This is a genomic window from Exiguobacterium sp. N4-1P (assembly GCF_002214325.1).
This window is the reverse complement of sequence record NZ_CP022236.1, coordinates 2,398,309-2,628,994: the sequence shown is the minus strand read 5'-3', so window position 1 is coordinate 2,628,994 and position 230,686 is coordinate 2,398,309. Positions and strand designations below refer to the sequence as shown.

217 protein-coding genes and 5 riboswitches (2 of these 222 running past the window's edge) are annotated in these 230,686 nt (G+C 47.1%); of the genes, 159 read left to right on the top strand and 58 right to left on the bottom strand.

What is annotated here, in order from left to right:
* Both A0126_RS13380 and A0126_RS13375 read right to left on the bottom strand, forming a co-directional pair.
* Positions 1-630, bottom strand: partial view of a GGDEF domain-containing protein gene (locus A0126_RS13380; RefSeq protein ID WP_088838010.1) — the beginning only. 939 nt of this gene lie to the left of the window's left edge; the window shows 630 of its 1,569 coding nt (coding positions 1-630); the start codon lies at positions 628-630; its stop codon lies off the left edge, out of view.
* A gap of 91 nt (positions 631-721) precedes the next feature.
* Positions 722-1,564, bottom strand: a complete 843-nt coding sequence (locus A0126_RS13375) for an SDR family NAD(P)-dependent oxidoreductase (protein WP_088838009.1) — start codon at positions 1,562-1,564, stop codon at positions 722-724.
* Between the two features lie 137 nt (positions 1,565-1,701).
* Here A0126_RS13375 and A0126_RS13370 point away from each other — a divergent pair, with 137 nt between their 5' ends.
* From A0126_RS13370 to A0126_RS13360, 3 genes are read left to right on the top strand one after another with little or no spacing between them, the layout of a single operon-like run.
* Entirely contained in the window at positions 1,702-2,463 is a 762-nt protein-coding gene (locus A0126_RS13370; RefSeq protein ID WP_088838008.1) for a DeoR/GlpR family DNA-binding transcription regulator, read from the top strand.
* Positions 2,460-3,500 carry an oxidoreductase gene (locus A0126_RS13365; protein ID WP_088838007.1) on the top strand — a complete coding sequence of 347 codons (1,041 nt, stop codon included), beginning with the start codon at positions 2,460-2,462 and terminating at the stop codon, positions 3,498-3,500. Before A0126_RS13370 ends, A0126_RS13365 begins: the two co-directional genes overlap by 4 nt.
* Positions 3,497-3,958 (top strand): heme-degrading domain-containing protein, encoded by a 462-nt coding sequence (locus tag A0126_RS13360; RefSeq protein ID WP_088838006.1) that lies wholly within the window; start codon positions 3,497-3,499, stop codon positions 3,956-3,958. The genes A0126_RS13365 and A0126_RS13360 overlap by 4 nt, the downstream gene beginning before the upstream one ends.
* A 65-nt stretch (positions 3,959-4,023) precedes the next feature.
* Here the strand turns inward: A0126_RS13360 and A0126_RS13355 are convergent, their stop codons facing one another.
* Positions 4,024-4,470 (bottom strand): GNAT family N-acetyltransferase, encoded by a 447-nt coding sequence (locus tag A0126_RS13355; protein WP_088838005.1) that lies wholly within the window; start codon positions 4,468-4,470, stop codon positions 4,024-4,026.
* Positions 4,471-4,654: 184 nt separating this feature from the next.
* On the opposite strand from A0126_RS13355, the gene rpoE reads away from it, so the two are divergent.
* The 7 genes from rpoE (at position 4,655) to A0126_RS13320 (ending at position 11,666) form a co-directional block, all read left to right on the top strand.
* The gene (gene rpoE / locus A0126_RS13350) at positions 4,655-5,164 is read left to right on the top strand and encodes a DNA-directed RNA polymerase subunit delta (protein ID WP_239456773.1); all 510 of its coding nucleotides are present in this window, start codon (positions 4,655-4,657) and stop codon (positions 5,162-5,164) included.
* Between the two features lie 253 nt (positions 5,165-5,417).
* Positions 5,418-7,013, top strand: coding sequence for a CTP synthase (locus tag A0126_RS13345; protein WP_029331814.1), 1,596 nt, complete (start codon positions 5,418-5,420; stop codon positions 7,011-7,013).
* A 383-nt stretch (positions 7,014-7,396) separates the two neighbouring features.
* Positions 7,397-8,107, top strand: a complete 711-nt coding sequence (locus A0126_RS13340; RefSeq protein ID WP_088838004.1) for a GntR family transcriptional regulator — start codon at positions 7,397-7,399, stop codon at positions 8,105-8,107.
* Between the two features lie 150 nt (positions 8,108-8,257).
* Positions 8,258-8,605 (top strand): PTS lactose/cellobiose transporter subunit IIA, encoded by a 348-nt coding sequence (locus A0126_RS13335; protein ID WP_029331812.1) that lies wholly within the window; start codon positions 8,258-8,260, stop codon positions 8,603-8,605.
* Positions 8,602-8,910: a PTS sugar transporter subunit IIB gene (locus A0126_RS13330; RefSeq protein WP_029331810.1), complete on the top strand. Its 309-nt coding sequence runs from the start codon at positions 8,602-8,604 to the stop codon at positions 8,908-8,910. Before A0126_RS13335 ends, A0126_RS13330 begins: the two co-directional genes overlap by 4 nt.
* Positions 8,911-8,924: 14 nt before the next feature.
* A complete protein-coding gene (locus A0126_RS13325) occupies positions 8,925-10,331 on the top strand; it encodes a glycoside hydrolase family 1 protein (protein ID WP_088838003.1) in 1,407 nt (468 codons plus the stop codon).
* Positions 10,332-10,343: 12 nt separating this feature from the next.
* On the top strand, positions 10,344-11,666 hold the full coding sequence (locus A0126_RS13320; RefSeq protein WP_088838002.1) for a PTS sugar transporter subunit IIC: 1,323 nt from the start codon (positions 10,344-10,346) through the stop codon (positions 11,664-11,666).
* Positions 11,667-11,863: 197 nt separating this feature from the next.
* On the opposite strand, the gene A0126_RS13315 is transcribed toward A0126_RS13320, so the two are convergent.
* A complete protein-coding gene (locus A0126_RS13315; RefSeq protein ID WP_088838001.1) occupies positions 11,864-12,373 on the bottom strand; it encodes a DUF2529 family protein in 510 nt (169 codons plus the stop codon).
* A 94-nt stretch (positions 12,374-12,467) separates the two neighbouring features.
* On the opposite strand from A0126_RS13315, the gene A0126_RS13310 reads away from it, so the two are divergent.
* The 5 genes from A0126_RS13310 to glpX all read left to right on the top strand — a co-directional run bounded on the left by A0126_RS13310 (position 12,468) and on the right by glpX (position 16,918).
* Positions 12,468-12,842 (top strand): response regulator, encoded by a 375-nt coding sequence (locus tag A0126_RS13310; RefSeq protein WP_088838000.1) that lies wholly within the window; start codon positions 12,468-12,470, stop codon positions 12,840-12,842.
* A 132-nt stretch (positions 12,843-12,974) separates the two neighbouring features.
* Positions 12,975-13,829, top strand: coding sequence for a class II fructose-1,6-bisphosphate aldolase (gene fba / locus A0126_RS13305; RefSeq protein ID WP_088837999.1), 855 nt, complete (start codon positions 12,975-12,977; stop codon positions 13,827-13,829).
* Positions 13,830-13,994: 165 nt separating this feature from the next.
* A complete protein-coding gene (fsa, locus tag A0126_RS13300) occupies positions 13,995-14,642 on the top strand; it encodes a fructose-6-phosphate aldolase (protein ID WP_029331801.1) in 648 nt (215 codons plus the stop codon).
* A 27-nt stretch (positions 14,643-14,669) separates the two neighbouring features.
* Positions 14,670-15,920, top strand: a complete 1,251-nt coding sequence (gene murA / locus A0126_RS13295; RefSeq protein ID WP_088837998.1) for a UDP-N-acetylglucosamine 1-carboxyvinyltransferase — start codon at positions 14,670-14,672, stop codon at positions 15,918-15,920.
* A 32-nt stretch (positions 15,921-15,952) separates the two neighbouring features.
* Complete coding sequence (gene glpX / locus A0126_RS13290; protein WP_088837997.1) at positions 15,953-16,918, top strand: class II fructose-bisphosphatase; 966 nt, start codon at positions 15,953-15,955, stop codon at positions 16,916-16,918.
* A 508-nt stretch (positions 16,919-17,426) separates the two neighbouring features.
* Here the strand turns inward: glpX and A0126_RS13285 are convergent.
* Both A0126_RS13285 and A0126_RS13280 read right to left on the bottom strand, forming a co-directional pair.
* Positions 17,427-18,200 carry an SDR family NAD(P)-dependent oxidoreductase gene (locus A0126_RS13285; protein ID WP_088837996.1) on the bottom strand — a complete coding sequence of 258 codons (774 nt, stop codon included), beginning with the start codon at positions 18,198-18,200 and terminating at the stop codon, positions 17,427-17,429.
* 122 nt (positions 18,201-18,322) lie between these two features.
* Positions 18,323-19,009, bottom strand: coding sequence for a C40 family peptidase (locus A0126_RS13280; protein ID WP_088837995.1), 687 nt, complete (start codon positions 19,007-19,009; stop codon positions 18,323-18,325).
* A 351-nt stretch (positions 19,010-19,360) separates the two neighbouring features.
* Here A0126_RS13280 and rho point away from each other — a divergent pair, with 351 nt between their 5' ends.
* Both rho and A0126_RS13270 read left to right on the top strand, forming a co-directional pair.
* Positions 19,361-20,725, top strand: coding sequence for a transcription termination factor Rho (gene rho, locus A0126_RS13275; protein WP_029331794.1), 1,365 nt, complete (start codon positions 19,361-19,363; stop codon positions 20,723-20,725).
* Between the two features lie 97 nt (positions 20,726-20,822).
* A complete protein-coding gene (locus tag A0126_RS13270) occupies positions 20,823-21,068 on the top strand; it encodes a type B 50S ribosomal protein L31 (protein WP_012371588.1) in 246 nt (81 codons plus the stop codon).
* 35 nt (positions 21,069-21,103) lie between these two features.
* On the opposite strand, the gene A0126_RS13265 is transcribed toward A0126_RS13270, so the two are convergent.
* On the bottom strand, positions 21,104-21,754 hold the full coding sequence (locus tag A0126_RS13265; RefSeq protein WP_088837994.1) for a DedA family protein: 651 nt from the start codon (positions 21,752-21,754) through the stop codon (positions 21,104-21,106).
* 182 nt (positions 21,755-21,936) lie between these two features.
* Between A0126_RS13265 and A0126_RS13260 the strand changes: the two genes are divergently transcribed.
* Complete coding sequence (locus A0126_RS13260) at positions 21,937-22,554, top strand: thymidine kinase (RefSeq protein WP_034801409.1); 618 nt, start codon at positions 21,937-21,939, stop codon at positions 22,552-22,554.
* A gap of 182 nt (positions 22,555-22,736) precedes the next feature.
* On the opposite strand, the gene A0126_RS13255 is transcribed toward A0126_RS13260, so the two are convergent.
* A complete protein-coding gene (locus tag A0126_RS13255; RefSeq protein ID WP_088837993.1) occupies positions 22,737-23,495 on the bottom strand; it encodes an alpha/beta hydrolase in 759 nt (252 codons plus the stop codon).
* Between the two features lie 60 nt (positions 23,496-23,555).
* A riboswitch (SAM riboswitch) is annotated at positions 23,556-23,658 on the bottom strand.
* A 215-nt stretch (positions 23,659-23,873) separates the two neighbouring features.
* Positions 23,874-23,978: riboswitch (SAM riboswitch) on the top strand.
* A gap of 152 nt (positions 23,979-24,130) precedes the next feature.
* A riboswitch (FMN riboswitch) is annotated at positions 24,131-24,275 on the top strand.
* A gap of 158 nt (positions 24,276-24,433) precedes the next feature.
* Between A0126_RS13255 and ribD the strand changes: the two genes are divergently transcribed.
* The 7 genes from ribD to A0126_RS13220 all read left to right on the top strand — a co-directional run bounded on the left by ribD (position 24,434) and on the right by A0126_RS13220 (position 33,031).
* Complete coding sequence (ribD, locus tag A0126_RS13250) at positions 24,434-25,480, top strand: bifunctional diaminohydroxyphosphoribosylaminopyrimidine deaminase/5-amino-6-(5-phosphoribosylamino)uracil reductase RibD (RefSeq protein WP_088838527.1); 1,047 nt, start codon at positions 24,434-24,436, stop codon at positions 25,478-25,480.
* Complete coding sequence (ribE, locus tag A0126_RS13245; protein WP_088837992.1) at positions 25,465-26,091, top strand: riboflavin synthase; 627 nt, start codon at positions 25,465-25,467, stop codon at positions 26,089-26,091. The genes ribD and ribE (A0126_RS13245) overlap by 16 nt, the downstream gene beginning before the upstream one ends.
* The gene (gene ribA / locus A0126_RS13240) at positions 26,091-27,275 is read left to right on the top strand and encodes a GTP cyclohydrolase II (protein ID WP_204251407.1); all 1,185 of its coding nucleotides are present in this window, start codon (positions 26,091-26,093) and stop codon (positions 27,273-27,275) included. Before ribE (A0126_RS13245) ends, ribA begins: the two co-directional genes overlap by 1 nt.
* A gap of 1 nt (position 27,276) precedes the next feature.
* A complete protein-coding gene (ribE, locus tag A0126_RS13235) occupies positions 27,277-27,738 on the top strand; it encodes a 6,7-dimethyl-8-ribityllumazine synthase (RefSeq protein WP_088837990.1) in 462 nt (153 codons plus the stop codon).
* A 279-nt stretch (positions 27,739-28,017) separates the two neighbouring features.
* On the top strand, positions 28,018-30,669 hold the full coding sequence (locus tag A0126_RS13230) for a putative bifunctional diguanylate cyclase/phosphodiesterase (protein WP_239456771.1): 2,652 nt from the start codon (positions 28,018-28,020) through the stop codon (positions 30,667-30,669).
* A gap of 72 nt (positions 30,670-30,741) precedes the next feature.
* Positions 30,742-31,506 (top strand): DUF6612 family protein, encoded by a 765-nt coding sequence (locus tag A0126_RS13225; RefSeq protein WP_088837988.1) that lies wholly within the window; start codon positions 30,742-30,744, stop codon positions 31,504-31,506.
* 163 nt (positions 31,507-31,669) lie between these two features.
* Positions 31,670-33,031 (top strand): alanine/glycine:cation symporter family protein, encoded by a 1,362-nt coding sequence (locus A0126_RS13220; RefSeq protein ID WP_088837987.1) that lies wholly within the window; start codon positions 31,670-31,672, stop codon positions 33,029-33,031.
* A 197-nt stretch (positions 33,032-33,228) separates the two neighbouring features.
* Here A0126_RS13220 and treC read toward each other — a convergent pair whose 3' ends face one another.
* The 6 genes from treC to A0126_RS13190 form a co-directional block, all read right to left on the bottom strand.
* Positions 33,229-34,872 (bottom strand): alpha,alpha-phosphotrehalase, encoded by a 1,644-nt coding sequence (gene treC, locus A0126_RS13215; protein ID WP_088837986.1) that lies wholly within the window; start codon positions 34,870-34,872, stop codon positions 33,229-33,231.
* Between the two features lie 25 nt (positions 34,873-34,897).
* Positions 34,898-36,337: a PTS system trehalose-specific EIIBC component gene (treP, locus tag A0126_RS13210; RefSeq protein WP_088837985.1), complete on the bottom strand. Its 1,440-nt coding sequence runs from the start codon at positions 36,335-36,337 to the stop codon at positions 34,898-34,900.
* A 469-nt stretch (positions 36,338-36,806) separates the two neighbouring features.
* Positions 36,807-37,514 (bottom strand): trehalose operon repressor, encoded by a 708-nt coding sequence (gene treR / locus A0126_RS13205; RefSeq protein ID WP_088837984.1) that lies wholly within the window; start codon positions 37,512-37,514, stop codon positions 36,807-36,809.
* Between the two features lie 50 nt (positions 37,515-37,564).
* Entirely contained in the window at positions 37,565-38,530 is a 966-nt protein-coding gene (locus A0126_RS13200) for a hypothetical protein (protein ID WP_088837983.1), read from the bottom strand.
* A complete protein-coding gene (locus A0126_RS13195) occupies positions 38,523-39,389 on the bottom strand; it encodes an ATP-binding cassette domain-containing protein (RefSeq protein WP_088837982.1) in 867 nt (288 codons plus the stop codon). The genes A0126_RS13200 and A0126_RS13195 overlap by 8 nt, the downstream gene beginning before the upstream one ends.
* A complete protein-coding gene (locus A0126_RS13190) occupies positions 39,383-39,751 on the bottom strand; it encodes a GntR family transcriptional regulator (RefSeq protein ID WP_088837981.1) in 369 nt (122 codons plus the stop codon). Before A0126_RS13190 ends, A0126_RS13195 begins: the two co-directional genes overlap by 7 nt.
* A gap of 177 nt (positions 39,752-39,928) precedes the next feature.
* Between A0126_RS13190 and prfA the strand changes: the two genes are divergently transcribed.
* From prfA to A0126_RS13035, 31 genes are all read left to right on the top strand, one after another.
* Positions 39,929-40,987, top strand: coding sequence for a peptide chain release factor 1 (gene prfA / locus A0126_RS13185; RefSeq protein WP_029331769.1), 1,059 nt, complete (start codon positions 39,929-39,931; stop codon positions 40,985-40,987).
* Positions 40,987-41,835, top strand: coding sequence for a peptide chain release factor N(5)-glutamine methyltransferase (gene prmC / locus A0126_RS13180; RefSeq protein WP_088837980.1), 849 nt, complete (start codon positions 40,987-40,989; stop codon positions 41,833-41,835). Before prfA ends, prmC begins: the two co-directional genes overlap by 1 nt.
* The gene (locus A0126_RS13175; RefSeq protein ID WP_088837979.1) at positions 41,832-42,830 is read left to right on the top strand and encodes an L-threonylcarbamoyladenylate synthase; all 999 of its coding nucleotides are present in this window, start codon (positions 41,832-41,834) and stop codon (positions 42,828-42,830) included. The genes prmC and A0126_RS13175 overlap by 4 nt, the downstream gene beginning before the upstream one ends.
* Before the next feature lie 17 nt (positions 42,831-42,847).
* A complete protein-coding gene (locus A0126_RS13170; protein WP_029331765.1) occupies positions 42,848-43,363 on the top strand; it encodes a low molecular weight protein arginine phosphatase in 516 nt (171 codons plus the stop codon).
* Between the two features lie 5 nt (positions 43,364-43,368).
* Complete coding sequence (gene rpiB / locus A0126_RS13165) at positions 43,369-43,809, top strand: ribose 5-phosphate isomerase B (RefSeq protein ID WP_029331763.1); 441 nt, start codon at positions 43,369-43,371, stop codon at positions 43,807-43,809.
* Positions 43,810-44,349, top strand: a complete 540-nt coding sequence (locus A0126_RS13160; protein WP_029331762.1) for a TIGR01440 family protein — start codon at positions 43,810-43,812, stop codon at positions 44,347-44,349.
* Between the two features lie 111 nt (positions 44,350-44,460).
* The gene (gene glyA / locus A0126_RS13155; protein WP_088837978.1) at positions 44,461-45,720 is read left to right on the top strand and encodes a serine hydroxymethyltransferase; all 1,260 of its coding nucleotides are present in this window, start codon (positions 44,461-44,463) and stop codon (positions 45,718-45,720) included.
* A 112-nt stretch (positions 45,721-45,832) separates the two neighbouring features.
* On the top strand, positions 45,833-46,501 hold the full coding sequence (locus A0126_RS13150) for a response regulator transcription factor (RefSeq protein ID WP_088837977.1): 669 nt from the start codon (positions 45,833-45,835) through the stop codon (positions 46,499-46,501).
* Positions 46,498-47,868, top strand: coding sequence for a sensor histidine kinase (locus A0126_RS13145; RefSeq protein ID WP_088837976.1), 1,371 nt, complete (start codon positions 46,498-46,500; stop codon positions 47,866-47,868). The genes A0126_RS13150 and A0126_RS13145 overlap by 4 nt, the downstream gene beginning before the upstream one ends.
* 70 nt (positions 47,869-47,938) lie before the next feature.
* Positions 47,939-48,970, top strand: a complete 1,032-nt coding sequence (locus tag A0126_RS13140; RefSeq protein ID WP_088837975.1) for an ABC transporter permease — start codon at positions 47,939-47,941, stop codon at positions 48,968-48,970.
* Positions 48,967-49,611, top strand: coding sequence for an ABC transporter ATP-binding protein (locus tag A0126_RS13135; protein ID WP_088837974.1), 645 nt, complete (start codon positions 48,967-48,969; stop codon positions 49,609-49,611). The genes A0126_RS13140 and A0126_RS13135 overlap by 4 nt, the downstream gene beginning before the upstream one ends.
* A gap of 132 nt (positions 49,612-49,743) precedes the next feature.
* The gene (locus tag A0126_RS13130; RefSeq protein WP_088837973.1) at positions 49,744-50,721 is read left to right on the top strand and encodes a hypothetical protein; all 978 of its coding nucleotides are present in this window, start codon (positions 49,744-49,746) and stop codon (positions 50,719-50,721) included.
* 75 nt (positions 50,722-50,796) lie between these two features.
* Positions 50,797-51,426, top strand: a complete 630-nt coding sequence (gene upp, locus A0126_RS13125) for a uracil phosphoribosyltransferase (RefSeq protein ID WP_029331752.1) — start codon at positions 50,797-50,799, stop codon at positions 51,424-51,426.
* Positions 51,427-51,530: 104 nt separating this feature from the next.
* A complete protein-coding gene (wecB, locus tag A0126_RS13120) occupies positions 51,531-52,670 on the top strand; it encodes a non-hydrolyzing UDP-N-acetylglucosamine 2-epimerase (RefSeq protein WP_204251406.1) in 1,140 nt (379 codons plus the stop codon).
* Positions 52,671-53,799: 1,129 nt separating this feature from the next.
* Positions 53,800-54,018, top strand: a complete 219-nt coding sequence (locus tag A0126_RS13115; protein WP_014971404.1) for an AtpZ/AtpI family protein — start codon at positions 53,800-53,802, stop codon at positions 54,016-54,018.
* A complete protein-coding gene (locus A0126_RS13110) occupies positions 54,015-54,401 on the top strand; it encodes an ATP synthase subunit I (RefSeq protein ID WP_088837971.1) in 387 nt (128 codons plus the stop codon). The genes A0126_RS13115 and A0126_RS13110 overlap by 4 nt, the downstream gene beginning before the upstream one ends.
* A gap of 8 nt (positions 54,402-54,409) precedes the next feature.
* The gene (gene atpB / locus A0126_RS13105; RefSeq protein ID WP_088837970.1) at positions 54,410-55,153 is read left to right on the top strand and encodes a F0F1 ATP synthase subunit A; all 744 of its coding nucleotides are present in this window, start codon (positions 54,410-54,412) and stop codon (positions 55,151-55,153) included.
* Positions 55,154-55,228: 75 nt separating this feature from the next.
* On the top strand, positions 55,229-55,441 hold the full coding sequence (atpE, locus tag A0126_RS13100) for a F0F1 ATP synthase subunit C (RefSeq protein ID WP_012371545.1): 213 nt from the start codon (positions 55,229-55,231) through the stop codon (positions 55,439-55,441).
* Between the two features lie 125 nt (positions 55,442-55,566).
* Entirely contained in the window at positions 55,567-56,100 is a 534-nt protein-coding gene (gene atpF / locus A0126_RS13095; RefSeq protein WP_088837969.1) for a F0F1 ATP synthase subunit B, read from the top strand.
* Positions 56,100-56,633, top strand: coding sequence for a F0F1 ATP synthase subunit delta (locus A0126_RS13090; RefSeq protein ID WP_088837968.1), 534 nt, complete (start codon positions 56,100-56,102; stop codon positions 56,631-56,633). The genes atpF and A0126_RS13090 overlap by 1 nt, the downstream gene beginning before the upstream one ends.
* Positions 56,634-56,652: 19 nt before the next feature.
* On the top strand, positions 56,653-58,161 hold the full coding sequence (gene atpA / locus A0126_RS13085; protein WP_029331744.1) for a F0F1 ATP synthase subunit alpha: 1,509 nt from the start codon (positions 56,653-56,655) through the stop codon (positions 58,159-58,161).
* A 58-nt stretch (positions 58,162-58,219) separates the two neighbouring features.
* Complete coding sequence (gene atpG, locus A0126_RS13080; protein WP_088837967.1) at positions 58,220-59,071, top strand: ATP synthase F1 subunit gamma; 852 nt, start codon at positions 58,220-58,222, stop codon at positions 59,069-59,071.
* 36 nt (positions 59,072-59,107) lie between these two features.
* Positions 59,108-60,526, top strand: a complete 1,419-nt coding sequence (atpD, locus tag A0126_RS13075; RefSeq protein WP_088837966.1) for a F0F1 ATP synthase subunit beta — start codon at positions 59,108-59,110, stop codon at positions 60,524-60,526.
* A 26-nt stretch (positions 60,527-60,552) separates the two neighbouring features.
* Positions 60,553-60,966, top strand: a complete 414-nt coding sequence (locus A0126_RS13070; protein WP_088837965.1) for a F0F1 ATP synthase subunit epsilon — start codon at positions 60,553-60,555, stop codon at positions 60,964-60,966.
* A 309-nt stretch (positions 60,967-61,275) separates the two neighbouring features.
* Positions 61,276-61,509, top strand: coding sequence for a DUF1146 domain-containing protein (locus A0126_RS13065; RefSeq protein WP_029331740.1), 234 nt, complete (start codon positions 61,276-61,278; stop codon positions 61,507-61,509).
* Positions 61,510-61,742: 233 nt separating this feature from the next.
* On the top strand, positions 61,743-63,047 hold the full coding sequence (gene murA / locus A0126_RS13060; protein WP_029331739.1) for a UDP-N-acetylglucosamine 1-carboxyvinyltransferase: 1,305 nt from the start codon (positions 61,743-61,745) through the stop codon (positions 63,045-63,047).
* Positions 63,048-63,221: 174 nt separating this feature from the next.
* Positions 63,222-64,202, top strand: a complete 981-nt coding sequence (mreB, locus tag A0126_RS13055) for a rod shape-determining protein MreB (RefSeq protein WP_088837964.1) — start codon at positions 63,222-63,224, stop codon at positions 64,200-64,202.
* Positions 64,203-65,175: 973 nt separating this feature from the next.
* Positions 65,176-66,132 carry an ABC transporter permease gene (locus A0126_RS13050; RefSeq protein ID WP_088837963.1) on the top strand — a complete coding sequence of 319 codons (957 nt, stop codon included), beginning with the start codon at positions 65,176-65,178 and terminating at the stop codon, positions 66,130-66,132.
* A complete protein-coding gene (locus A0126_RS13045; protein ID WP_088837962.1) occupies positions 66,119-67,066 on the top strand; it encodes an iron chelate uptake ABC transporter family permease subunit in 948 nt (315 codons plus the stop codon). The genes A0126_RS13050 and A0126_RS13045 overlap by 14 nt, the downstream gene beginning before the upstream one ends.
* Positions 67,063-67,821: an iron ABC transporter ATP-binding protein gene (locus A0126_RS13040; RefSeq protein WP_088837961.1), complete on the top strand. Its 759-nt coding sequence runs from the start codon at positions 67,063-67,065 to the stop codon at positions 67,819-67,821. The genes A0126_RS13045 and A0126_RS13040 overlap by 4 nt, the downstream gene beginning before the upstream one ends.
* Before the next feature lie 20 nt (positions 67,822-67,841).
* The gene (locus A0126_RS13035; RefSeq protein WP_088837960.1) at positions 67,842-68,765 is read left to right on the top strand and encodes a siderophore ABC transporter substrate-binding protein; all 924 of its coding nucleotides are present in this window, start codon (positions 67,842-67,844) and stop codon (positions 68,763-68,765) included.
* Between the two features lie 71 nt (positions 68,766-68,836).
* Here the strand turns inward: A0126_RS13035 and A0126_RS19565 are convergent, their stop codons facing one another.
* Together A0126_RS19565 and A0126_RS19560 are read right to left on the bottom strand one after the other, a co-directional pair.
* Positions 68,837-69,289 (bottom strand): hypothetical protein, encoded by a 453-nt coding sequence (locus tag A0126_RS19565; RefSeq protein ID WP_239456770.1) that lies wholly within the window; start codon positions 69,287-69,289, stop codon positions 68,837-68,839.
* Positions 69,290-69,300: 11 nt separating this feature from the next.
* Positions 69,301-69,702 (bottom strand): hypothetical protein, encoded by a 402-nt coding sequence (locus A0126_RS19560; protein ID WP_239456769.1) that lies wholly within the window; start codon positions 69,700-69,702, stop codon positions 69,301-69,303.
* Between the two features lie 171 nt (positions 69,703-69,873).
* On the opposite strand from A0126_RS19560, the gene A0126_RS13025 reads away from it, so the two are divergent.
* Positions 69,874-71,070, top strand: a complete 1,197-nt coding sequence (locus A0126_RS13025; RefSeq protein WP_088837959.1) for a multidrug efflux MFS transporter — start codon at positions 69,874-69,876, stop codon at positions 71,068-71,070.
* Between the two features lie 42 nt (positions 71,071-71,112).
* Here A0126_RS13025 and A0126_RS13020 read toward each other — a convergent pair whose 3' ends face one another.
* Entirely contained in the window at positions 71,113-71,334 is a 222-nt protein-coding gene (locus A0126_RS13020) for a hypothetical protein (protein ID WP_088837958.1), read from the bottom strand.
* Positions 71,335-71,485: 151 nt separating this feature from the next.
* Here A0126_RS13020 and A0126_RS13015 point away from each other — a divergent pair, with 151 nt between their 5' ends.
* Positions 71,486-72,274, top strand: a complete 789-nt coding sequence (locus A0126_RS13015; RefSeq protein ID WP_088837957.1) for a flagellar hook-basal body protein — start codon at positions 71,486-71,488, stop codon at positions 72,272-72,274.
* A gap of 15 nt (positions 72,275-72,289) precedes the next feature.
* On the top strand, positions 72,290-73,072 hold the full coding sequence (locus tag A0126_RS13010; protein ID WP_088837956.1) for a flagellar hook-basal body protein: 783 nt from the start codon (positions 72,290-72,292) through the stop codon (positions 73,070-73,072).
* A gap of 57 nt (positions 73,073-73,129) precedes the next feature.
* Here the strand turns inward: A0126_RS13010 and A0126_RS13005 are convergent, their stop codons facing one another.
* Entirely contained in the window at positions 73,130-73,990 is an 861-nt protein-coding gene (locus A0126_RS13005) for an NAD(P)-dependent oxidoreductase (RefSeq protein WP_088837955.1), read from the bottom strand.
* A gap of 181 nt (positions 73,991-74,171) precedes the next feature.
* Positions 74,172-76,718, bottom strand: a complete 2,547-nt coding sequence (locus tag A0126_RS13000) for an ATP-binding protein (protein WP_088837954.1) — start codon at positions 76,716-76,718, stop codon at positions 74,172-74,174.
* A gap of 229 nt (positions 76,719-76,947) precedes the next feature.
* Here A0126_RS13000 and A0126_RS12995 point away from each other — a divergent pair, with 229 nt between their 5' ends.
* The 7 genes from A0126_RS12995 (at position 76,948) to A0126_RS12965 (ending at position 86,173) form a co-directional block, all read left to right on the top strand.
* Positions 76,948-78,105 (top strand): AI-2E family transporter, encoded by a 1,158-nt coding sequence (locus A0126_RS12995; protein ID WP_088837953.1) that lies wholly within the window; start codon positions 76,948-76,950, stop codon positions 78,103-78,105.
* Positions 78,106-78,178: 73 nt separating this feature from the next.
* A complete protein-coding gene (locus A0126_RS12990; protein ID WP_088837952.1) occupies positions 78,179-78,502 on the top strand; it encodes a winged helix-turn-helix transcriptional regulator in 324 nt (107 codons plus the stop codon).
* A 318-nt stretch (positions 78,503-78,820) separates the two neighbouring features.
* On the top strand, positions 78,821-82,171 hold the full coding sequence (locus A0126_RS12985; RefSeq protein ID WP_088837951.1) for an adhesive domain-containing protein: 3,351 nt from the start codon (positions 78,821-78,823) through the stop codon (positions 82,169-82,171).
* Between the two features lie 83 nt (positions 82,172-82,254).
* Positions 82,255-83,901 carry a hypothetical protein gene (locus A0126_RS12980; RefSeq protein ID WP_088837950.1) on the top strand — a complete coding sequence of 549 codons (1,647 nt, stop codon included), beginning with the start codon at positions 82,255-82,257 and terminating at the stop codon, positions 83,899-83,901.
* The gene (locus tag A0126_RS12975; RefSeq protein WP_088837949.1) at positions 83,898-84,491 is read left to right on the top strand and encodes a class D sortase; all 594 of its coding nucleotides are present in this window, start codon (positions 83,898-83,900) and stop codon (positions 84,489-84,491) included. Before A0126_RS12980 ends, A0126_RS12975 begins: the two co-directional genes overlap by 4 nt.
* A 12-nt stretch (positions 84,492-84,503) precedes the next feature.
* Positions 84,504-85,568 (top strand): YheC/YheD family protein, encoded by a 1,065-nt coding sequence (locus A0126_RS12970; protein ID WP_088837948.1) that lies wholly within the window; start codon positions 84,504-84,506, stop codon positions 85,566-85,568.
* Positions 85,569-85,582: 14 nt separating this feature from the next.
* A complete protein-coding gene (locus A0126_RS12965; RefSeq protein WP_088837947.1) occupies positions 85,583-86,173 on the top strand; it encodes a hypothetical protein in 591 nt (196 codons plus the stop codon).
* 44 nt (positions 86,174-86,217) lie between these two features.
* Here the strand turns inward: A0126_RS12965 and A0126_RS12960 are convergent, their stop codons facing one another.
* Positions 86,218-87,150 (bottom strand): class F sortase, encoded by a 933-nt coding sequence (locus A0126_RS12960; RefSeq protein WP_088837946.1) that lies wholly within the window; start codon positions 87,148-87,150, stop codon positions 86,218-86,220.
* A gap of 90 nt (positions 87,151-87,240) precedes the next feature.
* Complete coding sequence (locus tag A0126_RS12955; RefSeq protein ID WP_088837945.1) at positions 87,241-88,338, bottom strand: copper amine oxidase; 1,098 nt, start codon at positions 88,336-88,338, stop codon at positions 87,241-87,243.
* Between the two features lie 405 nt (positions 88,339-88,743).
* On the opposite strand from A0126_RS12955, the gene A0126_RS12950 reads away from it, so the two are divergent.
* From A0126_RS12950 to A0126_RS12925, 6 genes are all read left to right on the top strand, one after another.
* On the top strand, positions 88,744-89,043 hold the full coding sequence (locus tag A0126_RS12950; protein WP_029331713.1) for a DNA-directed RNA polymerase subunit beta: 300 nt from the start codon (positions 88,744-88,746) through the stop codon (positions 89,041-89,043).
* A gap of 26 nt (positions 89,044-89,069) precedes the next feature.
* The gene (gene fabZ, locus A0126_RS12945; protein ID WP_088837944.1) at positions 89,070-89,492 is read left to right on the top strand and encodes a 3-hydroxyacyl-ACP dehydratase FabZ; all 423 of its coding nucleotides are present in this window, start codon (positions 89,070-89,072) and stop codon (positions 89,490-89,492) included.
* A gap of 7 nt (positions 89,493-89,499) precedes the next feature.
* Positions 89,500-89,922 (top strand): hypothetical protein, encoded by a 423-nt coding sequence (locus A0126_RS12940; RefSeq protein ID WP_088837943.1) that lies wholly within the window; start codon positions 89,500-89,502, stop codon positions 89,920-89,922.
* A 131-nt stretch (positions 89,923-90,053) separates the two neighbouring features.
* Positions 90,054-90,380 (top strand): four-helix bundle copper-binding protein, encoded by a 327-nt coding sequence (locus A0126_RS12935; protein WP_088837942.1) that lies wholly within the window; start codon positions 90,054-90,056, stop codon positions 90,378-90,380.
* A gap of 159 nt (positions 90,381-90,539) precedes the next feature.
* Positions 90,540-92,024 carry an SdrD B-like domain-containing protein gene (locus A0126_RS12930; protein ID WP_088837941.1) on the top strand — a complete coding sequence of 495 codons (1,485 nt, stop codon included), beginning with the start codon at positions 90,540-90,542 and terminating at the stop codon, positions 92,022-92,024.
* A gap of 117 nt (positions 92,025-92,141) precedes the next feature.
* A complete protein-coding gene (locus A0126_RS12925; RefSeq protein WP_088837940.1) occupies positions 92,142-92,585 on the top strand; it encodes a helix-turn-helix domain-containing protein in 444 nt (147 codons plus the stop codon).
* 97 nt (positions 92,586-92,682) lie between these two features.
* On the opposite strand, the gene A0126_RS12920 is transcribed toward A0126_RS12925, so the two are convergent.
* The gene (locus A0126_RS12920) at positions 92,683-92,934 is read right to left on the bottom strand and encodes a hypothetical protein (RefSeq protein ID WP_239456768.1); all 252 of its coding nucleotides are present in this window, start codon (positions 92,932-92,934) and stop codon (positions 92,683-92,685) included.
* Between the two features lie 110 nt (positions 92,935-93,044).
* Here A0126_RS12920 and A0126_RS12915 point away from each other — a divergent pair, with 110 nt between their 5' ends.
* From A0126_RS12915 to A0126_RS12890, 6 genes are all read left to right on the top strand, one after another.
* The gene (locus A0126_RS12915; protein WP_088837938.1) at positions 93,045-94,289 is read left to right on the top strand and encodes a UDP-glucose dehydrogenase family protein; all 1,245 of its coding nucleotides are present in this window, start codon (positions 93,045-93,047) and stop codon (positions 94,287-94,289) included.
* Positions 94,290-94,351: 62 nt separating this feature from the next.
* Entirely contained in the window at positions 94,352-94,759 is a 408-nt protein-coding gene (locus tag A0126_RS12910; protein WP_088838525.1) for a hypothetical protein, read from the top strand.
* 589 nt (positions 94,760-95,348) lie between these two features.
* The gene (locus A0126_RS12905; RefSeq protein ID WP_088837937.1) at positions 95,349-98,648 is read left to right on the top strand and encodes a hypothetical protein; all 3,300 of its coding nucleotides are present in this window, start codon (positions 95,349-95,351) and stop codon (positions 98,646-98,648) included.
* A 205-nt stretch (positions 98,649-98,853) separates the two neighbouring features.
* A complete protein-coding gene (locus A0126_RS12900) occupies positions 98,854-100,422 on the top strand; it encodes a S8 family peptidase (protein ID WP_088837936.1) in 1,569 nt (522 codons plus the stop codon).
* A 31-nt stretch (positions 100,423-100,453) separates the two neighbouring features.
* On the top strand, positions 100,454-101,146 hold the full coding sequence (locus A0126_RS12895) for a hypothetical protein (protein WP_088837935.1): 693 nt from the start codon (positions 100,454-100,456) through the stop codon (positions 101,144-101,146).
* Positions 101,147-101,608: 462 nt separating this feature from the next.
* Positions 101,609-102,535 carry an LCP family glycopolymer transferase gene (locus A0126_RS12890; RefSeq protein WP_088837934.1) on the top strand — a complete coding sequence of 309 codons (927 nt, stop codon included), beginning with the start codon at positions 101,609-101,611 and terminating at the stop codon, positions 102,533-102,535.
* A 43-nt stretch (positions 102,536-102,578) separates the two neighbouring features.
* Here A0126_RS12890 and A0126_RS12885 read toward each other — a convergent pair whose 3' ends face one another.
* Complete coding sequence (locus A0126_RS12885; RefSeq protein ID WP_088837933.1) at positions 102,579-103,733, bottom strand: hypothetical protein; 1,155 nt, start codon at positions 103,731-103,733, stop codon at positions 102,579-102,581.
* A 199-nt stretch (positions 103,734-103,932) separates the two neighbouring features.
* On the opposite strand from A0126_RS12885, the gene A0126_RS12880 reads away from it, so the two are divergent.
* The 15 genes from A0126_RS12880 (at position 103,933) to wecB (A0126_RS12810) (ending at position 120,788) form a co-directional block, all read left to right on the top strand.
* A complete protein-coding gene (locus tag A0126_RS12880) occupies positions 103,933-104,664 on the top strand; it encodes a YveK family protein (protein WP_088837932.1) in 732 nt (243 codons plus the stop codon).
* Positions 104,657-105,352 (top strand): CpsD/CapB family tyrosine-protein kinase, encoded by a 696-nt coding sequence (locus A0126_RS12875; protein WP_088837931.1) that lies wholly within the window; start codon positions 104,657-104,659, stop codon positions 105,350-105,352. The genes A0126_RS12880 and A0126_RS12875 overlap by 8 nt, the downstream gene beginning before the upstream one ends.
* Positions 105,353-105,363: 11 nt before the next feature.
* Entirely contained in the window at positions 105,364-106,128 is a 765-nt protein-coding gene (locus A0126_RS12870; protein WP_088837930.1) for a tyrosine-protein phosphatase, read from the top strand.
* Positions 106,129-106,318: 190 nt separating this feature from the next.
* Positions 106,319-107,212 carry a UTP--glucose-1-phosphate uridylyltransferase GalU gene (galU, locus tag A0126_RS12865; protein ID WP_088837929.1) on the top strand — a complete coding sequence of 298 codons (894 nt, stop codon included), beginning with the start codon at positions 106,319-106,321 and terminating at the stop codon, positions 107,210-107,212.
* 39 nt (positions 107,213-107,251) lie between these two features.
* A complete protein-coding gene (locus A0126_RS12860) occupies positions 107,252-109,102 on the top strand; it encodes a nucleoside-diphosphate sugar epimerase/dehydratase (protein WP_088837928.1) in 1,851 nt (616 codons plus the stop codon).
* 21 nt (positions 109,103-109,123) lie between these two features.
* Positions 109,124-109,750, top strand: coding sequence for a sugar transferase (locus A0126_RS12855; RefSeq protein WP_088837927.1), 627 nt, complete (start codon positions 109,124-109,126; stop codon positions 109,748-109,750).
* A 4-nt stretch (positions 109,751-109,754) separates the two neighbouring features.
* Positions 109,755-110,606, top strand: a complete 852-nt coding sequence (locus A0126_RS12850) for an NAD-dependent epimerase/dehydratase family protein (protein WP_088837926.1) — start codon at positions 109,755-109,757, stop codon at positions 110,604-110,606.
* Positions 110,607-111,392 (top strand): glycosyltransferase family 2 protein, encoded by a 786-nt coding sequence (locus A0126_RS12845; protein ID WP_088837925.1) that lies wholly within the window; start codon positions 110,607-110,609, stop codon positions 111,390-111,392.
* 3 nt (positions 111,393-111,395) lie between these two features.
* Positions 111,396-112,523, top strand: a complete 1,128-nt coding sequence (locus tag A0126_RS12840; RefSeq protein WP_088837924.1) for a glycosyltransferase — start codon at positions 111,396-111,398, stop codon at positions 112,521-112,523.
* Position 112,524: 1 nt separating this feature from the next.
* Positions 112,525-113,610 carry a glycosyltransferase family protein gene (locus tag A0126_RS12835; protein ID WP_088837923.1) on the top strand — a complete coding sequence of 362 codons (1,086 nt, stop codon included), beginning with the start codon at positions 112,525-112,527 and terminating at the stop codon, positions 113,608-113,610.
* Positions 113,611-113,634: 24 nt separating this feature from the next.
* Positions 113,635-114,990: a hypothetical protein gene (locus tag A0126_RS12830; protein ID WP_088837922.1), complete on the top strand. Its 1,356-nt coding sequence runs from the start codon at positions 113,635-113,637 to the stop codon at positions 114,988-114,990.
* A 24-nt stretch (positions 114,991-115,014) separates the two neighbouring features.
* Positions 115,015-116,286 carry an oligosaccharide flippase family protein gene (locus tag A0126_RS12825; RefSeq protein ID WP_162288273.1) on the top strand — a complete coding sequence of 424 codons (1,272 nt, stop codon included), beginning with the start codon at positions 115,015-115,017 and terminating at the stop codon, positions 116,284-116,286.
* Positions 116,279-118,318, top strand: coding sequence for a heparinase II/III domain-containing protein (locus tag A0126_RS12820; protein ID WP_088837920.1), 2,040 nt, complete (start codon positions 116,279-116,281; stop codon positions 118,316-118,318). Before A0126_RS12825 ends, A0126_RS12820 begins: the two co-directional genes overlap by 8 nt.
* A gap of 17 nt (positions 118,319-118,335) precedes the next feature.
* Entirely contained in the window at positions 118,336-119,640 is a 1,305-nt protein-coding gene (locus A0126_RS12815; protein WP_088837919.1) for a nucleotide sugar dehydrogenase, read from the top strand.
* A 29-nt stretch (positions 119,641-119,669) separates the two neighbouring features.
* A complete protein-coding gene (wecB, locus tag A0126_RS12810) occupies positions 119,670-120,788 on the top strand; it encodes a non-hydrolyzing UDP-N-acetylglucosamine 2-epimerase (RefSeq protein WP_088838523.1) in 1,119 nt (372 codons plus the stop codon).
* A gap of 476 nt (positions 120,789-121,264) precedes the next feature.
* On the opposite strand, the gene A0126_RS12805 is transcribed toward wecB (A0126_RS12810), so the two are convergent.
* Positions 121,265-122,056 (bottom strand): glycoside hydrolase family 191 protein, encoded by a 792-nt coding sequence (locus A0126_RS12805; protein ID WP_239456767.1) that lies wholly within the window; start codon positions 122,054-122,056, stop codon positions 121,265-121,267.
* A gap of 107 nt (positions 122,057-122,163) precedes the next feature.
* Positions 122,164-122,248: riboswitch (cyclic di-GMP riboswitch) on the bottom strand.
* A gap of 79 nt (positions 122,249-122,327) precedes the next feature.
* Here A0126_RS12805 and A0126_RS12800 point away from each other — a divergent pair.
* From A0126_RS12800 to pelG, 5 genes are read left to right on the top strand one after another with little or no spacing between them, the layout of a single operon-like run.
* A complete protein-coding gene (locus tag A0126_RS12800; RefSeq protein WP_088837917.1) occupies positions 122,328-123,554 on the top strand; it encodes a hypothetical protein in 1,227 nt (408 codons plus the stop codon).
* Complete coding sequence (locus tag A0126_RS12795) at positions 123,551-124,459, top strand: hypothetical protein (RefSeq protein WP_088837916.1); 909 nt, start codon at positions 123,551-123,553, stop codon at positions 124,457-124,459. Before A0126_RS12800 ends, A0126_RS12795 begins: the two co-directional genes overlap by 4 nt.
* Positions 124,456-126,294 carry a DUF2194 domain-containing protein gene (locus tag A0126_RS12790; protein ID WP_088837915.1) on the top strand — a complete coding sequence of 613 codons (1,839 nt, stop codon included), beginning with the start codon at positions 124,456-124,458 and terminating at the stop codon, positions 126,292-126,294. The genes A0126_RS12795 and A0126_RS12790 overlap by 4 nt, the downstream gene beginning before the upstream one ends.
* On the top strand, positions 126,291-127,709 hold the full coding sequence (gene pelF, locus A0126_RS12785; protein WP_088837914.1) for a GT4 family glycosyltransferase PelF: 1,419 nt from the start codon (positions 126,291-126,293) through the stop codon (positions 127,707-127,709). The genes A0126_RS12790 and pelF overlap by 4 nt, the downstream gene beginning before the upstream one ends.
* Positions 127,690-129,150 (top strand): exopolysaccharide Pel transporter PelG, encoded by a 1,461-nt coding sequence (gene pelG / locus A0126_RS12780; RefSeq protein ID WP_088837913.1) that lies wholly within the window; start codon positions 127,690-127,692, stop codon positions 129,148-129,150. The genes pelF and pelG overlap by 20 nt, the downstream gene beginning before the upstream one ends.
* 64 nt (positions 129,151-129,214) lie before the next feature.
* Here the strand turns inward: pelG and galE are convergent, their stop codons facing one another.
* Positions 129,215-130,237 carry a UDP-glucose 4-epimerase GalE gene (galE, locus tag A0126_RS12775; RefSeq protein ID WP_088837912.1) on the bottom strand — a complete coding sequence of 341 codons (1,023 nt, stop codon included), beginning with the start codon at positions 130,235-130,237 and terminating at the stop codon, positions 129,215-129,217.
* 122 nt (positions 130,238-130,359) lie between these two features.
* Here galE and A0126_RS19555 point away from each other — a divergent pair, with 122 nt between their 5' ends.
* Positions 130,360-130,773, top strand: a complete 414-nt coding sequence (locus A0126_RS19555) for a site-specific integrase (protein WP_239456766.1) — start codon at positions 130,360-130,362, stop codon at positions 130,771-130,773.
* Entirely contained in the window at positions 130,774-131,187 is a 414-nt protein-coding gene (locus A0126_RS19550) for a tyrosine-type recombinase/integrase (RefSeq protein WP_239456764.1), read from the top strand.
* Here A0126_RS19550 and A0126_RS12765 read toward each other — a convergent pair.
* Positions 131,147-131,998, bottom strand: coding sequence for a tyrosine-type recombinase/integrase (locus tag A0126_RS12765; RefSeq protein ID WP_088837911.1), 852 nt, complete (start codon positions 131,996-131,998; stop codon positions 131,147-131,149). The two genes, A0126_RS19550 and A0126_RS12765, sit on opposite strands and share 41 nt — an antisense overlap.
* The gene (locus A0126_RS12760; RefSeq protein ID WP_029331656.1) at positions 131,995-132,429 is read right to left on the bottom strand and encodes a sigma factor; all 435 of its coding nucleotides are present in this window, start codon (positions 132,427-132,429) and stop codon (positions 131,995-131,997) included. Before A0126_RS12760 ends, A0126_RS12765 begins: the two co-directional genes overlap by 4 nt.
* A 528-nt stretch (positions 132,430-132,957) precedes the next feature.
* Between A0126_RS12760 and A0126_RS12755 the strand changes: the two genes are divergently transcribed.
* From A0126_RS12755 to A0126_RS12725, 7 genes are all read left to right on the top strand, one after another.
* Positions 132,958-133,284 carry a mediterrocin family bacteriocin gene (locus tag A0126_RS12755; RefSeq protein WP_088837910.1) on the top strand — a complete coding sequence of 109 codons (327 nt, stop codon included), beginning with the start codon at positions 132,958-132,960 and terminating at the stop codon, positions 133,282-133,284.
* Positions 133,285-133,306: 22 nt separating this feature from the next.
* Positions 133,307-135,265 carry a hypothetical protein gene (locus A0126_RS12750; RefSeq protein WP_088837909.1) on the top strand — a complete coding sequence of 653 codons (1,959 nt, stop codon included), beginning with the start codon at positions 133,307-133,309 and terminating at the stop codon, positions 135,263-135,265.
* On the top strand, positions 135,262-135,873 hold the full coding sequence (locus A0126_RS12745; protein ID WP_088837908.1) for an ABC transporter ATP-binding protein: 612 nt from the start codon (positions 135,262-135,264) through the stop codon (positions 135,871-135,873). The genes A0126_RS12750 and A0126_RS12745 overlap by 4 nt, the downstream gene beginning before the upstream one ends.
* A complete protein-coding gene (locus A0126_RS12740) occupies positions 135,870-136,313 on the top strand; it encodes a hypothetical protein (RefSeq protein WP_088837907.1) in 444 nt (147 codons plus the stop codon). Before A0126_RS12745 ends, A0126_RS12740 begins: the two co-directional genes overlap by 4 nt.
* Before the next feature lie 211 nt (positions 136,314-136,524).
* Positions 136,525-138,054: an FAD-dependent oxidoreductase gene (locus A0126_RS12735; RefSeq protein ID WP_088837906.1), complete on the top strand. Its 1,530-nt coding sequence runs from the start codon at positions 136,525-136,527 to the stop codon at positions 138,052-138,054.
* Between the two features lie 262 nt (positions 138,055-138,316).
* Positions 138,317-139,336 carry a Delta(5) desaturase DesA gene (locus A0126_RS12730; protein ID WP_088837905.1) on the top strand — a complete coding sequence of 340 codons (1,020 nt, stop codon included), beginning with the start codon at positions 138,317-138,319 and terminating at the stop codon, positions 139,334-139,336.
* Positions 139,337-139,449: 113 nt separating this feature from the next.
* Positions 139,450-139,962: a VanZ family protein gene (locus A0126_RS12725; protein ID WP_088837904.1), complete on the top strand. Its 513-nt coding sequence runs from the start codon at positions 139,450-139,452 to the stop codon at positions 139,960-139,962.
* Positions 139,963-140,021: 59 nt separating this feature from the next.
* On the opposite strand, the gene A0126_RS12720 is transcribed toward A0126_RS12725, so the two are convergent.
* The gene (locus tag A0126_RS12720; RefSeq protein WP_088837903.1) at positions 140,022-140,216 is read right to left on the bottom strand and encodes a hypothetical protein; all 195 of its coding nucleotides are present in this window, start codon (positions 140,214-140,216) and stop codon (positions 140,022-140,024) included.
* Positions 140,217-140,599: 383 nt separating this feature from the next.
* On the opposite strand from A0126_RS12720, the gene A0126_RS12715 reads away from it, so the two are divergent.
* Complete coding sequence (locus tag A0126_RS12715) at positions 140,600-142,021, top strand: ankyrin repeat domain-containing protein (RefSeq protein ID WP_239456762.1); 1,422 nt, start codon at positions 140,600-140,602, stop codon at positions 142,019-142,021.
* A gap of 53 nt (positions 142,022-142,074) precedes the next feature.
* Here A0126_RS12715 and A0126_RS12710 read toward each other — a convergent pair whose 3' ends face one another.
* On the bottom strand, positions 142,075-144,171 hold the full coding sequence (locus A0126_RS12710; RefSeq protein ID WP_088837902.1) for a 5'-nucleotidase C-terminal domain-containing protein: 2,097 nt from the start codon (positions 144,169-144,171) through the stop codon (positions 142,075-142,077).
* Between the two features lie 374 nt (positions 144,172-144,545).
* Between A0126_RS12710 and A0126_RS19725 the strand changes: the two genes are divergently transcribed.
* The 4 genes from A0126_RS19725 (at position 144,546) to galU (A0126_RS12695) (ending at position 147,783) form a co-directional block, all read left to right on the top strand.
* Positions 144,546-144,680, top strand: a complete 135-nt coding sequence (locus A0126_RS19725; RefSeq protein ID WP_255407413.1) for a hypothetical protein — start codon at positions 144,546-144,548, stop codon at positions 144,678-144,680.
* 312 nt (positions 144,681-144,992) lie between these two features.
* A complete protein-coding gene (locus A0126_RS12705) occupies positions 144,993-145,802 on the top strand; it encodes an ABC transporter permease (protein WP_088837901.1) in 810 nt (269 codons plus the stop codon).
* Between the two features lie 15 nt (positions 145,803-145,817).
* The gene (locus A0126_RS12700) at positions 145,818-146,771 is read left to right on the top strand and encodes an ABC transporter ATP-binding protein (protein WP_088837900.1); all 954 of its coding nucleotides are present in this window, start codon (positions 145,818-145,820) and stop codon (positions 146,769-146,771) included.
* Positions 146,772-146,904: 133 nt separating this feature from the next.
* Positions 146,905-147,783, top strand: coding sequence for a UTP--glucose-1-phosphate uridylyltransferase GalU (galU, locus tag A0126_RS12695; RefSeq protein WP_088837899.1), 879 nt, complete (start codon positions 146,905-146,907; stop codon positions 147,781-147,783).
* 43 nt (positions 147,784-147,826) lie between these two features.
* On the opposite strand, the gene A0126_RS12690 is transcribed toward galU (A0126_RS12695), so the two are convergent.
* Complete coding sequence (locus tag A0126_RS12690; RefSeq protein ID WP_088837898.1) at positions 147,827-148,408, bottom strand: LOG family protein; 582 nt, start codon at positions 148,406-148,408, stop codon at positions 147,827-147,829.
* Between the two features lie 129 nt (positions 148,409-148,537).
* Between A0126_RS12690 and A0126_RS19425 the strand changes: the two genes are divergently transcribed.
* Complete coding sequence (locus A0126_RS19425; protein WP_167331091.1) at positions 148,538-148,711, top strand: hypothetical protein; 174 nt, start codon at positions 148,538-148,540, stop codon at positions 148,709-148,711.
* Between the two features lie 302 nt (positions 148,712-149,013).
* Positions 149,014-149,427: a hypothetical protein gene (locus A0126_RS12685; RefSeq protein WP_088837897.1), complete on the top strand. Its 414-nt coding sequence runs from the start codon at positions 149,014-149,016 to the stop codon at positions 149,425-149,427.
* Here A0126_RS12685 and A0126_RS12680 read toward each other — a convergent pair.
* Entirely contained in the window at positions 149,419-150,309 is an 891-nt protein-coding gene (locus A0126_RS12680; protein ID WP_088837896.1) for a helix-turn-helix domain-containing protein, read from the bottom strand. The two genes, A0126_RS12685 and A0126_RS12680, sit on opposite strands and share 9 nt — an antisense overlap.
* 148 nt (positions 150,310-150,457) lie before the next feature.
* Between A0126_RS12680 and A0126_RS19190 the strand changes: the two genes are divergently transcribed.
* The 4 genes from A0126_RS19190 to A0126_RS12665 all read left to right on the top strand — a co-directional run bounded on the left by A0126_RS19190 (position 150,458) and on the right by A0126_RS12665 (position 153,155).
* Entirely contained in the window at positions 150,458-150,604 is a 147-nt protein-coding gene (locus A0126_RS19190) for a hypothetical protein (protein WP_157898498.1), read from the top strand.
* 89 nt (positions 150,605-150,693) lie between these two features.
* Positions 150,694-151,905: a hypothetical protein gene (locus A0126_RS12675; RefSeq protein ID WP_088837895.1), complete on the top strand. Its 1,212-nt coding sequence runs from the start codon at positions 150,694-150,696 to the stop codon at positions 151,903-151,905.
* A complete protein-coding gene (locus A0126_RS12670; protein ID WP_088837894.1) occupies positions 151,898-152,641 on the top strand; it encodes a hypothetical protein in 744 nt (247 codons plus the stop codon). Before A0126_RS12675 ends, A0126_RS12670 begins: the two co-directional genes overlap by 8 nt.
* Positions 152,642-152,837: 196 nt before the next feature.
* The gene (locus A0126_RS12665; RefSeq protein ID WP_088837893.1) at positions 152,838-153,155 is read left to right on the top strand and encodes a hypothetical protein; all 318 of its coding nucleotides are present in this window, start codon (positions 152,838-152,840) and stop codon (positions 153,153-153,155) included.
* A 61-nt stretch (positions 153,156-153,216) separates the two neighbouring features.
* Here A0126_RS12665 and A0126_RS12660 read toward each other — a convergent pair whose 3' ends face one another.
* Positions 153,217-153,636 carry a helix-turn-helix domain-containing protein gene (locus A0126_RS12660; RefSeq protein ID WP_088837892.1) on the bottom strand — a complete coding sequence of 140 codons (420 nt, stop codon included), beginning with the start codon at positions 153,634-153,636 and terminating at the stop codon, positions 153,217-153,219.
* Between the two features lie 339 nt (positions 153,637-153,975).
* Here A0126_RS12660 and A0126_RS12655 point away from each other — a divergent pair, with 339 nt between their 5' ends.
* Both A0126_RS12655 and A0126_RS12650 read left to right on the top strand, forming a co-directional pair.
* Entirely contained in the window at positions 153,976-154,473 is a 498-nt protein-coding gene (locus A0126_RS12655; RefSeq protein WP_088837891.1) for a VanZ family protein, read from the top strand.
* Positions 154,474-154,564: 91 nt separating this feature from the next.
* Positions 154,565-155,557, top strand: a complete 993-nt coding sequence (locus tag A0126_RS12650) for an ATP-grasp domain-containing protein (protein WP_088837890.1) — start codon at positions 154,565-154,567, stop codon at positions 155,555-155,557.
* Positions 155,558-155,887: 330 nt separating this feature from the next.
* Here the strand turns inward: A0126_RS12650 and A0126_RS12645 are convergent, their stop codons facing one another.
* Both A0126_RS12645 and A0126_RS12640 read right to left on the bottom strand, forming a co-directional pair.
* Positions 155,888-156,646: a homing endonuclease associated repeat-containing protein gene (locus A0126_RS12645; protein ID WP_088837889.1), complete on the bottom strand. Its 759-nt coding sequence runs from the start codon at positions 156,644-156,646 to the stop codon at positions 155,888-155,890.
* A gap of 31 nt (positions 156,647-156,677) precedes the next feature.
* The gene (locus A0126_RS12640) at positions 156,678-157,967 is read right to left on the bottom strand and encodes an O-antigen ligase family protein (protein WP_239456758.1); all 1,290 of its coding nucleotides are present in this window, start codon (positions 157,965-157,967) and stop codon (positions 156,678-156,680) included.
* A 334-nt stretch (positions 157,968-158,301) separates the two neighbouring features.
* Between A0126_RS12640 and A0126_RS12635 the strand changes: the two genes are divergently transcribed.
* From A0126_RS12635 to A0126_RS12575, 13 genes are read left to right on the top strand one after another with little or no spacing between them, the layout of a single operon-like run.
* On the top strand, positions 158,302-158,943 hold the full coding sequence (locus A0126_RS12635; protein WP_239456914.1) for a YveK family protein: 642 nt from the start codon (positions 158,302-158,304) through the stop codon (positions 158,941-158,943).
* Between the two features lie 21 nt (positions 158,944-158,964).
* A complete protein-coding gene (locus tag A0126_RS12630) occupies positions 158,965-160,827 on the top strand; it encodes a polysaccharide biosynthesis protein (RefSeq protein ID WP_088837887.1) in 1,863 nt (620 codons plus the stop codon).
* A gap of 12 nt (positions 160,828-160,839) precedes the next feature.
* Positions 160,840-162,102, top strand: a complete 1,263-nt coding sequence (locus A0126_RS12625; RefSeq protein ID WP_088837886.1) for an oligosaccharide flippase family protein — start codon at positions 160,840-160,842, stop codon at positions 162,100-162,102.
* Between the two features lie 13 nt (positions 162,103-162,115).
* Positions 162,116-163,408, top strand: coding sequence for a hypothetical protein (locus tag A0126_RS12620; protein ID WP_088837885.1), 1,293 nt, complete (start codon positions 162,116-162,118; stop codon positions 163,406-163,408).
* Complete coding sequence (locus A0126_RS12615) at positions 163,398-164,435, top strand: NAD-dependent epimerase (RefSeq protein ID WP_088837884.1); 1,038 nt, start codon at positions 163,398-163,400, stop codon at positions 164,433-164,435. Before A0126_RS12620 ends, A0126_RS12615 begins: the two co-directional genes overlap by 11 nt.
* On the top strand, positions 164,425-165,774 hold the full coding sequence (locus A0126_RS12610) for a phenylacetate--CoA ligase family protein (protein ID WP_088837883.1): 1,350 nt from the start codon (positions 164,425-164,427) through the stop codon (positions 165,772-165,774). Before A0126_RS12615 ends, A0126_RS12610 begins: the two co-directional genes overlap by 11 nt.
* A gap of 12 nt (positions 165,775-165,786) precedes the next feature.
* Complete coding sequence (locus A0126_RS12605; RefSeq protein ID WP_088837882.1) at positions 165,787-167,130, top strand: nucleotide sugar dehydrogenase; 1,344 nt, start codon at positions 165,787-165,789, stop codon at positions 167,128-167,130.
* Positions 167,118-168,227, top strand: a complete 1,110-nt coding sequence (locus tag A0126_RS12600; protein WP_088837881.1) for a glycosyltransferase family 4 protein — start codon at positions 167,118-167,120, stop codon at positions 168,225-168,227. Before A0126_RS12605 ends, A0126_RS12600 begins: the two co-directional genes overlap by 13 nt.
* Before the next feature lie 15 nt (positions 168,228-168,242).
* Positions 168,243-168,863, top strand: coding sequence for a sugar transferase (locus A0126_RS12595; protein ID WP_088837880.1), 621 nt, complete (start codon positions 168,243-168,245; stop codon positions 168,861-168,863).
* A complete protein-coding gene (locus A0126_RS12590; protein ID WP_088837879.1) occupies positions 168,844-169,911 on the top strand; it encodes a lipid II:glycine glycyltransferase FemX in 1,068 nt (355 codons plus the stop codon). The genes A0126_RS12595 and A0126_RS12590 overlap by 20 nt, the downstream gene beginning before the upstream one ends.
* Positions 169,908-171,062 (top strand): aminotransferase class I/II-fold pyridoxal phosphate-dependent enzyme, encoded by a 1,155-nt coding sequence (locus A0126_RS12585; protein ID WP_088837878.1) that lies wholly within the window; start codon positions 169,908-169,910, stop codon positions 171,060-171,062. Before A0126_RS12590 ends, A0126_RS12585 begins: the two co-directional genes overlap by 4 nt.
* A 23-nt stretch (positions 171,063-171,085) precedes the next feature.
* Complete coding sequence (locus A0126_RS12580) at positions 171,086-171,829, top strand: hypothetical protein (RefSeq protein WP_088837877.1); 744 nt, start codon at positions 171,086-171,088, stop codon at positions 171,827-171,829.
* A 28-nt stretch (positions 171,830-171,857) separates the two neighbouring features.
* Positions 171,858-172,748 carry an LCP family glycopolymer transferase gene (locus A0126_RS12575; protein WP_088837876.1) on the top strand — a complete coding sequence of 297 codons (891 nt, stop codon included), beginning with the start codon at positions 171,858-171,860 and terminating at the stop codon, positions 172,746-172,748.
* 1,108 nt (positions 172,749-173,856) lie between these two features.
* Here A0126_RS12575 and A0126_RS12570 read toward each other — a convergent pair.
* Both A0126_RS12570 and A0126_RS12565 read right to left on the bottom strand, forming a co-directional pair.
* Positions 173,857-174,468, bottom strand: coding sequence for an AmiS/UreI family transporter (locus tag A0126_RS12570; protein ID WP_369834727.1), 612 nt, complete (start codon positions 174,466-174,468; stop codon positions 173,857-173,859).
* Between the two features lie 143 nt (positions 174,469-174,611).
* Positions 174,612-175,862: an SH3 domain-containing protein gene (locus tag A0126_RS12565; RefSeq protein WP_088837874.1), complete on the bottom strand. Its 1,251-nt coding sequence runs from the start codon at positions 175,860-175,862 to the stop codon at positions 174,612-174,614.
* 159 nt (positions 175,863-176,021) lie between these two features.
* Here A0126_RS12565 and A0126_RS12560 point away from each other — a divergent pair, with 159 nt between their 5' ends.
* A complete protein-coding gene (locus A0126_RS12560; protein ID WP_088837873.1) occupies positions 176,022-176,921 on the top strand; it encodes a Gfo/Idh/MocA family protein in 900 nt (299 codons plus the stop codon).
* Positions 176,922-177,423: 502 nt separating this feature from the next.
* On the opposite strand, the gene A0126_RS12555 is transcribed toward A0126_RS12560, so the two are convergent.
* Together A0126_RS12555 and A0126_RS12550 are read right to left on the bottom strand one after the other, a co-directional pair.
* A complete protein-coding gene (locus tag A0126_RS12555; protein WP_088837872.1) occupies positions 177,424-178,062 on the bottom strand; it encodes a hypothetical protein in 639 nt (212 codons plus the stop codon).
* A complete protein-coding gene (locus tag A0126_RS12550; protein ID WP_088837871.1) occupies positions 178,059-178,760 on the bottom strand; it encodes a zinc ribbon domain-containing protein in 702 nt (233 codons plus the stop codon). The genes A0126_RS12555 and A0126_RS12550 overlap by 4 nt, the downstream gene beginning before the upstream one ends.
* A 136-nt stretch (positions 178,761-178,896) precedes the next feature.
* On the opposite strand from A0126_RS12550, the gene A0126_RS12545 reads away from it, so the two are divergent.
* Both A0126_RS12545 and A0126_RS12540 read left to right on the top strand, forming a co-directional pair.
* Positions 178,897-179,961, top strand: coding sequence for a glycerate kinase (locus A0126_RS12545; RefSeq protein ID WP_088837870.1), 1,065 nt, complete (start codon positions 178,897-178,899; stop codon positions 179,959-179,961).
* Between the two features lie 102 nt (positions 179,962-180,063).
* Positions 180,064-180,633: a hypothetical protein gene (locus A0126_RS12540; RefSeq protein WP_088837869.1), complete on the top strand. Its 570-nt coding sequence runs from the start codon at positions 180,064-180,066 to the stop codon at positions 180,631-180,633.
* A gap of 57 nt (positions 180,634-180,690) precedes the next feature.
* Here the strand turns inward: A0126_RS12540 and A0126_RS12535 are convergent, their stop codons facing one another.
* Entirely contained in the window at positions 180,691-181,170 is a 480-nt protein-coding gene (locus A0126_RS12535; RefSeq protein WP_088837868.1) for a glutathione peroxidase, read from the bottom strand.
* Positions 181,171-181,354: 184 nt separating this feature from the next.
* Here A0126_RS12535 and A0126_RS12530 point away from each other — a divergent pair, with 184 nt between their 5' ends.
* On the top strand, positions 181,355-181,549 hold the full coding sequence (locus A0126_RS12530; RefSeq protein ID WP_088837867.1) for a hypothetical protein: 195 nt from the start codon (positions 181,355-181,357) through the stop codon (positions 181,547-181,549).
* Between the two features lie 74 nt (positions 181,550-181,623).
* Here A0126_RS12530 and A0126_RS12525 read toward each other — a convergent pair whose 3' ends face one another.
* Entirely contained in the window at positions 181,624-185,205 is a 3,582-nt protein-coding gene (locus A0126_RS12525) for an SH3 domain-containing protein (RefSeq protein WP_088837866.1), read from the bottom strand.
* A gap of 200 nt (positions 185,206-185,405) precedes the next feature.
* Positions 185,406-187,439 (bottom strand): thioredoxin domain-containing protein, encoded by a 2,034-nt coding sequence (locus A0126_RS12520; RefSeq protein ID WP_088837865.1) that lies wholly within the window; start codon positions 187,437-187,439, stop codon positions 185,406-185,408.
* Between the two features lie 765 nt (positions 187,440-188,204).
* Here A0126_RS12520 and A0126_RS12515 point away from each other — a divergent pair.
* Complete coding sequence (locus tag A0126_RS12515) at positions 188,205-190,955, top strand: chitobiase/beta-hexosaminidase C-terminal domain-containing protein (RefSeq protein WP_088837864.1); 2,751 nt, start codon at positions 188,205-188,207, stop codon at positions 190,953-190,955.
* A gap of 15 nt (positions 190,956-190,970) precedes the next feature.
* On the opposite strand, the gene A0126_RS12510 is transcribed toward A0126_RS12515, so the two are convergent.
* Positions 190,971-191,327, bottom strand: a complete 357-nt coding sequence (locus tag A0126_RS12510) for a hypothetical protein (protein WP_088837863.1) — start codon at positions 191,325-191,327, stop codon at positions 190,971-190,973.
* A gap of 359 nt (positions 191,328-191,686) precedes the next feature.
* On the opposite strand from A0126_RS12510, the gene A0126_RS12505 reads away from it, so the two are divergent.
* Entirely contained in the window at positions 191,687-192,565 is an 879-nt protein-coding gene (locus A0126_RS12505) for a CAP domain-containing protein (protein ID WP_088837862.1), read from the top strand.
* Positions 192,566-193,319: 754 nt separating this feature from the next.
* Here the strand turns inward: A0126_RS12505 and A0126_RS12500 are convergent.
* The 4 genes from A0126_RS12500 to A0126_RS12485 form a co-directional block, all read right to left on the bottom strand.
* Positions 193,320-194,135: a MetQ/NlpA family ABC transporter substrate-binding protein gene (locus A0126_RS12500; RefSeq protein ID WP_088837861.1), complete on the bottom strand. Its 816-nt coding sequence runs from the start codon at positions 194,133-194,135 to the stop codon at positions 193,320-193,322.
* A 33-nt stretch (positions 194,136-194,168) separates the two neighbouring features.
* Positions 194,169-194,834 (bottom strand): methionine ABC transporter permease, encoded by a 666-nt coding sequence (locus A0126_RS12495; RefSeq protein WP_088837860.1) that lies wholly within the window; start codon positions 194,832-194,834, stop codon positions 194,169-194,171.
* Positions 194,824-195,837: a methionine ABC transporter ATP-binding protein gene (locus tag A0126_RS12490; RefSeq protein WP_088837859.1), complete on the bottom strand. Its 1,014-nt coding sequence runs from the start codon at positions 195,835-195,837 to the stop codon at positions 194,824-194,826. Before A0126_RS12490 ends, A0126_RS12495 begins: the two co-directional genes overlap by 11 nt.
* 83 nt (positions 195,838-195,920) lie before the next feature.
* Positions 195,921-196,027: riboswitch (SAM riboswitch) on the bottom strand.
* A 62-nt stretch (positions 196,028-196,089) separates the two neighbouring features.
* Positions 196,090-197,277: an aminotransferase class I/II-fold pyridoxal phosphate-dependent enzyme gene (locus tag A0126_RS12485; RefSeq protein ID WP_088837858.1), complete on the bottom strand. Its 1,188-nt coding sequence runs from the start codon at positions 197,275-197,277 to the stop codon at positions 196,090-196,092.
* Positions 197,278-197,443: 166 nt separating this feature from the next.
* Here A0126_RS12485 and A0126_RS12480 point away from each other — a divergent pair, with 166 nt between their 5' ends.
* Complete coding sequence (locus tag A0126_RS12480) at positions 197,444-199,051, top strand: alpha-glucosidase (RefSeq protein ID WP_088837857.1); 1,608 nt, start codon at positions 197,444-197,446, stop codon at positions 199,049-199,051.
* Between the two features lie 648 nt (positions 199,052-199,699).
* On the opposite strand, the gene A0126_RS12475 is transcribed toward A0126_RS12480, so the two are convergent.
* From A0126_RS12475 to A0126_RS12465, 3 genes are all read right to left on the bottom strand, one after another.
* Positions 199,700-200,407, bottom strand: coding sequence for an MBL fold metallo-hydrolase (locus tag A0126_RS12475; protein WP_088837856.1), 708 nt, complete (start codon positions 200,405-200,407; stop codon positions 199,700-199,702).
* A 107-nt stretch (positions 200,408-200,514) separates the two neighbouring features.
* The gene (locus A0126_RS12470; RefSeq protein ID WP_088837855.1) at positions 200,515-201,318 is read right to left on the bottom strand and encodes an SMP-30/gluconolactonase/LRE family protein; all 804 of its coding nucleotides are present in this window, start codon (positions 201,316-201,318) and stop codon (positions 200,515-200,517) included.
* Positions 201,319-201,557: 239 nt separating this feature from the next.
* Complete coding sequence (locus A0126_RS12465) at positions 201,558-201,821, bottom strand: metal-sensitive transcriptional regulator (RefSeq protein ID WP_088837854.1); 264 nt, start codon at positions 201,819-201,821, stop codon at positions 201,558-201,560.
* Positions 201,822-202,050: 229 nt separating this feature from the next.
* Here A0126_RS12465 and A0126_RS12460 point away from each other — a divergent pair, with 229 nt between their 5' ends.
* The 3 genes from A0126_RS12460 (at position 202,051) to A0126_RS12450 (ending at position 205,567) form a co-directional block, all read left to right on the top strand.
* A complete protein-coding gene (locus A0126_RS12460; protein WP_088837853.1) occupies positions 202,051-202,596 on the top strand; it encodes an RNA polymerase sigma factor in 546 nt (181 codons plus the stop codon).
* Entirely contained in the window at positions 202,596-203,354 is a 759-nt protein-coding gene (locus A0126_RS12455; RefSeq protein WP_088837852.1) for an anti-sigma factor, read from the top strand. Before A0126_RS12460 ends, A0126_RS12455 begins: the two co-directional genes overlap by 1 nt.
* Positions 203,355-203,524: 170 nt before the next feature.
* Complete coding sequence (locus tag A0126_RS12450) at positions 203,525-205,567, top strand: putative bifunctional diguanylate cyclase/phosphodiesterase (protein WP_088837851.1); 2,043 nt, start codon at positions 203,525-203,527, stop codon at positions 205,565-205,567.
* 263 nt (positions 205,568-205,830) lie between these two features.
* Here A0126_RS12450 and A0126_RS12445 read toward each other — a convergent pair whose 3' ends face one another.
* From A0126_RS12445 to A0126_RS12435, 3 genes are read right to left on the bottom strand one after another with little or no spacing between them, the layout of a single operon-like run.
* Complete coding sequence (locus A0126_RS12445; protein WP_088837850.1) at positions 205,831-206,178, bottom strand: iron-sulfur cluster biosynthesis family protein; 348 nt, start codon at positions 206,176-206,178, stop codon at positions 205,831-205,833.
* A gap of 51 nt (positions 206,179-206,229) precedes the next feature.
* Positions 206,230-206,958, bottom strand: a complete 729-nt coding sequence (locus tag A0126_RS12440) for a tryptophan-rich sensory protein (RefSeq protein WP_088837849.1) — start codon at positions 206,956-206,958, stop codon at positions 206,230-206,232.
* Between the two features lie 59 nt (positions 206,959-207,017).
* A complete protein-coding gene (locus tag A0126_RS12435) occupies positions 207,018-207,863 on the bottom strand; it encodes a DegV family protein (protein WP_088837848.1) in 846 nt (281 codons plus the stop codon).
* 192 nt (positions 207,864-208,055) lie between these two features.
* Between A0126_RS12435 and A0126_RS12430 the strand changes: the two genes are divergently transcribed.
* The 6 genes from A0126_RS12430 (at position 208,056) to A0126_RS12405 (ending at position 213,030) form a co-directional block, all read left to right on the top strand.
* On the top strand, positions 208,056-208,601 hold the full coding sequence (locus A0126_RS12430) for a helix-turn-helix domain-containing protein (protein ID WP_088837847.1): 546 nt from the start codon (positions 208,056-208,058) through the stop codon (positions 208,599-208,601).
* Between the two features lie 12 nt (positions 208,602-208,613).
* Positions 208,614-209,708, top strand: coding sequence for an ABC transporter ATP-binding protein (locus tag A0126_RS12425; RefSeq protein WP_088837846.1), 1,095 nt, complete (start codon positions 208,614-208,616; stop codon positions 209,706-209,708).
* Positions 209,705-210,514 carry an ABC transporter permease gene (locus tag A0126_RS12420; protein ID WP_204251404.1) on the top strand — a complete coding sequence of 270 codons (810 nt, stop codon included), beginning with the start codon at positions 209,705-209,707 and terminating at the stop codon, positions 210,512-210,514. The genes A0126_RS12425 and A0126_RS12420 overlap by 4 nt, the downstream gene beginning before the upstream one ends.
* Positions 210,511-211,314: an ABC transporter permease gene (locus A0126_RS12415; protein WP_088837844.1), complete on the top strand. Its 804-nt coding sequence runs from the start codon at positions 210,511-210,513 to the stop codon at positions 211,312-211,314. Before A0126_RS12420 ends, A0126_RS12415 begins: the two co-directional genes overlap by 4 nt.
* 15 nt (positions 211,315-211,329) lie before the next feature.
* Positions 211,330-212,391, top strand: a complete 1,062-nt coding sequence (locus A0126_RS12410; RefSeq protein WP_369834793.1) for an ABC transporter substrate-binding protein — start codon at positions 211,330-211,332, stop codon at positions 212,389-212,391.
* Positions 212,392-212,520: 129 nt separating this feature from the next.
* Complete coding sequence (locus A0126_RS12405; RefSeq protein ID WP_029331533.1) at positions 212,521-213,030, top strand: hypothetical protein; 510 nt, start codon at positions 212,521-212,523, stop codon at positions 213,028-213,030.
* 33 nt (positions 213,031-213,063) lie between these two features.
* Here A0126_RS12405 and A0126_RS12400 read toward each other — a convergent pair whose 3' ends face one another.
* Positions 213,064-213,672, bottom strand: a complete 609-nt coding sequence (locus A0126_RS12400) for a YktB family protein (protein WP_088837842.1) — start codon at positions 213,670-213,672, stop codon at positions 213,064-213,066.
* 120 nt (positions 213,673-213,792) lie between these two features.
* Here A0126_RS12400 and A0126_RS12395 point away from each other — a divergent pair, with 120 nt between their 5' ends.
* Positions 213,793-215,487 carry a GGDEF domain-containing protein gene (locus A0126_RS12395; protein WP_088837841.1) on the top strand — a complete coding sequence of 565 codons (1,695 nt, stop codon included), beginning with the start codon at positions 213,793-213,795 and terminating at the stop codon, positions 215,485-215,487.
* 207 nt (positions 215,488-215,694) lie between these two features.
* Here A0126_RS12395 and A0126_RS12390 read toward each other — a convergent pair whose 3' ends face one another.
* The 5 genes from A0126_RS12390 to A0126_RS12375 form a co-directional block, all read right to left on the bottom strand.
* The gene (locus tag A0126_RS12390) at positions 215,695-216,345 is read right to left on the bottom strand and encodes a homing endonuclease associated repeat-containing protein (protein ID WP_088837840.1); all 651 of its coding nucleotides are present in this window, start codon (positions 216,343-216,345) and stop codon (positions 215,695-215,697) included.
* A gap of 278 nt (positions 216,346-216,623) precedes the next feature.
* The gene (locus tag A0126_RS12385) at positions 216,624-218,273 is read right to left on the bottom strand and encodes a peptide ABC transporter substrate-binding protein (RefSeq protein ID WP_088837839.1); all 1,650 of its coding nucleotides are present in this window, start codon (positions 218,271-218,273) and stop codon (positions 216,624-216,626) included.
* Positions 218,274-218,681: 408 nt separating this feature from the next.
* Positions 218,682-218,927 carry a hypothetical protein gene (locus tag A0126_RS19185; RefSeq protein WP_157898497.1) on the bottom strand — a complete coding sequence of 82 codons (246 nt, stop codon included), beginning with the start codon at positions 218,925-218,927 and terminating at the stop codon, positions 218,682-218,684.
* 50 nt (positions 218,928-218,977) lie between these two features.
* A complete protein-coding gene (bcp, locus tag A0126_RS12380) occupies positions 218,978-219,427 on the bottom strand; it encodes a thioredoxin-dependent thiol peroxidase (protein WP_088837838.1) in 450 nt (149 codons plus the stop codon).
* A gap of 14 nt (positions 219,428-219,441) precedes the next feature.
* Complete coding sequence (locus A0126_RS12375) at positions 219,442-220,284, bottom strand: hypothetical protein (RefSeq protein WP_088837837.1); 843 nt, start codon at positions 220,282-220,284, stop codon at positions 219,442-219,444.
* A gap of 126 nt (positions 220,285-220,410) precedes the next feature.
* Between A0126_RS12375 and A0126_RS12370 the strand changes: the two genes are divergently transcribed.
* From A0126_RS12370 to rlmD, 9 genes are all read left to right on the top strand, one after another.
* Positions 220,411-220,698: a HesB/YadR/YfhF family protein gene (locus A0126_RS12370; RefSeq protein ID WP_088837836.1), complete on the top strand. Its 288-nt coding sequence runs from the start codon at positions 220,411-220,413 to the stop codon at positions 220,696-220,698.
* A 130-nt stretch (positions 220,699-220,828) separates the two neighbouring features.
* Positions 220,829-222,373 (top strand): L-glutamate gamma-semialdehyde dehydrogenase, encoded by a 1,545-nt coding sequence (gene pruA / locus A0126_RS12365; RefSeq protein WP_029331525.1) that lies wholly within the window; start codon positions 220,829-220,831, stop codon positions 222,371-222,373.
* Positions 222,374-222,451: 78 nt separating this feature from the next.
* The gene (gene putP / locus A0126_RS12360; protein ID WP_088837835.1) at positions 222,452-223,963 is read left to right on the top strand and encodes a sodium/proline symporter PutP; all 1,512 of its coding nucleotides are present in this window, start codon (positions 222,452-222,454) and stop codon (positions 223,961-223,963) included.
* 446 nt (positions 223,964-224,409) lie between these two features.
* On the top strand, positions 224,410-225,630 hold the full coding sequence (locus A0126_RS12355) for an Nramp family divalent metal transporter (protein ID WP_088837834.1): 1,221 nt from the start codon (positions 224,410-224,412) through the stop codon (positions 225,628-225,630).
* A gap of 201 nt (positions 225,631-225,831) precedes the next feature.
* On the top strand, positions 225,832-226,122 hold the full coding sequence (gene gatC, locus A0126_RS12350) for an Asp-tRNA(Asn)/Glu-tRNA(Gln) amidotransferase subunit GatC (RefSeq protein WP_088837833.1): 291 nt from the start codon (positions 225,832-225,834) through the stop codon (positions 226,120-226,122).
* A gap of 16 nt (positions 226,123-226,138) precedes the next feature.
* Positions 226,139-227,581 carry an Asp-tRNA(Asn)/Glu-tRNA(Gln) amidotransferase subunit GatA gene (gatA, locus tag A0126_RS12345; protein ID WP_088837832.1) on the top strand — a complete coding sequence of 481 codons (1,443 nt, stop codon included), beginning with the start codon at positions 226,139-226,141 and terminating at the stop codon, positions 227,579-227,581.
* Positions 227,582-227,593: 12 nt separating this feature from the next.
* Positions 227,594-229,027, top strand: coding sequence for an Asp-tRNA(Asn)/Glu-tRNA(Gln) amidotransferase subunit GatB (gatB, locus tag A0126_RS12340; RefSeq protein ID WP_088837831.1), 1,434 nt, complete (start codon positions 227,594-227,596; stop codon positions 229,025-229,027).
* 156 nt (positions 229,028-229,183) lie between these two features.
* A complete protein-coding gene (locus A0126_RS12335) occupies positions 229,184-230,146 on the top strand; it encodes a diacylglycerol kinase (RefSeq protein ID WP_029331519.1) in 963 nt (320 codons plus the stop codon).
* A gap of 30 nt (positions 230,147-230,176) precedes the next feature.
* On the top strand, positions 230,177-230,686 hold the 5' end (the start) of the coding sequence (gene rlmD, locus A0126_RS12330; protein ID WP_029331518.1) for a 23S rRNA (uracil(1939)-C(5))-methyltransferase RlmD. The gene runs 849 nt beyond the window's last position; 510 of the gene's 1,359 nt are visible here — the first part of the coding sequence; its start codon is at positions 230,177-230,179; its stop codon lies beyond the right edge, outside the window.

The window sequence follows — 230,686 nt, the reverse complement described above, 5'->3', positions numbered from 1 at the left end:
GCCATACATATACGCATACGGTGGGATCTTGCCGTAAAACGAAAAGTAACCGAACAAAATGTTCCAGATGAGTGTGAGCGAAGCAGCGAAAATCAGTAAGGTGATAATCCCCCGCCGCGCATCGTTTAATTGTTTGCGTGTATAAACAAGTAACGTGAAGACCAAGGTGTGAAACACGTTTCCGACGGTGATTGTAATTAAATAAGATGAATTGAATTCTGGGTAGATGAACAGACCGACTTGTTCAAAACGTTGGCTGTTGATGACATTCGTTTGAAAGAGATAAGTTACGAGGACGATGAGCATCGGTGCATAAAAAATCCCGGGATACAAAAAACGGGGGATTTTTTTTCGAAGATTTGAGACACGAAAGATAAAGTGAAGAGACGTACTAAATACAAGTAATCCGGCATTTCCGAACCAGTACGTCACGAAAGCCGGACTCATTTCAATCGGCGAAGCATTTCGGAAAAATTCGCCTAAGAACATCATCCCGTAAGCAAATGTGAACAGACTTAACAGGCGGTGTTCCGCTCGTTTCGGATTGCGTAAGAAAATGTCGACGGACATATAAAACATGATGAACGTGGGTAGTAGATAAACCGCGGTAAACAAAAATAATGTCGTCATGACAAGACCGCCCTTTCTAAGCTGTAGGTATATAGTCTCAGTATAGGACGTCTGACGAGAGGATGACGGCGTTTTTTTTACAAGAGGGAAATCATTCAAGATTTAATGTCAATTGACGTGTCTTCATGATACCGATTAATCCAGACGGATCGGCAGATGTCTTATGCGCGACGAAAGCCTCGTCGACCGGTGTCGTGCGGACGCGCAACGGTTTTGGTTCTTTCATGTGGACGAGGGCATAAACCAACTCAGCGATTTCACACGATGCTTGGCGCGTCGCATGGTGTTTCCGGTACAGACGTAAATAATTTTCGACGATTGGTTTAAAATCATCCTCATGCAAGCCGCCTGACTGCTCGAGCTGGTCAAGAACGTTTGCCGTGAAGTTCGTCTCGACGGCACCGGGCTCAATCAGTGTCACATCAATTGAAAAGAACGGTTTGTAATAGGTCGCGAGGCTTTCGAGTAAACCTTCGACGGCAAATTTGCTCGCACAATAAATTTCATTGAGTGGTTGTCCGACGAGTCCGCTCGTACTTGAAGTCGCGAGCAAGTGACTCCCGTGCGGTGCCGCTTTTAACAGGGGCAGACACTGTTCAATCGTTCGCATCACGCCAAAGACGTTCGTCTCAAACAGTTGGTTGATCTCATAACTCGTCGCCTGCCCGATTGCCCGCAGTAAGCCTTGGCCGGCATTACAAAACAAGACATCGAGATGACCGACCTCTTGTTCGATTTGGTGAGAAGCTGCTTTCAAACTTTTCGTATCCGTGACATCAAGTGTAATGAAGCGAAGGTGAGTGGAACTAAAGTCTTCAAGTGTTTCCGTTCGTTCGCGTACCCCCGCGTAAACTGTCCATCCGGATTCAGCAAAGCGACGAGCTGTCGCTAATCCGATTCCTGACGAGGCACCCGTAATTAACATGGATTTCATATCGTCGTCCCTCCTTATCTAATGTGGCATTAGTTTCCTTTACCCGAATCTGGATACGTTTTATTTGCATTAAAATTGCAATTTTTAATGAAAAAAATTAAAATAAAGGAAAGAATTGAATATAAGGAAGGTGCTTTATGGGTCAAGCAGAACGATTACAAAAGATGCGTGAATGGATTAAGACGACGCCGGAGCTGACGCTCGATCAACTGGTCGAAACGTATCAAATTTCGCGGGATACAGCACGGCGTGACATCATTCAACTGGAAAGTGAAGGCGATATCATTCGCATCAAAAACGGGCTTGTTCGTGCGGGGGCGAAGCGCACCTTGAAGTACGATCAACGGACGGAGCAACCAGAGAAGGAACGGATTGCAAAACGGGCCTCGATGCGAATCAAGCAGGATGACCGGATTGTACTCGATGCGGCGACGACGGTCGCGAAGATGACGGCGTATATTCCGTTCTATTCCTTACAGGTCATCACCAATTCACTCGAAATCGCGGAGCAGATCGGCGAACGGGCAAACGTCGACTTGTATGTCACGGGTGGTAAGTTCGATCCGCATGCGAAGAGTCTCGTCGGTATCAAAACAGCGGATGACATCCTGCATTATCAAGTCGACCGCGTGTTTCTCGGAGCGTGTGGACTGACAAGTGAAGGGGTGTTCGCAGAAAATTTAGAAGAAGCGATTGTCAAAAAGGCGATGATTCGGAGCGGGGCAGAAGTGATCGTCTTAGCCGATCGGACGAAGTTTGACAAACGTTTTTTCCATAAAGTCTGTAGCTTAGAACAACTCGATGTCCTGATTACGAACGAGCGCCCATCTGCGGATTGGGAAGAACGACTACATCAAGCAGACGTCACGATTGAAGTGGCGAAGGAGGAATTGACATGACACCGATTCAAACCACGATTGTCGGATTCGGCTTTTCAGCTGTAACGTTCCATGCCCCGTTACTCGAGGCGTTACCCGAATTCCATGTGCGACAAGTCGTCTCACGTGACGCAGGAAAAGTCCACCGTGTCTTTCCGGAAGCGCGTGTCGTTACGACGCTCGACGAGGCCTTGCACGATCAAGCGACAGAGCTCGTCGTCATCACGACGCCGACAGGTCTTCATTTCGAGATGGCGAAGCAAGCAATCGAAGCAAACAAACATGTCTTACTCGAAAAACCGGCCGTTGTTACGATTGAGGAAGGGGAGGCGCTACTGGCACTTGCCGAACAACATCGGGTGCATGTCGCCGTGTATCACAACCGTCGCTATGACGGTGACTTCCTGACGGTCGAGCAATTGATAGAAGCCAATGAAATCGGTGATTGGCAACTTCTCGAATCACGTTTTGACCGTTACCGTCCGGTCGTCCGTGACCGCTGGCGGGAGAAGCAGGGAGCGGGTTCCGGCATCTTGTTTGATCTCGGTTCCCATTTGATTGACCAAGCGCTTGCCTTGTTCGGTGAACCGGACGAATTGACGGGTGACGTCTTGATGCAACGTGACGGGGCAGAGACGGATGACGGCTTCCATATCACGCTGCACTATGGCAAACGCCGGGTGATTCTTCGCTCGACATCGTTCGTTCAAGGACCGACACCACGTTTTGAGTTGCACGGTACGCGGGGAAGCTATGTGAAATACGGGATGGACCCGCAGGAAGCGCGACTTGCTTCAGGGCGGGAAGCGGACGGGACATTAGGTGAGGACGACCCGGAGGGCTTTGGTCATCTGCAGCTGGCAGAACAGGCAGCAGAACGGCTGGAAACGCTATCCGGAAACTACCTCGGCTATTACCGCGACTTAGCGGACGGGTTAGCGACAGGACGACTGCCGGTCGACTTGCATGATGCTTTGAAGACAATGAAGCTGATCGAAGCCGTCCGCAAAAGCAGTGAAGATGGGCGGACGATCTGTCGGAAGGAGTGGGACAGATGAACATCGAAACTTTACTCGAACAAGAACAACAGCTCGTCTTGACGAGTTTGACGAATCAAGAGGCGATTGCTGCCGGACAATACGTCATTGAGCGGGCACTGCGCGAAGAGTTAGCGGTTGCCGTCGAAATCAAACGCAATGGGCAACGTCTCTATTACGCGGCACTCGAAGGAACGGCTCCCGATCAAGAAGAATGGATTCGCCGTAAATCAAACGTCGTCACCCGTCACGGACATAGCTCGCTCTACATGCGTGTCTACAATAAACTGAAACAACGGTCCTACCATACGATGTACGCCGTTGCGCCAGGCGATTATGCGGATGCGGGGGGATCGTTTCCGATTCGGGTCGCAGGCGTCGGGATCATCGGTACACTGACCGTGTCAGGGTTGTCGCAAGAGGCCGATCATCAATTAGCGATCGATGCGTTGACTTTTTTAAAACAACGAATGGCGTAAGGAAAAACCGTGTCCCCGATTCAGGGAACACGGTCTTTTCGATTGTTAAAAATAAAAAATGTTTCTTATATCTGTTTCCGATTGTTCGATTTTACTAGTTCGTGGGTGACTTTCTCACCGGATGCAGGTACGAATCCGAGGCGCCGATAAAAACCATCTGCGGCATCAGAGAAGAGTACGAGCCGGTCGTAACTTAAGAAAGCTTCCCGAATCATTTTCTCGAGTAAGCTCGTTCCGACTCCTTTGGACCGTGCTTCAGGTAAAACATAGACGTGGCGAATCCGGCCGGTCGAAGCTTCGTGCGGTTGTTTCGTATAACCACCACAGGCGATGGGTTGCCCCATCGGCGAAAGAACGATGAATAGCGCCTCACCGGTCTCTTGAAAGGTTTCATCGCGACGATTTCGTAACATGTACTCAATAAATTGAAATCCTTCCTGCGAGCTTTTCGCAAGTAAAGGCAACCAATTATAGCTGTCAAAATCGTTTACTCGTTCAACTGTCATCTCCATCGTCAATTCCTCCTTCTTCTCCCTCCATTATTCCTTTTTTAGTGAGGACAGAAACACAAAAATGAAGCAAATTAATCTTTTTTCGAATAGAGACTGGATTTTTAAAAGCCATTTTGCGTATAATGAGAAGTAATGGATTGAACGCAAATGAAAGGAAGTGGCCGTCACAATGAGCCTCAGCCGTTTGAGTAAAGAAAAAATTACTGAACTTTCACTGATTGAATTCGTCAATGAAATGCTTCAAGAAGCTGGCGAACAGCCAATCACTTTCGATGACATCACGAAAGAAATTGAAAAGTATCATTCGTTTACAGGTGAAGAAGACAAGTTCGAGAAACTTGCTCAACTCTATACAGACATGAACATCGACGGAAACTTCGTTAACGTCGGAGCAAACCGTTGGTCACTCCGTGCTTGGTATCCGTTTGATAAATCAGACGAGGATCTCGTCATCGAAGCACGTCAACGTGGTGAACTCGATGAGTTCGAAGAAGAGTTCAACTATGACGCAGAAGAAGATGAATTCGAGACGATCGAAGATGACCTCGATACATTTGCGAAGACAGCGGACTATGATTCAGCTGACGACACAGAAGACGATTCTTTCAAGAAAGTTGCAGCAATCGACGATCTTGAAGATGATTTAGAAGAAGACGATCTCGAAGACTTCGAGGACGATGAAGAAGAAGTATAAACAACCGTACAGCTGCGATTTCGAGTAAGAAATCGTAGTTTTTTCATTGACGGCTGACTAAGGACGAAAGATTTTTATTTGTTAAAAATCTGCTTGACGAAGTTTTCGGAATGACGTAAGTTAGTCATGGGCTTCTTTAAGCAACGTGCTTAATTTCAGCAAAAGTGTCTCCTGCAAATGGGGGCACTTTTGCTTTTTTTATTTTATTAGACCTCTGCTAGATTTTTGGACTTGAGAAGGGAGCATTTTATTCATGACAAAGTATATTTTCGTAACCGGTGGGGTAGTATCTTCGCTTGGAAAAGGAATCACGGCTGCTTCACTCGCACGGTTGCTCAAAAACCGTGGTCTGAACGTCACGATTCAAAAATTTGACCCATACATCAACATCGATCCAGGTACGATGAGCCCATATCAACACGGTGAAGTATTCGTAACGGATGATGGCGCTGAGACCGATCTTGATTTAGGTCACTACGAGCGTTTCATCGACATCAACTTGAGCCAAAACGCAAACGTGACATCCGGTCGCATCTATTCGACAGTTCTCAAAAAAGAGCGTCGCGGTGATTACAACGGTGGAACGGTTCAGGTCATTCCGCACATCACGAATGAAATCAAGGATCGTGTCTTCCGTGCCGGTAAAGAGACAGGCGCAGATGTCGTCATCACGGAGATTGGTGGAACAGTAGGGGATATCGAGTCGCTTCCGTTCATCGAGGCCATTCGCCAAGTCAAGAACGATATCGGAAAAGAAAACGTCATGTATGTTCACTGTACGCTCGTCCCGTATCTTGCAGCAGCAGGTGAATTGAAAACGAAACCGACACAACACAGTGTCAAAGAACTCCGCAGCTACGGAATTCAGCCGGATATTATCGTGCTTCGTTCAGAGCATGCGGTCCCGCAAGAAATGAAAGATAAAATCGCACTCTTCTGTGATACACGTCCGGAAGCCGTCATCGAAGCACAAGATGCATCGACATTATACGAAGTACCGCTCAACTTGCAACGTCAAGGCATGGATCAACTCGTTTGCGATTACTTCAAGTTCGATACACCGTCAGCTGACATGACAGCGTGGAAGCAACTCGTCCATACGGTGACGCATCTTGAGAAGAAAACGAAGATTGCACTCGTCGGAAAATACGTTGAGCTCCGTGACGCGTACATCTCAGTTGCTGAATCGCTCAAACACGCCGGTTTCGCCTTCAATAGTGACATCGACATCGACTGGATCAATGCAGAAGACGTGACGCGTGAAAACGTCGCCGAATTACTTGGTTCAGCAGATGGAATTCTCGTTCCAGGCGGATTCGGAGAACGCGGCATCGAAGGAAAAATCGAAGCGACACGTTTCGCACGTGAAAACAACGTTCCGTTCTTCGGCATCTGTCTCGGCATGCAGCTTGCAACAGTCGAATTCGCACGTAACGTCTTGAACCTCGAAGGGGCACACTCGGCTGAAATTGACCCGTCGACACCATATCCGATCATCGACTTGCTCCCTGAACAAAAGGACATCGAAGATCTCGGTGGAACGCTTCGTCTCGGTCTGTACCCGTGTAAGCTTGAAGAAGGTTCAAAAGCACGTGCGGCGTATTCGAGCGAGCTTGTCTACGAACGTCACCGTCACCGTTACGAGTTCGGGAACGAGTTCCGTGAGCAGTTCGAAGCGAACGGCATGATTTTCTCGGGTACGAGTCCGGACGGCCGTCTCGTTGAAATCATCGAGATTCCAGAACATAAATGGTTCGTCGCGTGTCAGTTCCACCCGGAATTGATTTCACGTCCAGAACGTCCGCAAGCACTCTTCCATGACTTCATCCGAGCGTCACTTGGAGAATAAGAAGTAGGACGAGCAAATCAACCCCCTGTCTCCAAGCGGAAACAGGGGGTTTTGGCGTGTAGACAAACTCTTATGAAGCGTCAAGAGTCTGCATGAGCTTGCTGTCATGACAAGCTTTCCTGTCTCGACTCGTCTTCAAAACGTCTGCATCACTTGTCTTTCCCTACGATATTGCCTAAAAAGCGTTTTTTTTCGTTTTTGCCGCTGCTAGCGCGAAATCGCATCTTTCCCTGTAGGAGTCACAGGCTACGAATCTATGATTGTGAAGGGGACATATCTCTAAAATTTCAATGATTCCGTAGTTTAAGGACGCTTTTTAAATTTATCTGCTATAATGATAGCGAATTCATTCCTACAAATTTAAGTGGAAGGTGTAGATAGCGATGACCGCCAAGTATAAGCAAGTTGCAGAACAAATCGAGACGGATATCGTAAATCACGTCTATCAACATACAAACAAGTTGCTCACAGAAGACGAATACGCGACAAAATATGGAATCAGCCGTAATACTGTCCGAAAAGCGATTGAGATTCTTGTGAATAAAGGATATGTCTATCAAGTACAAGGGAGTGGGGTGTTCGTTCGGGATCATTACAACAGCGATTATGTGAATCTCGAAAAACTCCAAGGATTGACTAGTGACTTTAGTGGACGGAAAGTCGAGACGCGTGTCCTTGCGTTTGAGCAGACGACAGCAAACGAAGAAGTTGCAGAACGAATGAAGTGTCCGGTCGGAACCCCCGTTTATTACGTCAAGCGTCTTCGTCTGGTCGACGATCATCCTTTTTCAGTCGAGGATTCCTATTTTCGTAAAAGTTTAGTCATTTACCTTGATGAAAACATCATTCAGAAATCAATTTATAACTATTTACGTAATGATCAAAAACTCGCGATTGGCTTTGCTGATCGCGTCATCTATGCTGATTTTTTGAAATTAGATGACGCAGTATTACTCGAGCTGAAAGAAGATGATCCAGCCTTGCTCGTCGACAACACTGTGTATTTAACGAATGGTCAAATCTTTGACGTATCACGTGCTACACATCATTTTCGACATGTCAAAATGCTTAAAGTCTCCAATATTAAATCATGAACGTAGGCGAGAGAGTCATCTCGCTTACGTTTTTTTGTTCACATTTTATTCAATAAGAAAGGGTTTACATAAAATTTAACGCGTGCTATTATCAACTTGTAGAATTTGTACCTATGAATTTTAGTTATCCATACAAAAAGGAGAGATACAATGGTTTCTGAAACGATTGACATTACACCGGAAGATATATTTGGTCTCATCGCCCTCTCGGGAGACGCGAAAGCCAGTTACCACCAGGCAATGCTCCTCATGCAAGAAGGGAAAGTCGCGGAAGCGAATGAAGCGGTCAAGACAGGGGATGCAACATTAAAAGAAGCGCACGGCATCCAAACGAAATTCGTCACGCTTGAAGCGCAAGGGAAAACAGCTACAGTAGGTGTCTTGATGGTACATGCTCAAGATCATTTGATGAATACGATTCTTGTAAAAGAAATGCTCGGATACATGATGAATATGCAAAACGAAATCAACCAACTGAAGGGAATGGATCAAAAATGATGAAAATCGGACTTTTCTGTGCAGCAGGTATGTCAACAAGTATGTTAGTGGAAAAAATGAAAGCGGTTGCTACTGAACGTGGTCTTGAAACGGAAATCGCAGCGTACCCGGAATCGGAAATGGAAACGTATGTGGATACAATCGATGTTGCGCTCCTTGGACCACAAGTCAAATATTTACTTGCGAAAGGTAAACAAATCTGTGAACCAAAAGGTGTTCCGATTGATGTCATCAATACGGTTGACTACGGCATGATGAACGGAACAAAAGTACTGGACCATGCGATCAAACTCGCAAATAAATAAACGGGGTGACGACTTTGAAAATGCCTAAAAATTTCTTGTTTGGTGCTGCTTCTGCCTCTTATCAAGTCGAAGGTGCATGGAACGAGGACGGGAAGGGTGTCTCGAACTGGGATGTCTTCTCGAAAATTCCAGGAAAGACATTTGAAAATACAAACGGTGATGTCGCGATTGATCACTATCACCGTTACAAAGAAGATATCGGACTGATGGCTGAAATGGGACTCGAGTCATATCGTTTCTCCATCTCTTGGCCACGCATCTTCCCGAATGGCACGGGGGAAGTGAATGAAAAGGGATTAGAGTTTTACAACAACGTCATCGACGAGTGCTTAAAACACAACATCGTACCATTCGTGACGCTATACCACTGGGATCTTCCGCAAGTACTTGAAGAACGAGGCGGCTGGCGGAGTCAGGAGACGGTCGCTGCGTTCGTCCGTTTTGCCGAGACTTGTTTTGAGGCTTTTGGGGATCGCGTCCGCAACTGGATCACCTTTAACGAGACGGTCATCTTTTGTTCGCTCGGCTACTTGTCAGGTGCACACCCACCAGGAATCGAAGGAGATGCAAAGGCGTATTTCCAAACGACGCATAACGTCTTCGTCGCACATGCGCGCACGATCGAAAGCTTTAAGCAGGCGGGTTATGAAGGTGAGATTGGCATCACACATGTGTTTAATCCAGCGTTCAGCATCGATAATGAGGCGGATAATAAGTTTGCTGAGATGCATGCGAATGAATTTTCGACACACTGGTTCTATGATCCAATTTTAAAAGGAACATATCCGGAATATGTCGTCAAACAATTGGACCAACAAAATCTTCTTCCTGACTGGACGGAAGAGGAGCTCGACTTGCTCAAACGGACAGCTCCGATGAATGATTTCATTGGTCTTAATTATTATTGCCCGCAACGTGTCATGAAAAATGATACAGCACTCGTCATGGCAGGCGGACGTGAAAATTCGACAGGTCGCCCTGGGAATCCGTCGTTCGATGGTGTTTACAAGACGGTCTTGATGGATGATAAAGTGTATACGAAGTGGGGCTGGGAAATTGCAACGGATGCTTTCCTCGAAGGAATGCGGATGCTAAAAGCCCGTTATGGCGATATCAAAATCTACATCACAGAGAACGGACTTGGTGACGTCGATCCAATCGTCGGCGAAGAAATCAAAGATACACCACGAATCGAATACATTGAAGGTCATTTACGTGCGGTGAAGCATGCCGTTCAAGAAGGGATCAACGTCTCGGGTTACTATGCGTGGTCGGTCATTGATCTTCTGAGCTGGCTGAACGGCTATAAAAAACAGTACGGCTTCATCTATGTCGATCATGTAAATGGTCTTGCTCGTAAAAAGAAACAGTCGTTCCATTGGTATCAAGAAATCATCGCCACGCGCGCTGCAGACCTATAAGGAGGTTTCCGAATGAGCCGTCTAGAAACCGCATTCGAAAAAGTCACACCAGCTTTTGCTCGTTTTGCGAATGCAAAACCTGTTCTCGCTATTAAAGATGGATTTATTTTGACAATGCCGATGACTATCATCGGATCACTTTTCCTACTGATTTTGGCACTTCCGATTCCGGGGTGGGCAAATTTCATGTCAGGGTTATTTGGGGCAGATTGGACGTTACCGCTGACGCAGGTCGTTGGAGCGACATTCGACATCCTCGCTTTGATTGGTGTATTCGGGATTGCCTATTCCTACGTCAAAAATGAAAAGATTGAGGGGGTGCCGGCTGGTATCCTTGCAATTATCTCGTTTTTAATCATTACTCAAGCTTCAGTCCTTTCGGAATCAGGAGAAGTCGTAAACGGGGTCGTGCCAAAAGTTTGGACAGGCGGACAAGGGGTCATGGCAGCGATTCTTGTTGGATTAGTTGTCGGGTTCGTTTATTCGCAGTTCATCAAGCGTGGAATCAGTATCAAAATGCCGGATGGCGTCCCACCAGGTGTGGCCAATTCGTTTTCAGCGCTCGTACCGGGATTAGCTGTCATCACACTGTCAGTTGTGACGTTTGCGGTATTCCAGGCGTTCGCTGATCGGACGTTCACGGAAGTCATTTATGACGTGCTTCAAGCACCGATTCAAAACTTAACAGATACGCTTGCCGGAGCAGTGCTCATCATGGTCTTGATGTCTGTTATGTGGTGGTGCGGCATTCATGGTGCGGCAATCATCATGGGGATTATGGGACCATTGTTGACAGCAAATGCATTGCAGAACCAAGCGCTCATCGACTCGGGGAAAGAACTTGTCGTCGGAGAGAATGCAAAGATCGTTACGATTCAGTTTCTTGATGTATTTACGAAACTTGGAGGTACTGGAATTACGATTGGTTTCATCATCGCCACGCTTATGGTTGCGCGTTCAGCTCACTTGAAGCAGCTCGGTAAATTGTCACTTGCACCGAGTCTGTTTAACATCAATGAGCCAGTCATCTTTGGGATGCCGATCGTCTTCAATCCGGTCATGTTTATCCCGTTCGTCATTGTTCCGGCGATTGCATCATTCATGGTCTATTTCACGATTTTGTGGGGATGGGTCGAACCGTTTAATGCCTTGCAAGTTCCGTGGACGACTCCGCCAATCATCTCAGGGTTCTTGATAGGAGGATGGCGGGCAGCACTCTTACAGATTGCGACGATCGCTATGTCCGTTGCGATTTACTTGCCTTTCGTTCGAATGCAGGATCAAATCTCATATGGAGAAGAAGTCAAAGCACAGGAAGATCAAGCTTCGGCATAAAACCGTGCTCATAGAAAAACCGATCGATTCCTCTTTTGAAACAATAGGGGAGTCGGTCGGTTTTAATTGTTTTGTATGGAACCATGTATTTTGTGCGCCACCCATCGAAAGAGGACGACATGAAAGAGTGATACTCGGTTAAATTTTTGCAAAGATCGTATCTAGGATTCAGCAGTCATTATTATAGAAGAAAAGCGTCAAGCCCACTCTTCCGTCATCTCTTGCAGTTGCGTCAAGATATGTGTCAGCAAAAAGGCTCCGAGGGCAAGACTTGGCAACCCGTGACGCGAGCCGTCTTCAGCCGGGAGCAACCCTTTATTGAATTTTAAGGCGAGTGGTGCGATGGAGCGCTCGAGCGTCTCTGTTACATCTCCAAGCGTGACAATTGCATACGGTGTATGCCACGAGTCATAGCGGGCGAGTGATGCTTGGAAGTCGGGGCGTTCCGTATCCGGTGTAAATATGAGAATCCGGTCGACGGCATGGAGTGTTTTATGATTTTTAATCTGTGAGACACGTTTCATTTGGTCCGGACCTTCGGACAACATCGGATAAAGACCTTCGAATTCGCCGTAAGCATCAACATAAACGGTACCCTCTCCGACGAGCGCTTGAGCCAGCAAACGGACGACATCGAACAATTCATCCTCTTGTTTGACGAGACTTTGCAGTTTTCCGTTGAATTGAGTCGCTAAAATTTTCATCATGGGTGAACATCCTCTCTAAATTTCTATCACAGACAGTATATAGCAAGTTTTACTTTAATGTAGAATGGAAATAACTAGAGGGGGAGTGTGAAAGATGAAAGGGAGACTACTCATCGCGGAAGATGAGCCGGGCATTCGGAATTTATTGGCACAGTTATTCAAGGCGCAAGGGTACATCACGGATTTAGCGGTCGATGGAATCGAGACGATTGAACGATTACGCGAAGCGGATTACGATCTGCTGCTGATGGACGTCAACATGCCTGGGAAAACAGGGATTGAAGTGTTGCGTCATCAAGACCAAATCGGACGTCCGATCCGGACGATTTTAATGACGGCGCTCAGTGAAAAAGAAGCGATGGAAGAAGCGAAACGACTCGGTGTCGTCGCCTTCTTCGGAAAGCCGTTTGATATCTTTGAACTGAAAAAAGAAGTGACTGTGCAGATTTCGAGCGATGTAAGCGGTTAATCCTTCACGTCGTCGTCACAAACCTGAAAACAGAGCGAAATGCTGTACGTTCAAGCGAATCAGTATGTTATAATCAGTCTGAAATTACACGATTCCGTGTAAGCAGCGATCAAAACAGAGGAGGATGTCATTATGCCATTAGTATCTATGACAGACATGTTAAACAAAGCGCTCGAAGGTAAGTATGCAGTAGGTCAATTCAACATCAACAACCTCGAGTGGACACAAGCGATTCTCGGTGCGGCTCAAGAAGAGCAGTCACCAGTTATCCTTGGTGTATCTGAAGGTGCAGCACGTCACATGGGCGGATTCTACACGGTTGTTAAAATGGTAGAAGGTCTCGTTCACGACATGAAAGTAACAGTTCCTGTTGCGATTCACCTCGACCACGGTTCAAGCATTGAAAAATGTAAAGAAGCGATCGACGCTGGATTTACATCTGTAATGATCGATGATTCACACAGCCCAATCGACACAAACATCGAAACAACTAAAGCAGTTGTTGAGTATGCACATGCTAAAGGTGTTTCTGTTGAAGCAGAAGTTGGAACTGTCGGTGGACAAGAAGACGACGTCATCGGTGACGTTATGTACGCGAAACTTGACGAGTGCGTTCGCATCGTTAAAGAAACAGGAATCGACACGCTCGCTCCAGCACTCGGTTCTGTACACGGTCCTTACAAAGGTGAACCAAACCTTGGTTTCGCTGAAATGGAAGAAATCCGTAACGCAACAGACCTTCCACTCGTTCTTCACGGTGGTACAGGAATCCCGACACACGATATCGAAAAAGCGATTTCGCTCGGTACTTCTAAAATCAACGTCAACACAGAGAACCAAATCTCATTCGCGAAAGTCGTTCGTGAAGTATTGGCTGAGAAACCAGAAGCATATGACCCACGCGTATTCATCGCACCAGGTCGCGAAGCAATCAAACAAACAGTCATCGGTAAGATGCGTGAGTTTGGTTCAAGCAACAAAGCATAATTTTTATCCTTTAAAATGCGGTAGACTCCGGTCTATCGCATTTTTTTTCATCTAGAAAGCAAACTGTTTTTGGAAAACGTTAGGACTTCGAGCGAAAAAAATTTATAATGGAACAGTAAGCGATTTCAAGGGAATACTTTAAGGGATGAAAGGGGAAGGATTAAAATGAGATTTTTTATCGACACAGCGAACGTAGAGGATATTAAAAAAGCACATAAAATGGGGATTTTAGATGGGGTTACAACAAATCCATCACTCGTCGCAAAAGAAGGCGTCGACTTCCATACACGTCTCCGTGAGATTTGTGAAATCGTCGGGGATGTATCCGTCAGTGCGGAAGTCATCGCACTCGATGCAGAAGGAATGATTCGTGAAGGGAAGGAACTCGCACAAATCGCACCGAACATTACGGTAAAGGTTCCGATGACACCTGCTGGTCTTGAAGCAGTTGCAGCATTGTCAAAAGAAAAAATTACGACGAACGTGACATTGATTTTCAATCCGAACCAGGCACTTCTCGCAGCACGTGCTGGAGCGACATACGTTTCGCCGTTCCTCGGGCGTCTCGATGACATCGGGCAAGATGGAATGGGACTCGTCGAAACGATTGCGCAAATCTTCGTTGTCCATGATATTCCGACACAAATCATTGCAGCATCGATTCGTAATCCGATTCATGTCACGAATGCAGCACTTGCAGGTGCAGATATCGCGACGATTCCGTTCAACGTCATTGAGTCGTTGACACACCACCCATTGACGACTCAAGGAATCGAGAAGTTTCTCGCGGACTGGGAAAAAGCCCAGCAATAATAGATGGTGAAGAAAGGTTGATGGATAGTGGACATTTTGCATATCGTAGGGCAACAACGCCTTGAAGGAACGGTCTTGATCAGCGGTTCGAAACAAAGTGCGATTCCATGCCTCGCGGCCGCACTCTTGACGGATCAGCAAGTCGTACTTGAGGGTGTGCCGGACATTGGCGACGTTACGACGATGATCCAAATCATGGAGACGCTTGGAGCCGTCGTGACACGTCAAGGCGATATGGTGACGATTGACCCGAGTCAAGTCGAACCAATGCCTTTGACGGGAGCGGAGACACGGAAATTACGTGGATCAATCTACCTCATGAGCATTCTTGCAGCGCGATTTAAACAGGGGGTCGTCGGTTTACCCGGTGGCTATGCCATCGGTCCTCGACCGATTGATTTACACATTAAAGCACTCGAGCGTCTCGGTGTTTCGATGCGAAACGAACAAGGTGTTTACTACATGCGTGTCGAAGAGTTGAAGGGTAACCGCATCTATCTTGATTTACCTTCCTTCGGTGCGACAATCAGTGCGTTACTCGTCGCCGTCATGGCTGAAGGAACGACAGTGATTGAAAATGCCGCCTATGATCCGGAAGTGATCGATGTCAGTACGATGCTTACGAACATGGGAGCGAGCGTCAAAGGTGCAGGGACCGATGAAATTCGCATCAAAGGGATTAAATCGCTTCAAGGCTGTCGTCATACACTGATTCCTGACCGGATGGAGGCGGGAACGTTTCTGACGATGGGCGCCGTCCTTGGACGCGTCACGGTCGACAACGTCATTCCGTTACATCTTGAAAGCATCATTCAAAAGCTCGAACGGTTCGGTGCGAAGGTTGAAGTCGCAGACGATGCAGTCACGGCTTCAATCGGGGAAATGAAACCGGTCGATATCAGGGTTTTCCATTACGGTGGGTTTCCGAGTGACATGCAACCAATCATCTCAGCGGCGCTTCTGCAAGCGAAGGGTGCGAGCATCGTCGTTGATAAGCTGTACCCCCAACGTTTCCGTCACGTCCAAGAAATGCGTCGCCTGAGTGCACGGATTACGCATGAGGATGCTGCTTCCATCATCATCCGCGGTGGTGAAACGTTGTTTGGGACAGAACTCGAGGCGAAAGATCCGCGTGGCGCAGCAGCACTCGTTCTAAGTGGAATGCTCGCTTCAGGCGAAACGTTGTTGCATCATGCTGAACTCATCGATCAAAGTTATGAACGGTTCGATGAAAAGTTAAAAGGGCTCGGGGCCCTCGTATGGCGCGAAACGGTCTGACCGATTTTTAGCAAAAGAGAGGGGACATACACATGGAAAGAAGTCTATCAATGGAACTTGTACGCGTAACAGAGGCGGCGGCACTTGCCTCTGCCCGCTGGATGGGGAAAGGTTTGAAGAATGAGGCAGATGACGCGGCGACGAGCGCAATGCGTGATGTCTTCGATACGATCCCGATGAAGGGAACGGTCGTCATTGGCGAAGGTGAGATGGATGAAGCACCGATGCTCTACATTGGAGAAAAGCTTGGAAATGGATATGGCCCACGACTCGATGTTGCCGTCGACCCGCTTGAAGGAACGAACATCGTCGCAAAAGGAACATGGGGTGCGCTTGCCGTACTCGCTGTTGCAGATGCCGGCGATTTGCTCCATGCACCGGACATGTATATGGATAAAATTGCTGTCGGTCCGGAAGCGGCAGGTCACGTCAGCTTAGATGCGACGATTGAAGAAAACATCGCCGCTGTCGCGAAAGCTAAAAATAAAGACATCGAAGACGTCGTCGTCTCGATTCTTGATCGTGAACGTCATGAAGAAGTCATTCAACGGATTCGGGCAACGGGAGCACGGATTCGCTTGATTGGTGACGGCGATGTCGCAGCGGCAATCAATACCGCATTCCCGCATACAGGGATTGATTTACTGCTCGGTTCAGGCGGAGCGCCTGAAGGTGTGCTTGCAGCCGTTGCACTTAAGTGTCTCGGCGGTGAACTCCAAGGCCGTCTGCTTCCGGCAGACGAGGCGGAAGTCGCACGCTGTAAAAAGATGGGGATTGAAGATCCGTCAAGAATCCTCATGATGGACGATCTTGTTTCAGGAGATGACTGTATCTTTGCTGCAACGGGCGTAACGGACAGTGAGCTGATGAAAGGTGTTCAGTTCTCCGGACAAGGTGGACAAACGCACTCTGTCGTCATGCGCGCAAAATCAGGAACCGTTCGTTTCGTCGAAGGACATCACTCGTTCAAAAAGAAACCGAAGCTCGTCATTAAGTAATGCATGAAACTGAGCAAAACAAAGAAAGACCTTTCCGATTTTTTCGGAAAGGTCTTTCAGACTGTAGACAAAGTGCTATCAGGAAAAAAAGCGTCTTTATTCGTTGCTTTCCTCGGGCGAGGCGCAAGCCGTTGCTCCTTGGTCCTTACGGACAACGAGCAGGGTCTTGCCTGCCTCTGAAAGTGCGTTAAAAACGCACTTTTTCCCGTAGGAGTCAACGAAACATGACGCTTTTTAGCTAATACCGTGACCAAAAAGCCGGGCATGGAGACGTTTTAGAGCGCAATCCGTTTCGAATCGCTTAGAACCGCGAAAAGCAATCGGTCGCGACCCTGCAGCTTTGCTGTAGCGGCGTGACCGATTGCCGCTTTGAAGACGAGGCGAGACAGGGAAGCGCGAACGGATTGCATCTCGATACCATATGATGTTTACGCTTTTTAATAGTTTGTCTACACGCTGAAAGACCTTTCCGATTTTTTCGGAAAGGTCTTTTTCTTTTGTGAACCAACTATTCTTTCAACGGTGCTTGGACGGAAGCGCTCATCTTTGTGAGTGTTTGACGTGGTAAGAGCCGCGTCAGGAAAACATAGAAGGCATTGCTTGCACCAGGAATCACCAGCGTCTTGCCTTGCATGTATCCATCGAAGGATAGCTTAGCGACGGTTGGCGCATCCATGATGCCGGGGCGTTTAAACAAACGGGAAGCAGACAGGCCGGCCGTCGCTTCGAAATCGGTATGGGTCGCACCGGGACAAACCGCCGTGACTTGAATGCCGTAAGGCGCGAGTTCCTCTGCTAAAGCTTCGGAAAAACTTAAGACGTAGGCTTTTGTTGCATAATAGACGGCTAGGAACGGACCGGCTTGAAATGCTGCCGTCGAAGCGATCTGTACGATCCGACCTTGTATACCTTGGTCCCGCATCCGCTGTGCATAAGCTTTTGTCAGATGAGTCAGGGCCCGGATGTTGACATCAATCATGTTCAGTTCACGTGAAAGTTCGGTTTCGAGAAACTCACCAAATAATCCGAAACCGGCATTGTTGATTAAGAGATCGACCGAATCATCTTTTGTCGCCCGAAGGAGGGCTTCGATGTGGAGGGGCTGTCCGATGTCGTAAGGAAAGACATCAGCCGTTCCTCCTTCTTGTTCGACGAGATACTTCGTCTCGAACAGTTTTTCGGCATTGCGCCCGACGAGCAGCAGATGATCTCCTTGCATGCCATGTAACCGTGCGAGCTCGCGACCGATGCCTGCTGAGGCTCCTGTAATCAATACGTTCATAGGATCACGCTCCTGTTTCGTGGATTGAATTGATAGAAAAAGGGTATTAACTAGACGATAGCGCAGAACAAACAAAAAAGCGATTGAGCCGATGCTCAACCGCTTGGTCGATCGTGTTTGGATTAAAGGTAAGAACCGGCTCCGACGAGACGTGAACCCCAGTATCCTGATTTGAAGCTTGAGTATTTAACGCCACCCGTTTCCGAGTTGACCATGCTTGTCTTGCTTGTCGCGATACCAACGTGTTGGATGCCGCTACCGTGTGAGAAGAAGACGAGATCTCCCGGTTGAACGCTTGAGACGCTGACTTTCTTAGATGAAGAGTATTGTGAAGAAGACGAGCGTGGAAGTGTTTTTCCAGCTGCTTTCTTATAAACGTAGCTTGTGAAACCAGAGCAATCAAAACCGCGTGTTGTTGTACCGCCCCAGACGTAAGGCGTACCTTTATGTTTTGCTGCTTCGCTTAAGATCTTTGTACGTGTTGAAGAAGAAGTCGTTGTTTTCTTAGCTGTTGAAGTTGATGTTTTTTTCTTGTATGTTTTTGTATACTTCGTGTACACGTAACGTGTTTTCCCACCGTAATAAATCTTCGTCCAGCTACCTGACTTTCCTTTATAACGGAATGTTTGACCTGCGTTAACTTTACCGACGATTGAAGATTTTGTAGAGGCACCTGAACGAACGCGTAATCCGTTATCCATGATTTTGACTTTAGTAATTGTAGCAGCTTCAACTTTACCTGTTCCCACTGACGCAAAACCTGAAACCACTAATGCGGCTGTCGCGACCGATGCTAGAAAACGTTTCATATGTGAATTCCTCCATTTTAATTAAAATTTATGTGACCGAGTTATATAATGAAATCATTAAGTGTTTGTTTAGGCAGTCATCCTTACGACTTTGTAAGTTTTTCTCTGCAGGAATATCTTAGCATGCGGTCGTGTGAAAACGTTTTTTCAGTTCCGCTACAAAATACCGCTTTTCTGTAATATAACTGCAATAATATCGTGTAATATTACAAAGAAGAAATTTCCATTCGCTAAATCACGACGAAAGTGGTAGATATGTGATACCTTTAATTCACAAAAGATTTTTTTGCTTTATCATTAAATACGTTACAGAACTTTGCTGTTGAATTTATAAAGAATAGGTGAATGCATATGCCAACTGAAAAAACCGATAAACCAGAACGTTCCTATACACTTGCCCAACTCGGTAATCTGACATTGAAGGATCTATATGAAATTGCGAAAGCAAAAAATGTTCCGCAATACCGGGAAGCGCGAAAGCGTGAGTTAATGTTCAAGATTTTAAAAGCACAAGCAGAATCAACCGGTCTCTACTTCCTCGAAGGGGTGCTTGAAGTCATCCCCGGCAATCCACAGATGCAAAACGATGGTGGTTTCGGCTTCCTTCGTCCCATCAACTACTCACAATCCTCTGAAGATATTTACATCGCCGCTTCACAAATTCGTCGTTTTAATCTTCGTAATGGAGATGTCGTCACGGGAAAAGTCCGGCCACCGAAGGAAAATGAACGTTTCCAAGGTTTATTGAGTGTTGAAGCAGTGAATGGAGAAGCGCCGGACACGGCCCGAAACCGTTTGTTCTTCCCTGCGCTGACACCGATCTACCCCGATCGTTTAATGCGTCTTGAAACAGAACCGCGTCATCTGTCGGTTCGTGTCATGGACATGATTGCGCCGGTCGGATTCGGGCAACGCGGATTGATTGTCGCACCACCGAAGGCGGGGAAGACGTCCTTGTTAAAAGAGATTGCGAATTCGATTCAAGTCAATCATCCGGATGTTGAGTTAATCATTCTTTTGATTGATGAACGACCGGAGGAAGTGACGGATATCGAACGTTCCGTACCGGGAGCAGACGTCGTCAGTTCGACGTTTGATGAGACACCGGATAATCACGTCCGGATTTCAGAACTCGTCCTCGAGCGGGCGATGCGTCTCGTCGAGCATAAAAAAGATGTCGTCATCTTGATGGATTCGATCACACGTCTGACGCGTGCCTATAACCTGACCGTCCCGCAAAGCGGACGGACCTTATCAGGGGGGATTGACCCGGCTGCTTTCCATAAACCGAAACGTTTCTTCGGAGCAGCACGCAACATCGAACATGGCGGCAGTTTGACGATTCTCGCGACAGCACTCGTTGAGACCGGTTCACGGATGGACGACGTCATCTATGAAGAATTTAAAGGGACCGGCAACATGGAGCTTCATCTTGACCGGAAACTATCAGAGCGTCGCATCTTCCCGGCGATCGATATCCGGAAATCCGGCACACGGAAAGAAGAGTTGCTCCTACCGAAAGATCAACTCGATGCGTTGTGGACGATTCGTCGGACGATGAATGAATCAAACGAGTTCGTCGACAGTTTCTTGCGCAAGATTAAGGATACGAAAAATAATGAAGAATTCTTCGTTGAACTGTTGAAGGAAAAGAAGAAGCCGATTCGCCGGGCAGCAGCTAAACCACGGACGATCAAAACAGATACACCGACTTGAAAATAGGTATTGCGAGACGATGAAAAATCGTTTAGTATAGGAAGGTAACTTACTCTGGCTCAGCAAATGAACCAGGGCGGAAGGAGAGAAATCAACCATGAAACAAGGAATTCACCCAAACTACAACAAAGTTGTATTTATGGATTCAACTACTGAGTACAAATTCTTAACTGGTTCTACTCGTTCTTCGAACGAAACAATCACTTGGGAAGATGGAAACGAGTACCCACTCATCCGCGTGGATGTGTCTTCGGACTCGCACCCATTCTACACTGGTCGTCAAAAGTTCAACGCTGCAGACGGTCGTGTCGATCGCTTCAACAAAAAATACGGCCGCAAGTAATTGCGACCTATCCATTAAAAAACAGCCTGTCTCCATCACTGGAGCAGGCTGTTTTTGTATAGACTGAACTGGGCGCGATAGGTAAGGTAAGTCTTCAACACAAACGATGAGCCGATTGCGCCGGCAATGCCGGTGACGTACGGGAGCAAGTCAGGATTTGTCGCGAATTGTTCGAAGAGGCGACTGAAGGAAAAATGTCGGCCGAGGAAATACCCTGCGCCGAGAAAGACACTAATCCAAATCAAAGCCCCGGTATACGCATAGGCAGCGAAAACCCGAAACGGCATCTTCGAAACACCGGCAAAAAAAGCGGACAGTTGGCGAAGGCCAGGTATGTAGTAACCGATAATCAAGACCGACTTGCCGTAACGAAGAAAGCCGGCTTCTGCCGTGACAATGTGTTTTTCAGAAATGCGAAACTTCGGTCCGATTCGATGAAGCAACGGCATTCCGAGTTTCAGACCAAGCAGGTAGCTGATCGTCATCCCGATACAGCTTCCGGCGTAAGCGGCGAGAATCGTTCCGATTAAGGGTAAATTACCTTGATGCATCCAAAAACCGGACATGATCAGTAACGTTTCATCCGGAACAGGAAGCCCGATGATCCCCCCGGCTAGAAGAATCGCAAGTCCGAATGAACCATATTGATGAAGCACTTCATGTAATATGTGATGGATCGGGAACACCTTCCTTCATAAATTCTTCTTCTATAGTGTACAGGAAATGAGGACTGGTTAAAACGACAAGGTGGGGAATCATGGGAATGAACGGATGGATTTTTGATTTCGAGAAGTCAACTCTTTTCCTTATATTCGATTCGGGCTATACTCGTTAAAGTGACTAATTTTAGAGGACGGTGTCTGCAATGATGCATGTAATAAATCAGTATGGTTGGATTGAAGTGATTTGCGGAAGTATGTTCTCTGGTAAGTCGGAAGAACTGATTCGACGCGTTCGCCGGGCTCAGTACGGGAAGTTGCCGGTCCAAGTGTTTAAACCGGCAATTGACGACCGTTATCATGAAGAACATGTCGTTTCGCACGTCGGCAACTCTGTCATCGCGGTACCGATGGCGACGAGCCGTGACGTGTACGCGGCAGTCGCACAAGAGACACAAGTGGTCGCGATTGACGAAGTTCAGTTCTTTGATGATGAAATCGTCGATGTCATCGAGGCCCTCGCGCAGGACGGAAAACGTGTCATCTGTGCCGGACTCGATCAAGACTTCCGGGCGGAACCATTCGGTAAGATGCCGGAACTTCTCGCACGGGCAGAGTTCGTCACGAAACTGCAGGCGATCTGCCTGTCGTGCGGTGACCCGGCATCGCGGACGCAACGTTTAATCGACGGTCGACCTGCCAACTACAATGATCCAATCATTTTAGTCGGCGCGTCAGAGTCGTATGAGCCGCGTTGCCGCCACTGCCATGAAGTGCCGGGGAAATCGCAAGCCCTGCAACAATGGAAGAAACAGCAACAGAACTGATGAAGTAAACGAAGGACTGATTCATCAGTCAGGACAACATCAATCAAATGGCCGATACTCCCATCGTTTCAAGGGAGCATCGGCCATTTTTTTGCGCATTCATATTGTTTTGGACGGCTTAGTCGATGCTTGAAACACGCATCGAAACAGTCTTCATCCCTTGCTTTCGCGCAGGAAAGACATCAACCGGTGTGGGTCAAACGACTATATTGGTGTACAAAGTGTGTTGCCTCGCGGACAATCGTTTCTTGATCATAATCGAGGGTCGCGACATGATAGGAGTCAAGCAGGCAATAGCTCCGTTTGTCCGTCGAACCGATGACTTGATAAAGGTAATCCGAACTTTCAGGCGGGACGACATGGTCTTCGGCAGAATATAAAATAAGTGTTGGAATCTCGATGGCTGGTAAGAGTGGACGTGTCTGGTCAATCAAGGTCAAAAGTTCCGATGCGCAGACGACAGGGACCTGGTCATAGATGATTTCAAACGCTTCACGTTTAATGTCTGGGGTACTTTCTTTTAAGTAGCGTGGACAGTCTTCAAAAGATAATGCTTCATAGGCAGGAATCGCTAACGCTGCATTGATCGTAATCAATCCGTCAGCAGGTAATCCTTCCGCGACGAGTGCAAGGGCAAGTGTCGCACCCATCGATTGTCCGGCGATGAAAATGGACGAACAATGATTGGTTAAGACGTCGAACCCTTGGCGGAGGCTTTGTTTCCAATCTTCAGCAGTCGACGCTTCGAAATCACGGATGCTCGTCCCGTGTCCGTCGAGACGCGGGGCATACACGGTAAACCCTTGGGCGGCAAACTGCTCTCCGACAGTACGGACGCTTTGAGGGGTTGCGTTAAAACCGTGAGACAGTAAAATACCGATTGGACCTCGTTCAATCAAAAAAGCTTCTGCGCCAAACAGGACGGGTGATGATGAATTCATAAAGGGTTCCTCCTTCTATTAAAAAACTCGTAGTGCTTTAGGCGCACTACGAGATTCTCGTAAGTATCATCCAAAGCATCGGCTTTGCTGGTCGGAGCACCTTGCATGTTGCAGGTTGCCGTGGGTTCGTAGAGCCAGATCTCTCGCCCACTCTTGATATATCGTATAGGAATTGTCGGAATAATCATTGTGAAGAGAATAGCATTGATTGAAATACGTTGTCAAGACGTCAAAAAGAAGTCGAAATTGATAAACTGGGTAATTTGGTTTAATTTTGAAAATATGGTTGACTTGAGAAAGGAATCCCCGTAGTGTAAGCATTAGATTCACGACATAAGAACGACTTGAAACATCACACATATGAACTTCATACCGTAGCACTTATCGAGAGAGGTGGAGGGACTGGCCCTACGAAACCTCGGCAACAGACTTCTTACGTCGTACTGTGCCAATTCCGTCAGACGTTTGTCTGAAAGATGAGCGGAGCGGATTCTGCCTTAGTGCAGATGGAAGGATCCTTTTCTTTTAAGAGAAGGGTCCTTTTTTTGATGTTTTCCTAAAAAAAGAGAATGAAATACAATTCATTTTGTATTTTAGAATGACCTGTGCTAGTCTTGAGCTGTATAACTCAATAACCAGTTCTTCGGGGTAGGGTGAAAATCCCAACCGGCGGTGATGCGATTGATAAATCGATGAGCCCGCGACCTGCAGTGTACGCACTGTGGCTGACTTGGTGAGACTCCAGGGCCGACGGTAAAGTCCGGATGGGAGAAGGACGAAACAATGCGCTTGCTGCCATTTTCTGAAAAAATGTTTTCAGGGAAAGGTCTGTTTCTGTATGTGTAAAAACAGAAACGCGAGACGCTTATTTCGTCAATCCTTCAATCACGACGCCCCTTTTACAGGAGGCGTCTTTTTTATTGAAAGGAGCGGAAAAAATGGAAACATTCATGAGTTATGCGATGCAACTAGCACACATGTTAAACGGTCAAACGAGCCCGAATCCGAGTGTCGGCTGCGTCATCGTCAAACAGGGGCGGATTGTTGGTTTTGGGGCCCACCGTTATGCGGGAGGACCCCATGCCGAAGTCGAAGCGCTCCTCATGGCAGGTGAAGCAGCACGCGGAGCCGATCTCTACGTGACACTCGAACCGTGCAATCATCACGGCAAAACACCGCCGTGTACGGAAGCAATCCTCGAAGCAGGAATCAATCGTGTTTTTATCGCGACAGAGGACCGCCACGCGCTCGTCGCAGGAAGCGGTATCACACGTCTCCGTCAGGCGGGGATTGACGTCGAAGTCGGTCTACTAAAAGACGAGGCAGTGGCACTGTATGAACCATTTTGGACGGCGATTGAACGAAAACGTCCGCATGTCACAGTGAAAGTCGCCCAAACGATGAACGGGACGATTGCGACGGGTGAACAACGCTTTATCACTTCGGAAGCGGCACGTGCTGACGGACGGCAGTTACGCGGGATACACGACGCGATTCTCGTCGGAAGCGACACGGTGATCATCGATGACCCGGCACTGACGTTGCGCAGTTCGACCGGCATCGAACCGGTCCGTGTCATTGTCGATCGCCGCGGGCGCCTGACTGAAACATTCCAAGTCTTAAACGATGGCTTGAATCCGACGTACTGGCTGACGGAACAGCCACGAACAAGCGAACGGGCGAACGTGACGGTTTTCGTCGGGACGTATGCGACACCGGACCAAATCCTCGAACTTTTATATGAACAAGGTATTCGCAGTCTGTTGATTGAAGGTGGTCCCACGATTCAATCCGCATTTTTAGAAGCGGATCTCGTGGATACGATCGAACTCTATCAGGCACCGTCCCTCTTCAGTGGGACCAAGTCTCTGACGACGGAACAGGACATCGAAGACCGTTTTGATTTAGTGAAAATGAACCAAATCGGACAAGACGTCCATCTCCAGTATGTACGAAAGGAGAGGATGACATGTTTACCGGATTGATTGAAGAACTCGGCACAATAAAACGGAAAGTCCCCCGTCCGAACGGGCTGGCGCTCGAAATTGAAGCGACAGCAGTGCTTGACGGAACAAAGATTGGCGACAGCATTGCCGTTGATGGGATTTGTTTGACGGTGACGGCGATGACGAAGAGCGGATTCACGGCCGATGCCGTCCATGAGACGATCCGAGCGACGTCGCTGCAGACGTTACGGGTCGGAGCAGCCGTTCAACTCGAACGCGCGATGCCGGCGAATGGACGGTTCGGCGGTCACTTCGTCAGCGGTCATATCGACGGAACGGCTCGGTTTCTCAGCCGGCGACCGGACGGTGAAGCGATGGAATACCGTTTTGAGGCAGGCGACTGGAGCAAGTACTGTATTCCGAAAGGATCGATTGCGATTAATGGGACGAGCCTGACACTGCAACATGTCGGAAACGACGCGGTGACGATTTCATTGATTCCCCATTCACGCCAAGTCACGACGTTCGATCGCTTGCAGACGGGTGCCCTCGTCAATATCGAATGTGACTTGATGGCGAAACATCTCTATCACTTTACGCAGAAGGATGCGAAAACGGACTGGTCGGCATTTTTAGGAGGCGAAGCATGATGAACGGATTTGATTCGATTGAAGAAGCAGTGGATGACTTAAAACGCGGACGACCGATCATCGTCTGTGACGATGAAAACCGTGAGAACGAAGGGGATCTCGTGTTACTTGCGGAACATGCGACACCCGAGATGATTAACTTCATGATCACTTACGGCAAAGGACTCGTCTGTGTCCCGGTCAGTCCGGATATCGCAACACGACTCGAACTCCGGCCGATGACAGATGTCAACACGGATCCGCACGGAACGGCTTTTACGATCAGCATTGATCATGAAGATGCGAAAACCGGCATCAGTGCAGCGGAACGGGCAATGACGATTCAGCGGATGTTGACGGATGGTCCAAAGCAGTTCAAGCGTCCCGGACACATCTTTCCGTTGATCGCAAACGAAGGCGGCGTTCGCGTCCGGCGTGGTCATACGGAAGCAGGGATTGATTTGGCACGGCTCGCGGGAAGCGCCGAAGCGGCCGTCATCTGTGAAATCATTTTAGACGACGGGACGATGGCACGGGTTGATGATTTAGTGATGTATAAAGCAGAACATGATTTAAAAATGATTACGATCGATGCTCTCGTCCGCTATCTCGAGCGCTCTGTCCGCCGTGAAGCGGAAGTCTTGTTACCGACGAGGCACGGGGCGTTTCGGATGCTTGGTTATACGACACCTGACGCCAAGGAACATGTCACGGTGCTATCAGGTGAAGCAGAAGACGGGATGCTCGTCCGGGTTCATTCCGAATGTCTGACGGGTGACGTCTTCGGATCAAAACGGTGTGACTGCGGTCCGCAACTCGACGCGGCGCTCGACCGGATTGAACAAGAAGGCGGCGCTGTCCTCTACTTGCGTCAAGAAGGGCGGGGGATTGGTCTGATGGCGAAGCTGAAAGCCTATGAGCTCCAAGAACAAGGACTTGATACGGTCGAGGCGAACCATGCGCTCGGATTTGCAGCCGACTTACGCGACTACGCCGTCGCAGCAGCGATGCTTCAGGACCTCGGTGTCACGAAAATCCGTTTGATGACGAATAACCCGGATAAACAGCAAGCGCTCGAAACGTACGGCATCACTGTGCTTGAGCGGGTTCCGCATGAAGTACCGGCAAGTTTAGAAAACCACCAGTATCTCAAAACCAAACAGACGAAGCTCGGGCATCTGCTCGATCTCGAAGGAGGAAAATAAGATGGTATACGAAGGATTTTTAACGGGCGAAGGACTCCGGGTTGCGATCGTCGCGGCACGGTTCAATGAATTGATCACTTCTAAATTAGTCGGAGGAGCAAACGATGCCTTCCGTCGTCACGGTGTCGAAGCGGATAGCGTCGATACGGCGTGGGTGCCGGGCGCATTCGAGATTCCGCTCGTCGCGGAGAAACTGGCGAAAAGCGGTAAGTATGATGCCATCATCACACTCGGTGCCGTCATCCGCGGTGCGACGTCGCATTACGATTATGTCTGCAATGAAGTCGCGAAAGGTGTTGCCGGTGCGTCGCGTGAGACGGGTGTTCCGATCATCTTCGGTGTATTGACGACGGACTCGATTGAACAAGCGGTCGAACGGGCCGGCACGAAAGCAGGGAACAAAGGGTATGAGTCGGCGGTCTCTGCCATCGAGATGGCGAACTTGTTACGCAGCTTTCAGTAATGTTTCTCTATCGGATGTAAAACGGGGACAGACGTAAAAGTCAATCCGCCACCTGTTAAATCGTTCAAAAGGAATCACTCGTTTCACGCGACTCCTGCAGGAAAGCGCGTGGAAAATGAGCGATTCCTTTTTGAGGTCGCGCCCCTCTTACATGCGATAGAAATTTTTTTGGTTTTTATCAATAATTCATGGTCACGGATACACGGGATGGTATAACCACCGTATAATAATAAAAGTACGGAAAACTTAGAAGTTTGGAAGAAAGGGGGGCGAATGAACATGAAGCGGATTCATTACGTATACGGCGTTCTTTTATTTAGTTTGAGCTATTATAGTTGGATCTGGTTTTATGCCGATCGACCGGAACTGGCATCGTGGGGAAATAACATTTTTTCTATCATAGGCTGTATAGCTGCAACATTATTCTTACTGCACACATATCGAACGAATGGCCGGGACCAAGGCCGGTTTTTTCTCTATCTTGCTTTCGGAACAGGAAGTTATCTGATTGCGGAACTGATTTGGATGTCTTATGAAAATATCCAACAGGTTGCCGTTCCTTTTCCCGGTCTGCCGGACCCTTTTTATATGTTGCAATCGTTCTTTTTCTTTATGGCATTTCTTCATTTGATTCGAAAATACGTGACGAAACATCAATTGATTCGATTCGTGTTTGATATTTTAATCGTCATGACTGTCGCTGTGACATACAGCTGGTTTTTCTTGGTTCGTCCTTCTTTAGCGGATGGGCAAGCGTCGACAGCGGAAAACTTCGTCGCGTTCGCGTATCCGATGAATGATGTCGTATTGCTGTTTTGTGTCATCAGCATCTACTTCTTAATCGAAAAACGACAAACTGTCACACGACCGACCTGTTTCTCCTTTTTGTTAATCGGAATATTAATTCAGATTATCGCCGATACCCTTTTTCTATATATGACGACCATCCATGGGTATGAGAACACCGCAGCGATTGATCCGTTATTCATTTTAAGTTTATTGTTAGTCGCGATTTCCGGTCATGCGGGAGAAGTGACGATGGAACATATCCGAGTCGATCAGGAAGAAAGGCAATCCTTACATCTCGGGCGATTGTTTTTACCGTATTTCCTCGTACTTCTATTGTTCTCAACAATGCTGTTTTATGCGCAACGGGGAGATGCCTTAAATGGATTGATGATTGGTTGCGGGGTGACGATTCTCTTAATTTTAGTCCGGCAAATTTTAATGATTTTAAGTAACCATCAATTGATTCAAGAAATCCACCATAAGGCGGACGAGTTGGAAGAGAGTAAGGAACGTTATGAATCACTCTTTACGTATCATCCGGATGCCGTTTATTCTCTTGATTTGAAAGGACAAATTGAAAGTGCGAACCCATCATTCGAAAAACTGACGGAACATTGTGAGAGCGAGTTGATTGGTCGGTCGTACGATCAATTGCTTGGACAAGGCACTTCTGCCATGGCGGATCAAGATAAGATGAGCGCTGAACAATTCGAGACGGTGTTTCGAAAGGAAGGTGGCAACAATGTCCTGCTCAGCGTGACGACAATTCCGATTCGTGTCCGAAAACGACTTGTTGGTTTGTTCGGCATCGGTCGTGATATCACAGACATGCGGAAAAATGAATTGAAAATCCATCAGCTTGCGTACTATGACCATTTGACGAAAGCGGTCAATCGAAAGTACTTCGAAGAGATGTTACATCATTTAGTCGAGCAAGAACAAAGTCAAAAAACGATCATTCTCTGCTTCATCGACTTAAACGATTTTAAACTCGTGAATGACTCGTTTGGACATCACATCGGCGATCAATTGCTGATTCAAGTCGCAGAACGCTTACGCCGCGCGACAGAAATCGAAGACGTCGTCGCCCGACAAGGGGGCGATGAATTCACGGTCATTCTCCGTCATATCGTGTCGGAAGAAGGGGCGAGAACCCGGACCGGGCGCCTTCTTAACCAGTTGAGCATACCGTACAATATTGAAGGACTTGAAGTCGTCTCGAGCCCGAGCATCGGAGTAGTTCGCCATCAAAGAACGGAACCGAAACATGTCGTGACGTTATTAAAACAAGCGGATTTAGCGATGTATCAGGCAAAGGCAAAAGGCGGAAAAACGGTCGTCTTCTTTGATGATATTGCGGAAGCGGCGTCATACCGGCTACGACTTGAGTCGGAGCTCCCCCATGCGATTGAGACGAATCAACTCGTCCTGTACTATCAACCTCAAGTCGACACCATCACGTATCAGATGGTCGGTGTCGAGGGGTTGGTCCGTTGGAATCATCCGAAGCTCGGAATGATTTCACCGAACGATTTCATTCCCCTCGCGGAAGAAGCGGGGATGATCATTCGTCTTGGCGAATGGGTTTTACGTGAAGGCTTTTTGCAGGCGAAGCGCTGGGAACAGGCAGACATCGCCTTGAAGGTAGGCTTGAATGTATCGATGCAACAGTTCCATCACCCAACGTTCGTCCTGACGTTGATGCAACTTTTAGCAGAAACAGACGTCGACCCGAGACGAATCGATTTAGAAATCACGGAGGTATCGGCAGTCGAAGACATCGAGGATACGGTCAAGACGATGCATCGTTTGAAAGAGCTGGGGTTCACGATTTCGATTGATGATTTCGGGACAGGCTATTCCTCATTATCCCGTCTCGTCGATTTCCCGATTGATACGTTAAAGATTCCGCGTGAATTTGTTAAAAAAATCAATATCGAGACGAGTGGGTATGCGATGATTTCCTCCATCATTCATTTAGCAAAATCGCTGGATGTAGCAGTCATCGCGGAAGGGGTCGAGACGCTCGAACAAGTCAACGTCTTGAATCGCTTGAAGTGTACACGGATGCAAGGTTATTATTTCGGTCGTCCGATGCGGCCTGAAGCCATTGAGCCGTTGCTCTATCCGGATCAGCGCTAAGTGTAACCGAATCAGTTTGAAACTTTTTCCAAAATCGACTCGTAGACACAGGTAAACGAGGAGGGAACGCACATGAAGAAGGGAAGATGGTTTTTTTCGCTGGCAATGGTTTCTTCGGTCGGTCTTGCCGGATGCAGTCAAGACGACCTGTCGAATAGTGAACTGTTAAAAAAGGCGACGGCAGCACAGGAGGACATTCAGTCGTTTCATATGGAGAGCGACATCTTTTCAGAAGTCGGCGGTCTGCCTGTCAGTCAGCAAGTCGCAGCAGATGTCATTCAAAAACCTTATACGATGCATCAAACGATTAAGATGAAGAATGTCGAAGATGGCTCGGATGTACAAATAGAGAGCTATATGCTCAACGACAAAATGTATATCGCACAGGACGGGCAATGGTTTGTCCAAGACATCTCGGAGATGAATGACATCATGGAATCATCCGTCTCGACCGATCAAAACCTGAAACTGTTGAAGAAGTATAAAGACAATTGGACAGCCGAAAGAAAAGGTGAACTCTATCAAATTGATGTGGACTTGACGGGGGACGACTTGAAAAACTTCATGAAAGACGCGCTCGAACAATCGGGACAGATGGCGCAGATGAAAGAGATGATGGATCAAGTGGATTATAAAAAGATGGAATATACGATGACATATGACGCAAAGACGTATTATCCGAAGACGCTCGATATGACGATGGAGTTTGAAATCACAGAAGGCACGACCTTTAAGATGACGAATGAATCCACGTTTTCGAAATTCAATGCCATCGAGTCGATTGAGCTGCCGGAAGAGGCAAAAGAGGCCCAATCGATTACTGATATGAACCAATGACGAACAGCCGATTTTCCCCGACGTGACACGCCGGAGGAGGTCGGCGTTTTTTTCATGTGTGGAACATCTCTGAAAGGGGAACTTAGGAAATAGGGTTGACAGTATTCTGTCAATTCTGAAAAAATGGGAAAGTCTACATACGAATTGCAGAGGGGGGAAAAGCATGGGAACGTCATTCACTGAGTGGGTAAGTTCGGTGTCAAATTTGGTTTGGGGAGCACCGTTACTGATCCTATTAGTCGGAACAGGCATTTACTTAACGATTCGTTTAGGATTCATTCAAATTACAAAACTTCCTTATGCGTTAAAGCTCGCGTTTACGAAACAAGAGGACTCGAAACAATCGGAAGGGGACATCAGTCATTTTCAGGCATTAATGACCGCACTGGCAGCAACGGTCGGTACGGGGAATATCGTCGGTGTCGCAACAGCCGTCGTCCTTGGGGGACCAGGTGCGATCGTCTGGATGTGGTTATCCGGATTATTCGGCATGGCGACCAAATATGCGGAGGCGATTCTCGCCGTCAAATACCGTGTCGTCGATGAAAAGGGGCAGATGGCCGGAGGGCCGATGTACTATCTTGAACGGGGGCTCAAGCAAAAGTGGCTCGGGATTTTATTTGCCGCTTTCGCTTCGATTGCCGCTTTCGGGATTGGTAACGGGGTTCAAACGAACTCGGTCGCGCTCGCGATGAAGTCAACGTTCGATGTACCGCTCTACGTGACCGGAATCGTCTTAATGGTCGCAACAGGTGGCGTCATTTTGGGTGGTGTCAAATCGATTGGGAAAGTCGTCAGCTTTTTCGTGCCATTCATGATTTTCTTTTATGTCGGAAGTGGTTTATTGATCCTGATCATGAACTACGACTTGATTCCAGCGGCATTTTCAACAATTTTCAGCAGCACATTCTCGAATGAAGCGATTACGGGTGGTGCAATCGGGGCGGCGATTCGTTACGGTGTCGCCCGAGGCGTCTTCTCGAATGAGGCGGGTCTCGGTTCAGCGCCAATCGCGGCGGCGGCTGCGAAAACCGATTTCCCGGGACGACAAGCACTCGTCTCGATGACACAAGTCTTCCTTGATACGATTCTCGTCTGTTCGATGACAGGATTGACGCTCGTCATGGGTGGAAAAATCGGGACGGGATTAGAAGGAGTCGAATTGACGACTGCAAGTTTTGAAGTGTTCCTCGGTCCGACCGGAAAGTATATCGTCACGATTGGACTTGTCTTGTTTGCCTTTTCAACAGTCCTCGGCTGGTCGTATTATGGTGAAAAATCGATTTATTATCTCTTTGGTCAAAAATCAATCGTGCCGTACCGCGTCGTATTTGTTCTCGTCGCCGGACTGGGCGCGATGACGACGAACTTGAACATGGTTTGGGCCATCTCGGACGTCTTCAACGGTTTGATGGCAATACCGAACTTGATTGGTCTGCTTGGTCTGTCCGGCGTCGTCATTGCCGAGACGAGGTTGTTCCGCGAACAGCTGAAAAAAGAACAGGCAAATCGAAACGCCTCCTGAATCCAAAAGCGATCATTTCTTTTGGAGGTGAATCCGACGCAGGAGTCAGATCACAATCCATCAAACGGCCGACGCTTCCGACTTTTTACGGAAGCATCGGCCTTTTCTATGCAAATTCTTATCGTTCACAAGAGAAAGGGAGGCGGATTTCCGGATCATACACTGGAAATCCACCTCCCTCTATTCATTTCAAATCGTTAAGTGGTCCGGTAGAACATGACCGACTCATATGGACGTAATGTGACGTTGCGCCCGTCTTGTGCGACATCAGGATAGTTCTGAATCAAGACGTCGGCGTCCGACATCGTCTCTGGTAACGTGAACGTCGTTTCTGAACTGTAGAAGTTCGAGAGGACGAGCAGCTGTTCGTCCTCTGTCGTTCGTTCGTACGCCCAAATCGACAAGTCGTCCGGTGTGAGAAGACGATACATTCCGTTCGTCAACACGTCATATTGTTTTCGTAATTGAATCAACTTTTTATAGTGGTGGAACACCGAATCAGGATTAGCGACGGCAGCTTTGACATTGATGTCAGTATAGTTCGGAGCGACGTCGATCCACGGCGTTGCTTCTGAAAAACCGGCGTGAAGCGTCGAGTCCCATTGCATCGGTGTTCGGGCATTGTCGCGTGATTTTTGGCGGATTGCCGCAAGAATCTGTTCAGATGCTTCGCCCTGAGCAATTTTTTCTTCATAGAGATTCAATGTTTCGACGTCACGATAATCTGTAAGATCCGTGAAATCCGGATTCGTCATCCCGATTTCTTCACCTTGATAAATATACGGTGTGCCTTGTAGACCGTGTAACGTCGTCGCGAGCATCTTCGCGCTTTCGACGCGGTAGACGGTATCATCACCGAAACGGCTGACGACACGGGGCTGGTCGTGGTTGCACCAAAAGATGGCATTCCACGCTTTTCCCTGCATCCCGACTTGCCAGTCCGACAGGATCCGTTTTAACTCAAGAAAATCGAATGGCGCGACTGTCCATTTTTGACCGTCCGGATAGTCGACTTTTAAATGGTGGAAGTTAAAGGTCATCTTCAACTCTTCCTCGCTGACATTTGAATACTGCCGGCAATGATTGAGTGTCGTCGAGGACATCTCACCGACCGTCATCAAGTCATGACCGTCAAACACACGTTGATTCATTTCCTGGAGGTACTCATGGACACGAGGTCCATCCGTATAAAAGGTTCTGCCGTCTCCAGTCGGGTCATTTGGGAACGATTGATCCTTCGAGATGAGATTGATGACATCCAGGCGGAATCCACGGACCCCTTTGTCGCGCCAAAACTGCATCATCTGATAGATGTCTTCGCGAAGACGCGGGTTTTCCCAGTTGAGATCGGCTTGGGTTTGATCGAACAAATGAAGATAATATTTGCCGGCGACTTCATCAAACGACCAGGCCGGACCACCGAACTTCGACTGCCAGTTGGTCGGTTCATCCCGCCAAATGAAATAATCATGATACGGACTGTCGGGATTCCGTCCTTGTTGGAACCAGTCGTGCTCCGTTGAACAGTGATTGACGACGATATCCATCATCACCGACAAATCACGTTTCGTTGCTTCCGCAAGCAGGTCATCGAAGTCTTGCATCGTCCCGTAAGAAGGGTCAATCGCATAATAGTCGCTGACATCATACCCATTGTCATTTTGTGGTGAGGCATAGACGGGTGTCAGCCATAAATAATCAATGCCGAGTGACGCGAGATAGTCGAGTTTTTCCGTGACGCCACGGAGGGTGCCCGTCGCTTTTCCTTCCGGGCTGTAAAAACTTTTCGGATAGATTTGATAAACAGCGGATTTCCGCCAGTCGGTCGTTGTGAGCGTCATACAAGTCACACCTTTCTAAAAACAGTTACGCAGCATCTTTGAGTGCCGCTTTTCGTGCGCGTTTCGTCGAGACGTAATGGAACAGGAACGTACAGACAACCGGGATAACAATCGCAATCACCATACCGATGATGAACGACAAAATCGATCCGGGAACGATTGAGATGAAGGCAGGTAAACCACCGACACCGATTGCAGGAGCTAAGACACCGCTGACGGCGATGAAGGAAGAAGCGATGGCTGATCCGACGAGTGCTGCATAAAATGGATATTTAAAGCGTAAATTGACACCGAACATCGCCGGTTCCGTAATGCCGAAGTAGGCAGAAATCGCGGACGTCGACGCCATGTTTTTATCATTCGCGTTTTTCGCGAGGAAGAGCATGGCGAGCGTCGCTGATCCTTGAGCGATATTCGAGATGGCGATCATCGGCCAGATGAAGGTTGAACCGCTTTGTCCAATCAGTTGAAGATCGACGGCGATGAACATATGGTGCATCCCCGTGATGACGAGTGGTGCATAGAGGGCACCGAACAACAAGGCACCAAGCAATGGTACGGCTTCAAACGTATTGACGACACCAATCGTGATCCAGTCGCCGAGCTGACGCGTGACGGGACCGATGACAGCAAGGGCAAGGAAACCAGTTAAAGTAATCGTCGTTATCGGTACGACGAGGAGTTGGATTGCATTCGGAACACGTTCCTTGAGCCATTTTTCAATCGTACTTAAGACATAGGCTGCTGCGAGTACAGGCAGAATTTGACCTTGGTAACCGACCTTTTCGATTTCGAAGAGACCGAGTATGTTGAATGTCGGAATCTCGCCTTTTAACGCACTTTGTCCATAGTTCCAGGCATTTAAGAGGTCCGGGTGGACAAGCATCAGTCCCATAACGATCCCGAGGACTTCACTTCCGCCAAACCGTTTTGTCGCCGACCAGCCGACAAGTGCCGGTAAGAAGACGAAGGCGGTGTTCGCCATCATGTTGATTAAATCCCATAACCCCTGGAGGTTCGGGTAGCGGTCAATCATCGTTTTTCCGCCGAACTCGATGCCGAAGAGATTGTTGATCCCCATCAAGAGACCAGCGACGATGATGGCAGGAATGATTGGCATGAAGACGTCGGAGAAGACTTTAATCAGTTTCTGGAACGGATTCATCTTGGAAGCACCGGACGATTTGACGTCGGCGATGGTCGTTGCTTTTAATCCGGTCAATTGAATGAATTCGGCATAGACGCGGTCGACATCCCCCGCGCCGATGACGATTTGATAGACGCCGGCATTCAGGAATGCCCCTTTGACGAGCGGGACTTCGAGTAAGGCATCTTGTTCGACGAGGCTTTGATCTTTCAGTGTCAGGCGGAGCCGCGTCACACAATGGGCGGCTTGCTCAATATTATCTTTCCCACCGATTCGTTCGATGAGTTGTTCAGCAATTTGACGGTAATTAGGTTTCATCTCTCATTCTCCTTTTGGATTGAACTGAAGACATCACTTGAAATGAAAACGTTTTCTTATCTGCGCAAATTCATCTTAACTTATCTATATAAGTTAAGTCAATAACTTATATAGATAAGTTTGAAAGAATTGAAGAAGAGGAGACTTCAATCCTTTCTGAATCAAGATAAAAACCGCCTCTCCGACAAAATCGGGAGGCGGTTTAAGACTGTAGACAACGTGCTACCGGGAAATCAAGCGTCTGTTTTCGTTGTGTTCCTCGGGCGAAACGCAAGCCGTTGCTCCTTGATCCTCACGGACAACGAGCAGGGTCTTGCCTGCCTCTGAACGTGCGTTAAAAACGCACTTTTCCCGTAGGAGTCAACGAAACGTGACGCTTTTCAGGTCATACCATGAGGAAAATCCAGGCATGCAAACGGTTTAGAGCGCAATCTGTCTCGAATCGTCTTTTGAGCGGCCATCTTGCGGTCTATCGACGCGCGATATCCGTAAATTGAAATTTATCGAGACGGTGGCGCGATTCCGTATGTTCGAAATGTTGTCCTTCATAATAATACGTGTCATTCGTGATGACGATGACATGCGTCGTCCCTTCTAAGTCGAGTTGTTCCCGATCTTCAGCTGTCGCAGGCTGCGCTTCGATTTTTCGTTTCGCATAGCTGATTTGCCGGTTCAACGTTTGTTCGATATACGTATAAATCGAGCCGGAAGCGACCGTTGAAGTGAGTCCTGGGACGAGTTCTGTCACGAAGTGGTTGATATCAAAAATGACGCGTTCACCGTCGATGATTCGAATCCGTTTGATTCGTGTGATCGATGTTCCTTTTTTTACACTGAATAACTGAGCGAGCTCATCCGTCGCATCGATGATGTCGCAAGACAAAACGTCCGTTTCAACTTCGTGTTGCCCCATTTTTTGATGGGCTTCCGAGAAGCTGACGATACCATTGAACTGAAACTCGATCGCATCTTGACTCAAGACGAAGACGCCTTTGCCTTGTTGTTTACGAACAAAGCCTTTTTCGAGCAACGCATCGATTGCCTTACGGACCGTCCCGCGACTCGCAGAGAATTCTGCCATCAATTCCGTTTCTGACGGTAATTTCGTTTCAGCAGGTAATGATCCATCCTGAATCCGGGCGGCGAGTTGTCGGGAAATTTGAAGATATTTTGGCATGGGTGTAGACCGTCCTTATTTAAAAGATTTGAAACAAGTGTAGCACGGATTCAGCGACTCCACCCAATCATCCGGCGGTAGGAACTGAAGGCAGGCCAGGCGAGAATCAAGACGGCGAGCCAATACAGGATTTGATTCTCGGACGAAATGACGCCGATGACGGCAGCGAGTATGAACGTCGTATAGACCGTAAAGAGAATGATGAAAAACGGATGCGACTTCGGAAAGACGGTAAAGCGACCGAGTCGCTCGTTTTCGCTACGCACATAAAGCTGACGGCTGATGACGAGAAGCAGGATCGTCAAAGCAGCGCTGTAAATCGCAGGACCGGTTAAATCATTCGATTGGAACAACAACGGGAACGGGGTTGTGACCGTCATCAAAAAATCCAGTGACGATGTGAAATCATCCTTAAGTCCGAAACCGAGTGTCGTGACGGCAGCGATGGCAAAAAACGTGAAGTAATTCAAAAAGAACAGGAACATCCCGATTAAGAGCTGACCGATGATATCACCCGCAATCGTTCCTGCGAACAAGAAAATAGCGAAGACGGTCATATCGAAGATGAAGAATTTAAAAAAGTCATATGTCAGATCGCTCAAAGTGACGTAATCAAACGGATGAATGCCCCCGATGCCTTGTAAGATGAACCAGCTCGAGAAAAAGCCGAGGATTGGAATGATGATCAATACGGCGGCCCCGATACTCAACTTAATGAAGAATAGATGTTTTTTATGAATCGGTAAGGCATGGAGGATTAAACTGCGTCCGCTGCCCCGTTCTTGACCAACCATCAAAATGGCGAAGACGGCAATCAAAAGCGCTCCGAAACCGGCGAAAATCGGGCTGACGAGTACGGTTTGCAAGAGATTTGGTTTTGCATCAAGACGATACGTATCGAAATTTTCGATGGCGGAGAAACTGCTGAAGCCGTAGCTGAAGATTGCGAGTAAAAAGAACGTCGCGAGCGGCCAAATGCCTTGTTTGATATGATAACGAATCAATTGTTTAATCATGACGATTTCCTCCGAACGTTCCTAAAAAATAGTCTTCCATCTGAACCGGTAAGGCGTCCTTTAATAAGGGATTCGTCTTCTCTAAGTAAAGCTTTCCTGCATCCGATAAGACGAGCAAGGTGACGACGCGTCCGGTTTGTGTCAGGACATGAATGTCATGGTGCTTCAACTCGGGGACGGTCTCGTAGACGACTTGCCATTTTTGCATGCTCGCTTTTGCATCGTCGAGCGTCTTCGGTTCCTTGACGAGGTGCTGTTCGATCGTCATCACGCGGTCCGCGAGCGTATCGAGTTCCTCGAGTTGGTGTGAGGCAATCAAGACGGCTGTCTGACGTTCTGTCAGTAAAGAGACCAGTTGCTGTAAGTAGTTGCGCTTATTAATCCGGTCGAGTCCGTCTGTCGGTTCGTCGAGTAACAAAACAGGGGCGTTCGTCGCAAAGGCGAGTTGCAGCAAGAACAATTGCGCCTGTCCTTTCGAGAGCGCCGTCACTTTCCGACCACGATCGAGATTCGACGAGCGACAGTAGTTTTCGATGTAGGTCCGTTCGAAGTTCGGATAAAAAGCCTGATAAAACTCAATCAGCGACCCGAGTGTCATCTGACGGTAGACGCCGATGGAATCGGGAACGAGAAACAGATGCTTCCGTGCTGCCGGGACGTCGTGGATTGACTGGTTGTTCCATTCGACTTTCCCGCGCGAGGGTTCGAGTGCCCCGACAAGTGTTTTCAGTAACGTCGTTTTTCCGGCGCCGTTTCGTCCAATCAATGCTGTGATCGTACCAGCAGGCAATGTGAACGAGGCGTTTTCATAAATCATCGTCGAATCGATTTGTTTTGTTAAGTGTGACACGGTCAACATGATGAATCCTCCCTGTGTTGTATGAGTAACTGATAAAGTTCTTCGTTTGAAATCGATAGTTCATTCGCGACAAGGCAAAGCGTCGTGATGTGCTCTTGAATGGCAGCTTGTTTGACTTGGTCAAGCGGCAAATCCGAGACGAAGGAGCCTTTTCCTCGCATCGTCACGATAAAGTCTCGGCTTTCGAGTTCCTGATAAGCACGGGAGACAGTGTTTGGATTGACGAGTAACGTGCTCGCAAGATCGCGGACCGACGGCATCTGTTCGCCCGACCGTAGGATTCCCCGCGCAATCGCGCGGATGATTTGCGTGACCAGTTGCTCGTAAATCGGGAGCGGACTTTTCGGATCAACGGTAAACATCCTTCCACCTCCTTAAGTGTATTAATTCAATTAGTACACTAATTATAGGAAAATGATCGTCTGGCGTCAACTACCGGTCTGACGACGGAAGTGATGGTCGCGAGGAGGTCTTGCTACTGACGTTCTAAATATTTGCTATACTGACGATAGAAGAACCGTCAGGAAGGATGACCGATTATGTTGGATCGATTAAGTGCGTTAGAGGACCGTTATGAAAAATTAAATGATCAGTTGGCTGACCCGGCGATCATTAATGATACGAATCAATTACGAGAGGTCTCAAAGGAGCAATCCCAGCTCGCGCCGACCGTCGAAACGTATCGCGTTTACCGCGATAAGATGGAAGCCTATCAGGAAGCACGTCAAATGTTGACGGATCCCGAGATGCGGGACCTCGCGAAAGAAGAAGTGGCGATCCTGGAGCCGGAAATCAAGGAACTCGAAACGAAATTAAAAGCGTTACTCTTACCGAAGGATCCGAACGACGACAAAAACGTCATCGTCGAGATTCGTGGTGCGGCAGGAGGCGACGAGGCAGCCTTATTTGCGTCTGATCTTTTCAAGATGTATTCGAAGTTTGCTGAGAAACAAGCCTGGAAAATCGAAATCATCGATGCGAGCTACACGGAACTCGGCGGCTATAAAGAAATCATCTTCATCGTCAAAGGGACAGGTGCTTACTCGAAACTGAAATATGAGAACGGCGCCCATCGCGTCCAACGTGTGCCTTCGACAGAGTCAGGCGGACGGATTCATACATCAACAGCGACCGTCGCCGTCTTGCCGGAAGCAGAAGATGTCGAAGTCGAAATTCACGATAAAGATGTCCGCGTCGATACGTTTACATCGAGCGGTCCCGGCGGTCAGTCCGTCAATACGACACAATCTGCTGTCCGCGTGACACACGTGCCGACAGGGATCGTCGCCAGCTGTCAGGATGAGAAATCGCAAATCAAAAATAAAGAAAAAGCAATGAAAGTGTTACGAGCACGCGTCTATGATAAAATTCAACGCGAACAGCAGGCCGAGTACGATGAAAAACGCAAATCAGCTGTCGGGACGGGCGACCGTTCCGAGCGGATCCGGACGTATAACTTCGCTCAAAACCGGGTGACGGATCACCGAATCGGCTTGACGATTCAAAAGCTTGACCGGATTCTCCAAGGCGAGATGGATGAAGTCATCGACACGCTCGTGATGGAGTATCAGGCACGGGCATCGGAGGCGGCGAACTGATGCGGATTGCGAAACGATTGAATCAAGCACAAACGATGTTAGTCGCGGCAGGACGCGAGGCGTCGAGTGCCGAATGGTTACTTATGCATGTGTTACAAGTCGACCGGACGGGATTGCTCGTGCGACTTTCGGACGAATTATCGCCGGACGATGACTTGTTATTCAGCGAATACTTACTGGCACACGTCAATGGTGTGCCCGTCCAACATTTGATCGGGTACCAACCCTTTTATGGACGCGATTTTCAGGTTACGCCAGCTGTCCTGATTCCCCGTCCGGAAACGGAAGAATTGATTGAGTTCGTCGTCCGTCGTTTAGGCGGGGAGACATTCCACCCGGGTGAAATCGTCGATATCGGAACGGGAAGCGGAGCGATTGGGGTCACACTCGCGCTCGAGCTCAGACAGCCGGTCACGACGGTCGATATTTCAGAAGACGCACTTGCGGTCGCGAAAAAAAATCAAGCGGCACTTGGCGGCGACGTAACTTTTTTACAAGGGGATCTGCTTGAGCCGCTCGCCGATCAATCGGTCCGTGTCCTCGTCTCGAACCCGCCTTATATTGAAGAAGATGAGTTGCTCAGTGACGTCGTATTTGACCATGAGCCTCACCTCGCGCTGTTCGGCGGAAAAGACGGTCTCGTCTTTTATCGTCGCTTGATTGACGGCAGCACACGTATTTTAAAGGACGATTTTCGCTTGATTGTGTTTGAAATCGGACACAATCAAGGAAGTGAAGTGCAAATGATGTTAAAAGAGCGTTATCCTACTGCGGAAACGGGTATTTTAAAAGATATAAACGGTAAAGACCGTATCGTGTATGCGGAACGAAAGGATTGTACAGAGTGAAGACGGAAATGATCGATCAACAGACACTGGATGTAGCAGTAAACTTATTAAAAGCAGGGGAAGTCGTCGCGATGCCGACAGAGACCGTTTATGGTCTTGCGGGGGATGCGACGAGCGAGACGGCCGTTCGGCGAATCTTCGCCGCGAAGGGCCGACCGTCCGACAACCCATTGATTGTCCATGTCGCGTCAATCGAACAGGCAGAGCAGTTCGTCACTCATATTCCGGCTGTCGCGAAACGTTTGATGGATACGTTTTGGCCAGGTGCCTTGACGATCATTCTAGAATCGAACGGAACCGCTTCAAGCCTCGTCACCGCAGGACTTGATACGATTGGATTACGGATGCCGGACCATCCTCTTGCACTTCAATTGATTGAAGCGACAGGACTAGGGTTAGCGGCACCGAGTGCCAACCGTTCCGGAAAACCTTCTCCGACGTCATCGGCACATGTCGCCTATGACCTCTCGGGACGAATCGCAGCAATCGTCGATGGGGGAGAAACCGGTATCGGTGTCGAATCGACCGTCATCGACTGTACGATGACACCTCCGGTCATTTTACGACCGGGCGGCGTCACACGTGAGCAGCTGGAAGGCGAGATCGGCACCGTGGCACTCGATCCTGCTTTATCGATGAAAGATAAAACACCGAAGGCACCGGGAATGAAGTACACGCACTACGCACCGGAAGCAACACTGTCCGTCGTGGCGGGCGACCTCTCTTTCCTGCAGCAGCTCATCGATGAAGCACGCCAAACCGGACAAAAGACCGGCGTCATTCTCTTTGACGGAGAAGACGTCGAAGCAGATGTCCGCTGTTTCCTCGGCACGACCGCAGAAACAGCGGCACAGCGTCTTTACGATTGTTTACGGCGATTTGATCAGACGACGGTGGATCAGATTTTTGTACGGGACCTATCAGAAGAAGGGGTTGGGCTAGCAGTCCGAAATCGGCTCCATAAGGCAGCAGGTGGTCGGATCATTCGCCCGTAAAGAAGGAGGATACTGAGATGAGCACACGTCGCGTATTGTTTATCTGTACTGGAAATACATGCCGGAGCCCGATGGCGATGGCATTACTACGCTCAAAAGTCGCAGATCAAGAGTTTGATGTCCGGTCTGCGGGACTGCGTTCGATGCAAGGCTTCGATGCGTCAGAGAACGCACTCCAAGTATTGCGGGAACGGGGAATTGAACTCGAGCATTATACGCAAGTTTTCGATGATGTTCTCGGACGCTGGTCTGACATCATCTTGACGATGACGCGGAGTCATAAACAAGAAGTCGGGGAACGTTACCCGGAACTGAAGGACCGGACGTTCACCCTCTATGAATATGTGACAGGGCTTGAGCGGGACATCAACGATCCGTACGGTGGATCGATGAACGTTTATCGCCAAGTTCGAAATGAACTCGAACCCCTCGTCAACCGTCTTGTGTTAAAATTAACGCAGAACGGAAATGGAAGAAAAGCGCCGGACAACCGGAAACTTCCGAAAAAACAACCTAGACAAACGGGGGAATAGTTCAGATGAAAGTAGCAATCGGTGCAGATCATGGTGGCTTTAAACTCAAAGCAGAAATCAACGGTTTATTAAAGGAACTCGGGATCGACTATACGGACTTCGGTACGTATTCGTCTGACTCGATTGATTACCCGGACGTCGCGATTCCCGTCGCGGAAGCCGTCGCGAACGGTGAATTTGATCGTGGCATCTTGATTTGCGGAACAGGAATCGGAATCGGAATCGCAGCGAATAAAGTCAAAGGGATTCGTGCGGCACTTGTCCATGATACGTTCAGCGCAAAAGCGACACGTCAGCATAACAACTCGAACATCTTGACGATGGGCGAACGTGTCATCGGACCGGGCCTTGCGCTTGATATCGCAAAGATTTGGTTAGAGACGGAATTCGAAGGTGGACGTCACGAAAACCGTGTCTGCAAAATCTCGGATTATGAGGTGAAGTAAATGGATCTCGAACAGATTAAACAGGATCTTGAAGCCTCGTTGACCGATTTAAATGAGCGCTTCCCCCTCAAAGGGAAGCTGCTCGTCATCGGTTGTTCGACGAGTGAAGTCATCGGTAAACAAATCGGAAAAGCGGGTTCGCCGGAAGTCGCGGAAGCATTGTTTGAGGTGTTCGATACATTTCGTCGTTCGCATCAAATCGATCTTGCGTTCCAAGGGTGTGAACACATCAACCGCGCCTTGACGCTCGAACGCCAAACGGTTGAACGACTCGGACTGGAACCGGTCACGGTCGTCCCGGTACCGGAAGCAGGTGGTTCGATGGCGAGTATCGCCTATGAACGTTTTTCTGCCCCGGTCGTCGTCGAAGCGATTCAAGCAGATGCCGGAATCGACATCGGAGACACGTTCATCGGCATGCACTTGAAGCCGGTCGCGATCCCGGTCCGCCTTCCGCACCGGGAAATCGGTGAGGCACATGTTACGGCAGCAACGACGCGTCCGAAGTTAATTGGTGGAATGCGTGCTAAATACGAATGATTCGTGCAAGGGGTTGCATACCTCTTGCTATTTTTCTGCACTTTTTGTGGGTGCCGCGGACTGATTATTCGTGTTAAGATAGGCGTATCGAAAATGAATGGGGGAATTCAGATGGAACAAACACCGCTTACGTATCTGAAACAGCAAGATGAGGAACTCTTTTCGGCAATGCGCAAGGAACTAGGACGTCAACGCGATAATATCGAGTTGATTGCGTCAGAAAACTTCGTCTCGCAAGCTGTCATGGAAGCACAAGGTAGCGTGCTGACGAACAAGTATGCAGAAGGTTACCCGGGACGCCGTTATTACGGTGGGTGCGAATTCGTTGATCTCGCAGAAGACTTGGCACGTGATCGTGCGAAAGCGATCTTCGGTGCGGAACATGCAAACGTTCAACCGCACTCGGGCGCACAAGCGAACATGGCCGTCTACTTCACGATTCTTGACCAGGGCGATACGGTCCTCGGGATGAACCTCTCACACGGTGGCCACTTAACGCATGGTAGTCCTGTGAATTTCTCCGGTGTTCAATACAACTTCGTCGAATACGGTGTCGATCAAGAGACAGAGATGATTGATTACGATGTCGTCGCGAAGCTTGCAGAAGAACACAAACCAAAATTGATCGTTGCGGGAGCATCGGCTTATCCGCGCGTCATCGACTTCAAACGTTTCCGTGAAATCGCAGACAGCGTCGGCGCATACTTGATGGTCGATATGGCGCACATTGCAGGGCTCGTTGCAGCGGGTCTTCACCCGAACCCGGTCGAGCATGCACACTTCGTCACGACGACGACGCACAAGACGCTCCGCGGCCCACGTGGTGGGATGATTCTGTGTAAAGAAGAACATGCGAAAGCAATTGATAAATCGATCTTCCCTGGTATTCAAGGCGGTCCCCTCATGCACGTCATCGCGGCAAAAGCGGTCGCGTTCGGTGAGGCACTTGCTCCTGAATTCAAAGACTACATTGGTCAAGTCGTCACGAATGCAAAAGTACTCGGTGAAGAATTGACGGCACGTGGTCTGCGAATCGTTTCAGGCGGCACGGACAACCACTTGTTGCTCGTCGACCTGCAGCCGCTCGGCATCACAGGTAAGCTCGCTGAGCATGCCCTTGATGAAGCGGGTATCACGGTCAACAAAAACACGATTCCATTCGACCCGGCCAGCCCATTCGTCACGAGCGGGATTCGCATCGGGACGGCAGCGATGACGTCACGTGGTTTTAAAGAAGAAGAAATGAAACAAATTGCGGCATTGATTGAACTCGTCCTCAAAAACCCGGAAGACGACGACACATTAAAAAATGCACACGAGCAAGTCCTTGCATTGACAGGTCGCTTCCCGCTTTACCCGGAACGCGGGTAAGCGGAACGCATGCCGACCCGTCTGTTGAACCACCTCTTTCTTTTCGATCGCTGAGAAGTCAGAGGTGGTTTTTTTGATTGACGAGTAAACGATCGGATAGGAGGGACGAAAGATGGAGATTTTAGTCGTAGAAGACGACCAAAACATTCAACGTCTGATTGTCGAGACGCTCGAAGCAGACGGGCATCGCGTCCGGGCGACGGCAGACGGGCAAGAAGCGGCGTGCTGGATCGACGAGCTGACGTTCGAGGCGGCGATTCTCGACGTAATGATCCCCGGGCGGAGTGGACTTGAGCTATGTCAGCAGCTCCGGCAACGAGATGAACTGCCGATTTTGCTGTTGACGGCGCTCGGGGAACTGACAGATAAACGCGCCGGATTTACGGCGGGTGCCGACGACTACATCACGAAACCGTTTGACCCGGAAGAATTATTATTTCGCTTGCACGCCGTCGCCCGGCGTTATCAAAAGGCGGCGCTGCCGATTCTCCGGTTTGGTGACTTGATGATTGATAAACGCAGTCAACAGGTGATGCTTGGCGAAACGGAATTGACGTTGCCTAGGCGCGAGTTCGACTTGTTACATCAGCTTGCGAGTTTTCCGGGACGTGTCTTCAGCCGGGAGGAATTGATTGAACGGGTCTGGGGACTCGACTTCATGGGTGATGATCGGACGATTGACGTCCATATCAAACGCTTGCGCAGTCGCTTGCGCCAAACGGACGCGATTCACATCAGTACCGTCCGCGGTCTCGGTTATCGACTGGAGGCGAAGGGATGAAGTCACTTTATACGAAAATCGTCGGACTCGTCTGTCTTGTCCTGCTCGTGTCGGCCTTGATTGCCTTACTGATCAGCAACTTGTTTTACTACAATGTCTTGCAGTCTTCCTATAGTCAAAAGGTCGAAGAGGCGGTCGATCAATCGTTTGCCTACTATGAACGGCATGGCGACGGACAGACCGGTTCCTTCTACGACATGTTGAGCGCGACGGGTTTTCAGCTCTATGTCGTCCCGGAGACAGGCCCCGTTATCCGCCACGGGAATACATTCCGCGACGAAACACTGGCACCGGCGATCATCGAACGGGTCCGCGCCGGGGAAGTCTATCACGGAATGCGGGACTATCCGTTTCATCTCTTTTTACTCGGTCTGTTTGACAATGAAGTCGTCAATACAGTCGGTGCGTCGCTCGAAACGCCAAACGGGACCGACGCCGTCTTCATTCGACCCGATTTGAGCCGACAAATCCGTGAACTCCATTTGTTCGTCGGAGCCTTCCTCGGCTTACTCGTCGTCATCAGTTTTCTGTTGCTTGCCTTCTCAATCCGCTATCTCGTGCGTCCGATTAAACGCTTGACGGATGCGACAAAACAAGTCGCGTCCGGTGACTATGCCGTTCATGTGGCGACGACCTCGCGCGATGAGATTGGAGAGTTGTCACGGCGGTTCGGTGAGATGGCGGAAGCAGTCGCGAAGTCGGATGCTGAGCGCAAAACGTTCGTCGCCAACGTCTCGCACGAGTTTCAGTCGCCACTGACGACGATTAAAGGGTACGCCGGTCAACTGCAACCGCATGTCGCACCTGCCGGACAGGATAAACTGGCAACGATTGCGCGTGAAGCAGACCGGATGGCAGAGATGACCCGGCAACTGCTGGTCCTCGCCCGGCTCGATGAAGGAAGTCGGATGCGACTGGAGTCAATCCATCTTGGACAAGCGATTCGGACGACGCTCGCGACACTCGCCTACCAAATCGATGAACGCGGTGTCGCTGTCGCTGTTGATGTCGCGAGTGACATGACGATCGAGGCGGATGCCGCCGCACTCGAACATGTTTTTCAAAATGTCATCCGGAATGCCCTCCATGTTTCAAACGACGGGGACATGATTACGATTGAAGCCGAACAGACTGCGGAGCACGTCACTGTCCGCATCACGGACGAAGGTCCCGGTATGTCGGACGACATGATTGCCCATGCCTTTGACCGCTTTTATCAAGCCGACACGGCACGCGGTTCGCGCGGGACGGGGCTCGGGCTCGCCATCGTCGCCGAGACCGTCAAGCAGTTGCACGGGACGGTCGAGATTGATTCAAAAATCGGCGCGGGGACGACGTTCATCCTGACGTTTTTACGAGCGACGTAAGTTGTTCATGCTCCGTTCATATAGTATCCGTAAGATAAGACCTGTAACGCACATACAGGAGGGATATTAAATGAAAATGGGTTGGCGCGAACTAATCCGGATGAAAAAACGCTTCGGTCTGATGGGGCTCGTGACGACATTGATCATCGTCTTGATTTTAATGATCACCGGGCTCGCAGACGGACTGGCATACGATAATGGAGCCGTCATCCGGAATTTACCGGTTGAGCAGGTGGCACTCAGTCAAGAGGCGGAAGGGCAACTGACGCGATCATTTTTAGAGGAACAGGAGCAACCAAAAGGGACGGAGGCACTCGGCGTCCAAAATATGGTTCTCGAGAAACAGGACGGGACGAAGGACGATGTGACGGTGTTTGCGTTACCTGCTGAGACGGCGTACGGTCCAAAGCAACTGCAAGCGTTGAAACGAGGCGAGGTTCTCGTCGATACCGCTTATGCGAAACAGACCGGGACCGCAGTCGGCGACAAAGTAACCGACTTTCGGACGAAGATGACGTTTACGATCGTCGGTACCGTCACGGATGGACGCTACAGCCATGCGCCTGTGTTATGGACGACGATTGCGTCATGGGACGACTGGCAAGCGAAGATGCAGACGAACTATGTCTCGGCATTTGTCAGTCAGGATTCATTCAAAACGGACCTGACGACGTATACGAAAGCAGACATCGTCAAGCAGGTTCCCGGTTACGCAGCGGAACAAAATTCATTCCAGATGATGCGGCTGGCGCTTGTCGTAATCGGCGCCTTGATTTTGACGGCGTTTTTCTATATTTTGACGATGCAAAAAATGAAGCAACTGGGCATCTTGAAGGCGATCGGGATTCGGACACGGACGATTGGAAGCGCGCTCGTCATGCAGGTGTTCGTCTTGACGCTCCTGTCGCTTGCTTTCAGCCTGTGCGTGACGCTCGGTGTCAGCCAAGTCTTACCGGACGGCATTCCGTTTCGTTTTGAGTGGGATACGAGTCTCGGTTACGGGGCATTGTTGATCGGTACGGCATTAATTGGATCCGTGATTCCGCTCCGGGCCTTAAAAAAACTTGAGCCGGCAGACGCGATGGGAGGAATGGCAGGATGATTAAGATGACACATGTCGAACAGACTTACAGTGACGTCCCCGTGCTCCATGATGTTTCATTCGAAGCGAACGCGGGTGAACTGATTGCCTTAGTCGGACCGAGCGGAAGTGGAAAAAGTACGTTGCTCCAACTGCTCGGATTGTTGCAAACACCGACAGCGGGAGACATTCAGTTTGGGGAACAGCACGTCAATCAGCAATCGGACGAAGCACGCCGAAAGATGCGCCTCGAAGAGATCGGGTTCATCTTTCAGGAATCGCATCTCGTTCCGTTCCTGACGGCGGCGGAACAACTCGAACTCGTCGCAGAAGAAGCGGGGCGGAAAGTTGACGCCGCCGCGATGCTCGCCGCTTTTGGATTAAAAGACCGTGCACACCATTTGCCACACGCCTTATCGGGTGGAGAACGACAGCGTGTCGCGATCATTCGGGCACTCGTCAATCAGCCGCGACTCATCCTCGCAGATGAACCGACGGCAAGCCTTGATTATACGAACGGACGCCAAGTGATGGAAGTGTTACAAAAGCAAGCCCATGATGAACAAAAAACGGTCATCGTCATCACCCATGATGAGCGGATGCTTGAGTATTGTGACCGTGTCCTGCGGATCGAGGATGGTTACTTGAGCGAAGTGGAATAACGCGGACGTCGTCTCGACACAAGAGGCGGCGTCCGTGTTTTGTCCACCATGCGTCAGAAGACTTATATTTTACGACCATGATTTTTGGTATACTTAACCTTAGTAAAATAAGGTAAGGGTGGAAACTGTCAGATGAAATTTTCAGCACTGGTCCAATCAGAACTCGAAACAATCAATACGACTCAAATTGCGGACTGGCTGACTAAAAAAAGTCAAACAGAACGTGAATATAAACGACTCAGTGAAGACTTTAAAGCAATCGTCATCATGCAAGAAGCAGGCTTTTATGAACAAGCGGACACGCGGTTCAGCCAGTGGAAGAACAAAGGGATTCCGGCGGAGCTCCAGCGGTACCGGTTAGCAATCGCCGGAAAAGCGGGCGGGAAGCGACTCGTCAAAAAGCGTTTTTCCATGCTCCCGGCAGCTGTCCAAAATCATCCGCAGCTCAAACCGTGGAAAAAGCAGCTGCAATCGAATCCGTGGATGCTCGGCGGATTGCTTGTTGCGGGTCTTGCCGTTCTCGGTCTCTTTCAACTTGATTTCTCACAACCGGAAGAAGTGCCGGTCGTGACCAATCAAGAGAACGTTGAACAAAAATTGGCCGCGCTTGAAAAAGAAGTCGAGCAATTAAAAGAAAAAAATGAACAGCTGACAGAACAAGCACCAGTGAAATCAAAAGACACAACGAAACCAAAAGAGACAGCGAAACCAAAAGCGACTACGGATGCAAAGAAGACGCTTTCTCCCGAAGAAACATTGAAACAGGCGATCGCTGCGACGCAAGAAAAAGATTATAAGTCAGCGAACCGCTTGTTGACGGGAACTGTGTTAACGGATGACGCAACGAAGGGCATGGCACGTTTTTATCAATTGATTGCTGGAGGCAAGTTAGGTGAAACGAAACAAACGGATTATGTCGCGTATCGAGAGGACTTCCCGGATTCCGGTTACATGAGTGATGTGTTATGGATGCAGGCCGTCTATGAACAAAAGAATAAGGTCGGCGATTATAAGGCGACGTTAGAAGAATTAGCGAAGCAACCAGATAATGAATGGTCCTATGCGGCGCAAGCGATTCTTGACGGGAAAAGTACGCTTGGGGAGGAGTGATTCCAAAAAAACAGTTCCCAAGCGGTCACTTTTTGGAGTACAATGCGAAAAGAGAATTGAGAGGAGATGCAAACAATGAGTAAAGTACATGTATTTGATCACCCATTGATTCAGCACAAAATGACAATCATGCGTAAAGTCGAAACGGGGACGAAACAATTCCGGGAGCTTGTCGACGAAGTGGCTTCATTGATGGCATATGAAATCACGCGTGACCTTCCACTCACAGAAGTCGCGATCGAGACACCGGTCACGAAAACGACGCAGAAGATGATTGAAGGCAAGAAGCTCGGAATCGTTCCGATCCTTCGCGCAGGACTAGGGATGGTCGACGGGATGCTTCGGATGATGCCGAACGTCAAAGTCGGTCACATCGGTCTTTACCGTGATCCAGAGACGCTTGAACCAACGGAATACTACCTCAAGTTGCCGACTGACGTCGCAGAACGTGATTTTGTCGTCGTCGACCCAATGCTTGCGACAGGCGGCTCGGCTGCTGACGCAATCTCCTCTTTAAAGAAACAAGGCGCGAAAAGCATTAAACTGGCTTGCCTGTGTGCAGCACCTGAAGGCGTTAAACGCGTTCAGGAAGAGCATCCGGATGTCGATATTTACCTCGCGGCACTCGATGAAAAACTGAACGATCATGGTTATATCGTCCCTGGACTCGGGGATGCCGGTGATCGTTTGTTCGGTACGAAGTAAGACAGAAGCAGTCTGCCACTCCCGGCAGGCTGCTTTTTTTGTTGTAAGATGCAGGACAGCTTTCAACTATGCTTAAATGGAAGAAGTAGAAAAAGGAGGAAGTAATGATGCCCATCAAAGTCATGCCCATCTTTGGAACACGACCGGAAGCCATCAAGATGGCACCGCTCGTCAATGCCTTAAAACAAAATCCAGCGTTCGATGTCCATGTGACGATCACGGCGCAACACCGGGAAATGCTTGATCAAGTGTTACGGATGTTCGAGATTGAACCGGATTCTGACCTCAATATCATGCAACCCCGTCAGACGCTTGTCGACATCACGACGCGTGGTCTCGAAGGACTTGATCTCGTCATGAAGGATGTCAAACCGGATCTCGTTCTCGTTCATGGCGACACGACGACGACGTTCGTCGGCAGTCTTGCTGCCTACTACAATCAAATCGCCGTCGGACACGTCGAAGCCGGACTCCGTACATATAATAAATACTCACCGTTTCCGGAAGAGGTCAATCGTCAATTGACGTCGACACTCGCAGATCTGCACTTTGCGCCGACCGATCAGGCGGCAGCGAACTTAGCATCTGAAAATCGTTATGCTGGTGTCTATGTGACGGGAAATACGGCAATCGATGCCCTGCAGACGACGGTCCAGCCGGATTATGTTCACCCTGTGCTCGAGGCAGTCGGCAAACGACGCCTGATCTTGATGACGGCACACCGGCGAGAAAACCTCGGAGAGAAGATGCATCAGATGTTTCGGGCGATCCGTCGACTCGTCGATACATATCCGGACGTGCACGTCGTCTATCCGGTCCATTTGAATCCGGTCGTCCAGGAAACAGCGGCTGAAATCTTTGGGGGACACGACCGCATCACGTTAATTCCGCCGCTCGATGTATTCGACTTTCATAACTTTGCCAGTCGTGCCCATTTAATCCTGACCGATTCCGGCGGCGTACAGGAAGAAGCACCCTCGCTCGGCGTACCTGTCCTTGTGTTACGCGATACGACGGAGCGTCCGGAAGGAGTCAAAGCCGGTACGTTGAAACTTGCCGGAACAGATGAAGAGACGATTTACCGGATGGCGAGCGAGTTGCTTGAAGACGAAGCGGCCTATGCAAAAATGGCGCATGCTTCAAATCCTTACGGGGACGGTCATGCGTCGGAGCGGATTGCAGCAGCGATTTTAGCGCACTTCAATCAAGGGGAAACTCCAGAACCCTTTCATGCGGATATCTAAAATAAAGTAATCCAGTCCAAAAAATGTTTATTTAGGGCGTTTCCGTATATCTTGCCGTTCCCACGGGAATCAAGACGAACGGATGCGTCCTTTTTAATGATTCCGTTTAAGGTTAACTTCCATAAGTTGTCTCAGACGTTCCCGTCGACCTCGCTTTCCTCGGGCGAGGGACAAGTCGCGACTCGGTACATGGTGTGTGCCAAGCCGGGTCTTGTTTCCCTCTGACGAAACCACGATGAACTGTGGTTTCTTTTCCCGTAGGAGTCGAGTCGACCGGGGTACGTCCTTTTCAATTACGCTCTACTAAACTTTGGTCAAGGCGTAGTGTTGTTAGTCACTTGTAAATTGAATCGCCTTGAGCAATTCCTCTCGACTCCTATGGGAAGAGGAAGCGGAACGCTTCCGACAGGGACAAGCGAGACCCGGTTACCCGAAGGGGGATCGCGGCTTGCGTCCCGCCCAAGGAAAGCGAGAGGAAATAGCGAAAGGTCTATTCAATAATCAATAATGGTCTATCCGATAATCACTAAACAAAAAGCAGTGAGTAAACATACATCAATATATCTTTAACTAAGAAACAAACGCCTCAATCTGCCTGATTGTGAAGAAAATGTAAAATCTAAATCACCGTGCTGACCTTAAAACCTATAATCCATTCATGACATTTCAAGCTGTGACAAGTAACACAACAGACAAATTGGAAATGCTTTAAATCCTTTGTTACAAACAGATGTCAGAGCGGTTTTCCTGTCCCGAATCGAAAGCGCTTCCAATCTTGAACAAAAAATACTTTTTCACAAAATCGACACAAATCAATTTTAGACGGCTTGTTTCTCATTCCAGAACGCGATATAACGTTACTGTTCAATGGTTTTGTTCATCAAGTGAACCATCTCTTTAAACGTTGATAGTACTACATATTTTCTTCACATCTTCGTGAAAAGAGGTGGATGGGGTACCTCTGTGAAAACCTTATCAATCGTTGATATACAATGGTTTCAGCGGTCTATTTTATTTGTGAATTCATTTGACTATGAAATGGTTCTCATTGTATTCTTGACTAGTATGAAAATCCGCAAATTGTGGGAAAGAAAAAGAACCTGCAATTGGGAAAAGGGGGTCGTCTCTAGTGCGCCAAAAAGGGCTCGCAACGAGTATGGTCATGGCCTCGCAAATTTCGACGGCACTTGCCGCACCAATCGTCATCGGCTTCCTTGTTGGGAACTATGGGGAACAGCAAGACTGGTGGCAAAAGATGGGAGCGACATTCTCAGTGTTCATCGGGATTTTCATCGGCATTCTTTGCATGATCGCAATGATCAGGCACTTGTTAGGAGACAAGACATGAACATAATCCTTCAAGATGCGTTGTATCGTGCGTACTTACGATGGTTTGGACTCTATTATGGAATCCTGGCTGTCTTGTTACTTGTCGGTTATCCGAGTGATCCAGTGATTTATGGGCTGGCATTAGGTGGGGCAGGTAGCTTCATGATCTTGACGCTGCAACGATTAAGCGTCGATCGAATGTATCGTGTAATCGAGCGTGGGCGCAAGCCGATGTCTCGAGGGACCGTATCACGCATGGCGGTCGCGGTACTTTGTGTGATGATCGGTTTGAAGTACGAAGCCGAATTGTCATTAACTGCGGTGGTAATAGGCCTTCTCGCCGGCCACGTCATACAATTTTGTGAGTTCTTGACTCACGAACTTAAGCGGGAAAAGAGGTGAATAGTCAAATGAACCACGAAATGCCACTTTACGAAATCCCACTCTGGGGCGACTTCGTTCTGTACGGTAGCTGGACGAACTTGATCACAGTGCTGATAGCAGCTGCTCTCGTCTTCCTGATTGCCGTGGCCGGTACGCGACGTCTCGCGATGAAGCCAACCGGTTTTCAAAACACGCTAGAGTGGTTCCTCGAATTCGTTCGCGGAATCATCAGCAGTACGATGGATTGGAAAACAGGGGGTCGCTTCCTTACTTTCGGAATGACACTGTTCCTATTCATCATCGTGTCCAACTTAATGGGTCTCCCATTTAACGTTGTGACGGGTCACTACATTTGGTTCAACTCACCAACTGCGGATCCGTACGTGACACTTGCACTTTCATCTATGGTAGTGGTCATGAGCCATTATTACGGTGTGAAAATGCGCGGCTTCGGTGCATATGCGAAAACGTTTATGACGCCGATGTTTATTATTACCATCATTGAAGAATTCGCAAACACGTTGACGCTCGGTCTTCGTCTTTACGGGAACATCTTCGCTGGTGAAATCATGATCGGAATCATTCTCTCGATCGGAATCATCTCTGGAACGAACGATTTCCAATTCCTCGGACCAGTCGGTGTCATCCTTTCAGCGATTCCAATGCTGATTTGGCAAGGATTCTCACTCTTCATCGGAGCGATCCAAGCGTATATCTTCCTTATCCTGACGATGGTTTACATCGGACATAAGGCAGCGCACGACCATTAATTCGAAGGTAAAGCATCTGCTTTTCCGATAATCGCACGACCAAATTTCGAACACAATCTAGGGAGGCAATTTATAATGGAACTTATTGCAACAGCGATCATCATCGGACTCGGCGCACTTGGCGCTGGTATCGGTAACGGTCTTATCGTAAACGGTACAGTATTAGGACAAGCACGTCAGCCAGAACTCAAAAACGAACTTCGTCAAACAATGTTCATCGGTATCGGTCTTGTTGAGGCACTTCCAATCATCGGTGTAGCGGTCGGTTTCCTTCTCCTCAACTCTTAATCCATAGTTTAAGAAACGAGCTACATAGGGCGTTATTCGTTCGACAGGAGTGAACCGTCACGGGAGCTTTTGCTCCCTTATGTAGATATAAGAAGTTGGACCAACCACGAGGGGAGTGTAATCGAATGAATCTTACGTATCTTGCGGCAGAAGCAGGCGGCGAAGAAAGCCACCTTTTACTTGCCAATATGATCGTCACGATCGTCGTTTTCCTCTTGCTCCTCATCCTCTTGAAGAAATTCGCTTGGGGCCCGCTCATCAACATGATGAAAGCGCGGGAAGAGCATGTGGCTAGCGAGATCAACTCGGCTGAAAAAAGCCGTAAAGACGCTGAAGTCTACGTAGAACAACAACAAGAAGAATTAAATAAGGCACGTACGGAAGCACGTGACTTATTAGAATCATCACGCCGTCAAGCTGAGGCAGAACAAGCACGTGCGATGGAGCAGGCACGTCTTGAGACAGAAATGAGTAAGGAAGAAGCTCGCCGTGCAATCGACCGTGAACGCGCTGAAGCACAAGCTGCTTTGAAGAACGATGTTGCTCTTCAAGCAATCGCTGCAGCACGCCACGTCATGAAAACACAGCTTGCGACAGACGAAGCCGCTCAGCGCGCGCTCGTCGATCAATTCCTTGCTGACACTAAGGGCACGAACTAATGCGTGATCACGTAGCGGGACGCTACGCAAAAGCGCTCTTCGATCTTGCGCTTGAGCATCATGTGCTCGAGCAAGCAGAAGCTGATGTGCGGACGCTCGGCGAAGTGCTCCACGCAACACCAGAGCTCGCATCGGTTTTAAGTAACCCATCGATTTCTGCGGAAGAGCTGAAGTTAGTCTTACAGACGAGCTTCACGGGCTTCAACACGATTGTTTTGAATACCATCCTCGTCATGGTCGAAAACGACCGTGCGGCGGAGGTATTGTCTTTGCCGGAGCATTTCATTGCGTTATTGAATGAACACCGTAACGTTGCGACAGCCGTCGTGACGAGTGCATACAAATTGTCAGACGCGGAAATCACGAAAGTGAAAGAAACGTTCGGCCAAAAATCAGGTAAAACGCTTGAAGTAGAAAATGTTGTTGATACGAACGTAATCGGAGGACTTCGCGTCCAAATCGGTTACACGACATATGACGGCACGATCGAAACGAAACTAACGCGACTTGAGCGTGAGCTGTTAAAAGCGTAAGAAAATAGGGGTGAAACGCATGAGCATTAGAGCTGAAGAAATCAGCGCCCTGCTTAAAGCGCGTATCGCGCAGTACGGTTCTACGATGGAAGTGAACGAGACGGGTACGGTCATCCAAATTGGTGATGGTATCGCTCGTGCACACGGACTCGACAACGTCATGTCGGGAGAGCTCGTAGAATTCGCTAACGGCACAATGGGCTTGGCGCAAAACTTAGAAGAAGGCAACGTTGGTATCATCATTCTTGGTGACTACCTTGATATTAAAGAAGGCGATTCAGTTAGCCGTACAGGACGCATCATGGAAGTACCGACAGGGGACGCATTGCTCGGTCGCGTCGTTAACCCGCTCGGTATGCCAATCGATGGTCTTGGTCCAATCGAAACGGAACACTATAACCCAATCGAGCGTAAAGCTTCTGGCGTTATGGCACGTAAATCGGTTCACGAACCACTTCAGACAGGAATCAAGGCAATCGATGCCCTCGTTCCAATCGGTCGTGGACAACGTGAGTTGATCATCGGTGACCGTCAGACAGGTAAAACGTCGATCGCCATCGATACAATCATCAACCAAAAAGAAGAAAACATGATTTGTATTTACGTCGCAATCGGACAAAAAGAATCAACAGTCCGTGGTGTTGTTGAAACACTCCGTAAAAACGGTGCACTTGATTACACGATCGTCGTTTCTGCCGCTGCTTCACAGCCGGCACCACTTCTTTACCTCGCACCATTCGCTGGTGTAGCGATGGGTGAACACTTCATGGATCTCGGCAAGCACGTTCTTGTCATCTATGATGATCTTTCAAAACAAGCAGCTGCATACCGTGAGCTTTCGCTTCTCTTGAAGCGTCCACCAGGCCGCGAAGCTTACCCAGGGGATGTCTTCTACCTTCACTCACGCCTTCTTGAGCGTGCGGCGAAATTGAACGACGAGCTTGGCGCAGGTAGCTTAACAGCACTTCCGTTCATCGAGACACAAGCGTCGGATATCTCGGCTTACATCCCGACGAACGTTATCTCGATTACGGATGGTCAAATCTTCCTTCAATCGGATCTCTTCTTCTCAGGTGTCCGTCCAGCGATCAACCCGGGTCTCTCGGTATCGCGTGTTGGTGGATCGGCTCAAGTAAAAGCGATGAAGAAGGTAGCGGGTACGCTCCGTCTTGACCTCGCCTCTTACCGTGAGCTCGAAGCCTTTTCACAGTTCGGATCTGACCTTGATAAAGCGACACAATCGAAGCTTAACCGTGGTGAGCGGACAGTAGAGGTTCTGAAACAGGATCTTAACCAACCGTTGACTGTTGACAAGCAAGTCATCATCATCTATGCCTTGACTCGTGGTCACCTTGATGATGTTGCCGTTACGGATATTCGTCGTTTTGAAAAGGAACTCAACCTCTGGCTCGATCAAAACCGCAAACAGCTTTGCGATGAGATCCGTAAAACAGGTAACCTTCCGGCTGACGAAGAACTCGTTACAGCAATCTCAGAATTTAAGAAAACGTTCCAAGCGACAGTCTAAGGGTCAACTCTTAGGCTTCGCCTGAACGCTCTTGATACTAACAAGGTGGTGAATCGAAATGGCATCGTTGCGCGAGATACAAACGCGGATTAACTCGACGAAAAGTACGAAACAGATCACGAAAGCGATGAACATGGTTTCGGCGTCGAAACTAAACCGCGCTCAAGCACATAGCGCGAAGTTCCAGCCTTACATGCTGAAAATGCAGGAGGTTCTCGGAACCATTGCGAATGGCACGACAGGTGCGAGCCATCCGATGCTCGAGAAACGTCCCGTCAAAAAGACTGGATTTATCGTCATCACATCGGATCGCGGCTTAGCTGGTGCATATAACGCCAACGTGCTGCGTGAAGTCTACCGGGAAATCAAAGAAAAGCACACTACGGACAGTTACGTTCTGTATGTGGTCGGTAAAGTCGGTGTCCAGTTCTTCCGTTCACGCGGAATCACGGTCACAGACGCGATCACAGGACTCAACGATTCTCCTTCGTATGTTGATGTAGCTGAAATCGTGAAGCGTACAGTGAGTGCGTTCACGAACGGTGAAATCGACGAACTCAAGCTGAGCTACAACCATTTCTTGTCTGTCATCAGCCAAGAAGTGAAAGTCGAAACCCTTCTCCCACTCGGAGAAATCGAAGCTTCGTCTTCGACGACTTATGAGTATGAGCCAAGTGAGGAGCAAATCCTTTCTGAACTCCTTCCGCGTTATGCGGAAAGCTTGATCTTCGGTGCGCTTCTTGACGCGAAAGTAGCAGAACATGCGTCACGTATGACAGCAATGCAAAGTGCGACAGATAACGCAGATGACTTGATCGGTCGATTGACTCTCGTCTACAACCGGGCTCGACAAGCTGCAATCACGCAAGAAATCACAGAGATCGTCAGTGGAGCAGCTGCGCAGCAGTAAGCCCCAAGGACGTAATGATAGGTAGGAGGAAACACGATGAACGAACTCGGTTTAAAAGGCCGCGTCGTCGCGGTCATGGGACCTGTCATCGACGTTAAGTTCGAAGGACACTTACCGAACATCTACAACGCGCTTCGTATTCAATATACGCCGCAAACTGTAGAAGAAGTGGCTATCGACTTAACGCTTGAGGTCGCATTACACCTTGGTGACGATGTCGTCCGTACCATTGCGATGGATTCGACGGATGGTGTACGCCGTGGAGTGGAAGTCCTGGATACAGGCGCTCCAATCTCGGTACCCGTCGGTGAAGCGACACTCGGTCGCGTATTCAACGTACTCGGTAACCCAATTGATGAAAAAGAACTTGATGCAAGCGTGGAACGTCTTCCGATTCACAAAAAAGCACCAACGTTCGACAACCTTTCAACAAAAGTTGAAATTCTTGAAACAGGAATTAAAGTAGTTGACTTACTTGCGCCTTACATCAAAGGTGGTAAGATCGGTCTCTTCGGTGGTGCCGGTGTAGGTAAGACCGTCCTCATCCAGGAATTGATCAACAATATCGCCCAAGAGCACAGCGGTATCTCGGTATTCGCAGGTGTTGGTGAGCGGACACGTGAAGGTAATGACTTGTACCATGAGATGACGGATTCAGGCGTTATCAAACAAACAGCGATGGTCTTCGGTCAGATGAACGAACCACCTGGTGCACGTCTTCGTGTTGCCTTGACTGGTTTGACAATGGCTGAGTACTTCCGTGATGAGCAAGGACAGGACGTTCTTCTCTTCGTTGATAACATCTTCCGTTATACGCAAGCAGGTTCAGAGGTATCAGCCCTTCTCGGTCGTATGCCATCTGCCGTTGGTTACCAACCAACACTTGCAACAGAGATGGGTATGCTCCAAGAGCGTATCACGTCAACAAACAAAGGTTCGGTTACATCAATCCAAGCGGTTTATGTACCAGCCGATGACTATACTGACCCGGCTCCTGCGACGACGTTTGCTCACTTAGATGCAACGACGAACCTTGAGCGCCGTCTCTCTGAGATGGGTATTTATCCTGCCGTGGATCCACTTGCTTCTACATCACGCGCCCTTTCACCTGAAATCGTCGGTGAAGAGCATTATGCTGTAGCACGTCAAGTTCAGGAAACACTTCAGCGTTATAAAGAACTTCAAGATATCATCGCAATCCTCGGTATGGACGAGTTGTCGGAAGATGACAAGTTAAGTGTTCACCGTGCGCGTCGTATCCAGTTCTTCTTGTCGCAGAACTTCCACGTAGCTGAGCAGTTCACAGGACAAAAAGGATCGTACGTCCCAGTTAAGGACACGATCCGCGGCTTCAAAGAAATCCTCGATGGCAAACACGATGATTTGACGGAAGAAGCATTCCGTCTCGTCGGTCCGATCGAAGATGCGATTGAAAAAGCGAAGGCGCTTGTCTAAGTGACAAAGCATAAGGGGGACTTGAGATGAACACACTTCATGTCAATATCGTCACCCCGGATGGCGAAGTGTATGATGGCGATGTCCGTATGGTCGTTGCGAAAACGATAACGGGTGAAATCGGGGTCCTCCCGCACCACGTACCGCTCGTAACACCACTCGACATCAGCATCTTGAAGTTGCGCCACGAAGATGGCGGACGCACGTTGATCGCTATCAGCGGTGGCTTTATGGAAGTGCGCCAGGATACTGTAACGGTTCTTGCAGAAACGGCGGAGCAGGCAGATAAGGTCGATTATGACCGTGCTGCCGCTGCGAAGGTTCGTGCAGAACGACGTCTCCAGGACACGAAATTATCAGATCTTGAGTTCAAACGCGCAGAGCTTTCATTGAAACGGGCAATTAACCGTCTCGATTTAAAAGACTACGGTCGCGATTGATTCAAGTAAAAGACCCGGTTTCCCTCGTGGAAATCGGGTCTTTTTTTGTAGAAAACGTCAATTTAAAAGCGTTTTCTTTAGGATTAAGGCGATTCAGGTTTAAGATGGCGAAAAATAGTAAAAGTACCATATAGACCTCTTATTCACAAACTTTTCATCCTTACTTCTATAGAAATTGTGACAATCATCTTTAATAAATATATTTTATGCGCTAAAATAAATGCATATTGTGCTTTTTTGTTTGCGAAATCATTCATTTTGTGAAATCATGGTAAGGTTGAAGAAAACACGAAGAAGAGGTGCAAGCGCGTGACGTCAATTGGTTTAAGTGCTTTAGTGAGTATGCTCGTTTACGTAATGGCAATTGTTCTTGCCTGGTGGTCACTCTTACCAGTCAAGTGGGAAAAAATCCTCCAACATCCTAAAGGTCCACACGCCATTGCGTTACGGACGTTGCTTGCGATTGCACTCGGTTCCCTCGTCGGTCGCTTTTTGCTGGAGTATTCGGGATTCGCCCAACGTCTTCAATTTTTAGTAGGCTGAACTTGTAACTTCCTTGTAAACCCTAATTTGGTCATCTGAATTAGTATGGAAAAGGATAGTATTCTTATAATGAAGAAACACATTGATTATGACACTGAAAATCGTATTGGCTTTTGGCACGAGAGATAACTATAGGAAAGTTTCTTTCTATCATTCGTTGACTTTTCAACTATGATCAACACCAATCACGAATTGTACGAATAGAAAAGAAACGAAGCAGAGGAGTATGGGTAATGGAAAAAATTGTTGTCCGTGGCGGACGTAAATTAGCTGGAACAGTAAAAGTAGAAGGTGCAAAAAATGCAGTCTTAAAAACGTTGGTTGCGACATTGCTCGCATCAGAAGGTCAATCGGTCCTTCAAAACGTACCACGTCTTGCAGACGTCTATACAATCAACAATGTCTTACGGAACTTAAACGCACAAGTTGAATTCGATGCAGAAGCGAATACGGTTACCGTCAATGCAGAACCGGAACTAAAAGACGAAGCACCACTTGAATACGTTCGTAAAATGCGGGCATCGATTCTTGTCATGGGTCCACTCCTTGCACGTCTCGGTCGCGCACGCGTTGCGATGCCGGGTGGCTGTGCAATCGGATCACGTCCAATTGATCTTCACTTAAAAGGATTCGAAGCGATGGGCGCTAAAACAATCATCGGAAACGGTTTTGTTGAAGCACAAGTCGATGGTCGTCTCCAAGGTGCAAAAATCTATCTTGATTTCCCTTCTGTCGGTGCGACAGAAAACATCATGATGGCGGCAACACTCGCTGAAGGCACGACAGTCATCGAGAACGTTGCGAAAGAACCTGAAATCGTTGACCTCGCGAACTTCTTGAACGCGATGGGCGCGAAAGTCCGTGGCGCAGGTACGGAAACGATCCGTATCGAAGGTGTCGAAAAATTACACGGTGGCAACCACTATGTGATTCCAGACCGGATTGAAGCCGGAACATTCATGATTGCAGCTGCAATCACAGAAGGTGACGTCGAAGTCATCGGTGCTGAGCGTGAGCATCTTCGTCCATTGATCTCAAAAATGGAAGAGATGGGTGTTCAAGTATCGGATACAGAAGAAGGGCTTCGTGTTGTCGGACCTAAGAAATTGGTTGCTGTCGACGTGAAGACGATGCCACACCCTGGTTTCCCGACAGACGTTCAAGCACAGATGATGGCGCTTGTCTTAAAAGCTGAAGGAACATCGGTCATCACGGAAACGGTCTTCGAAAACCGCTTCATGCACGTGGAAGAATTCCGCCGCATGAATGCTGATATCAAAATCGAAGGACGCTCATCCATCATCACAGGTGGTGTTCAGCTTCAAGGAGCAGAAGTCTTATCAACAGACCTTCGTTCTGGTGCAGCGCTCGTCACAGCTGGTTTGATTGCTGAAGGTGAAACACGTGTCGGTGCACTCCATCACATCGATCGTGGATACGTTGACTTCCACTTGAAACTGCAAGCCCTTGGCGCAGATGTCGAGCGCATCACGGAAGAAACAGCGGTTGTCGAAGAAACGGCAGCGACAAAGCTTTAATCTTAAGCTATTATTCCATTTCATTAACGAGAGACGACTTTCTGAAAAAGAAAGTCGTCTCTTTTTGCTTGCCTGTGCTAAAATTGAAAGGTATGTATACATAAATGGGTTAGACGTCCAAACGACGTTCTAAATTATGGAATAATAGCCAGCTGGTAAAGGAGATCACGCGAGATGTTTTCAAAAGATATCGGAATTGATTTAGGAACTGCCAATGTCGTCATTCATGTAAAGGGAAGAGGAATTGTCCTCGATGAACCTTCAGTCGTCGCCATTGATAAAGCGACCGGCAAAATTCATGCAGTAGGTACGGAAGCACATTTAATGGTAGGCCGGACACCGGGAAACATCGTCGCGATTCGTCCGCTCCAAGATGGTGTGATCGCAGATTTCGAGATGACGGAAGCCATGTTACGTCACTTCATCGATAAAATTGAGGTCCGCAGCATGTTCGGTGGCGTTCGGATGTTGATTTGTACACCAGCGAGCATCACGACGGTCGAAGCAAAAGCGATTCGTCAGGCAGGAGAAAAATCGGGCGCGAAAACCGTCTTCCTCGAAGTCGAACCGAAAGTAGCCGCGGTCGGAGCAGGGATGGACATTTGGATGCCTGCGGGACATATGGTCATCGACATCGGTGGCGGGACGACGGATGTTGCAGTACTCTCGATGGGAGATATCGTCTGTGGCGAAACAATCAAAGTTGCAGGAGATCGATTTGATCACGATATCATTCGGGCGATCAAAGATCGGCATAAGTTAATCATCGGTGAACGGACGGCACAAAACGTCAAGATGACGGTCGCAACGGTCTCAGAAGACGGACGTCAGGAAGAGATGGACATCCGGGGACGCAATCTCGTCACAGGGCTGCCGCATAACATTACGGTCAGCTCACAGGAAATTCATGAAGCACTCGCAGAATCAGCGATGGAAATCGTTGAAGCGACAAAACGGGTTCTCGAGAAGACACCACCGGAACTCGCAGCAGATATCATCGACCGCGGCATCATCTTAACGGGTGGTGGGGCATTGCTCGACGGAATCGATCAGTTGTTGGCAAAAGAGCTTGGGTTACCGGTCTTGATTGCAGAAGATCCAATGTTATGTGTCGCACGCGGGACAGGCATCATGCTCGATAACTTAGGAAAATAAGAAATGCTTGTTTGGCACAAATCGTCAAGCGATGAGGTAACCGTTCACTTAATTGTGGGGGTTACCTCTTTTTATTTTGCGTAGAGAACGATTCAAGAATGTTGCGGGATGAAGATTCTTTCTTCCCGCGCTTTCCTCGGGCGAGGCGCAAGCCGTTGCTACTTGATCCTACCGGGACAAATAGCAGGGTCTCGCTTGCCTCTGACAGCGCAAGAGTTTCTTGCGCTTTTTCCCGTAGGAGTCACGGGAAGCGAATCTTTTAGGCAGATGCGTTTTTGTCGAATGCCGTTCTCGAATAGATCGGATTAGATTGCAGATAGACAAAGTACAGTGCCTTGAACGATTCAAGAATGTTGGGGGATGAAGATTCTTTCTTCCCGTGCTTTCCTCGGGCGAGGCGCAAGCCGTTGCTACTTGATCCTACCGGGACAAGTAGCAGGGTCTCGCTTGCCTCTGACAGCGCAAGATTTTCTTACGCTTTTTCCCGTAGGAGTCACGAGAAGCGAATCTTTTAGGCAGGTGCGTTTCTGTCGAATGCCGTTCTAGAACAAATCGGTTAACGCGTGTCTGAGCTTCCATAGAAGTGAGAACGCCAATCGATAAGATGTAGCGCCTTAAACGGAAATAGGGATAACTTGAACAACTTGCTTCGAAAACGGTGAGACGCTTGAGGGAATCAGTGAACCTTGAAAAGGTTCACGAGCAAGCAAGGGGAGACCCTGCAGCTTTTGTAAAAAGCGAAGCGGCTTCCCGCTTGCCCCTAAGCAAGCGAACCGTGGTAGAAGCGAATGTTGTTCAAAACCCACGAGGTCACTGTACTGAATGTTGTTCAAAAAAACGCACTTTTATGTGACCGCGAAAAAGACTTTCTAAAAAAAATATCAGAATAACGGTTGACGAAAGCCTGGAAAAAAGAGAGAATGAGAATGTTCTCAATGAGAATGAATATCATTATCTTTACAAGGAGACTACGATGTCGATTATGATTTGGGGAATCCTCCTCGTATGTGTCTCGATTGGCTCCATGTTTGTTGGTGTCGCTGACCTCGATTTAACAGAAATTTTATCTTGGAGCGAGACGGAATGGGAATTGTTCTTGATGAGTCGGATACCACGACTTTTAAGTATCTTATTAGCTGGAGCGGGTATGAGCATTGCGGGATTGATCATGCAACAAATTACACAAAACCGCTTCGTTTCACCGACAACGGCGGGAACGATGGATTTCGCGAAACTCGGAATCGTCGTTTCAATGATTGGCTTTAGTGATGCACATCCACTGATTAAGATGCTCATTTCATTTGGATTTGCGTTTGGTGGTTCGCTCTTGTTCATGCGGATTCTCGAACGGATCAAAATGAAGGACGTCATTTTCATTCCTCTCGTCGGGTTGATGCTCGGCAGTATCGTCGGTGCCTTGACGACGTTTCTCGCATTGCGGTTTAACTTGCTGCAAAGCTTAGAAGGATGGATGCAAGGAAACTTTTCGATGATCACAAAGGGACGCTACGAATTGCTTTACATAACTGTTCCGTTGCTGTTCGTCGCTTATCGTTATGCCCACCGGTTTACGATTGTCGGAATGGGCGAAGAATTTTCACAAAATCTTGGTATCTCCCATAAGCGTGTCATGCAGCTTGGGCTGGCGATTGTTTCATTGATCGCTTCAGCCGTGATTTTATCGGTCGGTGTGATTCCGTTTCTTGGTCTGATCGTGCCGAACTTGATTTCGATTTGGTACGGCGATCACTTACGAAAGACGTTACCGTTAACGGCTCTGTTCGGTGCCTTGTTCGTCCTCGTCTGTGACATTGCGGGCCGCCTGTTGATTGCACCGTATGAGATTCCGATTAGCTTGATGGTCGGGACGATCGGGAGTGGCTTGTTCCTCTACCTCTTGTTTAGGAGGGATCGTTATGGCTTATCGTAAACGATTGATTTGGCTGGGCGTCCTCGCGTTATTATGCATGGTTGGCTATATGACGTTGAACTTACAAGGGGCACTCGGATACGTCATTCCAAGGCGCTTTACAAAATTAGCAGCGATGCTTGTCACGAGTGTCGCGATCGGGGTCTCGACCTTGATTTTCCAAACCGTGACGATGAACCGGATTTTGACACCGAACGTCATCGGTCTCGATTCACTGTATATGTTGCTTCAAACCGGACTCTTGTTTTTGTTCGGCAGCTCAATCCTGCTTGAAGTCGGAATCGAAGTCCGCTTCGTCGCAACGATTCTTTTGATGGTCGGTTTTGCGATCGTGCTGTATCAATTGCTGTTCCGAGGGGAGGGGCGGAACGTCTACTTCCTTCTCCTTGTCGGTCTCGTCTTCGGAACGTTTTTCGGTAGCATCACCTCGTTCCTTCAACTGCTGATGGACCCGAACGAATTTCAATTGTTGCAAGATCGCTCGTTCGCGAGCATCAACAACGTCGATTCGGACTTATTGATGTTAACGACAGTCCTCCTCGTCTTGAATACGGCTTGGCTTTGGCGGTATGTCCGCTTCCTCGACGTATTGGCACTCGGACGCGACCATGCGATTAACTTGGGCATTCCGTATGAAAAAATCGTCAAACGTCTGTTAATCATCGTCGCCATCTATATTTCGATTGCAACGGCCTTGATTGGACCGATTACGTTTTTAGGGCTATTGATTGTCAACGTCGCCTATCAACTCATCCCGACGTACCGCCATCACGCTTTAGCGGTCGCGACAGTTTTACTTGGTGTGATCGCGTTAGTCGGGGGGCAGTTGATTGTCGAGCACGTCTTGAACTTCTCGACGACGCTCAGTGTCATCTTGAACTTGATTGGTGGTAGCTACTTTATTTATCTCTTGCTGAAAGGAGTCGACCGATGATTACGATTGACAACATCACGAAACGGTTCGGAACGAAGACCGTCGTCGAAGCGGCGACGTTCACGATCCCGAAAGGTAAATTGACATCCTTCATCGGACCGAACGGTGCGGGTAAAAGTACGGTCCTCTCAATGATTAGCCGTCTCGCGAAAGCGGATGCGGGCGTCGTCACACTGGAGGGGACGGCAATCAGTCAATTTCCGTCAGATGACTTGGCGAAGCGACTGTCGATTTTAAAACAAAGCAATCACCTCGGACTGCGTGTGACGGTCCGTGAGCTCGTCGGGTTTGGTCGTTTTCCGTATTCGAAAGGACGACTGACCGCCCTTGATCACGAGAAAATCGATCGGGCGATTGCATACGTCGGCCTCGAAGAGATGCAAGATAAACAAATCAACGCCCTCAGCGGAGGTCAGAAGCAACGTGCCTTCATCGCCATGGTAATTGCCCAAGATACGGATTATATCTTGCTCGACGAACCATTGAATAACCTCGACATGCGTCATGCCGTCCAGGTGATGAAGTTACTCCGGAAGCTCGTCGACGAGGAAGATAAAACGATCGTCGTCGTCTTACACGACTTGAACTTCGCATCCGTTTACTCGGATCAGATGGTCGCGATGAAAGAAGGACAAATCGTTGCGACGGGTCCGACAGAGCAATTGATGGAACAGTCGTTACTCGAAAACCTGTATGAAATGGATTTAACGTTGGAACAGATGGATGATCATAAAATTTGCCTCTACTATACTTAACATAAGGGAGATCAATTAACATGAAAAAGTGGTTCTTACTCGTTATTGCAATTTGTGTCGTCGCACTCGGTGCGTGTGGAAAAGGAACAAATGAATCAGCCGCTTCAAGCGACGAAAAAATGACAATCAAACATGAATTAGGTTCAACTGAGGTCGTCAAAGACCCGAAAAAAGTCGTCGTCTTTGATTTTGGTGCACTCGATACACTCGATGAACTCGGTGTCGAAGTGGCAGGTCTACCGAAAGAACTCGTTCCAGCCTATCTTAAGCAATATGAAGCAGAGCAGTATACGAACGTCGGAAGTTTAAAAGAACCAAACTTTGAAGCAATCAGTGAACTTGCACCAGACGTCATCCTGATCTCAGCCCGTCAATCGGAAATGTATAAAGAGTTCAGCAAGATTGCACCGACGATTTATGTAGGAATCGATACACAGGATTACATGACATCGTTCAAAGATAACGTCAACATGCTCGGTGAATTGTTCGGAAAAGAAGCAGAAGCGACAGCTGCATTAAAAGAAGTAGATGAAAAAATCGCGGCAGTCAAAGAGGATGCTAAAGAAGCACCTGAGTCACTTGTCCTGCTCGCAGGGGATAAGAGCATGAGTGCGTTCGGACCGGGCTCTCGTTTTGGCTTGATTTACGATGCATTTGGTTTAAAAGCAATCGATACGACTCTTGATCAAGCCGTCCACGGACAAGATGTCTCGTACGAATACATCGTCAAAAAAAATCCGGGCATCATCTTCGTCATCGATCGTGGAGAAGCAATCGGTGAAGGGGCAACGGCGAAACAAGCGATGGACAATGAATTATTGAAAAACGTCGATGCCGTCAAAAATAATAAGGTCGTCTACTTGAGTGGAGACGTGTGGTATCTGTCTGGTGGCGGTATCCAATCGATCGAAAAAATGTTGGAAGAAATCAAAACAGCACTGTAACAGCAAAAAAGCTCAATCCGTGAAGGACTGAGCTTTTTTTCATCAATAGCTTAAAGAATCTTGCCAATCAATCATTTCGTATTTTGCATGAACGCCTGATAGGCCTCAAAGTCATGATAGACGATGGCACGCGGGGGGAGGGAGCTATTCATCGTCTGATTGACGAGTTGGTTCAAGGCTTGCCGTGACTGACCATAAAAGGTGATGCTCGGTGTCTCCGGTAGTTCCGTGAACTCGAGAGCGTACGACAGGTTGTGCTGGTGGTTTGCCGCATACAACGTATCGACGAGCGTGATGGCGGATAAGCCGTTTCCACCACCGTAGACAGTCCGGTAACTCATTAAGGTCACTTCGCTTGCAAGATCCATCGCCCAGGCACTGACAGGACGTCCGGAGACATCCGTGACCGTAGGAACCAAAACGGAAGAAAGAGTTGCGGTAGCCCTTCCATCGTTGCCCGCTCCTGAAAGGCAGTCAGGATTCGTTGATAAGAAGCGATAACGGCAGATTGATTCGTCGTCCACTCCGGTAAGGCCTACGGTTCGAGATCGACGCTGATTCCATCCGGATGCTGCATCGTCTCACTTTGATACAGGGTAATCCAGGCGAGCGGGTCTTCGGCATTCGGTCGGAAGGTCGCGCCTTCATTCGTAATCCAGCGTGGTTGTCCGAACAGGAAGTAAACTTCAATTCCTGCTGCATGCGCGGCCTCGACGAATGTTCGATAGAGAATCAGGTCCCCCTCCACAGCAACATGAAGATAGACACGCTTCATCTGCCGGTTGGCGAGCTGATTAATTTTCACGGGGATGGACGCTTCCGGAATCGACCACATCACCGTATGGCGCGTGACGGGGAGAGCGGCTTGACCGCTTGACGGCAGCAACAGACTGAAAAACGAGACGCAGACGAGACTGACGAGAAAACTAGTGTTCACTCCTTCTGCATGGTACTCCTACTATCGGTTCGTTTGCTTAAAATAGGTATCCATCAATAGTCTTTGAGACTATTGCATCAGTTCAAAACCTAGACATTTCACATTGTGAAGTGTATATTAGAAGTTGTTGCTTGACCTCGGAATTACCATTAAAAAGGAAGTGATGCCACAATGCCGTTGTGGAAAAGAAATTTAATCGTCGTGTGGATCGGGAGTTTTTTGACTGCCGCTGCACTCAGTCTCGTTTTACCGTTTTTGCCATTATTCATTGAAGAGCTTGGCGTCGATGGACGTCAGGAGATTACGACCTGGTCCGGGATTGCGTTCGGGGCAACGTTCCTCGTCGCCGCAATCGTCTCACCGATTTGGGGACGCCTTGCCGATAGAAAAGGACGGAAATTGATGTTACTCCGGGCAAGCCTCGGCATGTCGATTGTCATGTTTTTAATCAGTTTTGTGCAAGATGTGTATCAGCTTGTTTTCTTACGGCTCGTCATGGGAGCGGTCTCCGGATTCATTTCAGCCGGAATCACCTTGATTGCTTCTCAAACCCCGAAAGAGAAAAGTGGCTGGGCGCTCGGTACATTGTCGACCGGTGGGATTGCCGGTGGGTTGCTCGGACCTCTGATTGGAGGATTCCTTGCCGACATGATTGGGCTTCGACCCGTTTTTCTCTTTACGAGCGTACCGTTATTTTTGACGTTCCTCGTGACATATTTCTTCGTCAAAGAAGAATTCGTCCCGCTCGAAGTCAAAAAAATGGCTTCCGCGAAAGAAATCATTCAATCACTCCGTCATCCGGAGCTCATCTTGAGTCTATTCTTGACGACGTTCTTGATTCAGTTCGCAGCGCAATCCATCAGTCCGATTCTCTCGCTTTACGTGCGAGAGCTGAGTCCCGGAACGGAACGACTGGCGTTACTGTCGGGTATCGTCGCCTCAGCACCCGGGATTGCGGCATTGATTGCTGCCCAGCGGCTCGGACGACTGTCCGACAAGATTGGAGCGGAACGTGTCTTGTTCGTTGCCTTACTCGTCTTTGCCGCCTTCTTGATTCCGCAAGCGTTCGTCACGGATACGAGTCAATTGATCGTCTTACGGATGGGAATCGGATTTGCGACAGCGGCCTTGATGCCATCGGTCCAAGCACTGCTTCGTAAACACACACCAGCCAATGCGTCCGGACGAATCTTCGGTTACAATCAATCGGCCCAATTCATGGGAAACTTCCTCGGACCGCTCGCCGGTGGTCAAATTGCCGGTCATTTCGGTTTTGAAGCGTTGTTCCTGTTTACCGGTTTGATCGTCATCACGAATGCTGTCCTCGAACGGACGCAAACAGCGGTACTCAGTAAAAAACATTCCTAACACGGAACGCCTCTCCGGTCAGTAACCGGGAGGCGTTTTTTTTCATGTCAACGAAAAGAAGTCATCGAGTTTTTGTTGCTCCGAGTGTTCGAGTGCCTTCATCAAAAGGATGGACTGGGCACGTACTTTATAGTCGGCAGAATAATGGAACAGTCCATTGTCGAGTTCCGTGATCGCAAGCGGTTCGATGATCGTCCGTGGATGATTGACATCCTTCAATCGTAATGACAGCTCGATTTGGTGATCGACGGGCAAGTGAATCAAGGCTTGAATATTTCAATCAAGAGCTAGGACTTTCGGTTCAACTATTGTTCTCATTACCTTTTTTTGAAAAAAACTCATAATTCAACAGAACCTGACCGATATACTAAACATAAGAGAATTGAACATTAAGTCAATGAGGAGACAAAAACATATGTTACGAGGAATGTACACGGCGTCTGGTGCGATGCAGGCGTTACAGCGGCAACAAGAAATGTTAAGTAACAACCTGGCCAATGCGCGGACGCCTGGCTTCCGCGCCGATCAAGCATCGCTCCGGACGTTTCCGGAGATGATGATTCAACAATCGGGCGTCAATGAACGGACGGGGATTCAATCAAGAGGAACGGTCGGCACGCTCGCGACAGGTGTCTTCATGCAGGCAGCGACGCCGAACTTTGCCCTCGGTTCGATTACGGAAACGGGCAACGCGACGGATCTCCAAATCAGTTCACGGGACGGATCCGCCCTCTTTACCGTCTTACATACGGATCCGTTGACAGGTGGGGAAGAGACGCTTTACACGACGAACGGTCAATTCGCCGTCGGGCAGGATGGTTTGCTCCGGACGACAGAAAATGATCTCGTCCTTGATGCAAACGGTCAGGCGCTGAACGTCGTCAATGAAGACTTCGTTGTCAGCGCAGACGGAGCGGTGACGGACGGAAACGGACAAGCAATCGGAAACCTTGGACTTGTCGTAACGGATCAACAGGAAACACTCGAGCGGACAGGCAACGGTTTATTCCGCTCTCCGGCAGCACTTGCCGCGGGAGACGTCAAAGTCGACCAAGGCGTGCTCGAACTCGGGAACGTCGAAATCGAGCAGACGATGGCTGAGATGAACAGTGGACTTCGTCAGTTCGAAGCCAATCAAAAAGTCATTCAAGCTTACGACCGGACGGCTGAAAAAGCTGTTTCTGAAATCGGTCGCGTTCGTTAATCGGAGGAGGAAGTCATGCAATCACTTTATACATCAGCCAGTACGATGGCTCAATTACAAAAACAACTCGATACGACCGGGCATAATCTCGCGAATGCGAACACGAACGGCTACAAGCGTCGTGATGCACAGTTCAATGAGTTACTCGTCCGCAACATCAGCAACACACCGGGCGGCTTGGAAACAGGTCCTTTGACGACGCCGGTCGATCTTCGTCTTGGTGTCGGTGGGTATGTCGCGAACGAAGCGACACGTTTTACCGTCGGTGCTTTTCAAACGACCGGACGGAATTTGGATGCGGCACTCGGTAATCCGCATCACTTCTTTGGTGTCATCGATGCAGACGGTGTGACGAAATTCACGCGGGACGGCAACTTTGAGTTATCACCGCAAGGCAACGGACAGATGTTGTTGACGGATGATGCGGGACGCTCCGTCATCAATCAAGCGAACGATGCCATCACCTTACCGGAAAATGCGACGGCGATTGAGCTGAACAAAGATGGCAATATCACAGGTGTCCTCAACGGAGAACGTCGTGTCCTTGCCCGCATCGGTGTCGCGGATATTCCGAACCATAGCGAGTTGACGGATGTCGGCGGTGGACTCTATACGGCGGCCGGGCAATATCAAAATGCTCAAGGGAACCCGTTGACGGTCGGGACGCTCGAGTCCTCGAATGTCGACATGGGGACGGAAATGACGAACTTGACGCAAATTCAACGCGCCTATCAGTTTAATTCGAAAGCTTTGATGACGACCGATCAGATGATGGGAATCGTCACATCACTCAAATAACGCATCTGCTAAAAGCCGCGCCTTCCGGAATCCGGAAGGCGCGGCTTTCTGATGGAGTCATTTTTTTAAGCTCAGGTAGACCGCTGCCATATCTAAATCGGCTTGGTCTCCCGTGTTCGCCTGTTCATACTGTTCATGTGCTGCTTCTGCCAGCGGTAAACGTAACGTGTACCGTTTCGCGGCGTCCGTGATCAACCCCAAATCCTTCGCCATCAACCGAAGCGGGAAAGCAGGGGGGAACTCCTCTGTTCGGTACATGTCCTGTTTGCCTTGGAAGAGTGGTGTATTCATGCCGGACAAAGAAATCATCTGGATGAGTTTTTCTTTGTCGAGCCCGGCCGCTTCTCCGAGCAGGAACGTTTCAGCAAGTCCTTCACCGACGATGCCGAGCAGGAGATTGATGGCAAGTTTTGCTGAGCTGCCTGTTCCGTGGTCACCGAAATGGATACTTTCTTTACCGAGAACATCGAGATACGGCCGGCATGTCGCAAGTGTCTGTTTGTCACCACCGACGAGCATGACGAGCTGGCCGGCTTCTGCGACACCGACTGAACCAGAGACGGGAGACTCGAGATAGGCGGCACCGGCGCGTTCGATAAGTTGCGCTGCCTGTGTTGATTCCTCGGACGAAATCGTACTCAAGTTGACGACGATTTTGTCCGTCAAGTCGCTTGCGAGCAGCCCGTCTGTTTCGTGAAGGACATGATCAATCGCTTTTCCGTCTGCGAGCATGATGAAGATGATGTCCGACTGTTCGACCAGTTCGCGTGGTGAGCGAAGCGACGTTGCCCCTTCCGCGACGAGCGGTGCTGTCTTACTTTCTGTTCGATTGTAGACGTGTAATGGGTGTCCGGCACGGCGAAGACGTAACGCCATCGGGATACCCATATGACCTAATCCTATCCAACCAAGTTGCATCTGTCTGATTCCTCCTGTATGTGTAGAGTCGCTTTAGCTATTCCCTTTTAGAACCTTATGTTAAACGCGACGTAAGCGGCGTTCTTCTTACTAGAAGACTGCGTTTTGTCCGCCCTTGACGGAACCTGAACATGAACAGGTCAAAAAACCCCCGCGTCTTAGTGGACACGGGGGTAAAGACTCATTCAGTTTCGTACGTCAAGATGGTGGAAATGACAGCGACCGGAAAACGAATCGTAAAGGTCGAGCCGACACCGACGGTCGATTCAACATCAATCGTTCCGCTATGGTGTTTGACGATTTCTTTACAAATCGATAGACCGAGACCCGTTCCACCGATTTTGCGTGTCTCTGAGTTGTCGACCCGGTAAAACTTATCGAACAACTTCGACATCGCTTCTTGCGGGATGCCCATTCCTTCGTCGTGAATCTTGATTTCAGCGAAACCATCCTGGTGCTGGACTTCGATTGAAACCGTTCCGCCGTCAGGAGAATACTTGATGGCGTTACTGAGTAGATTGTTTAAGAGCTGTTTAATCTTTTCGCTATCGGCGTCAATCATGATCGGTCCGTTACCTGCGAACACTAACGTATGTGTCGTATGCGAGGCACCATAGAAGTCGGTCACGTCATTTGCGAGTTCGACGATGTCGAACGTCGACATCTGATAACGTTGCTCACTCGATTCCATACGCTGGACGTCGAGGAAGTCGTTGACGAGGGTCGTCAGGCGACCTGTTTCCGAATGAATCGTCTGCAAGTACTTTAGCTGACGTTCTTCTTCAAATGATTTGTTGAGCATCAATTCCGTGAAACCGTAAATTGATGAGAGCGGAGTCCGAAGTTCGTGCGAGACGGTCGAGACGAACTCTTCTTTCATCCGGTCCGACTCCGTTTCTTTCGTGACATCCCGTAAGACGAGCATCGTTCCGACCCAAACGTTATTGATTTGAATCCTCTCGGCGTAAATTTGGATATAGGCACTGCGCGCGCGAATCGAGACGACGAGACTATCCTTCGGCAAGTTCTGCTCGACGATTTGTTCGATGTATTGTTCGAACGGTTCTGCTTCATCGATGATGGAAGACAAGGCGGACATCGCTTGACGGAAAGAGGAAAGATTACTTTCATCCTGATGTTCCGTCTGAATTTCCGGGAACAGCTTCATCAACGGTTCGTTGACGAGCAGTTCATCTGATTCATGTTCGATGTAGACGACGGCTTCCCGGATCGAGTTCAACAGTTGTCCTGTTTTGTTCTTTTCATGAATCATTTTTTCGTAAATCCCCATCCGCATCAACGAAAGTGAGAGCTGGTGCGAGAAGGAAAGGATATCGCTCATCTGCTCCGGCGTGAAGGCGTCACGGTACCGGACGAGATAGATGCAGGCGATGATTTTTTCTTCATTCGGATCAAGGATCGGCACGGCGACTTCATACATGTAGTACGGATACGGAAGCGGACTTTCGTGTGCGACCTGTTTAGACGAGTGCACCGGACGTTTTAAGACACGTGCCCGGTGGAACAACGATTGATCTTCGTGGATCAGTTGTTCGACCATATCAGGGGTCATCCCGTATTCAATCGTCGAGCGGACATCGTGTTGATCGAGGAACAGCAAGGCTCCGATTTCCGAATGGGTGATTGAGACGAGCTTCTCGATGATTTCCGGATACGCCGTCAATGTTTCGCGGGATGCGAGCGTCTCCGTCAGTTCATTACGATATTTTAGATGTTGTTCGCTTTGCAGGGTGATTTCGAGTGCTTCTTCGAGTTCTTCCTGCTGCGCCTGCAGCTCTTCCTGCTGCGCAACGAGTTCCTCTTGTTGTGCTTGCAACTCTTCATTCTTCGCCAGCATATGGACTTTATTATCCGCAATCGATGCTGCCATTTGATTGAAGGATGCGGTTAACATGTGTAATTCATCGCGTCGTCTCGGTAAGGGAAGTTCTTTGACGTCTTCACCACTTGCGAGTTGTGCACTGTCCCGAGACAACGAATTAATTTGTTTCGTCACCCGGTTGATGAATGGGCGGACGAGTAAGACAAGAATGATGACGAGGACAAGCAGGTTTGACAGCCAAATGAACTGGGCGATGCGCATTTCATTGAGCAGGCTGGCCTTTGCTTCATCTTCTTCAGTCTGAATGAGGTTTAAATAGTTTGTCAGCAAGGCTTCGATTCCAGCCGTATCGGCTTCACCGTCAATTTGACTGTTTGAGCCTTTTAGCGTTCCGTCAGAATTGAATAATTCGCTCCCGTTCGAAAGCGAAGCGAGCGTTTTCGGATCAACGAACTGCTCGTCGACCGAGCCTTCCTGTTTTTGTTCCACGTATTGACGTAACAAGGGGACGGCAGTACCGAAATAATCGTCATATAAGTTTCGTGTCGCAGTTGCGTATTGATCGCCTTGCGTATAGATGGCGTTTTGCTCGAACCAGGTCGTCAAGCGGTTGATTTCATCTTGGTTTGTTTTGACGGCATTGAGCATCGCCGGTGTTCCGAACAAGAGGTATGATTTTACATTGCTCTGTGCAGCGGACCATTCGTATGCCAACGCGTTCGCATTCGTTCTTCGTTCACGTAAGTCATCGAATGTCGCATCGGTTTGACTGATTTTTTGTTCAGTATACGTATAGACGATAGCGGATGTGATGCTGAGTGCGATAAAGACTGCATAAAAAGCAAACATCAATTGTCGACCAATCTTTTGATTAATCCATTTCACGTTCGAATCCTCCATATTCTTTTGTATATGTACGTAAATGTGTGAAGACATATGTAGATTTTACTCTGCTTGTTAGCAGTCATCAAATTTTAACACGCAAAGATGTAAAAAAAATATTATATTTAGATGACGGTCCAGCTTATTTTTTTTTAGGAGGATTAGAAGCAGCCGGATAAAGGAAAACTAACTGAGTGAAAGCTATCATTATTACGCATAGGGAAGTGACAGAATGCAAAAAATGTTTGAAAACAAGTGGTATCGTGGCGCATGGTGGGTCATGACACTGCTCGTCATCGTCTGGGTCGGCAATCACGTGACCTTTTTATTTCGCCCACTCGCCATACTCGGGCAAATGGTCGTCCCGCCACTCGCAATCGCCGGGATTCTCTATTACGTCCTTTTGCCGATCGTCGAGATGCTTGAGAAGAAGATGAGTCGGCGTCCGGCCGTGATGGTCGTCTTGTTCGGATTGATTGGGATTATGACGGCGCTTGGATTTATCTTTGGTCCGTCCTTATCAACACAAATCAGCGAATTCGTCAATTCGATTCCGAACCTCGCGACGGAATTTCAGCGTCAACTCGTCGAAGTCCGGAGTCAGCTTGAAAACAGCAGTATCTTTTCTCGCTTCGTTGGGGGACCGGATGACTTGTTCGATAAATTTTCGACGAATCTCTCCGAGTACGCGTCATCCTTCTTAAAAAATGTCGGGGCAGGGGTCGGCGGGTTTGTCAGCTTAATCACGACGACCGTCATCACAATCATCATCATTCCGATCATGTTGATTTATATGTTGTTAGACGGTCATAAGCTAAAAGGCAATCTGGTTAACATGATGCCGTTTGAATTTCATAAAGAAACGAAGAAAATTTTAGAAGATGTCCATGAAACGATCATGAGCTATATCCGGGGACAGGTCATCGTTAGTATCGGTGTCGGAATCATCGCCTATATCGGATACCTCTTCATCGGCATTGACTATGCGATTTTGTTAGCGATGTTCGCGACATTGACGAACATCATTCCGTTTCTTGGACCAGTCATCGGTGTCATACCGGCCTTGATCGTCGGGTTTATCCAGGATCCGATTCTTGCAATCTATGCCATCATTGTCATGACGGTCGCGCAACAAATCGATTCGCACATCATGTCACCACTCGTTCAAGGAAGGACGCTTGATGTTCACCCGTTGACGATCATCATCGTCCTGCTTGTCGCCGGGAACATCGCCGGCTTCTTCGGGGTCCTACTCGGGGTTCCGTTTTATGCCGTCATGAAAGTTATCATTCTTAACTTGCAACGGCTTTACCATCTCCGGACACAAAAGAAGATGGTCATCACGGATGAGGAAAAGACGTTCGATACCATCATCACAAAAAAAGAATGACTTTTTGAATTATTAACGTCGTTCCTTCATACTAAAGAAGCAGTCTGATGTGTTAGGAAAGGGGTAGTGACAGATGGATCAACGTCAAACAGAAGAACAAGCCGATTTATTAGCCCTGCAAAAGTTTCAGCATAACTTCGAGAACAGCTTAAAGTCGAGCGTCATCTACATTTTACGGGATGGGGCGCTGACGATTGGTGAGATTGAACAGCGAATCGATCAGTCACACAGTCAGATTTTAGAGCAACTTCAAGAGTTGATTGAAGATGGACTCGTGATTCAGCAAATGTCAGAAAAAGTTGATGGATTAGCTTACTTTTTGACAGTTCCAGCAGAAGATTTAATCAGACAATTTAAAGAGTCCATCAAATGGAGTAAACAACACATTACCTTCTAATAAAAAAGGTCATCTTCGAGCTATCAGCTTGAGGATGACCTTTTTTTATTTTGTGGAAATTATATGGGTATAAAAGGCTCTTAAATGAATATGGATTTTTATGGGATATTAAGTAATGAAATAAAATTACAATATAAATTAAGAGATTGAAAATAAAAACGGCTTTAATTTATATTTTTAGAGGTAATTAAGCATTAAAAATACTAGATATTAGGTACTATACTTCTATTACAATTGTAAAAAAATGTATTTTTTATTAGTAAAACCCTGCATAATGATGGGTGTAAGGTAATTTTTCTCAAGAAAAGGAGTGTTCAAATGAACAAGAAAACGCCTGATTTCCGAAAGAAGATGAACCGACACCACAGAAACCACACCAAACGCTTGATCAAACTACTCACAGCCTCCTCACTGGCACTATCCCCAATTTCATTTACTTACACCAAGACAGAAGCATCTGAAAAAAAGTTTCAGCCGCAACAGCAACAATTTGCCTCATCCATTAAAAATTCATTAGCACTTGCTCCAGTAAATCGAGTGAGTCTAGCGGATGTACAATTATTGACAGATGTACAAGTCCGAGCGAATTTAACAGAACAATTAGAAAATTATAATTTAGCACTTGGTTTAACGGGCCGAGGATTGGCCGATGCAGAAATTTTGTCGCCAGAACGTGTCGCCGTCTTTAATATTCCGGATCTCGCGGGCAAAATGACGGCGAACGGCAATGCCGACGTGAGCGTAGAACTATTGCCAATCACACTGGAAGACTTGCCGACGCTTAAAGGTCAACTTGATCCTTTAACGACGAGTGTCAATGGCCTTGTCGGAGATTTGGTCACTGAAATTGACATAATTTTAGACAACCCGCTGACAAGCCCGCTTTTAAATGTCCAAGGATTAAATGAACTAGAAGATGCGTTGGCTGCACTCAATAATTTGGACGTAGCATTGTCTGATTTGCTTGACTACAATGGGCAGGCCCCGGTGACTGTCAATGCTGATGGCACGATCGTTGTCAATTTCAGCGATGGATTAGGACAACATCTTGAAACTGCAGTCCAGCAAGTAGTGCAACAAGCGCTACAAGACTTAGTGGATGCAATTACGAATCTTCAATTGACGGGAATATTAGGATCATCACTGAACTTTGTGCTAACTCCTGTAAAAGAGTTGTTACCATCTGTTAATGGCTTACTAACAGCAGTCGCGAACGATACGGTCAACTTATCGAATGAACTAGTCGGCGTTCAGGTTCTTGGACCGACGACGGTCGACTTAAATGTGCTCGTCGACAAGCCAGCGGGTGTTGATGGTGAAATTGTCGTTACGGGATCAGCCGTCAGCACTACAGCGATTGATGCTGAGTTATTAAGTGATTTAGATGGTCAAACGACGATTGTGTTTGATGAAGAAGGCGATGCGGATGCTGACGCCGATGCGGATGCTGACGCCGATGCGGATGCTGATGCTGACGCTGACGCTGACGCCGACGCCGATGCGGACGCTGATGCGGATGCCGACGCGGATGCTGACGCCGATGCTGATGCTGATGCTGATGCTGATGCTGATGCCGATGCCGATGCTGATGCCGACGCGGATGCGGATGCGGATGCTGACGCGGACGCTGACGCCGACGCTGACGCTGACGCCGATGCGGACGCTGATGCGGATGCCGATGCCGACGCGGATGCTGACGCTGATGCCGATGCCGACGCTGACGCTGATGCGGATGCCGACGCGGATGCGGACGCCGACGCGGATGCTGACGCTGACGCTGATGCGGATGCCGACGCCGATGCGGATGCTGACGCGGATGCTGACGCCGACGCGGATGCGGACGCCGATGCTGACGCCGATGCTGATGCGGATGCTGACGCTGATGCGGATGCGGATGCGGATGCGGACGCTGATGCTGATGCCGATGCCGACGCGGATGCTGACGCCGATGCTGATGCCGATGCGGACGCTGACGCTGACGCTGATGCCGACGCGGATGCTGACGCTGACGCTGATGCTGATGCTGATGCGGATGCGGATGCTGATGCTGATGCTGATGCTGACGCCGACGCCGACGCCGATGCGGATGCGGATGCCGATGCGGATGCTGATGCCGATGCAGACGCCGACGCCGATGCCGATGCGGACGCCGATGCCGATGCGGATGCTGATGCGGATGCGGATGCTGACGCTGATGCCGACGCGGATGCCGATGCCGATGCGGATGCTGATGCGGATGCGGATGCTGACGCTGATGCCGACGCGGATGCCGACGCGGATGCGGATGCCGATGCGGATGCCGATGCCGATGCGGATGCCGATGCTGATGCTGATGCTGATGCTGATGCCGATGCGGACGCCGATGCCGATGCGGATGCCGATGCCGATGCTGACGCTGATGCGGATGCCGATGCGGATGCCGATGCTGACGCTGATGCGGATGCGGATGCGGATGCCGATGCGGATGCTGACGCCGATGCCGATGCGGATGCCGACGCTGATGCGGATGCGGACGCCGATGCGGATGCTGACGCCGATGCTGACGCGGATGCGGATGCGGACGCTGACGCTGATGCGGATGCCGATGCCGACGCGGATGCTGACGCCGATGCCGACGCCGATGCAGATGCCGATGCGGATGCTGATGCTGATGCTGATGCTGATGCTGACGCTGACGCGGATGCTGACGCCGATGCGGACGCCGATGCGGACGCCGATGCGGATGCTGACGCTGACGCGGATGCCGATGCTGACGCGGATGCCGATGCTGACGCGGATGCCGATGCTGACGCGGATGCCGATGCGGATGCGGACGCGGATGCCGATGCTGACGCCGACGCCGATGCGGACGCCGATGCCGATGCGGATGCCGATGCGGACGCGGACGCTGACGCTGATGCCGACGCGGATGCTGACGCTGATGCTGATGCGGATGCCGATGCGGATGCGGACGCTGATGCGGATGCGGATGCGGACGCTGATGCGGATGCGGATGCGGATGCTGATGCTGATGCTGACGCCGACGCCGATGCGGATGCCGATGCGGATGCAGACGCTGATGCGGATGCCGATGCCGATGCGGATGCCGATGCGGATGCCGATGCGGATGCCGATGCTGACGCGGATGCCGACGCGGATGCCGATGCGGATGCCGATGCGGACGCCGATGCCGATGCGGATGCCGATGCGGATGCCGATGCGGATGCCGATGCTGACGCCGATGCGGATGCCGATGCGGATGCTGACGCGGATGCCGATGCCGATGCGGATGCCGATGCGGATGCCGATGCGGATGCCGATGCGGATGCTGATGCTGACGCGGATGCTGACGCTGACGCTGATGCCGATGCGGATGCCGACGCCGACGCCGACGCGGATGCCGATGCCGATAAAGACGGGGATAAAGATCAAGACCATGTTGTTGTTCCAGCACCAACAAACAAACCAACCCGTCCAATCAATACGGGAGTGATCAGTAAACCGACGATGCCGTCGAACTTAGGGGTTGTACAGAAAAAAGCGTCTGTACTTTCGAAACCGGTAACCCGACCGATTGCAAGTAAGCTTCCGAACACATCAGAAAATCTTTTCCTTGTTTCAATGATGGGTATGTTGGCGGTAGTAACCGGATTGTTTGCAAAACTATTCCGTCGCCGTCCCCAGCAATAAGCAGACCGATTAAATAACAGTCATTGTAGCGGAGGGGAAACTCTCTGCTACAATTTTCATTATTTTTGAAGGGGTGACTTCGGATGGAATTGATGAACCGGATAGAACGAATCGAAGAACGAGTTTTCGCGCTAATGAAAGAAGATCAGGCAACTTACTTTTTAAATCAACGCCTCACCGTTTTTCTATCAGTCGGGACGAAGAAACGCCGTGCACGGGTCCATACATTTCGTGGGAAACGAATGGCGAGTATCTTTCAAAAAATCAAAAACTTCTTACTTGAACATCCCGTCGACTACGACTGGATTAAAGTAGATGTTGCAAAGAATTTTCATTTTTGTTCATTCGCAGAATTAAACGATCAACTTCGTGCAACACGTAAGAATTATTTTCGAAGAGGCATCGCTTTTGATGCTCGCTTCACGTGTGCTTTTTTAGAAGAAGAACTAAATGGGAATGCGATGTTGACGCCGGACAAGGACACGCCGGAACTCCGGGTGAATTTGAAGAACATGACACGATATGTTGAACAGCAGCGTCGAAAAATACCCCGCTTCATCTTTACGGATGAAACGAGCTGTATCTTGTTTGAGACGACGAGCGTCTTCAGTGAAGAGGAGCCGATCGTCATCGAAACGACAGGGACAGTGGAAAAAATCAGAGCCTCTCCACGCACCACTCCCTTTGAAATCAAAACGGTCGTCACGCAAGCGAGTGATTACTTAGCTCGCCAAGTTCAGGCGGATGGCCGCTTCATATATGGTTACTTTTCATGTTTTGACAAAACGATTCAATTTTACAACAGCTTACGGCATGCGAGTACACTTTACTCGATGATTGAAGCGTATGCAGTCCGACCGGACGTGACACTTCAACACGCAATCGATCGCGCGAAAAACTATCTCATCGAGCACTTGATCGTTCAACCGAACGAATCGGCCTATGTCGTCGATTGGGAGCAGGATGCGGAAATTAAGCTCGGCGCCAATGCCGCGGCGATCTTAGCGTTGACGAAATACATGACGACGTTCAAGTCGCGTCGCGAACTCGCGCTGTGCCGCGCCCTTGCGAACGGAATTGTAGGGTTGCAGCAGCCGGCAGGCAACTTCAACCATGTGTTATCGTATCCGTCGCTTGCACTGAAAGAGGCGTTTCGGATTATCTATTACGAAGGTGAAGCGACGTTTGCGCTGCTTCGTCTATACGAGCTCGATCGACAAGAACAGTGGTTGACGAGTGTGGCGCAAGCGTTCGACTACTTTATCGCGCACGATTACTGGAAGCAACATGACCACTGGCTCAGCTACAGCGTCAATGAACTGACGAAGTATGTCCCGGATGAACGGTACTATCGGTTCGGACTTCAAAATGTCGAACAAAAGCTTGATTTCATTCATCACCGCGAGACGACGTATCCGACGTTTCTTGAGTTGATGCTGGCGGCCCGCGAGATGATCGGCCGGATGCAAGCGGACGGGCAGACGGACTTATTGACGACGTTTCCGCTCGACTGGCTCGAAGCGACGATTGAACGCCGGATGCAGTATCAATTGACTGGTTTTTACTACCCGGAAGTCGCGATGTATATGAAAGTACCGGAGCGCATACTCGGTAGTTTCTACATCCGTCACCACTCCTTCCGCGTCCGGATTGATGATGTCGAGCATAATATCTCCGGGTACTGTCGTGCACTCGAACAAATCCGTCAGAAGGAGGTCGTAAAAGGATGAGACGACACGTCTCGACACTCTTGCTCATCATCGGTGTTCTCCTGTTAGGTTACGTCGGATATCAGAAATTCACGATTGATCGAACGTTGTCCACCGAACTGGAAAAGGCGAAAGCCGTTGTCGTGGAGGCGGAGGAACAGAAGAAGACGGCTGAACCAGAGGCAACGGACACGGAGGCGGTGCCGGTCACGTTTAAAGAAGGCGAGACGCTTGGTTTCTTAAGCATTAAATCGCTCGACATGGAATTACCGCTCCTCGAAGGGGTAACGGACAAAACGCTTGCGAAAGGAGTCGGGCACCACCCGGACACGGCTTTTCCTGGACAGGGTGACCGAATCTTCATCGCCGGGCATAACGATACGACGTTTTCAAAAATCAGTGAGCTCGAACCGGGTGATGAGGTCGAACTCTATTTGGCGGATGGATCATACCGCTATGTCATGCGGTCGAGTGAAATCGTCGACGATGAAGATACACGCGTCTTGGCAGCGACAGGAACGGAGTCGCTCGTCATCTCGACCTGTTACCCGTTTTATAACATTGCGAACAGTACGGAACGCTATTTGATTTTCTTAGAACCGATTGAGTAGGGGGAGACGGACATGACAAGAATCGGCATATTACGCTTGAACGATAAACCACAATTTCGTGATAAAATCGCCTGTGTCGTCGCAGCATCGATGGGGATTGAAGCGTTTTTCTTCCGGCCGCAGGATATCGACTTTGAGAAGCGGATGATTCGGGGGATGCACTTTTTGGATGACCGCTGGCATAACGGCTTGTGCGAATTTCCGGATGTCGTCTACAATCACTTACCGTTGACGGACGAGCAAAAAGACATCTTTTCGCGCTTGGCCGACGAGATTCCGTTTACGACACACCGGATCGGCAACAAAAACGTCGTCCTGAAAAAACTTGCGGCTGACGGAACGTTCAAACAATATTTGATTCCGATGCACCGGATTCGTGCGGGGAAGGATTTGATCGCTCTACTGGAACGGTACGGGAAAATTATTTTCAAACCGGCTAACGGCAAGCAAGGGCAACGGATTTATACGATTGAACAGGTCGGCCCGGATCAGTATACGTTCGATTATCTTTTACAAAGTAACACCTGTTCGACAGGACAATTGATCGACCGTATCGAAGAAGAGATTCAACGGAACCCGATGATTGTCCAACCGTTCATCGCTTCGGAAACCATCCACGGACATTCCTATTGTATGCGGATCCATGTCGCAAAAGGGGCGAATGGAACGTGGAAGCTCGTCAAGTTCTTTCCTTTCGTCAGTAACAACAAGCAAGAGTCCGTTAGTCACTTGAGTCACGGTGCCTTTTCGACGACACGGATGGATATCTTCATGAAGCAAAACTATCCGGAGCAACACGAAGAAATCTCCCGGCAGATTGTGTTGTTCGCCCGTCGCTTCCCGGCATATTTCGAGTCGTTTTATGATTACCCGCTCGATGCGCTCGGCATCGATGTCGGGATTGGAGCGGACGGGAAGATTTATCTGTATGAAGTAAACAGTCTGCCGGGGACGCGTTACGTTGAATTCCAGGCAGAATATTTAGCGATTCAGTACTGTGATTTTTTAGCGAAGCAACCGTACACCGCCAGCAATGGATTGAAGGCGGGCTGGATGAAACAGCGGGTGCGCGCTTAGAGAAGAGGTGACGTGTGAAGACGTTCTTGTTTTATTTGATGACGGCGGCGCTAGTCGTCATCATCCTTGCGAAATTCATGGTCCCGTTGCTCGGTTTTTTCGAGGCGGACGAACCGAAGCCGCAGACGGACCGGACGAGCCTGCGTCTCACGGAAGCCCAGCTAAAACAATTTGATCGGGAAGACCGGATTGGCGTCAGTTACGAGATGGCCGGACTCTCGCTCAAGACGCTTGCCGTCAAGCGGATGGACGCGACCCGTCAAACACCGCTCTTGCTTGTAAACGTTCAAAAAGAAAAAGTCCTACAGGTCGGTGGTGAGGCGAATCGTCTGCTCGCGATTACCGTCAAAATCAAAAATCAATCCGCCGATTCGATTGAGATCGCCCCGAAGCTCGGAGAATACGAAACAGATGGGCGTATCGTGACGATCGCCGATCAGTTTAATGCATTAAATGGAACGTATCAGAGTGGGGAAGAACGAATCGGAATTGTCTTCATTCCGACGACGGAAACGAAAATCAGACCGGGGCGGCTCCATGTATTTTATGAGACGGCGTCCGGGGATAAACAATTACGGATTTCCCTGGACGAAAGGGCAGACTAAAAAGATCTTACGCTCGATTTGAACGTAAGATCTTTTTGTTGTGTTTATTTTTGCGTGACACTAAACGCTTCTGGTGACTCGATGCCTGCTTTATTGACGGCTGTGATGATGAAGCGACCTGTCGCATCTTCCGGAAGCAGGAACGCTTTCCGTTCAATCGATTCCGTTGAACCGAGTTTTTTCCGTTTTCCATCTTGTTCTTGATAGATGTTATACGCCACGACTTCATCGTCTTTTGAAGCATACCAGTTCACGAAGCCACCGCTGATGCGGACGTTGGTGGCTGGTTTTGGTGGTGTGTTGACGGGATCGGATGCTTTCTCATCAAGCTCGGTGAACACGACGAGACGGTTGTCGTACGTCCCTGCATTTTGGTCGTACGTACCGATACACGTAATTAAGTTCAAGTTACGGGTGTCGGCAGCACCGAAGATTTTTTCGAGTGGGGCATCAAGATGATCATACTCGACGAGTTTCTTGACGCGGAAGACGAGCAGGCGTCCAGATTCATCTTTGATTTTAATAGCGTCACCTTTTTTAAGTTCATGCAGCTTGTAGAAGACGGCAGGACCGGTTTTCGTATCCGTATGCCCGTCGATGACGGCATTACCGATGTCACCTGGTCGTGGTCCGAATTTATACCACCCGACTTGTTGTTCATTTTTCGGAGTCCCCATCGCTCCTTTTTTATCGAGACCGACTTGTTCGATGTTCGTTTTAACGTCGAGGGCGTCGATCGTCAATGTCTTCGGAAGTTCGACTTCATTGGTTGAGAGGGTCTTAAATTCTTTTTTAAAGATTTCGGATGGTTTGAGTGGATCCTCCTGTGTCCCGGAAGAAGCCGCGGATTGTGAATCAGCTGTACCTTGCGTGATGTTCGTTTCTGTGTCGCTCGTGTTTCCGAATAATAAGAAAATCAGTGTGCCGACTGAAGCGAGCATCAGGACGATACTGATCGGGAATAACCATTTTTTCAAAACACGTCACTCCTTTCCGAGAGGAAGACCTCTCTATGTAAGAAAAAGGATAGTGCCGAGGGCGCTATCCTTTTTAGTATACCCGATTTCTTATGCGTTTTGACGTTTGCGTGCAACGACGATTCCAGCTGCACCGAGTGCAAGACCGAAGAGTGCGAGTGCACCTGTTGTTGCGTTGTTGCTTGTGTCGCTCATGCCGCCGTTACCTGTGTTCGGCATTGAACCTGGTGTACCGTCCATGAATTTCTCAGGAGATTGCATGACGATCGCGTTACCGAGGTTTTCACCGACACCGTACATGTAAGCATATGACTCGCGGAACGTATCGACTGATCCTTTGTAGTCGCCTTCCGTGTACTGCATGAACGTGTCTTGGACATATGTTTCATGGCCAGCGACTGCTTCTTGTGCTGCTTTCGTCGGAAGGTTTTCTTCCGTTGCTGCTCCGAGGAACGCACCGAAGTCGTTCGAGAACATTTTAAGCATGTCTTGAGCGTCAGCCATCATTTTTTTGTCATCGTTGATGGCTGCTGTGACGAGGTTTGCTTGTGCTTCGATGTGATTTTTCGTCCAAGCTTGCTCGAACTGATCTGCACCGGCTTCACCGTAAATTGATTTGATTGCGGCTTTGAAATCAGCTGTGTGCATGTCTTCCGCCCAGTTTGCAGCATCGTAGTCTTTCGCTTGATCGACGCCTGCCGTCATGCTGAGGTTCGCAAGAGCGACGTGTTCAGCAGCGAGGCTGTTGAGTGTTGACCGGAGGTCAGCGGCTTTCGTATCAGCTTTCGAGTTATCGAATTTCTCAGGCATCTGTGTCGTGATAGCGACTGAAAGTGCTTTCGAGATGTCATACATGCGGCTGTATCCTTCACGGAACGTGTTGTACGATCCTTCATAGTCGCCTGCTGCATACTCTTGGAATGTTTTATAGACGTCCGCTTCGTGAGCACGAAGGACTTCTTCATATTGTTTTTTCATGTCCATGACAGCAAGCACGAAGTGCTCAGAAAGCAATTGGTCGAGTGTCGCACGAAGATCTGCTGCTTTCGTTTTGACCGTGACGTTTTTTGCTTTGTCCTCATGCATCATCGTGTCGTCCGATGCGCCGCCTGATGCGAATGCCGCCGTTCCTGGTAATACGAGTGCTGCTGCCATTGCTGATGCTGCGAATTTTTTAGTATGTTTCATCTGTAATCATTCCTCTCAATTTTTAGTAGTTTTGGTAGTTTCTGTTTCATCCTTCTGAAAAGCCTACGAAGGAGTGAGGCATTTGGATTTAAAAAAGTTTTAAAAAGTTGAAAAAATCTTAAAACGTAATTTTGATGCGTTTCAGTAGTCGTTCTGTTTGCCGTTCTGTGTAGCTTACGCGCAAGGATATGAATTGGATTTAAAATTTGTGAAAGAATATCGAAAAATATGGGGAAGTGTTTTTTCTTTCCTTATATACACAATGCGAAATTTTTTTATATGTTGTTTGATTCCTCATGTTACACTTGGAAAAAGAGCAAACTTGTAGCTAAATCGGAACTATTTAATACCAGGTACTAATGTGCTATACTGTTCTTTAGACTGACTCAATGAAAGGTGATCAAGATGGTACAAAACCAAGCAGGAACGGGTCAACCGACACGTGAACGTCTGAAACGGCATCAAAAAGAGCCGAATCAGGAACATCAAGAAAACCCGGAGCAGAAGCAGCGTAAACGTCTTCGCGAGTATTCCTCTCGTCGTGTACCGATTCTTGTACGATTACTGATTGTATTGGTTCTCGTCGTGATTGCACTCGTCGTAGGCGCGATGGTTGGATACGCGACGTTTGGTGGTGGCGAAGCGATGGATGTATTGAAGCTCGATACGTGGACCCGCATCACCGATTTTTGGATGAAGGCTTAGATTAATCAGTGATTGGAGCTGTAGATATGTATACGATTGAACAGATAAAAGAAGTGATTCCGCACCGTTACCCGTTTTTACTCGTTGATCGGATTCTTGAAGTCGAGGAAGGTGAACGAGCGGTCGGCATCAAGAACGTCACGGCGAATGAAGAATTCTTCAATGGCCATTTTCCGGATTACAATGTCATGCCTGGCGTACTGATCGTCGAGGCGTTAGCGCAAGTCGGTGCATTCGCTGTACTGAAAATGGAACAAAACCAAGGAAAACTCGCATTTTTCGCAGGTATTGAAAATTGCCGTTTCAAACGTCAAGTCGTACCCGGTGATCAGCTCCGACTGGAAGTCGAATTGACGAAACTGCGTGGACCGATCGGTAAAGGGCGTGCTACAGCTACGGTCGATGGGGAAGTCGCCTGTACTGCTGAACTAACTTTCGCGATTAAGTGACCTGCTGATGAAACGCTGGTTGATCCCCCTTGCTATATCCTTACTCATCATTCCGGGTTGTCAGCGTGCTGACGTGGTGAAGACGGCTTCCCCGACGGTCTTCATTGATCCTGTCAAACGTGCCGGACAAACGGAAAACATTTCCGCTCAAGTCTCCTTGACGGAAAAGGACCGGATGCGCTTGACGATTCGAACGGCGAATGACATTCGTCTTGACGATCAACAAGTCGACATCCGACTCGATGTCGCCAATCAATCGATTCCGTTCCCGTTCGTCTCGTTCGAAGCGAAGAAGATGGGCGAAGTTCGGACCTATACGGCAGATACGACGATTGAAGAGGATATCTTTGATGAAGAACGACTCCCTGTGTTGATTATTGATGCGGGAGCCGGGCGTGGCATTGAGATTCCGCTCGAAATCGTCCGTTAAACCAAATGAGAAGCATACGAGAGCCACTTGGATTCCCCGGTTCTCGCATGCTTCTTTTTTGATGTTTGTGATGAAGATGTTAGGGAAACTAAATAAGAGTAGTACCTACTATACGTATAGGGAGGACTTGGATGATGTCTGAAAACCATCAAGCTGTCTTAACAGAACTGAATGCTTGCATCATGGCCTGCAACGCGTGCTTCGATGCCTGTTTGAATGAGGAACACGTCGCGCATATGACGGGCTGTATCCGACTCGATCGGGATTGTGCCGATATATGTGGTCTGCTCAGTCAAGCGATTGCTCGAAACAGTTCGAACGTATCTGTACTCGCGAAAGCCTGTATCGAGATCTGTCGTGCGTGTGCGAAAGAATGTGCCGGACATGATCATGACCATTGTCAAAAATGTGCTGAAGCGTGTGAAGCATGCGCGACAGCTTGCGAGCGACTCGTCTAAAAGTCGAGTGAACGGGACTGCTTTCTTCCTGAAGGGAAGGGGCAGTCTCTTTTTTTGAAAAAAAGATAATGCAATTTAAAGTTTTAGGTGGTTTATTTTTCCTGTATTGTTTAAAATTTAGGCAGAACATATTTTTAGAATGGAGCGAATACTTACATAATGCGAAAACTTAGCATGTCTCTTATTGCACTGGTACTGAGCTTTAGTGTCATTCTTCCGGTACAAGCAGCACCGGTGAGTTGGGACGTCACGGGAACGGGGACGAATCCGTACACCCTGACCTTCACAGGGGAAGGACTCGTCGATCTCGAATCAGAAACGACGCTCGTCTTCGAAGGCGAAGTGACGGGGAAAAACATCGATATCGCGAAAACACCGGTCGTGACGTTCACGGCTGAAACGGCACCGACGATCAATATCGTTGCGGTCGATCAATCGAAGAACATTCTCGTCGAGTTCGGACGTGTCGTGACAGAAGAACCGGCAGCAGAAGAACCGACGACGGAGGAGCCGGTAACGGAAGAGCCGACAACAGAAGAGCCACAAGTCGATCCTGCGACTGAAGAACCAGTAACAGAAGAGCCAACAAAAGAAGAGCCGACTAAAGAAGAACCAACAAAAGAAAAGCCTGTCAAAGCAACAACGGGAACAATCAGTGGAACCGTCTGGTATGACGAGAACATGGACGGGATTCGTCAAAGTGGCGAGTTGTTACTCGATGATATTCCTGTATTGCTGTTGAATCATGATGAAGATGTCGTCGAGGAAGTGTATACGAAGGAAGGCCGCTACACGTTCTCGAACCTGAAGCCGGGTGAGTACGACGTCGAGATGGACGGATTTGACATGGGGTATTACTACAACTCGCCTCAAAACGTCGGTGACGACCGACTGATCGATTCGGATTTAGATGAAGAGGACGGTTACCTTTATTTAAGGCTGAAAGCCGGTCAAACGGCAGAGATTGATGCAGGGCTGTATGGCGGTGAGGAAGAAGAAGACTTCTCAAACCTTTTGCTCGTCACAAACTTCTTTGACGCGGATGCGAATCAACGACCGGGCTATACAGAAACAGGCGTGCCTGCGACGTATACGGTGACGGACACGATTACGGGAGAAGACGTCTACAAAGAAACAGTCGGTGCGAATGAAGCGATGATGATTGAACTCGAACCGGGGACGTACTCGGTTAAAACAGAAGTGAAATCAGGGTATCTTGTAAAAGCGATGCATCATTTGGATTTAGATGCGTTGCTTGACTTCGAAGATTTTTCAGGTGCCATCACGAAAGCGGACATGAAAGCGATGGCTGAAGATCAGGGCGAAGAACTCGACGAAGAATTCCCGGAGCTCGAGGAATTCATGAAGTTGTTCAAACGAAAGCCGGTCGAAGCCACCTTTACGATGACGGAAGAAACGCTCGGCTTTTTCTTGGCGGCTGAAGTCGTCCGTGCTGAACCGGTCGAACAAGCGAAACCGACGCCGGTCAAAGCGGAAACGGAGCAGACGCCGGACGTGACCCGTTCGACCAAAATGTCTGGAACGTTGCCGCAAGCAGGGGAAGAAACACCATTCCCGTTTGCTGCGACAGGTGCCGGACTTGCAGTTGTCGGACTGTGGTTCCTCTTACGCCGAAACGGATAAAATGAAGGCCTTCTGAACGATTATGTTCGGAAGGCTTTTTCATGTGTGTATCGGTTGACACACACGCACACACGTGTGTATAGTTGTAGTATCAAATGAACAGAAAGAGGGATGACGATGTTAACGACGAAACAAATCAGTGAATTGTTACGTGTATCGGAAGAGACGGTCCGTCGCTGGATCCGGACAGGCGAACTGCATGCGGAACAGGATGGAAAAGGTTACTTGGTCGATGAACTGGCGCTGAAACGACTGGTCGATGAAAAGTCACAAATCCCGGGGACGGCGATGAATAAAATCCTCCCGATCATCAATGACATGTTTGGTCCGGAAGCGGCGAAGTTTGCTAAATCGAACTTGTTCGACCCACTCCGTCAATCGATGGATCAGACGCAAAGCGAGTCGGTGCCACCAAAACAGGAAGCGACGGCTGAATCAATTGCTGAACAAATCAGTCAGCTCAAACGTAAAAAACGTCGCCTTGAGCTTGAACATGAACTGAAGTTGCTGGATGTTGACGAAAAAATCGCCGCGCTCGAGCATAAAGCGAACGGTTTATAACCAGGAAAGACTACCTTCTACGCATGAGGTAGTCTTTTTTTTGACGAAAAAAAGACAAAGTTCACGAGCTTGTGAGCTTTGCCGGCAGGCTAGTCCATCATGAAGACGATGGCGGTGTCGCTGTGTTTTGTTTTTTCTTACGGTGCCAGTACCAATACCCGAGTCCGAGTGTGATCGGAATCGCGGCTAGATACGGATTGGCTTCTAGATAACTGATGATCTCAAACAGCGCGAACCATCCACTGAATAACCCGAGGATGAGTAAGATCGTCCGGATCGCTTCAGGAAGCTTCCGGATACGATATGCGAAGAGACAGACGAGGCAAAAGATGATAATCGCCACGGACATTCCTCCCATTCCCATGACTAGTATAGCGTATTCGAAAAGCTTTTTCGATGCACAAATCTTTCGTCCTCCCGTATAGTGAAGACAGAGAAACTAACGAAGGAAGTGATTGTATGCATTTGACGGTGATTGGGACCGGTTATGTCGGTCTTGTGACAGCGATTGGACTAGCGGACACGGGACATGAAGTGACATGTGTCGATTTAAATAAAGAACGGATGGAACAGCTCAAACGGGGCATCGCGCCGATTACGGAGTATGGCATTGACGAAGCCTTGACGAAAAATCAAAGTCGATTGACCTTCACGACGGAGTACCCCGTCTCGGACCTCTACCTCGTCGCCGTCGGTACTCCGGAACGGGCGGATGGCAGTTGCGATCTTTCAGCCGTCGAAGCCGTCGTCCGGTTGATTGAATCGATCAGTCCCGGCGCATCAGTCGTCCTGAAATCGACCGTTCCTCCGGGGACGACGGAGCGGTTAAGTGCGGAGCATCTGTCCCTCCGCTTCGCGATGGTCCCGGAATTTTTGCGGGAAGGAACGGCACTCGCCGATATGCGTCAACCGAGCCGGATTGTCATCGGGACGCGTGACGCGCTACTTGCGCCCCGGCTCGAGGAATTACTCAAGACGACGGACGCACCGGTCGTTCATGTCGATCCGACGACGGCGGAATTGACGAAGTACGCGGCGAATAGTTTCCTGGCCGTCAAAATCAGCTTCATCAATGAAATCGCCCGGCTTGCCGACCAGGTCGGGGCGAACGTCGACGACATCGCCCACGGGATCGGTCTTGATCCACGGATTGGTCCCGCCTTTCTCCGGGCAGGGGCTGGCTACGGCGGATCCTGTTTCCCGAAAGACATCAAAGCCTTGACGACACTTGCACGCACACATGATACGCACCTTCACGTCATCGAAGCAGCGGACCGGACGAATGAAGCCCAGCTCGCATACGTGCTCGAAAAGATTCGTCCCGAGCGTGGCATGCATGTCGCCCTGCTCGGACTTGCCTTTAAACCGGGCACGGATGATTTACGGGATGCACCGGCGTTACGATTGGCCGAACGCCTGCAACAGCTTGGGGTGAAGGTGACAGGCTATGATCCGGCAGCGAAGACCCTGCTCGACCAAAAAACGACGATGGCTGAAGCAGTGGCGGGAGCGGACGTCGCCGTCATCATGACGGAATGGGATGACATCAAGTACGTCTCACCGCAACTCTTACAGGAACACATGCAGACGCCGCGTTTGATTGACGGACGGAACTGCTGGCAACATCTCGAGGCACCGGGTGGCGTCCAGTATGAAGGCATCGGGCGACCGCACCACACATTTTCGAACAATCCATCTAACTGACCTGTTATATAGGGTGAATCCATCAGTGGGTTCATCCTATTTTTTTGTGGAGGAGACGGATGATGAAAATTGAGTATTTCACGGTGCAACCGAGTGGACCTAAAGGAAAGCTTGAGGCCGTACCGTTGATGAACGGGTGGGAGCAGCATGTCGACGAGGAGTGGTCGCGGGCGATTCATTACGGCGCGGGGTTGATTCGGGTGACGGACGACGGCGTCGAGCTCCGGATTCCGATCGAGTTCGGATTCGGGTATGTCTTGCAATACATCCGTCAGTTCGTCGAAGCGGAACGAAAGACGAAGCGGGCGCGTCATTTGTTGCAGCGGCAACTGAACTGGATCGGGCGTGGCTTACCGATTCAGCTCCGACGAGTCGGTGAACGGATTGAAGTCATGGCGGATTCGCGACATCAGTTCGACCGGAAAGATTTTTTGGAGGCGATGGACGTCAGAAACCGGAAGCGGATGTAGTACGGACGAGATTGAGACAAAAGCCGGTCACGCTCGTGCTCTGAAAACCAGCTTGAGCGTGGCTACGTTTAAAGGTTCATCTTCGTCTGTGACCCGCGCTAATTATTTGACCAGGGAGAGTGTTGTTTTTTAATTTTGTAAGCGTTTTCAAATTTAGGGGAGTTCAGATTTTTAATTTCCATATACAACCTATTAATATATTTATCAGGTTACTACTATTCCCCTTTTTTTTACATAAAACCTATTGTCCTCTGATTCTGAGTTTTGTATATTTGACCTGTAGCTTACTTACTCACGTATATTAAGCAGTGAGAAGGAGCACGGATCTACAGCACGGGGAATTGCTTGAATAAAGCAATTTCAACAGTTTTATCTTGTTCATCCCGAACTGGATACATATGAATCACTGACGATCGCCTCGACGTTAGGCGAAGATCGACGTGTGAAACAGAACGTACTCCTCCAAAGAAGAATAGAGAATTACTGCGTGTTTTTAAGTAAATATATTGAAATATTTTACTTAAAATGTAGGTTATCTAGTTGGGGTTGTCACATTTGGTATTGAAAGATAAGAGGAGGAATCGTAAAAATGGCTCACACGAAAAAATCGAACAAATTGTACGCTGCTGCCGCTGCCCTCGCAGTCACGGCATCTGTCGTCGCACCGGTTGCTGCTGACGCAGCTTCGAAGGTCTCTGTTAAATACATCTCTCCCATCTTGATGAAGCATGCAGGTGGTTCGAAGTATGCGACTAAGAAATTAGTCTTACCGACGAAAGTCAAAGTCAAACTTTCAAACGGTAAATACGAAATGCGCTCTGTCAAATGGAGCGGTTCAATCAAGTTCGAGAAAAAATACATCAACAAATATCAAGTCCTCTACGGTAAAGTCGCCGGAACGACGAAAAAAGCCATCCTCAAAGTCGAACTTCAAAACTATCCAGTCGACGTCCTCGAACCAGAACTCGCACCAGTCGCTGTCGGCGAAAAAGTCGTGCTTCCGAGCACGATCAGCATCCGCTACAAATCAGGAATCATCGTCAAGCGTCCAATCAGTAAATTCAACATCAAAACACCGGATACTTCTAAACCGGGTAACTATAAAATCGCCTATACGTACAAAGGGGCAAACTCAGTCGTAACCGGTTCAATCAAGTATGAAGTCAAAGCGGCCGACATCTCGAACGTCATGGGAAGCGTTGATGATCAGACACTTTCTGTTAAAGCGGACGTCATGTATGCTTCAGCTGACGCGATGGCAGAACTCATGATTTACCCTGGTAAAGACATGTCAGCGACACCGATCGTCGCGAAAGGGATGCTTAAAGACGGTAAATTCATGGCTTCCCAATCTGGTATTCCTGAAGGGACACACAGTTACGTCGTTAAAGTCGGTGATATGAAGTCTCCGGCAATGGAATTCACAGTCGCGAAGACGATGTTGACATCTGCTAAAGCAATGGGCAAAGAAAAAGTCGAAGTCTCCTTCTCACGTGCCGTTGATGGTGTCTCAGCCGACAACTTCAAAATCGCAGGTGGAACGGTTACTTCAGCGGCACTCAGTGCTGACAAGAAATCAGCGGTTCTTGAAGTATCAGGTCTTGAGTATGATAAAGACTACACGGTCGATGCGAAAAACATCATGATCGGTGGCGTTGCGCGTGACCTCGGTTCAATGAGCTTCATGACACAAGGTGTTGAAAACATCTGGATGCTTGAAGTCTCACCAAAAGCATCGACAATCGTTGCGAACGGTGGCGACAACACGGAAGTGACGTTCTTACTCAAGAACAAAGCGACAGGTGAAGTCGACATGAACGCAGACGACATCGTTCTTAAATTATCAACGTCATTCGGTGCACTTTCAAAAGAACGTGTAACGATCCAGGACGGGAAAGCAACGGTCATCCTCACATCTGAGTTCAGCAACACGGACCTCGATGCGATGATCAGCGCGGAAATCATCGAAACAGCGAACGGCGACTACAAAAACCTCATCGGTAAGATTTCTGGTGAAGCGAAAGTCAAGTTCAGCACGATTGCCGTCACGCCGGCTCCGATTGAAATGATCAACATGCTCGCAGCGGAATCGAATCAAGCAGATCGCATCACGATCTTCCTTGATAAAGCCGTCTCGCGTGAGTTACTCCTCAAATCGTTCGGACTCGATAAAGTCCGTCCTTCGCTTCATGAAGAAGAGTATATGGCGAACGACAACATTCAAATCGAACAATTCGATGGTATGAAAAATGTCATCGGCGTCAAAGCGATTCCTTCGAATCCAAAAGCGTTCGAATTGATTCTTGATAAAGAAACACCACTCCAGGACAACGCAGTTGTTAAAGTGGTAGCGAAAATCACGAGTAACACGGATACAGAAGTGAAATCAAAAGCAAGCTTCAAGTTAACGGATGCACGTCCTGCTGAAGTAACGTCTGTCAAAGCAATTGGCTTGAACCAACTCGAAGTGAAATTCTCTGAAGCAATCGATACAGCGAACTTTAAAATCGATGGCCAGTATGGTGGTAAGTACTTCACTGTCATTCCTTACGGCTTCGATAACAAAATGGGTGTCGATCGTCGCGATACAGTCAAAATCATGTTGAACGACAACTACCCAGGAGTGAAAGAAGGCTACTTCGCAGCCGGCAAACATTCACTTCAAGTATGGGATACGATGGACTTCGCAGCGCGTTCGGATGAAATGAACATCGGTACGACACAAAACCTCGACTTCACAGTCGCAGCAGATACAGTCAAACCGACAGCTGGCGTCGTCGTCGAGTCGCCTGAGCAGTTCCGCATCATGTTCAGCAAAAACCTGAAAAAAGCAGACATCAAGGCTCTGTATGGTTCGAAAATGAAGCTCGAACGCTACAACTCAACATCTAAAAAATACGAAGACATCAGCGAATATGCTGAAGTGACATCGTATGATGCAATGACTGGCGAAGCGGTTGTCGAGATGAAACAAGACTGGACAGTCATCTACGATACAGTCAATACGAAAGAGAACTACTACAACGATAAGTTCAAAATCACGCTCGAAAAAGGTGCGATCCAGGCAGAAGCGAACGGTGAGAAAAACGATGCCCTTGCACTCGACTTGAACTATGACGGATCGCCACTCAACACTCCGGATGTGAAGAGTGCTGAAATCACAGCAATCGATCGTGTGATGATGTCAACAGACTTCCACGTCATGATGAGTGAGCCGGTGAAATTGCTTGGGAAAGATCAAGCAGATACACCACTCAAAAATGCTGACGGCTTAGTCAACCCGCCGAAGACGACGGTTGAATTCATCGGGAAAAACAAAGACGGCAAAATCGTCACAGTCGACGGTTCGGTTGTCGGATATACAGATACAACAGATAAGAACTTCCGTGTTAAAGCGAACGAGAGTCTCCAGTATCTCGTCGACATGAAAGGGTACGGCGAAGACTGGAAAGTCGTCGTCAAATCACTTTCAGATGATGTCGGTAACACAGTTGCGACAGCGACACATGACTTCAAACTCATGAAAACACCTGTCACACCGGTCGCTTCACCATTCGAAATCGAAAAAGTGACAGCGAACGCGAAGGATGAAAAAGACGTCATCCGCATCAAGTTCTCTGAAGGCGTCCAGTACGCAGGTATGTATGATGCGACGAGCACGGCGCAATACATCTTCAATGGAAAAGCCCTTCCGGTCGGCACGAGCATCTCGCTTGCTGACTCGGATAACAACGTATCAAACGGACTCGACATCGTGAAAATCAAAGTTCCAGCAGGGACGATCAAAACATTGTCGAACGTCATCACAGTCAACAAAGATCTTCAGTCGTATGACAACTCTGTCTTGACTGGTGGTTACGAGAAAGCAGTTCTTCTCGGATTAAACTAATCACGACACGGACCCTCAATTCAGAAATGGATTGAGGGTTCTTTTATTTGTTGAATCAAGTTAGACAATAATCTTTTAGTAAAACACAAAATAATATTCAAATAGATGTAAAAAAAGCGAGAATAAGCTAGAAAAATAAATAGATTTTATAAAATTTTCCATTATAATTATACGTGAGGGAGATCCTAAATAAAGGAGTGAAGAGATGCAAAAATGGTTACTCAGTCTGACGATTGTCGGACTGCTTGCAAGTGGACTACCGGTACATACAGAAGCGGCGGGAACAGGCGCGAAAAAAATGCCGACGCCGGGTGCGAAAACGCATAAAGGGTACTTGAAAGGAACGTTCGACCAAAACGGAAAAGCGTTATTTTATTTCGACTCAGCGAACTATGTTAATGAAGGAACACATATTAAATTCGCAGCGGACGAGACAGAAGACGTCACGGTCTACGAAACGCAAAGTGATTACTTGAAACAACTGGTCTACGAACGCTATGACGCAGTGAGCGGTGAATCGTTATTCTTCCCGCTAAGTTGGAAAGGGCGGCAATATGTCGAAATCAATGGACGAAAAAATACGTCGTTCACGGTCCCGTTCAAACTCGAACGCTTACAACCGATGCGTGATGTCGTCGCGAAGAAAAAAGCGACGGGACAATCGACGAGCTTGATCGTCAAGATGCGCACGGCGGATAGTGACCATGCGCAGTTGTCGCGCAATACGAGGGCAATCGCCAGTGAGACGATTGATGCAGGACTAAAGATGGAGAAGTTCACCTATTCGTCCGTCTATCAAGCGCTTGCGGCGAAGGCGAAACTTGCGAAGTCAGCGGACGTCACATACGTCGAACTTGACGGACAGATGCAGGGACTCGGAGTGGACCCGTTCAAGAAATACCAGTGGTCGCTGAACAATACCGGGCAACGCGGCGGCGTCAAGGGAGCCGACATCAACTTTGAGGCGATGAAACGACGGATTGCCGGGAAAAAACAAACGACGACGCGCGTCGCCGTCATCGATACGGGCATCAATCCGACCTATGCCGATTTCGCAGGGCGGGTCCGGATGGATCTCGGTTATGACTTTGTCCATAAACGGAAGCTTGCGATCGACGACCATGGTCACGGTACGCATGTCGCGGCGATCATTGCAGCGAACAGCAATAATACGTACGGGATGTCGGGCATCAACGCCAAGGCATCAATCATTCCGATTAAAGTCATCGCGTCGAACAATACAGGCTCGAACTCGAACATCGCGAAAGGCATCATCTATGCCGTCAAGAAAAAAGCCAAGGTCATCAATATGAGTCTCGGTGGCGGTTTCTCGTCACTCGCGATTGAAGATGCTCTCGCCTATGCGAAGAAACAAGGTGTCCTCGTCGTCGTCGCGACGGGGAATGACGGGACGAGCCGCCTGTCATATCCGGCACGGTCGAAGTATGCCTTGTCGGTCGGTTCGACGAATCGGTTTGATCGCCGGTCGACATTCTCGAATTATGGCGACGGACTTGACCTCGTCGCACCGGGGCAAGACATTCCGAGTTACCTCAGTGACGGCGAATCGGCCTTTTGGAGCGGGACATCGATGGCAGCACCGCATGTCGCCGGTGTCGCAAGTCTCCTCTACAGCCTGAAGCCGACGCTCAAAGCAACCGAAGTCGAGTCGATTCTAAAAAAATCAGCCCAGGACCTCGGGAAGAGCGGTTATGACAAGGCGTACGGATACGGACGACTTGACGCCGATAAAGCCGTACGCTATATCAAATAAAAACAACTTAAACAGAAAGTGGGACAGATTCATGAAAACAACATTTGCTAAACTGACACTCGCCACACTGATCGCCGGTTCGACATTGATTGCAGGAACAGCTGAAGCGGCGACAACAACGGAAACGAAGGCGACGACACAGTACAATGGATTGACACCAGGGATGACGATTGCCCAGGCGGCAAAAGTCATTTACGGAAAAGACTACAAAAAACAATTGACGAAAAAGGGCAGTTCGACCGTCTTGAAACAAAAGGCAGAGGCGACGAGCACGTCACAAGGACAAAAGACGACACTCTACAGCATCTACGATAGAAAAGCAGACTTCCCATCCGCGATAACGACGTTGATGTTCATGACGAAGAAAAATGATTCCGTCTACCGGCTGACGACAAAATCGCTTGATTTGTACCGCGGGACGACGACGTCAGGTGCACGGGAAAGCAAGATGAAGCTCGCGAAGGGTGCGAAAATCAAAACGGGGATGACAGAAAAACAACTCGATGCGCTTTTATCCGGAAAAGGTCTTGGGGAGTGGACGGGTCTTGATACGATTGATTTAACATCTGTTCAAACGAAACAAGAAATTGAGTTAGGTCTTGCGATTAAAGGCAAGTCGAAAACGTACGTCTTCCTGACGGCAACGAAAACAAAAAAACTCGTCATGCTCGATTACAATGCGAAAAAGAAAACGTATGTCGTCTCTGGACAAGCATCGTTATAAGGATACGTGAGAGTCTGTAAGCAGCTTTTTTAGCGGATAGACAGTTGTAGTTTATGGCTAATGTAAACGCATGTTTCTTCTCGTGCTTTCCTCGGGCGAGGCGAAAGCCGTTGCTCCTTGATTCTGACGAACAAGGAGCAGGGTCTCGCCTGCCTCTGACAGCGCGAAACGCGCTTTTCCCGTAGGAGTCACGAGAAGCAATGCGTTTTTCGGGCAATTTTTTTTGAATCGGAACTCCCGTTAATAATACCAACGACGAGTAAGGGATAAACAAGCTTTCAGAAGGTCCGTCAATCGTTTGAGGAGTCTGTAAACCAGGCTCTTTTTTTCATTTTTTCCCGTTTTTGACAAAAAGGCAGTTATTTTTTGTATACTCGACTGTAAGAGCGCTCATGCTGAACCGATATAAATGAGAACTCATAAGTACGACATAATACGCAAGATAAAAGGAGAAATGATAGAGTGGAACGCGTCAAAAAGAAACGCAAAGTCAAAAAGCGGTGGACGCCGCTGAAGGTCATGCTGTTGATTGCCTTGGTCCTCGTCGTCGGAATCGGCGGATTCATCGGCTATACATATTACCAAGTCGATCAGACGGTCAAAAAAATTCAGTCACCGGTCAAAAATACCGGTGACGCCGTCGTCGAAAAACAAAAACCGGTTTCGGTTCTATTGCTTGGAGTCGATCAACGTCCGGGTGAACGGGGACGGAGTGACTCGATCATGGTCATGACACTGAACCCGACACGAAATGAAAGTCGTCTTGTCAGTATCCCCCGGGATACGAAGGTCGACATCATCGGTAAAGGGACGAACGATAAAATCAACCATGCGTATTCGTTCGGTGGACCGGAGATGGCAATCAAGACGGTCGAAAACTTCCTTGATATTCCGATTAACTACTATGCGGAAATCAATATGGAAGGGTTCACGTCGCTTGTCGATGCCGTTGGCGGAGTGACGGTCAATAACGACTTAGATTTCAAAGTCGGGGACAAACAGTTTGAGGTCGGGAAAATCAACCTGAATGGAGACGAAGCACTAAAGTATACACGGATGCGCTATGAAGATCCACGGGGTGACTTCGGTCGTCAGATGCGTCAACGCGATGTCATCGGACAAGTCGTATCAAAACTGTCGTCAGATGTCTCAATCAGTAAATTCAATGCAATCATGGACGTCGTCGGGGACAATGCGCAGACTAACGTTTCGTTCAAACCGATGCGGACACTCGCTTTCGACTACATGGATGCTTTTAAAAATCAGGAAAATTTAAAGCTTGAAGGAACGGGTGGAAAAGAGGCGGATGGCATTTATTACTGGCATCCGACGGACGCTTCACTCGAACAAACAAAAACAGCGTTACAGTACTCGTTAGGAATCGAATGATAAACAAAGGAGTGAGCCGACGTGGCTCACTCCTTTGTTTATTTTAAAGGTTTTGTTCAGCGAGGCGGACACGACTCAAGTCGGTCCCATCTTTTGCAAAGCGTTGCAAGCGGTAAGAGTTACTCATGACGAGTCCCGTCGTCTCCGATTCGAGTTGCAGTGGAGCGAGTGTCGCTAACTTGTCATTTGTCACATCGGCTTCAGACCAGTCGATGGCGATGACACGATCATCTTGTAACGTAAAGAAATGATTTCCATAGAAAAGATAATCGTTGACGTCGTCACTGAATGTTCGGTCAGGCGCTGCGTAAAGACTATTCAACTCTGCGCTTGATTTGCCGATAAGGTCAATGAGCGTCTCGGTAACGAAGCTCGTATCGAGATTATCGTTGACCCACGTCAGTAATGTTTCATCGGCAATGGCATCACCCGATAGCTCTTTTGTCGTATCGGCATTTTTGATGTAGCCCGTCAATTCGTCAGTCAGTTCAACTTTACTGATCGAGTCGGACGCTTCAAGGATCCGGTAGCCGTCACCGAAGTCAGCTTCGTATAAAACGTCCGTCAAGGCTTCATCGCGGTAGATGTTACTGTTGCGTGTATTGACATAAAGGACATTTGCGTCCGGTTTAGCTTCCGGCTTGTCGTTTGTTTTTTCATCTTCCGTCGATTCTTCGACCGCAACCGGCTGTTCGACGGTCGCGTCCGGTGCAGATGATTTCGAACTCGCGAGATAGTTCGAGTAGATATACGTTCCAGCAGCACCAAGCAAGAAACAAAGAATCAATAAAGCAATCCAGCCCCACGGCAGTTTCCGTTTTGGGCGTGGTGGAGCAATCGGCTTCGTTTTTTGGCGGCGTGGTGTATCGTCACGTTGCGACCGTGATAACGTCGCGGGTGCTTCCGGCTCGTCATCTTCGAGCGGACCATCTTCAGTAAGAATCGGACGTGCGACGAGCATGCCATAAAAATCTGCCAGGCTTTCATGGTGTTTCCCGGCTAAAAAGTTTTGCCATTCGTCGACTGTGACCGTATCTTGTTTAAAAGGAACGCGTGGTGCGTCTCCCGTCAGACGAATCATCGTGTCTGTCAACGATACGGTCGAAGCGAGACTCGAACGGATGCGTTCATGGAGACGAATGATGTCGTCCTCGGAGTGCGATGTATAGTATTGGAGTGCTTGCAGAGAGCGGTGCATAAAGAAAATTCCTCCTATGTAGAATTCAGGTAATTCATGTAAAAAGAAACATGTATGTCTCTATTATACGCAACCTTTTTCAATAAACGTATGTTATTTCCTAAAATAATCTCAACCATTTCCCAATTTTTTGTTATACTGATTCCTAGTTGATAAAAAAAGTCACTGCATTAGACAAATAAAGGAGAATAATTAACCCATGAATGAAACGATTAGCTTACAGGAGTTATTTTCAGTTTTACGGAAGTCGCTTTGGCGGATTCTCGCTCTGACAATCGTCGCAGCGGTCATTGCATTTGCCGTCAGTAGCTTCTTGATTAAACCGACCTATCAGGCAGGAACACAAATTCTCGTCACACCGCAAAAACAAGAGAACAGCGTTATCGATGCGTCACAAGTGCAATCATCCGTCACGCTCGTCAATACATATCGTGTCGTCATTAAGAGTCCAGCTATCTTAGAAAAAGTCCAAGCAGAAGTTGATAATGCACCTAATAGTCTTGATACATTGAACAGCATGATCACCGTCGAAAGTGAACAAAATTCGCAGGTCATTAATGTCTCTGTCCAAAGTACAGATGCAGCCCTGGCATCAAACGTTGCCAATTCAGTCGCGAACGTCTTTAGTGATGACATCACTGAATTGATGGATGTCAATAACGTCAAAGTTTTATCCGTCTCAGGGATTCCAACATCACCGGTCAGCCCGAACATCATCTTGAACACGGCGATTGCAGCTGTTGTCGGATTCTTACTCGGAGTCGGTCTTGCGTTCTTACGTGAAGTCCTCGACCGCCGGATTCGGACAGAGGATCAAGTTCAACAAATTCTTGATCTACCGGTCTTAGGTAGTATCCCGGATATCGACAGTAAAGTCTTTAAATCGTCAGCAAAGGCAGCAAAACGAGAGGCGGCAAAACAATATGGCTAAGAAAAATAAAATGAATAAAGACGCACGGAACTTGATTACGGTCACACAACCGAAGTCACCGATTGCTGAGCAATACCGGACGATTCGGACGAATATTGAGTTCATGGCTGTCGATAAAGAGATTCAAGTCATTTTGATTACCTCGGCGACGCAAAGTGAAGGGAAATCGACGACGTCGTCGAACCTAGCGGTTGCCTATGCCCAGCAAGGAAAAAAAGTCTTAATCATTGATACCGACATGCGTCGCCCGACCGTCCACTATACGTTTAAAGTCGCGAACGGTCTCGGTTTATCGAGTCTCTTGACACGCCAAGCGGAACTTGAAAAAGCTGTGTTACCAACAAAAATCGATAACTTGTCAATTTTGACAGCAGGTCCGATCCCACCGAACCCGGCAGAGCTCTTATCGTCGCGATCGATGGAAAACTTGATTTTACAACTCCGTGAAGCGTATGACGTGATCATTTTGGATGCACCGCCATTACTTCAAGTCGCCGATAGCCGGATTACATCGAAATTAACAGATGGTGTTGTGTTAGTAGTCGGCTGTACGACTTCCGATCGCCAACGTGTCTTAAAAGCAAAAGAACAACTCGAACTGGCAGAAGCGAAAATTCTTGGCGTCGTCTTAAACCGTCGCGAGCTGACGGACGATTCCGCATACCAATATTACTATTCTTATGAGTGAGGGGTTCAATCATGGTTGATTTGCATTGTCATCTCTTACCACTCGTTGACGATGGTCCGGCGAGTGTCGAACATACATTACAACTCGCAGAACAAGCCGTTGCGGAAGGGGTATCGCAAATCATCGCGACACCACACCTCTATCACCCGCAGTTCGAAACGGAAGACGTCGATGTCCGGCTGACAGTTGCCGAGTTAAACGTCTTACTCAAGCAACGCGATATTCCATTGACAGTCTATCCGGGACACGAGATTCGTTTGACGGGTGATTTGATTGAAGAAATCAAATCGGGAAAGGCTTTGCCACTCGCTGATTCACGTTATTTACTGATTGAGTTTCCGTCGAGCGGCATTCCGTCGTATGCCCGACAAGTCTTCGCGGAGTTGATTTCCGATGGGTACATTCCAATCATCGCCCATCCGGAAAAAAATAAAGCAATCATTCAAAATCCACAATTGTTGTTCGAGTTGATTTCGAACGGGTCGATCAGTCAAGTGACGTGTGCGAGCTTAATCGGCAAGTATGGCAAAGACGTTCAACGGTTTGCGGTTGCCTTACTTGAAAACGGCTTGGCCCACCTTGTTGCGTCAGATGCCCATCATATCGAAAAACGCCCTTTCTACTGGGAGCAGTGCCGAAAGTATTTGGCGCAAGAACTGGAAGACTGGTTGTATGACGAAGTGTACGAAAACAATGAAGCGATTTTATTGAATCAACTTGTCACGATCAATCCACCGAGTCCAGTCGAGAAAAACTGGAAAGGTCAGTGGGTATAACATCAAACCTGTTAGTAATAGGTAAAGAGAGTGAAATAGCACTCTCTTTTTTCTATGTTAACGCTTACATTATTAAAATATGGAAAACTTTATGGGAAATAAGGTCAGTGATGTGGTATCTTAATCTACATAAAGAATCCCAATCTAATTATATTATGGAAATCTGAAATTATACTTAGGAGTGAATTTCATGAAAAAAGTAAAAAAAGCCGTCATTCCGGCAGCAGGTCTCGGGACACGTTTTTTACCCGCGACTAAAGCGATGCCGAAAGAAATGTTACCAATCGTCGATAAACCGACGATTCAATATATCATCGAAGAAGCAATCGAATCGGGAATTGAAGATATTCTGATCATCACCGGTAAAGGAAAACGGGCGATTGAAGATCACTTTGATTCGGTCCCAGAATTGGAAGCAAATTTAATCGCCAAAAATAAGTCAGAGTTATTGCATTTAGTTGAAGCAACAACGAATATCAACATTCATTTCATTCGCCAATCGAAGCCGAAAGGTCTGGGGGATGCAATTCTTCAAGCAAAAGCCTTCATCGGCAATGAGCCATTCGTCGTGATGCTCGGGGATGATATCGTCCAAGCCGACGTTCCATGTACACGCCAGTTGATTGAACAGTATGATATCACGAACAGCTCAATCATCGGTGTGCAACCGGTCGCTGATAAAGACACACATCGATACGGGATCGTTGATCCAAGCACAAGCATTTCAGAGAACTTACATAAGGTAAAATCGTTTGTCGAAAAACCGGCACCTGGGACGGCACCATCGAACTTAGCCATATTAGGACGGTATTTATTAACACCGGAAATCTTTAAGTACCTCGAAACACAAGAAGTCGGATCCGGCGGCGAAATCCAATTGACGGACGCAATTACGCGCCTGAACGAAATGCAACGCGTCTTTGCCTTTGAATTCGACGGGAAACGCTATGATGTCGGTGAAAAGCTCGGCTTTATTCAAACGACATTAGAATTTGCATTGAAGCGTGACGACCTTGGAGATGATGTTGCGAAGATGATGGCAAACCTGCTCGCAGAGCGGGCAGAGAACCAATCACTCGTCTAACTTCCACCTGTGAAATATGAAGAGAAAGGAACTTCATAGATGAAATTTTATTATTATTATCGGACGCTGACGTTAGCCTGTATTGATGCAGTTGCGCTAATTGTCGCAATGAGCTTTGCATATTTTTTCCTGTATCCGAAGGAATTATTCTCATTAGTTGATACACAACTTTTATTACGCTCAGCTGTGTTATTTGCCGTATTATTCGTGATTGTCGCATTTTTAATGAAGCTGTACCGTGTCAACTGGAAGTATGCGAGTATTCAAGAGGCATTAACGCTTTCTTTATCACTAGGGATTAGTTCAATTGGTTTGATGATTTATCAAAAATTTATCTTCGGACAAATTTTAGAGCGGATTACAATCCTTAGCTTTTGTATCTCACTGTTGTTACTCGGAGCAATTCGTGTTGCGCTCCGTCTACTCGGAATCGGCCAGCACTGGCGGAAATATGCGTTACCACGACGAATGGTCAAGTCACGGAAACGGACACTCGTAATTGGTGCCGGTCGGGCCGGGCGTTCGCTTGTCCGCCAATTGTATGCTTCACCGTTCCATGAGTTAAAGCCGGTTGCTTTTGTAGATGATGATCCCAAAAATATGCATTTCATCATTCAAGGGATTGAAGTCGTAGGAACAACAAACGATTTAGAAACAGTGATTGAAAAACATCGAATTGAAGCAATCGTCCTTGCGATTCCTTCACTGTCGCAACAACGTCGGATTGAATTGATCACGGAAGCAAAAACGTTATGTAAAAATGTTCAGACGTTACCGATGATTGAGGAACTTGTCACAGGGAAAGTTTCGGTCAATGCAATTCGTGATGTTTCAATTGAAGATTTACTCGGACGGGAAGCTGTTGAACTCGATATCTCGGGGATTCGCTCAGAGATTGAAGGGCGGACAGTCCTCGTGACAGGAGCCGGAGGGTCGATTGGCTCAGAGATTTGTCGGCAAATCGTTCAGTTTAACCCAACGACGATTTTGTTGCTCGGTCACGGGGAAAATAGCATTTACCTGATTGAACGGGAGTTACGCGGATTACAGTTGCCAATCAATTTGGTGCCAATCATTGCCGATGTCCAGGATCGAATCAGACTAGAAGAAGTATTTGTAACGCATAAACCGGAAGTCATTTTCCATGCGGCAGCGCATAAACACGTTCCGTTGATGGAAGCAAACCCCTATGAGTCGGTCAAAAACAATGTCTATGGGACAAAAAATGTCGCTGAAGTCGCAGATTTGTTTAAGGCAGAACGGTTCGTGATGATTTCGACGGATAAAGCTGTTAACCCGACAAATGTCATGGGTTCAACGAAACGCATCGCAGAAATGATTGTCCAAGATCTAGGGCGGCGTAGTCAGACGAAGTTTGCCGTCGTAAGGTTCGGTAATGTACTAGGAAGTCGTGGGTCAGTTATTCCATTGTTTAAATCACAAATCCTAGCTGGTGGACCCGTCACGGTGACCCATCCCGAGATGACGCGGTTCTTCATGACAATTCCGGAAGCAAGCCGTCTCGTCATTCAAGCGGGTATACTAGCGGATGGTGGCGAAGTATTCGTTCTTGATATGGGCGAGCCGGTTAAGATTGTTGACCTTGCGAAGAACATGATTGAACTGAGTGGGTTTACGGAAGATGAAATGCCAATCGTCTTCTCTGGGATTCGGCCTGGGGAAAAAATGTATGAAGAATTACTAAAAGACGGCGAAGTGGATCCGGAAGCCATCTATCCGAAGATTTTTGTTGGCCGAACACGCCAGAAGGAACAGGTATCAGAAGTATTAGCTCTCGTCAATCAACATAAAGAAACACCATTGCAGTTACGAAATGTCTTACTCGATATCGCGAATGATGTAGCTGTCCGTGAAAAAAATCTAATTTAAATGAATAAGGGAGGACCTATCGTGAACTACATGTCAATCAAGCGTCGGCTTGGTTTTTCAATTGCACTTGTTTCTTTTATCATTTTAATCCCAGTGTTTGCTTTGATTATGGCAGCGATTAAAGTGGAATCGCGTGGACCAGTATTTTTTAAACAAAAGCGCGTTGGTCTGAATAAAACTCATTTTAACATTTTAAAATTCCGAACGATGTACATTGAGACGCCAAACGATACTCCAACACATTTACTTGCTGATCCAGATGTTTATATCACACGTGTCGGTAAAATTTTACGGAAAACAAGCTTAGACGAGTTACCACAACTGTTTAATATTTTAAAAGGTGAGATGGCGTTTGTCGGACCACGTCCTGCTTTATGGAACCAGTATGACTTAATCGACGAACGCGATAAGTATAAAGCAAATGACACATTACCTGGACTAACAGGCTGGGCACAAATTAATGGTCGTGATGAGTTGCCGATTGATATTAAAGCCAAACTTGATGGGGAATACGTTAAGAAAATGAGTCTATTTATGGATGCACGTTGTTTTATAACAACGGTATTTAGTGTATTGAAGAGTGATGGGGTAGTAGAAGGTGGAACGGGCACAATAACTAACAAAGAAGTAGCAAGCACAAAGGAGTAAAAAAATGAAAAAAATACTTATTACAGGTACTAGAGGCTATGTTGGTACTAATTTTAAATTATGGTTAAAAAAATGGCCAGAAAAGTACTCTGTCAAAAGTGTTTCTTTGAAAAATGACGACTGGAAGAAGATGGATTTCAGCGAATTTGATATAGTTTTGCATCTCGCAGGAATTGTACATTCAAAAAAAATACGCTTAGAACAATATTATAAGGTAAATAGTCAGTTAACTGAAATGGTTGCACAAAAAGCTGCTCATGATGGTGTCAAACAATTTATTTTTTTAAGCTCTATGAGTGTATATGGAAATAAATCAAAAATCATTGATACCTCTACTAAGTTAAGTCCTAGTACAGATTATGGTAAATCTAAAAAAGAAGCAGAAGATAAATTATTAAAGCTGAGTAATACTCATAAAAATTTAGTTGTAACAATAATAAGACCGCCAATGATATATGGAAAAGGATCTCCAGGAAATTATCAAAGATTATCTAAACTAGCTTCTTTTATAAAAATATTTCCTTATATTAAGAATGAACGAAGTATGATTTATATTGAGAACCTAAATATTTATATCAAAAATATAATTGATTATGAAAAACACGGAATACATAATCCGCAAAATATAAGTTATGTAAGTACAGTAGATTTAATAAAGGAAATTGCTAAAATTAATGAAAATAAAGTAATATTTATACCTATTCCAAAAATTATTGCAAAACTGATGCTAAAATCACCAACGTTAAATAAGTTGTATAGTGATTTAAAATACTCATACGATTTTTCCTTAAATAATAATTTTAAAGATGATTTTATTGGTTTTGAAGAAAGTATAAAAAGAACTGAGGAGAAATAAATGGCGAAAAATAATGAGAGTTTAGTTAGCATTATAATGCCAACTTACAATTCGAGTGATTACATCAAAGCAGCAATCAATAGTGTGTTTTCCCAAACGTATGAAAATTGGGAGTTGATAATAGTAGATGATCATTCTACAGATGGTAGTGAAGAATTGATTGCTAAATTAATAATGAATTATAAAAATAAAACAAAATATATAAAAAATAATAAAAATTTAGGAGTATCTAAATCTAGAAATATTGGAATCGAGGAATCTAAGGGAGAATGGATTGCATTTTTAGATAGTGATGACGCATGGAAAGAAAGCAAATTGCTAAAGCAGTTTGAGAAAGTGAAAGAGTTAAATGAAGAATTTATATTTACAGGTTCATCCTACATTAATGAAAAAAACGAAAAATATTCTGGTGATTTTATTGATATAAAAAACATGAGTTATAAAGAATTGCTTAGGAATAATTCAATATCTTTATCATCAGTTTTAATAAAAAAATATTTGTTAGAAAAAAATAATTTTGAAAATGATCGTGTTCATGAAGATTACTTATTATGGCTGAAAATTTTAAAAACTGGTATAAAAGCTATAGCTATTAAAGAACCCTTATTAATTTATAGATTATCTAAAACCTCAAAATCAGGTAATAAATTAAAATCTATTAGAATGACTTACGGTGTGTATAGAGATTTAGGAATTAATATAATTAGCTCAATTTACTATACTTTAAACCACCTTTTTAAAGCCTCTAAAAAATATAAAGAAATATTTAATGGGAATAAGGTGTAAATTATGATTAGAGTACTACATATAGTTTCCTCAGTAAATAAAGATAGTGGAGTAATGAATTTTATAATGAATTATTATAAAAACCTAGACAAAAAGAAAATTCAATTTGACTTTTTATTTTGGGAGGAAGACTATAAAAAAACATTTGCAAATGAAATTATTGATTTTGGAGGAACTCTTTATAAGATTTCTAAACCAAAAATCAGTAGGAATTCTTTTCAGATTTTAAATGATAATATTGTTAAATTTGCTGAGACAGGTCGCATAATTCATTTGCATGAATTGTATCTAAATTCTATTGTTAAAAAAATCTTAAATAAACAAGAAGTATCCTTAATTTCTCATGCCCATACAACTAAATATTCTGATAAACTTGTTAGTTCATTAAGAAATAGAATTTTATGCTTTAACATAAATAAAAACTCAGATTATTATTTTGCATGTTCTTTGGATGCAGGTGATTTTTATTTCTCGAAAAATTTTAATGTTAACTCTAAAAAATCTAATATTATTAGTAACGCAATTGATTTAGATCTTTACAAAAATAATAATGAACTAAGAGAGAAAAAAAGAAATGAAATGCAAATAGTGGACAAGACAGTATTTGGACATATAGGTAGGTTTAATCATCAAAAAAATCACAAACTTTTAATAGACATATTCTATGAAATACAAAAAAAAATTGAAAATGCCGTTTTAGTCCTCGTGGGAGACGGGCCTTTAAAAAAAAATATAGAAGAAAAAGTAGAAAAACTTGGGATAAGTAAAAAAGTATTATTTATGGGCACAAGAAATGATGTAAATGAAATTATACAGTCAATAGATGTATTCTTACTTCCCTCCCACTATGAAGGATTAGGTATAGTATTAATTGAAGCTCAGGCTTCAGGCGTGCCTTGTGTTGCTTCAGACGTAATTCCAAAAGAAGTTACTATTAGCGAAAATATTTATTTTGAAAAAATAAATAGTAAAAATTCAACTAGAAATTGGTCTGAGAAAGCTATTTATTTAACAAAAAAATCTTCAAATAGAAAAAAAAATATTGCTAAAAGTCATAACTATAATATAAAAAAAGAAGTAAAAAAACTTGAGGATATTTATTTAGAAATTTACAAACATACTAGGAGATAATATGAAAAAAATATTAATTATTTCACATTGGTATTATCCGCACAATGTTCCAAGAGCATTTAGAGCAAAAGCGTTATATGAAGACTTAATAAATAAAGGACACGATGTAGACTTATTAATTGGAAACCAAAAAGTCTTTTTAAAAAAAGATGAATATGATCTAGAAAAATTCGAAATCCCCAAAAAATCTAATACATTAAATAAAAAATTTAAAGGAAGATTATTTGAAAAAATAAAAGAAATTATATTTTATTTTATAGGAGATCGATTTTTATTCACGTCTGGTAAACACATATACAAAAATATTGATTTCGAAAACTATGATGGTGTTATTTCTTTAGGGTTACCATTCTATATTAATTTTATCACTGCTTTGAAAAAGAAATTAACAAAAAGCAATACGACTTTAATTACAGAATGGAGTGATCCTTTCTATGGTACTAAAGACATAAAAATAGCGCCGTACTTTAATTATATTCAAAAGAAAGTATGTTCCATATCTTCTTATGTTGTAATTCCTACAATTGCTGCCTTACCTTATTTTTTAAAGTATAAAGATGAAAAAAAAATCAAAATAATTCCACAAGCTTTTGATTTTTCTAATATAAAAATATCAGATTATAAAAAAAATGAAGTACCGACTTTTGGGTTTGCTGGGCTGTTCTATAAGGATATAAGAAATCCTGAAAAATTACTTGAAAGTTTATCTTCGATAGATATTCCTTTCAAATTTGTAGTATACACTGTAACTCGCGGTAGAATTTTTGACGAGGTGCTTTTAAAGTATAAAAATATTTTAGGAGACAAGTTAGAAATTAGTTCATTAATTCCCAGAGAAGACTGCTTGAAAAAATTAAGTGAAATGGAATTTCTTATAAATATTGATAATTTAAGTTCTAATCAAGTTCCTTCTAAACTAATTGATTATGCATTAACAAAAAGACCAATTTTATCATTTAAGCAGGATGAAATTGATATAGAAATTCTTAAAAGCTTTATTGATGGTGTATACGATAACTCTTTATATTTAGATATTGAAAAATATAATATCAAGCATAGATCAAATGATTTTTTAGAATTAATTTAATATAGAATTGAGTGGCAATCTATTATGAAATTAAAATCAAATAATTTTAAACTATTTATTTATATAATATTTTTTAGAATAACACTGGATTTTTTATATGTTAATGTATATTATACAGAAAGTATTTTGCTTTCAAGAGGAATATTTAATTTAGAAATAGACGTAAATAAATTAATTGTTTCGTATATAATTTTCTTAGTTTTTTCATACTATGTGGTTAATAATATTATGATAATGCATAATAAGCCTTCCGAAATTATGTTTTTAGGATTGTATCTAATGAGTTTTACACCAACTGTTTCTTTGTTTGGTTTAGCTAATTTATCGTACAACTTTATAAGTTATTTTTTAATTTTTTGGGTGATATTCTCTTTTGCAATATCATTAATGCACAAAACTTTTTTGTCAAATACAAATAAAAGGAAAATTTTAAAAATAAATGATTATCAAAGATATTTAATTTGGATTATGACAACAGCAGTATTTTTAATAATGTCTTTGATTATTTCTATAAAAGTAAATGGATTGAATTTAAATTTTAATTTAAATTCAATCGACATATATAATTCAAGAAGTAATTTCAAAGAAAAACAATTAAATGTAATTTTTGAATATTTTAGAAACAACGCAATGTACGTTATTGTACCCTTTACTGGTGTATATGCATTTAAAAAGAAAAATTTCATATTACTATCTTTGGTTGTAATTACTCAACTTTTTCTTTACGGGATAGACAATCAAAAAGCGGCGTTATTTTTATTGCCTGTATCAATTCTTGCTTATAAAATCTATAAAAACCATATGATGGAGAAGGTGCCCCTAGCATTATTTTTATTAAATATATTAATTTATTTAGAATTTACTTATAGTAAAACAACCTTTTTAGTAGGTAATATTCTTGAACGAGTTTACTATTTACCTGCAATCTTAAGTAGTTTATATTATGATTATTTTTCTGTGAATGAAAATGTAATACCTTTCTCAGGAGTATTTAATAAATTAGGTTGGATCCACAACAATAATTATGGAGAAGGTGTTCCATATATTTTAGGTGGCATATACTTCAAAAATCCAGAAATTAGTGCTAATACCGGTATGTTTGGTAGTGCATTTTCTTATGGAATTCAAGGTGTAGTTTTAATACCATTAGCTTATGTAATGCTATTTTATCTTTTAAATGTAGCTTCTTCTGGTATTGAAATAAATACGTTTATTTCGATACTTATAATTCAAATTTTTGTAATAACAGGTACTACAATATTTGTAGTTATATCGGCATACGGATTAATACTATCTTTATTTATATTATCATTGTTAAATAATAATAATAAATTTAATGATAATGCTATGAGAATAACTATTAAAAGGAGAAAACAATAGATTTACGAAAAGGAAATGTTGAGTATGAATAATATAGAAAAACTAAAAAGAAAAATTCCTATGGATTACGCTACAGTTTTTATTTATGATAGCGTGTCAAGAATTTTTATGTTAGCAGTAACAATAATTTTAATTAGAGGAATGACAGAATTAGACTATGCTGATTATGTTAAATTTTCATCAGTTTCAAATCTTATTTTAGGAATGGTTGGCGGTTCTATATCGCTTGTATATATAAAATTTGCAACGGAAAGCAGATCTAGAAACATTGACAATTCCAAAACAATATATTTAACGTCTACTTTATTAATTGTTTTTGTCAGTATTTTGGTATTTCCTTTTATTAATATATTGGTATCAATATATGATTCTAATTATAATATCGTTATTTTTTCTGTGTTCTTTGGACTATTGCTCTCGTTGTTAAATTTAAATCAAGCTTTTTACCAATCTAAAGAAAATTACAGAAAGGCTGGCTACTTTAATAATTATAAAAATATAGTTTTTTTAGTTTTTCTATTATGTCTTCTCTTAATAGGTGGAAGTTTAGAGGTCAAATATATAATTGCGATATCTTTTTTATCAGTTCTTCTAGCTTTTTATATAAGTTTTAAAAATATTAATTCTGAAATTAGTATCTTCAGTAAAGGTTTAAACTTTAATTTTAAAGAAATAGATAATTTAACAATCATTAAAGAGAGCTTTTGGATATTAATATATATGTTTATTTTAAACATATTTAATCAGTTAGACATCATAATGATTTCTAGTCTTTCTAATGCTAAAGATTTAGCTCAATATGGAGTTGCATTTAAATACTATTCGCTGCTCTTGACGTTATTACCATCAATTAAAGCTGTTTTAAGAGTCAAAACATCGAAAAAAGATTTCTTAGATCAAAAAAATATTAGAAGAACTGCAACGATTGAATGGTTAAAAAAATCTTCTTACATCGTAATTCCGATTTTTGTTGTAATCATTTTTACAAGTGATTACTTTATGCATTTGATAAATGGAGAAAAATATGATGAATCAATAATGACGTTCAAAATTCTAGCAATAGGGGTGGCATTTAGCTATATATTTGCTACAAGTGTAAACATGATGATTTCCGCAAGAAAATATTATAGTTTGATTTCTTTAAGTGTTATAGCTCTCTGTTTTAATTACAGCTTTAACCTTTTGTTAATACCTTTATATGGAATAGAAGGAGCAGCAATTACAACTATTATTTCACACATAATTATAAACATTGGAAGTACATTTTTAATTATAAAAAGGGGAAAAAATGAATAAAATAAAATATACATTCAATTTTTTTAAAATGAAAAAACGCCATAAAATTATTTTCTTTAAAAAATTTTTAATCAAATATAATTTTTTTGTTTTTTTAACTTTATTAGATAAAATAAATAAAAAAAAGAAAATAAACTATACTTTTGTTAACAATCTTATTGATATAAACAGTTTAGACATGGACAAGGTAGATCGAAAATTAGCGGATTATTTATGGAATCAATATTCTAATCACAACTTTAACTTGCTAGGTAGTGGTTGGCTGAATGCTAATAAAAACGACAGTTTTAAAAATATAAATAATCAAGATAAAAGTTATCAAGAAATAGCGTGGAATAAAGATTTAAAAAATAATTATACATTTGAAAATTTGTATTCTTATAGGATTGTTAATATTCCATCAAATGTTGATATAAAATTTCCATGGGAATTAAGTAGAATGTATCATCTTCCTCAAATGGCTATCTTATCTCGGAAGATAAAAAATAAACAACCAGAAATAATTAATGAATTTAAAAATCAAATTAAAGATTTCGATCAAAATAACCCAATAGGTTTTGGAGTGAATTGGAAATCTACAATGGATGTAGCTATTAGATCGGTAAATATTCTGATTTCTTATGATTTATTTCGTTCGCAAGATACTAACCGAATATTGAATGATCAATTTGAGAAAAATATAGTTAGAATGATGATATATCACGGTAGGTTTATTTATTCAAATTTAGAATTAAATTTTTTGAATCAAAAAAGTGGTAATCATTATCTTTCGAATTTATGTGCTTTATTGTTTATTTCAAGTTATATTTCGAATGATGAAACAAAAAAATGGTATGAATTTTCTAAAAAAGAAGTCATAAGAGAATTTGATGAACAATTTTTTAAAGACGGGAGTAATTATGAGTGTTCCACTGCATATCATAGATTAAGCAGCGAACTTATATTTTATTCTTTCGGAATTTTAATTAATAACAATGAGAAATTAAATGAAAATATTATACATAAACTATCTCAAATATCAGTTTTTTCTAATATGTATACATATGAAAACTTAGTTTTTTCTCAAATTGGTGATAATGATAGCGGTAGGTTGCTGAAAATTTTTCCTGAAGGCGATTTTTACTCAGTAAAAGACTATAAAGAAAAATATTTTTCCAAAGACAACACATTATTAATCAATGAATCAAATAATGTGTTTGTTGAAAATGAACTAAGCTCTAATATTTTATTTATTGCATCTCATGTTTTTGGATTTGAGAATGATGAAAAAATTATTAGAAATGTCCGTAAAGTAGTCGAATTTGATTTTTTCAGTGAGTTTATAAAGAAGAAAATAATCACAAAAGATTTTAAAGAAAATACTGTTTTGAAAGGAATTACAAAAGAACAATATTTGTTAGAAGAAAATAAGTCGCTTTTCTATGACAAAACTGCAGAATTCCAAAGTAAGCATAAAATTATTTTTAATCGAGCTACGAACATAGTAAACAAAAGTAAAATTGAGTTTTCTTCAAATTTTGGATTAATAAAGGTCTTAAATGATAACTTTGTTTTACTAATTAGGGTTGTTCCAGATGTAAATAAAATGTTAAAAGCTCATCTGCATGATGATTTTCTTAACTTTGAAATTTTTTATAAAGGTAAGTCTTATTTTCAGGATCCTGGTAGCTATGTCTATACAGAATCAAAAGAGCAAAGAAATTATTTTAGAAGTTCTAAAGCACATAACGTTCCTGAATACGAATCGGATTTTAATGATTTTATTAATGTATTTAATGTCAATTCAACGGTTCGGGGAGAAATTTTAAAATTAACCAAAGAAGAGATAAAAATAAGAATGATTTTCAAAGGAATTACACATGAAAGAACTTTTTATTTATCCGGAAATGAGTTAATTGTCGTAGATGAGTCTACACATCCTTTTAAGTTTGAATTAAATGATCGAAAGGTCTATTCAGAAGGATACGGAAAGTTAATTAATAGTGGTTTTAATACAAAGAACACAGATGTGTCAGTAGAAAAAATAAAATAGATAAGGGGTTTTAAAAAATGAAATTAAATGTTATAGGAATGGGATACATTGGTTTACCAACGGCTGCAGTTTTTGCTAAATCAGGTGTAGATGTTGTTGGAGTAGACATTAATAAGAATATTGTCGAAGGTTTAAATCAAGGAGAAATTCATATTGAAGAACCTGGATTAAGCGAAGTGATTTCTGAAATGGTTCAAAGCAAAAAATTTAAAGCATCTCTTTTCCCTGAAAAAGCGGATGCTTTTATTATAGCTGTGCCAACACCTAATAATGATGATGTAAATAAGTCATGTGACCTCAGATATGTTTTAGAAGCTACCAAACAAATTGTACCTTATTTAGAAGTAGGAAACTTAGTAATTGTAGAGTCTACAATTGAACCAAGAACTATGGAGGATTATATCAAACCTTTAATTGAAAAGGCTGGTTATGTTGTAGGAAAAGATATTTATGTAGTTCATTGTCCAGAAAGAGTTTTGCCTGGTCAAATTTTAAAGGAATTAGTAGAAAACAACAGAATAGTGGGGGGGGTAACACCACAGTGTGCTATCAAAGCTGCTGACCTATATAAGATCTTTGTAAAAGGTGAAATTGTTTTAACTGATTCCAAAACAGCAGAAATGTCTAAATTGATGGAGAACACTTTTAGAGATGTAAATATCGCCTTAGCTAATGAATTAACTAAAGTCTGTAACGATTTAAGTATTAACGTTTTAGATGTGATTAACATGGCTAATAAACATCCGCGTGTAAATATACATACACCAGGTCCTGGAGTTGGAGGGCACTGCTTAGCTGTTGATCCATACTTTATTATTGCGAAGTCACCTGAAAATACTGATATAATAAGAAGTGCACGTGAAGTAAATAACTCAATGCCTAAGTATGTTGTTGAAACTGTGGAAAAAATGATTATTAATATTAACGAACCTAAAATTACTATATTCGGTGTAACATACAAAGGCAATGTGGATGATACAAGAGAAAGTCCAGCTTTTGAAATAATTCAACGATTGAAAAATTTGGGGATAGAAGTTTTAATTCATGATCCACATGTAGATGTTGAAAAATTAAAAAATAATATTTTGGAAGTTGAAAGATCAATCGAAGGATCAGATTTGATTTTGGTATTAACTAATCATAATGAGTTTAAAAATCTTGATTTAGATAAACTGTTTGGTTACATGAGAACACCACAAATTTTTGATACTGTAAACATAATAAGTTCGTCTGTTAGTGAGTTTGGGAATTTATACAATTATGGCAATACATTTAGCATAAATGATTCGAAAAAAGAAAAAGTCCGCTCTTTTGAATACTAATTATTGGAGGCAGTAAATTGTTAAAAGTAATGACTGTGTTTGGAACACGTCCAGAGGCGATAAAGATGGCTCCATTAGTTTTAGAACTAGAAAAATATAAAGATATCGAATCGATAGTTGTTGTTACAGCACAACATCGTCAAATGCTAGATCAAGTTTTAGAACATTTTGAAATTGTCCCTGATTTTGATTTGGATATAATGACTAAAAATCAGACACTTGTAAGTGTTACAGCGAAAGTTTTAGAAAAAATGAATGAAGTAATTTCTTCTGTAAAACCTGATATCGTATTAGTACACGGAGATACAACGACGACATTTGCTGCTTCATTAGCAGCCTTTTATAATCAGGTTAAAGTGGGTCATGTGGAAGCAGGCCTTAGAACGTATGACAAATATTCACCATATCCAGAAGAAATGAATCGTCAACTAACTGGAGTGATGACTGATTTCCACTTCGCTCCTACGGAAACTGCTGCAAATCATTTAATCCAAGAAGGCAAAGAAAAATCAAAAGTTTATATTACTGGAAATACGGCTATAGATGCTTTGAAAACTACAGTTTCTGAAGACTATGATAATTCATTGTTAGATTCCATAGTTCGACGCAAAAACCGATTAATTCTTCTTACTGCGCATCGCAGAGAGAATTTAGGTGAACCTATGCGAAATATCTTCAGAGCGGTTAAAAGATTACATGATAAGTACGAGGACATAGAGATTGTTTATCCCGTACATATGAATCCTGTTGTACAAGAGTTGGCCAACAGTGAGCTATCTGATTTGGATCGAGTCCATTTGATTGATCCTTTGGAGGTATTTGATTTTCATAACTTTGCTTCTAAGGCACATTTGATATTAACTGACTCTGGAGGGGTTCAAGAAGAGGCTCCATCTTTAGGAGTACCTGTTCTTGTCTTAAGAGATACTACCGAAAGACCGGAAGGCGTTGAAGCTGGTACTTTGAAATTAGTAGGTACTAGTGAAGAAAATATCTTTACAGAAAGTAATTTATTGTTATCTGATTCTATGGAACATCAAAAAATGTCGTTAGCAAATAATCCTTATGGAGATGGAAATGCCGCTCAAAAAATTGTAGAAATATTAAAAAAAGAATTAATTTTTTCTATTGATGAAATTAAAGTATAATTTTTCTTAAAAGCACCCTATTTAATCATTAGTAGAATACTATTTTTATACGATAAGATGTAATGATTTTTCTAAAATATGTATTGCAAATACAACAGCGGTTAGAAATGAAATTATTCGTCAATCAATTCTGTAATCTATTGTCTTTTTTGAATTAATCATTTAATAGGTCTTCGATTTATGTAGGTCAGTTTGTTGTTAATTGAAGTCACTAAATTCGAGTCCTTGACGGAAAAGAGCAGATGAACGATTTACCGTGATGAAAGTACTCCATATGAATAAATGAATGAGATGAGGAAAAAGAGGTCCCAGCGATAACCATCGCCTGGACCTCTTTTTTACGTTCGATGTTTCAATTCGTTGACCTGCCTCTTAAAAGTGACACGTTTTGCTTAGTACATCCTGTATAATTGTGTCATGCAAAAGCAGTCATAATTGGAATTGAGTAATCGGTTATGAGATTATATGCAAGTGGATTAGAATTTATTGTAATTCAGTGTCTTGTTTGATTTTAAGTGAATGAACCCATTCTTTTTCGCGTACTGCGCACTTTTCGCACCTTGTTTAGAAGAAATCGTCAATGTCTTGATGTCTTCTTCTTCGTTCAACTCCTGAAGATCTGCCATCCGGTCTTTTGACCATTGGTCTTTTGCGACCGTCGAGTAGTTGAAGCTTTCCCACATGATGCCATCGATGTACGGGTACGTATGGTATTTTAATGTCCCGAAGCCCCAGTTTTGAATCAATGAGAGATCCGCATGTTTCGTCTTGACGCTCTTCAAGAAGTTCGTCATCGCGACTTGCTGCTGCTCAAGGATCTTTGGTTGGTCGGTATGTTCGTTGTCGATGTCGCCGACTGTATCCAAGAAGACACCGTCGAGTCCTTTATTGACGACTTGCTTTTCGACTTCTTGCATGAGGACCGCTTGGTAATGCTTCGAGTTGATGTCCATTAAGTATGAATCCCATTCCGCGTAGTGAACACGTTGTCCATCACGGTGGAAGAAATCTGATTCCTTTAATTGTGCCATCAAGTCTGTGTTCCAGTTGTCGGCTTCCATCGTGTTGATGTAGCCATAGACTTTCGTGCCGTACTTTTGAATTTCTGCGATTTGTTTCGCTGAGTAAAAGACCGGTTCGATGATCATGACATCGTACTTTTGCATCTTCTTGATTTTTGATTTCGTCGGTGCATCGTAGTAGACCTTATACGAGCTGACGGAATCGAGTGGATTCGTTGATTGAGCTTTGCCCGTGATTGGTGTCATTAGTAACACTCCTAAAAAAAGAATGCACAAAAAAGACGTCACGCGTTTGAGTGAGATAATACCCATGGTTAGTAGCCTCCTGATTTTTTATCAGAGAGCGGCTGCGGCATTGCAGACTGGCGATCGGTATCCGAAGATCGACGACCCATGTCTTTGCGCCCTTACTTTTCAGTAAGTTTGCCCTTCTCGATATTTAGTTGTAATTGCCTGTTTGACTAAATCTTACCACTGCTAACAAAAATGTAAATAACTATTTTAAGGAGAGTGTGCCATGATTTACACACAGCATAGAAATACAGTCAAATGGATAGAAATGCTAGCTAGTATTTTACTTATCGGTTTCTTTGACTATATGTTTAGCCTTTCGGTCTCGAATTGGGCAATTGATCCGTTAATCTTTTATATTTTATTGTTCGCCCTCCGCTATGGTCTGCTCGGAGCGTTCGTCAGTTTCACGATGACGATGCTGTACCACCTGTTTTTCCTGTCGGTCGAAGGATCGGACATTCTCTTATTTTTATACGACCGGACGGAACTGAGCTGGATCATCTTCCACTTCCTCGTCGCGATGGTCTGCGGGATTTTCAGTACCTCGTTCCAGGAACGTTACTTATCTTTACGGCTCCGCCACGAAGAAGTCGTCGAAGAAAACAACCACTTGCTCGAGACGGTCGAAAAGCTCCGGCTGTCACAGTCGACGATGCAAAAGAAGGTCCTCGACTCGGATCATACGTTAACGAAAATCTACCAAGTCGGACTCGAGCTCGACCAAACGGCGGCCGACATCGTCCGCGATCGCCTCGTCGATGTCTTGAAACGTTCGTTCAAGGCAGAGAATCTTGCCATCTATCACGTCGATGCGTCAAAACGGACGTTACGACTCCACGTCCGGTTCGGTGAGAAAGAGGTCTTACCGCAAACACTATTCATCGATCCGTCGACCGGCATCTATCAACGGATGTTCAAGACGAATGCGATTTCGATCCGGACGATGGACGAGGCGGACGTCCCGTTACTGATTGCACCGATCCGCTACGACGGGAAGATTCAAGAGGTCGTCGTCATCCAGGCGATCGACTTCAACCGCCTGACGAGTTACGAGATGAACATCATGCAGTTGATTCTCGACTGGACCGGGACACGGATCGAAAAAGCGTTGACGATGGAATGGAATGCGTCGCGTGGTGATTTGATTGAAGGGACACGGATTTATCAAATCGAGCCATTCAATAAAAAAGTCGCACTCCAACAACACCGAGCTGAACAGTACGATCAGCCGTACAGTACAGTCGTCTTGCCGGTCGAACAGGTCCGGCTGTCGTTGATTGAAATGGAATTAATCCTACGCCAGTCGATGCGGGAAATCGACATCATCGGCTATGACGAGACGAATCAAATGCTTCACTTCCTCTTACCGGGAACACCGCAAGAGAACGCTGAAGGATTCAAGCAACGGATTAAAGAGTTGTTCGCACGAAAAGGAGGGAATCTTGGATGATTTTCTTCGTCCTGTTATTTTTTCTGATTCATGCCGTCATCGTCTTTCTCGTCGCGAAACTGATCACGGCACGGATGGATCCGGCACAGCGTGGTCTCGTCAAATGGATCGCCCTGATTTGTTATTTCGTCCCGCTGCTCGGTGAACTGTTCGGTCTCGTCAGTTGGCTGATCGCAAGACGATACGCGTCAGACAAGACGTTGCTCGACTACGATGACTACATCGAGTTCGACGTCGTCAACCTGGAAGGACTGCAACAACAGGCAGCCGACAACATCGATTTGGTGCCGATGGGCGAAGCGATGGCGATGGACGCGAAGGAACGGAAACAATCGATCGTCCGCTTGACGACGACATCGATTGCCGATTCCGGGAAGTACCTTCAGTTCGGGCTCGACCATGCCGACTCGGAGACGGTCCACTACGCCGCGACGGTCCGCAATACGTTATATGACCGGTACGAAGCGACGATTAAAAGTCGCGAGGAACAACTGAATCCGGGGCATGTCACGACGTATTACCACTTGATTGACGCCTTCGAAGCCTTCATCGAAAGTGGACTGCACGACGACAGCATGCAAAAACGGATCTTTGATCGGTTCGGATCGTATTTACAAGACATGCGGATTCAGTATCCGACGGACGCGACGTGCTTGAAGGCGTGCGGCAAGCTCGCCCTCGCGAAAGGCGACGTCGCGGACGGACTCGGCTACTATGAACGCTTGATCATGCACTACCCGGAGCAAGCGGACGGCTACCTGCTGGCGATTGAATATCACTTCACGAGAGGTGACTGGACGAAGCTGGCACCGCTCGTGACACAACTGAAAACACACGTCGCACCGGACGACATTCCGGACGACAAACGCTACATTTTGGACCGGCTGGAAGGAGTGGAACTATGAAAAAATCGATCACGACCTACGTCGTCGCCGTCTTCGCGATTCTGCTCGTCACGATCGGCGTCGTCCAGTTGTTACGTCTTGATTATGGACATCGCCTGATTCCGACCGAGGAGACGCAACAAAAGACGTTTCAGACGATGTCGGGCAAGGAGGGACAGATGGATGGAGAACCGTTACAAGTCTATATCCATCAGGATAAAGGCGAGCTTTCAAAAAGTGTCTTGACGAACTTTAAATATGCACTGAAGTACGCGAAAGTCCCGTATACGAATATCTCAATCAAAGAAATCGAGCAATTGGAGCCGTCCGAGCGGACCGTGCTTGTTTTAGCGGGGGAGCACTCGCGTGACTGGCCATACGAAACGATTCGTCAATTCGTCAAGGACGGTGGACGGCTTTATATCGCAGCACGCTTCATTAACGAAGACTGGGCGGAACTCGTCGGGGTGAAACAGTTCGGTGATTTCAAAGACGGCATCAACGGATTAATCTTCAAGGAAGAAATTTTCCCAGGTTTCGTCGATCTGCCGGACTCGTCAAACTTGTTCGCCCACAGTATCGCCGACGTCGAGCTGCTACCGCAAGCGGACGTCAAAATCACGGCGTCCGGTGAACCGATTCTTTGGACATCACCGTACGGCAAGGGAACAGTCCTGTTTTGGAACACGACGTCGCTCGCTGAGAAAAACTCACGCGGTTTAATGCTCCAAACGCTATCGTTATTGTTCCCGTCATTTGTCAGTCAACAGGCGGCGATCAAAGTGACGCATCTCGATGACTTCCCGTCACCGGTCCCCGGGAATACGAACGCCGCAATCGAGAAGACTTATAACCGGACGATCAAGGAGTTCTTTAAAGAAATCTGGTGGCGTGACATGAAACGAATCGCCGACGAACAAGATGTCACCTATACCGGGTTCATCATCGGCAGCTATAAGAATACGACGGAAGAGACGACGGAAGACTTGTCGGAAAAAATCCGCACCCCGATGCTCAACTATGGGCGGGGTCTGCTGAAGATGGGTGGCGAAATCGGGCTGCACGGCTTTAATCACCAGCCACTCGTCGTCGCCGGTGAGACGCTCGACCCGAACCTCGGTTATGTCCCGTGGAACAACCGTGATCAAATGGAGGAAGCATTAAAGAAAGTCATCGGGACGCACGACTATTACTTCCCGAACGAGTCGATTCAAAGTTATGTCCCACCGTCGAACATCATCAATGAGACCGGTTTGACAGCACTCAACAATGTCTTTAAAGACAAGTTGATCGTCGCCTCACTCTACTCGGGTGATCCCTCGATGGGTAGCTATATCCAGGAGTTCGGACCGGATCCTGTCCATCAAAATCTGTACAACTTCCCGCGTATTTCGAGCGGCTACAACGAAACGGCAAACGATACGTTCGTCATGGCGGACGCCGTCGCGAACTTCGGAATGTTTACCCACTTCATCCACCCGGATGACGTGCTAGACGAAGACCGGTCGAAAGGGAAGGGCTGGGCAGAGATGGAGAAGACGATGGAAGAGATGTTCCGCGACGTCAAGACGATGTATCCGTACCTCGAGAGCTTGACCCAGTACGAAGCGTATGAAAAATACGTCCAGTACCAACAGTCGGACATCAACGTCACCTATACGGACAAGACGATTGAAATCAACGGGACGAACATGTTGAAGCCATCGGTCATGCTCGTCCGTGTCGCTCCGGGTCAACATCTCAAGACAGGGACGTTCGATTTCGGGACGGTCCGCGCGCTTGCAGGCGAGACGTTGTATCAAGTCACGTTGACGAAAGCAACGGTCACGCTACCGATCGAGGAGGGGACAGAATGAAGATTGGTTTAGTCGTCGAAGGCAGCTATCCCTACGTCAGCGGTGGTGTCGCGAGCTGGGTCCACATGGTGATTCAGCAGATGCCGATGCATCAGTTCGAAATCATCGCCATCACACCGACGCAACTGACGGAAGCGGATTATAAATACAACTTACCGGACAATGTGGCGGGTGTGACGAACTTATCACTCGATCTCAAATACGACCGTCCGAAACCGAAGCACGTCCTGTCGGCAGAACAAGGGCGGTTGATTCAACAATGGATGACGTTCCAACATGTCGAAGCCCCGGTCTTCCCGATTTTCGAACAAGCGGTCGGGACGTCGGAGCACTTCTTCGCGAACCGGCTCTTCTTCAAGCTCGTCAAGACGAGTTATGAGACGGAAAAACAATCCGGCTCATTCATCGATTACCTCTGGATGTGGCGGAGCATGTATACGCCGGTCCTCGAGTTACTGCAGGCGGAGTTACCGCAAGTCGACTTGATTCACTCGGCGTCGACCGGATATGCCGGACTCGTCGCGAGTGCGATCAAACAACGCCAAGGCGTGCCGTACATCTTGACGGAGCACGGCATCTACTCGCGGGAGCGGGAAGAGGAACTGTTACAGGCGACGTGGATTCCAGTCGAATACCGGGCGCACTGGATTCGCTTCTTCCACCATTTGTCGGCGGAAGCTTATCAGGAAGCCGATGACGTCATCACGCTGTTCGACCGCAACGGTGAACTGCAACAAGAACTCGGGGCACCAGCGGCGAAGCTGCGGATCATCCCGAACGGTATCGATGCCGTCCGTCTGTCGAGTTTACCGGTCGTCGAGAAGGGACCAATCCTGAAGATTGGTGCCATCGTCCGCGTCGTCCCGATCAAGGACATCAAGACGATGATTCATGCGGCGAAGGTCCTGCAAGAGATGGACGTCGCGTTCGAGCTGACGATCATGGGACCGCTCGACGAGGACGAGGAATATGCGACCGAGTGCCAACAGTTGATCGAACAGTTCGAACTTGATCCGTATGTGACGCTCGCCGGCAAGGTCGACATCGCCGCCTACTTGCCGACGTTTGACGTCTGCTTGTTGACGAGCATCTCGGAAGGGCAACCGCTCGCCGTCCTCGAAGGCATGGCAGCCGGTGTCCCGTGGATCGTGACCGATGTCGGAGCTTGCTCCGAATTGATTAACGGACGTGAAGACGACCCTTACGGACCAGCCGGATTCGTCGTCCCGCCGGTCAATCCCGGACGGATCGCCGAGCGCTGTGCCTGGTTCGCTACGCATCGCGCGGATGCGAAAAAACTCGGGGAGAACGGCAAGAAACGGGCTTTGAAATACTATCAGACACATCAGTTCATCGCCGAGTACGTGGCACTTTATGAAGAAAGGGGGCTGGCATATGGCGGGCATCGGGTTTAAGCTCCAAAAGCTGTTCCAGGAAGATTATTTTTCAGCACGTTTGAAGGCGTACGCCTTCGCAGGGCTCGTCACATCCGGTCCCTGGTTGATCGTCATCGTCACGATCGCCTTGACGCAGTGGTTGACGACGTACTTATCGATTGCTTCGTTCGAGGAACGGACGACGTTCAACTTGACGATTTCCTACTGCTTCATCTTTTCGCAAGTCATCCTCGGGATTCAGCAACTCGTCGTCACGCGGTATCTCGCCGATTGTTTTTATGAGAAGCGCTACAAGGAAATCTTCCCGACGTTCATCGGGATGACGAAGATGACGATCGCGATCGCCGCCGTCTTCTACGTGGTTTTCCTGACGTTCTCCGAGTTGCCCTTCCTATCGAACCTGTTGATTTTGATTCTCTTTTTGACGATCAACCTGATTTGGGTGCAATTCTTATTCCTGAGTGCGGCGAAGTTTTATCAAGCCGTCGCCTACAGCTTTTTAGGGGGAGCGGCAGTATCGATCATCTCCGTCCTCTTGATCGACCGCTTCTTAATGCCGTACTTGACGGCACCGTTCGCGACGAGCATGGCGTTGACGGCAGGCTTTACGCTCGGGATGCTCGTGACGTTGTTCGGTCTGTTCACGGCGATGTTGTTGACGTTCCCGAACCGCGAGACGAAAGATCCGTTTAGTTACCTCAGTTACTTCGACCGGCATCCGGCACTGTTTTGGACGAGCTTCCTCTACAACATCGGCGTCTGGGTCAGCAACTGGGTGATTTGGTTCTCAGAAGGCGGAGCCGTCCATCTCGGGACGTTCCGGTATCACCCCGTCTACGATACGGCAATCTTCCTCTCGTACTTGACGGTCATCCCGACGATGACGATCTTCGTCATCTCCGTCGAGACCCGTTTTTACGAGCGCTACCGTGTCTTTTACGGTTACGTCAATGAAGGCGGGACGCTCCAGCAAATCAACAAGGCGAAAGCAGCGATGTTGCTGATCTTACGGCAAGAGCTCCAGCGGCTCGTCCGCAATCAGGGACTGTTCACGCTGTTCGTCCTGATTTTTGCCTCGACCTTGCTCAGTAGTCTCGCCTTGTCGAAGGAGACGATCAGCATCTTCCAGATGACGACGATCGGTGCTTTCTCGAACGCGATGGTCCTCGTCCTGACGCTGCTGTTGCTTTATTTCGAAGATCAGCGCGGGGCCTGTATCACGTCACTGCTGTTCTTCGCCGTCAACGGCGTCTTCGCGGTTGCGTTAGCACCGTTCGGATATGACGGATTCGGTCTGAGCTTCGCATTAGGGTCGACAGTGACGTTCGCCTACGCCTTGATCCGCTTGATTCAGTACGTCAATGAGATCGATTACCATACGTTTTGCCGCTATGAGCCGCGCCAGCGGTCAACCCGCTTCACCCGCGTCGGGGAACGGTTGAACCGGCGCTCGGCCTAACAAAAAAAGCCTGAATCGAAGTAGCATCTCGCTACTCGGATTCAGGCTTTTTTGTGGACGGTCATCAGCGGCGGTTCATTTCACGCGGATAGCCTTCCGGGTTTTGTGACTGCCAGCGCCAAGCATCCTGGCACATGTCATATAACGTTTTTTCAGCTTTCCAGCCGAGGAGGCGTTCGGCTTTTGACGCATCCGCATAACAGGCGGCGACGTCACCCGGACGACGGTCGACGAACTTGCGTTTGACGTCGATGCCGGTCGCTGACTCGAACGTCGTCACTAAGTCGAGGACGCTTGAGCCGGTCCCTGTTCCTAAGTTGAACGCTTCGATACCTTGGTGCTTATACTCAAGTGCTTTGAGGTGTCCTTTTGCGAGATCGACGACGTGGATGTAATCGCGAATCCCGGTCCCGTCCGGCGTCTCGTAATCCTGTCCGTAGACACTGAGTTCATCCAAACGTCCGGCTGCGACTTGCGTGACGTACGGCATCAAGTTGTTCGGGATGCCGTTCGGGTCTTCCCCGATCAATCCACTGATATCGGCACCGATTGGATTGAAGTACCGTAACAGGGAAATCTCCCAGTCCGTGTCGGACGCCGCGACGTCTTCAAGCATCTGTTCAATCATCAATTTCGTCGCGCCGTACGGATTCGTCGTCGAGCGTGGCGCCGACTCGTCAATCGGTGTCGTTTCCGGCACACCGTAGACGGTCGCGGATGAACTGAAGACGAGTTTTTTGACGTTGTGTCGCGCCATGACCTCAAACAAGACGAGTGAACTGACGAGATTGTTCTTATAGTACGACAGCGGTAAGGCGACAGACTCACCGACGGCTTTCAAACCGGCGAAGTGGATGACGGCTTCGATGTCATGCTGCGTAAAGATTTGTTCGAGCGCGTTCATGTCCATCACGTCGTTTTCATAAAACGTGACCGGTTTTCCCGCGAGCTGCTCGATCCGGTCGAGAGCGATTTTCTGACTGTTGCTCAAGTTGTCGATGACGACGACTTCATATCCTGCTTGGAGCAGTTCAAGACACGTGTGGCTACCGATATAACCGGCGCCTCCTGTTACTAAGATTTCCATAAAGATTCTCCTTTTTGTTACAATTATTGGATAAGCATAGCATGAAATGATTGTCTGTTCCATGCGTGAAAGCTCTTGGAAAGGGAATCCTTTTACTAGACCAATTATGAGGAGGATTAACCATGACCCACTTCGACTATCTCGAGCAGTATCTCCAAACGCACGCGACGTATTCGGCGCTGACGATCAAAGCCTACCGCAGTGATTTACGGCAGCTGAAGAAGGCATGTGTCGAGTGGTCGGTCAAGTCCCTCCAAACGTATTTTGATCACGTCATCGGACAGTATAAACCGGCGACGGCATTGCGGCGATATCATGCGTTGATGGCACTCGGAAATGAACTTGTCCGAGTGAAACGACTCAAGGTCAATCCAATGAAACAAGTTCGACCGATCGTCCATCAACACGTCCGGCAACGGGACGGTTATCCGTTGCTTGCGGCAATCGATGTCATCCGGCAAATCAAGCATCCGACGTACCGTCTCTTTTTCGAACTCATCAGCCAAACGGGCCTCCGCTTCATGGAGGCCCGTTAGTTGTCGATCGAAGACATTCAATTTACAACGGCGACGTTACTCGTCCGGCATGGAAAAGGACGACGCTTGCGAACCGTACCGCTCGGGCGCCATTTGGTCACGAAGCTAAAAGAGTTCATTGGAGATCGCGCGACAGGGTACGTTTTTCGCTCCGTCCGTGGCAAGGTAATCCACGAACAAGGGGCGCGGGACGCGTTACGGAACCAATCGCTCGCCCGGTCGGGTCATGTACTCCGTCCGCATGATTTACGTGTCGGCTACGCGACCTACCTGTACCAGACGGCGGGCTGTAAGTTACTCGAGATTCAACGCCTGCTCGGACATGCCCGGTCGGAGACGACGGAAGGCTATATCTTGAGCCGGGAGACGAAACTCAGACAAGTCGTCGATGCCTTGTCGGCGTCAGACGGTTGATCGACGAACGGGCGACTTCAGCCGACGGCAAGATGTACTGTTGCGTCGTCTTCGCGTCACTGTGACCAAGCAATCGCATGACCGTCAGCAAGTCGGTCTGGTGTTCCCGATAAAGGGTCGTCGCGAACGTCACCCGGAGGTCGTGCGGACGTAACGTCCGGCCGAGCAACAACTCACTTGCTTGGCGCAATTGTTTCCGTGTCGTGTCAGGACGTAACCGTCGCCCATGATCGGTCAGGAACACGTACTCGCCGTCCGGTCGTTCCGTCTCAATGTACCGCAACAGGACGTCTGTCAATTCGTCGTTCAACGGGACGAAACGGGATTTGTCGCCTTTACCGTGGCGGACGAACAGGTGGCGCTCCGTAAAATCAAGATCGGCACACGTCAATTGGTGGGCTTCACTGAACCGGAGTCCGGTATGGAGCAGTAAAAAGTAAAACGCATACGTCGCTTCATCGGTCAGCGTGTCGATGACACGACGGGCATCCGGATAGCTGAAGGCTGTTCGCAGTTTCGGACTCGGACGAGCCGGTTTCTTAATCTGCTTGAGAGGATTTTTCGCAAGTGACCGCTCCGCGACGAGGGCATCGAACAAGGTCGCTAAGGCATGAATCCGCCGGGCGACGGTCGTCGGGGCATAGGTCGTGTGAAGCAGTGTGATGTATCTTCGGAGTGACGGAATATCGAGGGCCGTCGCATGACGACAGAGGTGGCGGACGTCCGAACGATAGGCTTTTTTGGTCAGGCGACTGTAGGTGGGGGAAGCCTCAATCAAGGCGAGTAAGCGGTCGAGGTAGAACGTCATCATAGGAGGATGCCTTCGACTTTCCGCTTCAAGTCTGACTTGAGGGAGCGCAGACGGGCGTCGGAGTAGCCGAGTGTTCCTTCCGTTCCAGCGATCATTGCCTGAAGGAAGGTGAATTCTTTCGGGGAGAGGGCGTGTTCGAGTTCGTTCAGCAAGTAAGGGAAGGAAACAGTTTGTTGACGAGGCAGTTCCGGCAGGGTTTCGACGGCGACTTCGGTCGTCAGTGTGCGAGTCCGTTTGGCGAGATAGTCGAGCATCGCGCCGCGCGCCCGAATGCGGACGAACGTGATTGATAATTCTTTGCCGGATTCGATGGATGTCCAGAGGCGGAGCAATGCTGCTTGTCGGCATTCATCGTGTTCGTTCGGGTGGATCGAGAGGCGGTGCAGGAGTGAATTGATCAGAGGGAGCCAGTGGTGTAAGGCTTCATTCATGGGAAGGATCCAATCTTTCGGATATGCATATCGAAGGGTATTCCGCGGTAGTTTTAGTATAAGTAGAGTTATCCTGAAGCGACGCGCGACAAGGCAAGGGTTTGCCTCGGTCAATCGTCGATATTTAGTTGGAAAACGAGACGAACGGCTTTTGAAAGCTCAGAAAACCGTTGGCATGATTCAAAAAAGATGGTTTGAAAAGAGAGGATAACTCTACTTATCCTCGGGGGTGTTCGAAAGAAAATTACTTTTTTGTTTTAGGAATAGGTCATTCGTAGGGGAAATTGTTATAAATATTTATCTCTTTCTACCTGATTTGAAATCGAAAATAAATTCTATAATAAAGAAAGTAATCAAACTGCATGATTTTTTAAAAGTTAATTAATCTTTTTCAATAAAAACCGACTTAGTAATTAAGCGAATATTCAGATAAATAAAATTGGTAAAATATTACGTTATTATAAGGTTGTTAACAACACACCGGTGATCGGCCGATGACCTACTCTAATTAAAAGGTGGTCATTCAACATGTTCAAGTTTAAAACAATCGCAGCAGGAGTCCTTGCGCTAGGTCTTCTTGCCTCTAACTCAACAGCATTCGCTTATTCAAGTTCTGGTCAAACGTTTACAAAGTCATGGGAAAAAAGTTCAACAGGTACAAACTGGGTCATTAATTACGGTTTCAATGACTTATTCATCAATGAAGATTACACACATACAAAACACATGACACGTTCACACATAGCACAAGTTGTGAATGGTAATGGTTCACATGCAGATAGTGATAAGGCTGGAAACTGGGCTGGCATTGAAGTAACACATAAGGGAAGTACGATTTACTATTACATCAAGTGAGTGAAAAAGTGGGGGAATGAACGTGAAGCAATTAAAAGTGTTGATGGTGACGTTGATTCTCGCGTTGAGTCTGTTCATCATTGGTGAAAGTCGAATGCTGAAACTGGAAGGATTTTCTGATCCGTTCGATACGACGACACTATACCCGAATTCGAAAAAATCGGAGAAACAGATGATTGCTGATATCTATGCCGCTGCCGAGCGAAATCAGATGGATGTCTTTACGTATGAAGAGACGCCGAATGGCAGTTTCTCAAGTACAAAGACAATTTATGGAACGGAAGGTGTGGAGAAACACCTTGCGAACCAACAGATTCGAAGCGAAACATACGACAGTGTTTTCCTTGGTGACATCACCTTCACGTTCAAACCTTTATACGAGCATCCTCGTCTTGCCTATACACCTAACTTTTACGGGATCGGATCTTCCGATGCCGTAAAAGCATTTAAGATGGACTTGATTGATACATATGCGGGAAATCACCCGCAACTTGGTTACAACGAACATACTGAGCGAAATCGCGTCCTTGGCATCTGGTCGCTCGTCATCATTATCACCGTCCTAATGACATTTTATGAACTATCTATGAATCGTAAAGAACTGTTGGTTCGCTTATCGATGGGAGAACGGCTGTCGCTGATGATTGGCAAGTCCATCGCCTTTGATTCCGTGATTGTGCTTGGTATTTTCGCTTTCAGCTTCGGTCTGTTGCGTCAAGTCACGCCACTTGACCCTTATTGGCAGTTCCTGTTGCTGTTAGTGTTTATCTTGCTCGTCTGCAATGGACTCGTTTATCTGTTGATCGGTCGCTTGCAGATCAAAGAAGCGTTTGCCAACAGTTATCGTTCACGGACGCTCCTGTCGATGACCTATGGGTTAAAGTTCATCACGGCGTTGCTGACAATCTTAATGTTATCGAGTACTATCACAGTTATTACGGAAGCTGTGGCGCTTTATCAGCAACGGGACTTTTTTGAAACGAAACAGACCTATGACTATACCTATATCGGTCACAAGATCACTTCTCCGAATTATTCGGACGAAACGAGTCCTGCACTGTCGGAACAGATTCAGACTGAGCTGTATCGACGCTATCAAACCGATTTCTCGGGAACACTCGTGACACCACTTGCGAACTTTTCGACACGTGATCAGACGGCCTTGATCTTGAACCGGCAAGCATTCGAAGAGATTAAAGAGCGACTTCCGGAAGTAACCGATGTCTTCACGAATAAGTTGACGATTATTGCACCGGAGCAAGCGACACCACCAAGTAAAGAAGAGCTCGATAATACCCTGCAATCACTTGGATTAGGCCCGTTCATCGAACAACAGTATGAGACAATCCGCTATACGACACCGCTCGAACTGACGGCGATTGATCAAAACCTCGTGAGTGGCAGCCTACTCGTCGACGAACCGACGCTGATTGTCTTGAATGATGATGCGAAGACACGGATGAAACTGAAGCAGTTGTCCTCTGTTTTGTTGAGTGACATCATGTACGACGTCAATCCACCGACGTTTGATCGTTTCGTTGAGGAACAGGCGATGACGGATGAATTGTTCATCCGGACGAATGTCTGGGATAAGTACATCGGTGCCTGGGAAACGGCCAAACGGTTAATGAACATGAATCTGATTTTTGCTGCACTGATCATCAGTCTGGAACTGTTGATTATCGTAACTGTCTTGAAACTCGAGTACCAAGTCAACGCGCTCGAGTTATCCGTCAAAAAAGTCATCGGTTACAGCATCTGGCAAAAAAATCGACGGTTGGTCCTCTATACACTTGGTATTACGTCGTTCAGCACTTTAATCGTGACGCTTGCGGTCTACTTCTTTGCAATCGGCCATCCCTTGTGGTTGCTGAGCGGAGGCGGTCTGTTGGCCTTACTTGAAGGAATAGTTTTGGTCGGGCTGATCCGTAAGATTGAACGAGCTAACATCCAGCGGATCCTAAAGGGGGGAAATGTATGATTCAGATTCAAGGCGTATCAAAAACGTTTGAAGGTAAAAGCTTGTTTGAAAATCTGTCGTTACAGATTGAGGCAGGGGATTTCGTCATATTTTCCGGACCGAGCGGATGCGGGAAAACGACGTTGTTAAACATGGTGGGCGCTTTGGAACCGCTTGATGCGGGGAAAATTCTTGTTGATGGACAGGACATCACAAAAAAACGGAATCAACTGGACTACTTCCGAACGAAGATTGGATTCTTGTTTCAAAACTTTGCTTTGGTCGACCAGAAGACAGTTCGACAAAATCTGGACATCGTCCAAAAGAGTTACCGCTCTGGGCGAACGATTGAAGAGGTCTTGTCAGCCGTCGGTCTTGAGGAAAAGATCGATAAAAAAGTCTATATGCTGTCTGGAGGCGAGCAACAACGGGTCGCACTGGCTCGACTGATGCTAAAGAAATGTGACATCATTCTTGCTGATGAACCAACCGGCTCACTCGATCAAGCGAATGCAGAACGGGTCATGACGATTTTGCAGGAGTTGAATGCAAGCGGCAAGACCGTCATTCTCGTCACGCACGATGAAGCAATCAAAAAACAGGGGAACAGGTTGGTGGAACTCGGATGAATCCAAAGAAAAAAGGTTTGCGCATTGCGTTTGGTTTAGTGGCCGGATTCCTATTGCTGAATCTTGTCTGGTACGGGGTGACGACGATTCAGTACAAACCGTTTTTAGCAGCAGTTCCGGAGCACGTTACAGGTGTTCATGCTATGACGAAGAATGGTCTATCGTATAATGTCAAAACACCTGATTATTTATCGTATGTCGGAAACTTAGCGGTTTCGGACGATAAAGCAGGTATTTGGCTTATCATTTGGCCGACCTTGTTCGGAGATGACGAATACGGTGTACGAATTCAAGACAAGCAAACCGGTTATGAACTGATGGTTAACGATCAATTGAAACTGCTCGAACCGGACGCGGAACTACAAGCCATCTTGGATCGAAATAAACCAGAAATCACGCGTCTTGTGGAACACGCGAAGACCGTATTTCCACTTGATTGATTAGTGAACTGTTTCCTGATGAGGGGAGCAGTTTTTTTGTATGAAATCGGCGAGAGAAAACGAATAATCGTATATAACGCGAAAGAAGATAGCGCTGTACTAGATAGTTTATTTTCTTTAAAAATATAGAATATGAATGATTTTGTGATGTGAGGGTAAAAGTAAATGTTAGTTATATGAAAAGAAACCAACACTTACGGAGGCGGAAAAAATGAAGCGACTTGACGGATTTCCAACATCATACTGGCGCACTTCGATTGAACATACGATTTATCCGAAATTAGAAACAGACAGTACGACGGACATCGTCATCATCGGTGCCGGCATTGCAGGACTCGTCGCAGCGGTCCAGTTGATTGATTCCGGATATGCCGTGACACTGCTTGAAGCGGATCAAGTCGCGAGCGGGACGACCGGGTATACGACGGCAAAAGTCTCATCGCAACACGGTTTGATTTATGATCAATTGATTCAGACAATCGGCCAAGAGAAAGCACGCCTCTATTTTCAGGCGAATGAAGAGGCGATTGAGTTTTTACGTGAGCAGGTCGAACGACTCGGCATCGACTGCGAGCTTGAGACGCAGGATGCGTACCTGTACGTCGCGTCCTCAAAAGAAAAGGCCAGTCAACTCGAAAAAGAAATCGAAGCCTATGCCCGACTCGGAATGGACGGGGGAGAGGCGACGGCGGAAGTGCAAGCGAAGTTGCCCTATCCGGTTGAAAAAGCAGTCGTCTTACGTAATCAAGCCCAGTTCCATCCAGTCAAGTACTTACAAGGACTCGCCCGGTACTTCACAGCGAATGGCGGTAAGTTATACGAACAGACACGGGCCGTATCGGTCGAGACAAAACGGACGCCGACCGTCGTCGTTGAGAACGGACGTAAAATCGAAGCGAAAAAGATCATCGTCGCCTCGCATTTCCCGTTCAATGATTTAAAAGGGCTCTATTTTTCAAAACTCGAAGTCCACCGATCGTATATCGTCTCCGGCTTCGTCGATGCAACGTTTCCGGACGGTATGTTCATGAGTGCCGATCAACCGAGTCGCTCACTCCGGCATGCAAAGACGGCAGATGGACGAACACTCGGTTTCTTCGGTGGGGAAAACCATTTGTCTGGACACGAGACACATACGAAAGCCAATTATCAAACGTTGGCGCAGTTCGCGGAAGCCGAGTTCGGGGTCGAAGCAATCGAACAGTTTTGGTCGGCGCAAGATTTGATTTCGCTCGATAAAGTCCCGTATGTCGGTCAAATGACGAGTGACGATTCGAACCTGTTCGTCGCAACAGGATTCGCCAAGTGGGGGATGACGAACGGGATTGCGGCAGGTCGTCTCTTAGCCGATCTATTGACCGGGAAATCAAACCGCTACCTGTCCTTGTTCGATCCGAACCGGTCGAAGTTGAGCAAGCAGGATGCGAAACAGTTCGTCAAAAACAATGCCGATGTCGCGCTCGAACTCGTCAAAGGGAAAGTCGCACGTGGCGAGAAAGAGGCGGAGGCGTTAGCACGCGACGAAGGTGGGCTCGTCCGCCACGACGGGAAGACGGTCGGCGGATACCGGGACGAGACGGGTGAACTGCATCTCGTCAAGACGACCTGTACGCATCTCGGTTGCGACGTCAAATGGAACGACGGCGAACGGTCATGGGATTGTCCGTGTCATGGCTCCCGGTTCGATTACGAAGGAAATGTGCTCGAAGGGCCAGCCGTTAAGCCGCTGAAAAGAATGTAACGACAGCCAAAAGGCTCACGATGCGTCGTGGGCTTTTTGCTTGTATCTTCATCAATTTGAGAATTCCTGCTTTATTTTTTATAACATGTGCTATAATTACCTGGTATAAAAAATATTTAAGCGTATAACTATATCGGTCGGGTCGAGTATCATGTGGATGTTACGAATTCACCGTCACGAACGCCGTTTCCTGGTTTCATTCAAGCACATCATCTCATTAGCGTCGTGAACGCTGTAACTGAATTCGAGGAGGAAGCAACACATGAGTAAAGAAAAAATCGCCCAGCTTCGTAAACATGTCTCGCCGTTTGAAAAGGCAGACATAAAAGCGAGTGTCAGGCAGATGATCAACACGATCCTACCGTTTCTCGTCGCTTGGTTTCTCGCCTACCAAGCACTCAAAATCTCAGTATGGCTTGCGGTTCCGCTTGCGATCGTCGCAGCCGGGTTCGTCGTCCGGACATTCATTATCTTCCATGACTGTACGCACGGGTCATTCTTCAAAAACAAGAAAGCAAATGCGATCGTCGGGACAATCACAGGAATCTTGACGTTATTCCCATACGAAAAATGGAAACGCGAGCATTCAATCCACCATGCGTCGAGTGGTAACCTCGATAAACGTGGCGTCGGTGACATTTGGGTCATGACGATCGAAGAGTATGTCGAAGCATCGAAATGGACACGGTTGAAGTATCGTCTCTACCGGAATCCGCTCGTCATGTTCGGTCTCGGACCATTGTTGTTGATTCTCGTCGTCAGCCGCTTCAATCGCAAGGACGCACGGAAAAAAGAACGCATCAACACACACGTCATCAATGCGTCACTCGTCGTCTTGTATGCGGTCATGATTTATGTCGTCGGTTGGCAGGCCTTCTTGATCATCCAAGGAACAACGATGTTCACAGCGGGCGTGCTCGGGATCTGGTTATTCTACGTTCAGCATACGTTTGAAGACTCGTATTTCGAGGATGAAAGCGAATGGGACTACGTCAAAGCCGCGATCGAAGGAAGCTCGTACTACGAGTTGCCGAAAGTTTTACAGTGGGTGACAGGAAATATCGGCTTCCACCACGTCCATCACTTAAGTCCGCGTGTCCCGAACTATCATCTAGAAAAAGCCCATACGGCGACACCACCCCTTCAAAAAGCAACGACGATCGGCTTATTCTCGAGTCTCAAGTCGCTTCGTTATAAACTATATGATGCTAAAAATAAAACGTTCGTGACGTTTCGCGAAGTCAAACATCTGTTGCGTGAACCGAAAACATCTATATCCTAAGCAAAGTGCTCACCTGTTAAACGGGTGAGCGCTTTTTTGTCTCCGTCTTTAGGCGTAGGTTCCAAGTCGTTTTTCATGGTAAGCTATTCCGATAGTAGAAGGAGGGATGCTACATGCGTCGGATACCGATTGCCTATGTCACAGGAGGTGCCATCCTGTTAGCATTGTTTGGTTTTAGCTCGATGACGTATGAACAACAATCCTTGATTCCATTTTTGACGAACCATGTCCCGCTCGGCTGGGTCGATGCGTTTTCGTTCGTCTCGTTTCATTATGAAGTCCCGATCAGTGTCGCAGCACTCGGACCGGCCGCATTCGTCGAGTTCTTCATCCGTAAAGGCATGCACGCGGGTCTGTTTTTCGTCTTCGGTATCAGTCTGGTCCACTTGTTGCGGATGCGACGTTATCGCCCGGTCCCTGCTGCCTTTTTTGCTTTTACGACAGCAATGACCGTCGGCGTGCTCGATGAGTTCCATCAACTCTTGACCGGTGGACGGACGCCGCTTGTCGGTGACGTCTTGATTGACGGGAGCGGGGCGTTCGTCGGGATCCTGCTTTACACGGGACTCCGGCTTTTCCTGAAGGCGGACCGGATCGTCAAAATGGACTATCAACGAACGAGCTAACCAAAACATCCCCCGTTCCCTCAACAACAGTTGAGAAGACGGGGGATGTTTTGATTCAGTTAAAAGCGTTGGACCCACTCGATTTTGTATTGTGTCCGACCGTACTCTTTTCGAAGCATGTTGTCTGCTTTTTTGCGGGCAGTCGTGTGATCACTCGCACGGATGATCAGGCGATCGGTTTCAATGATTTCTTCGCGTTCGATGACATGGTATTGGATGGTATATTCTTTGTTGAACAGATTCAGTAATCCCATGATATTCACTCCCATATTCTTCATTCTAGTAGTTATTATATGGTATTTACAAAATAATGGCAATCTAAAAGAGTGACTTTCGTCTCACTCTATAATAAATAGTATATGAGTCGAATGGTTTATTAATTTTTTCGATTAGAATGACGATAAAGCCTTATAAAATGCGAAATTATTTTAAATATTATTATTTTTGAATACTTTGTGAAATAAATTCCTGAATCATTCAAACCATTCAGAAAGTCTCATACTCTAAGTGGAAAATATATTTAGATAGTTTGTTTAACGATTAACAATAATTAACTTGGAATCCGTTTGGGATTATCGGTATGATAGAGAAGAGTGGTGAAGAGGCCATTCGTGAAGAAAGGGGTCGAAGACTGACCATGCACGACATCAATGAAACGAATCAATCAACCCGTCAAAAGGAACCGGTTGTAAGACGCGAGCATGTGTATTTTTGGTTGCTGCTCCTGACGTCAATCGTGACGGCATGCGGCATACTCGTTCTCGTCATCGAATTTCCGATGAGTGGACTGATGATAGTAAGTGGAGTGGTTGTAGTACTCGGACTGGTTGTGATGAGAAAGTGGATTCAGCTGACGGCGTTACGGAGTGAACAAGTTCGTGTGAGTGACGTCTTGTTTTACGATCTTCAATCCCGAGTCGCGCATCAGGCGAAAGAACTCGGACTTTGGCGGATGCCGGAGACCTATTTGATCGACCATCCACAGCTGACGACACCACGAATCGTCTATTTTTTGCAAAAGTATACGCTGTTGCTTCCCGCGTCGTACCAGTCGCTTGACGATACCGGTGAATTTTTGATCATCCGAGAACTCGCGCACGTCAAACGGAATCATCATGAAAAACGTCTTGTCCTCCTGCTTGGAAGCTGGGTGCCCTTTTTACGCGCGGCCTATGTACGTGCCTGTGAGGAAACAGTCGATCGGATGGCGCTTCGACGGGTCCCGCGTGACGTTGCCGTACGTGGCATCATCAGTTCGACGGTCGGTCGGACGATAGTGGAAAATCTTGATATGAACGTCTACATAACAGAAAAACAAGCAGGGGCATCACTCGCGACAGAAATCGCACAACTGTTTCGGAAGCAACCGGACGTCTTACGGCGTCTACAAGCGACCGGAATCGATGCTGCACATCGGCAGACGATGCGTTGGATCGTCCGAGGGCTCGTCATGAGCGGAACGCTGGTCGCGCTCTTCGGGCTTGCTGTCGTCGGTCGACAAGTCCCGCAACTGTTTGCTGACTTGACGACATTCGTCGAACAAGAAGCCGGAATCGAGCAGGACTTAGGTGAAACGGAACTGATGGCGGCGATTCAAAAGGGGACGCTCGAGGAAATCGAACAGCTGTTACCGACGAGTGATATGCAGGCCGTCGATGCTGACGGTGATACGGCCCTGCATTACCTCGGATACCGAAAGTCGAGTAAGGGGCTTGAAGGTGTGTTTGACGCTTTGATTAAAGCCGGCAGCGACGTCGATGCGATTAACGACTTCGGGGAGCGACCGTTTATCACGGCCGTCTACAGTAACAATCAGGAACTCGTCGCCTTGTACTTGAAACAAGGTGAGAAAATTGATCAGCAAGATGAGGACGGCTATACGCCGCTCCACCATGCCGTTGAAGGTGAAGGCAAGCAGACCGTAAAGCTGTTGCTTGAGAAAGGGGCAGACCTGACGATTAAGAACGAGGAAGGCTATACACCGTTAATGCTTGCGGAAGAATATGAACTCGACGACATCATTCTTTTACTGAAACAAAATGTACCGCAAACGTTATGAAAAAAGACGCTCTCCCGGTAAAGGGAAAGCGTCTTTTCGTTGTGTCTTGTCTCTTATTTGAGCATCGTTGCTGTATCGACGATGCGTCCTTCAATTTTGTAATCGACTTCTTTAAGTGATGCTGTGAAGTCGCGGAGGTTCTCCCAGTCCGAGAGACCGAGATCCGTGACGCGTCCATCTGCATAAGCAGTTGCGAATGGTGTGAGACCGTCGCCGCCCTTCGCAGTGAAAGCATTCGTCGCGATGACGTACGTCTTCGCAGGATCGATTGCTTCAAGTGTCCCGTTGTTGTCGACTTCCATCTTCGTGACACGTTCGCCCTTAACATTTTTGCTGTTGTATTCGAATTTCATACCCGATACATGGAGGAACCCACCGTTTTCGACTGGAGCGACACCGATGCTGATTTCAAGGAGGTCCTTGATTTCTGCACCTGTCATTTTCGCAGTCGCGAGTGTGTTACCGAACGGGAGTGTCGTTAAGACTTCACCGACTGTGAGTGGTCCGGCATTGATTGCTGCCCGGATACCGCCACCGTTTTGCATCGCGATGACAGCATCTTTGTTGTATTCTTTAGCTTTTTTGAGCATGCCGTCTGTGATCAAGTTACCGAGTGCCGTCTCGCTGTTACGCACACTGACTTCGCCACGCGGGTTTGTGAGTTCATTGACGATGTTCGCCCCGACTTCTTCGTTTTTCAGTTCAGCGATTTGATCCGCATATGGTTTGAGGATTTCCGCAGCTTTCGCGTCTTCTGCTGCTTTAGAGACGTCGATCAGCGAACCGTTGTACTCTGTTAATTTCCCTTTGTAGTCGAACGTCAAATCGAGATTTCCGAGGAAATCACCGTATTGATACGCTTGCGCGATGATTGTCGGTTCTGTTTTACCTGGAACGTCTTTTTCGTCGACGACGACTGGCGCTTCAAGTTTCGAGTGCGAGTGTCCTCCGACGATGACGTCGATGCCGTCAACATTACGTGCGAGCAGTTGATCATTGTCGACTGCAGCATTGTCATCGAAACCGATGTGTGTCAACGCGACGATTTTATTGACGCCACGGTCTTCAAGTTTTTTGACGGCTGTTTTTGCGCTCTCGATGTAGTTCGCGAAAGCGACCGTACCCGGACTTGAAATTTCCGCAGTCTCTTCTGTCGTTAACCCGAAGAAGCCGATTTTTTGTCCTTTGTATTCTTTAATCACACCTTGGTAAATCCGTCCTTTGTCAGGACCGGCTGTGATTGTTTTCGATTGGAGTCCCGCAAGCAGTTCGTTTTTGCTGAAATCGACGTTCGCTGAGATGAACGGGAACTTCGCGTTCGTAACGAAATCCTGAAGGGCTTGATGGTTGTCCTGGTCCCCGAGATCGAACTCATGGTTACCGAACGTCATCAAATCGTATTTCATGTAGTTCATCAACTCGAGGTCAGCTTGACCACGGAATTTATTGAAGTAGAGTGAGCCTGAGAAGACATCTCCTGCGTCAAGTAAGAGTGACGGTTTGCCGGCTGCTTTGTAGCTCGCACGGAGCTCCTTGATGACAGTTGCACGTTTCGCTGCTTTGTCGAGGTTCGCGTGTGTGTCATTCGTGTGGAGTAAACCGATTGAGAAATCATCCTTGTTGACGTCGAGGACATTGATTTTTGCTTTGAGTGTGATTGTTTTACCGAGACGTGTGTATTTTGCGACCGCATATTTGACGCCTGCTTCATCTGTATCGACTTTTGTCCAATGGACCGGTTTGTCATAGACACGGCCTGTTGCATAAAGAACAGCCAGTGTTTTCGGTAAGACCGGTTTTTCACCGACGTAGATCGTCTGTTCTTTCACGCTCTCGACGAACTTGACGGCATAGTTTTGGATATAAATCTTCACTTCGATTGGTGATTTCTTCTTCCCGTATGTCCCTTTTACCGTTTGGAAACGGTTAAAGATGTGACGGTCATACTTCTTCCACGTGATTTTTTCGCCCTTGTATGTAGCAGGTAATTTAACCGGGGCACCTTTCTTGAAGACGAGTGACTTGAGTTTGACCGTTTTGACTTTGACATGGGTTGCAGCAGAGACAGTAGTTTGCGCAACCGGCACGATTGCCGATGTCGTCAAGGCGACAGCGACAGCTGCCGCGTAAAGCGGTTTTGATTTGTACATACGTAAAAATCCTCCTTCAAAGTGGGGTATATGAATGCAAGGTCAAAATGCGATCGTTGACCTCTTCTTCTACTATAAGTGTTTTAGAAAGCACTGTGCGGATAATGTTTTGTAAAAAACGTAAATTCTTAGGTCGGACGACGGGACAACCCATTGGAGAGGTTTGCTTGTTAGACTGCAGACACTGAAAAAGTGAGTGAAAATTAAATGATAACGCTTTCATTATATGTCGGATTGATTCAAAAGGAAATAAAAAACTGCGAGAAGTTTATGTGTCATTCCCATTTTTTGATAATTTGCTTGTAGTTTTTAGTGCCTCTCTCTTGTATCATATAAAGTAATGGACTAACGTGTGAAAGGATGATCAACTGAAAATGAATGAAGCGATTCGAGGAAGTTTAGTCGTTTTGATCCTCTGTTTGATGATTGCCTTACTCGGATGGGGATTATCTTCACCTCCGACGACGATTGGTAGTATGCATGTAATTGATTTTGAGCTGTCTCCGTGACGTGTCCTAGGACATCGATGAGGGCAGTTTTTTTGTCGTTTAGAAAGCTACAGTTTAGTGTCGGTTTCCTCAATACATTGACACGATTTTTAACGATGGCTAGAATTGACTAAGTGTATGGTCGTTATCGACGACTTTTAATATGAAAGATTTGTTCAAGCAGAGAGGGGGAATAATCGAATCGGGCAGGCGAGAGGCACTGCTAACGGATCGCATTCGTTTGATACGATCGCGAATCGAATCCGTCATTTTTGACTGGAAGTAACTGAACTAAAATACATGTACCTCTACGGATCGGAAGGAACTTAACTTATGTTGAAAGAAATGAAAAACATCATCCGCGAACAAGTGGAGAATTTTCCACTGATTCGGCGCCTGGCACGGTACGAAATCAAATCGGCGCATGCGGAGCAACGGCTCGGTCTGTTGTGGGAGCTGCTCAATCCCGGATTACAAATCTTTATTTACTGGTTCGTGTTTGGTGTCGGTCTGAAAGGCAACAAGAACGTTGATGGCGACACGCCGTTCATCGTCTGGCTTCTTTGCGGGATTGTCGTCTGGTTCTTCATCAATGACGCGTTACTCCGGGGTTCGAACTCGATCAACAACCGGCTCGCGATGGTGACGAAGATGCGTTTCCCGATGAGTGCGATTCCGTCATATGTCATCTTGTCGCGGATGTACCAGCATTTCGCGATGTTATTGATCGTCTTCGTCGTCATCTTGCTTAACGGAATCCCGATGACGTGGAAGCTGCTCCAGTTGCCGTACTACATGGCGGCGACGTACATCTTCGTCTACGCGTTCTCACTTTGTTTCTCGACATTGATTACGCTCGTCAAAGACATTCAACTCTTTTTACAATCGATGATGCGGATGCTCTTTTATTTAACACCGATTCTGTGGAACATTGAACGATTCCCGGACGTCTTACATGGTCTGCTTCGTCTCAACCCGGTCTTCTACCTAGTCGAAGGCTACCGGTCGAGTTTACTGGGCGGTGCCTGGGTCTGGCAGGAATGGCCGACGGGACTTTACTTCTGGAGCGTGACGCTTCTATTGTTCACAGCCGGAACTTACTTACACATTAAGTTCCGTAAATCATTCACCGAGCTTGTTTAAGGGAAGGAAATCGCTATGTCTATGATAAAACTCGAACATGTCACGAAACGGTTTGACATGGTTACGACGACGAAAGAAAAATTTAAGTTGTTATTCAAAAGTAAAAGCAAGAGCGTGAAGACGTTCACGGCACTCCGTGACGTCACGCTCGACATCGGATCAGGAGAAGTCGTCGGTCTCGTCGGCATCAATGGTTCCGGTAAGTCGACGCTATCGAACTTGATCTCCGGTATCATCTATGCGAACGAAGGTGACGTCGAAATCAATGGTGAAGTCGCGATCATCGCCGTCTCGCAAGGACTGAAGAGTGTCTTGACGGGGCGCGAGAACATCCGGCTCAAATGTTTGATGCTCGGGATGGACGACGCGGAAATCGACCGCCGGATGCCCGGCATCATCGATTTTGCGGACATCGGGGACTTCATCGACCAACCGATTAAAAAATATTCGAGCGGGATGAAGTCGCGTCTCGGCTTCGCGATCGCCGTCAACGTCGATGCCGATATCTTGATCGTCGATGAAGCATTATCGGTCGGGGACCAAACGTTCTATAACCGGTGTATCGATAAGATGAATGAATTCAAGAACGAAGGCAAGACAATCATCTTCGTCAGCCACTCATTGTCACAGATTCGCAACTTCTGTGAACGTGTCATCTGGCTCGAGTACGGTCAAGTCAAACTCGACGGGACGACAAAAGAAGTCGTGCCGCAGTATAAGCAGTTTTTGACGTCATACAAGAAACTGTCGAAAGACGAGCAACACCAGTACCGCAAAGATCGCTTAAAGGAACAAGCAGAAAACGCGACACCGCGTAAGCAGAACGTCGATGCTGAAGATACGGTCAAACATCCAGGCTGGATCTTGTCCGGACTCGGGCTGCTCGTACTCGCAGCCGGCAGTGTGATGGTCATCGATGAAACGCCATCATTTGCATCACTGACTGACGCAATCGCCAACTTATTTTAAACACCAACGACCAGTGATACGTTTTGTGTCACTGGTCTTTTTTGTCGAGGAAACAGGGAAACGCGAATCAAAAAAAGAAGTAGTACAACGGACAGTACAGCGTTAGACGATTCAGCATAAGGGAGGGCGCGGGATGCAGAAGATTCGAAAAGCCATCATTCCGGCAGCGGGACTCGGAACACGTTTCCTGCCGGCGACGAAAGCGATGCCAAAAGAAATGCTTCCGATTTTGACGAAGCCGACGATTCAGTACATCGTCGAGGAGGCCGTTGCTTCAGGAATCGAACAAATCATCATCGTCTCGGGACGAAACAAACGGGCGATCGAAGACCACTTCGATCATGCACCGGAACTCGAAAACATATTACGGCAAAAAGGGAAGCTCGAGCTATTGAAAGAAGTCGACGCCTCGACGACGATGGCAGAAATCCATTATATCCGGCAAAAGGAACCTAAAGGTCTTGGACATGCGATTTGGAGTGCCCGTCATTTCATTGGGAATGAACCATTCGCCGTCTTACTCGGTGATGATTTGATCGTCGCAGAACGTCCTGGTCTCAAACAATTGATTGATCAGTATGAGACGACAGCGTCCTCCGTCATCGGCGTCCAACAAGTCGCACCGGAGCATACACATCGCTACGGGATCATTGATCCGATTGAACAAATCGGGAATCGGTACCACGTCCGGCAATTCGTCGAAAAACCGCCGCAAGGTACGGCGCCGTCGAACATGGCGATCATCGGACGATACATTTTGACACCGGCGATCTTTACGTACTTGGAGACGCAACAGGCGGGTTCAGGGGGCGAGATTCAATTGACGGATGCGATTGAACGCTTGAATGGAATTGAGGACGTCTATGCGTATGACATCAAAGGAGAACGGTTTGATGTCGGCGAAAAGATGGGGTACGTCGAGACGACGCTTGCCTTCGCGTTGAAGGACGAAGAGATTCAAGAGGATGTCAAAGCATTACTGAAGAAGTACGTCGCGGAGTGGGAAACTTAAAAAAAGAGGGGAACCCCCTCTTTTAAACAGTGATTAAGATTGTTTACGTTTGATCCGTATTCAAGTAGGACTTGACGTGAGGGGCTTCGTATTGACGAAAACGCTCGAGTAACGCTTCAGGTGTCGACTCGACGAGCAGCATCGCTGCATGCTCGGGGATGATGAATCCTTGGGTTTCCATCTGCTTGAACAACGCGATGAGGGAATCGTAGTACCCGTCGATGTTCAAGATGCCGCACGGTTTTTCATGGAGACCGAGCTGGGCCCACGTGAAGACTTCGAAAAATTCTTCCATCGTTCCGGGACCGCCTGGTAAGATGATAAACCCGTCCGCAAGTTCCGCCATCTTTGCTTTTCGGTCATGCATCGAGTCGACGAGGTGGAGTTCTGTCAGGTTCGGATGAGCGATTTCTTTTTCCTGTAAAAAGTGTGGTAACACACCGATGGCTTGTCCGTTCGCGGATAAAATGGCATCTGCGACGGCACCCATCGTTCCGACACGCGAACCACCATAGACGAGTCCGTAATCCTGTTTCGCAAGCACCGTGCCGAGCGTCGCGGCGGCTTCCTTGAAAAGCGGTGATGCTCCATCTTTTGAGCCACAAAACACAGCGAGTTTTTTCATGACAATCGTTCCTCCTTCAAGACTGGTCTTTTCTCAACATACCATATCGCCGCGGGAAATTGAAAAGCGACCTCGTCTTCTTAGCGGGAACTTTACATTGATGACGCCATTAGAATGGAGGGGACACCAGTGAGACCTAAAACAATTGTCTGGCTTGTACTGATCATTGCCGCAATTAATTTACTGCTCGGCATTTTTATACCGGAATCACCGACACGGACGACGATCAGTACGATTTTATTAGGCGTGATTCTGCTGTTAGGGGTAGGATATTTCATTACACTGCGTCGATCTTCTAAATGAACAAGCGATCTCCCTGGCTGGATGTTTCAGTCAGGGAGACCGCTTTTTTTTGATGGATCAAGAACACAATAGGTATGAAGGAATATTCTAAAAAATCTATTTTTATACATATTTCCGACACAAAGGTGGATTAAATGTAAAAATTGCACAACTTTCGGGACGTATGACCCGCGACTAAAGTAATGAGAAGTGTAAATAATGTGCAAAATACGCATAATATTCGTATTCGAATATTTGGAGGGGGTCTAAGGTTATATGATGATATCAATAAGCCATATAAAAATATTAGGAGGTCATTAATCATGAACTTGAAAAATAAATTAGGTCTTGTTGTTGGCGCAATTACTTTAACTGCTTCAATCGGATTAGGATCAATTGGTTCTTTAAATAAAGTAGACGTAGCAATCAACAACCTACCGACAGAATTCTCAGTGAAGCGTGATGTAGCGATCAACAACCTACCGACAGAATTCTCGATGAAGCGTGATGTAGCGATCAACAACCTACCGACAGAATTCTCGATGAAGCGTGACGTAGCGATCAACAACCTACCGACAGAATTCTCGATGAAGCGTGATGTAGCAATCAATAATCTACCGACAGAATTCTCGGTGAAGCGTGACGTAGCGATCAACAATCTACCGACAGAATTCTCGGTGAAGCGTGACGTAGCGATCAACAACCTACCGACAGAATTCTCGGTGAAATTAGGATAAAATACCTTTATCGTTTATATATTTTATTTTGCTTGTTAAGATAATATCTTTGTATTCTTCCATACCGAGAAGATCGAATAATAGATATGCTTTTGTATATGAGATTTTTATTTCTTCAATGGGGCCGGATTGTAGCTCTAATACTGAAGCTCTTTGGAATAATAATTGTCCCAGAATAGACATATCCTTAAATCTTAAACTATCGTATATGCCTTCTTCGATGTATTTAAGTGCTGTGTGAGTATCGTTGATATCTAGAAGCATTTTTGAGAAGTTATAGAATATTCTAATACGATCTATCATTAACTCATCATTGTCGAAATTCAAAGAAATTAATTCTTCATATACTTTTTTACACCGTTGGTAACTTTTATTTTCGTAATAAATCGTTGCTATCGCTGATTTCAATCTTATTAACATTTTTGGTGAGTAATAAGAAGTTGAATACAAATCAGATAATTTTTGTAATTCGACTATGCATGTGCGGTAATCTATTTTTTTTAATCGGTATGAAGATAAATGGAAATAATATTTATACAGCAGAGAAGATTCTTCTGTTAAAGGGAAGTTTTCTAGTCGATTTCTGGCCTCATTGTAAAGGGATTCATATTTCATATTTCTAAACTTCATAAGTAAAGAGTCATCTAAAGTTCTTAATGAATTATATTGCTCTGTATGGTCTAAAAAAACGGCTATCGGAACTTGTAATCTCCGAGATAACGCAAACAACAAATCAACCGTCGGTGAATGTGTGCCGCTCTCAATCTTACTGATCTCCGCTTGGCTACAAATCCCGTTCGCTAGATCCTTCTGCGTCAAGTTATGCTTCTTGCGAAGACGGCGAAGGGCGAGGCCAATCTGGGGTGACGTTAATTGATCCATGGGTTCGGTCCTTTCTATACAAGTGGATTCGACTACGTGTCTATCTCCTTATTATAGAAGTGATGCCCGGACAAAACCAACTTTTTACTGTGATAATTCGTCAACGATTTTGATTATCCATTCTAAACGGAAGAAAGGGGTATTTCCTATGAATCTCATTTTTAAAGAATCGCGCCGTACGATTTCATCTTGTGGCTGGTGTTTAAACGCTTCTACGGTTACGGTCGCACCCTTGGCTAGTCGGGAGATGGAACGCGTCAAACCGGTGACGAAACGTCGCACTAAAACATCTTAAAAAAAACGTCCATTAACGGCGTGGCTTCATTCCGTTCGTTACGGTTTGAAGCCATTTTTTTTACACACTCAGATGAAAGGAGAATGAACATGATTGGACTTACCGTACTCGCTGAGAGTGAAGGCTGGCTCCACCAGCTTGAACCGACAGCGGACTTCATCGCTTTTTGTCAGTCGCATCGTTTTTCGTTCGATCATTACGATTACAATGTGCACACGTTTCTTGATTTACTGGATTATATGGATTTTCAAGAATTTGAACACTATTTGTTCATTCTTCGGGGGAGCGGCGAACGGACGATGCGACTCGTCGCCTATCTTCAACAACGGATGCTGCATGTCCAGTTTCATTTGATTAATGACCGGGGGGACGTTTTGTTTGGGGATCCGTATTTTTTAGACGGCATCACGGTACCGTTCGAAGAACCGCTCGCTGACTCACAACCGATTGCCTTACAAGATGCCTTGATGTCTTTATTCACAGGTGTCTACCCGGACGCGACGTCCCGTCATCCGCAACCACTCCGGCATATTTACGCAGAAGAGACGAGTCTACTGAATTCCATCAATCCGGCACTATTCGATCAGATGACGATCAACAGCTTACTGTACATCGACCAACCGACACGGCACGATTTACCGGTCATTGAACTGATGAGCCACGTTCCGGTCTTGGTCGCCTTCTCGGATACCCTGTCGTTCGACATCAAGGCACACCTTGCCGTCGTCAGTCGAACGGCAATAGAAGCTGCCTTCGAAACGTGGCAGACGACGAGCCGCGTACCGAACCCGGGACACTATATGGGGATTCTCGATTATGCGACACTCACCGGGATGACCGTGTCTCATCGGCTATTTATTTTTAAAGACGGCGTCTGTGCAGATTACGGAAAACAAATCTGCTTGAGCGGGCTTGAAGAGATTGATATTTGTCAATTGCGTCATCGTCAACGGGAGACATTCGCACCAATCGCGCCACACCTTCAGCTCGCATTGTATCCTTTACTGTATCAGCTGGCCTCGGCCTTCTTGACCGAAAGTCAGTTTGTCACTCCATATACCCAGTTGGATTTACCTCGGACGCCCGGAAAGCTCGGTCCCTTGACGATGATTGGCATTCAAAATCGCGAAGGGGCATTCGTGTTCGAACTGACGACGAACCAGCTGTTTGAAACAGATGAAGTCTTTTTATGGATTTTGGAAGCCGATCAAAAAGACAGGTTCGATGTATTGCCGGAACGCCTCGGTTCTGATTATGAAACAGCCATTCAAGCCTATAAGGAGTTGATGTATCATGGGTGACGTACCACTCTTTGGACCATTTTCACGAAAAGGAAGTTATTCGAGAGTGACCGTGCTCGATGATTTCAACGCAGATAACCGTTTCATGCGTCTGCATCAGGAAACGATGCAACTGGCAGAAATCGATGAATTGACATTTTATCGCCGGTATTTAAATCGGAATGACCGTGTCCTCGTTTATGGAACGTTTGATCCGGGCTTGTTCAACACGTTATCTGAGGAAGGATATGATTTGTATCTCGTCGAACCGGAAGCCGGCCGATTGAATGGAATTTCTTCACGGTTTATGCATAAAGTATACGGTCTTAGTTATGATTTAATCGACGCTGTCGGGTATGAAGCATTTGAGAAGCTGATTTTGCCTGGGACGACGGTTGCCCGGTATTCACGCGGCGAATTACTGTTATTTTTCCGAAACATCCGCCAGCTTCTGACGACAGATGGTCAACTGTTAGTGAATGTTCATAATGCCAAGCATTTAAAGCAACAGACGCAACCGATCGCTTCAAAACGTGTAAAGGACTGTGCTCTATTCTATGGACAGAAGGTGGAGGGGGAGCGGTTGATACTAAATCTTTATCTGAAATCTGATCAGGATGAGAAAGTCAGTTATGCTGTCGAGCATCTCTATGAACCAACCACTCTCTTTGAATTCGCGAAACTATCGAAATATGCAGGACGTACTCTATATGCAGGGAAAACCGTACACATCTTAGAATTTGATAAATTAGGATGAATTTTAACAGGGGGCAGATTAATAATCTGCTCCCTTGTTTTTGTTTAAGGATTAAAGTACGGATTAGACTTTTTAATGAAGAATGATTAAAAAAATATTTTAAATATTAGTTTGAATGGGTCTAAAGTCAGGGTATTATTTAAACTAGTTCATCACTTAGGGGCAGCCATCATGAAATTCGGAGGATCAATACGTTATGGATAAAAAAATGGCACAATCACGGACTATACAAGCCAGCTGTTTTGAATTCATCTCTACCTTATTTCCGGAAGAAACGTTTCAATTCATGGAAGAGCAAACCTTTCCGGATGCATTCGGTCAAATCGGCACATATTTGACGTTTAAATCGAAGGAGCGGGAACTAAAATTTAGCTTCGTTGAACAAGCCCACCAAAAGTTCGAGCGGGTTTTTCTTGCGGAAAAGAGTAAAGAGTCTTCTTTTTTTAGTCGTTTGTTAGAAGCCACATATGAAGAGGAAACATTATACATTCATCATATCGTCAAACCGGATTGAACTAAAAAAACACGATGAGAAGTGCACGGGAATAGTTCCTGTCTACTTCTCATCGTGTTTTTTAGACTTCGATTGATTCGAGACCTTGCTGTAGGGCTTGATTGACAGAGGCAGCCATCTCTTCACGGACTTCATGTGATAGTAACCGACCGTTAAAGTAAACTTCATTCGAGAGTGTAAGGTGAACGAGTATATCTTCAAGGACAAGCTTAAAGTCGATTGGTTTCGATGGTTCGAGCGATTGGCTCATAAAATCACTAAGGGTCGGATGCTGGACGTACTCTGGATCAACCAAATCAATGACAGTCGTGTTGAGGGCGATGGCGAGCCGTTCAAGTGATTGCGTGCTTGGCATCCGTTGTCCGCGTTCATAGGCAGAAATCGAGGTCGTCGATTCACCGCATCGCTCAGCGAGATACTTTTGTGTATACTTGTGCTGTTTTCGTAGTTGCATGATTTTTTTCCCGAGAGCTCGGTTCATGTTATAGGTTGTCAGACGCTCAAGACGTTAGTCAGGAGAGGGACATCCTTCACCTCCTTTTTTAGAATGTAATCGATTTATCGGTAGAGCAGCCAACGATAAAGCTTATGGTCTGTGAAGCTCAACTCCTACTTTTAACGGTACTGCTATAGTACTAAATAACCACTTCGACTATATCGCAAACCTATCAAATGTAAAAAAAAGTTTTTTAGTAATTCAAATTACATAATTATGTAACTAAAAGGGTCTCTAAACAGTAATTGTTCCATCGATTAACTGAGAAATTCAAGAAGAACTCATGGTATTCTAGAAGCGTATTGAATAAGGAGGACGAGTTATATGCGTAAAATTCCTTGGTCCGGTTACATCACCTTGGCTATTCTAATTATTTTATTTATTTCGAGTTCGATGCCGTATGAAGAGCAATCGTTAAAGCCCGGGCTGTCCCGTTATTTTAATTTGGACTTTGTGGAGGCGTTTCGCTTCATCTCATTTGATTATCACGGAGAAGTCAGTGTTGAAGCGCTTGGTGCATCCGGTTTTGTCGAATTCTTTATTCGAAAAGCAGCGCACTTATCGATTTTCATTGTACTCGGATTTGCCTTGGTCGACTTGACCGTTCGCTTGTTGCGTCCCTATGTACTAGCCGGTTTATTCGCCTATACGTTGGCAATCACGATTGCTGTCTTTGATGAATTCCATCAAATTGTAACAGGCGGACGAACCGGGTTGATTCAGGATGTCTTATTAGATGGTACAGGTGCGTTAATTGGTATTGTATTGTATCGATTCATTCGGAGAAAACGTCGAGCGGAGCAACTGATTAGACTGTCTTGAGACTTTTGTCTCAGTTCAACGTTTTTTTGGAAGGAATCTTGTCTAGCAAAAGCGAATCCTTTAGGAACAACTTATAAAAGGAGCGGACAACATGAAGAGACCTCATCTGTTGATTACGAGTGCAGGTCGTCGTGCGAAGCTGGTCGAATACTTCGTTCAGGAGTTTCAGGAGGGGGCGGTCAGCGTGGCAGACTGTAATCCACTTGCACCGGCACTCTATATGGCACCGAACTACCATATCGCCCCGAAGATTGATCAGCCGGATTACATCGATCATTTATTAGAATTGTGTCAACGCGAGCAGGTGACGGCATTGTTGTCGTTAATCGACCCTGAACTCGAGTTGCTCGCGACAGCGACGGAACGGTTTGCAGCAATCGGTGTCACGGTCATCGTTTCTCCGCCATCGTCGTGTCTGCTTTGTTTTGATAAGTACGCGATGTTCGAGCACTGTACCTTGCAAGGCATCCCGCATGCGAAAACGTATCATGCCCTCACGTCGTTTCGTGAAGCGGTCGCACTCAAGGAAGTTGGTTTTCCGGTCTTCGTCAAGCCACGCAATGGGAGTGCGAGTATCGCCGTAAGACGCGTCGAGACATTAGAAGAAGTCGAACGATTATTTGAACAGAGCCCCGGCTTAATCGTGCAGGAATTTCTTGATGGGCCTGAACTCGGCGTCGATGTCTACGTCGATTTACTGTCTCATGAAGTCACGTCCATCTTCATCAAAGAAAAATTGGCGATGCGAGCCGGAGAAACGGATAAAAGTCGCTCCGTCCTCCGGACCGATGTATTCGAACTCGTCGAGCACGTCCTCGCCGGTTCTGGACTGGTCGGTCCGCTCGATTTCGATATTTTCGATGTCGACGGAACGCTCTACTTATCGGAAATCAATCCCCGCTTCGGCGGCGGGTATCCCCATGCCTATGCATGTGGTGTCAACTTCCCCACTCAAGTCTGGCGCAATTTATGCGGGCTCGTCAATCAACCGGATATCGGTCACTATCAGGAAAACCTTTACATGATGAAGCACGATACGCTGACGCTCGTATCGGCGGCACAGTTTGAACAAACGAAATACTAAAAAGACGGAGGATGGCTCCTACGTCGTTCCGAAATCTTAGTGATGGAAGCGCGAACTGATTGTATCTCGATATCGCATGTTCACGCGTCATAAGCGTGAGCATGCTGAAAGCGAATCTTTGAGCTGTGCCGTAAGGAAGAAAATTCATGCAGATATTTAAACGCGTGTTCCGTCCCGCATATAAAATAAAACGCCGATGTTTCCGTTTTTCCTACGGAGCCATCGGCGTTTTCGATGCGTCTTTTCTCGTTCCTGATGTCTTGATGCGTCTTTACGTTATACATACGAAAGCTTTGATTTCTTTTGAGCCAGCCCCGTTTTTAAATGGAATTATGAGAGCGAGACACGGGAACGCTTGAGGCACTGAACAGCGGACGTCCAGCTTCCGAAGAGGGCATTGATCGTCGAAGTGCTCGGGACAGATTTTCCTTCAGCCCACTTCCGGTAATGGATGATGCTGAAGGAAGGAAGTTCAGCTTGCGCTTGTTTTAAGGCGCTGAGAACATCTTCTTCGACCCATTTCCGGCGGGGAGGCGCGATATCAAGGCACGCGAGGGCATCGACCCACGAGCCGTATTTTCGGGCAATCGTCGCGACCGTCGGATGCCCATTTTCTTGCGCCCAAATCGAATAGGTTTGGGTCGTCAGACGCGGGAGGACGTCCGATGCTTCGAGGAGCGCATTGATGATGCGTTCTTCCGTCATGCAGACGGAGCGTGTCATCTCGATATGTGCTTCCTCAAGGGCCCGTGACCATGACCCGAAACGAAGGTTGATTAACGTTAAGGAAGGACCCTGTTTCGCTTTCGCCCATTCACGATAACTGTTGCTATGAAACGGATGAAGGCGGTTCGAGGCTTCTTTGATGAACGTCAAGATTTCTTCATCGGAAAAGTAGGGACGAATCGATGAAAGTCCTGCTGCATGCAATGCTTCGCGCCATGAACCGAAGACGTTGATGATCGTCGTAATCGAAGGTACTTCTTTAGTACTGGACCAGCGGGCATATGTTTTAGCGTCTAACGCAGGTGAGGCAAGACTTGCCTCGACCAAACTATCGATAACTTGTTGTTCTGTCCATTTCTTCATGATGTCATACCCCTTTCGTGTAGGTGTTCGTCTAGGTGTGGGTACTGTCTGTTGGTGTGTCGCGACGGAATGTCGCGTATGCGAGTAGACTGAGCCAGATGAAATAAAAGCCGCCCGGTCGAATCAGGATGCTTTCTGTAAACTGAAGCAACAACAACCAGAAGATGAGCAGTAGAAGTGTGAGCGACTCGACGTCGTCAAAACGATAATTCCGAATTAAACGAAAAAAGATGAAACTAAAACATAACACGTAGAGGAGTAACCCGATGATGCCGAACTCATAGAGGAAAACGATCGGCGTACTGTGAAACGTGTAAAGGGTCTCTTCTCCCAATTGCTCAGATAAGCCGGTCGTTGCGGCGCCAAAACCATGACCGACCAAAAAACGATCTGCTGAAGCTGCGAGTCCCGCCTGCCAAAGATCAAGGCGACCATTCAAACTGACTAAACGGAGGAGGAGTCCCGGCTTTAGCGCCAGGGCAGCAAGCACAATTGCGATTCCGGTGATGTAACAGGCGCTGACCTGAAGACGTAGTCGCCGCGAAGGTAACAATAGGACGGTCGTCAACAAGGCGAGTAAGAAAAAGGAATAGACGCCCGTTTGCGAAGCGCTTGTTAACAACCCTCCAAATATCAATGCCAGCGAAACGCCAGAGAAGAAGAGGCGGCGCCAGGCACTCGTCGTGATTGCGCGAAGGGCTTCAATCCAAGCCATCAATCCACCAGGAACAAGCCAAGCAGCAAATGCGTTCGGATTGTTCGTCAAGCTGGCTAAGCGTAGAAAGCTACCTTGCTCCCCGACATAGAGTTGTGGAAGCGCAATCGGACCAATCCGTAACCACTGCAAGTTATCGATTGGGATGTAGGATTGCCCAAACGAGACGAGCAGGGCGTAACTCGCTAAAAATAGCGCCTGATAAAAGAGAATGAGAAATAAGAACCGATGCCAGTGAGTGAAAAGCGGAGAAGAGAGTGATAGGACGATGATCAGAAACATCCATGTCGTCAAAAGAAAGAAGAGTGAAAAAGGTGCATCCGTCGCGGGACGAGAGAAAAAAAAGACAGTGTGTAACGTCAAATAACTCAAAAAGACGAGGATGAGTCGATGCGAACGAGACCGGAACGGAAAGTATAACGGACGGGACACGATATAAAAAATGAGAAAGAGTAACGGGTATAAAAAGACGGTCACGACGTTCCAATGCTCCGGTAAGACTTCATCCGTAAAGCGTAACGGACGCGTCCACAAATCAATCGTCACAAATAGCAATAGGATGAATAAGGCAATTGACTCGGGTATATTGACGGATTTTAACATCATTTCTAAAGTCTATCCACCCTTCATATAGGACTTATTACCGATTATGTGACTTTTTAATCATCAAATTGGTATTTACCCGTAAATAAACGATATTTATGCGGATAAGATGAATGTTTTTGAAGAAACGACGATTATTTTTCTGTGAATCGTCTTTTTTTCGTGAAACGATATTTTTCGATGATGTAATGATACGCATGCACAACGACTACTGAAAAAAAACTAATCATTTCCACCAAGCTCTAATTGTTTTGGTAGTCGTTTGGAAATAAGGTGAAGTCATAACCAATGACCCTCCGACGTTCAAGGTAAGAAAGGGGTGAACCATGTGAATACCATGCATCAAAAAAGAACATTTGCAGACCACTTGATGACATTGAAAAAGGGTTGGTGGATCCTCATCGTCTGTGCCATCTTGTTTGCGGGTGCCGGTTACCTGATCAGCACGTACGTCATTAAACCTACGTATGAAGCAACAGCTTACATCCTCGTCGTACCGCAAAAGAGTAGTGACACGACTTCCTCGACGTCACTCGTCAGTACCTATCAAGATATTCTTCGGAGTCCGGAAGTCGTCGATCAAGTCGCCCAAAAGATGGGTGTGACCGATAAGCGTCTATTCGATTTAACCGATCGCTTGACGGTGTCGAGTAACCTTGATTCTCAAGTCATCGCCTTATCCATTACAGATGGATCAGCTGAACAAGCTGCCGTCCAAGCGAACACGATGACAGAAGTGTTCCAAGATTACCTGCCTCAGTTGATTGATACGAGCAGTACGGAAGTTTTCTCGACGGCACGGATTCCGACGAAACCGATGTCTCCGAACATCTTGATGAACACGGCAATCGGCGGTGTACTCGGGTTGATGTTCGGCTTACTAATCGTCTATTCCCGTGTACTAGGAAAGAAGTCAGCAACTGAATCAACGAAAGATGATGCACCCTATCCACAAGCCGTCAGCCGTCCACACTCATGATTCGGGGAAGGAGGAGCAGTCATGCAAGCACCACCATTGCATCAGTATCGTCGCCATATGAAAATCGGACTTTTACGCGGGGTCGACGCACTGATCATCGCCGCCGCAACCGTCGTCACCTTCTACTTCTTCAATCCCCTTCACCTGACCGTCCAGTTCGATTTACGGAATGCGATTGAAATCGCATTGATTCAATGGGTCGCCCTAACACTCGTCGCCCACTGGATGCGCTTTTATCAAATCGTTTGGCGTTATGCGAGTCTGAGGGATTTAGGTGTCCTCCTGTTTGTCGTCGTCGCCAGCAGCTTTGTCTTACTCGGGCTCGAGTATGCCTTGTTCGACTTCGCCGTCGAGCGCGCCGTCTTCCTGCAAACGGGACTTGTCCTGAACGGTATCTTATTTGTCCGCTTAGCGATTCGCGGACGGACGCTTCAACTGAAACGGGACCGGACGCTCGGTAAACGTACGTTAATCATCGGTGCCGGAGCTTCCGGACAGATGATTACGAAAGAGTTAAAGCAGAAAAAAGCGCACATCTTGAACGTCGTTGGTTTACTCGACGATCTCGCAGAACTCAAAGGGATGCGCATCCACGGCGTCCCCGTCATCGGAACGATCGAGCAGCTCGAATTCATCATCGAAGAACAGAAAATCGAAGCGGTCGTGCTCGCGATTCCTTCCTTATCCTATACGGAGCGGGTCGCTTTACTCAATCGCATCAAACAGACGAAGGTCGAAGCCCACACGTTACCGATGCTCGTCGAACTGGCATCAGGAAAAGTATCAATCAATCAAATCCGCGAAGTCTCCATCGCTGACTTGCTCGGTCGTGAACCGGTCGAACTCGACATCACGGAAATCGAACGAAGCGTCAGCGGGGCGACCGTCCTCGTGACGGGAGCCGGTGGATCGATTGGCTCAGAGATTTGTCGCCAGTTGATTAAATTTAAGCCCGACCGGCTCATCCTCCTCGGACATGGCGAGAACAGCATCTACTTGATTCGCCGGGAGCTCGAATGTATGACCGATGGTACGGTCCTTCATTCCGTCATCGCGGACGTTCAGGATTTAGAACGACTGAATGAAGTCATGGGACGGTTCGAACCAGATCTCGTCTATCATGCGGCAGCCCATAAGCACGTCCCGTTGATGGAAGATAATCCACGCGAAGCCGTCAAAAATAATATTTACGGGACACGCAACGTCGCGCTCGCGGCGGAAGCAGCACACGTCAAACGATTCGTCATGATCTCGACTGATAAGGCCGTCAATCCGACGAGCGTGATGGGGGCGACGAAACGGATTGCCGAGATGGTCATCCAGCAAATCGCCCGCAACAGTGAAACGACGTTCGCCGTCGTCCGTTTCGGAAATGTACTCGGCAGCCGTGGTTCCGTCATCCCGCTCTTCAAGGAACAAATCGCAAAAGGCGGACCGATCACCGTGACGGACCCGGCGATGACGCGGTACTTCATGACGATTCCGGAAGCGAGTCGGCTCGTCATCCAGGCAAGCGTCCTCGCAAGCGGAGGAGAGGTGTTCGTCCTCGACATGGGAAAACCGGTCAACATCACGACGCTTGCGAAAAATTTGATTCACTTGAGCGGTTTTACGGAAGAACAGATTCCGATCGTCTACAGCGGCATTCGAAAAGGCGAGAAGCTTTATGAGGAGTTACTCGCAGAAGAAGAAGTCCATGAGGAACGGGTTTTCGAGAAAATTCTAGTTGGGAAGACCCGGCCCTTCGGCTCCGTCGAACCGTATCTTCGGGAAATCAATCGTTGCCTCGACGATGAAGAGGCGCTTCGGACGTACCTGCTCGGTGCGACGAATGACAGCCGCCCGGTCGCGATGCCAGAAGTCGTCCGGATCGCGCGAGAATGAGAGGTGAGATAAATGAAAGCACCGCGGCAGTTATCACGCTTTAACTTGATCTTCATTGCCGATACGGCCTATTCCTTACACCAATGGATGATTTTGACGCTCTTAATCAAATGGAGCACGCCACTCAACATCGGTTATTTCAATTACGCTCTCGCCTTGACGGCCCCGATCGTCATGTTTTGTTGGCTCAATGCCAGCACGATTTTGACGGCGGAACGGGCCGGGCTGAAGAACTTCACCCTTTTCATCAAAACACGGTTCTTCCTCTTGACGCTCGGTGTGTTCGTCTTACTGATCGTCTATTATTTCTTCGGTGAAGCGGATATCTTACTGTTGACGTTACTCGTTTATCTCAATAAATACATGGAATCGTTCGCCGATCTCTCGTACGGCTTCCTCCAAGGACACATGGCGTTCAAAGAAGTCGCGTTATCGAAGATTTTCAGAAGTCTGATCAACGTCTCGGGTGCAGCCTTGATCCTCTTTACGACTCATTCGATTCACGGATTCGTCCTCGCGATGATTGCTGGGAACTTAATCATGCTGATCATCTACGATTTACCGACCGTCCGCCGGATTGGACAAGGGTTTGAAAATATCACGATGAGCGATCGCTACCAAACGGGCCGGCAATTGTTTTTCAAGGCCGTCCCGCTCGGATTTGTTGCCTTACTCGTTGCCTTGAATGCCAACATCCCGCGTCTCTTCGTCGGTCAAACAATCGGGACGGAAGAACTCGGTTACTACGCGAGTATCGCTTACTTACTCGTTTTAGGTAGCTTGTTCATCCACTCGCTCGTCGCCGTTCTCTTACCAAATTTTTCGTCAGAGACGGGTGAACGACAAAGTCTCCCGGCACTCCGAAAGCTGACACGCTCGATGCTGCTGATGACAAACGCGGTCGGTGTCCTGTTGATCATCGGGGCCATCTTCTTCGGAAAATGGGGGTTGACGATTTTCTACAATGCTTCATTCGTGCAGTACCATACGATTTTCGTCTTGATGATGGTCGCTTCGCTCTTTTTCTATAATTCGACCGTCATCCAAGCGTTACTAACGGGATTCCAGCAATTTCGTATCCAGACGCTTGCGATTTTCGGAAGTGTCGCCGTCAATCTGATTGCCTGCAGTTTCTTGATTCCACTGTATGGGTTATACGGTGCGACGACAGCTTATGCGTTATGCGCCGTCACGCAAATCGTCTTGTTGGTGCCAGCGCTCTACCGGGCGCTCTATCCGCGGAACTTGCCGCTCGCGATTGAACAAAGTAGCTAAAGGAGGGAAAAAGATGCGGCCGATCCTCATTCTACTGATCATCGAAGCATTGCTCAGTCAACTGTTGCGGCCGCTCTTTTCGACACCGGAAAGTTATATCACGTTGATGCTAGTCGGCAATTCCATCTTGATGCTCTGGTATTTGCTCAAAAACTCGGAGACGACGCCATTATTTCTCGTCTTCGTCACCGCCTTCATCGTGCGTCTCGGATTGATGTTCGTCGATCTTGAGCTGTTTCGGCTCCCGCCACACAGTGGGGATGATACGGAGGCGTTCCATCTCGAAGGGCTGCAAATCTATCTCGATCCAGCGATGTTCAACGAAGTCGTTCGCGGAAGTTACTCGAAGTTCCTCGGCATCTTCTATCTTGCATTCGGACCTGAACGGATCTTGGCACAATACTTTAACGTCATCCTCGGCGTCGTCGCCGTCGTCATTCTCGCGAAAACGCTTCGGCTGCTCGGTCTGCCGATGCGGGTCGTGTTCCTGTCGACGCTGTTATTTGCCTTCTTCGCCCAAGGATTGTTGCTTTCGCCGATCCTGTTACGCGATCAACTCGTCGCACTCGGTATTGTCTATACGCTCTATTACATGGTGCGCTGGACGATGGATAAGTCGGGTACTTCCTTGGCACTGGCCTACCTCGCTTACTTCGTCAGTACGATTTTCCATTCCGGTCTCGCGATTGGAATCGTCGTCTTATTGGTTTATTTCTCCTTTTATAATCATGCGACCGGTCGGATGGATTTCGAAGCTTCCAAAGTACAGCGGTTGGTCATGCAAGTCCTGATCGTCGGCTTCATCGTCTACAGTTTTCAGGATGTCTTGTTCGCAAAATTCACACACGTCTCGGAAAACGGTCAATTGTTTAGCGGGATGAGTTATGACCGTGGTGGATCGGCTTACTTGAACGGGTTGACTGTCACGGGACCACTTGACATGATTCTCTATTCACCGCTCCGGATGATTTATTTCCTCTTCTCACCGTTCCCGTGGCAATGGTCCAGTGTGACGAACATCGCCATCTTCTTCTTCGACGCCGCCGTTTATCTCCTGCTGTTCGCACTGACAATCCGGCACTTCCGCTATTTGAAACACCATCCTTACGCTGCTGTTTTATTGTTCATGTTGCTCCTCTTCATCGTCAATGCACTCATCTTTGGTCTTGGGACAGGAAACGTCGGAACGGCAATCCGTCACCGCTACAAATTGTTTCCGATGCTCCTGATCGTCTACACATCGATTCATTATATTCGCTACCAGGCGCTTCACCACTTTGAGGAGGTCGAACAACGTGCAGAATAAAACGATTTTAATCACCGGTATCGCAGGGTTTATCGGGTTTCATGCCGCTCGTCGATTTTTAGCGGAAGGGTACCGTGTCATCGGACTCGACGAAGTCAACGATTACTACGACCCGGCGTTGAAAGAGGCGCGCTTAGTCGAACTCGATCCGAGACGCTATACCTTTTATCGTGTATCGCTCGAGGATACAGCAGCCGTCGACGCCATCTTCGCGAAGGAACAGATTGATCTCGTGCTTCATCTCGCAGCACAAGCGGGTGTCCGCTACAGCATCGATCGACCGGACGTCTATATCACATCGAACATCGTCGGCTTCCTGTCGATTCTCGAAGCCTGTCGCCATCATCCGGTCGAACAACTCGTCTATGCCTCTTCCAGTTCCGTTTATGGCTCGAACACGAAGATGCCTTTCGCCGTGACGGACGCGGTCGACCATCCGCTCAGTCTCTATGCCGCTTCCAAAAAAGCGAACGAGTTGATGGCCCACACCTATAGCAGTCTATACGGCATCAAAACGACGGGGCTTCGATTCTTCAGCGTCTATGGTCCGTGGGGACGCCCGGATATGGCGTTGTTCAAATTCACGGAAGCAATCGCGAACGGTCAACCGATTGATTTATACAACTACGGTGAGATGGGACGCGACTTCACCTATGTCGACGACATCATCGAGAGCATCTATCGGTTGTTACAGACAGAGCCGGTCGCTGATCCATCCTTTGATAAGGCGCAGCCTCAACCGGACCGAAGTTTCGTTCCGTACCGGGTCTTCAACATCGGCAGTCACAGTCCGATCCGCCTGAACGAATTCGTCGCCTTGATCGAACGGCGGCTCGGGAAGACGGCGATCAAACATGGTATGCCACTCCAGGCAGGAGACGTCCCGGAAAGCTTCGCTGACGTCACGTCGTTATTCGAGACGATCGGTTACCGGCCACGGACGACGGTCGAAGCTGGCGTCAATGCATTCATCGATTGGTATGAACGTCATTACCAGCTGAAGGAGGAGGTCCAAGATGGCGCTTAAGGAAGACCTTTATTATAAGTCTCCGATATTTATTCAGAATATTTTGACATCTATTTACGGCAAAAAGCTGATGCATGAGCGGTACGGGGTCCGTTATGAACAAAAACTGATGCAATTACGCGAAAAAGACCGGTCACTTGACTATCGCGTCGAACAACTTGAACGTTTGAATGCGTTTCTCTTGTTCGTGCAACAACATACCCCGTACTACCGGGAGCTGTTTCGACAACTCGACATGAAACTTCCGCTGACGTCACTCGATCAGTTGGCGCTGATTCCGGTCCTTGAAAAAGAAACGTTACGGCAGCAAAACGACGAATTCATGTCGGAAGTCGACGCGCCTGTCCGAGGACGGACAGGCGGAACGAGCGGGAAGTCACTCCAGGTTGCTTTCATGCGCGAGGACATTCAAGAACGAATGGCACATCTCGATTACTTTAAGGAACAGCATGGGTTTTACGGCGGGATGCCACGGGCGAGTTTCACCGGACGGACCTTGACGGCAGTCGATCAGAAAAAGCCGATCTTTTGGCGGATGAATCGTCCGCTCAATCAATTGCTGCTCTCGATTTTTCATATGAAAGAAGAAAACTTTCCCGCCTATATCGAGGAATTGAATCGTTTCCGACCAGTCGCGTTAGACGGGACGCCGACGGCGATGGTCGAAATCGCCCGTTATTTACTCAAAAATAAGATTCGACTCGATTTCAAAATCGTTGCCATCTTTCCGACGTCAGAAACAGTGACAGAAGAAATGCGATCGATTCTTGAGGAGGCATTCGTCGCACCGGTCTTCGATCAATACGGTTCGTCAGAAGGCGCTCCGATCATTTCTGAATGCACGCACCGGAAGCTGCACCTGCACCACGAAACAGGCATCATCGAACCATACGGACCGGATGGTGAAGTCGTCGTGACGTGTTTTACGACACGCGGGACCCCGCTGATCCGTTACCGGATTGGTGACCGCATGACCCTCAGTCATGAGACGTGTGGATGTGGATTGAACGGACCGGTCATCGCCTCGATAGACGGACGGGGGACAAGTTTCATCGTCAGTGAGAAGCGGGGCAAAGTCTTTGAAGGTGATATCACGACGATTGCCCGCGAATTACCAAACTCGGTCTTACGACTTCAAGTCGAACAATACGCATTCAATCGTGTCACACTGCGTTACATTCCAGACAATCAGCGTTTCCATCCGAAACATGAAAAGATTTTATTGAACGAGATGCGCAAATTGCTTGGACCGGATATGTTGATTACGCTCGAGTCCGTCGAACAAGTTAAACAAGAACCGAATGGAAAAACATTGATCATCAAACAGTCGATGAAATAGGAGGAGTCCATCATGAATAAGGCAGTCAAACACATCACAGATACGACAGCAGCCGAAACACGATCACTTCCCATCGCCAACCGTTCAATTGCCGTCGTCGGCCTCGGCTACGTCGGTCTCCCGGTCGCCATCGCTTTCGGTGAAAAGACAGGTGTCGTCGGTTTTGACATTAAAGAACAGCGCATCCAGGAACTTCGTGAAGGAGTCGATGCGACGCTCGAACTGACACCGTTCACTTTAAAAAATGCGGACGTCAATTATGTAACGGATGCTGCGGCACTTCAAGCGAGTGACTTCATCATCGTCGCCGTACCGACACCGATCAATGCTCAAAATCAACCGGACTTGACGCCGCTCTTACGGGCGTCACAACTTGTCGGACGCCAGCTTAATAAAGGCGACATCGTCGTCTACGAGTCGACCGTCTATCCGGGGGCGACGGAAGAAGATTGTATCCCGGTCCTTGAAGAATCTTCGGGTCTTAAAGCAGGCGTCGACTTCTTCGTCGGTTACTCACCGGAACGGATCAATCCGGGGGATCATGAACATACGTTCAAGACCATTAAAAAAATCGTTTCAGCACAGGATAAAAAAACGCTCGATGTTGTCGCAGAAGTGTACGAAGCCGTCGTCGAGGCGGGGGTCCACCGGGCATCATCGATCAAAGTCGCAGAAGCGGCAAAAATCATCGAAAACACGCAGCGTGACTTAAACATCGCCTTGATGAACGAACTTGCCATCATCTTCGACCGGATGGACATCGATACGCTCGAGGTCCTCGAAGCAGCAGGGACGAAGTGGAACTTCCTTCCGTTTCGACCAGGTCTCGTCGGAGGACACTGCATCGGGGTCGATCCGTTCTACTTGACGATGAAGGCTGAATCGCTCGGTTATCATCCGGAAGTCATCCTTGCCGGGCGACGCATCAACGATACGATGGGGCGCTTCATCGCGACGTCACTCGTCAAAAATCTAATCAAACAAAACATGCCGGTCCTCGGCGGACGCGTTACTGTCCTCGGTCTTTCATTCAAGGAGAACGTCAGTGACATCCGGAATTCGAAAGTCGCGAATTTAATCAAGGAGATCGAAGAATTCGGAATTGAAGTCCAAGTGACCGATCGCCTTGTCTCGAAGGATGAAGCGAAACGCGAATACGGGATTGATCTGCTCGACATGACAGAGCTTAAACCAGCCGACGTCGTCATCTTCGCCGTCAGTCATGAAGAGTACGTCGAAGGAAACTGGCTACTCGCGAAACACTTACTCAAAGTGGGGCGTGGTGTCGTCGTCGACATTAAAGGGATGCTCGCACCAGCTGAAAAACCGGAAGGGGTGCACTTATGGCGTCTTTAAGAATTCTCCAAGTTTGCGCGCTTGATACGACAGCTGAAACGATGCTGCAACCGTTACTGCTTGCGCTGCGCGACGCAGGGCACGATGTCGGGATTGCCTGTGCCGACACGGGAGCCTCTGACAAGCTGGCAGCACAAGGCTTTGCGATGCATGATATTCCGATCGAACGGAAAATTGACTGGACGAGTAATTGGAAGACGGTCCGCTCGATCGTTCACATTTTAAAGACGGGTCGCTATGACGCCGTCCATGTCCACACACCGGTCGCGGCAGCGCTCGGACGGGTCGCAGCGAAACGAGCGGGGACGAAGCATATCGTCTACACGGCACACGGCTTTTACTTTCATGAAAAGATGGGACGGGTGACGTATCAATTGACCTATTCCGTCGAAAAATGGCTCGCCCGTTTCGCGACGGATTACCTCCTGCTCCAAAGCGGGGAAGATTATGAACTGGCAAACCGGAAACGTTTTAAGGCGACGAAACGGTTGATGCATTTAGGGAACGGTATCGATTTAACCCGATTCTATCCACAGGCGCGGCAAGGAAACGAAGCTTTCACCTTCCTGTTCATCGGACGGATCGTCGAGGAAAAAGGAGTGCTCGAACTTCTGAATGCTTTTGAAAACGTCGTGTCGCAAGACCCGGATGTCCGCTTGATCATCGCCGGTGAAATGATGGAGAGCGAACGGGATCAAACGACGAAACATCGTTTCCTCGAACGTCTACGCGAGATTCCGAATATCGAGTATCGAGGGTTCGTTGAAGATGTGCCACGACTTTTACAACAAGTCGATGCCTTCGTCCTGCCATCGCACCGAGAAGGGGTCCCGCGCTCAATCATCGAGGCGATGGCGACGGCGAAACCGGTCATCGCAACGAACATCCGCGGCTGCCGGGAAGAAGTCATCGATGGCACGACCGGTTATTTAGTCGAAGTCCATGATGAAACGCAGTTGGCAGCAAGAATGACCGATCTTGTCAAACACCCGCAACAGGCGTCAGAGATGGGCCGGGCCGGATTCGAACGGGCAATGAAACATTTTAACGAAGCTGATGTCATCAAACGACAACTCGATCTCTTTTCGACTATGTAAAAGGAGGAAGTCATCATGAAACGGACATTCGATTTCACAATCAGCCTAGTCGCGATTCTCATCTTACTCCCCGTTTACCTGTTCGTCGCCTTGTTCATTTATACGAAGCTCGGTCGACCGATCTTCTTCAATCAAGTTCGTCCTGGTTATCACGGACAGTTATTTAAAATTTATAAATTCCGGACGATGTCGAACGAGACGGATGCGGATGGCCTCTTACTCCCAGACGAACAACGGATCCCGCACGCGATGGAATGGATTCGGCGGCTCAGCCTGGATGAAATCCCACAATTTTTCAATATCGTCCGCGGTCAGATGAGTTTCGTCGGACCGCGTCCGCTCCTCGTCAGTTACTTGAACCACTATTCGAAAGAGCAGATGACGCGGCATGATGTGTTGCCTGGACTAACCGGTTGGGCGCAAATTCATGGGCGGAACGCGACGACGTGGCAAGAGCGGCTCGAACAAGATCAATGGTACGCGGCACATCAGACGTTTCGTCTCGATCTCTATATTCTCATGAAGACAGTAAAAATCGTCGTCTCCTCAGAAGGGAACTCGACGGAACATCAGACGGGGATGGGCGAGTTCAAAGGACTTGACGGAGGTGTTCCCCATGATGTCGCTAAGCGATGAACGACTCATCCATGATCCGACCGAATGGGACGCACTCGTCAGTCAGTATCGCCTCGATTGTTATTACGAACATGCCTACTTCGCACTTGAAGAAGTAGGCATCCCGGAAATGTTCTTCTATCCGACAGAATTCGGGACATTGATCTACCCTTATTTGAAACGACCAATCGATGGAACGTCATATCACGACATCACGACACCCTACGGATACGGGGGACCGATTTTCGTTGGGCTTTGGTCACTCGATCAAATCCGCGAAGTCCGTCAACGTTTTCTCGACTATTGTCGTGCGGAACAGATCATCACCGAAACGATTCGGTTCCATCCACTCTTGCAAAACGTCGAACTGGGAAGGCATTGGTGCCGTTCGACGCAGCGACTCCAAGCGACCGTGACGGTGGAGCTGACGGATTCATATGAAGCGATTCTCGGTGGCTTTTCAAAAATGACACGGCGCAATGTACGAAAAGCAGTCCGGGAAGGCGTCACGATCCGTGTCGCCGCACCGACAGAGTACGAGAAATTTAAACACCTCTACCGCTTGACGATGGATAAGCACGAGGCAGCACCACGGTATTACTTTACGGATGAATACTTTAAACAGCTGTTATCAGGAACACTCGACGCCGAAGTATTGGTTGCAGAATTAAATGGTCACATCATCGCCGGGTGCATCGTCTTATATGGAAGTCGTTTCGCCCATTATCACCTCGGGGCGTCCGATCCAAGCCAGTTAAAGGTTCGGCCGAATCAGTTGTTATTCGCAGAGATGATGCGACGTGCAAAGGAGAAAGGTATGGTTGCGATGCATCTTGGTGGCGGTACTTCACAAGATGCATCAGACAGTCTTTTATTATATAAACGTTCCTTTAGTGAAGGAGCGCATACGTTCTTTTCGATCGGGACGTCGATTCTTGACGAAGTGGCGTATGAACAATTGAATCGGACGTTTTTAACGCAGTACCCGTCAGCGAACGATTGTAAGTGGTTTCCCGTCTATCGCACACCGATCCGTCACTTGTCATCAAGAGGGGAGGAAACATCATGAAGCAAATCCCACTATCGATCCCGCACCTCAGTGGTCAAGAAGCACGCTATGTCACGGAAGCACTCGAAACGAACTGGGTTGCACCACTCGGACCGAACGTTGAAGCCTTTGAAGCGGGGATGCGCGCATATACCAAAACAGAGGCCGCCCTCGCGACAAGTAGTGGAACGGCAGCGATTCACCTCGCCTTGGCGACACTCGGTGTGACGACGGGCGACGATGTTTTCTGTCAGTCGTTGACGTTCGTTGCTTCCGTCAATCCGATTCGTTACGTCGGTGCCCGTCCTGTCCTGATTGATTCGGAAGAGGAGACGTGGAATATGTCACCCGCGGCACTCCGGCGAGCCATGATTCAAGCCGCGACACGCGGACGCCTGCCGAAAGCCGTCATCGTCGTCCATTTATACGGGGTCGTCGCAAAGATTGAAGAGTTGAGTGCGATTTGCGCCGAGTATGACGTTCCGTTGATTGAGGATGCAGCCGAATCACTCGGTTCGACGATCAACGGTCGAATGACTGGGACATTCGGGACGTTCGGAATTTATTCGTTCAACGGTAACAAAATCATCACGACATCAAGTGGCGGAATGCTTGTCGCAAACGATCCGCATTTGATTGAACGGGCGTTTTATCTCTCGACGCAAGCTAGGCAACCGGTCCTTCATTATGAACATACAGAAGTCGGGTTTAATTACCGGATGAGTAATGTCTCAGCCGGCATCGGACGCGGACAACTCGAAGTCATCGAAGATCGCGTCGCGGCACGCCGGAAAATCTTTCAGCGATATACGCGGGCTTTCGACATGCTCGACGCCACACAGTACCAAGCAGAGGTTGAAGGGAGTCGCGCCAATCGCTGGTTGACGGCTTTGACATTACCGGGAGGAATGGAACAACGGGATCAATTGATCATCCGCTTACAACAGGATCACATCGAGTCACGACCGGTCTGGAAACCGATGCACTTGCAACCGGTCTACCGGGATGTCCCGTTCATTACAAGTGACGGGATTGATGTCAGCGGTCGCTTGTTTGCTGAAGGACTTTGTCTGCCGTCCGCCTCACAGATGACGTTTACGGAACAAGCACTCGTGATTCGCTCCGTTCGTCAAGGTATTGTTGAGGATGTTCGACGCAACGTTCGGCTATGAATGTGTGGGAGGGAGACATCGTGATGAGCGATCTGGAGGAAGCGATCGAAGCACTCCGTCTCGCTGCGAACGGGAAGAATGAACTGACGGCAAATACCTATTTTCGTTGGCAACTGAATACCCAGTATCCGACCGTCGCGGAAATCCTGATGTTATTTGGATCTTGGCAAATCGCGCTGGAACGCGCTGAAATCGGGCAAATCCGAGTGGTTTATACAAAATCCGACATCATCGAGGCATTACGAGCGGCGAAAGCGGAACTCGAACCATTCACGAGTGCGACATATCGTGAGTGGGCGCAACGGCATCAGGCGCCGAGCTTGACCGATATCGTCCATCAATTCAACTCGTGGCAGCAGGCATTATCAGAAGCAGACATTTTGAAGGAACGGGTCCAGGAGATGGAACGTCGGATCATCGAATCACTACTGGAAGCACAGGAAGCATTACCTACATTAACGAGTCAAGCCTATACGAAATGGGCGGTCGGAAAAAATCGGCCGACGGTAGCGACAATCGCACGACGGTACGGTTCATGGACGAATGCGCTAGAAATCATCGGCATCGAACTTCCGCGAAAACGGTGGACGGAAGAGGAAGTATTGCTCGTGTTAGGGCGAGCCAGATACGAGACGGAGCATTTGACGATTGCGAGCTACCAACGTTTTAGCGAAGGACAGGACGTACCGAGTATTGGTGTCATCACATCCCTGTTCGGGAGTTGGAGCAATGCAATCATGGTGCTTATGAACCAACAAGATTCGTAAATCGACTTGATTCGAAGGGGATGGAGATATGAAAAAATGGAAGTGGATTGTCTTGACCGTCATTGGCATCGGACTGCTCGTTCTCTTCGGATCAGGTGGGTATGTCTACCATCAAGCGAGTCAGACGCTCGAAGACGTCCAGTTGCCGGTCGAGGCAAGTGTCGAAGCGATTGAAGCGGTCGAACAAGAACGAACGATTTCCTTTCTCTTGCTCGGGGTCGACCAGCATGGAGATGAGGCGGGACGGAGCGATACAATCATCGTCGCAACGATTGATCCTGCGAGTGGGGAAAGTAAGATGCTCAGCATACCTCGTGACTTGAAAACAGAAATCATCGGAAATGGCTCACGCGATAAAATCAATCATGCCTATGCTTTCGGGGGGCCTGAAATGGCAATCGATACGGTCGAGAACCTACTCGATATCCGAATCGATTACTTTGCTGAAATCAATCTCGAGGGTTTTACAGATCTTGTTGACGCAGTTGACGGTGTCCGTGTTACGAACGACATCGATTTTTCGTATTACGAGATGCAGTTTCCGGTAGGGCAGCTCGACTTGAACGGAAAAGAAGCGTTGGCCTATGCACGGATGCGCTACGACGATCCTCGAGGAGACTTCGGTCGTCAAATCCGTCAACGTCAAGTCGTTCAGGCTGTCGCAGACAAATTGACGGCAGATTTTTCGCTCAGTCGCTTTAACGACGTACTCAGCGTGCTCGGTGAAAACGTCAAGACGAACGTCCCGTTTCCAGTCGTCCGGAAAATTGCGTTAGACTACCGTGATGCTTTGAAGAACGTCGAGACGTTATCGCTCGAGGGAAGTGGTGGAATCGAGTCGGATCAGATTTATTACTGGCATCCGACGGCGGAGTCACTGAAAGAGGTGCAAACGAGTTTGCAACAATCGTTGAGATAGAGCGGGGTTTTAAAGTGAACGGTGTCTGGGTTTTTGCTTGGGATCAAGACATCTTCCGAATCGGAAAGTGGAGTTAAGTGGCGGGAGAAATCGTAGTAGATCGATGCAAGTGGTACAAAAGATCCTTGCTTCCCGTGCTTTCCTCGGGCGAGGCGCAAGCCGTTGCTCCTTTCCCTTACAGGTCAAGGGGCAGGGTCTCGCCTGCCTCTGACAGCGCAAGTCACCTTGCGCTTATGTCACGATGAAGCGAATCTTTTTAGCTTTTCTGATAGAAGGAAACCCAAGGATTGAGTGGTGCGAAATGGAATGTCTTATGCGTCAAAAACGTAGTTGATCAATGTAAGTGGTGCGAAAGATTCTTACTTCCCGTGCTTTCCTCGGGCGAGGCGCAAGCCGTTGCCCCTTTCCCTTACAGGTCAAGGTGCAGGGTCTCGCCTGCCTCTGACAGCGCAAGTCACCTTGCGCTTATTCCCGTAGGAGTCACGATGAAGCGAATCTTTTTAGCTTTTCTGATAGAAGGAGACCTTACGAACCAAAAAACGTAGTTGATCAATGTAAATGGTGCGAAAGATTTTTGCTTCCCGTGCTTTCCTCGGGTGAGGCGCAAGCCGTTGCCTCTTGCCCTTACAGGTCAAGGTGCAGGGTCTCGCCTGCCTCTGAAAGCACAAGTCACCTTGTGCTTTTTCCCGTAGGAGTCACGATGAAGCAAATCTTTTTAGCTTTTCTGATAGAAGGAAACACTAGAAAGACTGTGATGCGTCGCGTTTCCTGACACGAATCGCTTTCGAGCGAAAGAGCAAGAAGGAGCGACCCTGCAGTGAAACGAAGCGGCGCGAAAGCTTGCCGCTCGGAGACGATTCGGGAAGAGAATGCGCGACGAAAACGCGAATACCTTACGAACCAAAAAACTTGCCGCTCGGAGATGATTCGGGAAGAGAACGCGCGACGAGAAACGCGGATATCTTACGAACCAAAAAGCTTGCCGCTCGGAGATGATTCGGGAAGAGAACGCGCGACGAGAAACGCGGATATCTTACGAACCAAAAAACGCGCTATTCCCTGTAAGCGTCAAGGGAACAGCGCGTTTTGTAGTAGCATGTGTCGGACATCATGATTGGACAGGTCGGCGAAGCGGCGACAATTTCAAGGCCGAGTAAACAAAGTAGAGAACGGTCACGATGGCAGCTGCGCTCCATAACAGTTGGTAGCTGCTTCCTGCCGTACCGAAACGAAGTCCGACGAGTGCAGGTACGATCAACGTCAACCAGCTGAGGACGAGTGCGACGCGTGCCGTCAATGCATCGACATTGCGGTTCAGTCCCATTCCGATGAAGAACATCGACCATAAGAGTGTCCAGAACAACCACGTCGTTCCGCTCATCCAGTCGCCTGCGCTAAAGCTGACGCCGGCATAGAAAAATGCAGCGATGGCGACGAACAGGGAAAACCAGCCGACGCCGCTCCCGTCGAGTCCGAAGATGAACGTGATGCCGACATACAGATACGTAAAGGCAAACAAATAAATGCTCGCATAGCCGAACGTCAAGATCGGATCACCTGCTGCACCGATGACGAGCAACGTCGCAACGAACGTTTGTAGTAATCCTGTCAACAAACTGAAGACACCGGCACTCTTTAAATCAACTTTTCCAAACAAGGACAAACTATTTAAAAAGAGCGCAACGCCCCCAAATAATAAACTTATATTTCCCACGGTCATACCTCCATTGAGACGTCAGACGTCTGATTGTGCTTTAACCATATGATGAATTCGCTTCCAATGCAAGTGAAATTTTAAAGGGAATCAGAACAAAAAAATCCCCTAGAAGCGTTTCCGAAGAAAGTCTCCTAGGGGACGGGCGATTAACGGTTTAAGACAGCGCGTAATGTCGTTTCCGTTTGTGGAAGTGTTCCTTTCAACGTAACGAGGCCGTAGCGCGTCGAACCTTTTTTAATGAAGAAGACACGCGTATAGGCAGATTCTGGTGTATACCCCGTCTTACTCGCATAGACACGCGATTCGTTTGGAAGCGACGTGTTCGTATGGTACCACGTCAACGTCCGGGCGTATGGTCCTTTGACGGTCGTTTTGTATGATTTTCGGCCACTGACGGTCATCAAGTAACTGTATTCAGCATACGTGTTAGCGAGTTTTTGCATGTCTGCTGCTGTCGTATAGTGACTCGCATGATAGAAGCCGTGCGGATTCATGAAGTGACTTGACGCCATACCGATTGTTTTGGCACGACTGTTCATCAACGAGACGAACTTCGATTCAGAACCTGCCGTACGGATGGCGATGGCTTTTGCTGCGTCGTTGCCGGAGCGAATCAACATCCCGTTCAACAGTTGACGGAGTGTGACTTTATCACCCGAACGGAATCCAGCCGTGCTGCTTCCAGCAGGAACGGCGAGCATAGAGTAGGTCAAAGTGAACGTTTGATCGAGCGTTCCTTTTTTGGCAGCGGCGTCATAAGCGACGAGGGCCGTCAACAGTTTTGTCGTGCTTGCCGGATAACGGCGTGTCGTACTGGCTTTTGACAGTTCATAACTTGAGGAGCCGAGTTTGAAATAACGCATCGAGGCGACGGGATAACTACTTGAAGTCGCAGGTGCACTTGTCGAGATTTTTTTCGCGACCTGACTCGAGACGTAATAATAGTTCACTTTCCCTTTTACTTTGTACCAACCATTCGAATAGGAAACGGCATTAAACTTCGAGTTGTATGTAGCGAGCCGTTTAATATTTTTAGAGGACGCGGTGCTTGGTGATGTACGGACGTTCGCACCATACTTCGAGTAGACGATGATTTTATACGTTTTCGTCGAACTTGCCGTGACTTTTTTCGCGACTTGATTCGAAAGGTAACGGTACGCACTACCATCTTTGATTTTGTACCAACCGTTTGAGTACGAGACTGCTGTGAACTTCGCTTTGTACGGAGCGCGACGCGTGATGGTCGCTGATGAACTCGTGCTCGGCTTCGTTCGGACGTTCGCCCCGATCGTCGAAGTGACGACGACCTGGTAACTGGCAGCTTGTGCGGGTAATGCCGGAAGACATAGGGCGACGAGCAGTAACAGTGTCAGTCCAATTCTGAGCGATACTTTCATAAAAATCTCATTCCCTCCTTGTTCAAATATGTCTCTAGCATAAAACAAAAAAAGGAAATTCTCTTTTTTTTCAAAAAACTAGAATTTTCTACACGCCAGGTATGAAACTACGTATCATAGGGAATGAGTAGAACAGAAAGAACTGAGGGGGATTTATTCATGAAAATTGCAGTCATTGGTCTTGGGGATATTGCACAAAAAGCGTACTTACCGGTCTACGCGGAGCGGTCCGACTTAGACATTTATCTTGTCTCGGAAAATCAAGACAAGGCGAAGCAACTGTGTGATGCGTATCGTTTTGCCGGGACACTGACATCGATTGATCAGTTAACGGAAGCAGGCATTGGCGTGGCGATGATTCATTCGGCGACGAAAGTGCACGCGATGCAAGCGAAACAACTGCTCGAAGCAGGCATCCATGTCTACATCGATAAGCCCGTTTCGATGGAAATCGAGGAAATTCGTGAGCTGACACGATTAGCAGGGGAGAGAGACTTGCACTTCATCACAGGATTCAATCGACGTTTCGCGTCGGCGCACCGGACGTTATTAGAAGTCGAACAACCGAATCTAATCGTCATGCAAAAAAATCGGATTTCGTTCATTGAAGATGCGAAACCATTCATTTTTGACGACTTTGTCCATGTCGTCGATACGTTACGTTTTTTGACAGGGTGCGGTAAAATCGAAAACTTGAGTGTCCGCGGGAAAAAGGTCGACGACTTACTGCATCACGTGACGATCCAGTTCGAAGCGAACGGGATCACGGCAATCGGAATCATGAACCGGAATAATGGTGTGACAGAAGAACGTGTCGAAGTCATGGGACCACATGAAAAACGGATTGCGACGGACGTGACGTCGGTCGATCAATTAACGAAAGCAGGCACGCTCCGTCGTCCGCTCGATAACTGGGAAGCGACACTCAAGCGGCGCGGGTTCGTCGAGATGGTCGATGCATTCATTGCGAGCGTTAATGGTGAAACGTCATCGTCCGTTACAGCGGAAGATAGTTTGGCGACCCATGAATTGTGTGCGGAAATCGTTGCCAAGTTTTGAACTACCTCCACCTACGCTACGCTAAGAGGTGGAGGATTCCTGAGTTATCCGACCTATCGGTCGAAACTTTATCAGGCTAACCCCGTCGTCCCGACGGTTGAGAGTTAATCTTGTCAGTTTCTTTTACACGGATGCCTACTTTGCTTGGTTTTCGCTACTTCGGTCATCCGCAAGGTGAACGTTGAAGATTTTACGTGACAGACGAACTCCCTGTCACAACCCTATATCTTCAGTTTTCAAAGAACATGACATTGATTTTATTCCTAATTTTGAGTGTTTTTAAACCAAGAATGTCGTGCAATTGACGTGTCTCAAGACACGTCTTGCCCGAAGGCGATTCATCTCCCACCTGTGCTGGGCTTCGCCCTGAGACGCTTAGAGGTGGGAGTATTCTCGCCTGATTTTGATAAAAAATCACACGACATTTCTTGTTCGCGTTATATTGGCAGACGAATGGGACTATTCCAGCTATCGGAATAGTCCCATTTTGTCATCTGTCTGTTTACGCATCATCTTTTAGTTGCTTCAAGTAATAAATCCGTTTTCCGCCGGGGCCTTCATATGTGATTTTTAAGGTCGTGCGGATGAAGCGGTAAGAGATGACACCTTCTGATAAAGGGACGCGGGCCGTCAAATCTGGTTCAAAACGGATTTCATCTGTTCCTTGCCGGGGTGCTTCTTTCATGCCGAAGTCATCATAGAGGAAGGTCGCAATCAGGGAGTGTTCGTCATCGAATCGAATTTCGATGTCACCTTGTCCGTCAAATTTTTCTTCGGACACTCCTGTATCCAACAGACTGCGATCGACTCGGTAGGTCGCTTCGAGGCGCGACAGGTCCTGTAACAACGCATCGACACCGAGACGGATTGAGACGGCCCGTTCACGAACGGTATGGTCATCCGGAAGATTAAGCTGTTCAATTTTTTTTGAGATGGTTACGACATCCTGCAAACGATAGCTGGCTAATGCCTGTTCGAGCTGCACCATCAAACGGGCGGGCTCGTTCATCTCGTCTTGATCGGTCGATAAATCGACCGCTTTTGTATATTGATTGTTGTCCAGCTCATCTTGAATCTGTGTTGTTGGATCTGATGTACAGCCGATCAAAAAGAAGGGCACCAATAAGAGCAATCGTTTCATGTGTTGACCTCCTTTCGCGTGATGGTCGTGATTTGAAGGTGGTCGGTATGCAGACGAACCGTATAGTGAACGTCATACGTCACGAACTGATTTTCCGGAACGGTAGCGATCTTATACGTTTCTGTCGTCTCGACTTCGAATGTCGTCCCTTTTGAATGGAACTGATTGAAATCAATCGTATGCGGGAGTGGCGTGATTGGATGATCGCTTACGGCGACGATTGCGCGAAGGGCATCGAACTCTGACTGGAATGCCTCAAGCGTTGTGAACTGAATCGCAGCAAACGTTTCAAGCGAATCATTTGCTGCGGAGTACGTCACGAGCTCCGGAATTGTTTGCGTATATTGGCGAACGAATTTTAGGACTTCATATGAAGTCGGTGGATTCTCTTTTGAATACGTTTGATTATAAGCACTGTCCTCATCTGTCCATTCAGATAAGGCGATTGGTTGGACGTTCGACGGATTGTCGATTTTCGTTGCCGTCGTCGGACCGAACCAAGACCAGGCACCGAAAGAGATGACGAAAACCGTCATGACAGCAATCGTCCAAAGCAGAGGATGTCGTTTCTTTGATACGTGTGACGATGAAGTGGATGACATATGTAGTCGTTTTTTTTCAGTCACAGGATGCTGGCAATGGGAGCAAGCTGTATCCTGTGATTTTAAAGGTGTTCCACAAAGCGAACAGCGTTCCATGCGACAGACCTCCTGTAAGAAAATAATTTCTTCAAACAAAAAAATATTATGAAAATTAAGTCCATAATAACATTAACTGGAAGCGGAATCAAAAAACGATGTCCGATTGATTCGAAAACGTCAGGAGTGATAACTGATGCATCATTTTATTATCAGCGATAGTTTCAAAGGCAGTTTGACATCGGAGGAAGTAGCGTTGACCGTCCAAAACGGGATTTTACAAGGGGATCGAGAGGCGACGATTGACTGGAGCCCGGGAGCAGATGGAGGAGAAGGAACACTTGAGATGCTGTTTGCAAACGGCTTTGTTCAAGCAGAAGCAGAAACAATCGATTTAGCAGGTCGTCCGATTCGGGCACAATATACCAGGAAAAATGAACAAGCCATCATCGAGGTGGCGAGAGTTTGTGGTCTTGGACAGGTTAGAGCAACCGATTTGCCGATCACTCTTCATACGAGAGGCGTCGGGCGACTCGTGCTCCGCGCGATGGAGGCAGGGGCAACAGAATTTTTTTTGGCACTCGGTGGGACAGGGACGACGGATGGAGGACTTGGATTTTTGTATGAACTCGGTGCAGTGTTGCTTGACGGACGAAGTCAACCGATTACTTGGACGGACAACCCTTTACTCGAGACGGAACAAATCATCTTGCCAAAGCTTGCCGTCAAACTTCACGTGTTGGCAGATGTAACAGCTGCTTATGCCGGAAAGCACGGGGCAGCGAAAGTATTCGGACTACAAAAGGGATTGACGGCGCGAGAAATTGATGTGCTCGATGTTCATCTCGAACGAATCGGTAACATACTCGGTGTCAACGAAGTCGCAGGTGCTGGTGCTGCAGGCGGGTTAGGTGGAGCTGTTGCGGCATTAGGGGCGGATATCTTGTCCGGAGCACTCTTTTTGTTGAATCAGATTAAGTTTGATCAACGGCTCGAAGCGGCAGATTACGTCTGGACAGGGGAAGGGAAAGTGGATGCGCAAACGGCACTAGGGAAGTTACCCGCAATCGTCGCTGAGCAGGCGAACGAAGCTTTAGTACCATGCGTGATACTTGCTGGTCATGTCGAACGTCCATACGCGCCAGCTTTAATCTGTGAATCGATTCATGATGCTGACGAATGCGTCACGTTAGACAGCGAATTATCCCGTTTGCGTCTCGCTCGTCGTGCTGAGCAAATCACGCGTCGATTAAATACGTGAATTCGAAATCTTAGCACGATTTTCAAAGAATAGGAATGAAGCCTGTCTAAGCTGGGTAAAAGACTATATATTACCATATCATTTGGAAGGCAGGTCACATTCATGATCAATCAATCGATTCAACTGTCATTTCGTCAAGTGCGGGCACTCGTCGAACATACACTATTATTATTTAAAGAGCTGGACCAGCAGTTGGCGAATCGAGGGTACGAACCGATTCTTCCTGATCTTGTACAGACCGAGCATGGCTTAAGCATCCATCAGACAAAAGATAGTGCCGAATCACTTGTCCCACATTTTTTGACGCGGTCGTACATCCGACAAAATGACAAGCACGTCCAACATGCGCTCGTCGTGTCTGTCCAATATACGCACCCGCTCCATGAGCGATTTGACCCCGTCGTACTGGTCGGCGACGTCGCGTTCAAACAACCGAAGCAGGTCGTGAAGTTGTTGACGGACAAACCGTGGTTATTAAAGTATGCCGCGTTTGAGTCGACGATCGCCAGTTCATTTGAACCGACGGGCGAACGCTTCAGCACGCAGCCGATTGAAGAAATTGAACGACTTGACGTCTGGGGACATTCGTTTACAGAAATGCGTGATGTCGAGGACGTGACACGTCTCGCGGAAGAGATGATTAAAGGACACCTTGAACCGGGCACACCTTAAATAGAAAAGACCACTGGTCAGATTCGCTGAAGAATCCGGCCGGTGGTCTTTTCGTGTTCAGACACGAACGAGTAAGCGTTCGATGGCTGCTGTCAAATCAGTTGGGTTCGTCTTCGGTGAGAAACGTGTCACTTCACCATCTCGCGTGACGAGGAACTTCGTGAAGTTCCATTCGACGTCGTCCGCACCGTCTGCGTTTGGTGCGGCTGCTTTTAGTTCGGCGAATAAGGGATGGGTCTGCGCGCCGTTGATTTCGACTTTTGAGAAGACAGGGAACGTGACACCGTAGTTGATTTGGCAAAATTCTTGGATTTCTTCATCCGTGCCCGGATCCTGCCCGGCAAATTGATTACACGGGAAACCGAGAACGACGAGACCCTGATCGCGATACGTTTGATGCAACTGTTCGAGTCCTTCGAATTGTGGCGTCAAGCCGCATTTACTGGCGGTATTGACGATCAGCCAAGCTTGTCCTTTGTAGTCGTCTAACGTCGCTGTCGTACCGTCGACGCGTGTGAATGAGTGTTCGTGTAACAAAAAAATTCCCCCTTAAGCTGTCTTACCTAACAGTGTACCAAATGAATGTCTGAAGCGCCGAAAACGTAAACTTTCAGATGACAGTTCCGTCACAAAGCGTCGTCAATCCCGTGTCACTGCCCCACAAGCGGCCTGATCTTTGTTAGAATAGTAAGTGAGTATGGAAGGAAAGGAGAGATGCCACATGAGAAAAATGTTGAAACAATCGCGTCATGTCATGATCGCGACGCTCTGTCTCGTACTGGTCGCAAGTTGTATTACGTTGTTGACCCTTGGATTCGAACGCGATATTGTGATTCTTGTTTCTGGAGTGGTTGCCCTGTGGGTAACGATGCTAGCTCCTTTGACGGTCCAAGCTAAAATGAATGAGCAATCATAATCATCGGTCAAAGAAAAAACGCTGTTTCCGCAATGACGGGAACAGCGTTTTTTTGTTGCGAAGCAAAGTCGTGTTTATCGTGCAAAAACTGGAATATCGAAGACGGCCGTATAACTGTCCATCTGTTGATAGAGGTTATAGAGTTGGTACGTCTGTTTTACAGCCCAGCCCATGTCTGTTGCATATTGATGGGAACCAGGGCGCGTCGGACTCCAGCGCATTTTGTAAAGCGTGTTTTGGTCGTAGGCATTATGGATGTACTTCGTGCTAATGAACTCTGCACCACCAATGATCGCTGCTTCCGGTGTGAACCAGCCTTGGCTGTACGCGTAAGCTGCGCCAGTATTGATCGCATCATAGTCATATGCACCGATTCCGTACATGTTGTAGACTTTACGTCCGTTCCATGTCACACCCATCGCGAGTGTCGACGTGCCGTTGCCTGTCTCAAGCATCGCATGCGAGATGAGGTATGCTTCATTGACTGCATATTTTGAACCTGCGTCGATGAAAGCTTGTCCGCAACTTCCTGTCGTACATTTTGCAAAGATGCCTTTTGAACCGATGACTTTATCGAGCGTCGCGGCAGAAGCACCCGTCGACTTCGATAAATCAAGGAATTGATAGAATGATTGTGAGTTACGGTCGACCTTCAATGGATCAGCGATATCACGGACGTCTGACTCGAGTGCATTTAACCACTGGATTGTCGAGTAGTTCGAAGATGAACTGTAGACGCGTGGATACGTCGTATAGAAACCGCTGACGTTTTGGTAGACTTTAATCAAGTTGTTTGGATTGAACTGACCATAGATGTGACTCGCTGTCGTCGCGCCTGAGCGGATGTTGAGCGGTGTCGTCGCTGTGACGGTTGCAAGCGTCCCGTAAACGGGGTCGAGTCCACCACCGAGTCGGACGTAACCAGCACTGACATACATGATCTTATTTTTGTACAGATCCGTTTGTGGTGATGGATACAATTTCATTTGTGCACTGATGAAACTGTCGAACGTGTACGGTGTCGCAACTGAGTTGTAGACGTTCAATTTCGATGATGTCGTGACGAGTGTGCCATTATACGCATAGCCTGTTTTACCATCGTAGCTGACTTTATACCAGTTTCCGATTTGACCAGTGACGGTCAGGACGATGTTTGCAGGAATCGTCTTTAAGACGTTGTAAGAATCACCAACGTACGAGCGAAGTGACGTAGGCGCAGTTGCTCTTACATAAAGCTTGTCTTTTGCCGTGTAGCTGATTGGTGACGTCGCTTGACCGAGTTTGACGTACCCTGTTTTCCCATTGACCGTGATTTTATGCCACTGGCTGTTCGTGAATGTCGTGACGAGTGTCGTCGTGTAGTAAACATTTCCGAAACCTAACGTCGTGACAGTTGTTGCCGTATCATCCGGAGATGATTTGACGGCAATGGCACTGTTCAGCAAGAAGCGTGAACCTGTGATTTTTTTCGTTTCGAGATGCTCTTTCAGTGTAGCGCTCGAAGCATAACCCGTTTTGCCATTGTAAGTTACTTTGACCCATTCACCAATCTGTCCGCTTAGCGTCACGACTGTGTCAGTCGGGATCGTCGTGAGTGTTGCGTATGATGATCCAGCGTACGAGCGAATTGGTGTTGCAGCTGTCGCTTCATACTGGTGTAAAGGTAAGCTGTTGTATAAGATCGGTGTTCCTTGATTGATCTTGACATAACCTGTTTGTCCGTCGATTGACATACGGTGCCACTTCTCATCGTGTCCATTCGTGACGAGCTGCGTCGTATAGTAGACGTTTCCAGCCGATAGTGTCTTGATCGTATCAGCAGTCGAATGATGACTTGCTTTGATTTCGACGGATTTCGATAAGATGAAGCGTGAAGAAGACAAGGATTGCTTCGTGATTAATTCCGTCATTGTAGCAGAGTCGGCATAACCCGTTTTTCCATCGAACGAGAGTTTGTACCACTCGTTGATTTTGCCTTTGATCGCTAAGATCGTTCCTGCCGGGATTGCTTTAATGACGTCGTAAGATCCGGCGTAAGAGCGGAGTGACGTCGTTGCAGTCGTCTTGACATTCAAGTCTTCTGACGCATAAGAGACGGGCGTTCCTTGGTTAACAGGGATGTAACCTGTCTTACCGTCTTTTGTGACACGGTGCCATTTAGCTGAGCCGTTTGTGACGACTTCAGTCGTGTAATAAATGTCATCCTTGCTGAACGTCGCGACTGTCGTTGCTGACGATTTTGGTGAAGATTTGATGGCGACGTCAGTTGAAAGTTTGAAACGGACACCTGGTATTTTTTCAGTCGTGACATGATCGGCAAACGTTGAAGCTGCTGCATAACCTGATTTGCCATCATACGTGATTTTGTACCAGCTGCCGATTTGACCTTTAATTGCGATGACCGTACCCGTCGGAATCGTTTTGACGGTCGCATATGAAGGACCGGCATAGGAACGAAGTGCCGTCGGAGCAGTCGTTTTTAAGGAGAGATCCGTCAGTGCTTTATAAGCAATCGACGTTCCTTGATTGATTTTGACATACCCAGTCTGACCATCTTTTGATACTTTGTGCCATTGTTCGCCAATCGCGTTCGTCACCAAGTATTTTGTATAGTAGACATCACCTGAGTGGAATGTCGCTTTTGTAGAACTCGTACTGGATGGGGTCGCTTTAATTTCAAGCGACTTCGTCATCATGAAACGAGAAGAAGCGATTTTAGCAGTCGACGTATACTCAGTGAGTGCCGTCGTTAATACATAGCCTGTTTTTCCGTTGTATGTAACACGGTGATAGAGACCTGATTTGACGGTCGATTTGACGAGAGTACCGCTTGGGATCGTCAAAAGCGATTTTTTACTTAAGTCCGTCGCATCATAAAGCGACGTCGTGAGCTTTAATTTGAACGTTGTTTCTTGGATTGTCGTGACGTTTTGTTTAGAGGCGCCAAGGAATGCCTCTTTGTACATATAACCGGATTTTCCGGCATAGGATACTTTGAACCAATCCCCAATGCGACCTGTCGTCTTTAAGGACGTCCCGCTCGGAACGACGAGTTCACGCGGGAAGCCTGTTCCTGCGTATTGACGAAGGCTGTACGCATCGGTCGTCTCATACGTCGTATCCGTCAAACGTTGATAGCTGATCGGATTTGCGTTGAGCGCTTGAATGTAGCTTGTTTTTCCGTCGTACATGACGCGATACCACACTTCACCGTAAGGATTGATGACCTTTTGAGAAGTGTAGTAGACATCGTTTGCATCGAGTGTCGCGATTGTTTTCGCGGTCGTCATCGCAGATTGATGGAGCGTCATCGGTTTTGAAATGGCGAAGCGTTGCCCACTGATCGATTGTTTTTGATAGTAGGGTGTTAAATATTTTGACGCGACGTATCCCGTTTTTCCGCCGTACGTTACTCTTCTGAAATAGCCAGAAGTAGATTCATACGTGGATGAAACGATTGTTCCGGTCTTGATCGTCAACAAGCGTTTCCGGGAAGATGTCGTCCGGTCATACAGATAACTATCTGTAGACAGGCGATAAGTCGTCGCTTTCGTCGTGGCGGCCTCAGGTGCTTTAGTATACGTAAACAATACGCCGAGGACCATGATGAAGCTGACGAGCATCTTCAAGGTTTTCGTGAATAGTGTCGTGTTCAAAGAGCATTTCCTCCTAGTTAGAATTCGTCCGGGGACGTTTCAGGCTCTAGGGTGTCGATTCTAAGGTGTAAGATAAGTGTTCCTATCTCTACTATCGACAATAAAACATTTATCTAAAGTAAAATTAGAATTTTTTTGAAAATAGGGGTTTAGATTTTTGAAAAACCCTTCTGTTTGTAGAAAACAGAAGGGAATGATTGTTAGAGGTCCAATTGAGCGAGGAGTTCGTCGAGGTTTGTCGTCGGTTGATCGCACGTAAAGTCGTGGCACAGATAGGCTGTCGGCTGACCCGCGATTAACTGATAGTCTTCGATAAATGGAGCGATTTCCAGTAGTTCTGCTTTTTGGCCGACGAGAAGGGATAACTCCGGGTGACGGTGTTTGAAGAGGCGCCGAAGATACGGTTCGACCTTCGTCATGTCGTCTGCTAACACAATCAATTCTTGAGGTTTCATCATGATACGGCAATAAGCGCTCATTAATGAAGCATAACCGGTCGGTTGTTGCTTGATATCTTCCGCGACCGATTGAAGGATACGGTGCGCCGTCTCGAGGTAACGCGAGTCTCCCGTCAATTGGGAGAGGCGGAATAAGTTCAAGGTCGCTGTGCTATTACCAGCCGGTGTCACACCGTCATAGACTTCCTTCGGTCGAATCAACAGGCGTTCTGCTTCTGACGCCGTGAAGAAAAAACTACCGGACGGATCGCCGAACGCTGAAAGCATGACATCCGTCAGGCGACGAGCCTGTTTAAGGTACGGTACTTCTTGTGTCGTAAGATGTAACTCGAGATAAGCTTCCGCGAGAAAACTGTAGTCGTCGAGAAATCCTCTGCCTTGAGCGTGTCCTTCTCGATAGCTGACGCGTAAGCGGCTACCATCGAATAAGTGGTGCTCGATGAAGGTGAGCGCGCGTTTGGCAACGGTCGTATAATGCGGGTTTCCTAAAATCCGTCCTGCTTTTGCAAAAGCGGAAATCATTAACGCGTTCCATGACGTCAAAATCTTATCATCCCGAAACGGTCGAGTTCGATGCGCGCGGTGTGCAAAGAGTTGTTGCCGTTCGTGTTCAAGTTGGCGCACGACATCTGCGACGGGGCGTGCTACTTCAGCAGCGAATGCGTGGAGATTTTGATTTGAACGGTGAAACACATTCCGTCCTTCGAAGTTCCCGTTTGGTGTTGCACCGTAATACCGCGGGAAGAAGGCTTCTTCACCTAGCAGTTGTATCAGCTCATCATAGGAGAAACTATAAAATAGTCCTTCGTGACCGTCACTATCCGCATCTTCTGCCGAGTAGAAAGCACCTTCGTTCGATAACAGGTCACGTTCGACATACGTGAAGATTTCTTCCGCGTACTGTTTGAAGCGGTCATTCCCGGAAGCTTGATACGTCTCGAGGCAAAGGGTCGCGAACAAGGCATTATCGTAGAGCATCTTTTCAAAATGGGGAATCACCCAAGCGGCATCCACGGTATAACGATAGAGGCCGAAGCCGACTTGATCGGTGATGCCGCCGTCATGCATCGCAGTCAGCGTCCGCATGACCATCTGGAGTGCCGCCTCGTCTTCCGCGTACTGGTAATAATCGAGCAGGAACGTCAACAGGGACGGAGACGGGAATTTCGGTGCGCCGCCAAATCCGCCATGCGTGACATCGAATTGGCGCATCGCTTGGTCGAATGTTGTGTGTAACAGTTCCTCATCCAGCGTGCCGTGCTGCTTGACCGTGCTGACATCGAGCAACGCCTGTTCGATTTGTGTACCGACCCGTTTAATTTTTTGCGGATCCGTTTGATAGTGTTCGCTCAGCTGAAGCAGGACTTGTCGGAAACTCGGGCGGTTGAACTGGGGTGTCTTCGGAAAATACGTCCCGATATAAAACGGAACTTGTTCCGGCGACATGAAGACGCTGAGCGGCCATCCTCCTTGACCGGTCATGATTTGGGCTGCCGTCATGTAGATTTGGTCGATATCCGGTCGTTCCTCCCGATCGACTTTAATCGAGATGAAACGTTCATTCAGCATCGTTGCCGTTTCGTCATCCTCGAAACTTTCATGGGCAAGGACGTGGCACCAGTGACAGGTCGAATAACCAATCGATAAAAAAATCGGTTTATTTGCTGTCCGGGCGGCAGTGAAGGCTTCTTCTCCCCACGGATACCAATCAACCGGATTGGAAGCATGTTGTTGCAGGTAAGGGCTTGTTTCGTGAATCAACCGGTTTGTCGGCATAATGTGTACCTCGTTTCTTCTATAGTATTTGTATCTTTACGATAGCGATTTCTAAGGTCTGTATCAACTTGATTTAGTCAAAGAAATCTAGAGATAAAAAAAGATTGACTTTGTAAAATATTTTGTGTTATATTAAGACATGTCATGAATCGGGGATGATCACTCATGTGAGAATCTTTAACCCACAATACACAATTTAATAATCAGGTCAGGATTTTTAGACCTTAACTGACAATCGAGTCAGACATAAGTCATCGCTTTTATTTTGTCCTTCTTCTTTAGGGAAGAAGTTGACCCAGCAAGATAAACCTTCCATTCGATACTTTTCAGCTCATCCGAGCGAAACTCTAAAAATCCCAGTAAATGCGTAACCTAATACGCAACTTGATTCTTGCTAAAACGCTTGATTCAGCTGGCGCGGCCAAGGAGCCGTAACAACGAAAGAGAGGTAGGGCTTTCGTCGTTTCAGGTGTTTTGATCACCTGTGTCCTCGATTCCACTGACAACTAATGTAAAAGAAACCAACACGCTGAGAAGGCGTTTTTTTTATGCCCTTTTTTAACCTGCTAACGGTGGGAAGACATCCATTGATGAGAGTGACTCCAAAAGATAATTATAATAAAAGCGAACGATGAAAATTTGTAAGCGATACCATTATTATCATTTACGAAGGATAACATGTTTTTTTACGAAAAATATACACTTTTCCAAATTATTTCTGATATTATAAAGAAGTGTCAGAAAATTAAATAGGGGGTCAACATCATGAAATACGGAAGTACGTTTGGTAAGTGGGCATTGGTCGGAGCATTAACAGCAGGTATTCTTCCGCAGGCAGGCATCATCGTAGGGGCAGAGGGCGAAGGCGTCATCCTGTCAGAGTACATAGAAGGATCGAGCAATAACAAAGCGATCGAGATTTACAATGGTTCGGGGCAAATCATCAATCTCGCTGACTATACACTCGTACAGTATACGAATGGTGGACCATCTGAATCAAAAATCACGCTTTCCGGAACGATTGACCCGGGGAAAACATTCGTCATTGCAAACTCAAGTGCAAATGCTGACATTAAAGCAAAAGCACAACAAACGACAGGATCACTGAACTTCAACGGTAACGATCCCGTTGCCCTGAAAAAAGGAGATGTCGTCCTCGACATCATCGGACCAATCGGATCAAGTGCGGATTTCGCGAAAGATACGACGCTCGTCCGTAACACGAACGTGACGACCGGTTCAAAAACATATGAACCGTCACAATGGACAAGCTTCCCGGTCGATACATTAACAGATTTAGGATCACATAAAGCAGAAGCAGGTGATATTCTCGTTGCACCAACGGCTGACCCAGTCGGCGAAGTTGAGCGTGGTGATAAAGTAACGCTTACAGGGGAAGGGACGATTCACTATACAGTCGATGGATCAACACCGACAGTTGAAAGTCCGGTTTACTCAGAGCCGATCACAATTAATGAGGAAATGACGATTCAAGCAGTCGTCGTCAAGAATGGTAAAACGTCAGCCGTTTCGACGTTCAAATATTACATCGCACCACCCCTCACGAAAATCAGCAGTATCCAAGGAATTGCACATTTGTCTCCATACGCCGATCAACTCGTCCGGACGACAGGTGTCGTCACGTATATCGTGGATGCAAACAACTTCTACATGCAGGATCCGAATCCGGATAATAACAGTAAGACATCTGAAGGTATCTTAGTGTATTCGAAAAACCACGGAGCGGCAGTCGGACAAAAGGTCGCGACAACTGGATATGTGAAAGAATGGCTATTAGGTGGATATAGTGATAAAGCGGAGACAGACTTGCCTGTAACAGAGCTCAGTGCTGTCAACCTCGTTAAAGGAGCACTTAACGAAGGATTACCTGCAAGCATCGTCCTCGGTGGGGACGGCGTCTTGATTCCGACGGATGTCGTCGATAACGATGCGTTCGCGAACTTTGATCCGGAAGAAGATGCAATCGACCTGTATGAAAGTGTCGAAGGGATGCGTGTCGCACTTCCGAACGCCATCGTCACAGGTCCACAAGCAAACCGGACGATTCCGGTCCGGACGCAAACAGCAGACAAAGCCTACACGAAACGCGGTACACCAATCTTGACGGCAGACAACGTCAACCCGGAACGTCTCTTCGTCGAGATGGGCAGTTCGTCATACCGTGCGAAATCAGGTGACCGTTTTGAAGGAACGATTGAAGGCGTCATGAGCTACAACTACTCTGCTTATAAAGTCTTGTCAAAAGCAGCTGATCTTCCGAAACTCGTCACGAGTGAAATTGATCGTCAACCGACGAACATCGAAACAGGAGAGTCACGTTTGACGGTCGCATCGTATAACGTCGAAAACTTTGCTTCGACAGCAGACGCCGGGAAAGTTGATCGTGTCTCGGAAGGGATTGCGACGTTCCTCAAAACACCGGACATCGTCGGTTTGACAGAAATGCAAGATAACGATGGTGCAGTTGATAGCGGAACAGTCGATGCATCCAAATCATTTGAAACATTGATTGCAGCAATTGAAGCGAAAACTGGCGTTAAGTATGCGTATACAGACATCGCACCAGAAGATAAAAAAGATGGCGGACAGCCAGGCGGAAACATCCGTGTCGGCTTCTTGTATAACCCGGAGCGCGTCTCACTTGCACCAGGTAAAAAAGGAACGGCAACAGAAGCGGTTTCGGTCGAAAACGGCAAGTTGACGAGTAACCCGGGACGGATTCAACCGCTCGACCCGAACTTCGCAAGTTCACGGAAGCCACTCGTCGGGGAATTCCTCTTCAAAGGGGAGTCGTACCATGTCATCGTCAACCACTTTAACTCTAAAGGTGGCGACGGAGCAGACTTCGGTAAAAATCAACCGGTCGTACGTAAGAGCGAAGTACAGCGTCATGCGATTGCGACAATCGTCCAAGATTTCGTCAATGAACTCGAAACAGAAGTCAAAGACTCGAATGTCGTTGTTCTTGGCGACTTGAATGACTTCCAGTTCTCGAAAACACTCGACATCCTCAAAGGAAAGAACTTGTGGAACACGGTCGATGATCTTCCGAAATCAGAACGTTACTCGTACGTCTATAATGGTAACGCACAAGTACTCGATCACATCTTAATCTCGAAAAATTTAAAACGATATACGTCATCAGATATCGTCAACATCAACTCGGATTATATGGAAGCGGACGGAAGTGCGAGTGACCACGATCCAGCCATTATTTCAATTCAAGGTGCTGAGAGTGCCGTTCCTGTTAGAGGAAAAGCCGAAATTGGAAAATGGCGTGCTGTTCAAAAAGGAAAGCACATCGTCATTGAACGAAAAATTGCAAAGCGTTGGTTGAAAGTGAGTGAAACACATGGTCAGCAACAAGGTGAATTACTCGAACTTCGTGTTTCGAAAGGCCTGCCATACATTCTCGTGAAGACGAAAAAAGATGGGCAGAATTGGCTTGAGCTTTCAAAACGCTACAAATTAACGACTTCTGATAAATTTCAATAAATCAAAAAAGCGGACTTAGCGGTCCGCTTTTTTTTGTGTTCGGATAAAAAGAGATAGGAAGGAAAGGGTACTGATTGAAAAGGTGAGGAGCAGGGCAGTTTCAAGAGGAAGAATCCGGAACATATACATGAAGTGGATGATGATTAAGGTAATAATCGTGGCAAGACCGACGATAAAGTTCTTCCGTAATAAGTTTCCGACACCCGGGACGAGCAGTTCGAATCCGAGACGTTGGCTATAGTGAACTTCGTCATGTGCGTTCGCGAGACTAAAGGAGACCGTCAACACAACGAGAATCATCCAACCTGAAAACAAGTACTGCTGAATCGCGAGAAACGTAATCGATTCATAGATAAAGTAGAGAAGAATCATGGCATACTCCTTTTGATGGATATTATATGGGCAAACTCGTATTTTTTTTCCTTACGATTCCTAATATTAGCTAGGTGATGAAAGAACGGCAATAAGATTTGCAAAGAATGAAAATAAAAGAATGTTCACACATTTCAACAAGAGGGAAAAATAGTTCATTTTCTGTACGATAATGAAATGAGAATGGCTTCAGACTAAGTTGTCAGACCTTTAAAGGCGATGTTGCTAAAATGTGTCTGTATTGTGAACGAGTCGAATGAATCATGTGATTTTCTTAGAATGGATACTCTGACTGTTCGAACGGTTCAATTTCTTTTAAAATAAGGGTAATGCAAGAAAGAAGGAGGCGGACCAGCAGGATGAAAAAAGTATTAGTCCTCGGGGTAATAGCATTTGCTTTCTTTGGTTGCGAAAGCGTTCCAATCGAACAAGCGGAGGCGGAGTACCCGAAAAGTGGGGGGAAGCTGATTGACGCATATACAAGTGAGTACCCGGGATACAAGTGGGAAGTCAGACGGACAGCGACAGAAGAGTTTGTCGCACTGACGAAGGACGGGAAAGATTACGGGAAGTATCGTTTCCGGGACGGCGTGACGACGCAAGGCGCGACGTTAAATAAAGATACGGAAGCGACGCTTGCGAAAAAAGGCTGGAAGGTCGTCAAGTCCTATCGAAAGGGAAATACGAACTACATGCTGAACCTTGATCATGCAGCCGTCTATGAAAAGAACGATAACTACGTGACGTATTTCTTTGATCAATATGATAAAAATCGCGTCAAAGCAACACTGGCGATTCCGAAGGACGTCGAAGCGAAAAAAGAAGGGTTCTACGGTGCTGCTTCAAAAGCGTTGCGAACGACGGATGAGAAGTTGATGTTACGCTTGATGAACTGGGAACGTGCCGAGTACAAGAAACCTGCATTGTCGCCGTATACAGCATTAAAACCGGTCACGCGCGGACACAGTGAAAACATGGCGGAGAATAACTTTTTCTCGCATACGGATCCTGAAGGCCGTGACCCGTTCGACCGGATGAAGGTAGAAGGCATTCGCTTCTCGATGGCGGGTGAAAACTTATCGATGGGGTATCCGAATGTCTTCGCTGCCCACTGGGGATTGATGAACTCAAAAGGGCATCGTGAGAACATCATGCAAAGCGGCTTCAAACAAGCGGATGTTGGAGTGGCGTTTAGAAAAGATGCACCGTACTTTACGATTAACTTTAGAACACCGTGAAAATAGCACGAACTAAAGTAAAGCCTAGGTTCTCGTCAATGGGAATCTAGGCTGTTTAATTTGTCTTGCATTCCGGGTGAAGGAGTTTACTGGGTGAAAAAGATTCCTGCTTCCCGTGCTTTCCTCGGGCGAGGCGCAAGCCGTTGCCCCTTTCCCTTACAGGTCAAGGTGCAGGGTCTCGCCTGCCTCTGACAGCGCAAGCGAGCTTTGCGCTTTTTCCCGTAGGAGTCACGATGAAGTGAATCTTTTTTAGCTTTTCTATATAGAAGGAAATACTAGAAAGCCTGTGATGCGTCGCGTTTCCTGACACGAATCGCTTTCGAGCGAAAGAGCAAGCAAGCGCGACCCTGCAGTGAAACGAAGCGGCGTGAAGGCTTGCCGCTCGGAGACGATTTGGGAAGGATGGGCGACGCATTCTACGAATCAGAAAATATGTGGTGTCAGTCGGTGGAAATGAATGTTAAGAGGCGAAAAGATTCCTGCTTCCCGTGCTTTCCTCGGGCGAGGCGCAAGCCTTGCGCTTTTTCCCGTAGGAGTCACGATGAAGTGAATCTTTTTTAGCTTTCTAATGGAAGAAGACCTGAGAAAGGCTGCGATTCGGGAAGGGGGAGCGACGAGTAACAGAGATACTATCGAAAAAACGGACGGCCCACCCCTGTTATTGAAAGGAGGTGGAGCCGTCCGGTTTTTTATGGCGTTTATTCTTTTGAGAAGTGGCGAGAATAAGGTCTTTCCGTAAAAGTGACACTTCTGCTCAATTCGCCCAGTCTGGTTTGCTGAATCCTTTGAATGATTTTTCGATCACTTCATTAAAATCATCCGATTTGACGACAGCGGTTAAGTCTTTGGCCAGTTGTTTGTCTTCGTCACTTGTCTTAACAGCGACTAAGTTGCGGTACTGCTCGTTCATCGTCTCGAGTGCGAGTGCATCGAGTAAGTCGAACTTCGCAGCAAGTGCGAAATTTCCGGGAACAGCTGAAATATCAACACTTTCGACAGCGCGTGGGAGCTGAGCGGCTTCAAGCGGTTTGATGACGAGTTTCTTTGGATTTTTGATGATGTCCTTTTCTGAGACGGTCAATGGATCGGTATCTGCTTTTAGTTCAATCCAACCTTGATCCGCTAACAGGTTTAAAGCACGTGCCTGGTTCGTCGGGTCATTGGGTGTTGCGACTTCAGCACCTTCTTTGACATCGTCCAACGTTTTATAGGACTTGCTGTATAATCCCATCGGTGCGGTTGGGACGGTGATCAGCCCTGTGAGATCGAGATTTTTTTCTTTCGCAAACGTTTTTAAATAAATTGAATGCTGGAACAGGTTGGCATCGATATCACCGCTCCCGAGGGCAAGGTTCGGTTGAATGTAATCACTGAATTCGACGATTTCGACGTTGTAGCCTTTCTTTTCGAGTCCCGGTTGAATCGCTTCTTTGACCATATCGCTATACGGACCACTCGTCGCCCCGATTTTGATGGACTTCGTTTCTTCATTTGCACTGCTGTCACCGCATCCGGCTAAGATGCTTGCTCCTAATAATCCTGTTGCTAAAAAGGCATAGCGTTTTTTCATCGTAATCTCTCCCTTGCGTTCTCTATTTGTAAGTTATCGTTTATCGGCGACACGTGCGAACCGGTTGCCGAGTGCCTGAATGACTTGAATGATGACGACAAGCACGACGATCGTCATGATCATGACGACGTTATCGTACCGATAATAACCGAACCGGATCGCGAGGTCACCAATTCCGCCGCCACCGACGATCCCTGCCATCGCTGAGAATCCGATCAGGCTGATCAAGGTCAACGTCAAGCCTTGAATGATTCCGGGCAATGCTTCCGGAAGGAGAACACTGATAATGATGCGAAGCGGTTTCGCCCCGCACGCTTCTGCTGCTTCAATCAAACCGGGTGGAATCTCACGGAGTGAGGTTTCGACGAGTCGGGCGAGAAACGGAATCGCGGCGACGCTCAAGCTGACCGAGGCGGCGGCAGGACCGATCGTCGTCTTCGTGATGAGTTGCGTCAATGGAATCAAAGCAACGAGTAGGATGATGAATGGTAACGAGCGGACGATGTTGATGGCGAAGTCCAACGTCGTTCGAATGAAGACGTTTTGGAAAAAGAGTCCGCGGTCGGTGATGAATAATAAAATCCCGAGTGGAATTCCGATGATGATGGCGAAGGCGAGTGAAATGCCGACCATGAAGGCCGTCTCTCCGAGTGCTTTCGTTAAGTCAGGGAGTATGGTCGTAAACCGGTCAAGCGACATCTTGAATCACCTCGATTGCGTGCAACTGTCCCTCGAGCCAGGTTAAGGCACGATTCACGTGCAGTGTCGGTCCCGTCAAACTGACGATTAAGACGCCAAACGCGACGTCCTGAATGTAGTCGACCTTCCCATGCAGGATGCTGACTGCGATATCGAATTGTTTGATGGCTTCAGATAAGGTACTCTCACTTGTTTTTTCACCCGTGAACTGAAGTCGAATGACTTTGCCGGGTGTCGTCCGTAAAATCCGTTCCGGCAACTCGATTTGGAGTGCCGTATCGACGTAATGTTTTGTGACCGGATGTTCGGCTTGACTAAATATGGCGTAAGTCGAAGCGACTTCGACGACTTCACCGTGCGCCATGACGGCGACGCGGTGACAAATTTGTTTGACGACGTCGATTTCGTGGGTGATGAGGATGATCGTCAAACCGAGCCGGGCGTTCAAATCTTTCAGTAAATCGAGAATCTGGAGCGTCGTCACCGGATCGAGCGCTGAGGTCGCTTCGTCACAGAGTAAGATGTTTGGATTGTTGGCGAGCGCTCGTGCGATGCCGACGCGTTGTTTTTGTCCACCACTGAGTTGGCTCGGATAGTTCGTCTCGAATCCTTCGAGTCCGACGAGTGCCGTTAATTCTTGAATCCGTTTCGGGAACTCACGTCGTTTGACACCGGCAGCCTTTAAGGCGAACGCGATATTGTCGGCAACGGTGCGGGACTGAATCAGTTGAAAGTGTTGAAAGATCATACCGACCCGGAGACGGAGTTTGCGGAGAGACGTTTTGGAGACACGTGATAGATTGGCTCCGTCTACTATGACCGTACCGCTCGTCGGTGTCTCGAGTCCGTTAATCAACCGTAAGAGTGTACTTTTTCCGGCGCCGGATTCACCGATGATGCCGAAGATTTCCCCTTGTTCAATCGTTAAGTTGACATCGTTTAATGCAAAAATCGGTGTACGGTCACGGACAAATTGTTTTGTGATGTGTGCGAACTCAATCATGATGTTTCCCTCCCGATACAAAAAAATCGCTTTTTTCCAGTTAGAGAGCAACCAGAAAAAAGCGACGAAGTGTAGAATTTCGTAACTTATCTCTCAGAACAAAAGAAGTTCTGTAGGATGTGGCACCGTTCCATTACTGGTGGTTGCCGGACGTCGTTGGGCCTAATCCCTCGGTCGCTCTCGATAAGTAGCTATGCTGTTGGGATTTACTTTAACGGAAATGATTCCCATCTGTCAAACGTTTTTTCAGAATTATTCGGCAACGGCGGTTTGGAAGAGCTGAAGGGTCCCGATTCGCTTGACAGCCTCGACGAGTCGGTCGACATCGGCAATCAGACTGATCCGGACGTAACCTTCACCGTATGTACCAAAGAAATGACCCGGTGTCACGGCGACATGCGCTTCGTCGAGCAGGTGATCGGTGAAGCTTTGGGACGTGAAGCCGGACGGAACAGGGAGCCAGACGAAGAACGAACCGCCGGGAACCGGTCCGTCCCAGCCGATTTCGTTTAATGCACCGAACAACGCATCGCGTCGCGTCTCATACAAGGCGCTCAGTTCACGGACACATGTCTGATCGCTTGAAAGTGCGACCGTCGCTGCATGCTGGATCGGTGTGAAGGCACTGACGTAAAGGTGTTCCTGGTATGTTTCGATGCTCGCGATGACGGACGGATTACCGATTGCAAAGGCAATCCGGAAGCCGGACATGTTGAACCGTTTAGAGAGTGAAAACAACTCAATCCCGACATGCTTAGCGCCTTCCGTCTGGAGGAAACTCCGCGTCGGACCATCGAAACTGATCCCGCCGTACGCTAAGTCATGGACGACGCAAATGTCATGTGCATCAGCGAACGCGACCGTTTGTTCAAAAGCCGCTGCCGTCGCTGTCGCACCGGTCGGATTACTCGGATAGTTGAGGAACAACATCCGGGCTCGTTCGACGTCAAGCGAATCGAGGAGATCATAGTCAGGCAAAAAGCTATTTTCAGCGAGAAGCGGAAGCGTGATCGGATACGCACCGGCAAGTGCTGCGCCTGATAAGTAATCCGGGTAACCTGGATCCGGGACGATGACCCCTTCACCGGGATTGACGATCGTCTGCGGAAGGGCGACGATGCCGGCCTTGCTTCCGAGTAAAATCGCGACTTCTGTCGCCGGATCAACCGACACGCCAAATTCTGATTCATAAAAATTAGCGACGGCCTGTTTTAAGAAATCATGTCCGCGAAACGGCGGGTATTGGAGATTACTTGCATCATCGATGGCTTGTTTTAAAGCATCGAGAATATGTACGGGTGTCGTTTGGTCCGGTGTTCCTTGACCTAGCGTGATGACGTCGTGTCCTGCGGCTTTGACGGAACCGATCCGTTGGGCAAGTTCTGCGAAGACGGGATCGGGCAAGCGATCGATGGCGATCGATGGGGCGAAATGTTTCATCTCTGTTCCTCCTTCAGGTATTGTCGTCAAGAATAGCGAATTTTCAGTCAAAATGAAAGAGGTTTTTTAAAATTCCTTAAAAATTAGAAGAACATTCCAATTTCAGACGATGTTCTTGATACACTAGACAAGTAATCGATTGACTACTAGACGGGAGATGGAAAAGATGAATCGGACCTGGTGGAAAGAAGCCGTCGTTTATCAAGTGTACTGGCGGAGTTTTAACGACTCGAATGGAGACGGGATGGGGGACTTGCGGGGCGTGATTGAAAAGCTCGACTACATCGCCTCACTGGGGGTGGATGTCATTTGGCTTAACCCCTGTTATACATCACCTGATATCGACAACGGTTACGACATCGCTGACTATTACGGCATCATGGAGAAAGCCGGCACGATGGCAGATTTGGACCAGCTGATTGAATCGGCGCATGCGCGCGGCTTAAAAATCATTCTCGATCTTGTCGTCAATCACACAAGTAATCAACATCACTGGTTTGAGGAGTCGCGCCGTGATCAAACGAATGATAAGTCAGATTGGTACATTTGGCATGACGGGGAAAAAGGAACACCACCAAACAATTGGCGGTCGTATTTTGCGCCGAGTCCATGGACATGGGATGAAGGACGGCAACAGTACTATTTTCATTCGTTTGCGTCAGAACAACCTGATTTGAACTGGGAACAGCCTGCCGTCCGTCAAGCTGTCTACACGATGATGCGATGGTGGATTGACCGAGGCATCGATGGTTTCCGGATGGATGTCATTAACTTGATTAAAAAACGAGCGGCGTTTGACGATGTGGAGGATCCGTTTGACTTGTCCTACTTAGGCAATCAACCGGGAGTCCATGAATTTTTACAGGAGATGCATCAGGAAGTTCTTGCGGGGAAAGACTTGTTTACGGTCGGGGAGATTCCGTTTGTCGGTCCCGAAGACGGGCTGTTATATGTCAGCGAAGAACGTCAGGAGTTACAGACGTTGTTTCATTTCGAAGTCGCCGATGACATGGAAGAAATGGACCTGCTGCGGTATAAACAGATTCAAAAACGGTGGTATGATGCGCTGTACCCGAAAGGCGTCGCTTCACAATTTTTGAATAATCACGATCATACAAGACAAGTCACGCGCTTCGGTAGCGAGTGCTATCGTGTCGAGAGCGCCAAGTTACTCGGCTTGATGCTACACACGTTACCGGGTATCCCATATGTCTATCAAGGAGAAGAAATCGGGATGACGGGTATTCGTTTCTCGGATGCTTCTCTGTACCAAGACGTCGCCTTCCGTAATCGTTACGAGGAGCGCGTCGCAGCGGGAGAGCCGAGTGGCACTGTCTTGTCATCGATGCAGCTACGGGCGCGGGATAATTCGCGGACACCGATGCAATGGGATGATAGCCGGGCAGGCGGATTTACGACAGGGGAACCATGGATGACGGTCAATCCGAACTATAAAACAATCAACGTGCAGGCAGCTGAACAGGATCCGCAATCGGTTCTCGTGTTTTACCGGGAGTTGATTCAATTACGAAAAGAACATCCTGTCATGGTGTATGGCGTGTATCGTGATTTGGCGATTCAGGATCCTTATCTTTACGTATATGAACGGGAATTCGAAGGGGTGACGTGGCGAATCGTCTTGAACGTCCATGATGAACAGGTCGAAACGACATTCGCCTTACCGAATGAACAGTTACTTCTCTCGAACTATGAAGAGAGTGCAAGTAAGATCTTGCAGCCCTATGAGGCACGCCTGTACCAAACGAGTCGGTGAAATAGTGAAGGGTCTCATCTTAGGAAAATACAAGAAAATGACACGCTAGAAAAGTGCCGTGGTTTTGAGGAACATTCTGATCGAGGGTCATGACAAGAGCTAGGTCCCGCTGATTTCGAACGGGCTGATGAAAAAAGAAGGAGCTGACTCAAGAGTCGCTCCAATATCAATCAGAGTGACAGACGGTTTTGTTATCCTCACCGCGAATCGCGCTACCTTTTCCCACAGGGGTCGAGGATGAATATTCCCGTCCTCCATTAAGCAAATGGCCGATGACCCACTTTTGACGGGATCATCGGCCATATCTATACAAATGTTTATTGTTTCAGATAGTTGAGTGTTTGACTGAGATACGTATGGAAAAGTCCTGATTCCTTTTAATCGAGAGTGGTTCCCGCTTTTGAGTCAGACCCTTTGAGCGTGTAGAAAAACGTGTGCGAGAAGTGAATACGCTATGTCTAGATGCGATCAGTTCCTCGTCTCGTCTTCAAAGCGACAGGGGCGCGAACGATTGCTTTTTTCGGTTTAATGCGATTCAAGACGGATTGCGCTCTAAATCGGCTGCATGAATTGTCTATACTTACGCTTTTACCTCCCGCACTTCCTGCTTTTTAAGCAAGGTAAAGGGTTCGGTAGATTGTTGTGGGATCAGCGTTTTAACAATTGTTCAAACCGATCGACAGCTTCACGCATTTCATAGCTCGGTGCGAGAACGAGAGGACCATGTCCAGTCGCAAGGATGTCGGGCGTCAGTTCCGTCAATTGATGGGCGGACTTCAAGGCGACGTCTTTATCCCAAGTCGCGAGAGCAGGGAACGGGAACTGCCAGCGCGTATCGCCGGAAACAGCGATTCCGCCTTGTGTTTGGAAGGCATCTCCGGCAATCAACGTCCGACTGCCTTCATGCCATAAGGAAATCGAGCCCGGGGTGTGCCCGGGAGACGTAATGACGCTCAGGCTTCCGACTTGTTGGCCGCTTTCAAGCAGACGGTCTGGTCGTGTCTTGATGTTTTTCGGGATGCCCCCTTTTAAGGGTGTCGTCTCTCCTTCACGAAGCGATTCGTCACCGCTAAGAAGCGCTGCGTCGCGGTAACTGATTGCCACTTCGGCGAGTGGAAAGGCATTCGCTAAGAAGTCGAGTGAACCGACATGATCAGCGTGGGCATGCGTCAAGATGATGGAACGTAACGGTTTGTGATGGGACTTGATGACGCGATGGATTGCTTTGGCGTTCAGTGAAATCCCGGTATCGATCAAGGTCAGGCTGTCGGCTTCTTCAAAAAGGTAGCAGTTGACCGGGAAAAAAGATGGTGTCGTCTGTAATTGATGGAGTCGTTCAATCGTTGAGATTCGCATAGCGTTTCACTCCCTCGTTAAAATAATCATCGATACTTTAGTATCACCTGTTTTAGTACAGGCGTCTACAAAAAAACTCCTCGACTGGACCGAGGAGTAAACAAAAATTAATACGTGACTTCGAAGACGGCACCAGCATGCGCAGAGTCGTCTCCATCTGCCGCTGTCGTGACGAGCAGACGATCTTCATAAGCGATTGGGCACGTCGGATTTGCAACCGGGAAATCGATGTGTGCGAGCTTCTCGCCCGTTTCAAGATTCCAACGTGTAATGCAAGAACCGGCGTAATGCGCGATGAAGACATGTCCATCCCGGTCTTTCGTCATGCCGTCCGGAAAACCATCTTCTTCTTCTAAATCGATTGCTACGCGACGATTCGTCAAGGGTTGATCGGGTGCATAGTCAAAGGCGTAGACTTTTTTAGTCGGTGTGTCGATATGGTACAGCGTCGTTCCGTCCTCTGACCAGACGAGACCATTTGAATTCGTGAGTCCATCATGCAGAACATCGATTGAGCCATCGTGACGCAAACGGTAGAGACTGGCCGTTTCCCCGTCCTCTTCATTGATGCTACCGGCTACATACTGTCCAAATGGATCGAGTTTACCGTCGTTCATTCGATCCGAGTCGGGCATCGTCAACTTCGTTTCGAGTGAGAGATGACCTTCTTTCAGATCGAATGTTCCGAAACCATGTTCTGAAGTCACCCGGAGAAAATCAGGGGCATCGGTTAAAGCGATTGAAGTGATCGCGCTCGGGACTTGAAACGGCTTCAAGGCCTCGGTCGTCAAATCATATGAAAAGAACAGCTTGTTTGGAATGTCAACGAAATAAAAGCGTTTCGTTTTGGCGTCATAGACAGGCGATTCGCCTGTTTTACATGCTACATCAATAAAAAGTGAGACTGTCATATATGTTCCTCCTACGTGTGGTCTTGCTTGAATCAATCAAGTGAAGATAAATTACCATTGCTATCTTAATGAAGAGAGCGATATGAGTCGTTTGTGTCGTGATCTAAAATGAATCATAGTATCCACAGTAAATGTACCTGTTTTACTTTAATCTAAAACGTCCGCTCGAAAATTCAATCGATTCTATTAAAAAAGGTCTTCAGCTCGGAAGTTTACCGAAATGAAGACCATCCTTTAAATTAACGGCTTTTGACAAGAAGACTGACAGCTTCCTTAACTAAGTCTTCTGTTTGTCCCTCACCACTGGCTTCAGCCTCTTTGACACATTCAATCAAGTTTGAGCTAACGACGACACCAATCGTCCGGTCCATTGCTGACCGTGCAGCGGATAACTGAGTGATGACGTCACGACAATCTTGACCTTCTTCCATCATCCGTAAGATACCGCGCAATTGTCCTTCAATCCGACTGACCCGATTTTTCATCTTTTGATCGTAATCCATTCGTTTTCCTCCATTCTAAGGTGCAACACGTATTCTCGATACCTTCATGCTATGCCCATCATGGTATTTCTGTCAATTCAATCGATTTTTCAGCTATATTTTTTGATAGAACAGGGAATATGGATGTGGTGGAGAAAAATAATCAAAATAACGAAAGAAAACTAAAACGATTTTGCGTCAGCTTGCGTATACTATATGATAAGGCTGACTAATCACAAGGGGGAGAAGGATGCATACTCAATCCGATGAATCGCTTTATCATCAGATGCGTGGAGGAGATGAACAGGCTCTTGAAACGTTATATGATAAATACGAGAGGCTGTTGTTTTCATTCGCACATCGCTTTACGAACAACGATCGATTATCTGAAGAAGTTATTCAAGAAGTCTGGATGAAGATATGGAATGGACGTGTTGACTTCAACACGGAGAAAGGAAAGTTCTCTTCGTGGGTGTTGACGATTACCCGAAATGCTGCGCTTGATTGTTTGCGGCGTGAAAAGCGACAACCGACAATTGAAATTGAAGAACGAGACGGTGGGTTTGATGAACCGGTCGAACGAACGGTCGTCGAACGGGAAACGGCTTCTGAAGTACGTGAAGCGGTCCAAGCATTGAAACCGGAGCAACAAGAATTAATTGAGCTCGTCTATTTTAAAGGGTTAACGCAACAACAAATCTCAGATCAGCTCGAATTGCCCCTCGGAACGGTGAAGACGAGGATAAGGAGTGCGATTCAAGCGTTACGAAAATTATTGGAAGGGAGGGAACGTTGATGGAAGAACGTTGTCATGAATTAATTGATTACTTTAATGGAACGTTATCTGCAGCCAATCGAGACGCGTTCGAAGCACATCTTGCGACTTGTGACGACTGCAAGCAGGCGCTACAAGAAATGGAAGAATTGATGCTTCCCATCGCGGAATCACTTCCAGAACGACCGGTACCGGCTGGGATGAAATCAAGAATCTTAGGAGAAGTCCTTGCTTCGTCAAACGAGACGGATCAAGAAGCTCCTAACAATGTGAAAACAACACAGCCGACACCGGAACATGCCTCGGAACTCGAGACAAAACGTGCGAAAAAGCAAACGAGACGAAAAGTCCCGCTCGGTTGGTTAATGAGCATTGCAGCGGTTCTCTTATTATCGCTTGGAGCGAACGCCTATTTCTTAGCGCAAGATGAACCAGAACAAACAGAAGCGTTAGCGCTGGATGAAGTGAACGGCATGGGAAACTTCGAGAGTACGGCTTCGATTCAAGGATCGAGCATGATCTTTACGAAAGACGATAAAGAATACATGCTCGTTCAATTGAAAGACTTGCCACCGCTTAAAGAAGGCGAGTTGTATCAGATGTGGACGATTCAAGGCGATCAAGTGCAGGCGAACGGAGTCATCGAACAAGATGGTCAAGCAGCAGCAGTCTTTGCACTCAAAGGCAGTGGAAAGATTGATGCCGTCGCGATTACGGTCGAACCTGAACCAGATTTAGAACAACCAACCGGAGCAGTCATTGCATCCGCTACACTATAAGAGAAGAAATGTCGAGGGATCCACAAATGTGGGTCTCTTTTTTGTATATTTCGTACAAAAAAGTCGAAAAACACATCAAACTGTATAAAAATTCGAAACAGTACTGAAAGAAATGACGAATTAAGACGATACTAATAGGAATGTCAGTCAAAAAGAGAGGCACTTACACAATGAATGAATGGATCATACTACCGAAACACTATGAAGAGGCACTGGTCATCCTATCGGTTATCGTCGCCATTGTCGGATCCTACGCCTCGCTTGAACTCAATCGACGCTTGGCTAAAGCGACATCTTTAAGAAAACGAACACTGCTTCTTTCATCATTGACGATGGGGTTATCGATTTGGGGCATGCACTTTATTGGAATGGGTGCATTCGAATTATCGGTCGCGGTCAATTATGACTGGGTCCTGATGTTACTCTCGGTCGTACCCGCGATCACGGCTGCATGGATTGCCTTTTATTTATTATATTATTCTGCGATTACGCGTAAAAAAGTCGTGCTTGCAGGTTCACTTATCGGGATTGGAATTACAATGATGCATTACCTGGGGATGGCCGCGATGCAGTTTGGGGGAGATATCCGTTATGACATCGGCATCTTCACTCTTTCAGTGTTGATTGCCGTGACGGTTGCCTATGTGGCGCTATTATTGCTCTATATGACGCGCCATGTCGACAAAAAACGCATTTTAATCCCTGTCGCGACATTGATGGGCTTAGCCGTATCAGCGATGCATTACGTAGGCATGCTCGGAACGACATTTTGTATCCCGGCTGATTCCACTACCGTTTTATCAAATGACCCGATCACGTCGAACATCTTGAGTGAAGTGGCGATTCCAATCTTTATTTTAATCATCTTGATCACGGGACTCTACATCCACTTGGAACGACGTGCACTTCAAATGATGGCCTATACGGACCATTTGACGGGGCTGCACAATCGGCGCTGGCTTGACCATCACATGATGAAGGTGGATGGACAATACAACCGCTCGAAACAAACGATGGCGATGGCGTTGATTGATTTAGACGGCTATAAATGGATTAATGACACATTCGGTTTTGATCAAGGGGATACGATCATTCGTCAGTTCGCAGATCGGATTAAAGAAATCCTAGGTGAAGAAGAAACCTGTATCCGCTATAACGGAACACAGTTTTTCTTGATTAAACAAGTCGATACGGAACAACTTGAGGCTTCATTTAATCAAGTGCTCGAGCAAATCCGTCAACCGATGCTCCTTGAAAATCAAGAGATTCATTTAACTGCGACGATTGGTGTCATCTTGCCGAATCCAGAAGAAACGTTAGAGATGCGGATTGGTCAGATGGAGAGTGCCTTACGGGCTGGAAAAAATGAAGGGCGCGATCGGTTTGTTTTATATGATGAATTGATTCACTCGGATCGACGGGAACAGTTGATCGTCGGTTCACTCCGAAAGGCGATGACCGATTACAAAGAATTTAATCTCGTCTATCAGCCGAAGATTGCGTTAGCGACAGGGAAGGTCGAACAAGCAGAGGTCCTGATTCGGTGGAACCATCCGAAACTCGGCTTCATCTCACCGGCCGAGTTCATTCCGATTGCTGAAAAGTACAGTTTGATTCATCGACTGACAGAATGGGTCTTGAAGGAGACGGTCCACCAGATGGAGTTGTGGAAAAAGGAGGATCACTTCATTCGTCAAGTGTCGGTCAACTTATCAGCGATGCACTTCCGGTCCGAGTCTCATAATTCAATGATTAAAGAGATTGTCCATCATTCACTCGAACGCGGGGGAGAGCTTCATCTTCAACTCGAAATTACGGAAACCTCTGTCATGGAAAACTTGGAACGGGCCCTGATGATGCTTGGTGAACTGAAACAGTTGAGTCTGACGATTGCTTTGGATGACTTCGGAACAGGGTTGTCTTCATTGACCCACTTGAAGCACTTACCAATCGATATCTTAAAGATTGATAAATCGTTCATCGATGAGGTTCCGCATGACGAGCGGGGCACGGCCATCACGGAAATGATCATTCAATTAGCGAAAAGTCTCGGAATTGAGGTCGTGGCGGAAGGTGTCGAAACACTCGAACAACACGAATTTTTAAAACGCCTCGGCTGTGATTATGGACAAGGGTATTACTATAGCCGTCCGATGAACGTCAAGGACTTGGATCAGCAGACGATTGAGCGTACAGTACGTGATGTCGGCTAAAAAAATATTGTTATTTAAATCCAATCACGGATTGGTTACGTAAGCTAGATAAGCACGCCGGCATGATGCGTGCGAAGATATGGGGGACGAAAAACGTATTGGTAGTAGGTTGATCGGGCGGAAAAACCTACTCGACTCGTGTACGATGCAGACAGAACTCTAGTACATTTTATAGATGACCGTGACTCTGTAATCAACGCAGCCTCTGTCTGTCCAACTATTACAAAAGGCAGCTTCCACAAGGGAGGCTGCCTTTTTTGTACTTACCGATTCGGTGTCAACTGACAGCCGGTATGATCGGTCACAAGAACATTCGTATTGAAGTATTGTCCGTCGCTTTTTAAAATCAGTGATTTTGATTCTTCTTTATAATCGAGTGTCATGTCTTGATCGAGAAAGTGACTCGACCAACGTTTGACGAGGACGGGACCGACATTTGAATCAATCGTCATATCTTCGTCAGTCGCCGACTCGACGAAACGGATACTGAAGATACCGGAGTTTCCACAACCGCATCCTTCTGTGTCGTAATAAAGATGAAGCTGTCCTTTAATGTCACCGCGCAATTGTTCAATCCGGTCAAGTGCGGGACGTGTAAATGTGATGTTCATGACAATCACTCCTTTGTCTCCAGTATACGCGTGTTTCAAACAAAAATAACGTTACTTGCTCACATGGATTTGCCGACGCATCCGGACGAGTAAGAAGACGTATCCTGCAAGAAGGACGACGACGCTACCGAGGACGACCGTATCAACGAGACCGTCATCTGATTTAAAGTTGATCGCGATATAGGCCCAAACGAAGACGAGCGGATAAATCGGATCGCGGTTCGCAAACATAAAGATGAGTGCGACAATGACACCTACCGGAAGCATGATCATCGTCCAACCGGCGTCATCGATGCCGAGCAACTTCGTGATGCCTTGCGTCTGCATGACGATGAAGACGTTAACGATTGTCGCGACCGAGACCCAGCCGATGTAAAGGGAGAACGGGACTTTAAAACGAAGGGCTTTTGTTTCGCGATCGACCTTCGAGTAGATGACCATCAAAGAAGCGAGTAGACCAATCATGACGACGAGCGTCAATGGGAAAAGTTTGTAAGCGAATGTGACGATCCAAGCGGCATTAAAGAGACAACTAATCAAAAACCAAGGACCGATTTTTTTTGCGATTTCATGTTCTTTGAATTTCGGGATGGTCTGTAAAATTAACCAAACAAGTAAAACACCATAAATGAGTCCCCAAATCGAGAACGCGTACCCGGCAGGTTTGAACAACGTTGGAATCGTGTCGGAAATACGACCGGTTTTCCCACCGTCGAGTGCGTTAACTGTTACAGCAAAGATGAAACCAAGCCAGTTCAACCAAATCCATTTATTTTTCAATAGAAAAACCTCCTTTAATCTCTAAAGAAGGTTTACCCTGAATCTTTCAGTTTTAGACATTAGTGTCGGCTTGTCGGATTCAAGAATGACATGCCAATCGCCGGATTCCCGGTGTGTGAGCCGAGGACAGGCGTAAGATCGTCAATACGAATCGAGACATTGAAGCGCGCCTCAAGTTTTACCTTCCATTCCCGTGCTAAGTCGTACGCTGTGGCATGAAACAGTGAAATATCCGTTACGTCACCACGTTCAAGGATTTCGACGAGATGATCATAAATTTTGGAGTGTGCTTTCTTGAAGGTCCGAACCGTCTGGTAAGGAACGATTTTGCCCTCCTCGAAGTGGAAGAGCGGGCGTAATTGAAGTAAATTACCGACGAAAGCTTTCGTCGATGAAATGCGACCGCCAGCTTGCAACTGTTTTAAGTTTTCGACGGTAAATTCGATGTGATGATCGAACCGTCGTTTTAAAATCATCTGTTCGATTTGTTCAATCGCAACTCCTTGTTCTGCTAACTGGATCGCTTCCGCAAGTAATTGTCCTGCTGGATAGATACCGCAACGGGAATCAATCGCAATCAGACGAAAACCAGCAATTTCTGCTCCTTGAATGGAAGCATTATACGTACCGCTCAGTTCGCTTGATAAATGAACGGCAAATCCGAAGTCATAGTCTGCTTTTAGTTTTTCATAGTGTTCCGTAAAAGTCCCAATCGAAGGTTGGCTCGTCGTGACCTTATGACCGGCATCGATCCAGCTATAGACAGTCTCAGCATTGACATCGACACCGTCGATAAAACTTTCACCATCCTTCATGACAAGTAACGGGACGATCGTTAAGTCTTGATGGTCGACGATTGAGTTTGGCACAATCGTCGTACTGTCTGTAATCCAAGCAATGCGCATCGTGAATTCCTCCTCATTTTAGTACCTGATATTAATTGTAGGTGTAAGCGTTATCGGTGTCAAACCCTCCTGAAAAAAGTGAGTAATTTCCCTTGCTAAAAAAAGTCAGTACGCTATAATCGGTACGTGATTAGTAAACTTTCAGTCGTCTTATACTAAACTCAAGAACAGTATGGGAGAGGAGGGCGTAAAGTGCGTACGATTGGCAATAAAATTAAAAACCTGCGTCTTCAAAAAGGATTGACACAAGAAGAGCTCGGGGAAAGAACCGATTTAAGTAAAGGATATATTTCGCAAATCGAGCGAGAGATCAGTTCTCCCTCGATTGAGACGTTATTTAGCCTCCTTGAAGTATTAGGCATCTCAGCAAGAGACTTTTTCGATGAGGAGGCGCTGAATCAGAAAGTCGTTTATACACGAGACGATGTCACGAGTTATGCCGATGAGGAACGAGGGTACCACGTCACCTGGTTGATTCCGGAGTCGAATGAAAAAGAAATGGAGCCGGTCCTGTTGACGCTTGCTGCGAACAGTTCATTTAAAGCTTATGAACCGTCCGGATCGGAAACATTCGTTTATGTCCTCAAGGGTAACGTGACACTCGCACTCGGTCGACAAATATTCCGGGCGAAACAAGGTGAGACGTTCTACTATAAAGCGTCAGAAATCCATCAACTACGAAACGAGTCAGCGACGGAGGCGAAACTTCTCGTCACAGCAACCGACTCGTATCTTTAAGGAGGAACTAAAGTGACAACGAATACGATCATTCAATTCAAAGAAGTATCAAAACAGTTTGACGACCAAACCGTCCTCGACGGTGTCAGCTTCGAAATCGAGCGGGGGAAGTTCTACACATTGCTCGGCCCATCCGGATGCGGTAAAACGACAGTCCTGCGCTTGATTGCCGGTTTTACGGAAGCGACAGCGGGTGAAATCATCTTCAATGGAAAACGGATTAACGATGTTCCGGCGAACAAACGTCAAGTCAATACGGTTTTCCAGGATTATGCCTTGTTCCCGCACTTAAACGTCTTCGAGAACATCGCCTTCGGCCTCCGAATCAAAAAGGTCAAAGAAGCAGACATTAAGCAACGTGTCCTTGATGCGTTGAAGTTCGTTAACTTATCGGGCTATGAAAAACGGGAAATCACAGAGATGTCGGGTGGACAACGTCAACGTGTCGCGATTGCCCGGGCAATCGTTAATGAACCGGAAGTGATTTTACTGGACGAACCCTTGTCAGCACTCGATTTGAAGTTGCGGACGGAGATGCAATACGAGCTGCGCGACTTACAGCGTCGTCTTGGGATTACGTTCATCTTCGTCACGCATGATCAAGAAGAAGCGCTTGCGATGTCGGATGAAATTTTTGTCTTAAATCATGGTTCAATCCAACAATCGGGGACACCGACCGACATTTATGATGAACCGATCAACCGCTTCGTCGCCGACTTCATCGGTGAATCGAACATCATTCCGGGACGGATGTTAAACGATTACCTCGTTTCGTTCGCTGAAAAAGAATTCGAATGTGTCGACCGGGGACTTGAATTGAATGAGCCAGTCGAAATCGTCATCCGTCCGGAAGACTTAGAAATCACGAATGTCGCCCAAGGGAAGTTACAGGTGACGGTCGATTCACAACTCTTCCGCGGCGTCCATTATGAAATCGCCTGTATCGATGAAGTCGGAAATGAGTGGCTCGTCCACAGTACGAAAAAAGCGACAGTCGGTGAGCATATCGGTCTGACATTTGATCCGGAAGCGATTCACGTCATGCGTCTGAATGAGACGGAAGAGGACTTTGATAAACGGCTTGAATCGTACGATGGGGTGTTATGATGCAAAAAACACGTAACTGGTACCTGATTCCCTATACATTTTGGATTGCCTTGTTCGTCATCGCACCAATCGTGCTTGTCATCTATTATTCGTTCCTTGATTTAGATGGAAACTTCTCGTTCGTCAACTATCAGAATTTCTTTACCTCGACGTATTTGACGATGACGCTCAGTTCATTTTGGTATGCTTTTTTAATCACGTTGTTTTCGCTTGCGATCGGTTATCCGACGGCCTATTTATTGACGAAAACGAAGCATAAACAACTTTGGTTGCTCTTGATCATCTTGCCGACCTGGATCAACCTGTTGCTGAAAGCCTATGCTTTCATCGGATTGTTCAGTACGTATGGGCTTGCGAACCAAACGCTTGAAGCGATTGGCATCGGGCGCAAACAAATCCTGTTCACGGACTTCAGCTTCGTGTTCGTGTCGGTCTACATCTTCATCCCGTTCATGATTTTGCCGATTTTTAATGCCATCGAAAAGTTAAGTCCGTCGCTCGTCTTTGCGGCACGTGACTTAGGGGCATCGAACTTTACGACATTTCGTCGTGTCGTCTTCCCATTGACGATTGATGGTGTGAAGTCAGGCTGTCAACTTGTCTTCATCCCGGCGTTATCACTCTTCATGATTACCCGCCTGATTGCCGGGAACCGTGTCATCACGCTCGGTACAGCAATTGAACAACAATTTCTTGTCACCCAAAACTGGGGGATGGGTGCGACGATCGCCGTCTTCTTGATCATCGCGATGGCCATCATTCTCGCCTTGACGAGTACAAAACGGAAGAAAGGAGCGACGACATGATGAAACGGTTTAAACTGGCAAACCTATATTTGATTGGTGTCTTCATCGTCTTGTATGCTCCAATCTTCTATCTCGCATTCTATTCGTTCAACAGTGCAGATAACATGACGAACTTTGATTCCTTCACGTGGGATTGGTATAAGGAAGTCTTTCAAGATTCACGCCTCTTGATCATCGTCTTGAATACACTCGTCATCGCCTTGCTCTCAGCAGCAATCTCGACGATTGTCGGTGTGTTCGGTGCAATCGGGATTCAAGCAGTTCGGAAAAAGCGGATTGAAACGTCGCTCCTGACACTTAATAGTATTTTGATTGTCAGTCCGGATGTCATCATCGGAGCATCGTTCTTAATCTTCTTTACGATGCTTGGGATTCAACTTGGCTTTACATCCGTCTTACTGTCGCACATCGCGTTTTCTGTCCCGATCGTCGTCATCCTCGTCTTGCCGAAACTGCAAGAGATGAGCCCGACGCTCGTTGATGCGGCACGTGATTTAGGGGCAAGTCGTTTGGACGTCCTGACGAAAGTCATCTTGCCGTACATCACACCGGGAATCTTTGCCGGATTCTTTACGGCACTGACGTACTCACTTGATGATTTTGCCGTGACATTTTTCGTGACGGGGAATGGGTTTACGACCTTATCCGTTGAAATCTATTCATTGGCACGCCAAGGGATTTCGATGAAAATCAATGCCTTGTCGACCGTCATCTTCTTATTTACGTTCTTACTTGTCATCGGCTACTATTTCTTGAACCAACGTTCTGTAGCGAAGTTGTCACGACCGGAGGTGAAATGACCGTTGAAAAAATTAATCCAATTGTTCGTAACGATTTTTCTAATCTCGGGTGTCATCCTGTTTGCTTTGAACCGCTTAAACGCGACACAAGGCTATTCCGGGGGAAATGTCTTGAATATTTACAACTGGGGGGATTACATCGACCCGGACTTAATCGATCAGTTTGAAGAAGAGTCAGGAATTAAAGTCGTCTATCAGACATTCGACTCGAACGAAGCGATGTTGACGAAGATTGAGCAAGGAGGGACGACGTATGATATCGCCGTTCCTTCAGATTATGCGATTGCGAAGATGATTGAAGAAAATCTCGTCATCCCGATTGATCAATCGAAAATTCCGAATCTCAAGCATATCGATGATCGTTTCCTTGATTTGCCGTTCGACCCGGGCAATCAGTATTCAATCCCGTATTTTTGGGGGACGGTCGGCATCGTCTACAATCAAAAACTGCTGGATGGAAAAGAACCAACGAGTTGGGAAGATTTATGGGACCCTGCCTTTAAAAATCAAATCTTATTAGCGGACGGAGCCCGTGAAGTGATGGGGATGAGTCTAAACAGTCTCGGTTATTCATTGAACGAAACGGACGAAGATAAGCTGCAGGAAGCAAAAGCGAACTTGATGGACTTGACGCCGAACGTCAAAGCGATCGTTGGAGATGAAATCAAGCTACTGCTCGCAAACGAAGAAGCTGGAATCGGGGTCGTCTGGTCCGGTGATGCCAATGAAATCATGAGTGAAAATGAAGACTTGAACTACGTCATCCCGTCAGAAGGATCGAACGTTTGGTTTGATAATGTCGTCATTCCAAAAACGGCGGAAAACGTCGAAGGGGCACATGCGTTCATCAACTTCATGTTGCGCCCGGACATCGCTGCGAAGAATACGGATTATGTCGGCTACTCGACACCGAACAAAGATGCTTTAAAACTCCTCGACGCAGAGGTACGGGAAGACGAACGGTTCTATCCGGATAAAGCTGTGACGGATACACTCGAAGTCTACAAAAACTTGGGGAAAAAGATGCTTGCCCATTACAATGAATTATTCTTAGAGTTTAAAATGCATAAAAAATAACAAAGGACTGGTATCCCACGGATACCAGCCTTTTTTAAAATATTTTTCTAAAAAATGTATGGAAGATGAGTATTTTTTGAGAAATGGGGGAATGAGTTATTTAACAAAGCAATTTTAGGAGGTAACACCATGAAACGAATCTTAGGACTTATCTTAACAGCAGCTCTTGCCGTCAGCGTCGTGTCAGGCACTTCATATAATCAATCAGCAGAAGCAACGAAACCAACGGATGTCAATTGGCTTCAACATATTAAGAAGAACGCCGGTTATGCTAAGTCACTCGACAAAAACGTTAAACTTAACCGAACGACACTCGCACAGGTACATAGTGCATATAAAGGTGAAAAAAATTCGAACTGGTGCCAAAGTGGTAATGGGCTTATGACACCCGATCGTTCCGTTCATTATTGTTCGACGTATGGAGTAAAGGACAGTAAAGCAAAAGTTTCAGCAATCGTATATGATCCGAAAATGGTCAAACGTACGATTTCTGTCAAGGAAGTAAAAAAAGCGTATCCAACTGCTAAGCTTGATCCAATGTTCAACACGATGACCGTTTCAGCGAAAAAGGTCAACATTTATCTAAATTTAAATTCTGACCGTACACAAGTCATGTCAATTCTAGTAAAATATAACTAATGAGAAAAAGGATGACCTTATAGGCCATCCTTTTTATTTAACCTTTTTATAGACCGGCACGAGATGGTCGTAGGTATTTCGAATCAATTCAAGTAATGCATCATGGGACATTGTGCTGACTTTTTGGGCGGAAACATGCCGTCCGATTAAAAATTCAGCTTTTTTTACATCACGAAAACGAACTAATCCTTGTTCAAGGTTTGCATCAGTCACACGAACTGCTTCTTTTTTCATGTGATCGTAGGAAATGACGAAGTCCTCCGGTAAGTCCTGTAACAAATTTTTTTGCTCGAGAAGTTGTGTCGCGTATTGTTGTTTATTAGGAAGCTCGTAGATATAAGCGAGCCAAATGAACAAATGATCATCAAAGAGTCCGACTTGGAAATGCGGATGTTTTTTATAACCACGTTTGTTTGGAGAAAACGCCATCCACGTATCATTAGGCGGGTTTACCTTGCGTCTTGCATGTTGTGCGATGTGCACATACATATCCTCTGCGAGATTGACTGTCAAATCGGGTGAGACTTCAGCGCCGATCTGCCGAAAAACAGGTTGTATCCGTTCCCGGATTGCTTCCATCCGGTTTTCTAACCCTTCGATTTCAAACGCTTCGAAGGCTTCCTTTGTAAATTGAGTACTCATGTATTCATCACCTCTGCTTATAGTGTAACAAATGAGCCGCTGAAAAAGATGATTGAAGTTTTTTTAGATGCAATGCAGTGCCCGTAAAAATAAAAAATATTTTAGGAAGGGGAACTCAACATGCGTCGTTTTCAACAATATCTCCTTCGAAGCTGGGTCGTGTTCTTTATCGTCGTGATTGTTATTGATGTTATCGCGAGAGCAGACGGATACAGCCTCAGCATCGATTACTTTACATTCTTTTTGGTAGTAGCGTTATCGACGATTTTTGTCGTCGACCCGGTTCGTCGAAGACATATGAGTTTTACGTTCCACTTTGGTTTTGTCCTGTATACCTTTTTAACATACGGATTGTTATCAGCGATTTGTGTCGGACAATTGACGATGCTGATTTACCAATTGCGTTCATTTCATACGGCAATCGGACGACGGCGTATGCTGCACAATTATCCATTCAACGTCACGCTTGAACTCTTATTGATTTTGCCGGCAGGTTTAGCCTACAATGCGCTCGGTGGAACACACGGTTCGGATTTTTCACTCATCGGGAATATCGTACCGCTCGTGACGATGGTCGTCATCATGTGGGTCGTCCTCTTGTTCCAATATACATTGTCGAACTTCTTACTCGGAGAGAATATCCCGAGCAGCGTCATGATCCCGTTGCTACGTTTTGAAGCAGTCGTCATTACGGCAGAACTGTTATTTGGAGTTTTTAGTACCTTGATGGCCCAAAACAATGGAATCAGTGCATTGGTCATGACTGCATTTGCATTATTCATCATCAAACGTGCGCTCGGCAGCTCAGTTCATGCGAGTGACCGGATTGAACACTGGGAACAGATTGAGCGTCTAAAAGAAGCAGCGTGGCAGGACGGGGATTCCCAGTTCATCATCGAACGCTACTTAAAACAACTCAATCAATTCGTTAAACCTGACATCGCCTGGATAAAGTTTGATTTTGGAGAAGGAAAGACAGTCTATTATTCGCTGAAAGATGGACGGAAATTAAAAGCGGATCACGTCGAAGGAATCATCATCGAAGAATTGATTGAAAAAGAGGAAGTTCTCCTTTACGGCATGCAACAGGAGTGGGACATTCGCCTCTACGATTGTCTTCCTGAAGAAACACAATCGATTTTGTTCATCAAACCGGAAGCGACGGAAACCATCAATTGCTCGTTATTTTTAGCATCGGAAGCAAGTGGTGAATTCACGACAGATTTTGGTTATGAGCTGTATCGTGCATTACGTGTGTTATCCTGGGCCGTTGAACGGGCCCAAGAACGACAACATCTTTTAACCGATAGCCGGACAGACGCCATGACAAAATTACCGAACTACCGTGCCTTGCAAGAGTGGGGCGATCGACGAATCAAGCAAAAGGATTTGTATCCGTTCTCGGCATTGATGATCGACTTGGATCACTTCAAGCAAATCAATGATACCCATGGTCACGAAATCGGAGATGTTGTATTGTTCGAGGTCGCTAAACTCTTGATGCAGGCGACACGCATCACAGACCTTGTCGCGCGGTACGGTGGGGAAGAGTTCGTCGTGTTATTACCGAATACGGACATCGAATCGGCACGAATCGTTGCAGAGCGCATCCGTGAGACACTACACGCCAATCCAATCGAAGTATCCGGTCATTCGTTAGAAATCACCGCAAGCATCGGAATCGATACGCTGAAAGAGTTAGGCGATCTTGCGAGCCTGATTCGAAATGCAGACCGTGCGATGTACGTAGGGGCTAAATTCCAGGGGCGTGACCGCGTTGCGTCATACCAAGAGTGGAAAGAAAAAGTGATTTAATATAACGGTGCTGACTCATAAGTGTAGCCAAAACAATCTTTCTGACAGACGTTTTCGTCCTACATCAAATCAAGTGGCCGATGCTTCCATCTTTTCACGGAAGCATCGGCCATTACTATTAAACATAAAACAGACCAGTCGAGGTGTCGACTGGTCTGTTTAGCGTGTGAACTATAAAATAGGAAGAAAATGAATGCACTAGACTGATTATTGCGCTTGTTGGTTACTCATACGGATTTCACTCTCGATCGCATGAATAGCGGCTGACCATGAACCATAGCGGTGGAGCAATGCTTTTGTAGAGGGTTTGTTGTTTCGCTTCGCCCACTCACGGTAAGCTTCAAAAGACAATGAGAATCCGACTTCTTCAATTGCTTGTCGAAGTGATGCCGCAAGCTCAGCTTTCGAATACGTGACGCTTGCTTCGAGTCCTGCTGCTGTACAGGCATCATGCCAAGAACCAAACATCTTCACGATATGATAGTGGCTCGGTGCATGGTGGACCGACTTCCGCCAAATTTGGTACTTCTTCAAGGTAATCGTCGAACCGACATCTTTCGCATACCGGTGGAAAGAATTCAGAATTTCATCTTTCGTATATTTCGGTGCCCGCTCCAGCTCTTCCGGTTGCTGATCGATATGCCATTCAAAACCTGCGGCAGATAAAGCTTCCGGCCACGAACCGAATTGACGGATGATGTTTTCAGGTAATGGCCAACCATGTATAACGGCATAGCGGCGGTAGATCGTCCGGCGTGGCCGGTCTTGAATCAGTTCGCCGACTGCACGGATGGCTTCAATCATCTCGATTTGTTCTTCTGTGAATGTTTGTTGACTCGTCAGTACACGTTGCTTCAAAGATGAGTCCTCCTTCCTAAATAATCGTAGTGTTGAGGCAAAAGTCCTCTATATAGAATGTATCGGCACTTTTTCATTAAATCTGAAGAATTACCGCGAATTATTGTAAAAAAAAGTGAATTTAGTTTCTTCTGCATAAGTATAAATGGAAGTAATACAAATGAAAACAGAATGTTACCACTTTTTAATCAATATTTAAAAAACAGTACATTCGCCCCATATGGAAAAAAAGACCAGACCCGCGTAAAGCGAGGCTGGCCTTTAGAAATCTTGTATGCTTATCTTCCTTCGATGTATGTCCATTTGAACGAAGTATCCGCTCCGACTTTATGGTTGACGATCCCTTTAACGTAAGGTTTACGTAAGAGGGAAGCACCGCGTTGGTACATGACAGAGATTGCTTGATCGTCTTCGAGTAAGATTTTTTCAGCATCCTTCAGTGACTGCCAGCGTGTTTCGGCATTCGCGTCTTTCATTGCAGATTTGATGAGTGAATCGTACTTTTCGCTTGAGTACTTACCACGGTTGTACGGTCCACCAGTCATCCACATATCGAGGAACGTCATCGGATCCTGGTAGTCAGGTCCCCAACCAGCGAATGAAAGTTCGAATTCACCTTTCGATTCAAGATCTAATTTGTTTTTGAATGGCTGCTGCTTGATTGTTACTTCAAGACCAGGAAGGTTTTTCTCCCATTCACCTTTGAGGTATTCAGAGATTTTTTTCGAGTTGTCATCATCATATGAGAGAAGCTCGAGTTTAACTTTGTCTTTGCCTTCTGCTTTTAGACCTTTCTCGAATGATGCTTTTGCAGATGAAGCATCGAATGAACCGAAGCCTTCGTTGCCGTCGCGGAAGTCTTTTCCGTCCGGACCATTTGCGAATTCTTGCGGGACATAGTAGTATGCCGGGATTGAACCGTTGTTTAAGAGGACTTTCGCCATTTGTTCTTTGTCATATCCTGAGTCGATCGCTTTACGGATATCTTTATTTTTGAGCAATTCGTTTTTGAAGTTCATTTGGATATAGTACATCGATGCATCGAGACGTGTTTGGAAATCTTCATCATCTTTATATTGATCGACGAATTCGCTTGTCAAACCGACTGTATCGATGTCACCTTTTTCGTACAGGTTGACAGCCGTTGAAACTTCTTTAACGACTTTGTAGTTAACTTCTTCAAGTTTAACTGCGTCAGCATCCCAATACTGATCGTTCTTTTTGTATGACCAACCGACTTCTGTTTTCCAGTCCGTTAGTTGGAATGGACCGTTGTAAAGGAAGTTTTCAGGATCTTTCGCGAAATCTTTACCTTTTTCTTCGACGAATTCCTGCTTAAGCGGCATGAATGAACCGAATCCAGTCAAGGCTTTGAAGTAGTCTGCAGGTTGTGTCAACTTAACTTCGAGTGTCTTGTCATCCACTGCTTTGACACCGACATCTTCCGCTTTCCCTTTACCAGTGTTGTAGCCTTCCGCTCCATCGATGACATACATGATATAAGCATATTGCGAACCGCTATCAGGATCGAGGACACGTTTCCAAGCATATTCGAAGTCTTTTGCTGTGACATCGCTGCCGTCAGACCATTTTGAATCGCGTAATTTGAATGTGTATGTAAGTCCATCTTCCGAGACGTCAACACTTTCTGCAACACCTGGTGTTGGCTCTTGGTTTTCATCAAGACGGAAGAGACCTTCTTGAACGTTGTTTAAAACTGTGAAAGAAACAGAGTCTGTCGCGACTGTCGGGCTAAGTGCCGGGATGTCTGATCCGCTTGTTAAATTCAAGACTTGCTTGTCATCTGATTTTGCAGTGTCTTTCGAGCCGGATGTGTCTTTCGAGTCATCTGTTGATGAACAAGCTGCCAAGCTTGATCCTGCGATTGTTAGTGCACCAACGAGTGCGAGTGTTTTTTTCTTCTTCATAATGATAAGTTCCCTCCCAAGAATAAATATATATGATGACAAAATGAGTACCCGATAGTTAGAGCGATCCGGTGTCCTACGAAAAAAATAAGAGGGGTCATCGCCTTTTACTTTTGTTGAAGGAAAGCACCGAATCAACTTGTTTCTAATAATAAATACAATATTCAGAAAAATCAATAGAATATTTTCAGATTATTTCAAAAACATTAAAAATATGAGCAATACCAAGGTTTTTTATGTGAAAAAAATTTTGAAAGGATAAAATTGGTAGCGATAAAATGATTGTAAAATTAAAAAACACGCTACATCCGTAACGTGGTCAGCGTGTAGACAAAGTGATATCGGAAGATGAAAGCGTCTTTTTTCGTTGCTTTCCTCGGGCGAGGCGCAAGCCGTTGCTCCTTGATCCTAACGGACAACGAGCAGGGGCTTGTCTGCCTCTGCAAGTCGCGTTAAAAACGCACTTTTTCCCGTAGGAGTCAACGAAACGTGACGCTTTTCAGGTAATACCGTGACAGAAATCCAGGCATGGAGACGGTTTAGAGCGCAATCCGTTTCGAATCGCTTAGAACCGCGACCGATTGCCGCTTTGAAGACGAGGCGAGACAGGGAAGCGCGTACTTTGCCGCTCGTTATAGCATATTCACTCTTCATAAGAGTTTGTCTACATTGAAACAGGCTACATCAGTAACGTGTTTTTCTTTTTAATCAAGTGATTTTACGTAGTTTAAGGCTTCAGAAACATGATCTTTAACTTTAACGCTCCGCCATTCTTGGATTAATTCACCCGCCTCATCAACTAAAAATGTTGAACGGACGATCCCGTAATATTCCTTACCGTAGTTCTTTTTGAGTTGCCAGACCCCATACTGTTCGCAGACCGTATGATCGACATCAGAGAGAAGTTGAAACGGAAGTTCATATTTTGAGATAAAGTTTTGATGCCGTTTTTGACTGTCAGCGGAGATCCCGAGGATGACGGTATTTTCAGCCGCGAAGGCGTCCGTCGCGTCACGGAAGTCACAGGCTTCCGTCGTACAACCCGGTGTCGAGTCCTTCGGATAGAAGTAGAGAATGACTTTCTTACCACGATAATCGGCGAGTGAAATGTCTTCGCCTGTAGCGTTCGGTAACGTAAATGTCGGTGCGTTCATAAAAGAGTCCTCCTTTAACCTAGTTCCATGTTCAGTTGATCAGCGTACTTTCCGAGTTTCTTTTGTAAGCTTTCCTTTAATGGGTCAAGTGCAATTAAATATTTTTCGTAGTCTGTTCCGGCCTTCGCAGTTTTGAGTAATAGATCTTGTTCATCGACATACCAGTCCGCGTAATCGGAATAGTAATCGACTAATACTTCGGGATTGCCTTCGTTGCCGAGTGCCATACCGTAAATCATTAAGATGTTACTGTTCATCTCGAGTGCCATATAGTCGGTCTGGGCATTGACGCGTGTGAACACTTTATCCTGTTCATCTTCCGGTGTGTTCCCGACGGCTTCCGCTGCTTTGGCATTGACACCGTATTCGTCTGCATTAAATGAATCAAACATCTCAGCGAGCGTCGTGAAGACGGCTGGTTCAAAGGTCGTTGGTACGATGACAGCTTTCCATTCCCCATCTTTTTTCAGAAATAACTTCGACGCACGGTTTGGGAGCGCTGATCCATCCGCATCATTGAACTCGTGGATGATATAGGCGACGTCGCCTTGTTGGAAGCTTTTAACGACCTTGCCAGGCGTGACGTTCAGGTTTTTAGCACCAATCGCTGGTGCGCGTAACGGTTCGGACTCACCCGTGTACTCAATCTTAGCGAGTGCTTTCGCATCAGCTGATCCCGTTTTCCCTAACGTATCTTGATAGGCTTGATAGACATCAAGAACGGCTTGATCGGCTTGCGCGACTTGTTTCGTTTCCGTCGTCTTCGGGGATTCAGTATCTGTAGAGGAAGTGGAATCGTTCCCACATCCGACTAACAGAATGCTCGTTGATAGTAGAGCTGTGATTAATCGTTTCATATAGGACCTCCTAAATCAGAATCAACAGGAATGATGGAATGAAGTGTTTACTGTCTTCACCATACAGGATATTCGCTTTTTTGAGTAGGAAATAGGTACACTAGTCTAAAGGGGAGTGGATAAAACATGAAAATTCACGTAACGGATGAAGCATTACAATACTTTAAAGATGAGATGGAAGCGAAGGAAGGCGACACGATTCGCTTTTTCGCGAAATACGGCGGATCGACGGATTTGACACAAGGATTTTCGGTCGGTGTCCATATGGAAGAAGTCGAACGGGCAGCTGTTGAAGAAGTCGTGGACGGGATTCATTTCGTCGTCTCCGATCAAGATGAGTGGTTGTTCCAGGAGCAGGACGTCAAGGTCTCAATCCAAAACGAAGAGATCGTCTTTTCCCAAGCAACTGAATAATTCGAGCGAAACGTGAGCGGGAGAACGCAGCCTGCTCATTTTTTTTGACTAGAATAATTGTAAGCGGCGTCATGCTTCTGTACAATGGAGAATGTAAGCGATTAAAAGTATGTATAAAGGGGGAATAGAGATGATTCCGTACAAACACGAACCATTCACGGACTTCTCACAAGAAGCGAACAAGAAAGCGTTCGAGGAGGCACTTGCACTCGTATCGCAAGAGCTAGGAAAAGATTATCCGCTCGTCATCGGGGGCAAACATGTGACGACGGAAGATAAAATCGTTTCGGTCAATCCGGCAAACAAAGAAGAGATCGTCGGACGTGTCTCAAAAGCGACACAAGCACACGCAGAGGATGCGATGCAGGCAGCTGTCACAGCATTCGAAACGTGGAAATTCGTCAATCCGAGTGTTCGTGCGGACGTCCTGTTCAAAGCGGCGAACATCATCCGTAAACGCAAACATGAATTCTCGGCTTACCTCGTCAAAGAAGCTGGGAAACCATGGAACGAAGCAGATGCGGATACAGCAGAAGCAATCGATTTCCTTGAATATTATGCACGTCAGATGCTCGTCTTAAAAGACGGCAAAAAAGTCGAGAGTCGTCCGGGTGAATACAACCGTTACGATTACATCCCACTCGGTGTCGGGGTCATCATCTCACCATGGAACTTCCCACTCGCGATCATGGCAGGGACTGCGGTTGCGGCAATCGTCGCCGGAAACCCGATTCTCTTGAAACCGGCATCGACGACACCAGTCGTCGCTGCTAAATTCGTTGAAGTCATGGAGCAGGCAGGTCTTCCGGCTGGCGTCTTGAACTTCATCCCGGGACCAGGGGCAGAAGTCGGGGATTACCTCGTCGACCACCCGAAAACACGTTTCATCAGCTTCACAGGCTCACGTGATGTCGGTCTCCGGATTAACGAACGTGCTTCGAAATTAAATGACGGTCAAATCTGGCTCAAACGTGTCATCGCAGAGATGGGCGGAAAAGACACGATGGTCATCGATGAGTCAGCCGATCTTGATTACGCGGCAGACATGATCACAAAAGCAGCATTCGGCTTCTCAGGTCAAAAATGTTCAGCATGTTCACGTGTCGTCGCACTCGACTCTGTCTACGACGAGTTACTCGAAAAAGTTGTTGCGAATACAGCAAAACTGAGCATCGGGAACCCGGTCGACGTGACGAACAACGTCGGTCCTGTCATCGATGCAGCGGCATTCAAAAAAATCACGTCGTACTTCGATATCGCAAAACAAGAAGGACGGATTGCAGCAGGCGGAACGGCTGACGATTCAACAGGCTTCTTCGTCTCACCAACGGTCGTCGCGGACGTTCAACCGACGGATCGTTTGATGCAAGAAGAAATCTTCGGACCGGTCGTTGCGTTCACGAAAGCGAAAGACTTTAAAGAAGCAATCGCGATCGCGAACAACACGGAGTACGGTTTGACAGGGGCAGTCATCACACAAGACCGGACAAACCAAGAGTACGCACGGGCGAACTTCCATGTCGGGAACCTCTATTTCAACCGTGGTTGTACAGGCGCAATCGTCGGGTACCAACCGTTTGGTGGCTTCAACATGTCAGGAACGGATTCAAAAGCCGGTGGACCGGATTATTTAACACTCCACTTGCAAGCAAAAACGACTTCAGAAATGTTCTGAATTAGTGTTTAATAGATGAAACGGGTATGCGACCTGCATATCCGTTTTTTTATACACCATAGAAAAGGGGGAGCAAGGATGAACGGAATGTGGTTAGCGATTTTACTGTATCTCGGTCTGATGGTGACGCTTGGCGTGATGGCGTATTACCGGACGAAAAACATGAATGATTATATGCTTGGAGGACGTACGATCGGGCCCGTCGTCACTGCACTCTCAGCCGGAGCAAGCGATATGAGCGGGTGGTTGTTGATGGGATTGCCGGGTGCGATGTTTGCAACTGGTCTGTCCAGTGGATGGATCGTGATCGGCCTATTGCTCGGAGCTTATGCAAACTGGGTGCTTGTTGCGCCACGTCTGCGGGCGTATACGGCGCATGCGGGCGACGCCATCACGATTCCCGACTATTTCGAAAAACGATTCCATGACAAAAGTGGTGTGTTGCGTACAGTTTCAGCTGGAGTTATCTTAATATTCTTTATAATGTACGCATCGAGCGGGTTTGTCGCCGGCGGTCGGCTGTTTGAAGCGGTCTTCGGTTTAGAGTACACGACGGGTCTTTGGATTTTAGCAGGCGTCGTCATCGCCTACGTGTTCCTTGGCGGATTCCTCGCCGTCAGTTGGACGGATGTCGTCCAAGGGATGATCATGGTCATCGCACTCTTGATTGTTCCGGGTGTCGCCCTTTCACTGAGCGGCGGGATCAATGAGACGCTCGAGACGATTCGGACGACGGATGGTTCAAAACTTGAACTGTTTAAAGGAACGACGATTATCGGCATCATCTCCTTACTCGCTTGGGGACTCGGCTACTTTGGTCAGCCGCACATCATCGTCCGTTTCATGGCGATACGTAACTTGAGTGAAATGAAGTCGGCCCGCCGGATTGGGATGGTTTGGATGACCTTCTCCATCATCGGCGCGATGGTGACAGGATTATTCGGTTATGCGTACTTTACGCAACAGGCGATTGAGCTGAACAACCCGGAGAACGTCTTCATTCAGCTTTCGCGTGATCTATTCCCGGGCTTCATTACCGGTCTCTTACTCGCAGCGTTACTCGCTGCCATCATGTCGACGATTTCGACACAGCTACTCGTCTCTTCGAGTGCTGCGACCAATGACTTTTATCAACGCTTCATGAAGCGGACGCCTTCAGACAAAGAGTTGATGCTCGTCGGTCGTATCATGGTGCTGGCGGTTGCCTTACTTGCCATTGCGTTATCGTTCGGCGCACAAAAATCGATTTTGACACTCGTCGGGTACGCGTGGGCAGGATTCGGTTCTGCTTTTGGTCCGGTCGTCTTGTTCAGCTTACTGTGGCGCCGGATGAACAAAGCGGGAGCACTCGCTTCGATGCTGACGGGATCCGTCGTCGTCATCGCCTGGATTTTAGTCAAACTGTACGTGAAGGATTTACCGTTCTATATTTCGGAGATGTATGAAATGATTCCTGCATTCCTCGCGTCGACGATTGCACTCGTTGTCGTCAGTCTGGCGACGGCTGAACCAAGTGAAGCGGTCTACCGTGAGTTTGATGAAGTAAAGGCGCAGTTGAAAGGTGTCGAACCAGAGCGGAAAATCGTGTAAGTGAACAGCAGGTCATGTAAGGACTGAACTCAGACTGTAGACAACGTGCTATCGGGAGATCAAGCGTCTTTTCCCGTAGGAGTCAACGAAACGTGATGCTTTTTAGGTGATACCGTGACGGAAAGCCGGGTATGCAGGCAGTTTAGGGCGCAATTCGTCTTGAATTGCCGTGAAGACGAGTCAAGACGGGGAAGCGCAGTAAGACAGTATGCGAATAGATAAGCTTCAATCTTCATCAGCGTTTGTCTACAATCTGATCGAAGTTCACTTGAATGTGAACTTCGATTTTTTTTGTGGTTAGAATGCGCGGTCAAAAAGAATGGTAGATGGCTTGATTTCAGGACTGAATGATTCAGTTTACTTTGTTAATAAGTATTTCCGTGAAGCATGTATGTTGCCTGAAGGAAAGAAAAGCGTATACTTGCAACTAAAGAGAGGTGTTCAATATGGTCAGTCAACCGGTAGCACCGGTCGAACGATTGAAAAAAAGACAATTTATCGGTCCGGCCTTTGTTGCCGCCGTCGCGTACCTCGACCCGGGGAACTTTGCGACGAACATGACGGCCGGCGCCCAGTACGGATTTTTATTACTTTGGATCATCGTCGCAGCGAACTTGATGGCGGTCGTCATCCAAACGTTGTCAGCAAAACTTGGACTCGTCAGTAATATGAGCTTGGCGGAAGTCATCCGGGACGAGCTATCGCCCGTTGCCCGACTGTTTTACTGGGCACAGGCAGAACTCGTCGCCATGGCGACGGATCTCGCGGAATTCGTTGGTGCCGCACTCGGATTTCATTTGTTATTTAATATTGATATGAAAATCGCTGCGCTGTTAACAGCCATCGCGTCGTTCGTCATTCTCGGCTTTGAACGGAAGGGCTTACGCCATTTCGAAGCCGTCATCGCTGGACTGGTCCTCGTCATTGCCGTTGCATTCGCGATCCAAGTCATTCAAGTCGAGCCGAACGTGCGGGACATGGCAGGGGGCTTGATTCCCGGATTCGAGGGAACACCGAGTATCGTCCTTGCTGCCGGGATGTTAGGGGCAACGGTCATGCCGCACGCGATTTATTTGCACTCGGATTTGACGAAACGCCGGATGGGGAAAATTGCGGATAAACGAGGATTGATGAAAATTCAGACGCTCGATATTTGGGCAGCGATGTTAATCGCAGGGGCGGTCAATGGGGCGATGCTCGTCATCGCGGCGACAGTCTTCTTCGGAACCGATCAAAAAGCAGCGACACTTGAAAGTATTTTTTCAGGACTCGGGACATCGCTCGGTGGAACAGCACCGTACTTGTTCGGGGTCGCCTTACTCGTCTCCGGTCTTGCATCATCAAGTGTCGGGACAATGTCCGGCGATGCGATTATGCGTGGGTTCCTAAAGATTGAGATTCCGATTTTCCTTCGTCGGAGCATCACGATGGCACCAGCCATTGTATTGTTGTTATCGGGATTTGATCCGACGCGTGCTTTAATCTGGAGTCAGGTCGCCTTATCGTTCGGGATTCCGTTCGCGCTGATTCCATTGATTCGGGCAACGTCGAGTGGGCGAATCATGGGTGACTTCAAGAACGGGATGAAGATGAAACTCCTTGCCTGGAGTATCGTGACGATCGTCATCATCTTCAATGTCTATTTACTGGTTGATCTCTTAGTTTGAATATTCTGTTATTTTGTTTTGTAAAACAGTCGCACGGGTAATGAATTACTAGAAGCTTTCCGCCCGAAAGCTTTGCTACCCCTATAAGGACGATGGTGCGGACCTCCCCCCGATGCACCATCGTCTTTTTTGTCTGACTAAAAAGTGCTATGATTAGAAATAGTGTAAAATATACTGAAAAAGTTCCGGAGGTGGAATGACATGGCAAATATTAATGAAGAGCAAGTCCGCCACGTGGCGCATTTGGCACGCCTTGCCGTGACAGATGAAGAAGTACAACAATTTACGGTTCAGCTCGAAAAAATTCTCGGTTTTGCTGAGCAATTAAATGAACTTGATACGACAGGTGTCGAACCTACGACGCATGTCCTTGATTTAAAGAACGTCTTACGAAAAGACGAAGTACGTCCATCGCTTCCGCGCACGGAAGTAGAACGACTCGCGCCTGATTGGGAAGCCGGACAAGTCCGCGTCCCAGCAGTGTTCGAATAAGGAGGAGAAAACAGGAATGTCACTTTTTGAGCATGGTGTCAAAAAACTGCATACACTCGTCAAGGATGGCGAAGTGAAAGTATCGGATCTCGTTCAAGAATCGTTTGATCAAATCGATCGTATTGACGGGAAGGTCGGCGCCTTTTTGTCCTTGAATGAAGACGCATTCGAACAAGCAAAACGGATGGATGAGCTCGCAAAACATGAAGCAAACCCATTGTTCGGCTTACCAATCGGTGTGAAAGATAATATCGTCACGAAGGGAATGACGACGACATGCGGCTCGAAATTCCTCGAGAACTTCGTCCCCGCCCACGACGCGACTGTCGTCGAACGTTTACATGAAGCAGGTGCCATCACGATCGGTAAACTGAACATGGATGAATTCGCGATGGGGTCTTCCAATGAGAATTCAGCGTACAAACCGGTCCGTAACCCATGGAATACAAAACACGTTCCAGGCGGATCTTCAGGTGGATCAGCCGCTGCTGTTGCGGCAGGAGAAGTCTTGTTCAGTCTCGGTTCTGATACAGGGGGTTCGATTCGTCAACCGGCTGCCTATTGTGGTGTCGTCGGTTTAAAACCGACGTACGGTCTCGTTTCACGTTTCGGTCTCGTCGCATTCGCGTCATCGCTCGACCAAATCGGTCCATTGACACGGACGGTCGAAGACAACGCCTATTTGCTTAGCGCGATCGCAGGACATTGTGACATGGATTCGACGTCAGCGAACGTCGACCGGATCGATTATACGAAAGCGTTGACAGGTGATATCAAAGGCTTAAAAATCGCCGTTCCAAAAGAATACTTCGGTGAAGGTGTCAGTGAATCTGTGAAAGACAACATTCGTGCAGCCATCAAAAAACTCGAGTCCCTCGGAGCGACGGTCGACGAAGTATCCCTTCCGAACTCGAAGTACGCGCTTGCGACGTATTACTTACTCGCTTCATCAGAAGCCTCATCAAACTTAGCCCGCTTTGACGGGATCCGTTACGGTGTCCGTGCTGAAGCAGATGCACTCGAAGATGTCTTCAAGTATTCACGGGCCCAAGGATTCGGCGACGAAGTAAAACGGCGCATCATGCTTGGAACGTATGCGTTAAGTTCAGGTTATTACGACGCGTATTATAAAAAAGCCCAACAAGCACGGACATTGATTAAAAAAGATTTTGATGACGTCCTCGCGAACTATGATGTCATCATCGGACCGACGGCACCTACACCTGCATTCGAACTCGGTGCACAAAACGATGATCCTGTGACGATGTATGCGAATGATATCTTGACGATTCCAATCAACTTAGCGGGTGTTCCGGCGATTTCGGTCCCGGCAGGTCTCGTCGACGGATTACCAGTCGGTCTACAAATCATCGGAAAACACTTTGACGAGGCGACGATCTATCGTGCGGCGCATGCTTTCGAGCTTGCGACGGGCGGATTCGCGCTTCCGAAGTTATAAGGAGAGTGCGTTATGAACTTTGAAACGGTTATCGGCATCGAGGTCCACGCCGAACTAAATACAAATACAAAAATGTTTTGTGGCTGTGCCCGTGAGTACGGTGCGGAAACAAATACGAAAACTTGTCCGATTTGTCTCGGACACCCGGGTGTCCTTCCGATGGTCAACGAAAAAGCAGTCGAACTCGCGGTTCGTGCGGCAATGGCGCTCAACTGCCACGTCGCCGATCAAACAAAATTCGACCGGAAGAATTACTTCTATCCGGATACGCCGAAAGCCTACCAAATCTCACAATTCGATCAGCCAATCGGGTTTGACGGATTCATCGACGCGGAAGTCGATGGCGAAACAAAACGCTTCCGGATTGAACGGGTCCACTTAGAAGAAGATGCCGGGAAGATGAACCATACGGGTGCCAATCACTCTGTCGTCGACTTTAACCGGACGGGCGCACCTTTGATTGAAATCGTCAGTGAAGCCGACATGCGTTCACCAAAAGAAGCGGTCGCCTACCTCGAACGTTTGAAAGAAGTCCTGCAATACGCAGGCGTCTCGGACGTGAAGATGGAAGAGGGGTCACTACGTTGCGACTGTAACATCTCGGTCCGTCCATACGGGCAAGAGAAGTTCGGAACAAAAACCGAACTGAAGAACCTCAACTCGTTCGGTAACGTCTTAAAAGGACTCGAATTCGAAGAAGACCGTCACCGTAAACTTTTACTGGCGGGTGGCGTCATGCGTCAAGAAACACTTCGGTTTGACGAAGCGAAAAAACAGACTGTCTTGATGCGTGTGAAAGAAGGCGCGTCCGATTACCGGTACTTCCCAGAACCGGATCTCGTCAAGCTCGTCCTCGACGAAGACTGGAAAGAAGCGATTCGTGCCGCGATTCCGGAACTTCCGGATGCACGTCGTGTCCGCTATCAAGAAACGCTCGGTTTATCCGCGTATGACGCGAAACAATTAACCGTCACACGCGAGATGGCTGAGTACTTCGAAGCGACGATTGCTGCCGGTGCAGAACCGAAAGCGGCAGCGAACTGGACAGTCGGTGAAGTACAAGGACACTTGAACAAGTCGAGTGAAACGTTCGAAACAATCAAACTGACACCGGCACGTCTCGCCGAGATGATCGAATTGATTGCCGGCGGAACGATTTCTTCGAAAATCGCGAAACAAGTTTTCGCGGCGACGATCGAACAGGGTGTCGAACCGCGTCAGTATGTCGAAGAACAAGGACTCGCTCAAATTTCTGACGAGGGTCTCTTACGAGGACTGATCGTCGAGATGTTCGAAGCAAATCCGGCTGTCGTCGAAGAACTCGTGGGTGGACGAGACCGGAAAAAAGGTTTCGTCATCGGTCAAATCATGAAGAAAACGAAAGGGATGGCGAATCCGGCCCTCCTCGATCAACTCTTCCATGAAGAACTCGAAAAATTAAAATAATCCTTTAAATCGTAGTAGATGTCCCCATTTTCCGTCTCGTAATCAGGCGGAAAACGGGAACATCTTTTTTTTCGGCTTTGTAATGTAGCAAAACTTCATGTAAAATAAAACAGTTATGTATCAAATGGACCGGTTGATTAAAAAGGAGAAAAACTTATGAGACCTAGAGCGCGAGTGATTTATAACCCGACTTCCGGGAAAGAGATGGTAAAGCGAAATCTGCCGTATATCTTAGACCGGCTTGAAGCAGCGGGTTATGAGACTTCCGTCTATTCGACGAAAGCGGTCGGTGACGCAACACATGAAGCAGCACGGGCCTGTGAAGCTGAATTTGACCTCGTCGTGGCTGCGGGTGGAGATGGAACGTTAAACGAAGTCATCAGTGGGATGGCTGCCTACAAGGTTCGCCCTAAACTGGGTGTCTTGCCTGTCGGGACGACGAATGATTTTGGACGAGCGATGCGGATTCCGTTGACGATTGAAGGCGCGATGGATGTCATCTGCACCGGCTATACGATGCCTGTCGACATTGGGAAGATTGAAGGAACGACGGGTGTTCATTATTTCATCAACATCGCAGGTGGCGGCATCATGACGGAGTTGTCTTACGAGGTTCCGTCAAAACTCAAAACGGCACTCGGACAACTCGCTTATTACGTCAAAGGGATGGAGAAGTTACCACAAATCCGTCCGACGTATGTCGAACTCGAACATGAAAAAGGGACGTTCAAAGGCGAAGTCATGTTGTTTTTGACTTCGAATACGAACTCCGTTGGTGGCTTTGAGAAGCTATCTCCGAATGCGTCACTCAATGATGGACGGTTTGATTTATTCATCTTAAAAAAATGTAATCTTGTCGAACTGATTCGCGTCATGCGTCTCGCCTTAAAAGGGGATCACTTCTCGGATCCTTGTGTCGAGCATGTCACGACTTCATTCGTCCGGATGAAAAATACTTCTGAGATGAGCTTGAACATCGACGGTGAGTTCGGTGGCACCTGTGAAGGGGAGATGACGAATTTACAGTCGCATTTCGATGTCATGACACCGAAGTTCCGGATCGATGAGATGGAACTGATTAATACACAACTACAAGAAACAGAAACAAACCTCGCGTAAGGCGCGGGGTTTTCTAGGAGGAACCCAATTATGATCCCAGTACAAAAAAATGACGAGCACGTCGTCGATATCGTTGATTTGACGCACGACGGTTCAGGTGTCGCACGAATCGATGGTTATACGGTCTTCATTCCAGGAGCTTTACCGACGGAACAAGTCAAAATCAGAATTACGAAAACAACGAAATCATATGGTTTCGGACGAATTATCCGTCAAAAGACGAAGAGTGTTGACCGTGTCGAGCCGCCATGTCCTGTCTACAACCAATGTGGGGGCTGCCAACTGCAACACTTATCATATGATGCAGAACTCGTCTTTAAGCACAACCGTGTTCGTGATGCATTTGCCCGCCTCGCAGGACTCGAAATTCCGGTCCATGAAACAATCGGGATGGAAGATCCATGGGGCTACCGCAATAAAGCACAAGTCCCGGTCGCTTTCCAGTCGAACAAGTTGATGGCCGGTTTTTACCAAAAACGGAGCCACCGCATCATCGATATGGATTACTGCTTGATTCAAAACAAGGAAAATGATGAAGCA

Excerpts from the sequence above, each read along its gene's own strand:
- A0126_RS12760 (WP_029331656.1), bottom strand. The coding sequence starts at position 132,429 with ATGAATGAAGCCTTACACCACTGGCTCCCTCTGATCAATTCACTCCTG.
- A0126_RS12655 (WP_088837891.1), top strand. The coding sequence starts at position 153,976 with ATGCGTAAAATTCCTTGGTCCGGTTACATCACCTTGGCTATTCTAATT.
- atpG (WP_088837967.1), top strand. The coding sequence starts at position 58,220 with ATGGCATCGTTGCGCGAGATACAAACGCGGATTAACTCGACGAAAAGT.
- A0126_RS12705 (WP_088837901.1), top strand. The coding sequence starts at position 144,993 with ATGTTGAAAGAAATGAAAAACATCATCCGCGAACAAGTGGAGAATTTT.
- A0126_RS12635 (WP_239456914.1), top strand. The coding sequence starts at position 158,302 with ATGCATCAAAAAAGAACATTTGCAGACCACTTGATGACATTGAAAAAG.
- A0126_RS12980 (WP_088837950.1), top strand. The coding sequence starts at position 82,255 with ATGGAATTGATGAACCGGATAGAACGAATCGAAGAACGAGTTTTCGCG.
- A0126_RS12935 (WP_088837942.1), top strand. The coding sequence starts at position 90,054 with ATGATGTCTGAAAACCATCAAGCTGTCTTAACAGAACTGAATGCTTGC.
- A0126_RS12845 (WP_088837925.1), top strand. The coding sequence starts at position 110,607 with ATGGCGAAAAATAATGAGAGTTTAGTTAGCATTATAATGCCAACTTAC.
- A0126_RS12900 (WP_088837936.1), top strand. The coding sequence starts at position 98,854 with ATGCAAAAATGGTTACTCAGTCTGACGATTGTCGGACTGCTTGCAAGT.
- A0126_RS12840 (WP_088837924.1), top strand. The coding sequence starts at position 111,396 with ATGATTAGAGTACTACATATAGTTTCCTCAGTAAATAAAGATAGTGGA.
- A0126_RS13110 (WP_088837971.1), top strand. The coding sequence starts at position 54,015 with ATGAACATAATCCTTCAAGATGCGTTGTATCGTGCGTACTTACGATGG.
- pelG (WP_088837913.1), top strand. The coding sequence starts at position 127,690 with ATGGCGGGCATCGGGTTTAAGCTCCAAAAGCTGTTCCAGGAAGATTAT.
- glyA (WP_088837978.1), top strand. The coding sequence starts at position 44,461 with ATGGAACAAACACCGCTTACGTATCTGAAACAGCAAGATGAGGAACTC.
- A0126_RS13255 (WP_088837993.1), bottom strand. The coding sequence starts at position 23,495 with ATGAATTCATCATCACCCGTCCTGTTTGGCGCAGAAGCTTTTTTGATT.
- A0126_RS12995 (WP_088837953.1), top strand. The coding sequence starts at position 76,948 with ATGCAAAAAATGTTTGAAAACAAGTGGTATCGTGGCGCATGGTGGGTC.
- A0126_RS12915 (WP_088837938.1), top strand. The coding sequence starts at position 93,045 with ATGCATTTGACGGTGATTGGGACCGGTTATGTCGGTCTTGTGACAGCG.
- mreB (WP_088837964.1), top strand. The coding sequence starts at position 63,222 with ATGTTTTCAAAAGATATCGGAATTGATTTAGGAACTGCCAATGTCGTC.
- A0126_RS12560 (WP_088837873.1), top strand. The coding sequence starts at position 176,022 with ATGAAAATTGCAGTCATTGGTCTTGGGGATATTGCACAAAAAGCGTAC.
- A0126_RS12990 (WP_088837952.1), top strand. The coding sequence starts at position 78,179 with ATGGATCAACGTCAAACAGAAGAACAAGCCGATTTATTAGCCCTGCAA.
- ribE (WP_088837992.1), top strand. The coding sequence starts at position 25,465 with ATGTTTACCGGATTGATTGAAGAACTCGGCACAATAAAACGGAAAGTC.
- A0126_RS12700 (WP_088837900.1), top strand. The coding sequence starts at position 145,818 with ATGTCTATGATAAAACTCGAACATGTCACGAAACGGTTTGACATGGTT.
- bcp (WP_088837838.1), bottom strand. The coding sequence starts at position 219,427 with ATGAACGCACCGACATTTACGTTACCGAACGCTACAGGCGAAGACATT.
- A0126_RS13015 (WP_088837957.1), top strand. The coding sequence starts at position 71,486 with ATGTTACGAGGAATGTACACGGCGTCTGGTGCGATGCAGGCGTTACAG.
- A0126_RS12650 (WP_088837890.1), top strand. The coding sequence starts at position 154,565 with ATGAAGAGACCTCATCTGTTGATTACGAGTGCAGGTCGTCGTGCGAAG.
- A0126_RS12730 (WP_088837905.1), top strand. The coding sequence starts at position 138,317 with ATGAGTAAAGAAAAAATCGCCCAGCTTCGTAAACATGTCTCGCCGTTT.
- A0126_RS13130 (WP_088837973.1), top strand. The coding sequence starts at position 49,744 with ATGAAATTTTCAGCACTGGTCCAATCAGAACTCGAAACAATCAATACG.
- A0126_RS12580 (WP_088837877.1), top strand. The coding sequence starts at position 171,086 with ATGAGCGATCTGGAGGAAGCGATCGAAGCACTCCGTCTCGCTGCGAAC.
- A0126_RS12850 (WP_088837926.1), top strand. The coding sequence starts at position 109,755 with ATGAAAAAAATACTTATTACAGGTACTAGAGGCTATGTTGGTACTAAT.
- pelF (WP_088837914.1), top strand. The coding sequence starts at position 126,291 with ATGAAGATTGGTTTAGTCGTCGAAGGCAGCTATCCCTACGTCAGCGGT.
- A0126_RS13070 (WP_088837965.1), top strand. The coding sequence starts at position 60,553 with ATGAACACACTTCATGTCAATATCGTCACCCCGGATGGCGAAGTGTAT.
- gatA (WP_088837832.1), top strand. The coding sequence starts at position 226,139 with ATGTCACTTTTTGAGCATGGTGTCAAAAAACTGCATACACTCGTCAAG.
- wecB (WP_204251406.1), top strand. The coding sequence starts at position 51,531 with ATGATGCCCATCAAAGTCATGCCCATCTTTGGAACACGACCGGAAGCC.
- A0126_RS12685 (WP_088837897.1), top strand. The coding sequence starts at position 149,014 with ATGAACTTGAAAAATAAATTAGGTCTTGTTGTTGGCGCAATTACTTTA.
- A0126_RS12355 (WP_088837834.1), top strand. The coding sequence starts at position 224,410 with ATGGTCAGTCAACCGGTAGCACCGGTCGAACGATTGAAAAAAAGACAA.
- A0126_RS13330 (WP_029331810.1), top strand. The coding sequence starts at position 8,602 with ATGATGAAAATCGGACTTTTCTGTGCAGCAGGTATGTCAACAAGTATG.
- A0126_RS13370 (WP_088838008.1), top strand. The coding sequence starts at position 1,702 with ATGGGTCAAGCAGAACGATTACAAAAGATGCGTGAATGGATTAAGACG.
- A0126_RS12930 (WP_088837941.1), top strand. The coding sequence starts at position 90,540 with ATGCGAAAACTTAGCATGTCTCTTATTGCACTGGTACTGAGCTTTAGT.
- gatC (WP_088837833.1), top strand. The coding sequence starts at position 225,832 with ATGGCAAATATTAATGAAGAGCAAGTCCGCCACGTGGCGCATTTGGCA.
- rho (WP_029331794.1), top strand. The coding sequence starts at position 19,361 with ATGCCAACTGAAAAAACCGATAAACCAGAACGTTCCTATACACTTGCC.
- A0126_RS12545 (WP_088837870.1), top strand. The coding sequence starts at position 178,897 with ATGCATCATTTTATTATCAGCGATAGTTTCAAAGGCAGTTTGACATCG.
- fba (WP_088837999.1), top strand. The coding sequence starts at position 12,975 with ATGCCATTAGTATCTATGACAGACATGTTAAACAAAGCGCTCGAAGGT.
- A0126_RS12675 (WP_088837895.1), top strand. The coding sequence starts at position 150,694 with ATGATTGGACTTACCGTACTCGCTGAGAGTGAAGGCTGGCTCCACCAG.
- A0126_RS13010 (WP_088837956.1), top strand. The coding sequence starts at position 72,290 with ATGCAATCACTTTATACATCAGCCAGTACGATGGCTCAATTACAAAAA.
- galU (WP_088837899.1), top strand. The coding sequence starts at position 146,905 with ATGCAGAAGATTCGAAAAGCCATCATTCCGGCAGCGGGACTCGGAACA.
- A0126_RS13135 (WP_088837974.1), top strand. The coding sequence starts at position 48,967 with ATGATTAAGATGACACATGTCGAACAGACTTACAGTGACGTCCCCGTG.
- A0126_RS12690 (WP_088837898.1), bottom strand. The coding sequence starts at position 148,408 with ATGAAAAAACTCGCTGTGTTTTGTGGCTCAAAAGATGGAGCATCACCG.
- A0126_RS13340 (WP_088838004.1), top strand. The coding sequence starts at position 7,397 with ATGACCGCCAAGTATAAGCAAGTTGCAGAACAAATCGAGACGGATATC.
- A0126_RS13285 (WP_088837996.1), bottom strand. The coding sequence starts at position 18,200 with ATGAACGTATTGATTACAGGAGCCTCAGCAGGCATCGGTCGCGAGCTC.
- A0126_RS12725 (WP_088837904.1), top strand. The coding sequence starts at position 139,450 with ATGCGTCGGATACCGATTGCCTATGTCACAGGAGGTGCCATCCTGTTA.
- A0126_RS13035 (WP_088837960.1), top strand. The coding sequence starts at position 67,842 with ATGAAAAAGTGGTTCTTACTCGTTATTGCAATTTGTGTCGTCGCACTC.
- A0126_RS12880 (WP_088837932.1), top strand. The coding sequence starts at position 103,933 with ATGAATGAAACGATTAGCTTACAGGAGTTATTTTCAGTTTTACGGAAG.
- gatB (WP_088837831.1), top strand. The coding sequence starts at position 227,594 with ATGAACTTTGAAACGGTTATCGGCATCGAGGTCCACGCCGAACTAAAT.
- A0126_RS19555 (WP_239456766.1), top strand. The coding sequence starts at position 130,360 with ATGACCCACTTCGACTATCTCGAGCAGTATCTCCAAACGCACGCGACG.
- A0126_RS12950 (WP_029331713.1), top strand. The coding sequence starts at position 88,744 with ATGGTACAAAACCAAGCAGGAACGGGTCAACCGACACGTGAACGTCTG.
- A0126_RS13310 (WP_088838000.1), top strand. The coding sequence starts at position 12,468 with ATGAAAGGGAGACTACTCATCGCGGAAGATGAGCCGGGCATTCGGAAT.
- rpiB (WP_029331763.1), top strand. The coding sequence starts at position 43,369 with ATGAAAGTAGCAATCGGTGCAGATCATGGTGGCTTTAAACTCAAAGCA.
- atpF (WP_088837969.1), top strand. The coding sequence starts at position 55,567 with ATGAATCTTACGTATCTTGCGGCAGAAGCAGGCGGCGAAGAAAGCCAC.
- treP (WP_088837985.1), bottom strand. The coding sequence starts at position 36,337 with ATGAAACCTAATTACCGTCAAATTGCTGAACAACTCATCGAACGAATC.
- A0126_RS12470 (WP_088837855.1), bottom strand. The coding sequence starts at position 201,318 with ATGACAGTCTCACTTTTTATTGATGTAGCATGTAAAACAGGCGAATCG.
- A0126_RS12500 (WP_088837861.1), bottom strand. The coding sequence starts at position 194,135 with ATGAAAAAACGCTATGCCTTTTTAGCAACAGGATTATTAGGAGCAAGC.
- A0126_RS12400 (WP_088837842.1), bottom strand. The coding sequence starts at position 213,672 with ATGAGTACTCAATTTACAAAGGAAGCCTTCGAAGCGTTTGAAATCGAA.
- A0126_RS12715 (WP_239456762.1), top strand. The coding sequence starts at position 140,600 with ATGCACGACATCAATGAAACGAATCAATCAACCCGTCAAAAGGAACCG.
- A0126_RS13140 (WP_088837975.1), top strand. The coding sequence starts at position 47,939 with ATGAAAATGGGTTGGCGCGAACTAATCCGGATGAAAAAACGCTTCGGT.
- A0126_RS13315 (WP_088838001.1), bottom strand. The coding sequence starts at position 12,373 with ATGATGAAAATTTTAGCGACTCAATTCAACGGAAAACTGCAAAGTCTC.
- atpE (WP_012371545.1), top strand. The coding sequence starts at position 55,229 with ATGGAACTTATTGCAACAGCGATCATCATCGGACTCGGCGCACTTGGC.
- A0126_RS12570 (WP_369834727.1), bottom strand. The coding sequence starts at position 174,468 with ATGACCGTGGGAAATATAAGTTTATTATTTGGGGGCGTTGCGCTCTTT.
- A0126_RS12720 (WP_088837903.1), bottom strand. The coding sequence starts at position 140,216 with ATGGGATTACTGAATCTGTTCAACAAAGAATATACCATCCAATACCAT.
- treR (WP_088837984.1), bottom strand. The coding sequence starts at position 37,514 with ATGCCAAAATATCTTCAAATTTCCCGACAACTCGCCGCCCGGATTCAG.
- A0126_RS12555 (WP_088837872.1), bottom strand. The coding sequence starts at position 178,062 with ATGAAACGATTGCTCTTATTGGTGCCCTTCTTTTTGATCGGCTGTACA.
- galE (WP_088837912.1), bottom strand. The coding sequence starts at position 130,237 with ATGGAAATCTTAGTAACAGGAGGCGCCGGTTATATCGGTAGCCACACG.
- A0126_RS12710 (WP_088837902.1), bottom strand. The coding sequence starts at position 144,171 with ATGTACAAATCAAAACCGCTTTACGCGGCAGCTGTCGCTGTCGCCTTG.
- A0126_RS12820 (WP_088837920.1), top strand. The coding sequence starts at position 116,279 with ATGAATAAAATAAAATATACATTCAATTTTTTTAAAATGAAAAAACGC.
- A0126_RS12495 (WP_088837860.1), bottom strand. The coding sequence starts at position 194,834 with ATGTCGCTTGACCGGTTTACGACCATACTCCCTGACTTAACGAAAGCA.
- A0126_RS12530 (WP_088837867.1), top strand. The coding sequence starts at position 181,355 with ATGAGAAAAATGTTGAAACAATCGCGTCATGTCATGATCGCGACGCTC.
- A0126_RS12790 (WP_088837915.1), top strand. The coding sequence starts at position 124,456 with ATGAAAAAATCGATCACGACCTACGTCGTCGCCGTCTTCGCGATTCTG.
- A0126_RS12590 (WP_088837879.1), top strand. The coding sequence starts at position 168,844 with ATGATGTCGCTAAGCGATGAACGACTCATCCATGATCCGACCGAATGG.
- A0126_RS13195 (WP_088837982.1), bottom strand. The coding sequence starts at position 39,389 with ATGTTGACCGTGTCACACTTAACAAAACAAATCGATTCGACGATGATT.
- A0126_RS12835 (WP_088837923.1), top strand. The coding sequence starts at position 112,525 with ATGAAAAAAATATTAATTATTTCACATTGGTATTATCCGCACAATGTT.
- A0126_RS12670 (WP_088837894.1), top strand. The coding sequence starts at position 151,898 with ATGGGTGACGTACCACTCTTTGGACCATTTTCACGAAAAGGAAGTTAT.
- A0126_RS12795 (WP_088837916.1), top strand. The coding sequence starts at position 123,551 with ATGATTTTCTTCGTCCTGTTATTTTTTCTGATTCATGCCGTCATCGTC.
- A0126_RS12505 (WP_088837862.1), top strand. The coding sequence starts at position 191,687 with ATGAAAAAAGTATTAGTCCTCGGGGTAATAGCATTTGCTTTCTTTGGT.
- A0126_RS12550 (WP_088837871.1), bottom strand. The coding sequence starts at position 178,760 with ATGGAACGCTGTTCGCTTTGTGGAACACCTTTAAAATCACAGGATACA.
- A0126_RS12465 (WP_088837854.1), bottom strand. The coding sequence starts at position 201,821 with ATGGATTACGATCAAAAGATGAAAAATCGGGTCAGTCGGATTGAAGGA.
- A0126_RS12925 (WP_088837940.1), top strand. The coding sequence starts at position 92,142 with ATGTTAACGACGAAACAAATCAGTGAATTGTTACGTGTATCGGAAGAG.
- A0126_RS19190 (WP_157898498.1), top strand. The coding sequence starts at position 150,458 with ATGAATCTCATTTTTAAAGAATCGCGCCGTACGATTTCATCTTGTGGC.
- fabZ (WP_088837944.1), top strand. The coding sequence starts at position 89,070 with ATGTATACGATTGAACAGATAAAAGAAGTGATTCCGCACCGTTACCCG.
- A0126_RS12895 (WP_088837935.1), top strand. The coding sequence starts at position 100,454 with ATGAAAACAACATTTGCTAAACTGACACTCGCCACACTGATCGCCGGT.
- A0126_RS12870 (WP_088837930.1), top strand. The coding sequence starts at position 105,364 with ATGGTTGATTTGCATTGTCATCTCTTACCACTCGTTGACGATGGTCCG.
- A0126_RS12490 (WP_088837859.1), bottom strand. The coding sequence starts at position 195,837 with ATGATTGAGTTCGCACACATCACAAAACAATTTGTCCGTGACCGTACA.
- A0126_RS12395 (WP_088837841.1), top strand. The coding sequence starts at position 213,793 with ATGCGTCGTTTTCAACAATATCTCCTTCGAAGCTGGGTCGTGTTCTTT.
- A0126_RS12860 (WP_088837928.1), top strand. The coding sequence starts at position 107,252 with ATGAAATTTTATTATTATTATCGGACGCTGACGTTAGCCTGTATTGAT.
- A0126_RS13190 (WP_088837981.1), bottom strand. The coding sequence starts at position 39,751 with ATGTTTACCGTTGATCCGAAAAGTCCGCTCCCGATTTACGAGCAACTG.
- A0126_RS13365 (WP_088838007.1), top strand. The coding sequence starts at position 2,460 with ATGACACCGATTCAAACCACGATTGTCGGATTCGGCTTTTCAGCTGTA.
- A0126_RS12660 (WP_088837892.1), bottom strand. The coding sequence starts at position 153,636 with ATGAACCGAGCTCTCGGGAAAAAAATCATGCAACTACGAAAACAGCAC.
- wecB (WP_088838523.1), top strand. The coding sequence starts at position 119,670 with ATGACTGTGTTTGGAACACGTCCAGAGGCGATAAAGATGGCTCCATTA.
- A0126_RS12740 (WP_088837907.1), top strand. The coding sequence starts at position 135,870 with ATGAATCCAAAGAAAAAAGGTTTGCGCATTGCGTTTGGTTTAGTGGCC.
- atpD (WP_088837966.1), top strand. The coding sequence starts at position 59,108 with ATGAACGAACTCGGTTTAAAAGGCCGCGTCGTCGCGGTCATGGGACCT.
- A0126_RS12600 (WP_088837881.1), top strand. The coding sequence starts at position 167,118 with ATGGCGTCTTTAAGAATTCTCCAAGTTTGCGCGCTTGATACGACAGCT.
- A0126_RS12745 (WP_088837908.1), top strand. The coding sequence starts at position 135,262 with ATGATTCAGATTCAAGGCGTATCAAAAACGTTTGAAGGTAAAAGCTTG.
- A0126_RS13025 (WP_088837959.1), top strand. The coding sequence starts at position 69,874 with ATGCCGTTGTGGAAAAGAAATTTAATCGTCGTGTGGATCGGGAGTTTT.
- A0126_RS12620 (WP_088837885.1), top strand. The coding sequence starts at position 162,116 with ATGCGGCCGATCCTCATTCTACTGATCATCGAAGCATTGCTCAGTCAA.
- A0126_RS12910 (WP_088838525.1), top strand. The coding sequence starts at position 94,352 with ATGAAAATTGAGTATTTCACGGTGCAACCGAGTGGACCTAAAGGAAAG.
- A0126_RS19185 (WP_157898497.1), bottom strand. The coding sequence starts at position 218,927 with ATGAAGAGTGAATATGCTATAACGAGCGGCAAAGTACGCGCTTCCCTG.
- A0126_RS12640 (WP_239456758.1), bottom strand. The coding sequence starts at position 157,967 with ATGATGTTAAAATCCGTCAATATACCCGAGTCAATTGCCTTATTCATC.
- A0126_RS13005 (WP_088837955.1), bottom strand. The coding sequence starts at position 73,990 with ATGCAACTTGGTTGGATAGGATTAGGTCATATGGGTATCCCGATGGCG.
- A0126_RS12610 (WP_088837883.1), top strand. The coding sequence starts at position 164,425 with ATGGCGCTTAAGGAAGACCTTTATTATAAGTCTCCGATATTTATTCAG.
- A0126_RS12450 (WP_088837851.1), top strand. The coding sequence starts at position 203,525 with ATGAATGAATGGATCATACTACCGAAACACTATGAAGAGGCACTGGTC.
- A0126_RS12630 (WP_088837887.1), top strand. The coding sequence starts at position 158,965 with ATGCAAGCACCACCATTGCATCAGTATCGTCGCCATATGAAAATCGGA.
- atpA (WP_029331744.1), top strand. The coding sequence starts at position 56,653 with ATGAGCATTAGAGCTGAAGAAATCAGCGCCCTGCTTAAAGCGCGTATC.
- A0126_RS12920 (WP_239456768.1), bottom strand. The coding sequence starts at position 92,934 with ATGTCCGTGGCGATTATCATCTTTTGCCTCGTCTGTCTCTTCGCATAT.
- A0126_RS12540 (WP_088837869.1), top strand. The coding sequence starts at position 180,064 with ATGATCAATCAATCGATTCAACTGTCATTTCGTCAAGTGCGGGCACTC.
- A0126_RS12830 (WP_088837922.1), top strand. The coding sequence starts at position 113,635 with ATGAAATTAAAATCAAATAATTTTAAACTATTTATTTATATAATATTT.
- ribA (WP_204251407.1), top strand. The coding sequence starts at position 26,091 with ATGAACGGATTTGATTCGATTGAAGAAGCAGTGGATGACTTAAAACGC.
- A0126_RS12475 (WP_088837856.1), bottom strand. The coding sequence starts at position 200,407 with ATGCGAATCTCAACGATTGAACGACTCCATCAATTACAGACGACACCA.
- A0126_RS13375 (WP_088838009.1), bottom strand. The coding sequence starts at position 1,564 with ATGAAATCCATGTTAATTACGGGTGCCTCGTCAGGAATCGGATTAGCG.
- A0126_RS12955 (WP_088837945.1), bottom strand. The coding sequence starts at position 88,338 with ATGAAACATACTAAAAAATTCGCAGCATCAGCAATGGCAGCAGCACTC.
- A0126_RS12755 (WP_088837910.1), top strand. The coding sequence starts at position 132,958 with ATGTTCAAGTTTAAAACAATCGCAGCAGGAGTCCTTGCGCTAGGTCTT.
- pruA (WP_029331525.1), top strand. The coding sequence starts at position 220,829 with ATGATTCCGTACAAACACGAACCATTCACGGACTTCTCACAAGAAGCG.
- A0126_RS12575 (WP_088837876.1), top strand. The coding sequence starts at position 171,858 with ATGAAAAAATGGAAGTGGATTGTCTTGACCGTCATTGGCATCGGACTG.
- A0126_RS12665 (WP_088837893.1), top strand. The coding sequence starts at position 152,838 with ATGGATAAAAAAATGGCACAATCACGGACTATACAAGCCAGCTGTTTT.
- A0126_RS12515 (WP_088837864.1), top strand. The coding sequence starts at position 188,205 with ATGAAATACGGAAGTACGTTTGGTAAGTGGGCATTGGTCGGAGCATTA.
- A0126_RS12460 (WP_088837853.1), top strand. The coding sequence starts at position 202,051 with ATGCATACTCAATCCGATGAATCGCTTTATCATCAGATGCGTGGAGGA.
- prmC (WP_088837980.1), top strand. The coding sequence starts at position 40,987 with ATGCGGATTGCGAAACGATTGAATCAAGCACAAACGATGTTAGTCGCG.
- A0126_RS12805 (WP_239456767.1), bottom strand. The coding sequence starts at position 122,056 with ATGACACCAATCACGGGCAAAGCTCAATCAACGAATCCACTCGATTCC.
- galU (WP_088837929.1), top strand. The coding sequence starts at position 106,319 with ATGAAAAAAGTAAAAAAAGCCGTCATTCCGGCAGCAGGTCTCGGGACA.
- A0126_RS12335 (WP_029331519.1), top strand. The coding sequence starts at position 229,184 with ATGAGACCTAGAGCGCGAGTGATTTATAACCCGACTTCCGGGAAAGAG.
- A0126_RS13225 (WP_088837988.1), top strand. The coding sequence starts at position 30,742 with ATGAAGAAGGGAAGATGGTTTTTTTCGCTGGCAATGGTTTCTTCGGTC.
- A0126_RS12885 (WP_088837933.1), bottom strand. The coding sequence starts at position 103,733 with ATGCACCGCTCTCTGCAAGCACTCCAATACTATACATCGCACTCCGAG.
- A0126_RS12765 (WP_088837911.1), bottom strand. The coding sequence starts at position 131,998 with ATGATGACGTTCTACCTCGACCGCTTACTCGCCTTGATTGAGGCTTCC.
- treC (WP_088837986.1), bottom strand. The coding sequence starts at position 34,872 with ATGACGCTCACAACGACCGACTGGCGGAAATCCGCTGTTTATCAAATC.
- A0126_RS13335 (WP_029331812.1), top strand. The coding sequence starts at position 8,258 with ATGGTTTCTGAAACGATTGACATTACACCGGAAGATATATTTGGTCTC.
- ribE (WP_088837990.1), top strand. The coding sequence starts at position 27,277 with ATGGTATACGAAGGATTTTTAACGGGCGAAGGACTCCGGGTTGCGATC.
- A0126_RS13230 (WP_239456771.1), top strand. The coding sequence starts at position 28,018 with ATGAAGCGGATTCATTACGTATACGGCGTTCTTTTATTTAGTTTGAGC.
- murA (WP_029331739.1), top strand. The coding sequence starts at position 61,743 with ATGGAAAAAATTGTTGTCCGTGGCGGACGTAAATTAGCTGGAACAGTA.
- ribD (WP_088838527.1), top strand. The coding sequence starts at position 24,434 with ATGGAAACATTCATGAGTTATGCGATGCAACTAGCACACATGTTAAAC.
- A0126_RS13170 (WP_029331765.1), top strand. The coding sequence starts at position 42,848 with ATGAGCACACGTCGCGTATTGTTTATCTGTACTGGAAATACATGCCGG.
- A0126_RS12405 (WP_029331533.1), top strand. The coding sequence starts at position 212,521 with ATGAAACGAATCTTAGGACTTATCTTAACAGCAGCTCTTGCCGTCAGC.
- upp (WP_029331752.1), top strand. The coding sequence starts at position 50,797 with ATGAGTAAAGTACATGTATTTGATCACCCATTGATTCAGCACAAAATG.
- A0126_RS13345 (WP_029331814.1), top strand. The coding sequence starts at position 5,418 with ATGACAAAGTATATTTTCGTAACCGGTGGGGTAGTATCTTCGCTTGGA.
- A0126_RS13220 (WP_088837987.1), top strand. The coding sequence starts at position 31,670 with ATGGGAACGTCATTCACTGAGTGGGTAAGTTCGGTGTCAAATTTGGTT.
- prfA (WP_029331769.1), top strand. The coding sequence starts at position 39,929 with ATGTTGGATCGATTAAGTGCGTTAGAGGACCGTTATGAAAAATTAAAT.
- A0126_RS12985 (WP_088837951.1), top strand. The coding sequence starts at position 78,821 with ATGAACAAGAAAACGCCTGATTTCCGAAAGAAGATGAACCGACACCAC.
- atpB (WP_088837970.1), top strand. The coding sequence starts at position 54,410 with ATGAACCACGAAATGCCACTTTACGAAATCCCACTCTGGGGCGACTTC.
- A0126_RS13145 (WP_088837976.1), top strand. The coding sequence starts at position 46,498 with ATGAAGTCACTTTATACGAAAATCGTCGGACTCGTCTGTCTTGTCCTG.
- A0126_RS13090 (WP_088837968.1), top strand. The coding sequence starts at position 56,100 with ATGCGTGATCACGTAGCGGGACGCTACGCAAAAGCGCTCTTCGATCTT.
- A0126_RS13355 (WP_088838005.1), bottom strand. The coding sequence starts at position 4,470 with ATGGAGATGACAGTTGAACGAGTAAACGATTTTGACAGCTATAATTGG.
- A0126_RS13160 (WP_029331762.1), top strand. The coding sequence starts at position 43,810 with ATGGATCTCGAACAGATTAAACAGGATCTTGAAGCCTCGTTGACCGAT.
- A0126_RS13150 (WP_088837977.1), top strand. The coding sequence starts at position 45,833 with ATGGAGATTTTAGTCGTAGAAGACGACCAAAACATTCAACGTCTGATT.
- glpX (WP_088837997.1), top strand. The coding sequence starts at position 15,953 with ATGGAAAGAAGTCTATCAATGGAACTTGTACGCGTAACAGAGGCGGCG.
- A0126_RS12970 (WP_088837948.1), top strand. The coding sequence starts at position 84,504 with ATGACAAGAATCGGCATATTACGCTTGAACGATAAACCACAATTTCGT.
- A0126_RS13280 (WP_088837995.1), bottom strand. The coding sequence starts at position 19,009 with ATGAAACGTTTTCTAGCATCGGTCGCGACAGCCGCATTAGTGGTTTCA.
- A0126_RS12875 (WP_088837931.1), top strand. The coding sequence starts at position 104,657 with ATGGCTAAGAAAAATAAAATGAATAAAGACGCACGGAACTTGATTACG.
- A0126_RS12645 (WP_088837889.1), bottom strand. The coding sequence starts at position 156,646 with ATGAAGAAATGGACAGAACAACAAGTTATCGATAGTTTGGTCGAGGCA.
- A0126_RS12595 (WP_088837880.1), top strand. The coding sequence starts at position 168,243 with ATGAAACGGACATTCGATTTCACAATCAGCCTAGTCGCGATTCTCATC.
- putP (WP_088837835.1), top strand. The coding sequence starts at position 222,452 with ATGAACGGAATGTGGTTAGCGATTTTACTGTATCTCGGTCTGATGGTG.
- A0126_RS12480 (WP_088837857.1), top strand. The coding sequence starts at position 197,444 with ATGAATCGGACCTGGTGGAAAGAAGCCGTCGTTTATCAAGTGTACTGG.
- fsa (WP_029331801.1), top strand. The coding sequence starts at position 13,995 with ATGAGATTTTTTATCGACACAGCGAACGTAGAGGATATTAAAAAAGCA.
- A0126_RS12585 (WP_088837878.1), top strand. The coding sequence starts at position 169,908 with ATGAAGCAAATCCCACTATCGATCCCGCACCTCAGTGGTCAAGAAGCA.
- A0126_RS13050 (WP_088837963.1), top strand. The coding sequence starts at position 65,176 with ATGTCGATTATGATTTGGGGAATCCTCCTCGTATGTGTCTCGATTGGC.
- A0126_RS12800 (WP_088837917.1), top strand. The coding sequence starts at position 122,328 with ATGATTTACACACAGCATAGAAATACAGTCAAATGGATAGAAATGCTA.
- A0126_RS12565 (WP_088837874.1), bottom strand. The coding sequence starts at position 175,862 with ATGAAAGTATCGCTCAGAATTGGACTGACACTGTTACTGCTCGTCGCC.
- A0126_RS12510 (WP_088837863.1), bottom strand. The coding sequence starts at position 191,327 with ATGATTCTTCTCTACTTTATCTATGAATCGATTACGTTTCTCGCGATT.
- A0126_RS12940 (WP_088837943.1), top strand. The coding sequence starts at position 89,500 with ATGAAACGCTGGTTGATCCCCCTTGCTATATCCTTACTCATCATTCCG.
- A0126_RS12415 (WP_088837844.1), top strand. The coding sequence starts at position 210,511 with ATGATGAAACGGTTTAAACTGGCAAACCTATATTTGATTGGTGTCTTC.
- A0126_RS12975 (WP_088837949.1), top strand. The coding sequence starts at position 83,898 with ATGAGACGACACGTCTCGACACTCTTGCTCATCATCGGTGTTCTCCTG.
- A0126_RS12385 (WP_088837839.1), bottom strand. The coding sequence starts at position 218,273 with ATGAAGAAGAAAAAAACACTCGCACTCGTTGGTGCACTAACAATCGCA.
- A0126_RS12815 (WP_088837919.1), top strand. The coding sequence starts at position 118,336 with ATGAAATTAAATGTTATAGGAATGGGATACATTGGTTTACCAACGGCT.
- A0126_RS12420 (WP_204251404.1), top strand. The coding sequence starts at position 209,705 with ATGATGCAAAAAACACGTAACTGGTACCTGATTCCCTATACATTTTGG.
- A0126_RS12485 (WP_088837858.1), bottom strand. The coding sequence starts at position 197,277 with ATGAAACATTTCGCCCCATCGATCGCCATCGATCGCTTGCCCGATCCC.
- A0126_RS12605 (WP_088837882.1), top strand. The coding sequence starts at position 165,787 with ATGAATAAGGCAGTCAAACACATCACAGATACGACAGCAGCCGAAACA.
- A0126_RS13040 (WP_088837961.1), top strand. The coding sequence starts at position 67,063 with ATGATTACGATTGACAACATCACGAAACGGTTCGGAACGAAGACCGTC.
- A0126_RS12455 (WP_088837852.1), top strand. The coding sequence starts at position 202,596 with ATGGAAGAACGTTGTCATGAATTAATTGATTACTTTAATGGAACGTTA.
- A0126_RS19725 (WP_255407413.1), top strand. The coding sequence starts at position 144,546 with ATGAATGAAGCGATTCGAGGAAGTTTAGTCGTTTTGATCCTCTGTTTG.
- A0126_RS12625 (WP_088837886.1), top strand. The coding sequence starts at position 160,840 with ATGAAAGCACCGCGGCAGTTATCACGCTTTAACTTGATCTTCATTGCC.
- A0126_RS13270 (WP_012371588.1), top strand. The coding sequence starts at position 20,823 with ATGAAACAAGGAATTCACCCAAACTACAACAAAGTTGTATTTATGGAT.
- A0126_RS12735 (WP_088837906.1), top strand. The coding sequence starts at position 136,525 with ATGAAGCGACTTGACGGATTTCCAACATCATACTGGCGCACTTCGATT.
- A0126_RS12905 (WP_088837937.1), top strand. The coding sequence starts at position 95,349 with ATGGCTCACACGAAAAAATCGAACAAATTGTACGCTGCTGCCGCTGCC.
- A0126_RS12375 (WP_088837837.1), bottom strand. The coding sequence starts at position 220,284 with ATGAAACGATTAATCACAGCTCTACTATCAACGAGCATTCTGTTAGTC.
- A0126_RS12435 (WP_088837848.1), bottom strand. The coding sequence starts at position 207,863 with ATGCGCATTGCTTGGATTACAGACAGTACGACGATTGTGCCAAACTCA.
- A0126_RS12680 (WP_088837896.1), bottom strand. The coding sequence starts at position 150,309 with ATGGATCAATTAACGTCACCCCAGATTGGCCTCGCCCTTCGCCGTCTT.
- A0126_RS12520 (WP_088837865.1), bottom strand. The coding sequence starts at position 187,439 with ATGCCGACAAACCGGTTGATTCACGAAACAAGCCCTTACCTGCAACAA.
- A0126_RS12825 (WP_162288273.1), top strand. The coding sequence starts at position 115,015 with ATGAATAATATAGAAAAACTAAAAAGAAAAATTCCTATGGATTACGCT.
- A0126_RS12370 (WP_088837836.1), top strand. The coding sequence starts at position 220,411 with ATGAAAATTCACGTAACGGATGAAGCATTACAATACTTTAAAGATGAG.
- A0126_RS13045 (WP_088837962.1), top strand. The coding sequence starts at position 66,119 with ATGGCTTATCGTAAACGATTGATTTGGCTGGGCGTCCTCGCGTTATTA.
- A0126_RS13200 (WP_088837983.1), bottom strand. The coding sequence starts at position 38,530 with ATGATTAAACAATTGATTCGTTATCATATCAAACAAGGCATTTGGCCG.
- A0126_RS13360 (WP_088838006.1), top strand. The coding sequence starts at position 3,497 with ATGAACATCGAAACTTTACTCGAACAAGAACAACAGCTCGTCTTGACG.
- A0126_RS12445 (WP_088837850.1), bottom strand. The coding sequence starts at position 206,178 with ATGAACATCACATTTACACGTCCCGCACTTGACCGGATTGAACAATTG.
- A0126_RS13260 (WP_034801409.1), top strand. The coding sequence starts at position 21,937 with ATGCATGTAATAAATCAGTATGGTTGGATTGAAGTGATTTGCGGAAGT.
- A0126_RS13320 (WP_088838002.1), top strand. The coding sequence starts at position 10,344 with ATGAGCCGTCTAGAAACCGCATTCGAAAAAGTCACACCAGCTTTTGCT.